The sequence below is a fragment of the Blastococcus saxobsidens genome (genome assembly GCF_002938435.1).
GTDB lineage: Bacteria > Actinomycetota > Actinomycetes > Mycobacteriales > Geodermatophilaceae > Blastococcus > Blastococcus saxobsidens.
Genome location: NZ_POQT01000002.1, coordinates 57,438 through 228,292 on the forward strand (window position 1 = coordinate 57,438; position 170,855 = coordinate 228,292).

Consider the following 170,855-nt stretch of genomic DNA (forward strand, 5'->3'; position numbering starts at 1 on the left):
CCGCCCAGTCAGTCCAAGGGGATCTGTCGCGGCGAGCCAGTACGAGTCACGCTGTAGATGAAGGGGCCAGGCTGGTCAGCCCAAGCCTGGATGCGACGCCAGTTGATCATCAACACTTCGAGCTGGTCCCACTTACCGATCGCATCCGCGCCGGCAAGGGCAACCATGCGCGCCCCGTTCTCTCGCACCGCGGCTACCTCGGCACGGCGACGCTGAATGGCCGAGTCGCGGGTAACAATCAACCAGCCCTGCTCAGCGACAATCGGGATCCAGTGAGGGTCCTTGGCGCCTGTGTAGCTGAGTACGCAGGGCGGGCGCAGACGCTTGTGGAGCTCGGCCCCGGGATCTCCTGGGTAGGTGATCTCGGGACGGAGCGCCGCCACGACCTTAGCCAAGCCGAGCACGTCCTCGTCGAAGTAGAACCGGACGTGCGCCGGGCGAGGCGGCACGGGTCAGGCCACTCGCTTAGCCCGGCTGGCTTGCTCGTATGACAGCGCCCACCACACATCGGCCTGACTGAGCCCGAAGTCCTCGGCGATCTCGTCGTCACTCTCGCCGGCCCGGTTGTGTTCCCAGATGACTTCAGTGCTGATGCCGCCAACGTTGGGGCGACCAAAGCGCACATCGGGATCGACGACTACGGGCGACTCCTCCCCCGCTATGCGCCAGCCCCCAGCGACGTCGTTGTCCCAGATGACACTGCGATAGAAGGCATCGGCCGCTGGTAGCAGCGCCAACTGGCCGCTTGCCTCACCGACCAGCCACCAGTCTCCAGCCAGGTCGGCCTGCTTCTGAGCCTCCATCACCAGCGCTCGACCGCTCGTCACGTAGGGCCGCTGATGAGCCAGCGGGTACGGCACGTCGAGTCGCTGGCGAAGCACCTCGACGAAGGTCCGCAGCTCTCGCATGGGCACGTTGGCATCACGGCGATAGGCCTTCAGTAGGCCGGCCTCGACGAACTCAGCCCAGGTGACATCAGCGTGACCGCCACGGGGCTCGGGCCGGATGATGGGCTGGTAGGTCTTGTTGCGACGCTCGCCGCCCTCGAGCCAGTAGTGAAGCGTCGACGGCGAAACCCGAAGCAGGCGCGCCGCCTCTGCCTCGGTGTACATCTCGCGGTCCAGGACTGTGGTGGTCATCGGCGCCAGTTTGGCAGCACGGTGAGACGAGATGCGAGACGTCTCCCCACCGACGCTTCGCGCCGCCGCTGGAGCCCTCAGCGGAGCCACCCTCAGCCAGGGAAGTCCGGCCCTTCGTTGCGGAGCTTCCTGGCTTGCAGCCAGCCGCTCCGTTTCCACCGGGGAAGCCACGCGCAATCACTGACCTGCGGATTCCGCCGGAGGACTCCAATTAGTCCGGGCATCACAACAACTAGACGCCTAGTTGTCTAGCCTCCCTGAGGTAACTAGGGAGGTCCTTCTATGCGCACTATCGGTATCGCTAATCACAAGGGAGGCGTTGGCAAAACAACGACGGCGGTCAATCTCGCTGCCGGCCTAGCCCGAGCAGGGTTCCGCACTCTGCTGGTCGACGTTGACGCCCAGGCACATGCCACTTTTTGGTTTGCTGAGGATCCAGCCGACATCGACTTCGACCTTCAGGACGTGATTTCTAACGGAGTCCCGATCGAGAAGGCCATTCTCAACACCCGTATTCAAGGGCTCGACCTGCTGCCAGCAACCCTTGCGCTAGCTCCCCTGGAGACCGAGTTGGTCTCGATGACGAGACGGGAGGACCGCATCGCCCGTGCACTCGCCGACGTCGAGACCTCGTACGACTTCGCCGTCCTTGACCTGCCCCCCAGCCTCTCTCTGGTCACCCTTGCCGCACTGGCGGCCGCCACGGACGTGATCGCTCCGGTCAGCGCCACCAAGCTGGCCGTAGGTGGCCTCGGCGCCTTCCTGAGCTGGACAGACGACTTCCGCGGTGAGGGGGTCATCACCGCTCCCCTGCTCGGCATCCTTGTGACGATGGTCGACTCCCGTACCCGGGTCAGCCGCGAGGTCCTCGACGCTCTCAGGGACAGTGACCTGCCGCTTTTCGAGGCCGCTATCCCCCGTCGAGTCGCCGCCGAGGACCAGGTGGGCGGCCGTCTCGTCGTTGGTGACGACGAGGCGAACCCCGACCTGGCGGCGGCCTACCAGGCCTTCGTCAATGAGGTGATCGCCCGCATGGGAGTCACTCGTGGGTAAGAACTTCACCGCAACCGACCTTCTTCGAACTGGCCGCCGACAGGAGCCGTCACAGCGGCCGGTCACTCAGCCATCTCACAACTCGACCACTAGACGCCTAGACGTGGAGACGTCTCAGCGCTCAGACGTTCAGTCGGGCCATCCTGCGCCTAAGCCACTAGACGCTCACTCAGCTCCCGACTCGACGCCTGAGCAACTAGACGCTCAGTCATACGAGCGGGCGACGGTCTTCTTCACACCCGACCAACGGCGGTGGCTCAAGCAAACGGCCAAGTCGTTGCCGGTCGATGGGCTCTCGGCGTCCGACATCGCCCGCCTGGCCGTCAACCGGCTCCGCCGAGAGGTAGAGAGCGGGGAGCTCATGCTGGTCGAGGCCTTAAGCGAGCAGGCCTACGAGGAAGCCGCCACGCACCCTGGCCGGCGCAACAGAGGTCTACCGCCTCGCCAGCAGCAGTGAGCGCCTAGGCAACTAGACGCTCAGTCAAGCGGAGTGGGCGGCTCGTCGCTGCGGCCAAGCGCCCACAGCAGGGTTGCCTCGACGCCGCCGGCGTAGGAGCCGTTGACCACCTTCGAGGGCGGTCGGCGCCGGTAGATGACGTCGTAGGCATTGGCCAGTTCGTCTTCGACGGCCTGAGAGCTCGGCGTGACGCCCGGCCGCTGGTCGATGGGGGAGGGAACCACCTCGCCGGCAACCCACTGCAACGTGGCCAAGATGCCCGAGAAGCGGGCCTTGGCATCTGCGCTGTAGAAGTCCTGGGACAGCTCGTCAGCGACGACCGCAGCGCAGTTCCTCAGTTCCTCATCCCCCCGGATCACCGCCACGGCGTCCCCTCCTTGATCGACCGGCGAGACGCTAGCCAACTAGGCGACTAAGCGTCTGAGCGCCTAAGGAGTGATGCCGCCGATGGACAAGCCGTTGGTTTGCTGCTGCTGGCGAACCTGCTGCTGATGCTGGCGCTCGGCAGCACGCTCCATAGCGACGCGTTCCCGGTCGCTGAGCTCTTCGGGAGCCTTGCGTGCTGTCCGGGCCTCATCGCCTTCGGGGTAGCGCCGAAGCAGCTCGGCTTCGGCCTCTCTCGCCGTCGTGCGGGTCTCCGCCATGCGCTCGAACCACTCGTCTCGAACGATCTGCTGCTCTTGGAGCTCCTCCTGGCGCCGCTGCAGCTGATCGGCTTCGTCGATCGCCGCCTGAAGGTGCCGGCGGGGCGCCCGTCCACGCAGCATGTCGAGCTGGCGAACGACTCGGCTGCGGGCCCTCTGGGCGTCTCTGGCGGCCTGGTCGAGCTTGTGACGCACGTACTGGGGCCCTTGCTCCACCTCGTCGTGCCAGGCCTTCACAGCACGACGCAGCAACTCGTCGGGCATCCGTGAGACGTCCCGCATGGGGTTCCGGTCGAGCCCGAGCGCCCGGTTCGCAAGGCGCCAGTCCACGTAGCGGTCGGGGCTCTTGAGGACACTCGGGCGTCGGCCGATCGGATCGGCGACGTTGGCCTTCTTGGACTCGGCGACGTACTGCTCTCGATACGCCTCGACGACGCCAGCTCGCCGCTCCCAGTCCTCAAGTTCGCTCGTCCCAGGGGCGGGAACCGGGCCGAGGTGCTGGACCGCCCAGGCTGGTTCGTCCTGGCCGACCCGGCGACCAAGCTCAGCAACCCGCTCGTCCATGGCCACGGCCAGACGCCGGGCGTAGGCGCCAAGGTCGTCGGAGACGAGGGAAGCGTCTGCGAGCGCCTCGGGTGCCGCGGTGCGCTCGAGGTAGCTCGCCGGCGGCAACCCGTCGGTCGCTCCGGGCAACCTCTTGGGCTCCCAGGCCATGTGCCTTTGCTCCGTGAGGCGCCAAGAGAGCAGAGCACCTAGCTCGGTGCCCGAGTCGACCTCGCGGCCCTCCAGCGTCGATTTAAGGGCGTCTACAGGGTCGATCCCACTCAGCTCGGTGTTCTTCACCGTCTGCCAGAACGCCGGCGCCGTCGGGTCCTCTTGGAGGCGAGCCAAACGCTCGGGTCCAAGGACGTCCGCGATCTGGCGGTAGCGCACCTGATCTCGCTGAGCCAACAGGCCATTGGCCTCAGCCCAAACGGGGCCGATCTTGGCGAGCGACTTCGCCGCCTCGGCCAGGTCCTGCTTCATGGTCAGTGCCGAGCGCTGGGCAGTGCTGCGCTCCATCACCTCACCGAGCAGGGCAAGAGCAGGGCTGCGCTCGACTTCGGGGCCGTGACGGTGATTGTCGAGCGTCTCGGCCGCTGTCGAGACGACGACCTGGTTCATGTGCTTGCCACGGGTGAGCCCGACATAGAGCGTCTCCGCCGTCATCGCCTCGCTGGCCAGCACATACGACGAGTCCACCGTGCGGCCCTGACTGCCGTGGGCGGTCACGGCATAGGCCAGCTCCAGATGTGCAGCGACGTACTCGGGCGGCAGTGTGAGACGGCGACCCTCGCCCTCTCGATGCACCCACAGCGTGCCGTCACTACGAACCTCATCGACGACCAGGCGGTCACGGTTGGCCAGGGGCCGGCCCCGCTGGTCCTTGATGCCATGGCTGTTCCGCCGGGCCTGAACGATGTCGCCGGCAGACGCAAGAGCGCCATTGCCCAACTCGACGGTGCGGGCGTGATCGACACGGCCAAGTTCGACGAGCTCGGCCCTCGCTCGCATGGCAAGCGATGCTGCTTCCTCGGCCGTGGCCGCCACCATGATCGACGTCTTGCCTTCGAGGGTGTCGATCAGCCAGGAGTCATAGACCCTGGTCATGGCCTCAGCAGGGCTCTCCGCTTCAACGACTCGACCGTGGCGGTCGTACAGCTCGAGCACAGAGGCATCGCCATCACGCAGTCGAAGCGAGGCCTCCCGCTCCCACTTGGCACTGAAGCGACGAACGTCGGTGAGATCGCTGATGGCGCCCTCTCGGCGCAGCTCAGCGTCACTGGCCAGGAACGCCAGCACCCCACCGGCCTCGACGGCGGCGATCTGGCGGTGGTCGCCGGTGAGGAGCACCTTTCCGCCCACGGCCTCGACCATCTTCGTGACCGCGGCGAGCTTGGCCGTATCGGCCATACCGGCCTCGTCGACGATGACGAGGGCCCCGGGCGCGAGTCTCATCTCGTTGTCACTGGGCCGCGCTCGCCCGGAGCTGAGGCGGCCGATACCGGCCAGCCAGGCGTCGATGTTCCATGAGGTCTGCACGCCTTCGGCTCGGAGCACCTTGGCCGCCGCCTCACTGAGTGCCAGGCCTATGACCGGAGCACCCTTGGCGGCCCGCTCCCACGCGCTCGCGATGTGGCCGACCGTGTAGGACTTGCCGGTTCCGGCTGGGCCGATGAGCACCTCAAGGCTTCGCCGAGACGAGAGCACGGCGCTGAAGGCCGCCGCCTGGTCCTCGTAGAGGCCGGCGTCGAGGGCAAGAGCGACGGCGGTGTCCCGCTCGATCCCCGGGGCAGCGAAGGCGCGGGCAAGCCCGCTCAGGTACTCCTCTCGTGCCAGCTGCTCGGCACCGACGTAGATGGCGTCACGGGGTGCGCTGTAGACCGAGCGCCCGTCCGGTGCCCGGAGCTCTGCTGGCACGCCGACGTCGATAACGCTCTGCGGCGTGATGCGCTCAATGCCCGAACGCACACAGGCGCTCTCGACGAGGCCTTCGAGCAGCGCCTGATAGCCACCGATCGTCATGCCTCGGGGAAGGTTGGCTGGCAGCGCTTGATCGATGGCGGCCGCCAAGTGGTGCTCGTTGAAGCTGGTCCGCTTCTGCGTCAGCGTCTCGATCGCCTCGGACACGACGGCGTCTTGGTCGATCGCGTCGCCGGCCAGAGCCTCCTCGGAGAAGCGGCGGGCATCCCGGGCAACCGCCTGGTGGACCTCGCTCAGCGATGCGCCCCGAGCCTTGAGCGAGGTCTGCTGCCACTGCGCCACCTGGTCCTCACGGACGAGGTGCTTGTCGGACTTGGGGCGGCGAGTCGAACGCTGGATGTACTTGTGCTGCGCGTCTCGATGGCGAGCAGTCGGAGCGAAGCCGTTGGTCTCTTCCCAGAGCCGCGCCCACTCGTCCAGGCGAGCTTCGATCGAAGCGCTGCGGGTTGAGAAGTCCTTGCACACTCCCTCTTCGACAGCGGCAATCCGGCGAGTTCCATCAGGGTTCTTCTCGTAGCGAAGACCCAGCTTGTCTCGTCCGACCAACTCTTGAGCACGACTGGCGACGGCAGCGAGGAACGGAACGGCGCCATAGAGCTGCTTGCCGTCGAGAGCGTGGTACTTGCCCGTTGCATCAAGGGCTCGGTTCAGCACAAGCACATGGGCGTGATCGTGCATCTCGCCATCTCGGTTGGTGTGGTGGCGATAGGCAGCCACGACCAATCCGTCAGCAGCCATGCGCTTGCCAGTCGACTCCCCGGCGACCTTCTTGCCATGCGCTCCAACACGGGTGTAGGCGAGCGTCTCGGCGACGTCGGCCATGGCCCGTGTGGCCGCTGTCAGTGCCTCCTCGTATGCCGCCGAGGCGAAGTCGTCGCCGGCGGCATCGGCGGCAGCATGGGCCACCGACCAGTCCTTGCCCGAGGTGTAGGTCATGTCGAGGTACTTGACGTTGCGCCGCGTCGAGCGGGTGGCCTCGACGGCGATCGACTTCAGTTCTTCGGGTGTGACGCCCGGCGCAGCGCTCGCCACGAGGTCGAGCGCACGGGCTCGGGTGAACTCAGCCAGGCGCGTGCCGTCCGTGTCCCGAAGGGCGTCCTTGGCGTCGGCGACGACGGCGGCCGGAACCGTGATGCCGTGACGCTGGGCGGCTCGCAGCACAAGATCGCCGCCGGCGGCGAAGTTGGACTGCGCCCGGCCGAGAGCCTCGCCGGTCGTCGGATGACTCAAGTTGGCGAAGACCCGGTTGGAGATGTCATCGGTGACTTCGCTACCGACAGTGAGCCCCAGAGCCTCCAAGCCGCGGCCGAGCAACACCCCCGGGGGCTCCCCCGAGGCGACCGCCTTGGAGTAGTAGCCGCGCTCGCGGGCGGCCTCCAAGGACTCCTTGACTTCGCGCTTGTAGTAGTCAGGGGTCGATCCGCTTGCGATCGAGACCTGCCCCATGGCCGGACGCTAGCGGCGGGGACGCCCTGCGCAAAACCCAGCCCACATTGGAATGCATGAGTCCCAGAGGGTCTTGGCGCTTCGCAGTTGCAGCCGCACGGGGCGCCACGAGTGCTCAGTCGTCACAGGGTCGCCGTCAGCGACCCACTACACAGAGTCACTTTCTGTAGTCCCGCTTGAGGAACCACAGAACCGTGGCTCACCGTCCGGGTGGAAGAACCCGGGATCTCGTAGCGCCGGCGATAACGGTTCGGTCTGGAGGCCCAGGCCCCGCCGCTCACCCACCGTGGCGAGGCTCAGATGACTTCAGCGTGCCTCGGACCTGCGCGGTTGTATCCGCGCCGGCCGTCCAACGCCGTGTCGTCACGAGCGCATCCGTAAGCCCCCCGTCTACGCACGGTAACTTTTCGTCCTCCTCGTGTCCTCCTCGTGCCTCACCTCCCGGGGTGAGGGCTGCTGTCGGACCACCCCCCGCCGTACCTAGCGTCCCGTCCCTCATCAGTTCGAGTGACACAGGCCCACCGGCTCACCGACGCCGGCGAGGCCAGGGACAACAGGGGGACTTCCGTGACGACGCTTCAGGTGGACCAGCTCAACGGCATCGACTGGCTCGACCAGCACCCGGACCCGTGGCTGGGGCTGCTTGACCGGTACCTGGCAGGGCCGTGGGCACAGAAGCGCCTCTGGCTCGGAGTGCGCCACGACGTCGCCGGCAACGTCGAGCCAGTCTTCAGCGAGCCCGAGCGCAACGTCCTGTGGCTCGGTGCTCCCAAGGTCAACAAGACCCATGGAGGCTTGGCTCCCCAGGCAATTGCCTGGAACGGCCCTGCCGTGATCATGAGCGTGAAGCCGGACCTCGCCTATGCAACAGCGCTGCATCGAGCGCGCTACGGCGGAACGATCTGGCACCTCGATCCCACTGGCGGAAAGTTGATCCCTGGAGCCGTTGAGGGACGCTGGTCGCCGATCGAGATGGCCGACAGTTGGGGTGGGGCTCAGCGTGTTGCCGCGGGCCTGGCCGGCGCTGGAACGCGTGACACCCAGTCAGGGAACAACGCGAAGTTCTGGGAAAGCCTGGCCGGGGCCTACATGGCCGTGCCGCTCCTTGCCGCAAAGCTTGCGGGCAAGGACATGCGCTTCGTCCTCAGCGTCATCAACGGCGTCGAATCGGCTATTGACGAGCTCGAGCAGATCCTTGGCGACACCGATACCGACGACGCTCGCGCCGCGCTTGAGAAGTGGACGTCGCTCTCGGCCATGACCGGAGCGATCAAGGACTCGATCGTGGTCACGTCGAGTCAGGCGCTGAACATCTACGACCGGGGCGAGACTCTCGAACGGTCGTTGGAGCCGAACATCGACCCTTACGACTTCGTGAGCGGCGGGCGCAACGAGGTGAACTTCTGCGCCACCGAACGAGACGGCGAAGTGGGCCTGGCCAACATGGGTGTCACCAGGCCGAGCGGCGTCCCCGTTACCGGCCAGTACCCGACGCTCTACATCACAGCCTCGACCGGCGACGCCGAGGACGCCCAGGCGATCATGCGAACGATCATTCGCCAGTTCTGGGACGCCTGTCGGCGCCTTCACGAGGAAGACGTCGAGGCCGGCGTTCGAGACCGCCGACCGCTGCTGTTGATCTGTGACGAACTGACGAACCTGGCGCCGGACCCGGCCTACCCCTCGATCGTCAGCCAGTGCGTGGACCAGGGCATGGTCATCGCTTCGGGCATCCAGGACCTTGGCCAAGTCGAGAGCCGCTTCGGCCGGGACGGCGAAACGTTCCTGACGCTCCACAACGAGGTGCTGATCTTCCCGGGGATCAAGAACGAGAAGACCCTCAGCACGATTTCGAACATCTTGGGCAAGCGGTGGGTGAAGTTCGAGACCCAGACTCAGTCAGGAGGCGCCGATCCCGCCAAGACCGGCTGGTCCATCTCGGAGTCGTGGCACGAGACGCCCCACGTCCCCATCGACCAGGTGCGCGACGGCCTGCCCTCGGCCCCAGGTGCGGTGCTCCGGCTGCCGCCGACGGGCTTCGAGTACATCTACCCCTCACCCGTTTACCGATCCAAGCCATGGCCCCGGATGGTCGTCACCACGCTCGAGTGGTTCCTGAGGCGCTCGGCACACGACACCGGGCCGGCGTTCCTCCTTCCCGTCCCCGAGCTGGATCGCAAGGACTCGGCGGGCAACTACCTCCTAGCGATCACCCAACGCGACGGCGACGAGCTCCTAGACCGCTACATCGCAGCGGCCAACGCCTTCACGAAGATCGCAGGCGCCGCCTACGACCAAGGCGAGTCACCCGAAGATCGCTGGTTCCCCGACGAGGAACAAGAGCCCGACGACCCGGACCAGGACGGCGGCGCCAGCGAGGGCCCAGCGGGCGACGGCGGGGCCAGCACCGACTCTCGTCCCGGCGACGACCCGATCGAGCCCGAGGAGCCCCAGCCGTGACCCGCTCCGAGGACTACGACGACTTCTACGCCCAGCCGCTCGGCCAACCGGCCCACAACAACCCTCACGGGCATGCCGAAACACGGCCCGGCTTCGCCTCGGGGGTCTCGGCTAGCGATCAGGTGCACCAACAGGGGCCGACGCTGGTGGAGCCGACGTACGGCTATGCCGGCCTGGTCAAGCTCGCCAATCCTCTACAACGCCTCGGGGTCTTCGTCATCGACTTCTTCGGTCGCATCGGGCTACCCGTGGCCGCGGTGTCCATCGTGGCGCCCCGATTCGTGCCGCTCACAGCCCTCGAGGTCTGGGCGGCGACGTTCGCCTTCGCTGCCCTCATGACGATCGCGATCAACTTCGAGGAGGACGGCGTGAGCATGGGTTGCTGGGCCATGGGTGTGCGCCCTGTGCACGCCGTCAACGCTCGAGGCCGGCACGGCGTGGCCGCTGTCCACTGGACCAGGCTCATCGGTCACGACGTCCTGGCTGTCCTCGACGCCTTGCTCTGGCCGGTCCTCCTCCTGCGAGTGCTCCTCACCAAGAGCCATCAGACGCTGGCTGACTCCTGGACCCACGTGGTCTTCGTTCCCTTTGACCGACGCACCGGCCCTGAGCTGCTGCCTAAGAAGGAGCAGACGTGGCGGCTCATGGCATAGGGCGCGAACGACCCACCGTCGATGACCATCCAGCCCGAGGGGAGCAAGGCATGACTGAGGCCAGCACCCCGCCGTCGGAAAGGGCTGGCCCCCACCAGCGTCGCCTCTCCCCGGTGCTCATGGACTGCAAGGCTGCTGGCGAGTACACGGGCTTTGGCGAGCGGTACATGCGTCGCCTGGTCTTCGAGAAGCGCATCGCCTACGTGAAGGTGGGGCACATGGTGCGCTTCGAGCGAGCCACACTCGACAAGTTCATCGAGGACCACCGGGTCGACCCGACGACCTAGCGCTGCACTGACAGAGGCTCACGGCTCTCCCGGCCGTGGGCCTCTGTCATGCGGGTGGCGAAACCGTGAGAAAAATGGGGGACGACGCCTTCTCAGCCATGACTAGCCGCCAACGACTTGCCGTTGGCCAGCATGTTCAGTGGGCCCCGTGGGAATCGAACCCACAACCCGCGGATTAAAAGTCCGCTGCTCTGCCAGTTGAGCTAGAGGCCCGGGACGTGGACGACCGGCCGGACGACGCGACGTCCGGGCCCACATGACCCGGGGGAAGGGTACTGCCGGGGCTCCGGCTCCACGGCCCGACGCGGCACCGCCGGCGTCAGAGCTCCCCCACGCCCCGGACGGCCAGGGAGACCGCCAGCGCGACCATGACGACGGCGATGGTCGCGTCGAGCACGCGCCAGGCCGCCGGACGGGCGAACACCGGCCGGAGCAGCCGGGCACCGAAACCCAGGCCGGTGAACCAGACGGCACTGCCGACGGCCGCGCCGGCGGCGAACTCCCACCGGTGCGCCCCGTAGGTGGAGGCCATCGAACCCAGCAGCACGACGGTGTCGAGGTACACGTGCGGGTTGAGCCAGGTCAGCGCCAGGCACGTGCCGACGGTCGCCGCCAGGCCGGCCCGCACCCCGCCGGCGTCCGGCAGGAGGGCCCCGGGGCGCATCGCCCTCCGCGCGGCGAAGACCCCGTAGGCGAGCAGGAACGCCGCCCCGGCGAAGCAGACGACCGGGATGAGCCAGGGCACCCGCGACAGCGCTGCACCGGCACCCAGCACCCCGGCGGCGATGAGCAGGATGTCGGAGAGCGCGCACACCGCCACCACCGCGGCCACGTGCTCGAGGCGGAGCCCCTGCCGCAGGACGAAGGCGTTCTGGGCGCCGATGGCGACGATCAGCCCCAGGCCCAGGGCCAGCCCCGAGGCGACGGCGACCAGCGCCGGAGTGGTGAGCACGGGTCCAGACGCTAGGAACCTCCGGATCCTCAGTCCAGCTCAACATTCTCATCGAGCGTTAGCGTTGCTTCATGGACCTCGACCTCGCCCAGCTGCGCGCGCTGGACGCCACCGTCCGCGGCGGCACCCTGGAGGCCGCCGCCCGCGCCCTGCGCGTCACGCCGTCGGCGATCAGCCAGCGGCTGCGGGCCCTGGAGGTCGCGACCGGCCGGATCCTGCTCGTCCGGTCCAAGCCGGTGCAGCTCACCGGCTCCGGCCAGGCGGTGCTGCGCCTGGCCCGGCAGGTCGACCTGCTCACCGCGGACGTCGCCCGCGAGCTCGGCGGGGATCCGGCCGGACCCGAGCACGTGCCCATCCTGCCGATCGCGGTGAACGCCGACTCCATGGCCACCTGGGTGCTGCCCGCCCTCGCGCCGCTGGCCGGCGAGGTCGGCTTCGACCTGCACCGGGAGGACCAGGAGCACACCAGCGCCCTGCTCCGCGCCGGCACGGTCATGGCCGCGGTCACCGCCGACGCCGATCCGGTCCCCGGCTGCACCTCCACCCCGCTGGGTGGCATGCGGTACCGGCCGATGGCCACCCCCGCCTTCGCGCGGCGGTGGTTCCCGGCCGGCCCGACACCCGAGGCGCTGGCCCACGCACCCGTCGTCGTCTTCGACCGCAAGGACGACCTGCAGCACCGCTGGCTGCAGGCGCACGCCGGCCGTGACGCCGCCCCGCCGGCGCACTTCGTCCCCGCCTCGGCGGACTTCGTCGCCGCCGTCACCCTCGGCCTGGGCTGGGGCATGGTGCCCGACCTCCAGGCGCGCGGGGACGCCGCGCACCTCGTCGTCCTCGATCCGGCGGCGTCGGTGGACGTCGTCCTGCACTGGCAGCAGTGGCGGCTCCGCTCGGCCACCCTCGACCGGGTGCGCGAGGCCGTGCTGGCCGGCGCCGGCCGCGAGCTGGACCCCGTCGCATGACGTGACCGTGCCCACACCGCCGCCCCCCGGAGCAGGCTTTCCGACCGGCGGTGCATCCTTGATCGGTCGCGCACGTGGGTACCGGTGACGTAGCTCATAGCCCGCAGGGCACATGCAGGGGCACCCGTGAGCCGACCATCGATGGAAGGCGCCGCAGCGCCCCGCCCAGCACCGCCAGAGAGGCAGACGTGACTTCCGAGCGCAGCGCAGTTCCGGACAGCGCGAACCCCGACGTCGTACTCGTCGGGGCCGGCATCATGAGCGCGACGCTCGCCCAGCTGCTGAAGGTCGTCGCCCCCAACTGGAGCATCGCCGTCTTCGAGTCCGGCAGCGCCGTCGCGGGCGAGAGCTCCGGCCCCTGGAACAACGCCGGCACCGGGCACGCCGCCCTCTGCGAGCTCAACTACACGCCTGCCGACGAGAACGGCCGTGTGGACCCGACCAAGGCCGTCACCATCAACGAGCAGTTCCAGGTCTCCCGCCAGTTCTGGTCGCACCTCGTGCGCAACGGGATGACCGGCTCCCCCAAGGACTTCATCTCCCCGGTCCCGCACCTGAGCTTCGTCACCGGCGAGAAGGGGCGCAGCTACATGTGCGCCCGGCACTCCGCGCTCGCCGCCCAGCCGCTGTTCGAGGGCCTCCAGTACACCGAGGACCACGCCACGATGGCCGAGTGGCTGCCGCTGATGATGGAGGGCCGCGACCCCGAGCAGATCGTCGCCGCCACCCGCTCGGACGCCGGCACCGACGTGAACTTCGGCGCGCTCACCCGCCTCATGCTCGACGACGTCGCCCCCAAGGGCGTCAACGTCTACCTCGACCAGCGCGTGCAGGAGCTGGAGAAGGAGTCCGACGGCCGGTGGAAGGTCACTGTCCGTGACACCGGCTCCGGTGAGGAGATCTCCGTCCGCGCACGGTTCGTCTTCGTCGGCGCCGGCGGTGGCGCCCTTCCGCTGCTGCAGAAGGCCGCGATCCCCGAGATCCGCGGGTTCGGCGGCTTCCCCGTCAGCGGCCTGTTCCTGCGCACCCGCTCACCGGAGCTGGTCAGCCGGCACCAGGCCAAGGTCTACGGCCAGGCGGCCGTCGGCGCCCCGCCGATGTCGGTGCCGCACCTGGACCTGCGCCTGATCGACGGCGAGTACTCGCTGCTCTTCGGCCCCTACGCGGGCTTCTCGCCCAAGTTCCTCAAGGCCGGGTCGATGTTCGACCTGCCCAAGAGCGTCAAGCCCAACAACCTGGGCTCGATGCTCGGGGTCGGCCGCACCGAGCTGGCGCTGACCAAGTACCTCATCGGCGAGCTCCTCCAGAGCCGCGGCGCCCGGCACAAGACCCTGACCGGCTTCGTGCCCACCGCCGAGCAGGACGACTGGGACATGGTCACCGCCGGTCAGCGCGTGCAGGTCATCAAGCAGGACCCGAAGACCGGCAAGGGCGTGCTGCAGTTCGGCACCGAGCTGATCGTCGGGAGCGACGGCAGCATCGCCGGCCTGCTGGGCGCCTCCCCCGGTGCCTCGACCGCCGTCGCCGCGATGCTCACCCTGCTGGAGCGCTGCTTCCCCGAGCGCGTCGATGCCTGGCGCCCGCTGCTGCAGGAGGCCATCCCCTCCTACGGCCGCTCGCTGGCCACCGACACCGCGCTGCTGGCCCAGGTACGGGCCGACACCATGCAGACCCTGGAGCTGAACGGCTGACGCGAGAGCGTTGCCTGCACCGCGCGGAGGGGCCGGTCCCGACCGGGACCGGCCCCTCCGCGCGTCACAGCACGTCGAGGACCAGCAGCAGCACCAGCGTGAGCAGCGCCGAGATCAGGAGCGAACCCAGGCAGCCGAGCCGGCTGCTGAAGAGGAAGAACATCACCCGGTCGTGCCCAGCGGCCCCTCGGGCGCACACACTGTGTGCCGGGCGTCACCCCTGCACCCGCCGGACCACCCGTTCAGGGGATCGCGGACGGCTGCGGCGGTTACGTACGGTCATCGTCGTTCCGGTCGGATGCTCCACCACGTCCTCCGTCCGCCGCATCGTCCGCCCCAGCGCCCCGGCGCCCCGGCGGGTACGACCCCGGCCCGGCTGACCCGTTCCCCCCGGGGCAGCCGGGCCGGCTTCTTGCCGGGGCGGACGTCACGCGCCGCCGCACACCCGTCGCACGAGGTCCCCCAGCGCCACGCGGAGGGCGTCGTCCACCGGCAGGTCGACGACGACGGGCGAGGCGTCGCCGATCGCGACCTCCAGCGGGAAGACGTAGGGCTGCTTGGTCTCCGTGAGCACGTGCGGCTCGCACGTCGCCGGCCGAAACGTGAGGGGCACGGCCGTGGCTCCGGCGTCCGCCTCGAGCCGTGCGGGCAGTTCCCCAGCCTCGACGTCGACCAGCACGCTCCGGCCGATGCGCCCGACCGTCAGCGGCTCGTCCCCGCCCGTGCGGCGCAGCGCGAGCCGCCCGGTGAGCTGCTCCTCACCCGCCTCCAGGACGGTCACCGCGAGTTCGGCCACCGCGGCAACCGCCTCGCCCGCGCACTCCTGGGCGTGCACCCGCGCGGGCACGTCGCCGGTCAACGGCACGGTCACCTCCTCGGCCGGGCCGTCCCCGCGGACGACGGCGAGCCGCGCGGCCGCCGGCTCCGGCGCGACCGCGCAGTCCGGCCGGCCGTACGGCGCCGGAAGATCGATCACCCGGCCGCGTACGAACTCCGCCGTCACCGGCGTGGGCGGCAGCGGGGCGAGGCCGGGCACCGCGAGCGCCACCGCCCGCACGCCGAACGGCTCGTTCCCGGTGGCGGTGATCCGCACCTGGAACCGGCCACCCACCGCCTCGTCGGTGCGCAGCAGCACCGCCTCGGCGGCGATCCCCGGCGCCGGCGGCAGGGACGGCGAGGAGGACGACGTCGAGAAGGACGACGGCGAGGACGCACGCTCCCCGTCCGGTGCGCCGGGCGACGTGGCGCAGGAACCCAGGGCGAACGGCAGCGCCACCAGCACCGCCGGCCGCCGCATGGCCCGGCAGCCTAGGACCGCCGGGCCCGCGGCGGCAGAGCCTCAGCGGTGCCGGCTGGGGACGCGCGCCATGACGTGGCCCGCCTCCATACGGACCTCGAGCTTCTCCTGGGGGTTGGCGGCCGGGCCGCGGCGGGGCTCGCCGTTGTCGAGGTCGAAGGCCGACCCGTGCCACGGGCAGACCAGGCACTCCGAGCCACGCACGGTCTCCACGGTGCCCTCGTCGAGCGGTCCCGACAGGTGCGAGCAGGCGGCCACGAAGACGTCGACCCGCCCGCTGCGACGGATGACGGCCAGCGGCACCGCCATGCTGCCGCCCTTGCCGGAGCGCATCGCCGGGCGCCCCTCCGGCAGGTCGTCGAGCGGCCCGAGGTCGAGCCAGTCGGTCGACAGGGCGCGCACGGCCGTCGCCGCGTGGGAGGCGCCGGAGGACTGGGCGTAGGACATGTGCCCGCCGATGGCCGCCGAGCTCCCGGCGAGGCCCAGACCGCCGTAGGACAGCAGCCGACCGAGGCCGCCGCGCCCCGCGCCGCGCGCGACCAGCGATCCCACGTACAGCCCGAGAGCGGCGGTGTTCAGCACCGCGTGCAGGGCGCCCAGGCGGCGGACACCGGTCCCCTGCTCCGACCAGTCGGCCGCGCCCGAGAGCGCGGCGGGCACGGCGGCGGCCACGCCGGCGCCGATCAGCACCGTGGCGGCCGGCCGCAGCCGCGGAACGGCGTCGAGGAGGCCGGCGGACACCCAGCTGCCCACCGGGACCTGCACGAGGACCGGGTGGAGGGGGTGCCCCAGCCAGGTGCCGTGCAGGACGTCCTTCACGGCGCTGGGCATGCCCTGCACGGCGCGCCGGGCCGGCTCCATGGCCTTGTCGACGGCCGACACGTCCGCGATGCGGTCCAGGAAACCCATGAGGCTCATGGCCGCCCCCTACCCCCGACCGCGCGGCTCGACTCACGACCGCGGCTGCGGACTCACAGGCAACGGTGAGCAAGGACACGGGTGGATCCCAGTGACGACCGGCATGTTCAGGCGTGACAGGGGTTATGCCGGAGAGGAGCCTTGACCCTGCTCACCCACGACGACCCGTCCGACTGCCGAAGGATCCCCGTGACCAGCCCGTCCCTGCTCCGCCGCGGCCACGCCGCCGACGCGTTCGGCGACCTGTCCCGGGCCACGGCGCGATGGGCGCAGGACACCGCCCCCCGGCTGACGACGCGACTGGGCCGGGACGACACCACGGCGCAGTTCCTGCGCTTCGTGCTCGTCGGCGCCGTGACCACGGCGGTCTACGCCCTCCTGTTCGTGACCCTGCGCGGCGGCGGCTACCTGCCCGCCCACCTGGTGGCGACGGGCGTCTCCACGGTGCTGGCCAACGAGCTGCACCGCCGGCGGACGTTCCGGGCCGAGGAGCGCGTGCACTGGTTGACCGCCCAGTGGGAGGCCGGCGGCGTCACCGTCCTCGGTCTGCTGGCGACGAGCACGGCACTGGGCCTGCTGGAGGCGCTGACCGAGACCGCGCACCTCGGCCTGCAGATCGCGACCGTCGCGGTCGTCACGGGGTTCATCGGGCTGATGCGTTTCCTCGCGCTGCGCTGGATCTTCCGTCCCGCCACCACCTCGGGCTGATCGCGCCGCGCTGAGGACCGGGCCGGTCAGCGATAGCCTTGCCCGGGTGACCGAGCCGAGCCCGCGCCGTTCCCCGTGGCCCGGCCACGCCCGCCGGGCCGGCCGGTGGGCCGCCCGCATCGGCCTCGCACTGGGCGGCGCCCTCGTCGCCGTACTGCTGTTCGCCCGCACGGACGCCGCGATCGGGCCGTTCGACGCGAGCCTGGCGTTCCGGCCGGCGGGCGGCGGCGCCCAGGTGTCCGTGCCGCCGCTGGGCGCCCTGGCGGTCGACGTGTACGACGGGCCGCTCCGCCTCGACGTCGCCCTCCAGCGGGTGGACCAGGACCGGGCCCAGGCCCTGGCCAGCGACCCGGTGAAGCTCGCCGGCGTCGTCGACCGGGTGACGGAGGACCTGCAGGGCGCGGTCGTCCGCCTCGTCTGGCTGACGGCCTTCTGGGCCCTCGCCGGAGGCGCGCTCACCTCCTGGGCGGTGCTCCACCGCCGCCGGGAGCCGCTGATCGCCCTCGGCCTCACCACGGCCGTGCTCGCCGGCACCGGGACGGTCGCGGCGGCCACCTGGCGCCCCGAGGCGCTCTCCCAGCCGACCTACACCGGCCTCCTGGTCAACGCCAACAGCCTGATCGGCAGCGCCGAGGACATCGTCGCCCGGTTCGACGCCTACCGGGCCTCCCTCGAGGACCTGGTGTCCAACGTCGGCACGCTCTACGCCACGCTCTCCGCCCTGCCGGCACCATCGGAGACCGACACGGTGGCACTGCTGCACGTGTCCGACATCCACCTCAACCCGGCCGGCTTCGACCTCATGGAGCAGGTGGCCGAGAAGTTCGCCGTCGACGGGGTCCTGGACACCGGCGACATCACCGACTGGGGGAGCGAGCCGGAGAACCGCCTGCTCCCGTCCGTGAGCGACCTCGAGGTGCCCTACGTCTTCATCCGGGGCAATCACGACTCCGCCGTCACCGCGGCCCTGCTGGCGGCGCAACCGAACGTCACCGTGCTGGACGACTCGGACGTCACCGTCGCCGGCATCCGGATCGTCGGGACCCCCGACCCCCGGTTCACCCCCGACAAGAGCACCGGCGACGACGACGCCGGCCCCGAGGTCCTGATCGAGTCCGGCGAGGAGCTGGCCGAGGTGGCGGCCGATCTGGACACCCCCGCGGCGGTGGCGCTGGTGCACGACCCCAAGCAGGCCCCGCCGTTGGACGGCATCGTCCCGCTCGTGCTGGCCGGGCACACCCACGACCGGGACGTGTCGGTCCTGGACGGGGGCACCCGCCTGATGGTGCAGGGGTCCACGGGGGGCGCCGGGTTGCGCGCCCTGCAGGGCGAGTACCCCGAGCCGCTGACCTGCACGGTGCTGTACCTGGACCCGGACACCGGGGCCCTGCGGGCCTACGACGAGATCACCCTCGGTGGTCTGGGCCAGACCGACGTCACGGTGCAGCGGACGCTGCTCCCCGTCGCCGCCGGTGGCGGCAGCGCGGAGGGGGAGGACACCACCGACGGCAGCGTCCCCCAGGACGGCGTCCCGCAGGAGGGCGTCGGGACGACGGGCCTCCCTTCGGCGCCTTCCTCCCCGCCCGGGTGAGCGCGCGGCCCTAGGCTGCGGGCATGTCGACGACCCGCGCCGCCCGCCTGGCCGGCGGCCTGCTCGCCGGCGGCCTCCTGCTGACCGGCTGCTCCTTCACCTCAGAGAACGTCTCCTGCTCGGGAGGGTCCTGCTCGGTGACCCTCACGGGCGACGGCGCCCAGGCGGAGATCCTGAACACCACGCTCACCTTCGGCGGGGTCCAGGACGGCAGGGCCACCCTCAGCGTGGGCGGTGCCAGCGTCTCCTGCGGCGAGGGCGAGAGCGTGTCCGCAGGCCCGCTGCAGCTGGCCTGCTCCGGCATCACGGAGGACTCGGTGGAGCTCACCGCCAGCGTGAACTGACCGCCAGCGTGAACCGGGCTCCGGCTCAGCCGGCGTGGGCGACCTCGACGACCAGGCGCGTGGGCCCCTCCAGCAGATATGCCCGGAACGGCCGCGCGGCCCGAGCTCCGATGAACGCCGACGTCACACCCTCGTACGTACCCGCGAACACGACCTCCGTGACGCTGCCGGTACCGGCAGCGGTCAGCGGGGCCTCGGCGGCATATTCCTCGACGCCGGTGTCATAGGGATATCCGGCGCCGGAGATGCGTACCTGCAGGATCACGTCGCCGGCCACCGGCACGGGGGCGCCGCTGCCATCCTGAGTCGCCTCCTCCACGTACCGGACGTCCCAACCCGGTGACCCGGCACCCCCGAGCTCGAACACCACCCGGTCGAACCCCGGCTGGGCCGCCAGGCGAACAGCACCGACGGTCAAGCGAGCGTCCTCCGACGGCTCGGCGGTGCCCGGCTCGGTGTCGCCGCGAAAGCTCGACACCGGAGCTTCGCTCTCCGCCTCGGTGGTGGGTGCGCTGGAGTTCGAGCTGCTGCTGGAGACCGCTCCACCCGTCGAGGCCGCCGTGTCGGAACGCCCCTCCCCGGCACAGCCGGTGAGCAGGGTCAGCGAGGCGAGCAGGGCCGGAAGGGCGAGCCGTCGAATGGAGGACACGGGGCCAGCCTCGCATCTGGAACCCCCCGGTAAGAGGAGGCGCGGGGGCATGTATTGTTCTCGCTGCCCCCGGCGAACGAGAGCCCTCATCGTCTAGCGGTCCAGGACGCCGCCCTTTCAAGGCGGTAGCACGGGTTCGAACCCCGTTGGGGGCACGATGCACCACAGCAAGGCCCTGTAGCGCAGTTGGTTAGCGCGCCGCCCTGTCACGGCGGAGGTCGCGGGTTCGAGTCCCGTCAGGGTCGCTCTCCGGTGGAGCCACCGGGAGGGGCAGGTAGCTCAGTTGGTACGAGCGCTCGCCTGAAAAGTGAGAGGTCGGCGGTTCGACCCCGCCCCTGCCCACCCTCTGCGAACGGGCTCGGCGCGACGCGCCGGGCCCGTCGTCGCATCTCAGGACCAGCTGCGGTCCGCCGCCACCTGCGCGTAGACCTCGGCGTGCACCTGCCGCACGGCGGCCCGCTGCTCGGCCCGCCAGGCCCGGTCGGCCGGACGAGGCATCGGGCGGGCCAGGGAGGCACCGATCGCCGCGGTGAGCGACACGGCGTCCAGCCCGTCGCGGTCGTCGTTGCCGTAGGTCACGACCTCCGACCACTGGTGGGCGAACCAGCCACAGCTCGGCGCCACCACCCGCGTGCCCACGTCCCGGCAGATCTCCAGGTCCCGCGAGTGCGTGCCGCACCGCTCGGGGAGGACGGCGACGTGCAGCTGCTGCAGCTGGGCGACCCAGTCCGCGGTACCGAAGCGGACCAGCTCGAGCCGGCCGCCGTCGGCCAGCTCGACGATCGCGGGGTCCAGGGCGGGCGCCTCCGCCTCCTCGACGAGCACGCGCAGCCGCCCGCCACCGGACACCGCACCGGAGAGCGCCGCCCGCACCAGCCCGACCGGGTCGGGCACCGCGGCGGACGCCTCTCCGACCCGCACACCCACCAGCCCGCGCTCGGCACCCAGCTCGGGGTCCGCCGCACAGATCGATGGGTGCGCGACCACGATGGCGGTCCGGCCGTACCGCTCGGCGATGTCGTCGGCCGCCCCCGGCGTCAGCGTCAGCACCACCTCGGCCGTGGCCAGCACGGCGGCCACGGCGCCGTCGCGCCCCCCGGCCGGCGCGCCCGCAGGATCCCGCAGCTGGTGCACCGTGACGACCAGCGGGACGCCGAGGCGCTGCAGCGCCTCCGCCCACGGCTCCATGGCCGCATCGTCCAGGTGGCCGTGACCGGCGTGCAGGTGCACCACGTCGAGGTCGCGGGTGTGCGCCGTCAGGTGGGCGATGTCGAGCCAGGGGCTGCCCTGGTCGTCGCCCCCGAGACGGGTCACGCCGTCCGGGAGGACCGCGTCGACGTAGGGATCACGGTGCGGGATGGTGACCACCCGGACGCCTGCGCCCAGGCCTTCGGGCAGCCCGGCGTCCGGGGGTTGTGCGGGGCTCACGCGGCGGTGCGTCTCCTCGTGCGGTCGAGCTTCGCGACAGCACGGTGTCGCTCGACGTCCTGGGACCCGGCTGGTGGTCGAACCGGTTCTGGGCTCGCTACCCCGCCGGATCGGCGCCCAACCCGTGAGCAACTCCATCGTGTGAGGCGGCGTGTCGCTCCGGTCACCGACCTCGGGCGCCGGACCGGCGGGCAGTGGCGTAGGACGGCTCCCGGAAACGGGCCAGCGGCCCGTCCGGCACCAGCCCGGGCGGCGCGTTGCGGACGGCGTCGAAGCGCATAGCGGTGTCCAGCCGGTCCTGCGCAGCGGTGCTGTACAGCCGGGCGAAGGGCCGCCACGCGCCCCTCCCGACGGCCGCGGCGAGGGTGAACGCCAGCACCCGGTCCGACGCCGCCCCGGCCACCGGCCCGGGGTCGGACGAGCCCCCCGACGTGGCGGGCAGCGCCGCGATCCGGATCGGACCGGCCGCCGACGAGTACGCCATGATCGAGCCGTAGGTCACCTCGGCGCCGATGCGCGGCAGCGGTACCAGCCGGCCCCAGGCACCGCGGCCCGTGCTCGAGAGCAAGAGGTCCACCGGCGCGTCGTCGCTGCCCAGGCGGATCGCGAGGCCGAGGACGTCGGGCAGCGGCGCGGGCAGCCCGGCTCCACGGGACAACCGCACCACGACCGGCTCGGTGCGCACCTCGTCCAGCCAGGGCACTCCGAGTCCCGGCGTCGCGCCGTGCCGCTCGAGCACCGCGTCGAAGACCGCCCCGCGCGGGTGCATGGGCCTGCCGCCGCGCCAGCGCGCCACGGCGCCCAGGGGCACGGCAACCGCCCTGCCGGCAAGCTCCGCCAGATCCGCCACGACGTCCTCCAGGTCTCGGACGGGCGGCGTACCCGGACCGACCGGACGGCTATGCACCGGCCTCGGTGGTGGGCAGCGTCACGCCTCCGGGCCATCTGGCGAGTCCTGCTGTTACCGGTGGGACGGAAGCCGATCCGGTGGGCGAACTGTGCGCATGTCGACCGGGATGTCGGTGAAGATCTGCCGGGTGACACGGACCAGTCCGCGCCCTACGTTGAGTGCATGCTCTCGACACTCCTGGTCATCGGCGGTGTGCTGGTCGGTCTGCTCGTGCTGCTGGCCGTGATCGTGAGCCTCAGTGCCCGGCCGGCCACGGCCACCCGCACGACCCCTGGCGGCACCCGCACGCCGGTCTGGGCCGCCGACGCCGGCCGCCCGCACCCCGACGCCTGGTCGGCACCCGTCGCCTCCACGACGAGCGAGATGCCCGCCGTCCGCTGATGTCCTGCGGCGGTCAGCCGCCGTCGGTCATCAGCTCGGCCCCCCGCTCCCCCACCAGAACCGCCGTCGCCGCCGGACCCCGGCTCGGGACCCGCGGCAGCACCGCCGTGTCGGCGACCCGCAGCCCGTCGACCCCCCGCACCCGCAGCTCCTGGTCGACCACCGCCCCGGGGTCGGACTCCGGCCCCATGCGCGCCGTCCCGGACAGGTGCACCGCCGTGGTCAGCCGCTCCCGGATCCAGCGGTCCAGCGCGGCGTCGTCGCGCGGCAGCTCCGCGGGCTCGCCGAACTCCCCCAGCGCCCGTGCCGCCAGCAGTTCCGCCGCCAGCCGGACCCCGGCACGCATGCGCGCGGCGTCGGCCGCCTCGGCGAGGTGCCGGTACTCCACCAGCGGTGAGCTGCCGGGCGCACCGTCGACCAGGGTGAGCCGGCTCGTGCCCTCGGTGCGCTGCAGTCCGACGCCCACCTCGACCGGCCGGCCGGGCGCCGGGCGGCCGGTCATGACCTGGGCGAAGGGCGCCAGCCAGGGCAGCACCTCCAGGTCCCCGGGGACGGTGGCGCCGTCGGACGTGGTGTGCAGGACGCCGTGCAACGGTGCCTCCCCCGGCCCGGCCGGAACGCCGTCGCGCGGGCTGAACGGCAGGTAGACCAGCGGGTGGTCGGTGCCGCCCTCGCCGACGCCCGGCGCGTCGACCAGCACCTCGATGCCGGCCGCCCGCAGCCGCTGCGCCGGACCGATGCCCGACAGCAGGAGCAGGTGCGGCGAACCCACCGCACCGGCGCAGAGCACCACCTCGGCGGCCCGGACGTCGCCGGCCGACGTCCGGACGCCGACCGCCCGTCCCCGCTCGAGGAGGACCTGCAGCACCTGGACGCCCCCGCGCACCGCCAGCCCCGGGTGCCCGCGGCGCGGGGCGAGGTAGGCGTCGGCGGCGCTGATCCGCACGCCGTCCAGGACGTTGCGCGGCACCGGCCCGTACCCCGGGAGGCCGCCGGCGTTCTTGTCCGGCTCCTCGGGCATCCCGAGCTCCGCGGCCGCGGCCGCGAACGCGTCGGCGAGCGGGGACCCGCCCGCCGGCCGGGCCACCGGTACCGGCCCGTCGGCGCCGTGCCCCGGCCGGTCCCCCACGTCGCGGTCGCTCTCCAGGCGGACCAGCGCGGGCAGCAGCCGGTCCCAGGCCCACAGGTGGTTGCCCGCGGCGGCCCAGCCGGCCGCGTCGTGCGGCGTCGGCCGGATGAAGTACCCGGCGTTGGTGGCGCTCGATCCACCGACGACCCGCCCGCGGGGCACCCGGAGGGTGCGCCCGTCCGGCAGCAGGCCGGGCAGGTCCCAGTTCGCGGGATGGCCGGGGACCGCCGCCCGCAGCGTCGTCGCGTCCCGCAGGTCCTCGGGGACGTCGGACGCCCGCGGGTGGTCGGCGCCGGCCTCGAGCAGCAGCACCCGCCGTCCGGCGTCGACCAGCCGGGCGGCCAGCGCGCAGCCCGCCGTCCCGGCCCCCACCACGACGACGTCCCAGCCGCCGTCCTCAGCCATCGGCGAGGCCGAGCGCCACAGGCAGGTCCAGGCGTCGGACCTTGCCGGTGGAGGTGCGCGGCAGCTCGGCCAGCGCGTGCAGCGCCTTGGGCCGCTTCGTCGGCGCCAGCCGCTCCCGCGTCCAGGTGGTCAGCTCCGCCGGATCGGCGTCGCCCACGTAGGCCGCCACCACGCGCTGCCCCCAGTCGGGGTCGGGGACGCCGAACACCGCGCTCTCCACGACCCCGGGGTGGGCGTCGAGGACGGCCTCCACCTCCGCCGGATAGACGTTGACCCCGCCGGAGATGACCAGGTCCTCCCGGCGACCGTCGAGCCACACGATGCCGTCGTCGTCGATCCGGCCGAGGTCGCCGACGGTCACCCGGTCGTCCCGCCAGGCCGCCGCCGTCTTCTCCGGAGCCCGCCAGTACTCGAACCGGGCCCAGCGGGGCACGGCGCACCACAGCTGGCCCCGCTCGTCGGTCTCCAGCCGCCGGCCCGGCCGGGCCCGGCCCACGCTGCCGGGGGAGGCCAGCCAGTCCTCCGGCGAGCAGACGGTGAACTGCGCCTCGGTGGAGCCGTAGAACTCCCAGACGCTGCCGTCGGGCAGCGCCTCGAGAACCGCCCGCTTGAGCGGCTCGGGGCAGGGTGCGCCGGCGTGCACCAGCCGGCGGAAGCAGGACCAGTCGACGCCCCCGTGCGCGAGCAGCCGCTGCAGGTGGGTGGGCACGCAGAAGGTGCTGGTCGGCCGGAGCGTGCTGATCGCCGACGCGGCCCGGTGGACGTCGAAGGCGCCCGGCAGCAGCACCTCTCCCCCGGCCAGCAGGGCGTGGACGGCGAAGCGCAGCGGCGCGCTGTGGTGCAGCGGCGAGAGCACCAGGTGCCGGTCACCCGGGCCGAAGCCCCACAGCTCGATCTCCTCGGCGGCCAGGGCACGGGCGTCGGCCGGCGCCAGCACGCCGGACCAGACGCCCTTGCGCCGCCCGGTGGTGCCCGACGTGTAGTGCATCGGCCGGGCCAGCGGCACGTCGGCGAGGTCGGCCTCCTCCTCGCCCAGCAGGCGAGCCGGGTCCGCGCCCACGTCCAGCCCCGGGTCGGCGTCCTCGGCCAGCGCGGCGCGCTCGTCGGCGGGCAGCGCCGGGTCCAGCACGACCGGCACGATGCCCGTGCGCAGGGCGCCGAGCACGACCGCCAGCAGCTCCGGTGACGCCGTCGCCGAGACCAGCAGCCGGTCACCGGAGCGCAGACCGGCGGCGGTGAGCGAGGCGGCCGCGCGCCGCTGGTCGCGCTCGCTCCCCGCGCTGGTGACCAGCGGGACGTCGCTCATGCCGTGCGCACCCTCTCCGCCGGGCCCAGCACGACGCGGCCCTCGACGGCGAGCTTGTCCAGCGTGGCGCGGGTGGACTGGGCCGCCGCCGGCCACACCTCGCGCGGCACCTGCGCATAGACGGTGGCGACGAGCTGGTCCACGGTGGCGGCGCCCGCCGCCAGGGCGTCCAGCAGCTGCTGCTCCCGCTGCGCCCGGTGGGCCAGGTAGAAGTCGAGCACCGCGCCGGGGTCCTCGGTCAGCTCGGGGCCGTGCCCGCAGTACAGCGCGCTGGGGCCCAGGTCGTGGACGCGGCGCAGCGACTCCAGGTAGGCCACGACGTCGCCCTCCGGGTGCGTGACCACCGACGTCCCCCGGCCCAGCACGTGGTCACCGACCAGCACGGCGCCGGACTCCAGCCGGAACGCGAGGTGGTCGGCCGTGTGCCCGGGGGTGGCGACGACGTCGATCGCCGTCCCGGCCAGGGACAGCCGCTCCCCCGGTTCCAGCACCCGCCCGCCGGGGCCGGCGACCGCGGGGCTGCCCGCGGCCACGGGCGCGCCGAAGCGCTGCCCCCAGGGCAGGGCCGCCTCCGCGTGGTCCCCGTGATGATGGGTGACGAGGACGGCGACGCAGCGGGCACCCCGCGCCCCGAGCGCGGCCTCCACGGCGGCGAGGTGCGCAGCGTCGTCCGGCCCGGGGTCGACGAGCACCGCCTGCCCGTTGCCCGGCGCACCGACGACGTAGGTGTTCGTGCCGTCGAGCGTCATCGGCGAGGGGTTGGGCGCCAGCACCCGGGTGACCAGGGGCTCGAGGTCGGCGGTGCGCGGCAGGGCACCCAGGGCGGGCAGGCCCCAGCCGGTGCGGGGATCGGGCAGCGCGGTCACGGCCCGCACGCTAGCGTCGCTGCCACCTCTCCGCGCCCCCGGTGGCTAGCCTGCCGGGCATGCGCCGTTCCCTCTCCGCATACCGCACCGGCCTGTCCGTGGCCGCAGCGCTCACCCTGCTGACCGCTTGCGGAGGCTCCGACGGGGGGAGCTCTGCGACCGGCACACCGACCACCGCGGCAGCGAGGTCGCAGTTCTGCACGCAGGCCGCCAGCATCCAGGAGCGGCTGGGGGCCACGGCCAACGGTGTGTCCGATCCGACGGAGCTCCCCCAGGTCCTGCGGCAGGCAGCCGACGAGATCCGGGCGATCGATGCGCCCGAGGAGATCGAGGCGGACTGGAACGCGCTGGCCGACGGGGCGCAGCGGTTCTCCGAGGCCATCGCCGGCATCGACTTCCAGGACCCGGACGCCCTGGCCACCCTGGAGCAGCAGCTCACCCCGGTGCAGCAGGGGCTGGCGACCGCCTCGACCAACGTCGAGGACTACCTGCGCGACGGCTGCGGCATCGACGTCCCGACCGGCACCGCCACGCCGGGCGGCTAGCGCGCGTCTGGAACGCCCCCCTGCAGGGGCCCGGCGCGAGCGTGCGAGCGCTGGGGGGCAGGGGGTCCTTCTTCAGCCGCCGCAGCCGCCGAGGTAGATCCCACGGGCGTTCAGCCACGGCACCGGGTCGACCTGCCCGCCGTACATGGCCCCGTTCGGGTGGACCTCGAAGTGCAGGTGGGGTCCGGTCGACTGGCCGCGGTTGCCGACCTGCGCGATCTGCTCCCCCGCCGCGACGCGCTCGCCCTCGCTGACGAAGTAGCGGTTGATGTGGCCGTACACGGTGACCGAGCCGTCGTCGCCCTCGACGTAGACGGCGAGGCCGAAGCCGGTGGCCGGACCGGCCCGGCGCACGACGCCGTCGGTGGCCGAGTAGATCGGCGTCCCGAGCGGGGCGGCGATGTCCACGCCGCCGTGCAGGGCGCCCCACCGCCAGCCGTAGCAGCTGGACACCCGGCCCGACGTCGGCTTCGCGTAGCCGGAGGCGGCCTGCCCACCGCCGCCGCTGCTGCCCTCGGACCCATCGCCGCCGCCGGAGTCGGCGCGCGCGGCTGCCGCCGCGGCCTCGGCCTCCCGGGCTGCGCGCTCGGCCGCTGCCCGCGCCGCGGCCTCCTCGGCCTCCTTCTGGGCCACCCACTGGTCGTGCGCGTTGCGTGCCCCCTGCAGCTCGAGCAGGTGGATCTCCGCGGCCTTCAGCTGCTCCTCGTACGCCGCCTTCTGGGCGTCGACCTCCGCGTAGGCGGCCTGCTGCGCCGCGAGCTGGGCGTCGGCCGCTGCCTTGGTCTCCTCCGCCGACGCCTCGGCGGCGGCCCGCTCGTCCCGGGCGGCGCGGGCCGTGGACTCGGCGTTCGCCTGCCGGATCTTGGCGACCTCCAGCGTGCCGAGCACGTCGAGCTCGTTCTGCGCGACGTAGTCCAGCATCGCGGCGCGCTGGATCAGCTCGGCCGGTCCCCGGGCGTCGAGCAGCGCCGCGGAGCTGGCCAGCGTGGAGCCCTGCATGTAGCTGTCACGGGAGAACAGCGCGATGCGCGCCTCGGCCCTGGCGACCTCGTCGGCCGCCGCCTGCAGATCCGCGGCGGCCTGCGCGGCCGCGGCCTGCGCCATCTCCAGCGCCTCCTTGGCCGCCTCGTAGGCGGTGCCGGCGGCCTCGGCCTGGACGCCGACCCGCTCCAGCTCGGCCTCGGCGCCGGCGAGCAGCCCGAGGAGCCGGCCCACCTCCGCGGCGGCGGCGTCCTTGCTGCCCTGGGCCGCACCCAGCTGGCTGTCGGTGGGGTTCGGCGGAGGTGGCGGCAGGGCTCCCGCCGGTGACGCGGTGCCCAGGAGGACGGCGCCGACCGCCACCCCGGCGAGGGTGGCGCGCAGGGCACGGGACGAGCGGCGCGTGACACGCCGGCGGATGCCGGCCCACGGGGTCAGCGGTCCGGTCGGACGGCGCTGGTGCATGACTCGCTCCCTGGGGAAGAGGGTGGGGCGTTGAGCCCAGCGAGAGTCGCACCGTCACCAGCTGTCACAAAGGCAACACGCGGAACACGTGCCGCGCCGCGATGAGAACGGTCAGTGGCTGTCTCGTGGCCGTCGGCTTGTCGACACGGGGCTCAGCCGCCCGGGCGCTCCAGCTCGTGCGCCAGCGCGTCGAGCTCCGCCCCACCGGCCATCAACCGGATCAGCTCGTCGCGACCGATGTCGGCCTTCGCGAACTCGCCGAGGCTGCGCCCCCGGTTGAGCACGAGGAAGCGGTCGCCCACCGGATGGGCGTGGTGCGGGTTGTGCGTGATCAGGACGACGCCGACGCCGCGGTCACGCGCCTGCGCCACGTAGCGCAGCACCACGCCCGCCTGCTTGACGCCCAGAGCGGAGGTGGGCTCGTCGAGGATCAGCACCCGGGCGCCGAAGTGGACGGCCCGCGCGATGGCCACCGACTGGCGCTCCCCGCCCGACAGCGTGCCGACGGGCTGGTCGGGGTCGCGGATGTCGATGCCCATCGCGGCCAGTTCCCGCCGGGTGACGTCCTTGGCCCGGCCCGCGTCGAACCGGCGGAACGGCCCCCAGCCCTTCGTCGGCTCCGCGCCCAGGAAGAAGTTCCGCCAGACCGCCATCAGCGGGATCATCGCCAGGTCCTGGAAGACCGTGGCGATGCCGGCGTCCAGCGCCTCGCGAGGGGAACCGAAGGTCACCGGCTCGCCGTCGAGCAGCAGCCGGCCGCGGTCGGGCCGGTGCACGCCGGAGAGCACTTTGATGAGCGTGGACTTGCCGGCGCCGTTGTCACCGAGCACGCACGTCACCTCGCCCGCGCGCACCGTGGTGCTGATGCCGTCCAGGGCGGTGACCGATCCGTAGTCCTTGCCGACGTCGCGCAGCTCGAGCAGCGGCGTGGTGGGCGGGCGCGTCATCGGCGGGCCGCCTCGGCGTAGCGGCGGACCAGCCGGTTGGTCAGCACGGCGAGCAGGAGCATCGCGCCGAGGAAGAAGTAGAACCAGTCCGCGTCCCACCGCAGGTACGGGATGCCGAGCTGCGTCATGCCGAAGATCAGTGCGCCCAGCGAGGCGCCGATGGCCGAGCCGAACCCGCCGGTGAGCAGGCACCCGCCGATCACCGCGGCGACGATGTAGATGAGCTCCTGGCCGATGCCGGTGTTGGCCTGCACCGAGGTGAGCCGCACGGCCAGCGTCGTGCCGACGAACCAGGCCGCGCCCGCCGTCGTCATGAACAGCGCGATGGTCGTGCGGCGGGCCGGCACGCCCACGTTCCGCGCGGCCACGTCGTCCCCGCCGGTGGCGAACACCCAGTTGCCGAACCGGGTGCGCAGCAGCACCCAGGTGGCCAGTGCGGTGAACAGCAACCACCAGAGGACGGCGACCCGGACCTCGGCACCCAGCACGCCCACACGGGAGGCGAACACCCACTCCGCGGCCGCGTAGCCGGGGACGTCGTCGATACCGCCGACGGTGACCGTGCCGGTGAACAACTTCGTCAGCCCCAGGTTCAGGCCCTGGAGCATCAGGAACGTGGCGAGCGTGATGATGAAGCTCGGCAGCCCGGTGCGGGTCACCAGCCAGCCGTTGACGAAACCGATCGCCAGCGCCAGCAGCAGCGCGACGCCGATGGCCACCCACAGGTTCTGCCGCAGCTGCGTGGCCACGACGCCCACGGTGAGCGCGGTCGTCCCGACGAGCACGCCGGCCGACAGGTCGAAGTGCCCGCCGATCATCAGCAGCGCGACCGCGACCGCCATGATCCCCAACGTCGACGCGGGGTCCAGCCAGTTGGCGATGCCACGCGGCGAGCGGAACGTCTCCGACTGCACCGCGAAGAACGCGAAGACCACCACGGCGCCGATCAGCGCGCCGAGCTCCGGCGTGACCAGCAGCCGGCGGAGCGGGCCGGGCGCCGTCAGCCGCTCGTCCGAGCGCCGGCCGGCCGGCGCGGTGGCCTCCCGGGTGCTCAGCGCGTACCGGCCGAGGCCAGGTCGGCGATCTCGTCGACGTTGTCGGCGTCGACGATGCCCGGGCCGGTGAGGACCGGCTGCCCACCACCGACGGTGTTCAGGTTCTGGGCGTAGAGCTTGAGCATCACGACCGGCAGGTAGCCCTGCTCGTACTGCTGCTGGTCGACGGCGAAGGCGATGTCGCCGGCCTGGATGCCGCTGATGACGTCCGCGTTGAGGTCGAACGTCGCCACCTGCGCGTCGGAGCCGGCGTCGGTGGCCGCCTCGACCGCCACCGCCGCCACGGCCGAGTTCAGGGTGAGAACGGCGTCGATCGCGGCGTCCCCCTGCAGCTGGGAGGCGATGGCCGACTGCGCGCCCGGCAGGTCGTTGACGTCCACCTGGAGCGGGGTCACCTCGGCGCCCAGGCCCTCGGAGGCGCCGGCGCACCGTTGCTCGAGGCCGATGTTGCCGGCCTCGTGCACGACGCAGAGGACATTGGTCGCGCCCGACTCCGCCAGCTGCTGCCCGGCGCCGCGGCCGGCGATCGCCTCGTCCTGCCCGACGTGGCCGATGGCGCCGAACTCCGCGGACCGCTCGCCACCGGAGTTGATGGTGATGACCGGGATGCCGGCCGCCACCGCGCCCTCGATCGACTCCTGCAGCGCGTCCGGGTTGGCCATCGAGACGACGATGCCGTCGGCTTGCGAGTTCACCGCCGCATCGATCAACTGCGCCTGGCGCTGGGGGTCCCCGTCGCTCTGGTAGTCGACGTCGATCCCGAGGTCCTCCCCCGCCTGCTCGGCGCCGTTCTGCACCACGTCCCAGAAGGCGTCGCCCGCCGAGCCGTGGGTGATGACCGAGAAACTCAGGTCGCCGCCGGCGGAGGTGCCGCCACCGCCGCTCCCGCCGTCGCCGCCGTCCGAGCCGCCACCGCCGTCGGTCGTGCACGCGGCGAGCAGGAGCGGTGCGGCCACGGCGAGTGCCAGCAGTCGCTTCGGTGCGGGCATGGGGGGTCCTCCTGTGCTCGCGGGCGCTCGCCCGCGCGATCGGTCTGCCCCAGGATCATGCCCCTCCCCCTGGTGCCCGGCCGTGAAGAGGGGCCCCACCGGCGCCGTCTCCTCCGTCCGGGCGACAGCCGGACGGCGTTCTAGGCTCCCTGTCGTGGACGTCCTGGGTTCCGGTCATGAGCAGGTCGTGTTCTGCAGCGACGCCGAGTCGGGGCTGAGGGCGATCATCGCGATCCACTCGACCGCCCTGGGCCCGGCGCTGGGCGGGACGCGCTTCTACCCCTACGCCAGCGAGGACGCCGCGGTCGCGGACGCGCTGCGGCTGTCGAAGGCGATGTCGTACAAGAACAGCCTCGCCGGGCTCGACCTGGGCGGCGGCAAGGCGGTGATCATCGGGGACCCGCGCACGGACAAGACCGAGGCGCTGCTGCGCGCCTACGGCCGGTTCGTGGAGTCGCTCGGCGGGCGCTACCTGACAGCCTGCGATGTCGGCACCTACAACGCCGACCTCGACGTGGTCGCCCGGGAGACCCGCTACGCCCACGGCCGCTCGGAGGCCTACGGCGGCTGCGGCGACTCCTCGGTGCTGACCGCCTACGGGGTCTTCCAGGGGATGCGCGCCGCGGCCCAGCACTGCTGGGGCTCCCCCTCGCTGGCCGGCCGCACCGTGGCCGTGGCCGGCGTCGGCAAGGTGGGCTCCTGGCTCGCCGGGCACCTGGTCGACGACGGCGCCGACGTCGTGGTCACCGACGTCGACCCGGCGGCCGTGGAGCGGCTGCAGGCCCGGTTCCCGCAGGTGCGCGCCGTCGAGGACACCGCGGCGCTGGTGCGCACGCCGCACGACGTCTACGCGCCGTGCGCGCTGGGCGGGGCGCTGGACGCCGACACCGTCGCGGCGCTCCCCGCACGGGTGGTCTGCGGCGGCGCCAACAACCAGCTGGCCACCGCCGAGATGGCCGGCCGCCTGGCCGAGCGCGGCATCCTCTACGCGCCCGACTTCCTGGTGAACGCCGGCGGCGTCATCCAGGTGGAGGACGAGCGGCACGGCTTCTCCTTCGCCCGCGCCCAGTCGAAGGCCTCGGGCATCTTCGACGTCGCGCTGCGGGTGTTCGAGCTCGCCGACGCCGAGGGCATCTCCCCCGCCGTGGCGGCCGATCGGCTGGCGGAGGAACGCATCCGGACGGTGGGCCGGCTGGCCACGATCCGGCTCCCGCGCTGAAAAAGGACCCCGTCCGCCCCACCCCTCGCACGCTCGGGGCGGTGCCCTGGACGGGGCCGCGGGGGAGGCCGTGTGCCCGCCGCGGATCGGTGTCGTAATGTTGTCCGAGACATAGTCACTCAGTCGGGGTCGCCACGCGGGCCGCATCAGCCGCTTGGCTGGTCCACCGCACTCCGTAACGAGGGGGTCGAGCCGATGGGGCGCGGCCGAGCGAAGGCCAAGCAGACACGCGTGGCCCGTGAGCTCAAGTACAGCTCACCGAACACCGACCTCACCGCGCTTCAGCGCGAGCTGGCCGGTTCGTCGTCGACCTACACCGCGCCTCCCGCGGCGGACGACGACGACGAGGACGAGGACGACACGTACGCCGATCGTTGGGCGGACGACGACTCCGACGACGACTGGGCGGCCAGCCGCTGACCGGCCGCTCCTCCGTCTGACCACCACGACACCGCGGCCCTCCGGGGCAGCGGTGTCGTGGTGCTGCCACCTGCGCGGCATCCCTCCGTCAGACCCGTCCGGAGGCTCACCCCGAGCCTGCGAGGGGTGAGGGGGACGGGGTCCTTCAGTCGCGGTAGGAGCCGGTGAGCTCGGCGGCCGGGGCGCCGGCGTCGGACCGCTCCTGCAGGCTGCCGGCGATCCACGCGGGCACCCCCCGCGCGGTCAGCAGCTGGACGGCCGCATCGGCGTGCTCGGGCGCGACCGCGGCGACCATGCCGACGCCGCAGTTGAAGGCGCGCTCGGATTCCGCGCGCGGCACCCCGTGCTCCTCCATGAGGCGCACGGCGGCCGGCAGCGCCCAGGTGCCACGGTCGAGTACGGCCTGCAGCCCGTCGGGCACCACGCGGGCGGTGTTGCCGGCCAGCCCGCCACCGGTGATGTGCGCGTAGGCGTGCACGCCCTCGACGCCCAGCTCCCCCACCAGCGCGAGGCAGTCCAGGGCGTAGATCCGGGTGGGCTCGAGCAGCTCGTCGCCCAGCGGGCGGTCCAGCCCGGCGGGGATGGCGGTGAGGTCCAGCCCTGCGGAGGAGACGACACGGCGGACCAGCGAGTAGCCGTTGGAGTGGAAGCCGGAGGAGGCCATCGCGATCACCGCGTCGCCGGCCCGCACCCGCTCCGGGCCCAGGACGGCGTCGGCCTCGACGACCCCGACCGCGGTGGCGGCGAGGTCGTACTCGTCGGCGTCCATGAGGTCGCCGTGCTCGGCGGTCTCACCACCCACCAGGGCTGCGCCGGCCTGGGTGCACCCGGCGGCGATCCCGGTGACGATGGCGGCGATCCGCTCCGGGACGACCTTCCCGCAGGCCACGTAGTCCTGGAGGAACAGCGGCTCGGCGCCGCAGGCGACCAGGTCGTCGACGACCATGGCCACCAGGTCGATGCCCACGGTGTCGTGGCGGTCCAGCTGCCGGGCGAGCGCGATCTTCGTGCCCACGCCGTCGGTGGAGGAGGCCAGCAGGGGCTTGCGGTACTTGGCCGCGTCCAGGGCGAACAGCCCGGCGAAGCCGCCCAGCCCACCGACGACCTCGCGGCGGTTGGTCTTCTCGACCGCCGCCCGCATGAGCGTCACGGCGCGCTCGCCGGCGTCGATGTCGACGCCGGATGCGGCGTAGGTCAGCTCCGGACGGTCGCTCACGGCCGCCTCAGCGCGTCCTCGGCGCCGCCGGGCACCGCCGCCGTCCCGGCCTGCTGGCCGGTCCACCCGGTGACCGCCCGCTGGCCGATGCCCTCGAGCACGTGCTTGCCCAGCACCTCGGGAGCGCCCAGGTCGATCGGGTACTCGCCGGTGAAGCAGGCGGTGCACAGCCGGTTGCGCGGCTGCTCGGTGGCCGCGATCAGCTCCTGCTCGGAGACGTAGCCCAGCGAGTCGGCGTTGATCGAGGCACGCACGCCGTCGATGTCCAGGCCGTTGGCGATCAGCTCCGCCCGGCTGGCGAAGTCGATGCCGTAGAAGCAGGGCCACTTCACCGGCGGGGAGGCGATCCGCACGTGCACCTCGACGGCGCCGGCCTCGCGCAGCATCCGGATGAGCGCCCGCTGGGTGTTGCCCCGCACGATCGAGTCGTCGACGACGACCAGCCGCTTGCCGCGGATGACGTCGCGCAGCGGGTTGAGCTTCAGCCGGATGCCGAGCTGCCGGATCGTCTGGCTGGGCTGGATGAACGTGCGGCCCACGTAGGAGTTCTTGACCAGGCCCAGGCCGTAGGGGATCCCGGACGCCTCGGCGAAACCGACCGCCGCCGGAGTCCCGGACTCGGGCACCGGGATGACCAGATCGGCCTCGGCCGGGTGCTCCTTGGCCAGCCTGCGGCCGATCTCCACGCGGGCGGCGTGCACGCCACGGCCGGAGATCGTCGTGTCGGGGCGGGCGAGGTACACGTACTCGAAGACGCAGCCCTTGGGCTCGGCCGGGGCGAAGTGCTGGCTGCGCAGCCCGTTCTCGTCGATGGCGATGAGCTCGCCGGGCTCGACCTCGCGGACGATCGAGGCACCGACGATGTCCAGCGCCGCCGTCTCGCTGGCCACCACCCAGCCGCGCTCCAGCCGGCCGAGCACCAGCGGGCGCACCCCCTGGGGGTCGCGGGCGGCGTAGAGCGTGTCCTCGTCCATGAAGGTGAGGCTGAAGGCGCCCCGCAGCTGCGGGAGCACCTCCATGGCGGCGGCCTCGACCGACAGATCCGGGCGGGCCGCGATCAGCGCGGTGATGAGGTCGGAATCGTTGGTGGCGAGGAACGCGCCGGCGACGCCGTCGTCGGCTGCCTTCACGGCCAGCTCGGCGGTGTTCACCAGGTTGCCGTTGTGGCAGAGCGCCAGGCCGGTGCCGGCCTCCGTCGTCCGGAACGTCGGCTGGGCGTTCTCCCAGGTGGAGGCGCCGGTCGTCGAGTACCGGGTGTGGCCGACCGCGAGGTGGCCGCGCAGGCTACCGAGGGTCGCCTCGTCGAAGACCTGGCTGACCAGCCCGAGGTCCTTGAAGACGACGACCGAGGCGCCGTCGGAGACGGCGATGCCGGCCGCCTCCTGCCCCCGGTGCTGCAGGGCGTACAGGCCGAAATAGGTCAACTTCGCGACCTCTTCGCCCGGCGCCCAGACGCCGAAGACGCCGCAGGCGTCCTGGGGCCCCGGGGACTGGGGATCGAGGTCGTGCGTCAGCCGTCCATCACCACGGGGCACGGGTCGAGCGTACCGGCGTCCGCCACGGCACCGTGCGGGAATCGGGTGGACCGCGTCACCCCCGGGCACATCGGGCCTGCTCGGGCAGGGGTCCGACGCCCGCAGACGGTCCGGCGGGAACCCCAGGAGCCCCGCGTGCGTCGGGGACCGCCTGTCGCCGTCCTCCGGAGGTCCGCCGTGCCCGCTCCGCTCGCCGCTCTCGCCCCGCTCCCGGACGTCCCCGATCAGGCCGAGCGGCTGATCGCCCTCGGGGTGCACGATCTCGCCGGCCTGCGCCCGGCCGAGGTGCGTGCCACCGCGGAAGCCCTCGAGCCCGGGGCGCTCCTGGTCGTCCATCCCCGGCTCGCTGCGCCGTCCGCGCTCGCGCCGCTGCTCGAGCTGAACGGCAGGCCCGGCTTCGTCGTCGCCGACATGACCGACGTCGATGCCTTCGGACCGGTGGAGCCGGTGGTCGTGCCCGACGGCCCGGTCTACGGCGTCACCGGCCTGGACCGCGGCGACGACATGCGGAACCGGAGCCCGGACGAGGCGCTGCCGGCGCTCCTCGCCGCGGGCCGGACGCCGCTGACCCTCGCCGAGGGGATCCACTGGCTGCTGCAGTGCCCCGGCGTGCTGACCCGCAACGCCTGCTTCATGACTCTCGGTTCGCGCCTGCCCAGGCCCGGCGGGCGCCTGGACTCCCGCACCCCGGCGCTCTGGATCAGCAACGGCACCGGCCGCGACGGGCGGGAGCGGCGCGGCGCGGCGCGCCCAAGGTGGGCTGGTGCTGGGCGGGGAACCGGCACAGCTGGCTCGGTTTCGCCTCGGCCGAGAGCCGCCGCGCGCTCGGCTGACGCAGGCATGGGAAGCGATACACCCGTTTCGGCCGTCAGAACAGGTGTATCGCTTCCCATGCCCGGGGCGTCAGCCGACGGTGCGCAGCTCCGCGGCGATCGTGGTGTCGTCGCCGTGCCCGGTCCGGACCACGGTGTCGCCGTGCAGGCTGAACAGCTGGGAGCGGATCGAGTTCAGGATCGTGGGGTGGTCGCTGAAGCTGCGGCCGGTCGCCCCCGGTCCCCCGCAGAACAGGGTGTCGCCGGTGAAGACGGTGTTCAGGTCGGCCGCGTGCAGGCACGTGCTGCCCGGCGAGTGGCCCGGGGTGTGCAGCGCGACGATCCGGGTGCCGGCGACGGTGAACCGGGTGCCGGGCTGCAGGTCGCGGTCGGGCTCGCTGGCGGCGTGCGTCATGTCCCAGAGCATCCGGTCGGCGCTGTGGAACCAGATGGGCGCGCCGGTGGCGTCCCGGAGCGCGGGCGCGGCGGTGATGTGGTCGTTGTGCCCGTGGGTGAGCACGATCGCGACCACCTTCCGGCCGCCGATCGCCTCGACGATGGGGGCGGCGTCGTGCGGTGCGTCGATCACCAGCACCTCGTCGTCGTCCCCGACGAGCCAGACGTTGTTCTCCACGTCGAAGTCCTGCCCGTCCAGGGAGAACACGCCGGGGATGACGACCTTGTCGATGCGGGCGGCCATCAGAACACCACCACGGAGCGCAGGACCTCGCCGGCGTGCATCTTGGAGAAGGCGGCCTCGACGTCGTCCAGGCCGATGGTCTCGCTGACGAAGGCGTCGAGGTCGAAGCGGCCCTGCAGGTAGAGGTCCACGAGCATCGGGAAGTCCCGGCTGGGCAGGCAGTCGCCGTACCAGGAGGACTTCACCGCCCCGCCGCGGCCGAAGATCTCGATCGCCGGCAGGGTGATCTCCATGCCCGGTGTCGGGACGCCGACCATCACCACCCGCCCGGCCAGGTCGCGGGCGTAGAAGGCCTGCTCGAACACCTTGGGGTGGCCGACGGCGTCGATCGCCACGTCGACCCCGAACCCGCCGGTGAGCGCCTTGATCGCCTCGACCGGGTCGGTGCCGGCGGAGTTGACCGTGTGCGTGGCACCGAACTTCTTGGCCCACTCCAGCTTGGTGTCGGAGATGTCGACGGCGATGATCGTGCTCGCCCCGGCCAGCTTCGCCCCGGCGATCGCGGCGTCCCCGACGCCGCCGCAGCCGAACACCGCCACGGTCTCCCCGCGCTGCACCGCCCCGGTGTTGATGGCCGCGCCCACCCCGGCCATCACACCGCAGCCCAGCAGCCCGGCCGAGGCCGGCGGGGCGGCCGGGTCGACCTTGGTGCACTGCCCGGAGTGGACCAGCGTCTTCTCCGCGAACGCGCCGATGCCCAGCGCCGGGGACAGCTCGGTGCCGTCGGCCAGCGTCATCTTCTGCGCGGCGTTGTGGGTGTTGAAGCAGTACTGCAGCTGCCCCTTGCGGCAGGCCCGACACTCCCCGCACACCGCGCGCCAGTTCAGCACCACGTAGTCACCGACGGCGACGTTGGTGACCCCCTCGCCGACCGCGGACACCACACCGGCCGCCTCGTGGCCGAGCAGGAACGGGAACTCGTCGTTGATCCCGCCCTCGCGGTAGTGCAGGTCGGTGTGGCAGACCCCACAGGCCTGCACGTCCACGACCGCCTCACCCGGACCCGGATCGGGCACCACGATCGTCTCCACGCTGACCGGCCGACCCTTGCCGCGGGCGACCACGCCACGCACCTCGTATGCCATGGTCCGAGCCTAAGGGGGTGTCCCTGCAGCGGCTCGGGCGCTACATTTGCGTCACGTCCTGTCACTCGCCGATCACCGTGCGAGTTTCGCGCGCGTGATAGCGCCGAAAAGACGTACTGTGCCACCCGATCGCGACCCACATCACAGGGCGCGTCCCGGTTGTGGCCGTCCGGCCGCCGGTTCCCGTCCCCGGAGGTTGTCCTCGTGGCAGTACCCAGCTTCCTGGCCCGCGAGCGCATCGTCGCTCGGCCAGGCTTCAACCGCTGGCTGATCCCGCCGGCGGCTCTCGCCGTGCATCTGAGCATCGGCCAGGCGTACGCGACCAGCGTCTACAAGGTGGCGCTCGTCGAGCACTTCGACGCCAGCCTCACCGCGATCGGCATCATCTTCTCGATCGCCATCGTCATGCTCGGCCTCTCGGCCGCCGTCTTCGGCACCTGGGTGGACCGCAACGGCCCCCGCGCCGCCATGTTCACCTCGGCCGTGTTCTGGGTGTCCGGCTTCCTCGTCGGATCCCTCGGCATCTACACCTCGCAGCTGTGGCTGCTCTACCTCGGCTACGGCGTCCTCGGCGGCATCGGCCTGGGGATCGGCTACATCTCCCCGGTCTCCACGCTGATCAAGTGGTTCCCCGACCGCCCGGGCCTGGCCACCGGCATGGCGATCATGGGATTCGGTGGCGGCGCGCTGATCGCCTCGCCGCTGTCCCGCCAGCTCATGAACTGGTACGACCCGGGCTACGACCCGGCCGTGGTCGGCACCGTGCCCAGCGGCAACGCCGTCGCGGGCCTGTTCCTGACCCTCGGCCTGCTCTACCTGGCCTTCATGATGTTCGGCGCCTTCATCATCCGGGTGCCGGCCGCCGACTGGCGCCCCGCCGGCTTCGACCCCTCGACGATCAAGGCCAAGTCCCTGGTCACCACGGAGAACGTGTCGGCCAACAACGCGATCAAGACCCCGCAGTTCTGGCTGCTGTGGACGGTCCTGTTCTGCAACGTGACCGCGGGCATCGGCATCCTCGAGCAGGCCGCGCCGATGATCCAGGACTTCTTCCGCAACGGGGAGACCTCCACGGTCCTCGCCGCCACGGCCGCCGGCTTCGTCGGACTGCTCTCGCTGTTCAACATGGCGGGCCGGTTCGTGTGGTCCTCCACCTCCGACTACATCGGTCGCAAGCCGATCTACATGGTCTACCTGGGCGTCGGCATCGTGCTGTACGTCGTCCTGGCGACCCTGGGCAGCACGGCGACCTGGATCTTCGTGCTCACCGCCGCGATCATCATCTCCTTCTACGGCGGTGGCTTCGCGACGGTTCCGGCCTACCTGCGCGACCTGTTCGGCACCTACCAGGTGGGCGCCATCCACGGCCGCCTGCTGACCGCCTGGGCGGCCGCCGGTGTCGTCGGGCCGCTGATCATCAACGGCGTCCTCGACTCGCGGGGCACCCCGGGTCAGCTCGTCGCCGGTGACTACCGGCCGGCGCTGTTCATCATGGTCGGCCTGCTGGCCGTCGGCTTCATCGCGAACCTGCTCATCAAGCCGGTGTCCGAGAAGTACTTCGAGCCGAAGGCCACCGACGCCCCCACCGCTGCCGCAGCCCCCGAACGGAGCACCGTCCGATGAGCACCCCCGCATCCACGAGCGCCAACCAGCAGCAGACCCACACCCCCGTGGGGCTGATCGCCTTCGCGTGGACCCTGGTCGGCGTCCCGCTGGCCTACGGGCTCTACAACACCGTGAAGGCGGCCAGCGCCCTCTTCGGCGGCTGATCCGCACCACGGCAGTCCACTGCGCCCCGTCCGCTCTCCAGCGGGCGGGGCGCAGTGCTATCTCAGGGGTCGCAGCGGCAGGACCGCCCCCAGGTCCGCACGGTTGCCGCTGGCGCTGACCCGACCCTCGGCGACGGCGTCACCCCAGGACAGCGCGCCGGTGACCAGCCGCAGCCAGGTGGCGGCGTCGGTCTCGACGACGTTGGGCGGTGTGCCCCGGGTGTGCCGCGGGCCCTCGATGCACTGGACGGCGACGTGCGGGGGCACCCGGACCTCCACCGAGCGCCCGGGCACCTGCTGGGCCAGCCAGCGCGCACTGGTCTTCACCGCCGCGCCGACCACCGCCCGCGGCGGCTGCTCCGCCTCCCCGGCCAGCCAGGCGCGCACCGGGTCAACCGCGGCCCGCAGGTCCTCGGCCGGGATCGGGGCCTGCCCTGCCACGGGTGACCGCCTCAGCTGGTCGGGACGGTGCCCGCCGGGACGGTGCCCACGGCGACCTCGGGCGACCCGAACAGCGCCGGCAGCGTGGCACTCCAGGCCGCGCGCAGCTCGGCGAGCGGGAGCTCGAGCAGGCCGTCGACCACGAGTGCCTCCCCGCCGGTCGCGCCGAGTTCCGTCACCGACACCCCGGCCCACTGGGCCGTCGTCTTCACGCCGCCCGGGTCCGACGTCGTGACGACGACGCGGGCGGTGGACTCGCTGAACAGCGCGGTGAAGGGGTCCTCGCCCAGCTGCAGCCGGGCACCGACGTCGTACCGCAGCGCGGACTCGGTCAGCGCCTGCGCCAGACCGCCGTCGGCGAGGTCGTGCGCCGAGCTGACCAGGCCCTGGCCGGCCAGCGCGGCCAGCAGGTCGCCCAGCGCCCGCTCGGCCCGCAGGTCGACCGCCGGTGGGCGGCCGCCGAGGTGCCCGTGCACGACCGACGCCCACGCCGAGCCGCCGAACTCGGCCTTCGTCCCACCGAGGAGCAGGACCGTCTCCCCCGCCGTCCGCCAGCCGGAGGGCACCCGCTTCCGGACGTCGTCGTGCACGCCCAGGACGCCGATGACCGGCGTCGGGTTGATGGCGACGTCACCGGTCTGGTTGTAGAGGCTCACGTTGCCGCCGGTGACCGGCAGCCCCAGCTCGCGGCAGCCGTCGGCCAGGCCGCGCACGGCCTCGGCGAACTGCCACATGACCTCGGGGTTCTCCGGGGAGCCGAAGTTCAGGCAGTTGGTCACGGCCAGCGGCCGGGCGCCGGAGACGGCGACGTTGCGGTAGGCCTCGGCCAGGTTGAGCTGGGCCCCGGCGTACGGGTCGAGGCGGGCGTAGCGACCGTTGCCGTCCAGCGACAGGGCGATGCCGCGGTTCGACTCCTCGTCGATGCGGATCACGCCCGCGTCGTCGGGCTGTGCCAGGACGGTGTTGCCGCGGACGTAGCGGTCGTACTGCTCGGTGACCCACGTCTTGTCCGCGCCGTCCGGGCTGCTGACGACGGCGAGCCAGTGCGCCTGCAGCTCCGGGCCGGTGGTGGGGCGCGGGAGGCGTCCGGCGTCGTCGGCCTGCAGGGCGTCGAGGTCGGCCGGGCGCTGCATGGGCCGCTCGTACACCGGGCCCTCGTGGGCGACGGTGCGCGGCGGGACGTCGACGATCCGCTCGCCGTGCCAGTCGACGGTGAGCCGGTCGCCGTCGGTGACCTCGCCGATCACGGTGGCCAGGACGTCCCACTTCCGGCAGACGGCGAGGAAGGCCTCGACCTTGCCCGGCTCGACGATCGCGCACATGCGCTCCTGCGACTCGCTCATCAGGATCTCGGCCGGGGTGAGCGTGGAGTCGCGCAGCGGGACGGCGTCCAGGTCGACGTGCATGCCGCCGGTGCCGGCGCCGGCCAGCTCGCTCGTGGCGCAGGAGAGCCCGGCACCGCCGAGGTCCTGGATCCCGGTGACGAGGTCCTGGGCGAAGATCTCCAGGCAGGCCTCGATGAGCAGCTTCTCGGTGAACGGGTCGCCCACCTGGACGCTGGGGCGCTTGGCCGGGCCCTCGGCGTCGAACGTCTCGCTGGCCAGCACGCTCACGCCGCCGATGCCGTCGCCGCCGGTGCGGGCGCCTAACAGGATGACCTTGTTGCCGGCCCCCTCGGCCTTGGCCAGGTGGACGTCCTCGTGCTTCATGACGCCGACGCACAGCGCGTTGACCAGCGGGTTGCCCGCGTAGCAGTCGTCGAAGACCAGCTCGCCGCCGATGTTGGGCAGGCCCAGGCAGTTGCCGTAGCCCCCGACGCCGGCCACCACGCCCGGCAGGACCCGCGCGGTGTCGGGGGCGTCGGCGCGGCCGAACCGCAGGGAGTCCATGACCGCGATCGGGCGGGCGCCCATGGTCAGGATGTCGCGCACGATGCCGCCGACCCCCGTGGCCGCACCCTGGTAGGGCTCCACGTAGCTCGGGTGGTTGTGGCTCTCGACCTTGAAGGTGACCGCGTAGCCGTCGCCGACGTCCACGACGCCGGCGTTCTCGCCGATGCCCACGAGCAGCGCGTCGCTGTGCGGGAGGTCGCCGAACCGGCGCAGGTGCACCTTCGAGCTCTTGTAGGAGCAGTGCTCGCTCCACATGACCGAGTACATCGCCAGCTCGGCGGTGGTGGGCCGGCGGCCGAGGATGTCCTTGATGCGGGCGTATTCGTCGGCCTTGAGGCCCAGCTCGGCGAAGGGCTGCTCGTCGTCGGGGGTGCTCGCCGCCAGCTCGACGGTGTCCAGTCGGGAGGCGAGACGCCCCGGACCCGTGTCGAGCTCGGAGAGGCCTGCGGTTGCTGACTCGCTCACGCGTTGACGACCGCCTTCAGGACGCTGGTGAAGAAGCCCAGGCCGTCGGTCGACGGCCCGGTGAGGTCCTCGATCGCGTGCTCCGGGTGCGGCATGAGGCCGACCACGCGCCCGTTCTCGCTGGTGACGCCGGCGATGTCGCGGGAGCTGCCGTTGGGGTTGCCGCCCGCGTAGCGGAACACCACCCGGCCCTCGCCCTCCAGGCGGTCCAGGTCGGCGTCGGAGCCCACGTAGCGGCCCTCGCCGTTCTTCACCGGGATGAGGATCCGCTGGCCCTCGTCGAAGTCACGGGTCCAGGTGGTGTCGGCGCGCTCGACGACGAGCATCTGGTCGCGGTTGCGGAAGTGCAGATGGCTGTTGCGGGTCAGCGCGCCGGGCAGCAGGCCCGCCTCGCAGAGCACCTGGAAGCCGTTGCAGATGCCCAGCACCGGCAGGCCCTGCTTCGCGGCGGCGACGACGTCCTGCATCAGCGGCGAGCGGGCGGCGATGGCGCCGGCGCGCAGGTAGTCGCCGTAGGAGAAGCCGCCGGGGAGGACGACGGCGTCGACGTCCTCCAAGTCGTGGTCGCCGTGCCACAGCACGACGGGCTCACCGCCGGCCAGGCGCACCGCGCGTGCGGCGTCGACGTCGTCCAGGGAGCCCGGGAAGGTGATGACACCGATGCGCACAGCGGTCTCTCTCAGTCGGTGGTGAGGTGCAGCTCGACGTCCTCGATGACCGGGTTCGCCAGCAGCGTCTGCGCGATCTGCTCGAGCTCCGCCCGGTCCGGCGTCCCGTCGACCTCGAGCACGAAGTGCTTGCCCTGGCGGACGCTCCGGATGGAGTCGTGGCCGAGCCGGCCGAGTGCGCCGAGCACCGCCTGCCCCTGGGGGTCGGAGATCTCCGGCTTCAGGACGACGTCGACGACCACTCGGGACACGCCGACGAGCGTACCGGGGCCGCCGCGACGCTTCCGGTGACCCTGCTCTCCCTTGGCTGCTCCTCCCGCCCGGCCTGCCGAGATCCCGCGATCTCGGCAGTTCACCGCCCTCGATGCGCCGAGATCACGGGATCTCGTCACAGGCGGAGGGCGCCGCGCACCTCGCCGACCATGGCTTCGGCCCGCCCCAGGGCGTCGGCGGACGTGTACCGGAGCACCGTCCAGCCGGACGCGACGACCGCGTTCTGCCTCCGCGCATCACGCACGAAGACATCCCGCTCCCGATGGATGTCGCCGTCGAACTCGACGATCACCCGGTGCGCGGGCCAGGCGAAGTCCGCGCGAGCGATGAACTCCCCCCGCGGGCCCCGGAGGACGAACTGCAACTCGGGCGCGGGCAGTCCGGCGTCGTGGAAGATCCACCGGACAACGGACTCCATGGGTGACTCGGCGCGCGGGTCGGCCAGCGGCAGCGCCGCCCTCGCCCGGGCGCAGCCGCGTCCGCTCGGGCGACGTCGGAGCTGCTCGGCAAGGTCGGCGACGGGCGTGAGCTTGCCCACGATCTGGTCCGTGACGGCGAGCAGCGCCGCCGGCTCGAGAACGGCGGCCAGGTCCCGCCACGTCCGTGCGGGACCGGTGACCGGATGCGCCCTGCGCTCCACGCACTCGTCCGGCGCCAGCTCGAGCCGGTGCACGCGTCGGTCCGACCGGCTTTCGGCCCGGCCGCCGTCGCCGGGGACGATCAGGTCGACGCGGCGGTCCGCCCGGTCCACTAACGGGATCTCGACGCCCCACAGCTCTGCGGCGGACCGGTGGCTGATCACGGCTCCGGCCGGCGCGGTCATCAGCACGGCGGCCGCCCGAGCCGCGACGTCGTCCGCCATCGACCGCGGCAGGTACGTGTCACGGGACAGACGAACGAGCCCCCCGCCGCGCAGCTGGCGGTCGTCCATGCCGGCGGCCCTGGCCCCCGCACGGGTGACGGGGCCGAGGAGGTGGACGGGAGGACGACGGCGTTGCGGCACCCGGGCAGCCTCACGCACGTCCAGGTCTCGCCGCTGGCACTATCCACAGCCCTGCCGAGATCCCGTGATCTCGGCAGGGCGAGCCCCCTGAAGCGCCGAGATCACGGGATCTCGGCAGGAAAGGGGTCAGGAGAAGGGGCGGCCGGTGAGCTTCTCGTAGGCCGTGACGTAGCGCTCGCGGGTAGCGGCCACGACGTCGTCCGGGAGCTCCGGCGGCTCCGATCCCCGGTCCCAGCCGGACGACGTGAGCCAGTCGCGCACGAACTGCTTGTCGTAGGAGGGCTGGACGGCACCCGGCGACCACGTCTCGGCCGGCCAGAAGCGCGAGGAGTCGGGGGTGAGCACCTCGTCGCCGAGCACCAAGCCATCGCCGGCCAGGCCGAACTCGAACTTGGTGTCGGCCAGCACGATCCCGGCGTCGCGGGCGATCTCCGCACCCCGCCGGTACAGCGCCAGGGTCAGCTCGCGCAGCTGGTCCGCCCGCTCCGCCCCGACCAGCGACACCACGCGCGGGAAGTCGATCGGCTCGTCGTGCTCGCCGATCTCCGCCTTGGTCGACGGCGTGAACACCGGCACGGGCAGCTGCGAGCCCTCGACCAGCCCCGCCGGCAGGACGACGTCACGGATGGAGCCGGTGCGCTCGTACTCCTTGGTGCCTCCGCCGGAGAGGTACCCGCGGGCCACGCACTCCACCGGCAGCATCTCCAGCCGCCGCACGAGCATCGCCCGGCCGGCGACCTGCGGCGGCACGTCCGCGGCGCCGACCAGGTGGTGGGTGGCCCCGAAGGACTCCAGCACCGGCGTCAGCTGCTCGAACCACCACACCGACAGCTGGGTGAGCACCCGCCCCTTGTCCGGGATCGGCGTGGGCAGCACCCAGTCGTAGGCCGAGATCCGGTCGGAGGCGACCAGCAGCAGCCGGTCGCCGCCGGCGTCGTAGATCTCCCGCACCTTGCCGCGGGCGACGAGCGGGAGGTCGATCACGACAGCGCGGCCAGCCGGTCGAAGAGCGGCCCGAGGTTGGCCACGTACTGCTCCGGGCGGCAGATCTCCTCCAGCCGGGCCTCGTCCAGCGTCACGCCGGACGACGTCGCCCGCGCGCGCAGCGTCTCCCGGAACGGCGTGCCGCTGTTCCACGTCTCCATCGCCGCCGTCTGCACCAGCGCGTAGGCGTCCTCGCGGGAGAGGCCGCCCTCGACCAGCTCCAGCAGCACCGAGGAGGTGTAGATCAGCCCGCCGGTGGACTCCAGGTTCGCCCGCATCCGGTCGGCGTCGACCACCAGGTTCTCCACCAGGCCCGCCGTCAGGTGCAGCAGGTAGTCGGTGGTGATCGCCGCGTCGGGCAGGAACACCCGCTCGGTGGAGGAGTGCGAGATGTCGCGCTCGTGCCAGAGCGGGATGCCCTCCATCACCGGCACGATCGCCGCTCGCACCACGCGCGCCAGCCCGGCGATGCGCTCGGAGCGGATCGGGTTCTTCTTGTGCGGCATCGCGCTCGAGCCCTTCTGGCCCGAACCGAACGCCTCCGACAGCTCCCGCACCTCGGTCCGCTGGCCGTGCCGGACCTCCAGCGCGATCGCCTCGCAGACCGTCGCGATGATCGCCAGCGCCGAGACCCACTCGCTGATGCCGTCGCGCAGCACCACCTGGGTGGAGGCGTCCGCGGGCCGCAGCCCCAGCGCCTCGGCCACCGTGGTCTCCACCGCCGGGTCGATCAGCGAGTAGGTGCCGACGGCGCCGGAGATGGCCACGACACCGACGGCCTCCCGTGCCGCCCGCAGCCGGTCGCGGGACCGGGCGGCGGCGAAGGCGAGGTCGGCGACCCGGTGACCCCAGACGACCGGCTCGGCGTGCACGCCGTGCGTCCGCCCCACCCTGATCGTCGAGCGGTGGGCCAGTCCGTGGTCGCGCAGCGCGGCCACCAGCCGGTCGGCCTTGGCCAGCAGCACGTCGGTCGCGTCGGTCAGCTGCACGGCCAGCGCGGTGTCCAGCAGGTCCGACGACGTCATCCCGTGGTGCACGTAGGCGGCGGCCGAGCGCGGCTCGGTGTTGTCGGCCCACGCGGTGAGGAAGGCGATGACGTCGTGCTGCGTCGTCTCCTCGATCTCCGCGACCCGCTCCGGGGTGGGCGGCGGCGCGTTGCGCACCGGCTCGACGACGTCGCCCGGGACCCGGCCCGCGGCCGCGTGCGACTCCAGGACCAGCGTCTCGACGCGGCACCACAGCTCGTACTTGTGCTGGTCGCTCCAGACCCGGCCCATCTCGGGGAGCGTGTAGCGCTCGATCATGCGGGTACCGCCTGCCACTGCTCAGCTCGTCGCGCCACGGGGACATCCTCCCGCAGGGCTAGCGTGATCACGAACCACCCCTACTTTCGCGGAGGTACGCGATGCGGCGCCGGGCCAGCGCCCTCCTCGGCCGTGCCCGCGAGCGGATCCGCACCGCCCGCGAGCACGACCCGCACGCGTGGCCGGAGCGGCACCACCCCCGGGCGCCCGACACAGGGCACGACGGGCCGGACGACGAGCCGGACGACGGGTTCCACGAGGACCCCGACGACGACGCGCGGCCGCCCCTCGGCAGCCCCGAGCCCGGCGCACCCGACCTCGACGGGGTGCTCGGCCCCGGCGGCGTGAGCGGACCGCCGGAGGGTGGCCGGCCCCAGCGCCGCCGCGAGCGGGAGCGCGCCCTGCCCGGCGGCCCGCGCACCCGCATCGAGGACGGCGTGCCCACGGCCCTGCGCACGGCCGCCGCGTGGTCCTGGCGGCTGCTGGTGGTGCTCGCCGGGCTCTACGTGCTGCTCGCCGGGATGGCCTCCGTCGCCGTCGTCGTCGTCCCGGTGATCGTGGCCCTGCTGCTGGCCGCGCTGCTGCAGCCCGGCGCCGCGGCCATGGTGCGCCAGGGCTGGCCCCGCTCCTTCTCCGCGCTGACGATGCTCGTCGTCGGCCTGGGCGTGGTCTCCGGGATCATCACGCTCGTCGTCCAGCAGGTCAGCACCGGCTTCGGCGACCTCGCCGCGCAGGTCAGCGAAGGCCTGGGGCAGGTGCAGAGCTTCGTCGTCCGCACCTTCCCGATCACCCGTGGCCAGCTCGACGACGCCGTCGCCCAGGCGCAGGAGACCCTGGTCGCCAACCAGGACACCATCGCCTCGGGCGCCATCACCACCGCGGCCACCGTCGGGGAGGTGTTCGCCGGGCTCGTCCTGGCGCTGTTCACGCTCTTCTTCTTCCTCAAGGACGGCCGCTCGATCTGGCTCTGGGTGGTGGGCCTGTTCCCCGCCGACTCCCGCGCCTACGTCGACGAGGCCGCGCGGCGGGCCTGGCGCACCCTGATCAGCTACGTGCGGGCCACCGTGGCCGTGGCGATGGTCGACGCCATCGGCATCGGCATCGGGCTGGCGGTCCTCGGGGTGCCGCTGGTCATCCCGCTGTCCGCGCTGGTCTTCCTGGGCGCCTTCATCCCGATCATCGGGTCTTTCCTCGCCGGCACGGTGGCCGTGCTGGTGGCGCTGGTCGCCGTCGGCCCGATCAAGGCGCTGATCGCGCTGGCGGTCGTCATCGCCGTCATGCAGCTGGAGGGGCACGTCCTGCAGCCGCTGCTGCTGGGCCGCGCCGTGCACGTGCACCCGCTGGCGGTGGTGCTGGCGATCGCGGCCGGCCTGCTGATCGGCGGGATCTTCGGCGCGTTGATCGCCGTCCCCACGGTCGCCTGCGTGAACGTCGCCGGCACCTACCTGAGCCGGCGGCACGAGGGGCCCCGCCCGCCCGAGCCCCGGCCCGAACGGGCCCCGCCGGTGGTCAGCGCCGGCTGACGTCGTCCGCGTTCAGCCCTCGACGGGCGCGATGCGGCCCTCGACGGCGGCCAGCGCGATGTCGGTGCGCCAGTGCGCGTCGGCCAGCCGCACCCCGGCGACCCGCTCGTAGGCGGCCTGGCGGGCGGCGGCGAGGTCCTCGCCCACCGCGGTCACCGCCAGCACCCGGCCGCCGGCCGAGACCACGGTCCCGTCGGCGGTGAGCGCGGTGCCGGCGTGCAGCACGCCGTCGCCGTCGGCCCCCGTGATCGGATCACCCGTCCGCGGCGCCGCCGGGTAGCCCGGCGCGGCCACCACGACGGTGACCGCGGCCCCGGTGCGCCAGCGCAGCGGCGGGTGGTCGGCGAGCGCGCCGGTGGCCGCGGCGTGCAGCAGCCCGCCCAGCGGCGTCTCCAGCAGGGGCAGCACCACCTGGGTCTCCGGGTCGCCGAAGCGCGCGTTGAACTCCACCACCCGCACCCCGCGCGAGGTCAGGGCCAGCCCCGCATAGAGCAGGCCGCTGAACGTCTCACCCCGGCGGGCCATCTCGTCGACGGTGGGCTGCAGGACCGTCGCCAGGACCTCCTCCACCAGGCCGGGGGGCGCCCAGGGCAGCGGCGCGTACGCGCCCATGCCGCCGGTGTTGGGGCCGGCGTCGCCGTCGTCGCGGCGCTTGTGGTCCTGGGCCGGCACCAGCGGCAGCACGGTGGTCCCGTCGGTGACGGCGAACAGCGACACCTCGGGCCCGTCCAGGTACTCCTCGACCAGCACCGACCCCCCGGCGTCCAGCACGGAGCGGCCGTGGGCGACGGCGGCCTCCCGGTCCCCGGTGACGACGACACCCTTGCCCGCGGCCAGGCCGTCGTCCTTGACGACGTACGGGGCGCCGCCGGTGGCCGCCGCGACCTCGTCGAGCGCGGTCTCCAGCTCCGCTGCGCCGCCGACGGCCCACGAGCGGGCGGTGGGGACGCCGGCCGCGGTCATGACGTGCTTGGCGAAGGACTTGCTGCCCTCGAGCTGGGCGGCCTGCGCGGACGGGCCGAAGCAGGCGATGCCCGCGTCGCGCACGGCGTCGGCCGCCCCGGCCACGAGGGGCACCTCCGGCCCGATGACGACGAGGTCGGCCCGCCAGTCCCGCGCCAGGCCGGCGACGGCGTCGGGATCGGAGAGGGTCGGCGCCGCACCACTCTCGGGCGGTGGGGCGATCACCTGCGTCCCCGCATTCCCGGGTGCGCACGCGAGGGCGCTCACCGCGGGGTCGGACTGCAGAGCCACGCACAGGGCGTGCTCCCGGGCACCGGAGCCGATCACCAGCACGCGCACGAGCGGCGACCCTACCGACCCCGGCCGGCGGAGGTCCGCGGGAACCGGGGAGGAGGTGCGTCCGGCTGCGAGACGGACGGGTTCCAGCGATGGTCACGACGGGCCCGAACCCCAGCAGTCCCAGACACATCAGGTGATTTGGACCACATTTGTCCTGAAGCGTCGCAGGTCAGGAAGACGGACTACTGATCGTGCGCAATCAGTTCCCTTCAGTTCGCCCCCGATTCATCCGATTCCTGTGTTGTGGACGCCATGCGCGCGACCGAGTCGCTGGCCACCAGGCCCGCGACACGCCTTCCCCGGCCCGTCGTCATCGGACACCGCGGAGCCCCGGCCTACCGGCCGGAGCACACCGCGGCGAGCTTCGAGCTGGCCATCGACCTCGGAGCCGAGCTGATCGAGCCCGACGTGGTGGTCAGCCGCGACGGCGTGCTCGTCGTCCGGCACGAGAACGAGCTCTCGCTGTCCACGGACGTGGCCGAGCACCCGGAGTTCGCCGACCGCCGCACCCGCAAGGAGGTGGACGGGCAGCTCTGCACGGGCTGGTTCACCGAGGACTTCACCTACGCCGAACTGCGCACCCTGCGCTCGGTCGAGCGGATGCCGGCGCTGCGCCCGACCAACACCGCCTACGACGGCCGGTTCGGCATCCTCACCCTCGCCGAGGTCGTCGAGCTGGCGCGCTGCCGCTCGACCGCCGACCGGCAGGTGCGCGTGCTCGCCGAGCTCAAGCACCCCGAGTGGTGGGACGCCCTGGGCATGCCGATGGCGGAGCTGGTCTCCGCCGAGCTGCGCCGGCTCGGCGCGGACCGCGCGGACGGCACGGTCGTCGTCCAGGCCTTCGACCCCGCCGTGCTGCGCGACCTGCGTGCCCGCCTGGGTGACGGCAGCCCGCAGATGGCCCAGCTCGTCGACGACACCCGCACCGGGGACGCGATGGTGACCCCGTCGGGCCTCCGCGAGATCTCCACCTACGCGCAGGCGATCGCGCCGAGCCGGGAGCGGGTGCTGGCCAGCGCCGCCTCCGCTCCGCGCACCAGGCACCTGGTCGCCCAGGCGCACGCCGCCCAGCTCGCCGTCTACTGCTGGACGCTGCGCGCCGAGAACGCCTACCTGCCGGAGCACCTGCGTCGCGGCGACTCGCCCAGCGACCTCGGCGACGCCGTCGGCGACGCGCTGCAGCTGCTCGCGCTCGGTGTCGACGGGCTGATCACCGACTCCCCCGACCACGCCGTCCGCGCGCGGACCGCGCTCACCGCCCAGCTGGTCTGAGTAGCGACGCTCAGCGCGGCCGGCGTCGAGCGCGGGGCGGGGAGCTGCCCGCGGGGGCATGGCCGCTGCGGACCGGGGACCGCTTCGGCCGCGGCGGGCGGCGGAGCTCCGTTCAGTCGATGACGTGATGGACGACGACATCCTCGTCGCGCCCGGGGCGCACGCCGGTCACGCTGACCACGGCTCCCGAGAGCTCTCCGGACGCCGCACGCAGGTATCCACCCACGGTGAGGTCGTCGACCTGGCCTGCTCCCGATCGACGGACGGACGATAGCTTCGGGTCTCGGCCGAACTCGAGCATTCCGGCTGGTCCGCCGAGCAGGGACTGCCCGTGGCGGAGGCCGGTCAGCGAGGAGCTCCGCCGACCCGGGGCGACGCACGAGCAGGGGCCGGTCATGCTCCAGTCGTCCGAGCTCGTCGTTCTGCGCCGATTCGCGGCTCGGCCAGCGTGAGCACGGACCGCAGGCGGACACCTGGTGGACGACTCCGCCGAGGGCGACCGCAGGGTGATCCCGGCCCCGCAGCGGAAGCCTTTCCCCTGCGCACAGGGGCCGGTCCGCTCGGCCGGCGATACCCCTGGACCGGTGTCGCCGCCGTGTCCAGCAAGCTCTCCGCGGCCACGGGGTCGCGAGAGCGACCCGCTCCACGCCGCACGGCGGACCGCGCACACCGGCGCCGACCTGCTCACCGACAGGCAACGCCAGCGCCTGACGGCGCTGTGCGCCGCCAGGAACCACCTGCGGGCACCGTCCTGGATCTGGACGACACGATGCGAGAGACCCACGGCTACGCCAAGCAGGGCGCCGGCTACGGCTACAACAAGGTCAAGGGCCTCAACGCGCTACTGGCCACGATCTCCATCCCGATCGCGGCGCCGGCAATCGGCGCCGCCAAGCTGCGCAAGGGCGCGGTCAAGTCCGCCCGCGGAGCGGGGAAGCTGCTGGGCGAGGCGCTGGGCACTGCCCGGGCCTGCGGCGCCGGCGGCCCCGATCGCAGCGGGCTGGTGCTGGTGCGCGCAGACTCGGCGTTCTACTGCCACGACGTCATCGCCGCCGCCAGCCGCGGTGGGGCCCGGTTCTGGATCACCGCCCGGATGGGCGCCGCGGTGCGCAAGGCGATCGCCGCCATCGATGAGTCGGCGCTCCGTGCGGCGGTTGCGGCTGCACCTGCCCCGCGACCGGCCGTGGGAACACGCCTGGACCCCGCTGTTCGGCGCCACGCTCGGCCCACCGGCAGCGGCCTGACCCGACCACCGCCCTACCGGGCCCGACCGGAGACCGACCGTGGAAGAGCCGGACAGAGCGGCGGCTGATCCACGCCCCGATCAGGCAATCAAGATCGAATCATGGACCGGCGGACGCGACCACCATCGATGGTGGATCGAGGCTGGAGCCGGTGGCTTCCGCCCCCGGCTGCACAGCAATTGCGAAGAGCCGTGACACCTCCGTCGTGGACGGGCCGAGGAAATGCTTGGAGAATGCACCCCGAATTGCTCGGGAGCCTGCTTTATTTGATTGATTGCTGCGGCGCCGGCGTCGTTTGCCGTATTCCTCGCGCTTCTGCGCCTCCCGACCGTGCGCCGTGCGCCGAGCGGCCGAAGCCCCGGTCGGGCACGGACGGTGCGACCGAGGCAATGATGTGGGCCCCCGGCGGACCACCCCTGTGACCCAGGCAATAAAATGGTCCCAGGACGTGCTGGTTCTCACAGGCCAGAGCGCAGATAATCCACAAAGAAGCGCCTATGCTAAGTGCCAGGACTTAACGAAAGCATCAAGCGAGGAGAATGAAAGTGACCAGCACCACCGGCATCCACGGGCAGACCACTATCGCTACCTGGCCTCAGACCCAGTGGCCTCGGATGCAGCGGGCGCTCGCCGGCCAGGTCGCCCTCGTCCGCAGCGCGATGGCCGCCGCCCACGCTTACGAGTACGCCCGGACCGACGCGGCACGGCGTCAGGTCATGGCCGACTTCATCGGGAGCGTTCGCTGAGCTGACGCGTCCCCAGCGATGGCGCTCGTCAGACATAGGCCGGCGGGTTCTCCAAGGTCGCCGGGTGGAACAACTCCTCCGGGGTGAGTGCCCGCGAGGCCACCCCCTGCTCCAGCGCATAACGCAAAAACGTCTGCAGCGTGTGGGCGTTGCTGTCGTCGAGGCCGTAGTGCCACGGGTCCGGGCCGAGCAGGGCGCGCTCCTCCTCCTGAAGCGCCCGGAGCCAGGCGAGGCTCACCGTCCGCGGGTCCTGCAACCGACGCATGGCCGTGGCCTTCGCCGCGTCGAAAGCGTCCATGAGGTTGCGCGGTAGCCATGGGTACCGCTCGGCCACGTCGGCACGGATGGCGACAACGTGCATGATGGGGAAGATTCCCGTACTGCGGTAGTAGTCCTGCTCGGCCTGGCGCGGATCCGGGAAGATCCGGCGGATCGTCGGTTCCCCCGCCAGCACGGGCCCGGGCAGTTCCGGATAGATCAGGCCCGCGACGTCCCCATTGACGCACCCGTTGACGACGTCCTCGCCGGGGGTCACCGTCTCGAGGCTCAGCCCGGGCGGCAGCTCCAGGGGCACGTCCTCGCCGTCCTGGGCGATCCACCGGACCGCGGTGAGGTCCATGCCGTGGTGTTCGGCGAGGATGCCGCGCAGCCAGACCCCGGCGGTCGTCTGCCAGCTGCGCACGCCGACGGTCCGACCGGCGAAGTCCGCGGCCTCGGTGACCCCTGCAGCCGCGGACACGAAGGCGTAGCCGTGCCGGAACCGGCGGTGCGGAAAGACCGGGATGGCGACGAGGTCGTCCTCTCCGCGGCTGCGCTTGGCGACGAAGGACCCCAGGGACATCTCGGCGATGTCGAACTCGTGGTGCTTGAGCATCCGCCAGTGGCGCTGCGGAGAGGGGTAGGTCATCGTCACGAGGTCGACGCCCTTCGGCGTGACGACACCGTCGACCAGTGGTCGAGTGATGTCGTAGTCACCGCAGGCCATCACGAGCCGTACTGTGCTCACTGGTGAACTTCCTCGGGAGTCGTCGCGGTGTCGTCGGTCGGTCCGGAAACCAGCCGCTCCAGGGCCTCGCGGACCTGCGGATAGGAACCGCAGCGGCAGAGATTGCCCGCGAGTTCGTCGACCAGGTGGTCGACGGACGCTTCGGGGTCGCGGTCGATGGCGGCCTGGGCGGCCAGTGCCATGCCCGGGATGCAGTACGAGCACTGGAACGCCCCGGCGTCGACGAAGGCCTGCTGCGCCGACGAGATGGCCGAGCAGCTCGTGGCCGCAAGACCTTGCGGGGTGGTCACCTGCCGCCCCTCGGCCATGACGGTCAGCAGCAGGCACGAACTCACCGCGTCCCCGTCGAGGAGCACCGTGCACGTGCCGCACACCCCGATGCCGCAGCAGTAGCGCACGCTCGTCGTTCCGCAGCGGTCGCGGAGCGTCTCCAGCAAGGTCTCGTCCGTGCGGACATCGAAGGCGCGGGTCCGGCCGTCCACCGCTACCTCGACGGGCCTCGACTCAGTTCTTTCGGTCATCGGCTTGCTTCTCCCGGAGGGCTCGGAGAACCTTCTCGGCCGTGACGGGCAGGTCCCGGATCCGTACGCCCACGGCGTCGTGCACGGCGTTGGCGACGGCGGGCGCCATGGGCGGCACCGTGCTCTCGCCGATCCCGTGCGGCTCGGCGTCCGGGTCGGCATCGCTGAGCACGGTGCTGCTCGTCAGGGGCACGTCGAGCAGCGAAGGAATCTGGTAGTCGGAGAGGTTCGGGTTGATCATCTGCCCGGCCTCGTAGAGGGTCTCCTCCATCACCGCCTGCCCGAGGCCGAACAGCATGCCGCCCTCGATCTGCTTGCGGGCTCGTTCGGCATCGATGAGGCGGCCGGCGTAGGTTGCGCCGTGCGCCCGCAGGACGTGCACCCGGCCGGTCTCGGTGTCGACCTCGACCTCCACACCGACCACTCCCTGGTGGAAGTGCACGCTCACGTTCCCCTGACTGGTCTCGGGGTCCAGCCGGCCGGCACCCGGCGGGGTCTCGTAGCGGCCGGTGCCGACGAGTTCCCCGGCACCCGAGCTGCGCACCACGTCGGCGTAGGTCATCCGCTGGGCAGGATCGCCAGGCGAGCTGACGCAGCCGTCGCGGTGCACGACCTGGTCAGGGGTGATGCCCCAAGGCTGAGCGACCTGCTGGGCGATGCAGGCGCGCAGGTCCGAGGCCGCACGTTCGACGGCGAGCCCCGTAGCGAAGGTGGTCCGGCTGGAGCTCGTCGTCTGGTCGAACGGTGTCCAGCCGGTGTCCGGCCAGGAGACCGACACGTCCTCTGCAGGCATGTCGAGACGGCGGGCCGCCATCTCGGCCAGGGAAGCCGCTGCTCCCTGGCCCATCTCCACCGCGCTCGTCCGCACTGCCACCTGCCCCTCGGCGTCGACCTGGACCTGTGCCTCCGAGCGGGTCGGCGTGCGCGTCGTCTTCAGGACGGCCGCGACGCCGCGTCCGCGCCGGCGGGTGCGGGTGCGGGTGGAGGAAGTGGGCGGCGCGTCGGCGGTCAGCGCGTCGTCGACGGCGGTGAGCAGGTCCACGTAGTGCATCTCGTGCATGACGTCGCCGGTGGCGAAGGCGTCGCCGTCGCGCAGGAGGTTGCGCCGACGCCACTCCACCGGATCCACGCCCAGCTCGGCGGCGATCTCGTCGGCGGCGCTCTCGTGGGCCCAGCAGACCTGCCCGGTCATCGCGCCCCGGAACGGCCCGGTGGGAACGGTGTTGGTGTAGCGGGCCACCGAGCGGGCCAGCACGTGCGGGATCCGGTACGGCCCGGGCGAGCGGATCATGCCGGTGCGGCTGGACCGTGGCGTCTGGAGCGCGTAGGCGCCGGAGTTCCAGACGATGTCTATGATCCGCGCCACCAGCAGGCCGTCCTCGTCGACACCCGTCGTCATGGTGACGGTCGCGGCGTGCTTGGACGCGCTCTGGAAGACTTCGTCGCGGCGCAGCTCCATGCGGACCGGCGCCCCGACAGCGCGGGAGGCCAGCGCGACCAGCCCCTCCAGCCGGAGGTCGATCTTGGAGCCGAAGGCCCCGCCGAGGCTGTCTCCGCGCACCCGCACCCGGTCGGGATCGAGCCGGAACATGGTGGCCAGTCGCTGTCGCACCACATAGGGGGACTGCGTGCCGGTCCACACCTCCAGCGAGCCGTCGGGCAGCCAGGCGCCGGTCGCGCTGTGCGGCTCCATCGGCACGTGGTTCTGGGCCGGGGACGTGTAGGTGGCCGTGTGCACGTGTGCGGCGGTTGCCATGGCCCGCTCGGCGTCGCCGTGCACCAGGGTCCACGTACCGCTGTCGTTGTTCGGCCACTCGTCGTGAAGTTGCGGCGCGTCCGGCGCACCGGCCAGCACCGGATCGACGACGTGGGGCAGCTCCTCGATGTCCACCCACACCTGGGCGGCCGCCGCCTCCGCGGTAGCGCGGGAATCGGCGATGACCAGGGCCACCGGCTCACCGACGTAGCGCACCTTCCCGATGGCCAGGACCGGCTGATCGGCACGGTTCTCCCCGTACCACGGTGAGATCCCGTCGTCCGCGGCGACGTGCGAACCGTCGATGACCGCCACGACTCCGGGCACGGCCAGGGCGTCGGCGGCGTCGATGGAGGTGATCCGACCGTGGGGGGCGACGCTGCGCACGGCGACGGCGTGCAGCGTGCCCTCGATCCGCCGGTCCACCGCGAAGGTGAACGTGCCGCGGACGCGGTCGACGGCATCGCCGACGGCGCGCCGCGACAGCGGCGCCGCGCCCGGGTTCAGTGCGGGACTCACGCTGCTCCCCCGTCCCCGGCAAGCTCCAGCAGGCTGCGACGCACCTGTACCCGGACCATCTCCCGTCGGTACCAGGCCGAGCCGCGGTGGTCGTCGATCGGGTCGACCAGCATCGCGTACTCCTCGGCGACCTCCTGGGCCACCTGCTCGTCGAGCGGCCGACCCAGCGCCGCCCGGGTGACCTCCGGCCAGCGCTGCGGGATCGCGGCGACGGCGCCGAGCACGACCTCCAGGGAGGCGAGCACGCCGTCCTGCAGACGTGCCGCGGTTGCCACTCCCACGCATGGGCGGTCCTCGGCCGACCGGCTGCAGAACTTGGTGTAGGACGCGTGGCTCCCCGGGCCGGCGGCCGGGACGTGCACCGCAGTGACCACCTCGCCGGTGCGCAGATCGGTGGTGAAGAAGTCGGTGAACATCTCCGCCGCCGGCACGATGCGCGCCGCCGTGCCGTCATCCACCTCGACGGTCGCGCCCAGGGATACCAGCACAGAGGGAGGGTCGGATGCGTAGTCGGACTCGGCCACGTTGCCGCCCGTCGTGGCCTGATTGCGGATCCGCGCGTTGCCGACCACGCCGGCGGCCGAGGCGAGACTGGGGGCGAGCTCCCGGACGTGTGCAGAACGGGCCACCGCCGACAGCAGTACGCCGCCGCCGATCCGCAGGCCCGTCTCGGTGCGGCGCACCTCCCGCCAGCCGGGTACATCGGTCACCCCGGTGAGGGAGATGAGATGCGTGGGGAAGATCAGCCGCTGCTGCAGCATCAGGACGACGGCGGTGCCGCCGCTGATGAACTTGGCGTCCTCGTGCTCGCGCGCCAGCGCGGCGGCTTCGCCGAGAGTCTCAGGTCGGAGGAACTTCACCGCGAAGTGCCCGCGTTCGCCGGCGGTGAGAGCCGGGACCGGCGGAAGCCACCCATGCCTGCCCTCCCGCACCGCGTGCCGTATACGTCCGTATGCATACTAGTGGCCATCCTTCCCCGGCACTAGCCCCCCGGCTCGCGTGGCGGTGCGGACTCCGGTCCGGTCTGCCGGAGCCGCGCGTGCACCGCCTCCGCCGAAAGGGGAAGCTGCTGGAGCCGCACGCCGCTGGCACGGGCGACGGCGTTGGCGATGGCCGGCGCGACTCCCAGGTTGCCGAACTCCCCCACCGCCTTGGCCCCGTACGGGCCGGTGCCCGATTCGCCTGCCACGGACACGATGCGCAGGGGAGGCACGTCGGGCGACGTGGGCAGCTTGTAGTCGCCGAGCGTGCCGCACATGATCTGGCCGCCCTCGACCGGCAGCTCCTCCATGAGCGCTCCGCCGAGCCCGTAGACGAAGCCGCCTTCCAGTTGACCCCGGTGTGCCAGGGGACTGATCACCGTTCCGGTGTCTGCGGCCAGGACCGCCTCGACGACGCGGATCTGGCCCGTTTCCTCGTCCACCTCGACCTCCACCGCGAGCGCCCCGTAGGCGCCGCAGTCCTCGTCCGCCGGTGCCACCACCTCCTGCGCCACCTCGACCGGGAACACCGCCCCAGGTTCCGCTATGAGCCGCGACAGCTCGGTCGCGGCGAGTCGCGTCGCCTCACCGAGGACCCGGGTCACCCGGCTGGCTCCGGCCCCGGAATCGAAAAGAGCCTCCGCGGTCGGTTGCTGGACGACCTCCACCTGCCGCTCCGGGATGCCCATCGTCGCGGCCGCGACCCGCGCGATCATCGTCACCGTGCCGCCGCCCTGGTCGGCCGCTCCCGTGATCACCTGGATGCGGTCCGGGCTCAGCGCCCGCATCACCACGCCGCCTCTCCCGGTGCCGCCCTTCCGGCGGTAGAGGGCGACCCCCACTCCGCGACCCGGCGAGCGGACACCGGACCAGTCGATCCCGTCAGCGGCCCGTAGGAGGACCTGGTCGATGACCGCTGCCGTCTCGCTGGGATCCTGCCCTTCCGTCTTCCCACCGGCCAGGTTCTTCCGCCGCAGCTCAACGGGGTCGATCCCCAGCTCGCTCGCGATCATGTCGACGTGGGATTCGCCCGCGAAGATGGCCTGCACGTCCCCCGGAGCACGCATGTGCCCGCCGGGCGCCGCGTTCGTGTAGACCGCGGTGAGCCGGTGGTGAGTGGCGGGGACGGAGTACGCGGACATGGTGTCCACGCCACCGTGGGGAACGAGATGCGCGTTCGCCTTCGCCGCCCCGTAGGCCCCACCGTCGAACAGCACCTCGGCCGAGTGCGCGACGAACGTGCCGTCCCGTGTGACCCCGGTGCGAAGGGTGAGCTCGGTGGCGTGCCGGGGGGCCGTGGAGCTCAGGTCCTCCAGGTAGGACATGATCGAACGCACCGGCCGCCCGGTCTCGCGCGCCAGGTAGAAGCAGACGTACTCGTCGAGCGAGAAGCCCTTCCCCCCGAAATCCCCGCCGATGAACTTGTTGTAGACGACGATCTTGTCCACCGGGTGACCTGTGGCGGCGGCCATCTGCTGCCGGAGGCCGAACGGGGCCTTGTTGGTCGAGATCACATGGCAGACGTCGTCGTCGAACCAGACGATCGCCGCGTGGGGTTCGATGTAGCCCTGATGCTGCCGAGGGGTCCGGAAGGTGTGCTCGAAGACGTGGTCCGCCCGGCCGAAGGCGGCTGCCAGCTCCTCGGCCCCGGCGCCGACAACCAGTTCGCCCTGGATGTTCGGATGGGCAGGAGCGTGACGGGCGCCCTGCACGAGCCGGTACGCCTCGGCTTCGGGATGGAGGACCGGCGCGTCGGGCGTCGTGGCCAGGCGCGGGTCGAGCAGCGTCGGCAACTCCTCGTACTCCACGTCGATGAGTCGCACCGCCTCCTCCGCTGCCTGGCGGGTGTCGGCGGCCACGGCGGCGACCCGCTGCCCCATGAACCGGACCCGGTCCGACGCGAGCACAGGCATGTCGCGGAGCTGACGTCCGTAGCGCACGTCCCCGATGTCCGCCGCCGTGAGCACCGCACGGACCCCCGGGACCTGCTCGGCTGCCGTCGTGTCGATCCGCACGATCCGGGCATGCGCGACGCCGCTCCCGAGACAGGCGGCATGGAGTTGCCCAGGGAGGGCGTGGTCGGCTGTGTACCGGGCGTGGCCGGTCACCTTCAGGGGCCCCTCGTGCCGGACTTCAGGGATCGCGAAGGGCAGGTTGGTGGTCACGTGGCGCTCTCCGAGACGAGTCGCTGGAGCAGTCTGCGCGTGCTGATGCGGGCCATCTCCCGCTTGTAGTCCCCCGACCCGCGTGCGTCGCTGACCGGGTCGAGAGCCTCGGGAACCAGGTCGGCGGCGGCGGCGAGACCGGCGACGTCCGTACCGCCGCCGACCAGAGCGGACTCGGCCTCGCGGCACCTCTGGGGTGTCGATCCTCCCCCTGCCACCGCGATGCGCGCCGTGTCGATGCACCCGTCGACGACCGTCAGTCCGGCCGCGACCGAGATCGTCGCGTAGTCGTCCTGGGTCCGAGGCAGGAACTTGAGATAGCCCGCGATCACCCCGAGCGACGCCGGGGGGAGGTGGACCGAGGTGAGGATCTCGTCCGGGTCGACGACCGTCTCGAAGAAGTCGACGAACAGTTCGGCGACAGGGACCTCCCGCGTCCGCGTGGGCCCGGTGAGCCGCGCGACGGCGTCGTACACCATCAGCATCGGCGGCAGGTCCTGGCTCGGGTCGGCGTGGACGAGAGTCCCGCCGACCGTGGCCTGGTTCCGGATCCGCACCGTCGCCACCTGGTGTGCCGCCTCGGCCAGTCCCGGGGCCAACCTGCGCACCGGCGGGATGGTCTCGACCTGCCGGAGCGTCGCCATGGCACCGAGCGTGATCCCGTCCCCGGAGTTCCCCTCGATGCCGCAGAGTTCCGGCACGCCGGCGAGCCCGACGACGTGCTGGGGCTCGGCCAGGCCGAGCCGTGCGAGCGTCATGAGCGACGTGCCACCCGCGAGGATCGCGCCGTCCTCGCCGAGATCGGCGATGAGCTGGGCAGCCTCTGCCACCGTCCCGGGCCTGTGGTACCGGAACGGGCGCATCAGTCGGACTCCCCCTGGCCGGCCTTGGCGGCCTGGAGGACGGCGGCGACGATGGAGTAGTAGCCGGTGCACCGGCAGAGGTTGCCCGTCATCCACTCCCGGACCTCCTCGGCTGCGGGGTCCGGGCATTCGCGGAGGAGGGCCGTCGCCGCGACCACCTGCCCCGGTGTGCAGATGCCGCACTGGAAGCCGCCGCACTCCATGAATGCGGTCTGGACCGGCGTCAGTGTGCCGTCCTCCGCCGCGAGCCCCTCCACCGTCGTGACCGCGCGTCCCTGGACCATTCCGACGGGCACGATGCAGGACGACATCAGTTTCCCGTCGACCAGCACGCTGCACGCGCCGCAGACGCCTACTCCGCAGCCCTCCTTGGCCCCGGTCAGTGCCAGATCCTCGCGCAGCACCTCCAGCAGCGAGCGCGAAGGGGCGGTGGTGACCTCCTGGGAGATCCCGTTGACGGAGAGGGTGATTCTTTCGCTGGTATCGGACAACTGGGTCTTCCTTCCTAGCGCCGGACGACGCGGCGAACGCTTCGTCAGGAGGCGTCCAGGATTGCTGGTTCATCGCTGCGGAGCAGCGCACAGCCCTGCTCGACATCGACGACGGTGGCGTACTTGAGGTGCATGTCGAACAGGCTCGCCTTGTGGGAGAGCGGACTGCGGTCGAACGTGGCGTCCTCGACCACGACGACGTCGAACCCGAGCGAGTAGGCGTCGACGACCGTGGCTCGGACGCACCCACTGGTTGTCTCGCCGCACACGACCAGCGCATCGACCCCTGCCCGGCGGAGCACCGTGTCGAGCGTCGTGCCGAAGAACGCGCTCGCACGGTCCTTCGCGATGACGACCTCTCCATCGACCGGGGTCAGCGGGTCGACGATGCGGTCGGCCCAGTCCGCCGGAAGGCCTTCGCTGCCGGCCGCGATGGAGGTGAGCGCCCGCAGCGTCGTCGTGGCGGCTGCTACGCCGGCGACCGTGTGGATGACGGGCACTCCTGCGGTCCGGGCGGTGCCCAGCAACGCGGTGAGCCCGGGCAGCGCGTCCCACGCCACGGAACCGCAGCTGGCGGGCGCCTCGGCGATCGCCTCGGCCAGCGGCGCCGGCCGCGTGCCGAACGCGCGGTTGTACAGGTCGATCATCACCAGGGCGCGCCTGCCCCGCACGGGACGGGGACCGGCATACCCGCGCGCGACCAGGCGCTCCTCGTCACCGAGCACGTCGTCCCAGCAATGCTCCGTACCGTTGGTCCTCACTACAGCGGGACGTCGAGCAGGACGACGAACAGTCCGTAGAGGAAGGCCCACGACCCCAGTGTCACCAGCACGCTGCGCAGCCAGCTCTCTCGAGCGAGCAGCCGGAGGAAGAACAGCAGGGCCACCGGGATCGCCACCACGAAGCCGACCAGCCAGGCCAGCGCGACGAAGCCCACGGCCCACAGCCCGAAGGCGGTCTGCCTCAGCAGGACCTGCCGGCCGGACATCTCTTGCTCCTCCTCCTGCTCGGCCGCCAGCTCGGCTGCCTGCGTCCGGGTACGGGCCTCCTCCAGCACCGATGTGTGGCCGGTCGTGGCGGCGGCCGGATCGACGGTCACCGGATCCGGGGAGGGCGCACTCACCGCCCGCTGGCGGCGTCCGCCGGTGACCGACACGAGCGTGGAGCGGATCCGCACTGCAGCCCCGGGCAGCGCATCGAGGAAGAGTTGCAGGGTCAGTGCCCCGACCACGGGGATGCCGATCAACAGCGGCATCGTCGCCGCCTCGTTCTCGATGTCGAACGCCTGGACGACGATCGCCGCGGAGAACACGAGCAGCAGGGCGTCGAAGATGATCCGGCCCGGCTGACGGGGCGCGCTGGCCAGCTCCTCGTCGTCCTCACCTTCCACCGAGGCGCGCTCCGCCGACCGTGCCCGCCGATATGCCTGCCAGGCGGCAAAGAGGAGGACGAGGGCGCAGACCGTGACCAGGACCGCCGAGATGGGTCGGGTCAGGAGCGGCATGGGCGAGCCGAAGGTGGCCACCATCTGGTAGTAGGACCGCTCGACCAGCTCGCCCAGGACCAGAGCGATGATGAGCGCCACGCGAGAGAAGCCGTACCGGCGCATGGCATAGCCGACGTAGCCGAACACCAGGGCCACGACGACGTCGAGGATCTCCAGCCCGATCGTGTAGGACCCGACCAATGCTGCTACCGCGATCAGCGGGGTGAACAGGCCGGGCCTCAGCGCCGTGAGCTTCGTCGCGTACCGCGCCACCGCATAGACCACGATGGGGGCGACGAACTTGGCCGCGACCATGCCGATGACGAGGGTGTACACGAGGTCGATGTGCTCGATCATGAGGGTCGGGCCGGCTGGGATGCCCTGCATGATCAGCGCCCCGAGCAGGATCGCCATCCCGACCGTTCCGGGGATGCCGAAGGCCACGGTCGGCAGGAGTGATCCGCCCTCCTTGGCATCGTTCGCCGATTCCGCGGCGATGACGCCTTCCACGGCGCCCTTGCCGAACCGTTCCGGCGTCCGTGAGGACTGCTTGGCGTGCGAATAGGCGAGGAAGCCGGAGACGGCACCGCCCACGCCGGGGATCACGCCGATGACCGTGCCGATGATCGACGCGCGGATCACGAGGAACCAGTGCCGGAAGGTGACTCGCACGCCCTCCCAGAAGGTCACCGGCTCGGACTTGTCCGCGAGCACCCGCGCGACGTGCGTGTCCGCCGCGCCCTGCTCGGCGATGCTCGTGCCCTTGCCGAAGAGCGCGAGCACCTCCGCACCGGCGAAGAGGCCGATGAGGACGGGGACGATGTTGACGCCGTCCCAGAGGTAGAACTGGTCGAAGGTGAAGCGCGGGCTGCCGGTGATCGGCTCCAGCCCGACGAATGCCAGCAGGAAGCCGACGGCTGCGGCCGCGAGCCCTTTGAAGGTGTTGCGGTCGGTGATCACGGCGATGACCGTCAGGCCGAGGATCGCCATCATCAGGAACTCGGGATAGGAGAAGGAGAGCACCAGGCTCTGCGCCGGCGGGATGAGCGCCAGCAGCACGGCAGTGCCGAACAACCCGCCGAGGACGGAAGCTGCGGTGGCGGCGCCGATGGCGGCGCCGGCCCGGCCCTGTTTGGCCATCGGATAGCCGTCGAACGTGGTGGCGGCGTTCTCGGGAGAGCCGGGGGTGTTCACGAGGATCGAGGTGAGCATTCCCCCGAAGCCGGCCGGGCTGTATGCGGCGATGAGGAACAGCACCGCGTCTTCGGGGTCCATGGTGAAGCTGATCGGGATGAGCAGCGCCAAGGCGACCGATCCGGCCATGCCGGGGAGGAAACCGATCAGCATGCCGAACAGCACGCCGGCCACGAGCAGCACCGGATTCGGCCATGCCATCAGGACCGACACCGCGCCCAGCAGTCCGTCGATCATCGGCGGGCCCCCACCCGGGAACGCGCTGGACCGAACTGCGGACGCTCAGAGGGAATGATCATCGCCTTCTCCATCGCATCAGGCACTCACCTGTCGGGGCCACCACGGTGGGGTCGGGGCCCGCACCGGTGGAGGTGCGGGCCCCGGTCGCTCAGCCTGCCGCTTCCTCGAGCACGTCCTCGTACTCGGCGAAGGTCTCCACCGTGTTCGACACGAACTCCGCGGCCTCTTCGCCGCTCGCCGGCACGACACGCAGGTCGGACTCCTCGGCCAACTGGAGGAACTCCTCGTTCTCCAGCGTGTTCATCAGCGCCTCCTCGAGAGGCTCGGCGATGCAGTCCGGAGTGCCCGGGGCGGTCACCAGGACGCGGTGCTGCTCCAGGACGTCGGCCAGCTCGGGGTGCCCCGTCTCGGCCGCCGTCTGGACGCCCTGCAGCTGTTCGTAGCCGACCAGCTCGGGCGTGATCTCCTCGGTGCCGAGGTAGAGGATCGGCTTCACCTCACCGGCCTCCATGAAGGGCAGGATGCTGCTGAGCGAGGCCACCGCGACGTCGGAGTCGCCGCGGCGGACCGCCAGGACGACATCCGAGGTGCCCTCGTGGAGGATGTACTCGGCCTCCACGCCGTACGCGTCGTAGGTGATGGTCTCGATCGGTGAGATGTCCTGACCCGCGTGCTTGACCGGACCGGCGGCGACGAGGTCCTCGATCGTCTCGATGTCGGAGTCCGCCGCGACCACGAACACCTGCGGGTCGGCGGTCGTCTGCCCGAGGTAGGCGAGGTTGGTCACGTCGAACCCCTCCTCCACGTTGCCGAGGATCTGGTTCACCGCGACATAGCCCGGTTCGGTGAACACCAAGGTGGTGCCGTCGGGCTCGGCCGAGTACACCGTGTTGATCGCGCGCATGCCACCACCGCCGGGCTGGTTCTCCACACGGACCGCAGCCTCGCCGCCCAGCTCCTCCTCGAGGAACGGGGCCAGCAACCGCGCCCACGCGTCGAACCCACCGCCGGCGGAGTAGGGGACCAGCAGCGTGACGTCCTCGCTGGGGTAGTTCTCGCACGCCGCCGGGTCACCCTCGGCCTGCGCGCCTCCTGCGCCGCTGTCGTCACCGCAGGCGGCGAGCGAGACCGGTAGCAGTGCCGCGGCCGCCAGAGCCGCCAGTCTGCCGGGACGGAGATGCCGTGCCTTCGTGCTGCTCATGTGCGCACTCCCGCTGTCGTTGAGCCGTTCACTGGACTCGCGTGCAGGTCGGCGTTCCGATGGTCAGCCGGTTCATGTTCACGTGTATCCACCTGCATACGCGCAAGAGTGAAGCGGAACACACCGCGGCGGTCAACCGCTGCATGCGTACCGAGACTGAACCGGGACATGGGGCGGGCCCGGCCGGGACAGGCGGCCGCGTTGCGCTGCTCGAGGAACATCGACCGGCCGCGGGCCGGCCCCTGGGAGGGCAACCGCCACGCATCCCCCCTCGTGCTCGTGCCGGCGAGTGCGGCTCGACTACGAGACCGCCTCCTCGAACAGCGCCTTGTACTCGGTGAAAACGTCGAAGGAGTCGGCGACCTGCTGCTGGATCTCATCGGCAGGTGCGTGGTCGATCACGAGGTCCGCCTCCCGGGCCTTCGCCTGGAATTCTGGATCGGCCAGCACGTCCTCGAAAGCATCGGCGAACGTCGTCTTGATGCATTCCGGGATGTTCGGAGGCGCGGACACTGCCCGGGCATATTGAAGAATCTTGTCCAGCTCCGGCTCCCCCTCGTCAGCAGCGTTCGGCACGCCCTCGAGGAATTCGCTGCCCGGCACGTCCGACGCCGGTTCCTCGCCGATGTAGAAGATCGGCTTCACCTGGCCTGCCTCGAGATATCCGAGGACACTGCTGAGCGAATTGGCGGCCAGGTCGGCGTCGCCCCGCCGCACGGCGAGGACGGAGTCGGACGTCCCCTCGTGGAGCACCGGTGTCGCCTCGACACCGAACTCTGCCAATGCGATGACCTCCGTCGTCTCGGCGCCCTCGACGGCGAAGTTCACCGGCGCCTCCGCCAGATCGTCGACGTTGCCGATGGCGGACTCCGCAGCCACGTAGAAGACGTGCGGGTCGGTCGTGAGCCGGCCGAGGAAGGTCATCTCCCTCATGTCGAAGCCCTCTTCCGTGCGCCCGATGATCTGGTTCAGGGCCATACTGCTGACGTCGCTGATGAGGATGGTGGTCCCGTCCGGTGGCCCGGAGTACACCTGGTTCACCCCTCGCATGGAGCCGCCACCCTCGATGTTCACGACCCGCACGGCAGCGTCTCCGGCGAGACGGTCCTCGAGATAGGGCGCCAGGAGCCGGGCCCAGGCGTCGAAGCCACCGCCCGCTCCGTACGGAACGACGAAGTCGATGTCCTCCGATGGGAAATCTGCGCATTCGTCCGCGGCTGCCGAGGTGTCCGACTCGCCTTGTCCACACGCGACCGTCAGCAGGAGGACGGATGCCAGAGCTGCGAGTCTGGTACCAGGCAAGACCACGGGAACCCCTCAGGTCATCGTATGCAGCCGTATGGCGACCGAGTGAAACGCATCTCACCTGGGACGTCAACGGCGATACGAAGACGCCGACTGCCGCACATGTGCGTCAGCCTCCGCAGCAATTCCAGCGACGAGAGACCGCGCCGGGATGCCGTCCGATCGACCCGCCGGTAGCTCCGGTGATCACACCAGGAGGGGTGCACGACCTGCTGCGGCGGCCACGTTCAGTCGATGAGGTCGTGGATGACGACGTTCTCGTCCCGGCCGGGACCGACGCCGATGACGCTGACCCGGGCCCCGGAGAGCTCCTCCAGCCGCCGCACGTAGGCCTGGGCGGTGGCCGGCAGCTCCTCGAAGCTCCGGCAGTGCCGGATGTCCTCGAACCAGCCCGGCATCTCCTCGAAGACCGGCTCGGCGTGGTGGAAGTCCGTCTGCGTCATGGGCATCTCGTCGTGCCGGACGCCGTCGATCTCGTAGGCCACGCAGATCGGCACGGTCTCCAGGCCGGAGAGCACGTCGAGCTTGGTGAGGAAGTAGTCGGTGATCCCGTTGACCCGGGTGGCGTAGCGGGCGACGACGGCGTCGAACCAGCCGCAGCGCCGGTCGCGGCCGGTGGTGACACCCACCTCGCCGCCGTGCTTGCGCAGGTACTCGCCCCACTGGTCGTGCAGCTCGGTCGGGAACGGACCGGAGCCCACGCGGGTCGTGTAGGCCTTGAGGATGCCGACGACCCGCTCGATCCGGGTCGGCCCGACGCCCGCCCCGACGGCGGCGCCACCGGCGGTCGGGTTGGACGAGGTCACGAACGGATACGTGCCGTGGTCGACGTCCAGCAGCGTGCCCTGCGAGCCCTCGAGGAGCACCCACTCGCCGGCGTCGAGCGCCTTGCCCAGGAGCAGCCGGGTGTCGACGATCCGGTGCTTGAGCTGCTCGGCGTACTGCGTGTACTCCTCGACGACCTCGTCGACGTCGATGGCCTTGCGGTTGTAGACCTTGACCAGGATCTGGTTCTTCTCCTGCAGCGTGCCCTCGAGCTTCTGCCGGAGGATCGAGAGGTCCAGCAGGTCCTGCACGCGGATGCCGACGCGGGCCACCTTGTCCCCGTAGGCGGGCCCGATGCCGCGGCCGGTGGTGCCGATCTTCCGCTTGCCCAGGAACCGCTCGGTGACCTTGTCCAGTGCCCGGTGGTGCGGCATGATCAAGTGCGCGTCGGAGGAGATGACCAGCCGCGAGGTGTCCACCCCCCGCTCCTCCAGCCCGGCGAGCTCCCGGATCAGCACCTCGGGGTCGATGACCACGCCGTTGCCGATGACCGGCGTGCAGCCGGGCGTCAGGATCCCCGACGGGATCAGGTGCAGCGCGTACTTCTCCCCGTCCGGGGTGATCACCGTGTGGCCGGCGTTGTTGCCACCCTGGTAACGGACGACGTAGGGAACGCGGCCGCCGAGGAGGTCGGTGGCCTTGCCCTTGCCTTCGTCGCCCCACTGGGCACCGATCAGGACGACAGCGGGCATCGGCTCCTGGTTCTCCTCGTTCGTCGGGTGCGCTTCCCGGCACCGGGTGGATGCCGGCCTACCGGCAGGCGGGCCAGGGGCGGCGGGGGCGGGACGGGTGAAAGGGTATCCGCATGTCGTCGGTCGAGTTGGACCTCCGCCGTCTCACCCCGGGGGAGGCCCCTCGCCCGGCCCAGCTGGAGCCGGTCGCCGCGGCGGACTCCGTGGTCGTCCGGGGCCCGGTCCCGGGGTTGGCCGCGGCGCTGGCCGCCCTGCTCAAGGCCGGGCGGACGGCGGAGGTGCCGGTGGCCTGGGAACCGGGCGCGGACAAGGCGTCCGCCGCCCTGGCACGCGATCTGGGCGTCGGCACGGGGCAGCCGCGGGAGTTGAGCCTCGTGCGGGACGACCACGGCGGCGTCCTGCTGCACCACGGCCGCATCGAGGCCGCCGGCGACGGCCGCCGCTCGCTGTCCCGGCGGATCGGGTTGCAGGCCTACCACGACGACATCCGCGTCGCCGACGGCGAGGTCACCCGCATCGACGTCCGCCCGGACTGGACCGCCGTGGACACCCTCGGTGTCACGGTCATGACCCTGCCGCTGCGGCCCACCCGGCACACCAGCGGGCGGGCGGTGCAGGTCGCCTCCGACCCGGCGCGGATCGTCCGCGACGGCGTCCCGTACCCGCGGCCGGTCAGCCGCTGGACCTGGTACGCCGACGACCGCGTGCGGTGGCGGCTGCAGCCCTGAGCGAGGCGATCCTGCGGCCGGCCAGGGACGTCGTGGACACTGAGGGGCATCCGCTCGCCGAGGAGGCCCCGCTGCCGACGTCCCGCCGCCCCACCGGGGCGCCCCGCCGGTGATGAGCGACCGCCTGCCCGCCTTCGGGACCGTCCGCGCAGCCGGGTCCTCCGACCGCCGCTTCCTGACGCGGGCGCTGGCCCGCCCGAGCCTTCCCGCCGCGGTCGGGCTCGTGGTGGTCGTCGCCTTCTTCAGCCTGCAGGCGCCCGCGCTGCGCACCGTCGGCGGACTGGCCACCGTGCTGGACGTCGCCGCGAGCCTGGGCATCGGCGCGGTCGCGGTGGCCCTGCTCCTCATCGCCGGGCAGTTCGACCTCTCGGTCGGCGTGATGGCCCTGGCCAGCTCGTTGCTCTCCGCGCTGCTCATCGGCCCGGGCGGCTGGCCGGTGTGGCCCGCGCTGACCGCGTCGTTGCTCGCGGCACTGCTGGTCGGCGTCGTCAACGGCGTCCTGGTGGTCAACACCGGCCTGCCGAGCTTCCTGGTCACCGTCGCGACGTTCCTGGTGCTGCAGGGCACTGCGCTCGCCGGCTTCGAGGCGTTCGCCGGCTCGACGCAGGTGCGGGGACTGGACTCCGCGCAGGGCTGGTCGTCGGCCGCCGCGGTGTTCGGCTCGTTCGCCGAGATCGGCGCGGGCCGCTTCCACGTCGCGCTGCTGTGGTGGCTGGGCGCCACCGCGCTGGCCACCTGGGCGCTGTGGCGCACCCGGTTCGGCAACGCCGTGTTCGCCGCCGGCGGGGCACGGCAGGCCGCCCGCGAGCTGGGGGTCCCGGTGCGCCGCACGACCGTGGCGCTGTTCTGCCTCACCGCCACGGCCGGCTGGCTCATCGGCACGCTCGGCCTGTTCCGGCTGGAGAGCGTCCAGCTCAGCAACGCAGGCCTGGGCACCGGCCTGGACTTCGTGATCGTCGCGGTCATCGGCGGCTGCCTGCTCACCGGGGGCTACGGCTCCGCCGTGGGCGCCGCCGTGGGCGCGCTGCTGTACGCCGTCGCGCGGCAGGGGATCACGCTGGCCGGGTGGGACCCCCGGTGGTTCCAGGTCTTCCTGGGTGCGGTGCTGCTGGTGGCCCTGCTGACCAACGGCGTCGTCCGCCGCCGGCTCAAGGCCAGGCCGCGGTCGTGAGCGGCGTGCCGGCCTCCGAGGACGCCACCCCGACGGCTGCGGCCCACCCGGTCCTGGAGCTGCGCGGGATCACGGTGCGCCACGGGAACGTGCCGGCGCTCAACCGGGTCAGCGCCGCCCTGCCGGGGGGCCGGATCACCTGCGTGCTGGGCGAGAACGGGTCGGGCAAGTCGACGCTGGTCTCGGTGCTCTCGGGCCTGCAGCGGTACGACGAGGGCGAGCTGCGGGTGGACGGCGTCCCGGTGCGGTTCCGGTCGGCCCGGCAGGCCCGCGACCTGGGCATCGCCACCGTCTGGCAGGACCTCGCCGTCGCGCCGCTGCTGTCGGTGTGGCGGAACTTCTTCCTCGGCGTGGAACCCACGCGCGGGGTGTGGCCGCTGCGCCGGCTCGACATCGCAGGGGCCCGGCAGACGACGGTGCGCGCCCTGGCGCGGGTCGGGATCTCCGGGCTGGACCCGGACCAGCCGGCCAGCTCCCTGCAGGCCGGTGAGCGGCAGAGCCTCGCCGTCGCCCGCGCGCTGCACTTCGGGGCCCGGGCGCTGGTCATCGACGAGCCGGTCACGCCGATGACGGTCGCCCGCCAGACGCTGTTCGGGCAGGCGGTGCTGGCCGCACGGGCACAGGGGCTGGCGGTCGTCGTCGTCACCAACAACCCGCGCTACGCCCACCTCATCGGCGACCGCTTCCTCCTCCTCGCACACGGCCAGGTGGCCGGCAGCCTGACCCGGGACGACGTCGACGCCGACGACCTCACCGCGCTCATGGCGGGCGGCGAGCAGCTGACCACGCTCACCGACGCACTCACCGAGCTCCACCCGGAGCTGGGGGACCGCTGAGCCCCGGGTGCCGCCGCAACGGGGACCCGGGGCGCGGTCAGGCGAAGACGCTCACCCCGCCCGGGCCGACGAGCAGCCCGACCACGATGAGCACGATCCCCCACAGCAGCTGGCCGCGGACGATCGCGACGATCCCTGCGATCACCAGGACCACGGCCAGGATCCACAACAAGGTCACCATGAGTACGTCCCCTTCAGCGGGGCGCCCGACCGGCGCCGTGCACGCTGTGTGATGACCGTCACGTCATGATCTCAAACCATGATCGCGCACGTCGGCGAAAGGGCTGGTGAGGCACGAACGGGCGGCCCGCCGGAGCGGACCGCCCGTTACCGATGGTGAACGTCAGGGAGCGAGCGTCGGGTCGCAGTCGCGCAGCAGCTGGATGCAGCGCTCGTGCTCGCCGGTCTCCCCGATGGCCTCGGCGGCCGCCGCGAGCACCGTGACGCAGCGGAGGAACCCGCGGTTGGGCTCGTGCGACCACGGCACCGGGCCGTAGCCCTTCCACCCGTTGCGGCGCAGCGCGTCCAGCCCGCGGTGGTACCCGGTGCGGGCGTAGGCGTAGGCCTGGATCGTGTCGCCGAGCGCGCGCTCGGTGCGGTGCAGCGCCTCCTCGGCGAGCCCCGCCCAGACCGCGCTCACCGTCGGGTGGTGCGCCGCGACCTCGGCCAGCGTGGCACCCTCGGCGAGCTCGGCGTCGGCCTCGGGGGTGGCCGGCAGGAGGGTGGGCGGCGGCTCGCCGAGGAGGTTGTGGTGGGAGTGCGACATGGTCAGCCGCCCGTCGACTGACCGGCCGACAGCAGGTCCTCGCACGCCTGGACGATGCGGGCGGCCATGCCCGTCTCGGCGGCCTTGAGGTAGCTGCGCGGGTCGTAGGTCTTCTTGTTGCCGACCTCGCCGTCGATCTTCAGCACGCCGTCGTAGTTGCTGAACATGTGGCCGGCGATGGGCCGGGTGAAGGCGTACTGGGTGTCGGTGTCGACGTTCATCTTCACCACGCCGTAGGACAGCGCCTCGCGGATCTCCTCGGGCGCCGAGCCGGAGCCCCCGTGGAAGACCAGGTTGAACGGCTTGGCCCCCTCGCCGAGACCGAACTCCTCGGCAACCAGCGCCTGACCGCGCTGCAGCACGTCGGGCCGGAGCTTGACGTTGCCGGGCTTGTAGACGCCGTGCACGTTGCCGAAGGTGGCGGCCAGCAGGTATACCCCGCGCTCGCCCAGACCCAGCTGCTGCGCGGTGCGCAGGAAGTCGCCGTCGGCGGTGTACAGCTTCTCGTTGATCTCGGCGACGACGCCGTCCTCCTCGCCGCCGACGATGCCTATCTCCAGCTCGAGGACGATCTTGGCCGCCGCCGACTTCTCCATCAGCTCCTCGGCGATGTCGAGGTTCTCGCCGAGCTCGATGGCCGAGCCGTCCCACATGTGCGACTGGAACAGCGGCTCCTGGCCGGCGTCGACGCGGTCCTTCGACAGCGCGATCAGCGGGCGGACGTACCCGTCCAGCTTGTCCTTGGGGCAGTGGTCGGTGTGCAGCGCGACGTTGACCGGGTACTTCTCGGCGACGACGTGCGCGAACTCGGCCAGCGCGACCGCGCCGGTGACCATGTCCTTGACCCGGGTGCCCGAGCCGAACTCCGCACCCCCGGTCGAGAACTGGATGATCCCGTCGCTGCCGGCGTCGGCGAAGCCGCGCAAGGCCGCGTTGATCGTCTCCGAGGAGGTGCAGTTGATCGCCGGGTAGGCGAAGCCGCCCTCCTTGGCCCGGCGGATCATGTCGGCGTAGACCTCAGGGGTCGCGATGGGCATGCGGGCACTCCTCGCATCGGTTGCGGCTGTACGGCGCTGTACGGCTGACGTCGGTGATCAGTATCCCGCCGGGCCGTGACGCCGCGACACCACCTGCCGCGGCGCACCCCGTCCGGGCGACAGCCGCCCCTCCCCCGGCTGCTCACTCGCGTCGTCCCCGACGCGCAGGCCGAGCGCGGTCACCAGCACCACCGCCTGCGCGAGGTCGATCCGGGCGCCGGAGAGCCGGGCCTCCCGGGGATCGAGCGCGGACAGGTCGCTGCCGCGCAGGTCCGCGCCGGTGAGGTCGGCCTCGTGGAGTTCCGCTCCGGAGAGGTCGACGTCGCGCAGGGCTGCCCCGGCGGCGTGCACCCTGGTGAGATCCGCCTCGCGCAGCCGCACGCCCGTGAAGGTCGCCCGGCGGAGATCGGCGCCGGGGAGGGTGGCGAACGACCAGTCCCCGCCGGTGACGGTCAGCTGGTCGAAGGAGCACCGGTCGAACACCGCGCCCACGAGCTTGCAGTCGGCGAGGGTGGCGGCGAAGAACGAGCAGCCGGTGAAGGTGCAGTTCACGAAAGCGGCGTCGGTGAATCCGGCGAGGTTGAACCGGCAGTCGTGGAACGTGCAGTCGGTGAAGACGACGCCGGCGCCGGTCGCCTCCGTGAGGTCGACGCCGCTGAGGGCCACGCCCGTGTGGTCCTGGCCGGAGAGGTCCGCGCCGTACCAGTCGGCGCCGCGGAGGTCGGTCGCGGTGGCCGGGAGCGCGCGCGGGGTCACGCGTCAGCCCTGCTCGATGCGGCTGACCACCCGCGCCGCCACCACCACCGGGTCGTAGGTCGGCGAGAACGGCGGCGCGTAGGAGAGGTCGGAGCCGGCGAGGTCCTCGGCGGTCATGCCCGCCCAGATGGCGGCGGCGAGCACGTCGATCCGCTTGCCCGACCCGGGGCCGCCGACGATCTGGGCGCCGAGCAGCCGCCCCGACCCGGCCTCGCTGAGGAGTTTGATCGCGACCTCCTCCGCGCCGGGGTAGTAGCCGGCTCTCGTCGTCGCCTCGATGGTGTCGGTGCAGTAGTCGAATCCCGCCTGCTCGGCCTCGGTGGTGCACAGCCCGGTACGGCCGATCTCCAGCTCCCCCACCTTGGTCAGCGCGGTCCCCAGCACCCCGGCGAAGCGCGCCGCCCGCCCGCCGACGACCGAGCCGGCCACCCGGCCCTGCTTGTTCGCATGGGTGCCCAGCGCGACGTGGGTGACCTCGCCGGTGACCCGGTGGAACGTCTGCGAGCAGTCGCCGGCGGCGTAGACCTCGGGGTGCGACCGGGTGCGCTGGGTGCGGTCGACGTCGATGGCCCCGGTGGTGCCGAGGCCGATGCCGGCCCGCTCGGCCAGCGCCACCTCCGGCCCCATGCCCAGCCCGAGGACGATCAGGTCGGCGTCGTAGCTGCCGGCATCGGTGCGCACCCCGCGCGCCCGGCCGGACTCGTCCACCAGGACCTCGCGGACCGCCTGGTCGGGGTGCATCTCCATGCCCATGGCGCCCATGCCGGCGCAGACCCGCGCGGCCATGTCCGCGTCGAGCAGCTGCATCGGCAGCGGGTCGGCGAGGACGACGGTGACCTCGAGCCCGCGCCGCTGCAGCGCCTCCGCCATCTCCAGCCCGATGTAGCCGCCACCGAGGACCAGGGCGCGGCGGGGGCCGGCGTCCAGGGCGGCCCGGATGGCGGCGCCGTCGTCGAGCCGGTGCACGCCGAACACCCCCGGGGCGTCCAGTCCCGGGATCGGCGGGCGGCTAGGACGGCCCCCGGTGGCCACGAGCAGGCGGTCGTAGCCGAGCCGCTCGCCGGTGTCCGTGACGACCTTCCCGGCGCCTGCGTCGATCTCGACCGCGCGGGTGCGGGTGTGCACGGTGATGTCCCGGGCGGCGAACTGCGCCGGCGTCCGGGCGATGAGCGCGTCCCGTTCCTCCACCTGCCCGCCGACCCAGTACGGGATGCCGCACGCCGAGTAGGAGACGACGTCACCCTGCTCCAGCACGACGATCTCCAGGTCGTCGGCCGCCCTGAGCCGCCGGGCCTGGGCGGCCGCGGACATCCCCGCGGCGTCCCCTCCGATGACGAGGAACCGTTCCCTGCTCATGGCGCCGGCGGCGCAGTCCGCGGTCCGGCGCGGAACACCGTGCCGGGGTTGAGCAGCCCGGCGGGGTCGAGCGCGGCCTTGATCGAGCGGTGCACGTCCAGTGCGACCGGCCCGATCTCCCGCTCCAGCCAGTCGACCTTGAGCACCCCCACGCCGTGCTCGCCGGTGGTCGTGCCGCCCGGGGCCAACCCCAGCTCCAGGATGTCGTCGAACGCGCCGAACGCGCGCGTGCGCTGGTCGTCGTCGGCCGGGTCGAACACGACCGTGGGGTGCATGTTGCCGTCGCCGGCGTGGCCGACGACGCCCACCACGAGCCCGCGGTCCTCCGCGATGCGGTCGCAGCCGTCGAGGAACTGCCCGATGCGCGAGCGCGGCACCGCGACGACGTCGTCGGTGCGGCGCGGGAACACCACGGCCGCGGGCGTGCCGGCCGGCGCGAGCATCGCCTGGTCGCGGTCGTAGGAGGCGGTGACGTCGACGTCGGTGAGGACGCCGTCGGCACCCACCGCGTCGGTCAGCTCGGCCACCCACGTCGCCGTCGTCGTGGTCACCGTCACACCGTACGGCCTCCCGGGCGGATGATCAGGTGACCTGGTCGTCCGCGGTCCTGGCTCACCACCGGTCCTGAGCCAGGACCCTCGATGACCAGGTCACCTGATCATCGAGCAGTTCACTCGAGGCCGAGGTCGGCGAGGGTGAAGGCGGCGCGGTACTCGAGGCCCGACTCCTCGACCGCCGCGCGGCCGCCGCGGTCGACGATCACCGCGACACCGATCACCTCGGCGCCGGCCTCCTGGAGGGCCTGCGCCGCGGTGAGCGGGCTGCCGCCGGTGGTGGAGACGTCCTCGACCACCAGGACGGCGCGGCCGTCGACGTCCGGGCCCTCGATCCGGCGCTGCAGGCCGTGGGCCTTGCCGGCCTTGCGCACCACGCAGGCGTCGAGGAACCCCTCGCCGGCGGCTGCCGCGTGCAGCATCGCGGCGGCCACCGGATCGGCCCCCAGGGTGAGGCCGCCGACGACGTCGTAGCGCAGATCGCCGGTCAGCTGGCGCATCACCCGGCCGACCAGCGGGGCGCCCTCGTGGTGCAGCGTCAGGCGGCGCATGTCGATGTACCAGTCCGCCTCGCGCCCCGAGGACAGCGTCACCTTCCCGTGCACCACGGCCAGGTCGAGGATCAGCTGGAGGAGCCGGTCGCGGTCGGGCAGGGCAGGCGAAGCCGTCATGGCCGGAACCCTAGACACGACCCTGGACACGCCGCAGGGCCCCCGCCGGACGGGTGTCCGACGGGGGCCCTGCGGCCGCCCCCTCCCGCGTGCAGGAGGGGCGGGGATCACATACCGGCAGGCTTGAGGACCTGGTCGATGATGTAGACGGTGGCGTTGGCGGTCTGGACGTTGCCGCAGATCACCGAGGCCTCCATGCCGACGACGGTGCCGTCCATGGCGATGGTGAACTCCTCACCGGAGCCCTCGATCGTCACCTCGTCGTTGTTCAGCGTGGTGTGCGTGCCGGCCAGCTCGTCGGGGGCCAGGCGACCCGGGATGACGTGGTGGGTCAGCACGGTGGTCAGCGCCGGGGTGTCGGCCAGCAGACCCTGCAGCGCGTCGGCCGGGACCGCCTCGAACGCCGGGTTGGCCGGGGCCAGAACGGTGATGTCCTCGGTGCTGTTGAGGGTGTCACCCAGGTCGGCGGCGGTCACGGCCTGCACCAGGGTGGACAGCAGCGGGTTGTTGCTGGCGGCGGTGGCGACCGGGTCGTCGGCCATGCCGTCGACGCTGCCTTCGCCCTCGGTGGGCACCTGAGAGCAGGCCGGGCCGAAGGGCCCGTCCGCCACCGGCGCCGCGGTGGACTCCTCGGCCGTGGAGCTGCTGCCGCTGCTCGGGCTCGAGGAGGCGGCGCTGTCGGACGGCTCGTCCGCACCACAGGCGCTGAGCGTGATGGCGAGGCTCGAGGCAGCGGTGATCAGCAGGCTGCGGCTCAGGGTGCGCTTCATGGGATGGTGCTCCTCTTCTAGGTCCGTGCGACGGCGGTGTCGCGTTCGGGGTGGCGCTCCGGCCGCGGGAGCGGCCGGTTGGTTCGTCGCCGGCGGTGGCCGGGACGGGTCTCGGGTGTCCGGCAGGCGGCCGGACGAGTGATCAGCGGCTGATCACCTGGATCGAGTGCCAGCCGCTGGCGCCGTCGGGCTTCGGTCTGGCCCGCTCCTCGGTCTGGGTCTCGCCGTCGGCGCTGGTGGCCCGGACGGTCACCTCGTGCCGGCCGGGAGCGAAGTCGTAGGGCAGCACCCACTGACGCCACAGGTCGGCGTCGACCTGGGGCGAGAGGTCGGCCTCGGTCCAGTCCTGGTCGTCGACCCGCACCTCGACGCGCGAGATGCCGCGGGTCTGCGCCCACGCGACGCCGGCGATGGGCCGCCGGCCGGCCGGGAAGGCCCGCAGCGGCGCAGGGGTGTCGATCCGGGAGAACACCTTGATCGGCGCCTGGGCGGCCCAGTCGCGCTCCACCCAATACGGGTCGAAGGCGGCGAACGTCGTCGCCTCGATGCGGGTGAGCCACTTGCAGGCCGAGACGTAGCCGTAGAGGCCGGGGATCAGCATGCGGACCGGGAAGCCGTGCTCGACCGGCAGCGGCTCCCCGTTCATCCCGAAGGCCAGCATCGCGTCGTCGACCTCGAGGGCGGAGCGCGTGGGGGCACCGATGGTCATGCCGTCGGAGGAGGTGCACACCAGCTGGTCGCTGCCGTCGCGGACACCGTTCTCGCGGAGGAAGGCGCCCAGGGGCACACCCAGCCAGCGCGCCGTGCCCGCGAGCCGGCCGCCGACCTCGTTGGAGACGCAGGTGAGCGTGACGTCGCGCTCGATCAGGTCGTCGCGGCCGAACAGGTCGTCGAGCGTGTAGGACCGGGGCGAGTCGAACATGCCGGTCAGCGTCAGCCGGTAGTCCGACGGGCTGATCTGGGGCACCGTGATCGCGGTGTCGACGCGGTAGAACTCGCGGTTGGGCGTGAACAGCGGGGTGAGCCCGTCCACGTCGGCTGCGAGGTCGGCACCGGCCGGCAGGGCCGGCGCCGGGGACGCCGGACGCGGCAGGACCAGGTCGCTGCGCTCACCGGCGACGTCGAAGCGCTGCTGCAGGAGGCGGCCTCCCCCACCGGCGACGGCGGCCACGCCGACGGCGACCCCGCTGCTGAGGAAGAAGCGCCGCCGGTCCATGCCGGCGCCCTTGCGGTCCCCGGCGCCGAGCGCGTCGCGCAGCCGGCCGGCGAGGCCGTCGCGGTCCACCGCGACGGGCGCGGCGTCCGCGTCGCGGGCTGTCGCAGGACCGCTGGTGGCCCCGGCGGGAGCTGGGAGCTGCAGCGGTGCGAGCAGCGCGAGCAGCGCGAACGCACCGGCGACGGCGCCGACGAGCGAGGGCAGGCCGTCCAGGACGCCACCGGCCGGGCGGGTGAGGGCGGCGACGACGCCGACCAGACCGAACAGCGCGATGCCGACGACGCCCAGCCGCCGGTTGCGCAGCCCGACCAGCCCGATGACGAGCGCGTACAGGGCGATGACGACCAGCGTGCCGAGGATCAGCACGATCTTGTCGTTCTCGCCGAAGGTGCGGATGGCGAAGCTCTTGACCGGTTCCGGGGTGAGGGTGATCGCGGCGTCGCCGACGGCCACGACCGGGGAGGATGCCGGTCCCACGAGCGCCGCGACCAGCTCGGCGATCCCGAGCGCGACCGCCGCGGCCAGCAGGCCCGCCAGCGCGGCGAGCAGCCGGCGGCCGCCGCGGCTCGCGGTGCTGCGCCCGTCCCCGGAGGGGGTCGGTCGCGCCTGCTCGGTCATGGTCACGACTGGCATTCGCGCCCTGGGCGGCATCCGGATTCACCCGGGCGCATTTTCTTCCACCGGGCTCCGCGGCCCGCCTGCCCGGCGGCGCCCCGGTCTGCCAGGCTGGGCGGGTGCCGGCCTCCTCCGCTCCCCGTCCCGTGGGCCCCGGGGCGCTGCCCCAGTCGCCCCCGTCGGTCCGGGTCGCCATCGCCCTGCTGTCGACGCTCGCCGTCCTGCTGCTGCTCTACGTGACGGTCACCTGGCTGGGGCGCGACGGGCTGATCGAGGCGCTCACCGACTCGGGGCTCACCCGGGACGAGGCCGAGCGATTCCTGGTCATCAACACCTCCGCCCCGCTGGTCATGGGCCTGCTCTTCGGGGTGTCGGCCTGGGGCGTGGCGAAGCGGCACTCGTGGGGGCGCTGGGTCGGGGTGGTCGCCGCCGTCGTCCTGGCCGGGCTGGTGAGCACCACGATGCTGACCGCCGGCGGGATCACCGTCGTGTCGTTGCTGCTGTTCGTGCTCGCCGTGGCGACGGCCGCCAGCCTGCTGTCCCGGACGACGCGGGAGTGGCTGGCGGCCGGCTGAGCCCGGACCTCAGCCCTGACCGGTGGCGTACTGCCACTTGCGGTAGCGGTACCAGTCGTTGGAGGGCTTGAGCGCCAGCAGCACGACCCCGGCCAGGGTAAGCAGCACCTGGAACCAGGTCAGTGCCGTCACGAACGGCAGCGGTCCGCTGGAGACGGCGTTGAGCGGCGCGCTGAGCAGCACCAGCCCGCCGAGCACCCAGAGCACGATCCGGGCCCAGTTCCGGCCGCGCCAGGCGAACCAGACGAACAACGCCTCGAGCAGCAGCATGAGCACGCCGAAGGCGATGCCGAACTGCAGGGTGAGCTCGGCGAACTGCTCCACCTCTGCCTGGGTGACGCCGATGCCGCCCTCGGTGGTGGCCTCGGCCAGCGTCCAGTCGAGCATCTCCTCCCAGTTGAGGAGCGTCACGACGGCGCCCACGGCACTGAGGACCAGCGAAGCCAGGAACGCGCCCACCCCGGCGCGGACGGTCACCGGGCGCTCCATCGGCTTCGGGGCCTCGGCTCCCCAGCCGGGCGCGCCCGAGGGCGCGCTGGGGAACGCGTAGGGGTTCTGGCCGTGGGGCTGCTGGCCGTAGGGGTTCTGGCCGTGGGGCTGCTGGCCGTAGGGGTTCTGCGCGGGCGGCTGCTGCCCGGGGGGCGCCCAGCCGTACGGCGGCTGCCCCGGCTGCTGGGGACCGGGCTGCTGCTGGCCGGGCTGCTGACCCTGCGGAGCCGGGGGCCAGGCCGGCGGCTGACCGCCCGGCTGCCCGCCGTGCGGCTGCCCCTGCTGCTGCCCGTGCTGGTCGTCCTGACCCGCCGTCATCCCGCCTCCGCTCATCGGTCCGTCGCCGCGATCATGGCGGACCGGACCGACGCGAGCGAGCAGGGCGCGCAACGCCACCTCATCGGGCGGCGCGCCCTGCCGGTCCGTCGCGCGCCGGCAGGGCGCGCCTCCGGCTCACGCCCGGGTGACGGTGAGGCCGTCGGCGTCCCCGCCCGGCCAGTCGACGAGCACCTCGTCGCCGTCGCGGATCTCGCCGGCCAGCAGCGCCCGGGCCAGCTGGTCGCCGATGGCCGACTGCACCAGCCGGCGCAGTGGCCGGGCGCCGTAAACGGGGTCGAACCCGTTGAGCGCCAGCCACTCGCGCGCGGCGTCGGTCACCGTCAGGGTGAGCCGCCGGGCCGCCAGGCGACGGGCGAGGACGCCGACCTGGATGTCCACGATCCCCGCCAGCTCGTCGGTGCCCAGCGCGCGGAACACCACGACGTCGTCCAGCCGGTTGAGGAACTCCGGCTTGAAGTGCGACCGCACGACCTCCAGGACGGCGTCCCGGCGCCGGTCCTCCGGCACCGACTGGTCGGCGATGATCTGCGAGCCCAGGTTCGACGTCAGGATCAGGATGGTGTTGCGGAAGTCCACCGTCCGGCCCTGCCCGTCGGTGAGCCGGCCGTCGTCGAGCACCTGCAGGAGCACGTCGAAGACGTCGGGGTGGGCCTTCTCCACCTCGTCGAGCAGGACGACGGTGTAGGGACGGCGGCGCACCGCCTCGGTGAGCTGACCGCCGGCCTCGTAGCCGACGTAGCCGGGCGGGGCGCCGACGAGCCGGGCCACCGAGTGCTTCTCGGAGTACTCGCTCATGTCGACGCGGACCATCGCCCGCTCGTCGTCGAACAGGAACTCCGCCAGCGCCTTGGCCAGCTCGGTCTTGCCGACGCCGGTCGGACCGAGGAAGAGGAAGGAGCCGGTGGGCCGGTCCGGGTCGGCCACGCCGGAGCGGGCACGGCGCACCGCGTCGGAGACGGTCCGGACGGCGTCGGGCTGACCGACGACCCGTCCGGCGAGACCGTCCTCCATGCGCAGCAGCTTCTGGGTCTCCCCCTCGAGCAGCCGGCCGGCCGGGATGCCGGTCCAGGCCTGCACGACCTCGGCGATGTCGTCCGGGCCGACCTCCTCCTTGAGCATCGACTCACCGGTCTGCACCGACTGCTCCGCCGAGGCCAGGGCCTTCTCCAGCTCGGGCAGCCGGCCGTAGCGGAGCTCCGCGGCCCGGGCGAGCTCGCCATCGCGCTCGGCCCGCTCGGCGTCCAGCCGGGCCCGTTCCAGCTCCTCCTTGATCTGCTGGATGCGGACGATCGCGCTCTTGTCCTGCTGCCAGCGCGCGGTGAGCTCGTCGAGCTGCTGGCGGCGGTCGGCCAGATCGGCCCGCAGCGCCGCCAGCCGCTCGACCGACGACGGGTCGTCCTCCTTGGACAGCGCCATCTCCTCGATCTCCAGCCGGCGCACGGCCCGCTCCACCTCGTCGACCTCGACCGGGCGGCTGTCGATCTCCATGCGCAGCCGGCTCGCCGCCTCGTCGACCAGGTCGATCGCCTTGTCCGGCAGGAAGCGGGACGTGACGTACCGGTCCGACAGCGTCGCAGCCGCCACGATCGCGGTGTCGGTGATCCGGACACCGTGGTGGACCTCGTAGCGCTCCTTGAGCCCGCGCAGGATGCCGATGGTGTCCTCCACCGAGGGCTCGCCGACCAGCACCTGCTGGAAACGCCGCTCCAGGGCCGGGTCCTTCTCGATGTGCTCGCGGTACTCGTCCAGCGTCGTGGCGCCGACCATGCGCAGCTCACCCCGCGCGAGCATCGGCTTGATCATGTTGCCGGCGTCCATGGCGGAGTCGCCGGTGGCACCGGCGCCGACGATCGTGTGCAGCTCGTCGATGAAGGTGATGACCTGGCCCTCGGCCTCGGTGATCTCCTGCAGCACCGCCTTGAGCCGCTCCTCGAACTCGCCGCGGTACTTGGCCCCGGCCACCATGGCGGACAGGTCGAGCGCCATCAGGCGCTTGCCCTTGAGGCTCTCCGGCACGTCGCCGGCGACGATCCGCTGGGCCAGGCCCTCGACGATCGCCGTCTTGCCGACGCCGGGCTCGCCGATCAGCACCGGGTTGTTCTTCGTCCGGCGGGACAGCACCTGCACGACGCGCCGGATCTCGGTGTCCCGGCCGATGACCGGGTCGATCCTCCCCTCGCGGGCACGCTCGGTGAGGTCGACGGCGTACTTCTCCAGCGCCTGGAAAGTGCTCTCCGGGTCCGCGGTGGTGACCTTGCGGTTGCCGCGGACGGTCCGGAAGGCCGCCACGAGGGCGTCGGAGGTGGCGCCGGAGCCGCTGAGCACCGCACCGGCCTCGCCCTCGGAGCCGGCCAGGCCGACGAGCAGGTGCTCGGTGGAGACGTACTCGTCCCCGAGTGCGCTCGCCTGCTCCCCCGCGGCGTTGATCACGCGGAGGAACTCGCGCGAGGGGGAGGGTGCCGACACGGTGGCACCGCTGACGCTGGGCATCCGGCGCAGGGCCGCGTCGGCCTTGCTGCGGACGTCGACCGGGTCGGCCCCGACCGCGGTCAGCAGCGGGCCGGCGATGCCGTCGGTCTGCTCCAGCAGGGCGACGAGCAGGTGCAGCGGCTCCAGTGCCGCCTGACCCCGGCCGACGGCGAGGCGCTGGGCGCCGGCGATGGCCTCCTGCGAACGGGTCGTGAGCTTGTTCTCCATGCTCGGACGCACGTCCTTTCGTCTGTTCCGGTGCGCCGTCCGGCCGTGGTCGGCGCGGTTCGGACGGTCCAACGACGGTCGGGTTGAGTCTGTTCCGCTCAACCCTGCCGGCCCCGCCCGGATCCGCCCAGGGGCGCACCACCCTGCCGCATCCGACCCCACCGGGCGAGAAAGAGGCCCACCTGTCCCGGCGTGGGGCGCAACTCCCCCTAGACTGCGGGTATGACCGCACTGCCGGCGCCGAGCGTGGCGCTCGACGACCAGCTGTGCTTCGCCCTGTACGCCGCCTCCCGCGCCGTGACGGCGCGATACCGGCCGATGCTCGACGCCATCGGGCTCACCTACCCGCAGTACCTGGTCATGCTGCTGCTCTGGGAGTCCGACAACCAGACCGTCGGGCAGCTCGGCAACCGGCTGGCGCTCGACAGCGGCACGCTGTCCCCGCTGCTCAAGCGGCTGACGGCGGCCGGCCTGGTCACGCGTCACCGGCGGGTCGAGGACGAGCGCTCGGTCTCCATCGCCCTCACCGACGCCGGCCGCGCGCTCCAGCGGAAGGCGATCGCCGTCAACGAAGAGATGATCGGCGCCATCGGCTTCGACGCCCGGGAGTTCGACGACCTCAAGAGCCGGCTGCGACTGCTCACCGAGCGCGTGAACGGCACCGCGCAGGCCTGATCGGCGACATCCGCCGATCCGGACGGTAGTGCGCAACCCTTCCGGGTAGGAGCTGCCCACAGGCCCCGCCCGAACAGGGGGGCGGGCCACGGTCCGGAAGAGGCAACATGCCCACTCGCAGCGCCCGCACGGCTTGGAACGGCACCCTCCAGGAGGGTTCCGGACAGGTCGAGCTCTCCAGCTCCAAGGTCGGCACCTACGAGGTGTCCTTCCCCAAGCGCGCCGCCGACGAGGCCGGGGGCACGACCAGCCCCGAGGAACTGATCGCGGCGGCCCACTCGGCCTGCTTCGCGATGGCGCTGTCCAGCGAGATCGGCAAGGCCGGCGGCACCCCGCAGACGCTGGAGGTCTCCGCCGACGTCACGCTCGGCCAGCAGGACGGGGCACCGACGATCACGGGGATCAAGCTGACCGTCCGCGGCGAGGTCGAGGGCCTGGACGCCGACGGCTTCCAGGAGGCGGCCCAGAAGGCGAAGACCGGCTGCCCGGTGAGCAAGGCGCTGACCGGTACCGAGATCACCCTGGACGCGTCGCTGGAACAGTGACACCCGGCCGGTGACACGACGGTGCGGCCCGTCCCCAGGCGGGGACGGGCCGCAACCGGTCCAGAGGTGCCGGATCAGCGGACGCCGCCCCGCCGCCCGCCCCATCACGTCGCCGTCCCGGACGTCGTCACCCACGGCTCCCGGCGCACGTGTGCGCGGTCACGCCTGCTCGGGAACCCCGGCCTCCTTGCCCTCGGTCTCCCTGCGCTCGGTCTCACGGGCCTCGCCGAGCCGGTTGAGCCGGTCCAGCAACCCGGCCAGCGTCGCGACGTCGTCCGTCGGCCAGCCGGAGAGGTCGGACTCCCACCGGGCCCGCCGGGCGTCCCGGATCCGGTTCAGCCGGGCCGCGCCCTCGTGCGACGGCGTCAGCACCTGCGCCCGGCCGTCCTCGGGATCGGCCGCGCGGTCGACCAGCCCGAGCTCCACGAGGCTGGAGACCTGCCTGCTGACCGTGCTCTTGTCCAGGCCGAGCCGGACCACCAGGTCGCTGGCCCGCAACGGACCGGCGTCCTGGAGGAGGGCCAGCAGCCCGTACGCCGCCCCGTCGAGGTCGGGGTGCAGCTCGCGCGCCAGCCGGGTGGAGATGGCGCGGGAGCGACGCAGGAGCAGGCCGATCTCCCGCTCCAGGGCGACGTATGCCTCGTGCGCGTCCATCGGGGGAGCATTCACCGCCCGGCGCCCGGACGCCAGACCACGAGCGCGGAGCTCGGCCGCCGCTGCGGCACCAGGTCGGCGCGGTACGTGGCCGACACCGCGGCCTCCGCGGCGATCCGGCGGCTCTCGGAGTGCTGCAGTTCCTCGAGCAGCTCGTGCACCCGCGCCTGGAGCGCCGCCACCTGCGACTCCAGCTCGATGATCCGCTTGATCCCGGCCAGGTTGACGCCGTCCTCCTGGGAGAGGCGCTGGACCTCCCGCAGCAGCGCGACGTCCCGCGGGCTGTACCGGCGGCCCCCGCCGGCCGTGCGGCCGGGGCTGACCAGCCCGAGCCGGTCGTACTGGCGCAGCGTCTGCGCGTGCATGCCGGCCAGCTCGGCCGCCACCGAGATCACGAACACCGGGGCGTCCTCGGCGACGGCGCGGCCCGCGTCGGCGGCGGGACCCCCGGGGAACGCGGTCATGCCTCACCCCCGGGGCGCACCGCCGCGGTGATCTGCGGACGCGGGTCCTCGTCCATCTCCTCGGCCAGCGTCTCGATGACCTTGCGCTGAGCCGGCGTCAGCCGCACCGGTACGGCGATCTCGACGGTGACGAGGAGGTCACCGGCGCGCCCCTTGCCGGGTACACCCCGCCCGCGCACCCGCAGGGTGCGGCCGCTGGCGGTCCCGGCCGGGACCTTGAGCGACACCGTCCCGTCGAGCGTCGGCACGGTGAGCGTGGTGCCCAGCGCAGCCTCGGCGAAGGTGATGGGCACCGTCAGCGTCAGGTCGTCGCCCTTGCGCCCGAGCAGCGGGTGTTCGGCGACGTGGACGACGACGAACAGGTCGCCCGCCGGCCCGCCGCGCCGTCCGGGAGCCCCCTTGCCGGACAGCCGGATCCGTTGCCCGTCCTTCACCCCGGCGGGGATGCGGACGGTGATCGTGCGGGTCTGGCTGGTGATGCCGCTGCCCGAGCACGTCGGGCACGGGTCGTCCACGACCTGACCGCTGCCGCGGCAGTTGCGGCACGGCTCGGAGAACGCGAACGCCCCCTGGCTGCGGCTGGTGACCCCGGCGCCGGAGCACACCGGGCAGGTGTGCGGGCTGGTGCCGGGCCTCGCACCGCTGCCCGAGCACGTCGGGCAGCTGCCCGGGCTCTGCATGCGCAGCGGCACGGTCACGCCGAGGACGGCCTCCTCGAAGGAGAGCGTCGCCTCGGTCTCGACGTCCTGACCGCGCGCCGGTCCGGACGCCGCCTGGCTGCGGGCCCGCGCACCGCCGGCCGCGCCACCGAACAGCCCGCCGAGGATGTCGCCGAGCCCCCCGGCGCCCGGACCGGCACCTCCCGCACGGGCTCCCCCGGCTCCGCCGAACAGGTCGCCGAAGTCGAAGGTCTGCCCGCCGCCGGGGAACCCTCCCCCGCCCGGGAACCCGGCGCGGGCTCCCGCGCCGCCGGCCCCGAACAACCGCCGCGCCTCGTCGTACTCACCGCGCCGCCTGGGATCGGAGAGCACGTCGTAGGCCTCGGAGACCTCCTTGAAGCGGGCTTCCGCCTCGGCGTTGTTCGGGTTCTTGTCCGGGTGCAGGTCCCGGGCGAGCTGCCGGTAGGCCTTCTTGATGGCGGCCGCGTCGGCGTCCTGAGGGACGCCGAGCGCGCCGTAGTAGTCCTTCTCGATGAAGTCACGGGTGCTCATCGACCCACCTCCAGTGTGGAACCGGAAGCCTCCGGCAGGTTCATCCGGCCCTCTCGCGCTCAGTCGGTGGCCGGGGCGCCGGCCTCGTCGCCGGTCGCCGGTGCGGCCGCGGGATCGACTGCCGGCGGAACCGGGTTCTCCGGCTCGGTCACCGCGACCATCGCCGTCCGAAGCACGCGGTCACCGCGGCGGAAACCCTGCCGCAGCACCGTCGTGGCGGTCGGCACCTGCACCTCGGCCGACGTGTCGTGCATGACGGCCTCGTGCAGCGCCGGGTCGAACTCGTCGCCGGCCTTGCCGAACGCCTCCACCCCGAGGCCGTCGAGCAGCCCGAGGATGCGGTCGGCGACGACCTTGAAGGCGCCGGTGAGGTCGCCGTGGTCCCGGGCCCGCTCCACGTCGTCGACGATCGGGAACAGCTGGGCGGCGAACCGCTCGGCCGCCTGGTCCACGACCAGCGACCGGTCGCGGTCGACCCGCCTCCGGTAGTTGGCGTACTCGGCCGTGACCCGCTGCAGGTCCTCGGTGCGCTCGGCCAGCTGCTGGGTCAGGTCGCCGCCGTCCCCGGCCGCGGCCTGCGGCTGCTCGGCGACCGGCGTCTCGTGCTCGCTCATGTGCTCCCCTGGGAGATCGGTACCGGGCCGGACGCCGGCCGGCTGCTCGCCGGCCGGCGTCCGTACTGCACCAGTGGTGGGGTCGATCCGCCGCTTGTCACGGATGACGACCCGCGGCTGCTCGTCCCCGGGACTCATCGGCGGTCGGTGTCCTCGTCGACGATCTCGGCGTCGACGACGTCGTCGTCACCGCTCGTCTGGGCACCCGGCGCACCGTCGCCGGCCTCGGCACCCGGAGCACTCCCGGCGGCCTCGGCCTGCTGGGCGTAGAGCGCCCCGCCGACCTCCTGGGACACACGGGCGACCTTCTCCTGCGCGGCCTTGATGGCGGCGATGTCGGAGCCGCCCAGGGCGCTGCGCAGCTCGGTCAGCGCCTCGCCGAGCTCGTCCTTCTTCTCGGCCGGGATCTTGTCGCCGTTCTCCGCCAGGAACTTCTCGGTCTGGTACTGCAGCGACTCGGCCAGGTTGCGGGTCTCGGCCTCGTCGCGGCGCTTCTTGTCCTCCTCGGCGTGCGACTCGGCGTCCTTCATCATCCGCTCGATGTCGTCCTTGGGGAGGGCCGAGCCGCCGGTGATGGTCATCGACTGCTCCTTGCCCGTGCCCAGGTCCTTGGCCGACACGTGCACGATGCCGTTGGCGTCGATGTCGAAGGCCACCTCGATCTGCGGGACGCCGCGGGGCGCCGGGGGCAGACCGGTCAGCTCGAACATGCCGAGCTTCTTGTTGTAGGCGGCCATCTCGCGCTCGCCCTGGAAGACCTGGATCTGCACGGACGGCTGGTTGTCGTCGGCCGTCGTGAAGATCTCCGAGCGCTTGGTCGGGATCGTGGTGTTGCGCTCGATGAGCTTGGTCATGATCCCGCCCTTGGTCTCGATGCCCAGGGACAGCGGGGTGACGTCGAGGAGCAGGACGTCCTTGACCTCGCCGCGGAGGACACCGGCCTGCAGCGCGGCACCGATGGCCACGACCTCGTCCGGGTTGACGCCCTTGTTGGGCTCCTTGCCGCCGGTCAGCTCGCGCACCAGGTCGGAGACGGCCGGCATGCGGGTGGAGCCACCGACGAGGACGACGTGGTCGATCTGGCCCACGGAGATGCCGGCGTCGCGGATGGCCTGGTTGAACGGCGCGCGGGCGCGGTCGAGCAGGTCCTGGGTCATCCGCTGGAACTCGGCGCGGGTGATCGTGACGTCGAGGTGCAGCGGGCCCTCGGCGCCGGCGGTGATGTAGGGCAGGTTGATGTTCGTCGACTGCGCGCCGGACAGCTCGATCTTGGCCTTCTCGGCGGCCTCGCGGAGGCGCTGCATGGCCAGCTTGTCCTTGGACAGGTCGATGCCGTTGGAGGCGTTGAAGGTCTTGACCAGGTGGTCCATGACCTTCTCGTCCCAGTCGTCACCGCCGAGGTGGTTGTCACCGGCGGTGGCCTTGACCTCGATGACGCCGTCGCCGATCTCGAGCAGGGACACGTCGAACGTGCCACCGCCGAGGTCGAAGACGAGGATCGTCTGCTCGGTCTCGCCCTTGTCCAGGCCGTAGGCCAGCGCGGCCGCGGTGGGCTCGTTGACGATGCGCAGGACGTTGAGGCCCGCGATCTCACCGGCCTCCTTGGTGGCCTGGCGCTGCGCGTCCTCGAAGTAGGCGGGGACGGTGATGACGGCGTCGGTCACCGGCTCGCCGAGGTAGGTCTCGGCGTCGCGCTTGAGCTTCTGCAGGATGCGCGCGGAGATCTCCTGCGCGGTGTACTGCTTGCCGTCGATCGCGTCGGTCTTCCAGTCGGTGCCCATGTGGCGCTTGACCGACCGGATGGTGCGGTCGACGTTGGTGACCGCCTGGTTCTTCGCCGACTGGCCGACGAGGACCTCGCCGTTCTTGGCGAACGCGACGACCGACGGGGTGGTGCGCGACCCCTCGGAGTTCGCGATGACCGTCGGCTCACCGCCCTCCAGGACGGTGACGACGGAGTTCGTGGTGCCGAGGTCGATACCGACCGCTCGAGCCATGGAGATGGCCTCTCTTCCGTGTGCCATGGTGGTTCTGGTCCGTGTGGGGAGCCGGTGTCCGCCCTTGCGCGGGGGCCACTCAACTTTCCTGCCCACCCTAACGGCAGGGGTGCGCGCCGTGTTCCGGGCCCCGGACATTTCCCCACGGTCCCCCGAGACGTCGTCCCCGAAGCCGCCCGATCGTCGCGAGAGCCACCGCACGGCGCGGCTCCGGCGACCGCCGGGCGGCTCCCGGACCCGCTCGGTCCACAGCCGCCCGGCGGGAGGCGGCCCGTCTCCCGGGAGCGCCCCAGAATGTCGCGGTACACCCTGTCCTACGCGCCGTTGCCGAGCGCCGGTACGGCGTCTTCACCGCGACCGAGGCCCTCGCGGCCGGCTACGGGCACCCGGAGATCCGCCACCTGTGCAATTCGGGCCGATGGGTGCGGCTGCGCCAGGGCGTCTACATCGCCGCGGAGGACCTCCACCGCGCGGACGCCGGTGGTCGCCGGCACGACGTGGACTGCCTGGCCGTCCTCCTGTTCCTCGGTCGGCCGAGGACGACGGTCAGCCACGGCTCGGCCGCACGACTGTGGGACCTGCCCATCCCATCCGGCCCGACCAGCCCGCACCGGTTGACCGATCCCGACCGCTGGCGGCGCGGCAAGGACTTCCTCATGTCCCGTGCCCCCCTGGCGGTCGGCGACGTCTGGAAGGCGGGCCCGGTTCGTGTCACCTCCGCAGTGCGCACCCTGGTCGACTGCGCCCGCGGGAGTGGCCGCTGGAGGACGCCGTCGTGGCGATGGACGCCGCCTTGCTGGCGGGGCGGCTGACGGCGGACGAGCTGACCGCCGCCGCGGCCGCGGTCCAGCGCTGGCCCGGGGCGCCGCGGGCCGTCCGCGCCGCCGGCCTCGCGGACGGTCGGGCGGAGTCCCCGCTCGAGACCCGGGGGCGTCTGCGCATGGTCGGGTCCGGGTTCGCGCCGACCGACCTGCAGGTGGAGATCCGGGCCGGCGGGCGGCTGGTCGCCGTCGTGGACGCCTGGTTCGACGACTCGGCCGTCGCGGTGGAGTTCGACGGGCGGGTGAAGTACAGCCAGCCGTGGCGGGACCGCACGCCCGAGCGGGTGCTCTGGGAGGAGAAGCGGCGCGAGGACGAACTGCGCTCCCTCGACATCCGTGTGGTCCGGGTCGCCGACGCGGACCTGGGGGCGCGCTGGCCGGCTCTCGAGCGCCGACTGGACGGCCTGCTGGCCACGCCCGGCCCGTCCCGGCCGCGGTTCACCGCGACGCGGCGAGCAGCCGGCGTCCAGCGCACGGGCTGACCGGAGCCATCGCATCGCCGCGAGAGCCGGCGCCGGCGCCGGCTTCGGCGACGACCGGGTGGCTCTCGTGCCGGATGTCGACGGCGGAAGGGCGACTCGGGTTACCCGGCAGTAGCACCAGGCCGGGGCAGCTATCGTGCGACGCAGTGCGGGCAGCGGTACGCGCCTGCGGGGAAGAGGGAGATCCATGACCGGCCCGCTGCAGATCGTCCTGGGGACGATCAGCGTCCTGTTCCTGATCGTGTCGTCCGTGATGGCCTATCGGGCCGTCCGGGCGATGGTGCGGATCATCCGCACCGGCCAGCCCGACGGCACCCGTTTCGGTCCGGTCAAGACGCGCCTGAAGACGCTCGCCATCGAGTCGCTCGGCCACACGCGGATGCTCAAGTGGTCCTCGATCGGCATCGCGCACTGGTTCGTCTTCGTCGGCTTCTACGGTCTGTTCCTGACGCTGGTCGAGGCCTTCGGCGAGGTGTGGGACCCCGCGTTCCACCTGCCGCTCATCGGCAACTGGGGCCTGTGGAACCTGTTCGCCGACATCATCGGCACCGGCACGATCCTCGGGATCCTCTACCTGATCTACCGGCGGCAGAAGGACCACCCGCGCCGCCAGGGCCGCAAGAGCCGCTTCGCCGGCACCAACGAGGGGCGCGGCTACTTCGTCGAGGCCATCGTGCTCACGGTCGGCATCGCGATCCTGCTGATCCGCGCCCTCAAGGTCTCCTCCGACCTGACCGACGCCCCCGCCTGGTCGCACCCGGTCTCCGGCGCGCTGGCCACGATCCTGCCGGACAGCCCCGACCTGCTGACGGTCGTCGCGTTCATCAAGATCGTGGTGAGCCTGACCTGGCTGGTCGTCATCAGCCGGATCCTGAACATGGGTGTCGCCTGGCACCGGTTCAGCGCCTTCTTCAACATCTACTTCAAGCGCAATGCCGACGGCGCCCCCTCGCTCGGCCCCCTGCTGCCCATGACCTCCGGGGGCAAGCCGATCGACTTCGAGGACCCGGGCGAGGACGACGTCTTCGGTCGCAGCAAGATCGAGGACTTCACCTGGAAGGGGATGCTGGACTTCACCACCTGCACCGAGTGCGGGCGGTGCCAGAGCCAGTGCCCGGCGTGGAACACGGGCAAGCCGCTCAGCCCGAAGATGGTGATCATGGATCTTCGCGATCACCTCTACGCGAAGGCCCCCTACCTGCTCGGCGAGAAGACCGCGAGCGAGACGGCGCCGGACTACGACGTCCTCAAGCCCAGCGACGAGCAGGTCTGGGCCAGCGGCTACGCCCGCATCGAGGGCACCAACGACGCCCAGGCCCATCGCCCGCTGGTCGGCACGCTGGAGGAGGGCGGGGTCATCGACCCCGACGTCCTGTGGAGCTGCACGAGCTGCGGCGCCTGCGTCGAGCAGTGCCCGGTCGACATCGAGCACGTCGACCACATCATGGACATGCGCCGCTACCAGGTCTTGATCGAGTCCAATTTCCCCTCCGAGGCCGGCGTGATGCTGCGCAACCTCGAGAACCGCGGCAACCCGTGGGGCATGGGCGGCAACGTCCGCGAGGACTGGATCAAGGAGCTCGACTTCGACGTCCGCATGGCCGACGGCCCGCTGCCGGCCGAGGTCGAGTACTTGTTCTGGGTCGGCTGCGCCGGTGCCATCGACGACCGCGCCAAGAAGGTGACCAAGGCCGTCGCCGAGCTGCTGCACACCGCGGGCGTCGAGTTCGCCGTCCTGGGCAACGGCGAGACCTGCTCGGGCGACCCGGCCCGCCGCATGGGCAACGAGTTCGTCTTCCAGCAGCTGGCCATGGAGAACGTCGAGACACTCAACGGCGTCTTCGAGGGCCGCGTCCCGGGCACCCGCAAGATCGTGGCCACCTGCCCGCACTGCTTCAACTCGCTCGGCAGGGAGTACCCGCAGGTCGGCGGAGAGTACGAGGTGGTGCACCACACCCAGCTGCTCGGCAAGCTGGTGGAGGAGGGCCGGCTGACCCCGGTCACGCCGGTCGACCGCAAGGTCACCTACCACGACCCGTGCTTCCTCGGCCGGCACAACAAGGTCTACACGCCCCCGCGGGAGATCCTCGACTCCGTCCAGGGTCTGTCCACGCAGGAGATGCACCGCTGCAAGGACCGCGGCTTCTGCTGCGGCGCCGGCGGTGCCCGCATGTGGATGGAGGAGAAGATCGGCAAGCGGATCAACATGGAGCGCACCGAAGAGGCGCTCGAGCTCGATCCCGACGTCATCTCCACCGCGTGCCCGTTCTGCATCACGATGCTCAGCGACGCGCTGACCAGCAAGAAGCAGAACGGCGAAGCCGCCGAGCACGTCGAGGTCCTCGACGTCAGCCAGATCCTGCTGCGCTCGATGCAGCCGGTGGCGGTCTCCGCCCAGGGCGCCGCCTCCGGTCCCGACGTCGGCACCTCCGCCGAGGCCGACCCGGCCGGTGAGGGGTCCGCGGCCACGGAGCACGGCCCGCAGGCCTGACCCACCCGCACCGCACCACGACGGCGCGCGTTCCCGCGAGGGGGCGCGCGCCGTCGTCCCGGGGGACGGCGGATCGTTGCGCAGGCAAACGACCCGGCCGGGGCGGCGCACCCGTGATGGAGGACGATCCTCCGGTGACCAGCACCGCCCCCTCGCGCCGGCGCGGCCTCGCGCTCATCGCGGTCGCGATCGTCCTGACGGCACTGAACCTGCGGACCGCGGTCACCAGCGTGGGCCCGGTCCTGGAGGAGATCGAGCGGGGCCTGGGCATCTCCAGCGGGCTGGCCGGCGTCATCACCACGATGCCGGTCCTGTGCTTCGCGCTCATCGGCTTCACGGGGCCTGCGCTGTCGGCCCGCTACCGCGACGCGCACGTGCTGGCCGGAGCACTGGTGGCGATGGGCGGCGGCCTCGCGCTGCGCAGCGCGGCCGGCGGCTTCCCGCTCTTCCTGACCGGCACCGCGCTGGCGATGGTCGGCGGCGCGCTGGGGAACGTGCTGCTGCCGGGCCTGGTGAAGCGCTACTTCCCCACGCGCACCGGCACACTCGTCGGCGCCTACAGCACCGCGATGGGGCTCGGCGCGACCCTCGCCGCCGTCGCCGCGCAGCCGGTCGCGGACGCCTCGGGGCCGGCCGGGTGGCGCTGGGCGCTCGTCGTCTGGGCCCTCCCCGCGCTCGTGGCCGCCGGCGTCTGGCTGGCCCTCCCCGCCTCCCCCGGCGTCTCGCGCGACAGCCACACCGCCGTCCGCATGGGGGCGCTCGTGCACAGCCCGACGGCGCTGGCGCTCACCGCCTTCTTCGGGGTCCAGGCGCTGCAGGCCTACGTCGTCATCGGCTGGTCGGCCCAGTACCTGCGCGACTCCGGCATGTCGGCCGCCACGGCGGGGCTCCTGCTCGGGCTCAACTCGCTGGTGGGGCTGCCGCTGAGCGCGGTCATCCCCTCCCTCACCGTGCGACCGCGGCTGCAGCGGCCGCTGCTGCTCGTCTTCGTCGCCTGCTACGTCGCCGGCTGGGTGGGCCTCTGGACCACGCCGACGACGGCGCCCTGGCTCTGGATGACCCTCATCGCCGTCGGCATGGGCTCCTTCTCGATGGTGCTGACGCTCATCGGCCTCCGGGCCCGGACCCCGGAGACGGTCGCCGCGCTGTCCACGGTCACCCAGGGGTGGGGTTACGTGGTCGCGGGGTCGGGCCCGCTCCTCGTCGGCGTGCTGCGCGGCGTGACCGGCAGCTACACCGGCATGTTCGTGATCGCCCTGGCCGGCGTCGCGGTGCTCGCCGTCGCCGGCTGGGTGTCCACCCGCCAGGTGTTCGTCGACGACGAGGTCGAGCGGTCGGTGCCGGGCTGGTCACGGGCCGGGCGATGCACCGACGTGCTGGAGACCGCGGGGGCCGAGCCCCCGGCCACCGCGTCCGTCACGGAGGCCGCTCCCGGCGGCCGGGCGGCCGGTCCGCGCGGCGGCTAGGGGCGCCGCGTCTCCGCGCGGGTGAAGTTGCGGAAGGACCGCGACGGCGTGGGACCGCGCTGGTCCTGGTAGCGGGACCCGTAGACCGCCGAGCCGTAGGGGTGCTCGGCCGCGCTGGTGAGCCGGAACATGCACAGCTGGCCGATCTTCATCCCCGGCCAGAGCGTGATCGGCAGGTTCGCCACGTTGGAGAGCTCCAGCGTGATGTGCCCGGAGAAGCCGGGGTCGACGAACCCGGCCGTCGAGTGGGTGAGCAGACCGAGCCGGCCGAGGGAGGACTTGCCCTCCAGTCGCGCCGCCAGGTCGTCGGGCAGGCTGATGACCTCGAGCGTGGAGCCCAGCACGAACTCGCCGGGGTGCAGCACGAAGGGCTCGTCACCCTCCGGCTCGACCAGCGTCGTCAGGTCGTCCTGCTGCTCGGCCGGGTCGATGTGGGTGTACCGCGAGTTGTTGAAGACGCGGAAGAACCGGTCCAGCCGGACGTCGATGCTCGAGGGCTGCACCAGGCCCTTGTCGTAGGGATCGATGCCGAGGCGACCCTCGGCGATCGCGGCCGTGATGTCGCGGTCGCTCAGCAGCATGGCGCGGAGTCTAGGGAACGGCTCTCCCCTCCCACCGGGTGAATCCCGGCTGCGGGCTCTCAACCTCCGGACGCCGCAGGCCGAAGCGAGCCTGAAGAGCGCCTGCCGGCATCCGGTCCGCCCGGACGTCGGCCCTCCCGGACCGACCGGGCTGGCCGCGCCGGAGGACTGGAGCGCATGACGAGCAAGAAGGTGCTGGGCGTCGTAATGACCTCGGCGGTCGTCGCCGGTTATGCCGGTGCCGCGGTCTGGTCGGCCTGGGCCACGCCGCCCGTCGAGGTCGCCACCGACTTCGGCGCGGGCGACGGGCTCTCCCGGTACGTGCTGACCGCCGACACCGCCTCCGGCGAGCTGCTCACCGCGCTCGAGGACGTCCCCGGCGTGGCCAGCGCACAGTGGGTGGACGGCGCCCGCGCCCTGGTGGCGACGGAGGGCGTGACCGAGGAGCGGCTGGCCGCCGTGCCGGGCGTCACCGGGGTCGAGCCGTCGACGTCCGCGCCGCTGCTCGGCACCGTCACCGACCCCCTCTTCCCCCAGTACGGCTGGAACCTGGAGAACACCGGGAGCAACGCCTACGGGCAGGCCGCCGTGGCCGACGCCGACATCGACGCCACCACCGGCTGGGACACCGGCACCGGCATCGGCCGCGTCGTCGCCGTCGTGGACTCCGGCTTCGACACCGACCACCCGGACCTGGCCGGCTCGCTGTGGACCAACCCCGACGAGGACTGCGGCTCGGTCGACACCGACGGCAACGGCCTGGCCGGCGACTGCCACGGCTGGAACTTCTACGCCGACAACGCCGACATCGACAACGGGAGCCTCGGCAGCCACGGCACCAGCGTCTCGGGCGTCGTCGGCGCCCGTGCGGGCAACGGGCAGGGCCTGGCCGGCGTCGCTCCCGGTGTGTCGATCATGCCGCTGGTCGCGGGCGGCGGCAGCACCGTCGACATCTACCTGTGCGCCCTGGCCATCCGGTACGCCGTCGACCACGGGGCCGACGTCATCAACGCCTCCTGGGGTGGCGCGTTCGGCGGTCCCGCCCTGGACGCGCTCCGCTCGGCCATCGCCTACGCCGACGCCCACGGCGTCCTGGTCGTCGCGGCCGCCGGCAACGACGGCGGCAACCGGGACACCAGCATCGTCTACCCGGCCAGCCTGACCGACCCGAACGTCGTGACCGTCGGCAGCTCGACCGCCGCCGACACCGTCGCCGGTCACTCCGGCTACGGCGCGGCATCGGTGGACCTCTTCGCCCCGGGCGTCCGCGTGGCTGCGCCGTGGAACGACGGTGGCATGCGGCTGGTCGACGGCACGTCGTTCGCCGCGCCGCACGTCGCGGCGGCGATCGCCCTGTACCGCGCCGTCCGGCCGACGGCGACGGCTGCCGAGCTCAAGGCCGCCCTGCTGGCCGACGTGGACCCCGCCCCCGCCTTCGACGGCAAGTCGGTCACCGGCGGCCGGCTCACGCTGAGCCGCCTGGCCGACGAGGGCCGCGACGCGGTGCAGTACGCCTTCACGTCGATGACCGCGCGCCCCGGCACGGTGAGCCCGGGCATCGGGATCAGCGCGCCGGCCAGCAGCGGGCAGTTCTCGGTCGACGTCGGCCTGGGCATGGAGTCCGGCGGCGAGATCTGGGCGCTGGCGGACGAGGCCGTGACCCTGGACGGCGTCACCGTGCCGACCGACGACGAGGGTGACGCCCGCTTCGAGCTCGGCTCCCTGAGCGACTTCCAGGGCATCGGCCTGGCCCCGTCCATGGACCTGGGCGACGGCCGGTACGTGCTCACCGTGCAGCTGTACCGCGACGGCCAGCCCATGGGCCGCATGCACGCGGCTCCGCTGCTGGTCACCTCGGCACCTCCGGCCACCACCAGCCCGTCGCCGGCCGCGCCCACGCCCGGCGCGCCCGGCGGCCCCACCCCGACCGCTCCCACGCCACGCCCCGGGACGAGCACGCCCACCGTCCCCGGTGGCACCACGCCCGACGGCACCGGCCCCGGGGGCAGCACGCCGGCCCCGACCAGCCCGGCACCGGGCGGGACGACGCCCGGCGGCGGGTCCGCGCCGAGCACCCCGGCGCCCACGACGCCGGGCACCCCGGGCACGCCGGCGCCCACCGGCCCGACGCCGAGCACGCCGGCGCCAGGCACCCCGACGCCGACCACCCCGGCGCCAGCCACTCCGGCACCGAGCACCCCGGCACCGAGCATCCCGGCACCGGGGACCCCGGCGCCCGACGGCTCCGCATCCGCGAGCCCGGCTCCGGGCACCGGCCCGGGCACGACCGATCCCGGCACGACCGCACCCGCCACCCCGCCGGCCAGCACCACCTACCCCGAGGTCGGGCCCTTCCGCATCACGTCGCTGAGCCCCAACCGGGTCGACACCGCCGGCGGGACGCTGGTGACCATCACCGGCCGCGCCCTCCCCTCCGTCCCGACCGTGCGCATCGGCGCCAGCGCCACGGCCACCGTGGTGCGCAGCACCGTGGACACGCTCGTCGTCCGGGTCCCGGCGCGCACGGCGGGCAGCTACGACGTCACCATCACGGCACGGGACGGCCGGGCCTCGGTGCTGAGCAACGCGCTCACGTACGCCGACGCCGTCGGCTCCGGCCCGGAGCCGACCACGCCCCCCGGCGGCTCCACCCCCGGTGGCAGCTCACCCGACGGGTCGCCCCCCGGTGGGACCTCCCCCGGTGGGACCTCTCCCGGGGGGAGCACGCCGCCGGCCGCCGCGCCCGTGGTGCGCACCGGGCCCGGTGGCGAGCGTCTGGTCCGGTCCGACCGGTTCTCCCGGCTCGGTTCCATCTGGTCCTTGAACTGCTCGGCCAGCTGCACCGGCGTCGCGATCTGACGCCGCACCGCGCGCCCGCCCGGCGCGTCCCCTGAACCACCGCGCCCCGTCCGGCTTCCCCGTACGGACGGGGCGCGGTGTCGTCCGTCCCGGGGGTTCCGGCACGGCACGGGACTGCCGATGTATCGGGCGCGACCTTTCACCCCAGGGTTACCTTCGTGCTCGACACCCGGCCGGCCCCGCCGGCGCCTCGCGGCACCCGCGCCGCCCCACGTCCGACCGGGCGGGAGCGGAGCTTCTCCGCCGACGAGCTCATCGTCTCCAAGACCGACGTCCGCGGGATCATCACGTACGCCAACGACGTCTTCCTGCGGGTCAGCGGCTACGACCTGGACGAGGTGCTCGGCCAGCCGCACAACATGATCCGCCACCCGGAGATGCCGCGGGCGGTGTTCAAGCTGCTCTGGGACACCCTGGGCGCCGGGCAGGAGCTCTTCGCCTACATCAACAACCTGGCCAGCGACGGCGGGCACTACTGGGTGCTGGCCCACGTGACACCGTCCCAGGGGCCGGACGGCCGGGTCGTCGGCTACCACTCCAACCGCCGCAAGCCGTCGGCCGCCGCCGTCCGGCGGGTCCAGCCGCTCTACACCCGGCTGCTCGCCGAGGAGCGCCGGCACCCCAGCGCCCGGGCCGCCGTCGAGGCGTCGTCCCGCCTGCTCGCCGACGTCCTGGCCGAGCAGCAGCAGGGCTACGACGAGTTCATCTGGTCGATCATCAACCGCGAGGAGAGCTGAGATGGGCAGGCGGTCCGTGCGCGGTGACGCCGGGCGGCACACCGACGCCGAGGAGCTGGCGGTCTACCGCGAGTTCGTCGGCCAGCTGACCTCGGCCTGCGACGCGGTCTCCCGGGGCGACCTCGAGGTGCGCAGCCGGCTGGCGCCGGCGGCCGAGGGCGTCCCCGAGCTCACCGCGCTGCACCACGCCCTCAACCGGGTCCTGGACGTCTCCGACGCATTCGTCCGCGAGTCCTCGGCCGCCCTGTCCTCGGCCGCCGTGGGCCGGTTCCACCGGAAGCTGCTCACCACGGAACTGCTCGGCGCCTTCCGGCGCAGCGCCGTCGACATCAACGGCGCCCGCCGGGCCATGCAGGAGACCGACGGGCGGGTGACCGAGGCCCAGACCAGCCGGCTGCGGCTGGCCGACGAGTTCGAGTCCGTCGTGCTCTCCATGTCCGAGCAGGTGGCGACGGCGGCCACCGAGCTCAGCGCGTCCGCTTCCGGTCTCACCGCCGCCGCGTCCGCCGCCAGCACCGAGGTGGGCACCGCGCGGGAGACGATCACCTCGCTCACCCGGTCCTCGACCGAGATCAAGGAGATCAAGGAGATCATCGCGCTGATCGACTCGGTCGCGGCCCAGACGCGGCTGCTGGCGCTCAACGCGACCATCGAGGCGGCGCGCGCCGGGAGGCGGGCAAGGGCTTCGCCGTCGTCGCCTCCGAGGTCAAGGACCTGGCCGACCAGACGGGCCGGGCGACCGAGCGGGTCACCGCCCAGGTGGAGCAGATCCGGCAGGCGTCGGAAGACGTCGCGGAGGTCATGAGCAGCGTCGGGGGCACGGTCGGCGAGATGAACGGGTTGGTCGACGGGATCGCCGCGGCCGTCGACGGCTCGGCCTCGCTCAACACCGGGTACGACGACGTCATGGGGCTGTCGCAGATGGCGGAGAAGCTGCGGTCGGAGGCCACCGGCTTCCTCGCCGAGATGCGCCGCTGAACAGGGGCGGCTGCCGCGGGGGCGGGACCACGAGGTAGTCTCGTCGCCGTTCGCGGGTGTAGTTCAATGGTAGAACATCAGCTTCCCAAGCTGACAGTGCGAGTTCGATTCTCGTCACCCGCTCCACGGAAAAGCGCAGGTCAAAGTGCCTGGTACCATCTGTCGGCGTGGCTGGAAAGTCGTCTGAACGACCCCCCTCGGCCCTCTATGACCCCCTGTTTTCCGCTCCGCAGGTCATGGATAGGTCACGCCAGGATTGGTACGGGCAGGTGAAGCCCTCTCCGCAGGCGCATGACGAGCGCGTGACCAAAATCGGTCACGCCGCCCCTGTCGGCAGATCTTGATGGGCGTCAACCTTCCTCGGCCGGTCGAGGCGATAGCGACGGAGCATGGCGACGGTCCAACGGCTGACCTCGATCGGCAGCTGCAGTGGCAGCGCGATGGAGAACCACGGCTCGCGCCCTCCGAGAGGTTGAGCGTTCGTGGCGGGCGGCAAGGTCTACGTCGTCGACAACGCCACTGACAAGGCTAATCTCGGTCCAGATGGGCAATCAGGCGTGAAGTAGCCCCGGCGGCGACGTCGAACCGTCCTACCGATCCGCCCAGGGGTGCGTCCATATGTCGGGGGCCACCAGCAGCCTTGACAGCTGTGACCAACCACGCCGACCGCTCGACAGGCCCGCGTCGTTTCACGTGCGCCTAATGATCGCGACACGCCGGGGCGCGACACGCCGAGCCGCGCCGGATATGAACTACACCGACGAGATTTTCTTCCGTCCACACGCTATTCGCGCTCGCCCACAGGTGGCATCCACACCGAAGTCCGCGCCACTCCACATGTCGACACGCCTCCATCCACGGACTTGTCCACAAGTTGTGCAGAGCGACGTGCACACCGGTGTTGGACGGCTGACACACATCGGTGCAGCGTCATCGGTGCAGGCGGAGGACCGGACCAGGCGCCAACCAACCCCGGTCCTCCGCAGCCCCGAGCCGCCAACGACGAGCACCACGGAGCCACGAGTCATGCTGCCAGCACCGCCATGCCCGGAAGACGCCAACCGCCCATCCCCTGTCCGACGGCGGGCAGCGTGATGTCCACCGAGCGGGAGATCCGTGTCGCCGCCCAGAATCAGGTCGCCGTTGCGTCGGTCTCCTATGCCTTGGACCCGAGCGAGCGAGAGCGCCTCGCCCTGCGCACCGTCCTCGCCTGCGCCCGTCTCCACGGCCTGACGGTCGCGGAGCTCCGCGACGCATCGGGTCTGGACGAGCCGTTCATCACCTGCTTGCTCGAGGCGGCGGGCGCTGCCTGACGAGCTGACGTGTGCGAGCCCCGATCAGTCGCTCGCCCGGGAGAGGGGTTCTCCTTGCTCCAGCCGTGTGAGCTGCGGTAGATGACCCAGAACTGACCCGGGATGCACGGCTGCGTGTGGCAACTGATGGAACCTCGTGTTCACCTCGGGCTTCATGGTCGAGCGTTGTTAGTCGACGACGACCGATACTGGGTGAGTTTCGGACTTTCTGCGGACTCTGCGGACTGTGTGCGGACTGAGACGGCGTGATGGGCTGGCTCACCGAGCCGCCTGAGGAGCCGGGCGACCGCTCCACAGCCCGGCCGAGGGTTCTGGCTGCAGCGGGGTCGCCGGATAGGGCGCTGCGCGTCCCTTCGGGATGGGCCTACGGCCCACCCTTCCCCCGGCCCGCCGCAGCCAGATCGAAGCCGGTTGTGGGAAGCGGTCAGGAGTGTGTGGATGTGCGGTTCAGTCACCAGAATCAAGCTGTCGACGGCGCTCGAATCTGAGGCCGATGCGACGGCCGAAGATGAGGCCACCGGTTGGTGTGCTTAGTCTGCCTGGTTCTGCGTTCTGATGCTGGGGAGACTGTCGATGCCGCGGCCGCGGAGCCGATAGCTGGCGCCCTTGAGGGTGAGCACGTCGGCGTGGTGGACGATGCGGTCGATCATGGCGGCGGCGACGACTTGGTCGCCGAACACGCCGGCCCAGCCGGAGAACGGCAGGTTGCTGGTCAGCACGAGCGAGGCGTGCTCGTAGCGGGATGAGACGAGTTGGAAGAACAGGTTCGCGGCGTCTTGTTCGAAGGGCAGGTATCCGACCTCGTCGACGATGATCAGCCCGTAGCGGCGCAGCTTGGTCAGCTCTTGCGCGAGCCGGCCGGCGCGGTGGGCGTCGGTCAGCCGGGTGACCCAGTCGGTCGCGGTGGCGAACAGAACGCGATGTCCGTGCCGTGCGGCGGTGACGCCGAGCGCGATCGCCAGGTGGGTCTTTCCGGTGCCCGGCGGACCCAGCAGCACGATGTTGCGGGCCTCGGTCAGAAACGCCCCGGAGGCCAGCGAGCCGACCTGGGTCCGGACGGCGGGCTGGGCATCCCAGTCGAAGTCCTCGAGGGTCTTGCGGGCCGGGAACCCGGCCGCGCGGATGCGCAGCTCCGCGCCGGAGGCGTTGCGCGCCGAGACCTCACGATCGAGCACGGCGGCGAGGTAGTCCTCGTGAGTCCACCCGGCATCACGCGCCTGCTCGGCAAGCCGCTGTGCGGTCTCGGTGATCCGCGGAGCCTTCAGCGCGGCCGCCAGGTAGTGGATCTGCTTGATCGACTCCGTCGTGGTCGTGGTGGCCATCACGCGACCTCGCCGTCGATCAGGCCGAACGCCCGGTCGTAGTCGGCCAGGTCCCGCATCAGTTCGTCGCCGGCAGCTTCGCGTGGCTGCCGTGCCTGATGGCGCAGGACGGCTGCGGTCTGGACGTGAGCCGGATCGGTGACAGTGGTCCCGCGGGCCCAGGCCCGGGCATGGTCGCCGACCATGCGGCCGTCGAGGCGGACCCGGACGCGGTCCAGGTCGGCGCTGACGTCGACCATCCTGCCGATCGCGATCGGGTCGACGGAGTAGTCACTGGCGGCCAGGCGGACGTAGTAGTCACGGCCGAGCCGCACCCGTTCCCGCCAGCCCAGCAGCAGCGGAACCGGTGGCAGCGGCAGCATCTTTGCGCGATCGGCCTCGATCAGGTCGACCGGGCGGGCCTTGATCGTGCGGACCGGCCGCTGGTTGGCTCGTTGCAGCCAGTCGCCGAACTGGGCGTTGAAGTCCGCCGGTGAGGCGAACGTGCGGCCGGGCATGAACGAGGTCTCGAAGAACCCGTTGCGCCGCTCGACCACGCCCTTCGATTCCGGGTCATTGGGCCGCAGCTGCACCAGCTTCACCGCCAGGGCCCCGACGAACGAGGCAACCCCGGCCGCGAGGCGACCGCCGCGACCGATGCCCGACTCGTTGTCCCAGATCAACCGGCGCGGCACCCGCCCCAACTCCTGGATCAGCTCCCAGGACCCGAGCAGCAGATCCTCCGTCCGCCGGGTCGGCAGCATCCGCCCGGTGATGAACCGCGAGTGCGCGGCCACCATCACCAGCACCGGCAGCAGCGCGGTCGAGCCGTTCTCCAACGGGATCCGCTTGGGCGGGAACCACAGGTCGCACTGCGCCGCGTCACCGGGCTCCCAGACCAGCCGGTCAGCGGGGTCAGGCCGGCGATAGTCAGGCCGCAGCAACCGGACGTTGTCCCGGAACCAGGTGATCGATCCGGTCCAGTCGACCCGCTCGGCGATCACCGTCGCCGGCATCTCCGGATGCTCGGACAAGATCGCCCGCACCCTCGCCTCGAACGGCGTGAAGGCCGTCCGCGCAGCCTTGCGCTCGTACTTGGGCGGCCGGTCCGACGCCAGAGCCCGGTCGACCGTCGCTCGCCCGATGCCCAACTGCCGCGCGACCTGCCGCCGCGGAACCCCGTCGGCGACAAGCCGCCGGATCAACGCCCAGTCCTCCACCGAGATCACCCATCCAATCTGTCTGGGTGGCCTCGTTTTCGACCGTCGCTATGGCCTCGTTTTCAAGCGTCGCCGACACAAGCGGTTCTTTGTGCTGCGAGCACCTACCCTGCGATTTGATCTTGAGGCGCTAACTGCGGCGGCCCGCGACGGCTGGTCGCGGGAGTATTGGGTGCTTAAAGAGTCCCTGTCGCCGGCCCGGCGGTAACGACGATCTCCGCCACCTGCTTCCGAGCGGAGGTTTCACGCCCGCCCGGAAGCCCCGGCTGATCCGCTGGTCGGAGGTCGCGTGGGATGCCAGGAGCGACCGCGACCACCCGGAGGCCGCGCTCCGGCCGCCGTCCAGGGTGGAAGTGCGGCGCCAACTCCAGCGAGACGCCTGGTCGGCGGCGGACCGCCTGCGGCGAACTCGGCTCGGTGCTGATCTGCTGAGGGCGCCGGCGGGCCGCACCCGCGTGGTCAAACCAGATCTTCGACGCCGTCGTGTGGTGGTGCATGCGGGGACCGGCGCGATGCCTGTGAAGACCCGGTGGGCGCCGCGACTCCACGGTGCTGGAGGACGCGGCACGTCGGATACGGCACGGTTCATGGCCTGCCGCACAATCGCGTCGCCTGCGGACGGCGTGCTGGCGCCACGTCACGACCAGCGCTCAATCCCGGGCTTGGGGCACGAAACAGTGACCACCTTAGTGCAGCGCCGCCCTCATGTCGGCGACCACGGCCCCTCGATTGAGAGTGGACGAAGTTTGACTGTTAGACAGGGTTGGCTGTATTCAGCTTCCACTGTACCGTCCTCGCCGTGATGCCGGCCCTGCACGCTGATGTCCTCGCCCGCTTCGGCCACGCCCTGTCGGACCCCACTCGGACGCGGTTGCTGCTGTCGCTCCGCGAGGGGCCGGGTTACCCGTCCGAGCTGGCGGAGATGCTGGGCGTGACTCGGCAGAACCTTTCCAACCATCTGACGTGCCTACGCGGCTGCGGTCTGGTCGTCGCGGTCCCGGAGGGCCGACGGGCCCGCTACGAGTTGTCCGATCCCCGTCTCGCGCACGCGCTGGGCGACCTGCTGGGCGTCGTACTGGCCGTCGATCCGGATGCCTGTCCGACCGCAGTGACGGAGGAGTGCTGCTGATGAGCGCCCAGTTCGTGCCATTGCAGTCGGCTACGGCGCGCCCGCGCCCATCGGCGGCCCGCCGCGCGCTCCTGGCCCGGCGCGTCCAGCTATTCGTGGCCGCGACGATCACGTACAACGTCATCGAAGCGGCTGTCGCGCTCACCGCCGGAGTCCGGGCGTCGTCCTCGGCGCTGATCGGGTTCGGTCTCGATTCGGTGATCGAGGTGTCCTCCGCGCTGGCGGTGGCCTGGCAGTTCGCCGGCCGCGATCCCGAGGCCCGGGAACGGGTAGCTCTGAAGGTCATCGCGGTGTCCTTCTTCGCTCTCGGCGCCTTCGTCACCGTCGACGCCGTGCGCTCGCTGGTCGGCACCCGCGAGGCGGAGCACTCGTCCGTCGGTCTGGTCCTGGCCGCGGCGAGTCTGGCGATCATGCCGGTGCTGTCCTACGCGCAGCGTCGTGCCGGCCGCGAACTCGGGTCCGCCTCCGCAGTGGCGGACTCGAAGCAGACGCTGCTGTGCACCTACCTCTCCGCAGTGCTGCTCGTGGGCCTGGCTCTGAACAGCCTCTTCGGGTGGGCCTGGGCCGACCCGATCGCAGCCATGGTCATCGCTGCCGTGGCGGTCAAAGAGGGTCGAGAGGCCTGGCGAGGCGACGCCTGCTGCTCCCCCGCCGCAATCCTCCCGCCCGGCCTCGCCGCTGGCGGCGGGGACGACTGCTGTTGCTCACCCGGACGCGACTGCTCCAGCCCTGGTAAGCCGGCGCACTGAGCACAGTCGCCCTCGCCCTCTACCTCCTGGGGCTCGTCATGACGGTCCGGGTGAAGGGAAAGGTACCGATGGCTCCGGCGCAGGGTACTGGCGCCGCGTCAGCGCGACGCCAGTGATTGCCGCGGTGTAGCGCTCGGCCGCCATGCGCGCCCCGGCCAGCCCTCGGGCGGCGGGACCGAGCTCCAGCGCGGCGAGTCCCCCGCTCAGGTGCACTGAGGTCCCAGCCCAGGAGAGATCGGGACCGAGCACGGGTAGTCCGTCGACCACCTCCACTGGCGCCTCAGCGGCCAGCCCGGCGGTGAGCGGCTCGGTACCTACGTCGTAGGCGTATCCGGTGCCGAGCCAGATGTGGTCGGCGGCGATCTCGCGGCCACCGTCGAGCTGGACGCAGCAAGGTGACGTCCCGGCGACCGTTCCTACGTGCACCCGGATCCGCGGATGGTCGACCAGTGCGTCCCGGACCGCAGCAGGTACGGTCCCCGGCCGAGCCCCACGCACCTCCTCCGCGCGGGCCGCCGGAGGAAGAGCGGCGAAGCGCGGCAGCTCTGCGCCCAGCCAGCCGGCGTCGACGTCCATCAGCCGGGCGCGGAGCGGGGCGCGGACGACGAGCAGCACCCGGGCGCCGCGCTCGGCGGCGCACAGGGCCAGCTGCGCGGCGGTGAGTCCTCCACCCAGCACGACGACGACCTGGCCGGCGCGGACGGCGGACAGGTCGACGTCCGCGCTGTGCACGGCGGCGGCCACCGGTGCGTGCCGGCGCGCGAACCCGCCGGCGAGCACGACCGAGCGGACGCGCAGGCGGTCGCCGGACAGCTCGACGTCCACACCACCGTCGGTACGCGGATGCAGCCCGGTCACGGCGTGCGGTATCCGGGCGGGCCCCAGCTCGTACCGGCCCACGAGGGAGCGGCAGAAGTCGGCGAACAGCGAGGCAGTCGGCGCACCCGCCGGCCCGCTGAACTCGGCTGTCCGACCGGCCGTCTCCGCCCAGTCCAGCAGGGCGTAGGGCTCGGGGTGCGGGTGGTGCACGCAGGCCGAGCGCAGGGCGAGCAGCTCGAGCGCCGCGGATCGTGCATCCCAGGCGGCTAGCCACGGCCGGGGATCGGCCACGGCCAGCCGGCCGGTCAAGGTGGGGTCGGCCGCCAGCAGGTAGCAAGCGGCGGTGAGCCCGTGCGGCCCGGCGCCGACGACGAGTACCTCCGGCGGGGTCACCGACGTATACCCGTTGTCGGCGGCGGCCGGGTCATGCGGCTACCGCCAGCACAGAGCCGTCCACCGTGCCCGTGAGGATCCGCGTGCCGTCCGGGTTCCAGGCCAGGGTGGTCGCGCGCGCACCGGCATCGATCCGCAGGCGGGGCCCGGCCTGGCGTCGGGCGGCGTTCGGGGACCACAGCGCCATGCCGCCGTCACGCCCGGCGGAGGCCAGCAGGTTCCCGGTCGGCTGCCAGGCCAGCGCGCTGACCTGGGCGTCGTGTCCGGCCAGCGTGCGGGGGCTGCGCCCCATGGGGCCCTTCCCCGAGAAGTCCCACAGGTGCACCTCGGTGGTGCCTCCGTTGGCCATCCAGCGGCTGGTCCGGTCGAAGGCCAGCGCGTCGACCTTCTCGGGATACCCGGTCATCTCGGCGTCCTCGCCGGACCAGAGGCGCCAGATGTGGACGCTGGCGTCCTGGTTGCCCGAGGCGACCCAGCGGCCGTCGGGGCTGACCCGGGCCAGCAGCAGGGAGCCGCGCCAGTCGAAGGTCCGCACGGGGTCGGGTGACGGCGAGGCGACAGAGAACCAGCGCAGGCCGCCGTAGGCCGCCGCACCCACCCGGCTGCCATCGCGGCTCCAGACCACGTCGGTGACCGTGCTCGGCTGGCCGTCCCAGCGGGCGAGGACCGCACCGGCCGGGTCGAGCAGCACCAGGCTGCGGCCGGTGGCCACCGCCAGGTGGCTGCCCGAGCGGGACCACGCCAGAGCGTGCACCCAGCCGCCGACCTCGACGTAGGCCGGTTGTGAGGAGTCGGTGCCGAGCAGTCCCACCCGCCCGTCGGCGCCACCGGTGGCGAGGACCGATCCGCCCGGCTGCCAGGCCAGGGCCAGCGCACCGCCGTCGTGCCGCGGGCCGGGGCCCAGTGCGACGCCGTCCCGGCCGTCGAGCAGCGTGACCCCACCGGCGAGGTCGGCGACCGCGATCCGGTCGTCGGCCGACCAGCGGGCGACCGCCACCGACTCGGGCACCGCCGTGCGCCAGGCGGTGGCTTCCTGCGTTGCGGCTGTCATGCCGCCGGCACCGGTGCGGCCAGGCAGCCGCGCAGGCCGGCCTCCAGGGCGGCGCGATCCAGATGGCGCCCGATGAACACCACGCGGTTGACGCGCTCCGCTTCGCCCCAGGGCTCGCCCTGGGTGCCGTCGAAGAGCATGTGCACGCCCTGGAAGACGTAGCGCTCGGGCATGCCGCGGACGGCGAGGATGCCCTTGCTGCGGAAGATGTCCACGCCCTTGGCCGAGAGCAGCTCGCCGAGCCACTCGTTGAGCCGCTCTATGTCCAGCTCCCCGGCGAACTCGATGCCCACGCTGGTGACTGTGAGGTCGTGCTGGTGCTCGGTGTCCTCCAGGAAGGCTGGATCCAGGTCGAGGGCACGGGAGAGGTCGAACCCGCCGACGTCGAGGACGGCGCCGAGGTCGACCTTCGCCTGGACGGTCTCGTGCACGTCGGCCAGCCGGTTGATCTCGCTGATCCGGCGGCGCACCTCGGCCAGCTGCTCGGTGTCGACGAGGTCGGTCTTGTTGAGCACGATGCGGTCAGCGAAGGCGATCTGCTCGAGCGCCTCGTTCTCCACGCCCTCGGACTTCTCCTCGTCCAGGTGCTGCAGCAGATGCGCGGCGTCGACGAGGGTGATGATGCCGTCCAGCCGCAACTGGCTGCCGATCTCGTCGTCCATGAAGAAGGTCTGCGCGACCGGTGCCGGGTCGGCCAGGCCGGTGGTCTCGATGAGGATGTGGTCGAACTTGTCCTTGCGTCGCATCAGGGTGCCGAGGATGCGGATGAGGTCGCCGCGAACGGTGCAGCAGATGCAGCCGTTGTTCATCTCGAACACCTCCTCCTCGGCGTCGATGACCAGCGCATCGTCGATGCCGATCTCGCCGAACTCGTTCTCGATGACGGCGATGCGCAGGCCGTGCTGCTCGGTGAGGATGCGGTTGAGCAGGGTGGTCTTGCCCGATCCGAGGAAGCCGGTCAGGACGGTGACGGGGACCTTTTCGGCAATGGAAGTGGTCACGGAGCGCTCCTCAGTGCCTCGACGGGCGTGGCGGTGGCGAAGGCGCTGCGGACGTCGGCCAGGGACACCTCGTCGGCCGGACGGTGGATCGTGCGATGCACCGGCGCACCGGGTGTCAACACAGCGAGCACCGTCTCGACCGGGGCGCAGCCGGCCTCCCGGCAGGTCAGCTGGGTGACGGTCACGGTGTCCTCCTCGCCGAGTCCGAGGCAGGTGCGCACCCATCGGCGAAGGCGGTCGACGAGGTCGGGGGGCAGGGGTTCGGGACGCTGCCCGATCAGGGGTCCGAGAGCCATGTCACCCACCATAATGGGAATCGTTCCCATAACGCACGGTGGGTGGACAGCCGCACGCCCGCGCAATGCTCACGGGGGGTCTGCGATGCATCCACGGTGCGGATGTCAGCGCCGGAGGCCAATGTGCGAGAATGATTCCCATGACCTTTCGCACCACACGCTGGACCACGCTCGCTGCCGGGTCCGCCACCACGTTGCTGATTGCCGGTTGCGGCGCTGGGAGCGCCGACGAGACCGACACCGCCGCTGAGGGCAATGGCTTGACCGTCCTCGCCGGCTTCTACCCGCTGGAGTGGGCCGCCAGCCGCGTGGGCGGTGACCTGGCCTCGGTCTCCTCGTTGACCCCGCCCGGCGCCGAGGCACACGATCTCGAACTGACCCCGCAAGACGTCGCGGCCGTGTCCGAGGCGGATCTGCTCGTCTACATCGAGGGCTTCCAACCGGCGATCGACCAGGCCGCGGAATCGGAGGCCGGCGACTCGGCCTGGGAGGCCGGCCAGGCTGCGAACCTGACGCTGACGGCCGAGGATGAGGGACATAGCGAGGAAGAGGAAGGACACTCCGACGACGAGGCCGACTCCGGGGAGGAAGCCCACGCCGACGAGGAGATTGTCGACCCGCACTTCTGGCTCGACCCCACGCGACTGGCCGACGTCGGCGATGCCCTGGCCGAGCGGATGGCCGAACTGGACCCGGACAACGCGGCCACCTTCGAGGAGAACGCGGCAGCCATGCGCGCCGACCTCGAGGAGCTCGACGGCGAGATGCAGGAGGCGCTGGCCGACTGCTCGGTGGACACCCTGGTTACCTCGCACGATGCCTTCGGGTACCTCGGCGACCGCTACGGGTTCGAGGTCGTCGGCATCAGCGGGCTGGAGCCGTCAGAGGAGCCCAGCCCCGCAGGTCTCGCCGAGATCGCCGAACTGGTCGGGGAGCGAGGCGTGACGACGGTCTACACCGAGACGCTCGTGGACCCGGCCGTGGCGGAGACGGTGGCCAGCGAGGCCGGGGTCGAGACCGCGGTGCTCGACCCGATCGAGGGAATCACGGACGAGTCAGCTGGTGACGACTACCTCCAGGTGATGCGCGCCAACCTCGAGACGCTGCAGCAGGGCCAGTCCTGCGCATGAGTCCAGGCGTTGCCCCGGAGCCGGATCGCCAGATGGCGATCCGGCTCCGGGGCGCGAGCATCGGCTACGGCGACGTGCCGATCTTGCGGGATGCCGATCTGACGGTGCAGCGCGGCGAGGCGGTCGCCGTGCTGGGCTCCAACGGATCAGGCAAGACGACCCTGGTCCGGGGTGTGCTGGGACTGGCGAGCGTGCTGAGCGGCGTCGTCGAGGTGCTCGGTCACCCGGTCGGACACCGCGGGGAGCGGGGGCGGGTCGGCTACGTGCCGCAACGGCACACCGTGAGCGGCGCGGTCCCGGCGACCGTGCGCGAGGTCGTCGGCGTGGGCCGACTCGCGCGGCTGGGACTGTTCGGCAGACCCCGGGCCGCCGACCGCGCCGCAGTGATTGACGCCGTGGCCGCCGTCGGCTTGACCGACCGGCTCAAGGATCCGGTGGCTGCCCTCTCCGGGGGCCAGCAGCGCAGGGTGCTGGTGGCACGGGCCCTGGCTGCCGAGCCCGATCTGCTGATCATGGACGAGCCCATGGCCGGCGTCGACACCGCGAGCCAGGAGACCCTCGCCCGCGTGCTCGCCGCCGTCTCCGCCGGAGGCACGACACTGGTTGTCGTGACCCACGAGATCGGCGCACTATCCGGCGTCCTAACACGGGCAGTCGTGGCAGACCACGGCAGCATCGCCTACGACGGCCCCCTCGCCGGAGCCCTGCCCTTCTCCACCGACGGCCACCACCACCGTGACGATCAGCCGATGCCCGGCGGACCCGGTCCCGGACTCGACCAGGTCCACCTGGCCCGCTCGCCCCATCGCGCGGCGGGAGGTCGCTGACGTGGAGATCCTGGACTACGGCTTCATGCAGCGGGCGCTGCTCGCCTCCCTGATGGTCGGCCTGGTCGCCCCGGCGGTGGGGATCTTCCTGGTGCAGCGACGGCTGTCCCTCTTGGGTGACGGCCTGGGCCACGTGGCGCTAACCGGTGTGGCGGTCGGTGTCCTGACCTCGACCGCGCCGGTCGGCACGGCGCTCATCGCGGCCGTACTCGGTGCAGTGCTGATCGAGCTGGTCCGGGCGCGCGGCCGGACCAGCGGGGACGTCGCTCTTGCCGTCCTCTTCTACGGGGGCATCGCGGGCGGCGTCGTCCTGCTCAGCCTCGCACCGCGCGGGCAGGCGACCAACCTCGACGCCTACCTGTTCGGCGCCATCACGACCACGAGCACGGACGACGTCGCAACCTTCGCCGTGATCACGGCGATCGTCGTGACGGTCGTCTGGCTGCTCGGTCAGCGGCTCTACGCGGTCAGCGACGATGAGGAGTACGCGCGCGCGGTGGGCCTGCCCGTGCTCGCTCTCAACACGGTGCTCGCTGCGCTCGTCGCGGCCACCGTGGTGCTGTCCATGCGCGTGGTCGGCCTGCTGCTCATCAGCGCGCTCATGATCGTCCCGAGCGCGATCGCGCAGCTGCTGGCGCGGAGCTTCCGCCAGGCGCTCGTGCTGGCCTGCGGTCTCGGCCTGGTGGTGAGCGTCTCGGGCACGGCGGTGTCCTACTACACCAGCACCCCGTCAGGGGGCACCATCGTGCTGCTGGCCATCGCACTGTTCCTGCTGGTGACGGCAGCGGTGACCCTGCGGGACGTGACGGGTCACCGCCGGCATCGCCGGCGGGCCGTCATCCATGCCGCCCACCCGCACGACCACGGAGACGACTGCGGCCATCCGGCCGTCCTCCACGGCGACCACGTCGACTACGACCACGACGGCCACCTGCACGCGCCACACCCCACCGACGCGGGCGTGCACTATGACGAGCACGGCCGGCACGACATCACGGAGTCCCCGGCAGGAAGGAGCGGCACATGACGCAGACCCGGCCGGAGAACCCGCCCCGTCGGATCACCCGGCAGCGGAGCGCTCTGGAGGCACTGCTGGCCGAACTCGAAGACTTCCGCAGCGCCCAGGACCTGCACGCACTGCTGCGCGACCGAGGAGACGGCGTGGGGCTGGCGACGGTGTACCGCACCCTGCAGGCCCTCGTCGAGGAGGGGCAGGTCGACGTGCTCCGCGGCGACGACGGGGAGGCCTCCTACCGGAGCTGCTCCCCCGTGCACCACCATCACCTGGTGTGCCGGTCCTGCCGCCGCACGGTCGAGGTGGCCGATCCACCGCTGGAGCGCTGGGCCCAGCGCATCGCGGCCGAACACGGCTTCGCCGACGTCCATCACCAGCTCGAGGTGTACGGCACCTGCGGCGCCTGCGCGCCGTAGCGTCCCTCACGCTCCGCGGCGCGCGACCCTCGGTGGCCGGCCCAGGCCGGCGACCGCCTCCACGAGCGCCACAGGCAGGCCGACGTCCGGCTCGGCGGCCGGTTCCGGGCCTCCGGATCTGATCCAGTCGGCCAGCGCGTCGGCGCGGCCCTCCTCGTGCACGCCGGTGAGCCAGACGGTCAGGCCCGCCTGTCCGGTGGCGCCGTCCCGGTGGGCCACCCCGGCAACGGCTGCCAGGGCGCAGCTGCCGAGGCAGTCAGCGGTGACGAGGACGGCTCCTCGGGTGCTGCCGACGGCGCGTTGCAATTCCGCGACCCGGCCCTGCGTCCCGGCCAGGGCACGCAACGCCGAGCAACGCCGACCGAGGCAGACCATGACGAGCGGCCCGCCCGGATCGGCCCCGCCGGCCCTCGCACCTTCTTCTGCGCCCTTGCGGCCGCGGCGAGGATTCATCGGAGCATGCCCCGCTCGGCCGCCTTCTTCAGCCGCAGCGGGACGAGCACCGGCTTCCCGTCGATGATGACGCGGGTCAGCGGCACCGGCTTCGCCTTCCACTGCGCCCGGCGCGACCGGGTGTTGGCGCGGGAGGTCTTCCGCTTGGGGACGGCCATGGGTCAGCCCTTCCTCGGTCGCGGGGTCCGGGTGCCGTACCGCTGGTTGAACCGCTCGACCCGGCCGGCCGTGTCGAGGACCCGCTGGTTGCCGGTCCAGAACGGGTGCGAGGCGGCGGAGATGTCGACCACGACCAGCGGCAGCATCTCGCCGTCGAGCTCGATGGTCTGGTTCGTGACGACGGTGGAGCGGGTGCGGTACAGGGCGCCGCTGGCCGCGTCGCGGAAGACGACGGTGCGGTACTCGGGGTGGATGCCTTTGCGCATCAGCTGCGGTCCTCTCGAATGGTGGCGTGCGTGCTGTCCTCGTCGGCCGGGGAGCCCGCCTCGCACGGCTCCTCGTGCCAGGAGCCGAAGGGGTCGGGCAGCTCGGCCCAGGCGCTGGGTCCGAGGGCGTACTCCTCGTCGGTGAGCAACGCTGCGTCGAGCGCCGCAATGACCGCGCCGGGGGGCTGCCGGTGGACCAGGACGACGATCTCGACGTCCCGGTCGCCGTGCTCGGCGTCCCACCGGAGCGACGCGGCGACCTGCCGCTCGGGGTCCACGTCCGCCCAGCGCTGCGGATCGTCGCCGAAAGTGGCCAACCACGGGCCGGCATCGCCGAGGCGCAACCCGCCACCGGCCGATTCCAGCCAGAGGGCGGAGTCGTGCCGGCTGGCGAGCCAGAACCGCCCCCGGCTGCACACGACGCCCTCGAGCAGGACGTCGAGGGCGTCGTGCAGCCGCTCCGGGTGGAACGGCCGACGCGCACCGAAGCGGACCAGGCAGACCCCCGCGTCCTGACCCAGGGGCGGGGCACCGCGCAGCAGCGGCTCGTGGGCGGTGAAGCACCGGCTCCAGCCCGGCGCGGAACCGAGTCCCGCCAGCACCTCGGCCGGGCGCCAGGTGCCGAGGTCGGCACGCACGGCGTCGGGCACGAGGCGGTCCAGGACGGCGTCGAGACGAGCGGCCGACCACGCGTCGTCGGGGCGCCCGACGAGGAGCACGACGTCGGCCATCGCAACCTGACCGATGGCGACCTGGGCCAGGGTGCGTTCGTCGTCGGCGGTCGCCGCGAGCCTCCGGTCGGCCAGGACCGCGGCCCCGGTGGCGTCGTCCAGCCAGGCACGCGCGTCGACGGTCGCGATCACCGCCTCGACCTCGACGGAGGCGCCGACCGGCTCCTCCTGACCCGAGGCGCGCGCCCGCGGGGTGTCGTCGAGGAGGAGGTTGTCGATGGCCCAGCACAGGTGCTCGGGCTCCAGGGTCGGATCCAGCTGGAGCACGATCCGCGGGACGTCGTCGCGCTCGGCCAGGTCGGTCAGGAGCGGTAGCAGGTCGAGGCGCAGGGTGCAGCTGAGGCAGCCGTGCGCCAGCTCGACGGCGGCGCGTTCGGTCCGGACGCCGTCGTCGCCATGGAAGCGAACGGTTCGGACCGCGACGCCCTGGCTGAGCTCGCTGACGTCGTGATGCACCAGCACCGCACCGGGGAAGTCGCCGAGGACCGCGGTGGCGGCCCGCGCCACTGCCGCGCGGTCGACTCCGGCCACGAGGACGAGCGGTGTGCGGGGGAAGGAGTCGGTCATGACTGCCACCGTAACTCATAGTGGGAACCGTTCCCATGTAAGGTCGTCGGCGATACGACCCCGAGGAGGCAGACAGCGATGGCGACCTACTGCGAGGTCACCGGCCGCAGGTGGCCGGGCTTCGGCAAGGCGGTGAGCCATTCCCATCGGCGCACCAACCGGCGCTTCGATCCGAACCTGCAGCGCAAGAGGTACTTCCTGCCCGGGGAGAACCGCTGGATCCGGCTCACGGTCTCGGCCAAGGGCATCAAGACCATCGACGCCCGGGGCATCGAGGCCGTCGTCGCCCGGCTGCGCGCCACGGATCCCGACGTCCGTCGGCGGCTCAGCCCGGGAAGGAAGAACTGATGGCCCGCGGTACCGACATCCGGCCCATCGTGCGACTGAAGTCCACGGCCGGGACCGGCTACACCTACGTCACCCGCAAGAACCGGCGCAACGACCCCGACAGGCTCGTGCTGAAGAAGTACGACCCGGTGATCCGCCGACACGTCGAGTTCCGGGAGGAGCGCTGAAATGGCCAAGACCTCGAAGATCGTCCGTGACCAGCAGCGCCGCGAGGTGGTCGCGCGCTATGCCGACCGCCGTGCACAGCTGAAAGAGGCCGTGCGCACCGCGGCTACTCCGGAGGAGAGAACCGCGGCGCAGGCCGCGCTGCAGAGGCTGCCGCGCGACGCCAGCCCGACCCGGCTGCGCAACCGCGACGTTGCCGACGGCCGCCCGCGCGGCCACTTGCGGAAGCTCGGCCTCTCCCGCGTGCGATTCCGGCAGATGGCGCACAACGGCGAGCTGCCCGGCATCCGGAAGTCCAGCTGGTGAGCGCTCCCCGTCCGCCTCGCCCGCGGCGGAAACGCCGGCTGGACGGGCCGTTCAGCTACCACGACCTGGCGACGCTGCGGAGCTTCGTCTCCGACCGCGGCAAGATCCGGTCGCGTCGGGTCACCGGCCTCGACCCGAAACAGCACCGCCAGGTGGCGCGGGCCATCAAGAACGCCCGCGAGATGGCGCTGCTCCCCTACCCCACCGCGGGCCGCTGACGGCGCGGGACGATGCCGCGACCGCGCTGATGCCCCGGCTCCCGATCGGGGCCTGGGGCATCAGCGCCCTTCCTCGTGACTCAGCGCTCCGTGCGGACCAGACTGGCGATCACGCCCAGCAGGATCAGCCCGAGCGCGGGTGCGGCGACCACCCACGGAGCCCGTTCCAGGTACACAGCCGTGTCGGCGAGCGTGCGACCCCACTCCGGCGACTCGGGTCCGGCACCGATACCGAGGAAGCTCAGCCCGGCCAGCGCCAGCGCGACCGCGGGGAGGCGGGTCAGCGCGTGCCGGAGCACCGGCGGGCCGACCACCGGCAGCAGGTGCGCGCGCACCAGGTACCAGCGCCCGGCACCGGAGGTCTGTGCCGCGGCGTAGAAGCCGGAGGCGCGGGCCTCGGCGGCCAGGGACCGGGCATGCACCGCCAGCGGGATCCAGGCGACCAGGCAGACCGCCACGAGGGCGCTCCCCAGTCCCGGTCCGGCCACCGCCGCCACCACGATTCCCACGACCACGGCAGGCAGCGCGTTGAGGACGTCCGCCAGACCGGCTCGCGCACTGTGGGCGCGCAATCCCACCAGCAATCCGACCGCCAGCACCACGGCGCTCACCGCCAGGGCCGGTCCCACCGACAGCAGCGCGCCGTGCCCGAAGCGGGCGAGCACGTCGCGCCCCAGCGGATCGGCGCCCAGCGGATGGGCCCAGGAGGGCGGGGCCAGCCGCTTTCCTGGATCCTGCGCCGTCGGGTCGCGCAGCAGGCCGGCCAGGATGACGGCTCCCAGCACGGCGGCCACCCCCGCGGCCCAGCGGCCCGCCTGGGGCGCGGGCGGGGACGCCTCCGGTGTCAGGCCGGCGCCGGCCAGGGCGGGACCGACCAGCAGGCGGTGCAGTCCGATGCCGCCGCCGCCGATCAGCAGGCCGAGCCCCACCAGGAGCGCCACGGCCGCCTGTACGACCGGGACGTCCTGCGCCAGCGCCGCCTTCAGCGAGATGCCGCCGAGCCCGGGGATGTCGAAGACCGCCTCGATGACGACCGCCGCGCCCAGGTTGCCGACGAGCAACAGCAGGAGCAGCGGCACCATGGCGGTCACCGCACGCCGCCCGACCTCGGCCATGACCACGCCTCGGCGCACCCCCGCCGCTCGCCAGGTGCGTACCCAGGCCTCGGCAGCGGTCGATTGCACCGCATCGCCCAGCACCCGGCCGAGCAGCCCGGCCGCCGGCAGTGCGAGGGCCAGCACCGGCAGCACCAGGTGCTCCGGACCAGCGAAGCCCGAGGTGGGCGCCAGCCGCAGGCCGATCGCGATGACCACGACGAGCAGCACGGCGAGCACGAACTCCGGCAGCGCGGCGAGGGCACCGGCTGCGACGCTGGCCAACCGACCACCATCAGTACGGCCGTCGGCCGCCCGCCGGAGCGCGGGCACGGCCAGCAGCACCGCCATGACGAGCGCGGCCAGAGCCGCCGTGCCCGCGAGTGTCAGCGAGATGCCGAAGGCGGGCAGCAGGGTCTCGGCCACGGGCCGGCCGCTGACCCAGGAGCGCCCCAGGTCGCCCCGGGCCAGCCCGCCGACCCACTGCAGCGTTCCGGTCACCGGGTCGGCGGGCAGGTCCAGCTGCGCACGGATCGCCGCCAGGGTGGCGGGGTCGGGGTTGCGATCGGTCTCCCGGGCGCGCAGCACCGAGAGGGCTATGTCCCGCCCGGACAGCCACGGCAGCGCCCCGACCAGCAGGGCCGTTCCGGTCACCGCTGCCACACCGGTCAGCAGCCCGCGCACCCCGGGCAGGCGCCCGATCCGCCGAGGTCGGCGCCGCGAGCGGCGCGGGCCGGGCTCGACGGGCACGGCCGAAGCGTGCCCGTCGAGCTCGGTACCCAGCAGAGCCGGTGAGCTCCACGCCCTCATGGCGAGCGGTGCACCGCCGACCGCGCGACCACGCGACCCGAACGGGCGCTCACCGCTGCACCGCGGTCTCGATCGTGACCAGCTGCCGTTCGAACGGGTCGCTGCCCAGACCGCTCACGCCGGGGAGCACGCCGATCCGGCTGCGCTCGTGCAGCAGCGGAACGAACGCGCCGGTGCCCAGCACCTGGGCCTCGATCTCGACGGCGGCGACGCGCCGCTCCACGGGGTCGACGAGCTGGGCGGCCGCCGCGACGGCCGCGTCGATCGCCGGGTCGCAGAGCCGGGCCAGGTTGTAGCTTCCCTCGCAGGTGAGGTCGGACTCGAAGTACCCGACCGGGTCACCGGTGTCGCCCAGGTAGAGCCGGCTGGCCAGCACCGCGTCGAAGGCGCCGGCCAGCAGGTCCGGCTCCAGGGTGGCGTACTCCTGGACGACGAGCTCCACGGTGAACCCGGCCGAGCGCAGCTGGTCCACGACCACCGCCGCCGCCTCCGGCAGCTCGGGCCGGTCGTTCCAGGTGGCCAGCCGGATGGTCGCGCCGGCCGGGTCGCCAACGGGGGCCCGCGTCACCTCGGGCCGCTCGTCGCCACCGAGCACCCCCTCGGACAGGAAGCCCTCGGCGAGGTCGACCTGCCCCTCGTAGATCTGCTCGACGACCGGACGCGGGTCCACGGCCTCGATGGCGGCAGACCGGAGCGCGGCGTCGACGAACGGACCCTCGGCGGTGTTGAGGAACAAGCCGGTCAGCCGCGGCAGCGGCACCGAGATCACCTGGTCCTCATCGAGCGCGGAGAGCTGGGCGATCGGGATGTTCTGCGCGACGTCGACCTCCTCGGCCCGCAGTGCGTTGGTCCGGGTCTCGGCGTCGGAGACGAAGCGGACGTCGACGCCGGACAGGGCCGGCTTCCCGGCCCAGTGCTCGGCGAACGCGTCGAGCGTGGCGCCGGACTCGCCGTTGACCTCGGTGATCTCGAACGGCCCTGTGCCGGTGCCGACGGGGTCGGGAGCGGCCGGGTCCGCGTAGGCCGCCGGGGAGAGGATGACGAGCGCGGACGAGCCCAGCCGCTGCACCAGGAGCGGATCGGGCTCGGCGGCCTGCAGCTCCACGGTGTCCTCGTCGACAGCGCGCGCGGTCAGCCCGATGCCGCTGACCGACCGGGGCGCGGGGTCGATGTCGGCCGCGGCGGTGAGCGCGCCGGCCACGGCCTCGGCGTCCATCGGGCTGCCGTCGTGGAAGGTGACGCCCTCGCGCAGCTCGAGGGCGACGGTGCGGTCGTCGGTGAACTCCCACGACTCGGCCAGGTTCGGCTGCGCCGCCCCCGACTCGTCGAAGACCACCAGGGTCTCGGCGACCCCCATCCGGCTGATCAGCACGCTGTCGTCGGAGAACGGGGAGAGCGCTGCGACGGGCGGGAAGGCCAGGGCCAACCGCAGCCGGTCGCCGTCGGCCGCACCTGTGGGTCCGCCGGAGGAGCCTCCGGAGAAGCAGCCGGTCAGCAGGACCGTGGCGGAGGCCAACCCGAGGGCAGCGGTGCTGCGGCGGGTGGGGAGCGGGGACATCGGAAGTACCTCGTTTCCATTCGAACCGGCCCGCGGACAGCGGGCCGGAGGTCATCGGTCGGGCGACGTGCCGTCGACGTCGGCGGTCACGGCCGCCGGCACCGGGTCGGCCGGCCGAGTGGGGGCGGACCCGTCGGCGCGGGGCAGCCGCCGGGTGAGCAGCCACAGCGCCCCGGCTGACAGCGCGGGGAGCGCACCGAGTGCGAGCCATGGCACGGCCGCTCCCGGCGACGGAACGTAGGCGGCGTCGAGCAGCGCCCCGGCCGCGGTGCTGCCGACCAGCACGGCCAGTCCTCCGACTGAGGCGAGGACGCCGAAGTGCGCGCCGAGCCGCCGTTCGCCGGCCAACCGGGGCACCAGGTCCTGCGCTACCGGAACGGCAAGCATCTGCCCGGTGTAGAGCAGCACGACCATGCCGACCGCCGGGGCCAGCGCCCACGGCCCCGGCAGCGGCGGCAGGGGCGCGACGGCGGCGACCAGCAGGAAGGCGGCAGACATGAGGGCGAAGCCGGCCGGCAGTGCGCGGCGGGGGCCGGCTCGCCGGGCGAGGGCGGTGACCGGCAGCTGACAGACCAGCACCAGGACGGCGGCGAGCACGAACAGCCACCCCAGCGCGCCCTGACCGCCGGTGGCACGGGTCAGCTCGACCGGTAGTGCCAGGTAGAGCTGGTTGTAGCTGACCAGGTAGGTGCAGTAGCAGGCGGCGAAGGCCAGGAAGACCCGATTGCGCAGTACCTGGCGCCAGCCGGCCAGCACCGACTCCTCCCCGCTGCCCTCGGTGCGCAACCCCGACGGTAGCCAGCGCAGGTGGGCCAGCAGAACGGCGAGGAAGACCGCCGCCCCGATGGCGCACGTGACGGCGAACGGAGCGGGAAGCAGCAGCGCGCCTAGGGCCGGGCCGGCAAGGGCACCAATCATGCTCGCCACCGCGTCGAGGCCGAAGACCTCGACCCGTGAGGCGATGCCGTCCCGCTCCAGGCCCCGGCCGACGTCGGCGATCGCCGACTCGACCGCCGGAGAGAACAGCGCGGCCGCGAAGCCGGTCATGACGGCGCCCGCGAGGACCCCGGCCACCGACGTGGCCAGGCCGAGGACCAGGAAGCCCGCGATCCGGATGACGCAGCCGAGCACGATCATCGGCTTGATGCCGAAGCGGTCCGCCAGCCCGCCGCCGAGGACGAACAGTCCCTGCTGGCTGAACGTCCGGGCGCCGAGGACGAGCCCCACCAGGGCCCCGGTGAAGGCGAGGTCCTCCGTCAGCCGCACCACGAGGAACGGCACGACGAGGTAGAACCCGAGGTGGAAGGCCAGCTGCGAGAGCAGCAGCAGCCGCGGGACCACGGGCAGCCGCAGGAACAGAGCCAGGGGCGGCCACCGCCGGAGGAGTGCGCTCACGGCAGCGCCAGCCGAGGCACGGCGCCGACCAGCGTGGCGGCGGCCGGGCTCGCCGGTGCAGTGAGCACCTGCTCGACGCTGCCCTGCTCGACGCAGGCGCCACCGGCGAGTACCAGAACTCGCTGGCACAGGTGCGCGACGACGCCCAGGTCGTGGGTGACGAACACCATCGCCAGGCCCTCGTCGGCCGACAGCCGCTGCAGCAGCCGCAGCACCTGCAGCCGAACGACGACGTCCAGGGCACTGACCGGCTCGTCGGCGATGACCACCTCGGGACGCGCGGCGAGGGCGCGGGCGATCGCGATCCGCTGCCGCTGTCCGCCGGAGAACTGGTGCGGGAGGCGGTCGGCCGCGTCGGGCTCGAGTCCGACGGCGACCAGCAGGTGCGCCACCCGTTCGGCGTGGTTTTCGGTGATCCCCAGACAGCGCAGCGGCTCTGCGACAGCGCGCCCCACGCGCATGCGCGGGTTGAGGGATCGAGACGGGTCCTGCGGGATCATCTGCACGCGTCGGCGGAACCAGTGCAGGCTTTGGGCCGGCCCGGGCGTCACCGTGCGCCCCCGGTAGCTGACCCGGCCGCCGTCGGCGCGCTCGAGCCCGAGCAGCAGCCGGGTGAGCGTCGTCTTGCCGGAGCCAGACTCCCCGACCACGCCCAGGCACTCCCCCGCCGCCAGCGTGAGGTCGACGCCCGTGAGGGCCGGGGGGCGGTGACGTCCGTACGAACGGCTGAGGCCGTGCGCGGCCAGGAGCGTCGTCTCTCCGGACGGATCGGGGCTCACGCGGCCACCAGCGAGGTCGCCCGGGCCGCCTCCACCAGGGCCCGCACGTAGGGCTCGGCCGCGGCGGTGAACACCTCGGCCGGCCGGCCGTCGGCCAGCAGCCGCCCGGCGCGCAGCACCAGGACGCGATCGCAGATCTGGGTCGCGACCGCCAGGTCGTGGGTGACCAGCAGCAGCGCGGTCCGGCGCTCGACGGTCGACCGGCTCAGGACATCGAGGACACCGGCCTGCACGGTGACGTCGAGGGCGGACGTCGGCTCGTCGGCAACCAGCAATCGCGGTCCGGCGCCCAGGGCCATCGCAATCGCCACCCGCTGCCGCTGACCGCCGGACAGCCGTGCGGGGTGACGGCGGGCGAGCTCCGCCGGATCGGGTAGGCGCACCTCCGCGAGCAGTTCGAGCGCACGGGCGCGGGCCGCCCGGCGGGAGAGTCCCTGGGCGCGGAGCGGCTCAGCGACCTGGCGGCCGACGCGGGACAGCGGGCTCAGTGAGGTGCCCGGGTCCTGCGCCACCAGAGCCATGCCCCGGCCGCGCAGCCGGTGCAGCCGGGACTCCGGGGTTCCCACCACCTCCGTCCCGTCGAACACGGCGCTGCCGGTGACCTGCACACCGCTGGGGGCCAGGCCCAGCAGCGCCGAGACGGTCAGCGTCTTGCCGGAGCCGGACTCACCGACGACCGCCACCCGCTCGCCGGGGCAAAGGCCGAAGGAGATCCCCTGCACGAGCGGACGCCCCGAGGCCGACACGGAGAGATCTCGGACCTCCAGCAGTCGATGGCCAATCGGGGCAGCCAGGGGGTCGAGAAGCACATCCTCACTCTAGTCGGAATGATTCTCGTTCTCCTCGGCGGGGCGGCCGGGCGCCCGCCACGCCGACTCGCGCAGCAGGCGCAGGCCGTTGAGGGCGACGAGGATCGTCGATCCCTCGTGTCCGGCCACACCCAGCGGCAGGGGCAGCGTGCCGACCAGGCCCCAGAGGACCAGTACGCCGATCAGCGTTCCGGCGATCGCGAGGTTCTGCACCACCACCCGACGTGCGCGGCGGGACAGCGCGACGACCGCCGGCACGGCGGACAGGTCGTCGCGGACGACGATCACGTCGGCACTGTCGAGGGCCAGGTCCGACCCGATGCCGCCCATCGCCACCCCGACGTCGGCGCCGGCGAGGGCGGGGGCGTCGTTCACGCCGTCACCGACCAGCAGCACTCGGTGGCCGTCGGCCTGCAGCCGACGGACCGCGTCGACCTTGTCCTGGGGCAGCAGGCCGGCGCGGACCTTCCGCACGCCCACCTGCTCGGCCAGCGCCCACGCTGCCTGGCGGTTGTCACCGGTCAGCAGTACCGGCTCGCCCGGCAGAAGCCGACGCAGGGCATCGACGGCGTCGCGGGCCTCCGGCCGGACCCGGTCGGCCAGACCCAGCACTCCGGCGGGTTCGCCGGCGACGGTCACCACCACCGCTGTCCGACCCTGCGCACGCACCGCATCGACCAGGGCGTCGGACTCGGCGCCGCCTGTCGGCGCGCCCACGCGGACCGCCCGCCCGCCGACCGTGGCGACGACGCCGGAGCCGATCTCGGCCCGGAACGCTGTCGCCGTCGACAGTGACAGGCCCCGCTCACCGGCCGCGCGGACGATCGCCCGGCCGATCGGGTGCTCGCTGGCCGCCTCGGCGGACGCGGCCAGCCGCAGCACCTCCTCGACTGACGTGCCGCCGAGGGATCGCACCTCGACCACCGCAGGGTCGCCGTCGGTCAAGGTGCCGGTCTTGTCGAAGGCGGCGAGGTCGGCGCTGCCCAGCTGTTCCATGGCCACTGCTGAGCGGACCAGCACACCGTGCCGGCCGGCGTTGGCGATCGCCGACAGCAGCGGCGGCATGGTGGCGAGGACGATGGCGCACGGAGAGGCGACGATCATGAAGGTCATCGCCCGCAGCAGCGCGTCGTCGACCGCGGACCCGAACAGCAGTGGCACGGTGAAGACGAGGAGCGTGGCGACGACCACGCCCACGGAGTACCGCTGCTCGACGCGCTCGATGAAGAGCTGGGTCTTGGCCTTGGTCGCGCTCGCCTCCTCCACCAGGACACCGATGCGGGCGACCACCGACTCCCTCGGATCGCGCCCGACGCGCACCACCAGCACGCCGGTGCCGTTGGCCGTACTGGCGAAGACCTCGTCCCCATGCCTCTTGTCCACCGGCAGCGGCTCGCCGGTGATCGAGGCCTGGTCGACGTCGGAGGCCCCGTCCACCACGACGCCGTCGGCCGGAAGCCGCTCCCCTGGGCGGACGATCACCAGATCACCCACCGAGAGACCGGTCACCGGCACCAGGCGCTCGTCGCCGGCCGGTCCCACCAGCGTCGCCTGCTCGGGCGCGAGCCGGCTCAGGACGCGGACTGCGTCGGCCGTGCGCCGGGTCGCGAACGCCTCGAGGGCACCGGAGCTGGCGAAGATGACGATCAGCAGTGCGCCGTCGAAGATCTGGCCGATCGCTGCTGCACCGATGGCGGCCACCACCATCAGCAGGTCGACGTCGAGGGTCCTCTCCCGCAGCGCCTGCAGGCCGGCCAGCGCCGGTCCCCATCCGCCGGCGGCGTAGCAGGCCAGGTACAGCGCCCAGTACAGCGGCGCCGGCGCCCCGACGAGGTGCGCGAGGCCGCCCGCGGCGAACAGCGCCGACGCCAGCGCCGCCCAGCGCACCTCCGGCAGCGACCCCGCCGCCGCCAGCGCTGCCCAGCGCCGTTCCGTGCGCCCGGACCACCGCGGCTGCACGATCCCTGGCCGCCCCGGCCCGGTCTCCTGCCGTGACAACGGGGAGGGTGGGGAGACGAGGTGAACGGGCGGGACGGGAGCGGACCGTGATGAAGACACGGCGAGGACCATACCTGCGCAGATGCGCAGATGTTCAGTTGACGTCAGCCGGTACGATTCGGCCGTGGTGCACCGCGGAATCGAGCACTTCGACATGCCGGAACCGGCCGCCGTCCGGCGGGCTGCCGAGGCGCTGCGCATGCTCGGCGACCCCACCCGCGTGAACATCCTCTGGGCCCTGATGCAGGGCGAGACGTCGGTCGCCTGCCTGGCCGAGCTCGCCGGCACCTCCGCCACGGCGGTCAGTCAGCACCTGTCCAAGCTGCGGCTCGCCGGCCTAGTCACCAACCGCCGCGAGGGCGCCTTCGTGATCTACGCCCTCGCCGACGAGCACGTGCGGACCCTGCTCCGCCAGGCCCTGACGCACGCGGACTGCCCGGGCGGGCACCGGACCCCCGCCGCCGCGGAAGCGGCGCCCGCCACCGGCTGACCGCGCACTGGACTAATAATTTTCGTTCGACCGTAACTTTCGAGAACGGTTCTCGTTCTCTCGGTTGATGCCGCCTTCCCGCGTCATCGACATCGGCCCGGACCGTTGAGCCCGGGCCACGACCGAGAGGAATGCCATGAAGCACACCCTTGCCCGCACCGCTGTGCTCGTCGCGAGCGCCGCCACCGCGCTGACCGTCTCCGCCGGCACCGCTGCGGCCTCCGCCTGCGAAGACCAGGTCGCCGAGACGCTGCACACGTTGCACGAGACCACCGGCGACCCGGCTGGTGTGCTGCACGAGGTCGAGGAGACCTACTGCTCGGTCGGCTGACGAGACGGGACCGAGGGCCACCGGAGGGGTCGCCCTCGGTCTTGTCCCCAGTGATCATCGCCCGCACCGCAGCAGAGGAGCTCCGTGAGCATGTCCGCCGTCCGTTCCGCCGCCTTGCTCGGCATCGTGGCGCTGTTGTCGGCGGCGACCGTGACGCTCGCCGGTCCCCTCGGCGCCGCGCCCGGCTGCGCCCAGGTGATCCAGGGGACGGCGGGCACATGGACCGTCCGGTCGGCGCCGGCCTTCCCCGCCGGTGACCCGGTGTTGGTCGGGCACGCTGTCGACTCCCGCCAGCCGCTGCGGCAGTACGCGACCAACGGCGTCTCGGTCCTGGCCACCGACGACGGCTGCGCCTGGGCGGAGACGTTCCGCCTGCCCGAGGCCCCGTCCCCCGAGCTGCCGGCCTCATCGGTGACCGACCGCATCCTCGAGGTCGTGGTGCACCCGCGGGCACAGGGCCGCATCTGGCTCGTCGTCGCCGTCGGCCAGACCGTCGCCGAGCGGCTCCGGTTCAACCGGATCGGCCCCAGCTTCCCGCTGAGCCCGGCGGCCGACGAGAACCGGGACGGCACCCAGACGCTAGTGCTCTCCAGCACCGACGCCGGAGCCTCCTGGACGGCGATGAGCGGTCCGCCGCTGCCCGGGGCGCCCGGTCGGCTGGCTCCCGCGCCTACCTCCCCGGGGGTGCTCTACCTGCCCACGTTCTCCGGGCTGTGGGGCAGCTTCGACGGCGGCCGCACCTGGACACCTCGCCCGCCGGCGGCGACCGCACCCGGGCAGGGGCAGCGGCCGTTGGACGCCGTCACCGCGCCGACCACCAACCGGGTGACCGTGGACCCGACGGCGGCGTCCACCCTCTACGGGCACAACAACACCAGTGTCCGCACCTCCGACGACGGCGGGGTGACCTGGTCGGCCTATCCGACACCGCCCGGCGGGTTCACCAGCGGGCCGTTCGTCGACCGCGGCCTCTCGGCCGAGCGCCGCATGGTGTTCGCGCGGCACCCGGACTCCACCTCACCCATCGAGTCGCTCTGGTTCTTCCGGTCGGCCACCGGCGCCTTCGAGGCCGTCCCGGTGGAGCCCGACACCATCGCCGGCGTGCCGTGGCGGGCCGTCTGGCACCCGGCCCGCGACGAGCTGGTCATGGCCACCTGGGACCGCAACTCCGCCGCGGGCTTCCCGGAGGTGTCGCTCTACCGGCTGGACTCCCGCGGCACGGTGGAGGAGATCAACGAGCTCGATCTGCCCCCGGTGTGGGGCCTCGACGTCGATGACTACGGCACCTACCACCTGCACACCAGCAGCGAGATCGTCTCCCTTCAGACATCCGCGGTGGCGGGTGCGGCCGGGCTGGACCAGGGCCAGCCGCAGATCGAGATGGACCCGTTCTCCTACCAGCCACCGCCCCCGCCCCTTCCGGCCACGCTCTCCGGTCCGGCGGCCGTCGAGCTGGACCCCGGAGAGACCACCACGCTGACCTGGACCCTCGACCTGCCCCGGCGACCCACGCCGCTGGACACCTACTTCCTCATCGACACCTCCAACAGCTTCGAGCCCGACATCCAGGCGCTGGCCGACGGCATGGCCGACGTCGTGCGCAGCCTGACCGACGCCGGCATCGACGCCCACGTCGGCATCGGCGAGCTGGGCACCCGCGAGGCCCGCCGCTACACCCGGTTCGCCGACATCGCCCCGCCCGGCACCGAGCTGCAACGCGGCTTCGAACGGCTGCGCACCGGCGGCGGCTACGAGTCCCACCTCATCGCGCTGCACCAGACCGCCACCGGCTCGGGCGTCGAGGGCACCAGCGGCCCCGCCGTGGCTCCGGGCCAGGACCCCACCTGGCGCACCGATTCGCTGCGCACCCTCGTCGTCATCACCGATGTCCAGTACATCGACGAGGACGACCCCGAGGCACCGTCCCGCCGGGAGGTCTACGACGCCCTTGCCGCCCGCGACGTCCGGGCCATCGGGCTCGAGGTCGTCCGGGAGGGCGGCGACGACGGCGTGCCCGGCAGCTACGCGGCGGTCGAGGCCGCCGACGCCGCCTCGACGACCGCACCTACCCCGGCACGCGCCGATCTGGAGGAGCTCGCCGGGGCCACCGGTTCCTTCGCCCCGCCCGGCGGCGTCGACTGCCGGAACAACGGGACCACCGAGATCGGCGCCGGCGACCCCATGGTCTGCACCACCACAGCAGTGCAGGCCGCCCGCATCTCCACCCTCGCCGACGTCCTCACCCGCGTCCTGCTCGCCCAGGTCGACGAGCGACCGGTCGCCCTCAGCGCCCGAGGCGACGTCACGGTCACGCCGGTCTCCCCCGACGGGTGGCGGCACCAGTCCGTGGACGTGAAACGGAACCAGACCCTCACGTTCACTGCCGAGGTCAGCTGCGACGACAGCCAAGCCGGACGGGCACTCCCCCTCGGGGTCGACGCCCTCGTCGGGGAGGAGGGGATCGCCTCGGCCACCACGCAGGTCCAGTGCGGCCCGGCGGTGCCCGCATCCGCTGTCGCCGCCGGCGGCGAACCCGCGGCGGCCGAACCGGCACCCGCTCCGGTCGCCGCCGACCCCGCCACCGCCCCGCCTCCCACGGGCCCCCAGGCTGCCCTCGCCCCACCGGTCGTCCCGCCCGTCGTCCCGGTTCCGGTCGGCGGAACCGCGACAGCACCCGGATCCGCGCCAGGGACGGCGCCCGGCAACGCTCCCGGGACGGCCCCGGGGACTACCCCCGGCACTGCGGGGGCACCGGCGGCCGGTGCCGCCACCGCGCTGTCCCCGGGGGGCGCCGCGCAAGCGGCCCCGGCCGGGGCCGTCGCGGGACAGCACCAGGAGGACAGCCCCGCCCTCGCGCACGCGTCCCTGCAGATGACCGGCCGGCACCGCGAACCGGCCACGACGCCGCCCTGGACGCTGCTCGCCGCCGGGGTGCTGAGCGCTGCCGCCGCGGGCCGGCTCCGGGCCCTGCGCACACGACCCATCCCCCGCACGGCGAGGAGCCGGAACAGATGACCGACACCCTGACCCAGACCGCCCCGGACACGGACGGCCGGGCGGCGGCACACCGATCCGGACGGCGTGCCGCCCGCGGCGGACGTCGGACAGCACGGCAGTCCCCGGCCCGCCCCCGCGCGAGCCTGCCGCGTCCCTCACCCCGCGGCTGGCTGGTGGCGGCCGTGGCGCTCCTGTTGCTGGCCTTCGCGGGAGCTCTCGCCCATCTGAGCGCCGACACCCCCGGCCGGGAGGTGACGCTGGACGGGCTCGCTGAACTCACCGCCGACGACGACGTCGCCCGCGCGACGTTCCTCGACGAGGACGCCCGCATCGTCGGGACGACGTCCGGCGGCGAGCGCTTCTGGGTGGCCTACCCCGCCAGCGACTCGGCCACCTCGATGCTGCTGCAGGAGCTGACCGGGTCGGGCGCCGAGGTGTCCGTCGACGGGCAGTCGAGCAAGGCCGTGGTCCGCATCGTCGCCACCGGGTTGCTGCCACTGATGATCCTGGCGGCGCTCTTCGGGCTGTTCTTCGTCGGCGGCCGGGACGGCGCCTCTGACATCCGCGGCTTCGGCACGATGGGCCGGCGCGGCGGCGGGCGGGCGACACCTCCCCAGGTGACCTTCGCCGACGTCGCCGGTGCCGACGAGGCGGTGACCGAGCTGCGCGAAGTCGTGGAGTACCTCAACCACCCGGAGCGCTACGCCGCACTCGGCGCCAGCCCGCCCAAGGGTGTACTGCTGTTCGGCCCGCCGGGCACCGGGAAGACGCTGATTGCCCGCGCGACGGCGGGCGAGGCGGGGGTGCCCTTCTTCTCGGTCGCCGGGGCCGAGTTCGTGGAATCGCTGGTCGGGGTGGGGGCCGCTCGCATCCGCGACCTGTTCGCCACGGTGCGGGCCGTGGCACCGGCCATCGTGTTCATCGACGAACTCGACGCCGCGGGGCGGCGACGCGGTGGGGCGGAGACCGGCGGTTCGGAGGAGCGGGAGCAGACGCTCAACCAGCTGCTGGTGGAGCTGGACGGCTTCGCCGCCTCGTCGGGCATCGTGGTCATGGGGGCCACCAACCGGCCCGACATCCTCGACCCCGCCCTGCTGCGGCCGGGCCGGTTCGACCGACACGTGACCGTGGACCACCCCGACCGGGCCAGCCGGGAGAAGATCCTCCAGGTGCACAGCCGGGGCAAGCCCCTGGGCCCCGACGTCGACCTGCCGACCCTCGCCCGCCGCACGCCCGGCTTCACCGGCGCCGACCTGGCCAACGTGGTCAACGAGGCGGCACTGCTGACCATCCGCGCGGGCCGGACGCTGATCGGCATGCCGGAGCTGGTAGAGGCCATCGAGCGGGTGCTCGGCGGCCCGCAGCGGCGAGGCCGCATCCTCGGCGAGGAGGTGCGCCGCCGGATAGCCGTGCACGAGGCCGGGCACGCCGTCGTGGCCACCGCGATGGGCGAGGAGGTGCACCGGGTGTCGGTGGTCGCCCGCGGCAGCGGGCTGGGCGCCGTTAGCCTCACCGGCGGTGACGAGGCCGTGCTGCTGACCGCGCCGGAGATCGCCGACCGCCTCACCGTGGCCATGTCGGGCCGTGCCGCCGAGGAGCTGGTCCTCGGCTCGGCTTCGACCGGCAGCGAGGGCGACCTCGAGCGGGCCACTGGCGTGGCCCGCGACATGGTGACCCGCTACGGCATGAGCCCCACCGTCGGGCGGGTGCGGCTCACCGGCACCGCCGCCGACGTATTCCTCGGCGGCGGTGCCGCCACCACGGAGATGTCCGAGGCGCTGCGCCGGCGGGTCGAGGAAGAGACCGCCCGGCTGGTCGACCTCGGGTTCGAACGGGCCGGCGACGTGCTGGCCACCCACCGCGCCGCGGTCGACGCACTGGTCGGGGCGCTGCTGGCCGACGAGTCCCTGGAGGGGCCCGCCCTGGAGCGTCATCTGCACGCGGTCGCGACTCCGCGCTGACGGCGACCGGTCGCGCTCAGGGCAGCAGCCCCACCCGGGAGTGGACGACGGGCCGGGGCCTGTCGGCGCGCCGCGCCGCTGCCCGGCAGCCGGCGGAAGCCAGGACGCGTCGCGCGGCGCGCCGAACGCCGGGCCCTGCGGCGGACACCGTGAAGACGGCGACGGCCAGTAGCACGATCGTGCCGCCCGCCGGCACGCCGAGGTAGTAGGCCGCGGTGGTCCCGGCGCTCGCGACGACAGCGCCGATGCCGACGGCTACGAGCAGCGTGCCGCGGAAACTCCGGGCCAACAGCATCGCGGCGGCTGCCGGGAGCACCATCAGCGCGCCGATCAGGAGCAGGCCCACGATGCGCATGGACGCCACCACGGTGGCCGCCGTGGTGGCGGCCAGCAGCATGTTCAGCACGGTGACTGGTAGACCGGCGGCGCAGGCGCACTCCTCGTCGATGGAGACCGCGAAGAGCGCACGACACAGCCCGACCGTGAATGCGAGGACGACGGCTGCCGTTCCGGCGAGGACGACGAGATCGGATCGGGTGGTCGTGATGATCGCGCCGAAGAGGTAGGCGTCCAGATTTGCCGGCCTGCCGGGCGGCATCGCCGAGATCAGCACCACGCCTCCGGCAATGCCGCCGGCGAAGAGTATGGCCATGAGGACGTCGACCTCATTGCGACGCAGCCCGCGGAGAGCCTCCACCGCGATGGCCCCCACCACGGCGGTGGCCATCGCGGTACCCAGTGGCGCCCAGCCGGTCACGAGACCGAGGGCAACGCCGAACAGCGCGACGTGGCCGACTCCGTCGCCGATGATCGACAGGCGGCGCTGCACCAGGTGCACGCCGACCGTCGGGGCCGTGGCGCCAACCAGCAGCGCCGCGATAAGGGCTGACTGCATGAACCCATGACTCAGCACGTCAACACGCCGGGTCGCCGTCTACGCCAGGGTGCCCGCCCGGCTTATCGAGAGTCATTCTCGATAAGCTAGCAGGAACGCCACCCCGACTGCCGACGCGGACTCTCCACCTCGCCGGCAGGGGCCGAGGGGCAGGCCAAGAACCGTTCTCATTACCATCGGGCCATGAGCCACGCGAGATGCGAACGGCACCGCCCCGCGAAGGTCGGCGGCGCTGGCCTCGTGTCCCGCGAGCCACGGCCATGACGTCCTCCGCGCTGGCGGCCTCGGTCTCGGAGATCGACGGGGCCGACGAGGAGTGGTCCTGGCAGGCGGCGCGGCCGGTGGAGGACGACGAGTGGACGGTGTGTGCCACGGTCGGGCGGGCCTTCGTCGCGGACTGGGAGCGGATGGCCGCCGGCTACCAGCGGGCTGAGCACGGACGCAGCGATGCCATGGCGTCAGCCGCGTTCGTCCTGGACTGGTACGGCTCACTGCCCGGGATCGTGGGCGGACGACTGTTCACCAGGGCACGAAGGGTGCCCCGGTTGGGGCCGGAGGCGCTGGCGTTCCGCCGTCATCCTGCCGAGGGCCGGCCCGACGGCGTCGCGCTGCTCGACGAGCGTTTCTGGTGTCTCCCCGACGATCCCGCCGCGACCGACGGCGCGGCGACGGTGGTGGACGACGAGCAGGCGCTGGCCCGGGTGCTGCGGGCGGAGGTCCGCGCGCACGCCGACTGGTTCCTCTCCTGCTACCGGCCCGGCGTCAAGCTGGCCCGGCGGAACCTGCTCGGCGCCTTCTTCGACGGTCTCGACGTCGGCGTGTGGAGCGGCGGTGAGCGGGGGCCGGCGGGCCGGGCCGCCGTCCTGACCGACGCCGCCCTCGTGCTGCCCGGCGGGACGCCAGAGTTCCCCTCCCGCTCCACGCTCTACGTTCTCACCGACAGCTGCGGCCGCACGCACCTGACCCGCTGCCGCATCTCCTGCTGCCACGACTACCGCCTCGATGACGCCGAGCAGGGCTGCTTCACCTGCCCGCGCACCGCGCCGCTCGCGCGGCCGCACCGCGCGGCCACGTGGGAGGAGGCCGAGTGACCCCGACTGCGAGATGCGAGGGTCCGGCGAGCTGGCCGGCGGATGCCGCAGCCGCCGAGTCCTGGGCCGCCCGCTGGGACGCGATCATGAAGTGCTACCAGCCGGCCCGGGAGCCCATGCTCGCCACGACCCTCGATGCCCTGGAGCACCTCGGGCTGACCGGCTCCGTGCTGGACCTCGGCTGCGGCGTCGGCAGCATCGCGGACCGCGTTCTCGACCGCTGGCCCCAGGCGCGCGTCACCGCCCTGGACTGGGACCCGGTGATGCTCGCCATCTGCCGCGCCCGGCTGGGTGATCGGGTGGCGGTCGTGGAGGCCGACCTCGCCGCACCCGGCTGGAGCGCCGCCGTGCCGGGGCCGGTCGACGCGGTGATCACCTGCGCCGTCCTGCACATGCTCGACGCCGACCGGCATGCGGAGCTGCTCGGCGACGTGGCCGGCCTGCTGCGGCCCGGCGGGGTGCACGTCGACGTCGACGAGATGCCACTGCTCCCCAGCAGCCCGCGACTTGCTGCGACCGGCTCCGAACTAAGCGCCGCGGGGGTGCGGGCCCGGTTCGCCGAGGGCCGGGAGGACGTGCCCGACTGGTACTCCGCAGTGACCGCCGATCCCGCGACCGCGCCGCTCCTGGACCTGCGGGCCCGACGCTTCGACGGGCGGCAGGACGGTCGGTCCGCGGGGGCCGGCGAGCGCATCGTCGCCCTGCGCGCGGCCGGGTTCTTCGAGGCGGGGGTGCTGGCCCGCGCCCTCGATCAGGCGGTGGTGGTCGCGCTCCGCTGTCCAGGACGGCAAGTCGGGACAACGCGAAGCCAGGTGGTCCGTCATGTCCGTGCGGAGATCCCCGCCGGCGTGGCACGCGCACGATGAACGGGCTCACCCCGGACGCCGGCCGATGCCGACGAGCGTGGTGGCGTCGACCGGCGGCCCACCGACGAGCTGGTCGAGGTAGTCGCGGCGGATCCGGGGCACGGCGTCATCAGCGAATCCGGTGAGCATGCCGCGGAAACCAGAACCAAGGACGAGCAACCACAGCGCTTCCTCGGTGGGCGGCACGGTGGAGGGCAGGGTTCGTACGTCGACGTCGACCAGTCCGCGATCGGCCAGCCACTTCCCGAAGGCGGTGGGCTCCCCCAGCTCCTGCAGGCGGCTCGGCGGCGGCCCGCTCGGGCCGGGCTCGCCGCGCTCGCGGGCCACCGCCCGGCTCAACGCCATGCCGGGGGCCACCATCGCCCCAGCGCGCCAGAAGGTGATCGCCACCGTGCCGCCGGGGTGGGCCCGGCGCACCAGGTGCTCGGTTCCAGCGTCCATGTCGGGGAAGGAGAAGGCGCCGAGCACGCATATGACGGCGTCATACCCCTCACCCGGCCAGGTGGCGGCGTCGGCGGCATGGCCGGTCAGTTGAGGCAGGCCGTCGGCGCGGCGGCGGGTGAGTTCCACCATCGCCGGGGACAGGTCCACGGCGTCGACCGCGCCGGAGCGCCCCACGGCGCGGGCCGCCGGCACCGCAGACGCCCCGTCCCCGCAGCAGCCGTCGAGCACCCGCTCTCCGGGCCGCGGGCCGAGCGCGGCGACCGCGGCCCGGCCGATCGGGTCCCACAGCAGGGGACTCAGCCCGGAGAAGTCGATCGCGGCCTGGTCGAACGCCCCGGCCCAGCGCGCCGGCGAGTCGGGCTCGGGCGCGCTCGACGGGGTCACGACCGGGTGCCGTCCGGTTCAATTCCGGGGTCATCACGCGGGACGCCGCGGTAGCGCACCAGCCGCGATGAGTTGACCGCCACCGCCACCGAGGAGGCGTTGTGCAGGACGGCGGCGAGCACCGGGGACAGCGCGCCCCCGGCACCAGCCAGCAGCCCGGCGCCGTTGACGGCGATCGACATGCCGTAGTTCTGCCGGACGACGTCGAGCGTGCGACTCCCGAGCTGCCGCAGGTCGAGCAGGTGCCGCAGGTCGTCGCCGACCAGAGCGACGTCGGCGGTCTCGACAGCCACGTCGGTTCCCGAGACACCCATGGCGATCCCGATGTCCGCGGCCGCCAGGGCGGGTGCGTCGTTGGTGCCGTCGCCCACCATGGCCACCGTGTAGCCCTCGGCCCGGAGTGCGGCGATCACGTCCTGCTTGTGCTCGGGCAGGGTCTCGGCCCGCCACTCGTCGATATCCAGCACCTTGGCGACCGCCGCCGCCGCGGTGGCGTGATCGCCGGTCAGCATGACCACCCGTCGGACGCCGTCGGCACGCAGCGCGTCGATCACGGCACGTGCCTCGGGTCTCACCTCGTCGCGCAGGCTGACCAGGCCGATCAGTTCGCCGTCGACCGCCAGCAGCAACGGCGTCTCGGTCGCCTCGCGCAGGCGACGCAACCAGCCGAGGGCCTCGTCAGCGACCGCCACTCCCTCCCTGGCCATGAGCGCCTCGCTGCCCAGCAGGAGCACGCGGCCGTCGGCCTGGGTGCGCATGCCCAGTCCGAGCAACACCTCGCACTTTTCGTGCGGCGGGATGTGGACGTGCCGCTCCTCGGTCGAGCGGATCACCGCCTGTCCCAGCGGGTGCCGGGAGTGCACCTCGGAGCTGGCCGCGTAACCGAGCACCTGCTCGGGCGTCCACCCGTCGGAGAACGAGACGATGTTCGTGACCACGTGCGTACCGACCGTCAGGGTGCCGGTCTTGTCGAAGACGACGGCGTCCACCCGCCCGGCCGCTTCGAGGTGCGCACCGCCCTTGATGAGCACTCCCCGGGAGGCGCCGTTGCCGATGGCGGCACTCACCGCGGTGGGCGTGGAGAGTCCCACTGCGCACGGGCAGGCGATCAGCAGCATCGTCATCGCCCGCCGAACGTCGCCGGTGACCAACCAGGTCAGCGCGGCCAGGGTGAAGGAGGCAGGCACGAACCGCCGGGAGAAGTTCTCCCCCACCGTTTGGATCGGCGCCTGGTCGTCCTGGGCCCGCTCGACCCGGGCGATGATCCGCCCGATCGCGGTGTTCTCGCCGATGGCCGCCGCGCGCACGACCATGCGGCCCCGGAGGTTGACCGACCCGGCGTGCACACGGTCACCCGGGCCCACCGTCACCGGCAGGGACTCCCCGGTGAGCGCGGCCTGGTCGACGACGCCGGTCCCCTCGATCACCTCGCCGTCCACCGGCACGGTGACCTGGTCGTGCAGCACCACCAGGTCGCCCACGCCGAGCCGGGCGATGTCGACCTGCACCTCGGTGCCGTCGGGCAGCTGCACCCAGACGGTCGTCTCGGTGCCGGCCAGCAGCGCGGAGATCGCCCGCCGGGTGCGCCGCAGGGTGAGCGTCTGCAGCCACTCGCCGATGTTTAGCAACCACAGCACGGTCAGCGCGACCACGTTCTCCCGCAGGAGCAGGCTGGCCACCGTGGCTGCGGTGACGAGTGCGTCGGTGCCGGCGGTGCGCCGGCCGGCCAGCGTGCCCAGCGCGCCCTTCACGAAGGGGAAGCCGGTGAAGACGGTCACCCCCGACACCACCAGGCGGCTGCGCGGCGACAGTGTCGCCGGGCGGCCGAGCCCGTAGCGCCGCAGGCCGAGCAGCACCAGGGCGGCACCTCCGACGGCGATGCGCAGAAGCTCGCGGTTGGCGACGTCGGCCGAGCGGGGCGCGCGGGTCACCGGCGCGTCAGCCGGCGCGTGGGCGACCTCCGCGACGACGTGCAGCAGCTCCGCCCGGTCGGCCTCGTCATCTACCCAGACGACGACAGAACCAGTGATGGGGAAGGCCTGCACGGCGATCACCCCGGGGACGGCGTCGAGCCGGTCCTCCACCAGCACCGCCCGGGCCGGGGAGCCGGCGAGCCAGGGCGCGGCCAGCCGCAGGCGTCCGCCCGCGTCGGCGACGACCGACGGCTGCATCAGTGCGGGTGGTCGTGGCCGCCGGCGCCCCGACTCGCGGGAGGCGGGGCCTGCTCCCCCAGATCGGCGTAGGCCGCCGCGCGGACGTCGCCGGCCGCGAGCCGGGCGCGCTCGATGACCGCCTCGGCCCGCCGGGAGCCCACGATCCCCCACCGCGTCACCCGGACGGCGACCTTCCGGGGCAGGCTGCCCGGCTCGCGCCCCTCAGCGAGGCGGACGACGAGGACGCCGGCAACCCCCGTGGCGACGGTCCCCGCCGCCTTGCGCAGCATTCGGGCGGCGGCCGGCCGCCGCTCCTTCTCGCCGTGCTCCGACATGTCGGACTCCTCCACTGAGATTCGACTGACTGCCACTACGCTACTGGGAACCATCCTCACCTTTCGACCGGCCACTGCGCGACCTCCAGACGTCCACAGCCGTGGACATTCGCTGCGTACCGCCGGTGCTGTGAGAGCCTGGCCGCGCTCCAGAGGAGCAGCCGACATCACCGGGAGACCACGTGCACTCTGCGCCGGAGCCGGTGCTGCGCGACGACGTCGACGCGACCGCTGGTATCGACCTGCCAGACCGGCGGATCACGTCCGGGGACCTCCTGTTCGTCCTCATCCTGATCCCGATCGGGCTCTACTTCCTGCGTCCCGACTGGTTCCAGGGTGCGGCGCTACAGGCGTGGTCGACTGTGTTCGTGGCGGTGTGCCTGCAGGCCCTGCCGTTCCTGGTGATCGGGGTGCTGCTGTCGGCGGCGATCACGGCCTTCGTGCCGGCGTCGTTCTTCGAACGCGCCCTCCCGGCCCGTCCTGGTCTGGCGGTGCCCGTGGCCGGTGCCGCCGGCGCGGTCCTGCCCGGGTGCGAGTGCGCCTCGGTGCCCGTCGCGGGCAGCCTGATTCGAAGAGGTGTGGCTCCCGCCGCCGCACTGGCCTTTCTGCTCAGCGCGCCGGCGATCAACCCCATCGTGGTGGTCGCCACGGTGGTCGCGTTCCCGGACGAGCCGATGATGGCCGTCGGTCGGTTCATCGCATCGCTGCTCGTGGCCCTCGTCATGGGTTGGCTCTGGGCTGCCTTCGGTCAACCGTCGTGGCTTCGCCTTCCCCAGCGGGTGGCGGGCTCTTCCGGCGCCGGCCGCGGCACGATCTTCGTGACGACGGCACAGCACGATTTCGCGCATGCCGGCGGATTCCTCGTCGTCGGAGGATTGACCGCGGCCACCCTCAACGTCGTCGTGCCACGCGCCTGGCTGGACACCGTTGCCGAGTCAGCCGTCCTCTCCGTCCTGGTGATGGCCCTGCTCGCGGTCATCCTGGCCATCTGCTCGGAAGCGGACGCGTTCGTGGCGGCCAGTCTTACGTCGTTCAGCCTGACCTCGCGGCTGGTCTTTCTGGTCGTCGGACCGGTCGTCGACGTCAAGCTGATCGCCCTGCAGTCGGGCACCTTCGGGCCCCGTTTCGCGGTGCGGTTCGCCCCGGCAACCCTGGTCGTCGCCGTCTGCTGCGCTCTGGCCGTCGGCTGGGTGCTGCTGTGAGGGGCACGTCATGGAGCGCCTGACCCAGAACCTGCTGCTGGTGCTGCTGGGCGGCATCACCCTCCGAGTGGCGCTCACCGACGCGCACCTGGCCTACGTCCAGGCCGGTTTCCGTCCGTTCCTGATCTTCGCCGGTGCGGTTCTGCTCGTCCTGGGATCGATCGGCACTGTTCGCGACTGGCCGCTCCGGCAGTCCGACCACGAGGCCGAGCCCGACGACCCTGCTCCGGGCGCGAGCGGACACGTCGATCACGGCCACGGTCCGCCCCGGATCGGCCTGTTCCTCGTTCTTCCTGTCGCCGTCCTGCTGCTCATCGCGCCTCCCGCGCTGGGCGCCTACACCGCCGACCGGCAGGCACAGGCCATCGCGATTCCCGAGTCGCTGCAGAACTCCGCACTGCGGCTCGGGCCGGACGACGACGGTGCCGACTACCGATCGATGCCCCTGCTCGAGTACGCGATGTACGCCTTGGCCGACGACACCTTCACGCTGGAGGACCGGTCCGTGCGCCTGCAGGGCTTCGTCCTCCCCCGTCCGGACGGCGGCTGGTCGGTCGCCCGCATCCGGATCAGCTGCTGCGCAGCGGACGCCGTACCCGTCACCGTCGTCGTCGACGGCGACCGCGGACCGCTCCAAGCCGACCAGTGGGTGGAGATCATCGGCACATGGGCTCCCCCGGTCGCCCATCCGGACGGCGACTATCCCGAGCCGGTGATTGTTCCCCGTTCCGTCACGCCGATCCCGCCGCCGGCCAGCCCCTACGAGGGCTGAACGCGGACCGGGGCGCGATGTTCAGCTGATTCTTGGGAACCCTCGTACCAACATCGCCGGTCGAGTGGGCCGCCATCAGCTGACGGGAGCCGTCCATTTGCTTCGCAGCGCCAGATGTGACCTACAACGGCGGGGCCGGGGGCAGGGCACGCGGATGACCGAGAAGCGGCGAGACCACTTCCGCTGGGGTCCACTCCGCTCGCCTGTTGCAAAACCAGCCCGTGACCGGATTTGGGCAGCACACCCCCGGGAACACGACGAGAGGTGGCAGCCGGTCCCGACGAGGCGGAGACGAGCGACACGGCCAGACGCTTCGGGCCCGCCGACGAGGTCAGAAAGTGCACCGCGAGGAATCGATGCTGGAAGCTCGGGTAGCGCGAAGTCGAGCTCGCATTGGGCGGACTACTGAGTCTGCGCCCGCTCAGGGCCGCGCACCGTGAAGGCCGTCTCCTCTCCGGTGGACTGGCCCGCGCCCGCACCGGCCAGATGAGCCAGGCACTGCGTCAGCCCCGTGACGAGCTCGACAACCTCGGCCGGCGCCAACTGCACGGATCCGACGCACAAGTCGTCCTTCCAGACGCTGAGGGTCAACAGACTCTCGTCAGCATGGGCGGACGCTCGGACCGCTCGGCCTTCACCCCGAAGATCGGCGGCCCAACGCCCGTACACCGGGAGCGGGACAACGTTCATCGGGCGATGATGACACCGGCACCCCGCCGTCGATGACGCGCCGCTTGCGCCGGCTTGAGAGCCGGTCAAGGTTTCCTTGGCACATGTTGCCGCGCCAGACGCGAACAACGTGCTAAGGCTTGGAGCGGTGTACTCCATCGCGCTAGCTTCTTCGCCTATCGCCACGGCGAGTCACCTCAGCAGCCCTGCGTCACTCGGTCCGTTCCGGCTGCGACCGTCAGGAAGTCGGCGTCCCGACCGGCTTCGCGGCAGCGGGCGATGGCAGGTCGGCCGCCTTCGTCAGCCGCCGGACCTCAGCGATGTCCAGCTCCAGTAGCGCGGCCGCCCTCTCGGCCGGCACGTCCTCGGCGAGCAACGTGCGCAGCGTCTCGCCGAGCGCCGCCGTTGCCACCGCCAAGGTCTGCTCGGCCTCACTTCGCGCCTCCAGGGCCACCAGTGCCTCGGCCGTCGCCTGCTCGACCCGACGGTCGTGTTCATCGCGGGCGGCGTCCAGCGCCCGTCGTCGCTCCCGCGCCTTCGTCAGCGCCGCCGCCTGCCGACTCACTGTTCTGGCCACCGCTTCCTCCGCTCGCTCAGCTGACCGACCGCCGGATCGTCACACGGCCTCATGACACGGCTCTCGACCCGAGCGTCACCCCCGGGCAGCCCGGCATCGCAGCAGGCGTCACCCCACCCCTCTGACCTGACACACCTCCTGCATGCCGGCTGCAACTACCGCTATTGCCAAAGCCGTTCAGTGACACGACCGAGACTCGTCAAATAGCCAACGATAATCGACTTAATGCCCGTCAAAGGTCGAGTCTCTACTAAAGGACGTGAGGCCTCACGCCAAACGGCACGAATGCTACCTTTGGAGGTAGTTCGGACCCCGCCTCGCGGGGCCCATTGGCGTTTCTAGGGGTGACGTGTTGGCCATTGTTGGATGGGGTTGAAAATGCACGGGGGAATGAAGGTGTACGTCGGCGACCCGGCCGCCGCCCGCGCCTATGTGGAGGCCGACCGCGGTCGGGCCGATGACTACTACCTGGCCGAGGGCTCCGGGTTCGCCCGCCGCTTCACCGCCACCGACGGCCGCGTGGCCGAGCGGGCCCCGCTGACCGGCGACGGCTACGAGACCTGGGTCGCCGGCCACGACCCGGCGACCGGGGAACCACGCGGGCAACTGCGCACCGACGATCACGCCGTGCGGTTCGTCGAGGTGGTGGTCAACGGCCCGAAGACCTGGTCGCTGGCCGCCGCGTTGCATCCGGACATCGCCGCCGCGTATGAGGCGGCGCAGGACCGGGCGACCGGGCAGATCATCGGCTGGCTCTCGCAGCACGCCACCACCAGGGTCGGCCCGCGCGGCGGGCAGGTGCAGGTGCCGCTGGAGGTGCTGGAGGCGGCCACCGTGCGGCACTACACCTCCCGCGCCGGCGACCCGCACTGGCATCTGCACCTGCAGATCCTGTCCCGCGTGTTCGCCGCCGGCAAATGGCGAGGCCTGCACACCGTCGGGGTCCGCGACTCGCTCGCGGCGATCAACGGCATCGGGCACGCGGCGATGGCGTGTGACCCGGAATTGAACGCCGCGTTCGCCGCGCACGGCTACACGAAGGACGCTACCGGAGAAATACAGGAGCTCGCCGACTATGCCGGCCCATTCAGCGCGCGAAACGCGCAGATCGCCCGGAACGTGGACCGCTACGAACGGGAATGGGCGGCCGCGCACCCCGGTGAACGGCCCGGCCCGGCGCTGCGGCGGGCGTGGGACGCCCGCGCCTGGGCCGACGGCCGCCCGGACAAGGTCACCCCACAGCCCGGGGCGAACTTGGAGGAGCGGTGGCGGGGGCAGCTGTCGGGGCTCGGCTACCGCGACCCGGCCGGTCCCGTTGACCTGACCCCCACCCCGGTCGGCGCCCTCGACCGCGGGGCGCTGGTGCAGCGCGCGCTGGTCCGGCTCGCGGCGGGCCGGTCGGCGTGGAATGCCGCCGACGTCCGGGGCGAGGTCGAGCGGCTGGTCGCCGCCGCGGGCGTCGTGGCCGGGGCGGCGGTGCGCATCGAGCTGGCCGAGGACGTCACCGCCCGCGCGATGGACCGCTGCCTGCCGCTGCTGGATCGCGACGGCGTACCGGAGCACATCCGGGCCTGGACGTCGCAGCGGGTGCTGGAGGTCGAGGCCGGCCTGGCCGCCCGGCTCGCCGCCCGCGCCACGACCGGCGGATCGGACCTCGACCTGGCACCCCCGGTCGACCTGCCGGTGGGCGGCGCGAGGCTGGATGCCGGCCAGTCGGCGGCGGTCGCCGCGCTGGCCGGCGACCGGCCGCTGGTCGTGGTGGAGGGTGCGGCCGGCGCCGGCAAGACCACCACCCTGGCCGCCACCCGGACCCTGCTCGAAGACCGGGGCCGCCGGCTGGTGGTCGTGACGCCGACGCTGAAGGCCGCCAAGGCCGCCGCCGCGGAGGTGGGCGCGGCGGCGGCCGGGTCGGCGGCGTGGCTGGCCCACCAGCACGGCTGGCGCTGGAACGACGACGGCGCCTGGACCCGGCTCGCCCCCGGGCAGACCGACCGGGCCACAGGCCGGATCTACACCGGCCCGACGGAGGGGGCGCGACTACGGCCGGGGGATCTGCTGGTCGTCGACGAGGCCGGCATGCTCGACCAGGACACCGCCCGCGCCCTGCTCACCGTCGCCGACGAATGCCGAGTGCGGCTGGCGCTGCTCGGCGACCGGCACCAGCTGGCCGCGGTCGGCCGCGGCGGCGTCCTCGACCTCGCCGCCGACGCAGTCGACCCGGCGGCGCACCTGACCCTGGACGGGGTGCACCGCTTCACCCGCAGCTACGCCACCGGCGCGACGGTGCCCGACACCGAGTACGCGGACCTGACCCTGGCGATGCGGACCGGCGCCGACCCTGCCGTGGTCTTCGACGCGCTGCTGGCGCGCGGGCAGATCCGGCTGCACCCCGACGCGACCACGCTGCAGGAAGCGATCGCAGCGGCCGCCGCCGAGCACCACCGCCGCGGCGAACACCTGGCGGTGGTGGTGGACACCCGCGAGCAGGCCGCCGACCTCAACGCCGCCATCCGGGAACGACTGGTCGACGACCGTCGCGTCGACGACCGAACGGTGGTCGTCACCGGCGCCGGGCAGCGGATCGGTGCCGGGGACCGGATCGCCACCCGCCGCAACGACCGCGACCTGGGCGTGGCCAACCGCGACACCTGGACCGTCACCGCCGTCGGTCGCGACGGCGGGCTGCTCGTCACCCCCGCTGTCACCCCCGCGGGACCTGCCACCGGTGACGTTCCCGACGCTGTCACCCCCGACCTACGAGATTCGCGGGTGCTGCCCGCCGCCTACGTCACCGCGCACGTCGAGCTCGCCTACGCCACCACCGTCCACGGGGTACAGGGCGAGACCGTCACCGCCGCGCACGTGGTGGTCGGCGAGCACACCGGCGCGGCGTCGGCCTACGTCGGCATGACCCGCGGCCGGGAAGCCAACACCGCCCACCTCGTCGCCGCCGACGCCGACGAGGCGCGGGAGCGATGGCTGACCGTGTTCGCCCGCGACCGGGCCGACCTGGGCCCCGCCCATGCCGCCCAGCTCGCCGCCGCCGAGGCCGCCCGCTACGCCCCATCCCGCCCGCTGGAGGCGGTGCTGGCCGAGCTGCGCGCGGCGTGGACCACAGAACAGCGCTGCCTCAACCGACTCGCCTACTGGGAGCCGGAGCGCAACACGCTGCGCCAGGTCATCGCGCTCGAAGCGCCGCACGCCGGCGAACTCACCAACCTCGAGGCCGTCCTTGAGCAGACGGCGATCACCGCCGAACAGGCCGAGAAGCAGGCCGTAGCCAGCGGCGCGGCCGTCGCCGCCCACGCCGACCGGGTCCGCGACGCCCTCCTCGCGCGCTGGGACGGCGAACGCCCCGCCACACGCGCGGCGGCAAGGACCGTGCTCGACGGCCCAGGCTGGCTCGGACTCCGGCGAGGCGGGGTGGCCCGCGCCGGCGAGCAGCTCACCGACTGGGCCGACCGCTGGCGGCCACACGTGCCCTCCCTGCCCACCGACCTGACCGACCTCGCACAGGTGGCCGGCTGGTTCGACGACCGCCCCGCCCTGTGGAGAGCGCTCGACGCCTCCGCCCACCGGGCCGCCGCACAGGCTCGCCCCGAACAGCCCGCCCTGCGCGCGGCCACCGAGGCCGCCAGGAACGCGCACGACCAGGCCCGGCACGCCCTGGCCGAGGCCAGCCGGCAGCGCGAGGAACGGCTCGACCCGTTCGGGCCCGCCGCCTGGACCCCCGACCCGGCCGGCCGGCTCACCGACCTCCAGCGCGACATCGCCACCACCCGCCAGGAGCTCACCCACGCCCGGACGCGCATCGCGACCCTCACCGCCGAACCGGCCCTCCTACGCGAGCCGCCCGACCGGCTCGATCGCGAACGCGAGGCCTGGCACAGACGGCGCTCGGCGGGCCCCGAGCAGCGCGGATCGGCGCGGCTGCGGCCGACCACCTCCGTCCCCGGCATCCCCCGACCCGAGGAGGAGCGCCTCGGCCCGCCCCTTCCCCGGCGGAACACCGCCCCAGGCATCGGCCGATGAGTGGGCGGCCTCCGCCGACGCCCGCCGCGGGCTCGGCAGGAGAGGTACAGGAGGAGAACTGGAGCCGTCGGAAGAAGCTCGTTGTGAGCTGTCACCAAACGGCTCGAAATGGCGCCTTCTACAGGCATCAAGCCCACACCAGCCGATCGGATCCGGAGTCCGCCGCCATGCCCGACCGCCCCGCCGGCCATGAGCCCGAATTGCTCACCATCGTCGACGCCGCCGAGCTCCTCCGCGCCCCCGTCGCTACCCTGCGCTACTGGCGCCACCTCGGCACCGGCCCCCGCAGCTTCCGCCTCGGCCGCCGCGTCCTCTACCGCGCCGACGACCTCCGCAACTGGGTCGACGCCCAGCACGGCCAGGTCGCCAACGACCCGGGGAGCCTGCGGTGAACCTGCGCCACCACCGGCGCACTCACCGGGACGCAGGAGGCGCTGTTCGCCGGGGCGAATGCACCCCCCTGCAATCCGCGGGGCCCGGCTGGAGAACCTCGGAAGGTCACCGGACCACCCCCTCAACAGGCGACCACTGACCGTGCCCCGGACGACTCACGGAGGAGCAATGCCACAGGCACCCGCCCGCGCGCACGTGGCCCTCGGCGACTCCGGTCAGCTGCTCACCATCGATCAGGCCGCCGAGTACCTGGGCACCGGGCGACGCTTCGTCCGCCGCCTCATCAGCGAACGGCGGATCCCCTACGTAAAGCTCGGCAAGCACGTGCGCATCGAGCGCTCGGCTCTGGATGGCTTCATCAACGACGGGCGCGTGCCACGGCAATAGGAAGGCTGGTCGCTGTGCGACCCCGCGCTGTCCACAGGCAACATTGGCAGCCTTCCCAGGTCATGCCATGGTGATCAGATGCCAAAGAGAGCCGCATTCGGGACCGTCGACCGTCTGCCCAGCGGCCGGTACCGAGCCCGCTACGTCGGCCCGGATGGACGCCGCCGGTCGAAAGTCTTCGGGACAGCGAAGGCTGACGCCTGGGCATGGCTAGCAACGGCACAGACTGACCTCGTCCGGAAGGCCTGGCGGGCTCCCGAAGCCGGCCAGCGCACCGTCGGTGCCTTCGCGGCGGACTACATGTCCCGCAACGACCTACGGGAGAGCACCAAAAGCCTTTATACCGGCCTGTGGCGGCTCCACCTGGCGCCCCAATGGGAGGACGTGCCGGTCAGCGACGTCACCCCCGCCAAGGTCCGCACCTGGCACACCGGGGCGGCAAAGCGCACCGGCCCGACGGCGCTGGCCCAGGCCTATCGACTCCTCCGCAGCATCCTGGGCGTCGCCGTGGCCGACGAGGTCATTGCGGCCAACCCGTGCCGGCTCCGTGGCGCCAGCACGCCGAGGGCCTCTCGACCCTCTCGAGCGCTGACCGTGGCTGAGGCGCAAGCCTTGGCCGACCACTTCGGCCGAGACCGGCGCACGGAGCGCTATCGGGCGCTGGTGCTTGTACTTGCCTTCGGTGGGCTCCGATTCGGCGAGGCCACCGCCCTCCGCAGGTCAGACGTCGTCAACGGCGGCAAGCTGCACGTGCATCGCTCGGTTCGCTACGTGGGTGGACGCTGGCTGGTCGGTGCCCCGAAGACCGAGGCCGGGCGCCGCACGGTGTCCCTGCCGGCCAGCGTGGCCAGTGCCCTCGCGACCCATCTGGAGCGCTTCGTGTCCGACTCCCCGGATGCACTGGTCTTCGGCACCGGCGCGGGAACCTTCTTGCACTCGGCCAACTTCGGCCAGACCTTCCGCCGAGCCGTCGAGGCGGTCGGCCTGCCACCGGTCCGACCGCACGAGCTACGGCACACCGGAGCCACCCTGGCCGCGGCGACCGGCGCCACGACCAAGGAGCTCATGCGGCGTCTGGGGCACTCCTCCTCGGCCGCAGCGTTGATGTACCAGCACGCGGCCGATGAACGCGACAGCGAGATCGCCCGGGCACTCGACGCGATGATCGGTGCCGCTTCGGTGGTCCCCTCGTCCGAGTGAGCGCGACGCACCGCCGCAGCGGCAGGGATGACGTCGACAACATCCTGAGTTAGAGTCGATGCAACACGGCCAGCCCCTCTGATCCCTCGTGATCACGGGCTGGTTTTCTTTTGCTCGGGACGCCAGGAGAGGACGTTCTTGCCCGCGCCGTACACCAAGCCCCACCTGGACCTACCGGCCCAGGTGAGGCTGCTGGTCTCGCGCGGACTCCTCATTCCCGACCCACAGCACGCGGAACGCGTCCTGCAAGCCGTCGGCTACTACCGGCTCAGCGGTTACTGGTATCCCTACCGCCAGCGCAGTCCGACCGGCGTCGGACGAGCCGACCAATTCGTTTCGGGCACCAGCCTCGACCAGATCATCGGCCTGTACGACTTCGACCGGCGCCTGAAGCTGCACCTGCTCGATGCCTTGGAGCGCATCGAGATCGCGGCCCGCGTACAGGTCGGCCACGTCCTCGGCCGTCGCGGCGCCTACGCCCACCTGGATCCGGTGAACCTGGACGCTCGCTTCGACCAACTGCTCGCCTTGGGGAAGTCCAGCCGTTACCAGGAGTGGCTCCGCCGCATGCATGACGCGCAACAGCGCTCCCGTGAAGACTTCGTCGAGCACTTCCGCTCCAAGTACGACGGCCGGCTGCCGGCCTGGGTGGTGACCGAGATCCTGGACTTCGGCGGAGTCTCCACGCTTTACAGCGGCCTTAAGAGCCGCGACCGCGATGAGATCGCCGCCGACTTCGGCGCGCTCGACGGAAGGGGGCGAGGTAATGGCGCAGTCCTTACCAACTGGCTGCGAGTGATCAACTACCTGCGCAACACTTGCGCCCACCACTCGCGGCTGTGGAACCGGAACATGGACGTCCAGCTCGCCACGTCTCACCTGCGCTCGATCGGCCCCCTGGCGCACCTGCGCACCGGGCCGACGGCTCAGGTCTCCCGGGCCTTCGGTCCCCTGTGTCTCATGCTCTTCCTGCTCGCGGAGGTCGTTGACGACGACGCGTGGGAGCGGTGGCGCGACGATCTCGTGGCCCTGCTGACGACAGCTCTGCCGCCCACCGGACGGACCCTGGCCGAGATGGGCTTCCCCCACGGGTGGCGGACCTCGTCCCTGTGGCACTGATCGCGGCCGTCGACCTCCCGCGCCCGACCGACGCCCGAGGTGGCGACCAGAGCCGGTAGGTCACATGGAGGTCATGGAACACGGCCTAGGCGGTCGAACAAGCCGCTGAACAGCACTGTGGCACGCAAAGGGATCAGCTTCCCAAGCTGACAGTGCGAGTTCGATTCTCGTCACCCGCTCCACCGGCCGCCGCGCACCGGCGCCACGCGAGGCCCGACGCGATCAGCGGGGGCTGACCACCGTTCCGCCGTCGTCGTGGATCGTGCCGACGCGCCCGAGGATCTCGTCCAGCGCCTCGGCGGGCATGGGCCGGGCGAAGTGGTACCCCTGCGCGATGTCGCAGCCCAGCGCCCGCAGGGCGGCCACGTGCTCCGGCTCCTCGACGCCCTCGGCGACGACGGTGAGCCCCAGGTTGTACCCGAGGTCGACGGCGGTGCGCACCAGGACCGCGTCCTGGGCACTCGTGGTCATGCCCATGACGAACGAGCGGTCGATCTTGAGCTCGTCCACCGGCAGCCGGCGCAGGTGCGCCATGGAGCTGTAGCCGGTGCCGAAGTCGTCGATCGACAACCGCAGCCCCAGGTCGTGCAGGCGCTGGAGCACGTCGGTGCAGCGCGTGGCGTCGGCCATCACCGCGCTCTCGGTGACCTCCATGCGGAGCAGGTGCGCGGGGACCTCGTGCCGGGCCAGCAGACGCCGGACCATGTCGGGCAGCCCGGCGTCGAGCAGGCAGCGGGTGGACAGGTTGACCGCGACCGGCATGGGATGCCCGGCGTCGAGCCACCGCCGCGCCTGGGTCATCGCCAGGTCCAGCACCCGCTCGGTCAGCCGCAGGATGATGCCGGTGCCCTCGGCGACCGGGACGAACTCGGCCGGCGGGACGAGGCCGCGGGTGGGGTGCTGCCAGCGGAGCAGCGCCTCGACACCCTCGATCCGCTCGCCGTCCAGGGTGAACTTGGGCTGGTAGTGGAGGAACAGCTCGTCGTCCTCGAGCGCCCGGCGCAGGTCGCCGAGCACGGTGAGCCGGGACGGCGCCGCCACGTGGTCCTCCGGCGCGAACACGACCGCGCCGGCCTTGCGCTCCTTGGCCACGTACATGGCGATGTCGGCCGACCGCAGCAGCGCGTCGCTGTCGGTGCCGTGCCACGGGGAGACGGCGATGCCCACGCTCACCTCGACGTCCAGGGTGACGCCGTCGACGTCGAACGAGCGGTGCAGCGCCTCGCGCAGCCGCTCGGCGACCGCCTCGGCCTCGCCGACGCCGTCGACCGCGGGCAGCAGGACGGCGAACTCGTCGCCACCGAGCCGCGCGACCGTGTCGCCGTCCCGCAGGACCGCGGACAGCCGCGGGGCGACCTGGCGCAGCACCGCGTCACCGTAGGAGTGGCCCAGGCTGTCGTTGATCTCCTTGAAGCGGTCGAGGTCGACCAGCAGCACGGCGACCTCGGCGGAGGACCGGGCCGCGGCGGCGAGGGCCTGGTCGAGCCGGTCGCGGAGCAGGGTGCGGTTGGGCAGCCCGGTCAGCACGTCGTGCGTGGCCGTGTGCCGGTCCCGCTCGGCCGACGTGCGCAGCTCCTCGGTCTGCTGGTGCAGGCGGCGGGAGGCGCGGGCGACGACGCGGTAGAGCACGGCCTGGAAGATCGCCAGGCTGGCAGCCAGCACCAGGACCAGCCGGCCGAGGTCCTCCCGCACCGCCGCATCGACCGGCGCGTAGGGCAGGTAGAGCTCCATCACGCCGTCGGGCCGGTCGGAGCCTGCGTACTGGACCGGCACGTAGACCTCGAGCAGCCGCGAGACGCCGTCGTCGGCGTCGTCGCGCGAGGAGCCGGCGAACCCGGAGACCACCTCACCGGCGAGGGCCTGCTCGAGCTCCTCGGAGCTCGACTGCTCGCCGATGAGCTCCGGGTCGTCGGCGTAGACGATCGTGCCCTCGCGGTCGAAGATCTTGAGCGCGACCGGGTCCAGGTCGTCCAGCTGACGGCCACCCGCCTGGAGCTTGTCCTCCGCGCTGCGGATCGCCTGGGTCACGCGCGCCAGCCGGTCGGGGTCGAACCCCTCGGCGATGTCGTCGGCGTCCAGCTGCGGCTGCAGCCCCAGCCGGACGGTCACGATGGCCGTCCACTCGGCCTGCTCCAGGGCATTCGCGGAGATGGCCTCGGCCCGCGACCAGCCCAGCACGACGCCCAGCCCGAGGGTGAGCACCAGGCTGAGCACCGCGAAGCGCGCCAGCAGGCTGACACGTCGCAGGCGACCGAGGAGGGTCATGTCGCATCCATCGGGCCGGCGGTTGCTGATCTTGAGCCCCACGTCCGGACCCCCTCCATCGGGGGGTGTCCGCCCGCCGCCGCCGGCGCTGTCACGGGCCTTTCGTCCCTGGGCCACGACGGCCGCGCGCAGCACCATGGGCACATCGCCTCCCGCACCTGCACAGACGCCCCGACGGTCGGGCCGTGACCCCGCCCGACCCGGGCTCCCCGGCGAGCGACGACGCCGCGTCCCTGACGGCGGCGGTCCTGGCGGCGGTGTCCGGCAGCAAGCTGGAGGCGACCCTGCGCGCCATCGTCGAAGCGGCGGTGGCGCAGGTCGGTGCCGGCTACGGGGCCCTCGGCGTGCTCACCCCGGACGGTCGCGGGCTGGACCGGTTCGTCACGGTCGGCATGGACGCCGCGGACCACGAGCGGATCGGCCGCCCTCCGGCCGGGGCCGGTCTGCTGGGGGTCCTCGTCGAGCAGCCGGAACCGCTGCGCCTGGACGATCTGCGGGACCACCCCGCATCGGTGGGCGTCCCGCCCGGGCATCCGCCGATGCGGTCGTTCCTGGGCGTCCCGGTCCGGCTGCGCGACTCGGTGTTCGGCAACCTCTACCTCACCGAGAAGCGGACCGGGGGGCCGTTCAGCGCCGGCGACCTCGAGGCCGCGCGGGCGCTGGCCGCCGTCGCGGGGCTGGCCATCGAGAACGCCCGGCTCCTGGAGCACGCGGAGCAGCAGCGGGCCTGGTCGCAGGCGGGCACCGACATCGCGACCGCACTGCTGTCGGGAACCCCGGCCGACGAGGTGCTGCGCGGCGCCGCAGCACGGGTGGCGAAGCTCTCCGGTGCCGACGCCGTCGGCGTGCTCTCACCCGTGCCGGGCGACGAGGGAGCGCTGGCGATCACGGCGGCCGTCGGACCGTTGGCCGCCGACTGGGAGGGCGTCCACGTGCCACTGGGCGACACCCGGCTGGGCCGTGCCCACCGCTCCGGCGTCCCGACGCTGCTGCAGGACGCCGCCACTCCGGCCGCTGGGACCGACCACTCGGACGTGGTCGGCGAGCTGGTCGTGCCGTACGGCCCGGCGCTCTACGTGCCGCTCGGCAGCCCGTCGCGGCGCAGCACGCTCGTCGCCCTGCGCGTGCACGGCCGCCCGGCGTTCCACGACGACGTCCTCGAGCTGGCGGCGGCGTTCGCCACCCACGCGACCGTCGCGATGGAGCTGGTGCGCAGCCAGGAGCGGGAGCGCCGGCTGCAGGTGCACGCCGATCGGGATCGCATCGCCCGCGACCTGCACGACCACGTGGTGCAGCGGATCTTCGCCACCGCCCTGGCGCTGGACCGCATCGGCCGCTCGCTGGAGGAGACCTCCCCGTCCGAGGCGGCCCGCATCGCCGAACGGGTGGACGAGCTGGACGGGACCATCGCCCGCATCCGGGCGTCGATCTTCGAGCTGCACCTGGCCGATGACGCCTCCCCCGCCGCCGTCCGCCGCCGGCTCGCCGAGGTGGTGCGGTCGGTGACGGAGGGGCACGGGCTGCGGGTGGCCCTGAGGGTGCACAGCGAGGTGGAGGAGCTGCCCGCGGACCTGGTGGCCGACGTGGTGGCCGTGGTCCGGGAACTCGTCACGAACGTCGTGCGGCACGCCGGAGGAACGCGGATGACGGCCACGGTCACCACGGACGGCGAGGTGAAGGTCGTCGTCACCGACGACGGCCGGGGCATGCCGTCCGTCGCCGCCCGCAGCGGCCTGGCGAACCTGGCCGACCGTGCGGAGCGGCGCGGCGGTCGCCTGACGGTGCAGGCGGCCGCCTCCGGGACGGAGATCGACTGGTCGGTGCCGCACCCGACCTGAGCGCCCCTCAGCGTCCGGGCTGCCGCGTCTCGCGCAGCTCGGTGGCCAGGATGGCCGCCTGGGTGCGCCGCTCCAGCCCCAGCTTGGCCAGCAGGTGGCTGGTGTAGTTCTTCACCGTCTTCTCCGCCAGACCCATCCGCTCCCCGATCTGGCGGTTGGTGAGCCCCTCGCCGATCAGCCGCAGGACGATCCGCTCCTGGTCGGTGAGGACGGCCAGCCGGTCGGCACCCCGGGACGCGGTCCGGCGCGCCTCACCCCCGGGGCCTCCGCCGTCCACGGTGCCGCCACCGGCCACGGTGCGCACGGCCGTCACCAGGGCAGGCCCGCGCACCTGCTTGAGCAGGAAACCGGCGGCACCGGCCCGCAGAGCCGCGTCCCGGGCCTCCTGGTCGCCATAGCTGGTCAGCACCAGGCAGGGCAGTCCCGGGACCCGGGCCCGAAGCTCCCGGCAGAGGGCGTCACCGGTGCCGTCGGGCAGCCGCATGTCCACGACGACGACGTCGGGCCGGACGGCCGGCACCCGCGCCAGGGCGTCGGCGACCGTCCCCGCCTCCCCCACGACGGCGATGCCGGGATCGTCCTCGAGGACGTCGGCCACCCCGCGGCGGACCACCTCGTGGTCGTCGACCAGGAACACCCGCACCTGCGGAACCGGGGTGCCCATGGGCCACCTCCTGACGCTGCGTGACGCTCGTCACTCAGCGTAGGGCCTGTGGCGGCCGGCCGACAGTCAGACCGGGAGCAGCAGTGCGGCGTACAGCGTCAGACCCGGCCCGAACGCCATGGCCACGATCGGGCCGTCGACGTCGGCGAGCTCCTGCAACACGAGCAGCACGGTGGCCGAGGAGCAGTTGCCGTGCTCGGCCAGCACCCGTCGGGAGGCGGCGACCTGCTCCTCGCGCAGGCCGAGCTCGTCCCGCACGACGTCGATGATCCGGGGGCCGCCGGGGTGCACGGCCCAGCCGGCGACGTCCTCGCTGCGCAGGCCGGCTGCGGAGAGCAGCTCGTCGACGACGTCGCCGACGTGCCGGGAGAGCACGTCGGGCACCTTCGGCGAGAGCCCCATGCGGAAGCCCAGGTCGGTGACGTCCCAGGTCATGTGGTCGGCGGTCGAGGCGTCGGTGCGCGCGACGATGCCCGCCAGCCGGTGCCCGCGACCGGCCCCGGGCTCGACGACGACGGCGGCCGCGGCGTCGGAGAACAGCGCGTGCGCCACCACCTGCTCGAGGTCCCGCTGCGCCGGCTGCACGTGCAGGCTGGTCAGTTCGCAGCAGAGCAGCACCGCCGGGCGGGACCGTGCGGTGACGAAGTCGCCCACCGCGGCCAGCCCGGGGATGGCGGCGTAGCAGCCCATGTGCCCGACCAGCAGCCGTTGCAGCCCGGCGGGCATGCCGAGATCGCTGGCCAGCCGGATGTCGAGGCCGGGGGTCGCGTACCCGGTGCAGGTCGCGACGGCGAAGAGCCCGACGTCCCCCGGCGCGAGACCGGCGGCGTCCAGCGCGCCGGCCACCGCCTGCTTGCCCAGCGGCAGCGCCTCCTGGATGAAGCGGGCCATGCGGGCCCCCGTGCCCCAGCCGCTGAGGTCCTCGTCGATCGGGTTGGCGACCGCGTGCCGGCGGCGCACACCGGCACCCATGAAGATCCGCTCGGCGGCGCGCACACCCTCGTAGTGCCGGGCGAAGAACCCGTCCCAGGCGGCCTCCTGGTCCAGTGCGGCGGGCAGCGCGGACCCTGCGCCGGTGACGACGGCGGCGGTCACCTGCGCCGCTCCGCGGACGGCCTGCTCGGGATCATGCTCTCGAAGGTACGTCCGGCGGGACGTCGTTGCTCACTCACCTTTTCCGCCCGTACCCGGCGAAGACGACCGCGGTGGAGCGGACCGGCTTCATGGCCACGTCCCGGCGCCTGCCCAGCGCCCAGGCCACCGCCTGCCGCATCGAGGGCCGCAGGCCCACCAGCCGCAGATCCAGGCCCAGCCGCTCCGCGGCGGCCAGCAACCGCTCCCGGTCGACGAACAGCGCTGGGTCGTGGATCCCCGGGGGCGGTCCGCCCGGCAGCCGCTCGGCCACCGTGACCATGAGGAAGCGGCCGATCCGGGTGGCGGCGAGCGCGTCGACCACCACCGTCCCGCCCGGCCGCAGCAGCCGGGCGCACTCGGCGAGCACGCCGACATCGTCCTCCACGTGCTCCAGGATCTCGCCGGCGACCACCACGTCGGCGCAGCCGTCGGCCAGCGGGACGGCCAGGACCGATCCGCGGACCGGCAGCACGCCGTGCCCGCGGGCCACGCGCAGGCCCTCCACGCCCAGGTCGACGCCGACGTGCCGGTAGCCGAGCCGGGCGACGTGCGGCGCCATGAGGCCACCACCGCAGGCGAGGTCGACCAGCAGGGCCCCGGCGCCGGCCGCGGGCGGGATGTGCTCGGCGCGGGAGGCGGCCAGCCAGTGCAGCGCCGCGAATCCCCCGGAGGCCTCCCACCACTGGTCGGCCAGCTGGTCGTACTGGGCAGGGTCGTTGCGCGGCAGGGCCGTCGCTCGCACGGGCTACCCCGACTTCCGCGGATCGTGGCCCCAGTTCATCAGGGAGTACCGCCACTTCGAGGTCTCGACGTCCTCCTGCTTCGGCTCCTGCGCGAGGTGCCGCTGCACGTAGCCGTGCACCTTGCGCATGTGCGCCAGGTCGTCGTCGGTCAGGTCGTCCTTCCTCGTGCGCAGCAGCTCGACGATCCGCCGTCCCGAGGCGTGCCCGGTGGACTCCCCGTCGCCGTCCTTCTGCCCGACGGACTTCGACTCGTCGGTGTCCAGCCACTTCTCCAGCTCACCGGCGGTCATGTTGACCGCCTCGCCGAACTCGCGCCGGATCGTTCCTGGGTCCTCGCCCGCCATGGGTCCTCCGCTCGCCTCGTCGTCCCCTCCTACCGCGCCACCGACCGGCGGAAACCGGCGGTCTGGTACTGCTGGTGGCCCGCCAGCCCCCGGAGGTCCGCGTGTCCGTCACCGTCGTCGGCAGTCTCAACGAGGACGTGCTCGTGGCCGTCGACCGGCTGCCCGGGCGCGGGGAGACCGTCGTGGCCCGGTCCTCCTCGCTCGCGCCGGGTGGCAAGGGTGCCAACCAGGCGGCCGCCGCCGGCCTGCTGGGTCCGGGCGTGCACATGGTCGGGCGCGTGGGCGAGGACCCGGCCGGTGACCGGCAGCTGGCCGCCCTCGCCGGCTCGCGGGTGAACGTCCGCCGCGTGCTGCGCACCGCGGGGACGCCGACGGGCAGCGCCACGATCCCGGTGGAGGAGGGCAGCGGCGAGAACCTGATCGTCGTCGTCCCCGGGGCGAACGCCGCGCTGACGGCCCAGGACGTCGACGTCCCGTCGGTGCGGGACGCGCGCGTGGTGCTGCTGCAGCTGGAGGTCCCGATGGCGGCGGTCACCGCGGCGGCGCGGACCGCCCGTGGCACCGTCGTCCTCACCCCCGCTCCCCCGCAGCCGCTGCCGACGGAGCTGCTGGCGCGCGTGGACGTGCTGGTGCCCAACGAGCACGAGCTGGTGCACCTGGCCGGCGCCGCTCCCGCGGACCGCTCGCCGGAGGAACTGGCGGCCCTCGCCCGGTCGGTGAGCAACGGCGACGTCGTGGTGACCCTGGGGGCGCGGGGCGCGCTGGTGGTCCCGGGCAACGGCGGGCCGGTGCTGCTCCAGGCGCCGCCGCCGGTTCCCGTCGTCGACACGACCGGCGCGGGCGACTGCTTCTCCGGCGCGCTGGGCCAGGCCCTCGCCCGCGGGACGGACCTGCCCGAGGCGGTGCGGCACGCGGTGGCCGCCGCCGCGCTGTCCACCACCGGCCCGGGGGCACGCGGCGCGCTCCCCGACGAGGAGGCCGTCGAGCTGCTGCTCCCCCGCGTCCCTCCGGCGACACCGGTGGACCGACCCGCGGTTCGGCCACCGGAGGACCGGGCACAGGCCTCCCGAGACGAAGCACGAGGAGGAGCCGACATGACCGAGTCCCACCGCACGCCCCACAGCGCCGAGCGCGCCGAAGGGGACCCGGCCGGCGAGGAGGCCGGGGGCAGCGGCCGCACCCCCCACCCGGAGGAGCCCGCCGAGGGCGCCCGGGACACCGCCGACGGCGACGCGGACACGCCGGACGTCTGACCGTCCCCCGGCCGGGGGGTGCCCGCGGTGCGGCGGTTTCGGCCGGTCACCCGCCGGGCACCCTGCGGCACATGGAGAAGAACGCCGACCAGCACCGCACGACCCAGGGGTCCTCCGGTACGTCCACCGACGAGCCCCGCGTCGAGGCCGCCGCGCGCGCCGTCGCCCAGATGCTCGCCAACCCCCGCCGCACCCGCCGGAACTGACGAAGGACCCGCTGCTCCCCACCACTCGCGAGGTCGCGGCGGGCCCCGGCAGCGGGCCGTTCCAGCACGTCATGGTCATGACGGTGGGTGACCACATCGGCACCACCGATCCCCGGAGTCCCGAACAGCTCGGGCGCCTCTCGTCACCCAGAGCAACCAGCCCGGCGTGCCGCGAACTGCTCCGTCACGGGGCTGGTGCATCCTCGCTGACGTGACCGCCGCTCTCGATCTCGTTCCCGCCGACGACAGCTCGGCACCGGTCCGCCGCAGCCGCGCAGAGCGTCAGGCGATCGTGCTCGACACCGCGGAGCGGCTGTTCTCCGGGCGCAGCTCGCGCAGCGTCGGCATGGACGAGCTCGTCCGCGAGACCGGCCTCGGCAAGATGACGGTCTACCGGCTCTTCAAGAGCAAGGACGACCTCGTCGGCGCCTACCTGAGCCGCAAGGCCTCGACGGTCCTGGCCTTCATCGACGCCGAGCTCGAGCGCCTCGAGGGCGACCCGCGCGCCGCGCTGCTGTCGGTCGTGGACGCCGTCGAGCGGGACGTCACCCGCACCGGGTTCCGCGGCTGCCCCTTCACCAACGTGAGCAGCGAGTACGACGACCCGCAGCACCCGGCGCGCAGCGCCGCCGCCGACTACAAGTTCGAGCTGCACACCCGCCTCGAGCGCCTGGCCGACGAGATCGTCCCGGGCAACGGGGAGGACCTCGCCGCGCAGATCCACCTGATCATCGACGGCATGTACCTCTCCGGCGGGCTCCTCGGCCCCGACGGGCCGGCCGCCCACGGCCGCCAGCTGGCCGAGAAGCTCGTCGACGCCGCCGTCGCCCGCGGCTGACCTGCGGGCCGCCCGCCCGCGCCGCAGGATGGGCGGGTGACCAGCGACCGGACCCGGCCCGATCTCGACGACACGACGGTCGAGGCACTGGGCAAGCTCTCCGAGGCCCTCGAGACCGTCGACCAGGCCCGGGGCTTCCTGTACGCCTTCCACCAGCTCACCGGCAAGGCCGACCGCCTGCTGCAGGAGTCGGTGGAGCTGTTCGAGCAGGCCGGCGCCGGTGTGCTCGCCGCCGACCTGGACCGTGACCTGGTCGGGCGCAACGTCATCGCCGACCGCTGGACCTTCCAGATCGTCGAGGACTTCGACGAGAACTACTGGAGCAGCTTCCGCGCCTACGACGCCCGGGCCCGCGACGAGCTGGCCGGCGGTGACCGGCACGTCTACGAGGCCCGCATGAAGCAGCGCGAGCGCACGGCGGGCCACCCCAACCACGAGGCCGGCCCGGCGCTCGCCGACTGAGTCCGGCACGGCGCGTCCCGCCCCGCGCGGCCGGACGCGTGTCCACGACGCGCCCGCCAGGGACCGGCTGCGGAGCACCAGGGGCCCGACGGCCGCGGCACACCCCTGCTTCCCTGCACGAGGGCACGGGGCCACGGGGTGACTTCTCGCCACCCCCGCTGAGCAGGCCTTCCGCTGCGCGGCGGCGGTTTCCCCGACCCTCCCGCCGGGCAGACCTTCCGGGTGACCATGCCCGACGAGAACGACACAGGCTCCGACCGAGACGCCGCACCGCTGGGCGCGGAGGTCGCACCGCCCGGTGACGAGGAGTCGCAGGGCGGCACCCCCGGCGCCGCCAGCGGGGTCGCCGGCCCCAGCTACCCGCCCGCCGAGACCGAGCCGGACGCCCGATGAGCGCCCCCGACCAGCGCCCGGGCGGCTCGCCGTCCGACCCGCTGAGCGTGGGCCTCGGCGGCCACCGGAGCGACAGCCCGGCGTCCGGCGGTCCGGCGTCGACCGGCCCGGATCCGGCGGGTCCGACGGGTCCGGCCCAGCCCGATCCGGCCACGAGCAAGCCGCCGCAGCAGGCCCCGCCCCGGGAGCGCCACACCGGCCGGGCCATCGGGCGCACCCTGGCGCTGGCGCTGCTGATCTTCGTCACGGTGCTGCTGGTGCTGTTCGTGGTCTTCAACGGACAGACGGTGCAGATCAGCCTGGTCTTCACCGACGTGGACGCACCGCTGGTGCTCGCCCTGCTCATCGCCGCCGTGCTGGGTGGCCTGCTGGTGTGGCTGGCCGGTCTGGTCCGGCGCGCCCGTCGCCGCAACCGCTGACCCGTCCGGGTCAGACGCCCCCGTGCGGGCGTGTCGCAGACCCCACCGCTTGCCGTTGCTACCCGCGAGTAATAGCGTTTGTTACTCGCGAGTAGCAGTACGCCGCACACCGGCACGGAGCACGGGAGCCTGAGCGCAATGACGCACTACACCGCCAACCTCCGGGACCTGGAGTTCAACCTCTTCGAGTTCCTGGACACCAAGGACAAGTTCGGCACGGGTCCCTTCGAGCAGATGGACGCCGACACCGCGCGCGGGATCCTGGCCGAGATCCGCAAGCTGGCGGAAGGCCCCGTCGCGGCGTCCTTCGTCGACGCCGACCGCAACCCGCCGGTCTTCGACCCGGCGACGAACTCGGTGAAGCTCCCCGAGTCGTTCAAGAAGTCGTACAAGGCCGTCGAGGACGGCGAGTGGGCCCGCCTCGACCTGCCCGAGCACCTCGGGGGCTTCGGTGCGCCGCACGTCCTGACCTGGGGCGCCTTCGAGATGATCCTCGGCGCCAACCCGGCGGTGTTCATGTACGGCTCGGGTGCGGCCTTCGCGGCCATCCTCGACGAGCTGGGCACCCCGGACCAGAAGCGCCTCGCCGGGCTGATGCTCGAGCACAACTGGGGCGCCACGATGGTCCTCACCGAGCCCGACGCCGGCTCCGACGTCGGCGCCGGCACCACCAAGGCGGTGGAGCAGCCCGACGGCTCCTGGCACATCCACGGCGTGAAGCGGTTCATCACCTCCGCCGAGCACGACCTGAGCGACAACATCATCCACCTGGTCCTGGCCCGCCCCGAGGGCGCGAAGGCCGGCACCAAGGGGCTGTCGCTGTTCGTCGTGCCGAAGTTCCACGTGGACCTGGCGACCGGCGAGCTGGGCGAGCGCAACGGCGCCTACGTCACCAACGTCGAGAAGAAGATGGGCCTCAAGGTCTCCACCACGTGCGAGGTCACCTTCGGCGACGGCCCGGTGCCGGCCCAGGGCTGGCTCGTCGGCGAGGTGCACGACGGCATCGCGCAGATGTTCAAGGTCATCGAGCACGCCCGCATGTTCGTCGGAGCCAAGGCCATCGCCACCCTGTCGGCCGGCTACCAGGTCGCGCTCGACTACGCCAAGACCCGCGTGCAGGGTGCCGACCTCACCGCCACCAGCAAGGACGCCCCGCGGGTGACCATCACCCACCACCCGGACGTCCGGCGTTCCCTCATGCTGCAGAAGTCCTACGCCGAGGGGATGCGCGCCCTGTACCTGTACGCGGCCAGCTTCCGCGACCAGGTCACCGAGGCCGAGGCCGAGGGCGACGCCGAGAAGGCGAAGCTCGCCGAGCGGCTCAACGACCTGCTGCTGCCCATCGTCAAGGGCTTCGGCTCGGAGCGGGCCACCCAGCTGCTCACCGCCGAGTCGCTGCAGACGCTGGGCGGCTCCGGCTACCTGCAGGACTACCCGATCGAGCAGTACATCCGCGACTCCAAGATCGACACCCTCTACGAGGGCACGACGGCGATCCAGGGCCAGGACTTCTTCTTCCGGAAGATCGTCAAGGACGGCGGCGTCGCCCTGACCTGGCTGGCCGAGCAGATCCAGGCCACGGTCGACGGCGAGGCCGGCAACGGCCGCCTCAAGGAGGAGCGCGCGCTGCTCGGCGCCGCCCTGCAGGACGTCCAGGGCATGCTCACCGCGATGTTCAACCACCTGACCGGCGCGCAGGAGGACATGACCGCGCTGTACAAGGTCGCGCAGAACACCAGCCGACTGCTGCTGGCCACCGGCGACCTGATCACCGCGTGGCTGCTCATCCGCCAGTCCGAGGTGGCCCTGGCCGCCCTGGCCGGCGACGTCAGCGAGAACGACAAGCACTTCTACGAAGGCAAGCTCGCGGCCACCCGGTTCTTCGCCACCCAGGTGCTGCCCCGGCTGACCTCGGAGCGGGCGATCGTCGACAACACCGACAACGCGCTCATGGAGGTCGACGAGGCCGCGTTCTGAGCCCGGCACCAGCGTCCTGACGGCCGCCTCCCCCAGGGAGGCGGCCGTCGGCCGTTTCCGGGACCGGTCACCGGGCATGGCGGGAGGACGCCGACCTTCCAGGAGGAGACCGTGAGCGACCCGCAGGGCAGCGACCGCATCGAGCAGGACATCCCGACCGCGTCGGGCACCGGCGACAACAGCGACTCCGCGTCGTCCTTCGACGACGTGCCCCTCACCGCCGACGAGGCGATCGAGCGGGACGCGGCCCAGGGCGACGACCTCCCGGCCGGCGCCGACGGTGACATCGCCCGCACCAGGCGTGCCGGCGCGTCCGGCGAGGTATGAGCCAGAACGCACGCCCGACCGCGACCTCCCGAGGAGAACGATGAGCGACCCCACCGGCTACGGCGAGTCCCCCGACACCGAGGACGGCCCGGTCGCCGAGGACCAGAACTCCGAGGGACCTGAGGGCAGCGCGACCCTGACCACCGACGAGGACGCCCAGGCCGACGACGGCGTCGTCCGCCCCGGTAACGCAGCGGGCTGACAAGTCCCCCGCCCTCGCACGCTCGGAACCTGGCCCTGCAGGGGCCCAATATCCTGAGCAGGTGCGCCCCGCTCCCGCTCTGACGTCGGTCCTGCCGCCGGTGGAGTGGCAGGACCGGTCCACCCGCCACGAGATGCGGGTGGACCAATGGGTCACCCCGCACCTGGAGCGCCGTCGCCGGGGGGAACCGCACCCGGTGCTGGACTTCCTGTTCACGTACTACCGCGAGTCCCCCGGTCGGTTGCGACGCTGGCACCCAGGAGCCGGCACGGCACTGGCCCCGCGCGAGGGCGGGCCGGCGCCGCACGGTGGATGGCGGTGGTACCGCACCGACGTCAGGGGCGTCGCCGGGCTGGATCACGCGGCATTCCTGGCCGATCGCGCCGGAACCGTGCGTTTCATCCGTGAGCTGCTGTCCGCGACCTCGTCCCGGCCGGCGTTCACCGGCTGCTTCGGGCTCCACGAGTGGGCGATGGTCTACCGGGCCGACGAGCGCCGCCACCCGCTCCCCCTGCGGCTGGGCCGGACGGGCACCGACGCCGTCGTCGAGGGCGCGCAGATCCGGTGCAGCCACTACGACGCCTTCCGCTTCTTCACCCCGGAAGCGCTCGGACGCAACCGCCTGCAGCCCAGCCGCGAGACACAGGTCGCGCTCGAGCAGCCCGGCTGCCTGCACGCGACGATGGACCTCTACAAATGGGCCTACAAGCTCGGACCCGCCGTGCCCGGCGAGCTGCTGGCCGATTGCCTGGCACTGGCCGCCGACGTCCGCGAGCTGGACATGCGGGCCTCGCCGTACGACCTGCGCGCCCACGGATACCGACCCGTCGCCATCGAGACGGCCGAGGGCAAGGCCGAGTACGTCGCCGCCCAGCGGGCCTTCGCCGACCGGGGCGTGGCGCTGCGGCGCCGATTGCTGGAGGCGTGCGAGGCCGTGCTAGGCCCAGGGCCGGCCCCGACTCCGCGACAGTGACCAGGGGGTGGGGCGCCCCACCCCCTGGTGATCACAGCCCTGCCGCGACCTCGACCGGCTCGGCGCCGCGAGCCGGCAGCTCCAGAGCGCGTGCAGGCGCCGGGAGGCCGAGGTAGAAGCCCTGCCCCAGCTGCACTCCCGCCTCCCGGAGGGCGTCCCGCTCGGCAGCGGTCTCCACGCCCGAGGCCACGACGCGGCACCCCCGTTCCTCGGCGAAAGGCACCAGCGCCCCGAGCAGGGCGCGGCGCGCGGCGTCCTGCTCGATTCCGGCCGTGGTCTCCCGTCCGAGCTTGAGGAACGCCGGCCGGTGCTCCTCCACCCACCGGAAGCTGTCGTACCCGACGAGCGGGTTCTCCAGCGCGACCTGCACACCGATCGGCAGCTCGTGCGACGACGGGTTCCTGTCCCCGGCCAGCGGGCCGGACTCCAGGACCACCGGGCAGGCCGAACGGCTGACGATGGAGGCGAGCTCTCGCGGCGAGCTCCACAGCGCCGGGGAGACGTTCACCGACACCCATGCGCCCTCGGGGAGCGAGGCGGCGGCAGCCAGCGAGGCCCGCAGGAGCGCGCCGTCGAGGTCCACGCCGAGGCCGCGGTCGGTCGCCGCGTCCAGCCGCTCCTGGGGCGCGCGTCCGTCGGCGAACCGGCACAGCGCCTCGTAGCCCACCGGTTCGCCGGTCGCCAGGTCGACGATCGGCTGGAAGACGGTGAAGAAGATGAAGTCGCGGAACGCCGCCACCACGGCGCTGTCGTCCGGCTCGGCCGGCGGGGCCGACCGCGGTGCCGGCACGCGAACGACGTCCCGCCCGCTGCCACCGGCCGTGGGCACGGCGACGCCGCCCGGGATGCCGTAGTGCAGGACGGAGGCCCAGTCGGGAACCGACGGGACGGCGACGGACCGGGGCTGCGCGGCGCCAGGCGACCGGGACGGCCGGACCACCTGGACCGCCGCCTGCCGGCGAGGCTCGACCGGGCGGTAGAGCCAGTCCCGCAGGTGCACCCACAGGTCCACCGCGGTGTTGCCGAGGCCGACGAACGCGACCATGGCGTATGTGGCCAGCGCGGTGTTGAGCCCGGCGAAGACGAGATGGCCCCAGTGCTGCGACTGGATGTCCACGACGACGGTGTAGGCGGAGAACGCGATCAGCGCCAGCGGTGCGAGCAGGAACACCGCTCCCGCCGTCGTGCGGTCACGGACCTTCGGGGTCCGCTTGAAGGCGCTCTTCTCCCCGGTGATCAACTGCAGGATCGAGGCGAAGGAGCCCGACAGGTTGACCGGCAACAGGATCAGGTTGAACCCGTAGATCCGCAGGACGTCGGTCCGCCGGTACCCGGTGGCGCGCAGGTCCCCGGCCATCGTGAGGAAGTACGGCACCGACACCAGCAGCAGCAGCGGGTTGAGCAGCTCGGCGTTGAACGGGTAGAAGAGCATGACGACCAGGCACACGGAGCTCCAGAAGATGGAGGCCATGTAGTTCACCCGCAGGAAGAGCTCACCGAAGCGGTTGCGCTCCCCGCGCGCCCGGCGGGCCCGCACCTGCTCGCGCAGTTTCGAGAGGATCAGCAGCCCGCCGTTGGCCCACCGCTGGCGCTGGATGCACAGCGAGCCGAAGTCCGGCGGGGTCGCCGAGTAGGCCAGCCGCTCCGGGTAGTTCAGCAGCGCCCAGCCGTGCACCCCGAGGTCGATGGTCGACTCGGTGTCCTCGATGACCGTGCGGTCCTGGATGTAGCGCCGGATTTCGAAGTCGCCGTCGTAGTCGACCTCGACGATGTCGTCGAGCGCGCGCTTGCGCAGCACCGCGTTCGCCCCGACCCAGAAGGTCGCGTCGTACTGCGTCATGCCCTGGTGGACGATGTGCTGCAGATCCGTCGACGCACCGGAGATCCGCTCCAGCCGGGTCGCCGAGCCCGGGAACGAGCTGTACGGCGTCTGCGCGACGGCCACCCGGCTGTGCGCGCTCTGGCTGAGCAGGTGCACCATCCGTGCGGCGTACTCCGGGAGCAGCATGCTGTCGGCGTCCAGGGTGAGCACGTACTCCGGCTCCTCCACCGCCAGGTCGGCGGCGCGCGCGGTGGACCTGACCAGCGCCAGCCCCACCGGCGTCTGGACCTCCCGGTAGCTACCGCCCATGAGGCCGATGTAGCTGTTGAGGTTCATGGCCTTGTTCGGCTCGTGCGAGAGGGACCGGTAGCGCTTGCGCTCGAAGCTGCTGACGCGTGCGCCGAAGGTCGCGGTGAGCCGGCGGTAGAGCTGCAGCAGCCGGTCCCCGGCGAGGACCGCTCCCTCGTCGGCCGCGCTGGCGAGGGCCTCGCCCACCGTGCCGAGGTCGGCGGCCAGCGCACCGACCACGTGGTCGACGAAGAAGACGTCGGTGTGGTCGATGGTCTCGTGCCGGGCGCCCAGCTCGTGCAGCCACTCGACGGCGAACCGGTAGTGCCCGGCCAGCTCGCGGACGTCGTCTGCGGTCGCGGCCCGCCCGGTGCCGCCCGCCACCGCCCGCTCGAAGGCGTCGCGGGCGGCCCGGAAGCGGCCGGCCGGCACCTCCAGCTGAGCCATGATGCTGCCGGGGAGCGCCCGCGCGTCCTCCAGCAGCGCCCGGGCCCGGTTCGTCGTCGGGTTCTGCGGGTCGTCGACGAGCAGGACCACGTGCAGCGCCGGGTACTCCTGCAGCGCTGCCGACAGCAGCGTCGTCCGGATGACCCGCTCGTCCTCCTGGTAGGACGGGACGAGGACCGTCACCGGGGCCGCGGGCTGGTCGAAGAAGGCGTCGAGGACGGCGCGCGACGCCCGGGTGTGCGCCCGGCTGCGGTAGAAGAACCCGATCCGGGTGATCAGATACGCCATGGCCGAGGTCGCCAGCCCGGTGATCAGCAGCAGATAGACGATCGCCTCGATGACCAGCCGCGCACTGTCGGCCTTGCCCTCGATGAACTGCTGCTCGATGGTGAAGGCCACGTACACCGCCCACGCCGAGACGGTCAGGACGATGGCCAGCCGGCCGATCGCCATGCGCCGTTCGGACACCTTCGCGGGCACCAGCGGAAGTGGCTCGCGCCGCCGGTCGCTCCCCCACTGCCGCCGGACGTCCGGCCGGTGCGGATCGGGAAGGGTGCGTCGCATCTGTTCCGCCTTCGTGCTCGTCAGGTCGACGGGTGCCAGGCGTCCGACCGGCGTCCCCCACGTCGGATGGCATCCTGCGCGCGTGGCGGCTCCGGCCGCTGCCCCCGCTCACCCCTCGTGGTGAGCTCCGAGCCCGGTCCCGTCGTCCGAGCGCGCTTCCGGGGCAGGCTGTTGCCCAGGTCGAGCCACCCACCCGCAGTCCGGCCGGAACTGCGTCGACGAGAGCGAGGGCTTCCATGGGCGCATCGAGCGCCGTATCCCCCGGCGAGGACCAGCCGGTTGCGCGCCGGCTGTCCTGGCCCCGCCTGGGCCTGGTGCTGCTGGTCGTCGCGGCGGTCGCCGGTGGGGGATTCGTCTCGGTGACCGAGGCCGCGGACCGGACTGGGGCGACGAACCAGTCCTGGAGCGTCCCTTACGTCGACGTGACCCTGACCCCGACCTTCCAGTTCCAGGACCCGTCGGCGAACCCGGCGCGGACCGTCGCCCTGGCCTTCGTCGTAGCCGACCCCGAGAACGGCTGCGCACCGAGCTGGGGCGGCTACTACTCCCTCGAGCAGGCCGGCACCGACCTCGAGCTCGACCGCCGGATCGACCAGCTGCGGTCCGCCGGTGGCGACGTCATGGTGAGCTTCGGTGGGCTGGTCAACGACGAGCTCGCCGTCACGTGCACGGACACCGGCGACCTCACCGACGCCTACCGCGAGGTCGTGGAGCGTTACGACCTGTCCGCCGTCGACCTCGACGTGGAGGGCACCGCCGTCGCCGACCTCGCCGCCGCCGACCGGCGGGCCGCGGCCCTGGCCGACCTGCAGCGCGAGCGAGCGGCCGACGGCTCTCCCCTCGCCGTGTGGCTCACCGTGCCGGTGGCCCCGACCGGGATGACCGCCGAAGGCGTGGACCTCGTGCGGGCCACGCTGGCCGGTGGGGTGGAGCTGGCAGGCGTCAACGTGATGACCATGGACTACGGAGGGGCCAAGCCCGCGGAGCAGTCCATGATCGCGGCGACCGAGCAGGCGCTGCGGGCCACCGCCGGGCAGGTCCGCGCCCTCTACGAGGAGATCGGCACCACCCTGAGCGACCGGCAGGTCTGGAGCCGGATCGGCGCGACCCCGATGATCGGCCAGAACGACGTCGAGGGCGAGGTGTTCACCCTCGACGACGCCTCGACCCTGGCCTCCTTCGCGCGGGACACCGGTCTGGGGCGGATCTCGCTGTGGTCGCTGAACCGGGACACCGGCTGCGGCGCGAGCTTCGCCGACGTCGCCGTCCACTCGAACACGTGCAGCGGTGTCGCCCAGGAGCCCCTGGCCTTCGTGGACGCGTTCGCCGGCCTCGGCGGCGACGGCCCCACCGTGCAGATCAGCGACACCGTGGCGGACACGGGTCGGCAGCCGGTCGTCGACGACCCGAGCACCAGCCCCTACCCGATCTGGCGGGCCGAGGCCCAGTACCCGGCCGGCTACAAGGTCGTATGGCACGGCAACGTGTACCAGGCCCGCTGGTACGCCGTGGGGGTGGATCCGTCCTTGCCGGCCACGGCCGCCGTCCCGTCGCCCTGGGCGCTGCTCGGCCTGGTGCAGAAGTCGGAGTCCGCCCCGGAGCCGGTGCCGACCGTCACCGACGTGACGGAGGGGTGGAACCCCGAGACGCTCTACCAGCGGGGTGCCCGCGTACTCCTCGACGGGCTGCCCTACGAAGCCCGCTGGGCCAACCGGGCTACGGCCCCCGGCACCCTGTTCCCGATCGGGCCGGACGAGGCCTGGGCGCCGCTGTTCGCCATCCCCGGGGAGCCCGCCGGCAGCTGAGCCGGCGTCCGCCCCAGCGGGCCCTGGACGTACCGTCGCACGAGTGACCTCCCCGCACACCGGCCGCTGGATCCGGCTCGACGGCACGACGAACATGCGCGACCTCGGTGGGCTGCCCACGACCGACGGCGGGCGCACGGCCCCCGGCCGGATCCTGCGCAGCGACAACCTGCAGACCCTCAGCGTCGCCGACGTCCGCCGGCTGGTCGGCGACCTCGGGCTGCGCGAGGTGATCGACCTGCGGACCACGGCGGAGATCCTGCTCGAGGGCCGGGGCCCGCTGCGCGACGTCGCCGAGGTGACGCACCGGCACTTCAGCCTGCTCCCCGAGCGCGGGCACCACACCGACGTGTTCGCCGTCGAGGAGCCACCGGAGGACCTCGCCGAGGGCTGGCTGGAGTCGCTCCTCCCCCGCCGGGTCGCCGAGCACGACGAGGGCGAGCCGCCCGCGGTCCGCTCCTACCTCGGGTACCTCGGGCAGCGGTCCGACGCCGTCGTGGACGCGTTGCGCGCCTTGGCGGCACCGGTGCCGGGCGCGGCCGTCGTGCACTGCGCGGCGGGCAAGGACCGCACCGGTGTCGTCGTCGCGCTGGCCCTGGCCGTGGCCGGGGTGCCGCACGAGGAGATCGTCGCCGACTACGCGCTCACCGCGGAGATCATCGACGCGCTGGTGGCCAAGCTGGCCGCCTCCCCGACCTACGCCGAGGACATGGTCAGCCGGGACGTCGCCAGCCACACGCCGCGCGCGGAGACGATGGAGCGCGTGCTCGCGATCCTCGACGAGCGCTACGGCGGACCGCTGGGCTGGCTCGAGGCGCACGGCTTCGGCGCCGACGAGCAGGCGGCGCTGCGCGCCAGGCTGCGCTAGCGCCGACCGTCCCCGGGGGCTCTGCCGCCCCTCGGAGGCAGGATCGGTCGGCCCCGCGGCAACCTCGAGCGGGGCCTCCCCTGACCGGTGGACCCCGGCGCCCCGCTCAGCGGGGTGCCGAGCTCCGCCGGTCGTGCTTGTCCCGGTACATCGCCGCGTCGGCCGCGCGCAGCAGCTCCTCGGGGCCGGTGCCGTCGGTGCCGTGCACGGCGATGCCCACGCTGGTGCCCACGACGACCTCCCTGCCCTCGAGCCGGAACGGGTCGGTGAAGCAGGCGACGACCCGTGCCGCGAGGCCGGCCGCGTCGGCGGGCTGCTCCAGCCCCGGCAGCAGGACGGCGAACTCGTCCCCGCTGAGCCGTCCCACCGTGTCACCGGGACGGACGGCGGCGCGCAGCCGGGCCGAGACCTGACGGAGCAGCTCGTCGCCGGCGGCGTGCCCGAGGCCGTCGTTGACCTGCTTGAACCGGTCCAGGTCGCAGAACAGGACGCCGAGATGGGCACGGGGGTGGGCGTCGGCGATCGCCCCGGTGAGCCGGTCGAGGAAGAGCACCCGGTTGGGGAGCCCGGTCAGGGCGTCGTGCGTGGCCTGGTGGCGCACCGTCTGCAACAGCCGCGCCTTCTGCAGGGCGGTCGTGGCCTGGTCGCCGACCCCGCGCAGCCGGGTGAGGACCTCGCCGTCGAGCTGGGCAGGGGCCTCACCGCGACGCCAGCCGGCGGTCGCCGCTCCGAGGAAGACGCCGTCGGCCAGGAGGGGGACGGCGACGAGGTCCGACGTTCCGAGCCGCTCGAGGAGGCGGCGCATGACGGGGCTGCTGGTCTCGCTCCGGATGACCTGCGGTTCGCGGCCGGTCAGCATGCCGACCAGCTCGGGGACGTCCTCGGCGCGCAGGGCGGTGGAGTGCAGGAGCTCCCGGCCCACGGGGCCCATGCCCACCGAGGCCTGCGCGCGCAGGGATCCGCTGGCGGCGTCCCAGAGCAGGATGCTCGCCGTCCGGCACCCGACGATGCCCGGTAGGGCCTCGGCGACCACCTCGGCGACTTCGGCGGCCTCCGTGGTCGCGGCCAGCTCGTGGGCGAGGCTGAGCAGCGATCCGGCGCGGACGGCCTCGGTGCGGGCCTCCTCGAGCGCGATGATCAGGTCCAGCGCGGCTGCGGCGTGGCCGGCGTAGGCCGCCAGCATCGCGGACTCGTCCCCCATCGCCCCGTCCCCGGGCCGGTAGAGGGCGGCCAGTCGGCCGTGCGTGCGGCGCGCCGACACGACGTCGACCACCACGGCACCGGGACCGAGATCACCGCCGTCCAGCAGCGTCGCGGCCAACTGGGGCAGCTGCTGCGGCGCCACCCCCGCCCCGTGCACCAGGGGCGGGCCCCCGGCCGGGGCGTGGACGGCGAGCAGGTAGGCCGGCGCCAGCACGGCCTCGGCGGCGCGCGACACGATGCGCTCCAGCACGGTGTCCACGTCGTCGCTGGCGACGAGGTCGGTGGCGGCCGACTGCAGGATCTGCAGCTGACCGCGGAGGGCGTGCAGTTCCGGGTCGAGCGGCAGCGCGTCGTCCGTCCGACGCCACGGCAGCCGGGACCGGCGCTGCCAGGTCAGGTGGTAGACGCAAGCGGGGTGCCCGTCGGACTGGCACTCCTCGTGCACGATCTCGGCCGCGGGCAACGAGAAGATCTGCGGGACGCAGCTGAGCAGCCCCTGGGTGTAGTCGCAGTCCAGCCGCGAGTGCGGGTAGCCGTCGTGCAGCCGGTAGCGGATGGCCGCCCACGTGGGGCCGGCCTCGAGGATCTCCATCGTCGAGGTGGTGCTGAACTTCTGCACCGCCCGGGGGAGCTGGCGGAAGACCTGGCGGGGCGTGCCCATGGAGCGCAGCAGCAGGACCAGCCCGTGCGCCAGGCCGGAGCGCAGCGCGGAGGCGCCGACCTCGTACATCGTGCGCGCGTCGCCCAGCACGTCGGTGGCGGCGGCGAACAGCGCGATGCGGGTGTCGTAGCTCCACCAGCGGGACTGGTCGTCCAGCTCGGCCGGGGTCGCGTCGACCCCGGCACGCCGCAGGACCTCGGTCACGGCCTCGTCGCCGCCCTGGCCGCGCACGTAGCGGAGGAGACCGCCGGTGGTCGCCCCGGACGTCTCGCGCCCCTGGGTCTCCTGGCTCATCGTGTCCTCTCGACGTCGGCGACGTCCGCAGCGGGGCGGGCCGACGTCGGTGACGTCTCGGCTCCCGCCCGCTCCTCCTGCACAACAGGTGATCGGCACGTCGTCGTCATTGCCTGAGCCCACTGCCTCGCAGGGGGGAGCCTGCGGAGCGGGCGGCGGGGGTGACCCGGCGTACCTGCACGGCTACACCTTGCCAGCATCCGCCGGATCGGTCACGAGATGTCCCCTGAACGCATGCGACCCCGGTCTCCAGGAGACCGGGGTCGGGATGTCGCGGGCCGCGCGCGCGGCCGGTGGCTCAGCGGCCGAGGAACTGGCCGCTGTTCGCCATCGTCAGCAGCTCGTCCCGCATGGCCGGGCTGCTCGTGCGGGAGAGCGCCCTGTCGAGCGCCCGCCGGGTACGCGCCACCTGCCGACGCTGGCGCCAGCTGATCGTCACGCTGCTCATCTCGATGTCCTCTTTCGTCGTCGTAGGGGCCTACGGCCGTAGTAACGCAGGCGCACTCAACTCTAATCCGACGAAACGTCGGCAATCCTGATGCTTCGCCGAAGGTTCCTCACTCGTCGGGGTGAGTCTGGTCACGCCGCCGCCCCCGCACCCGGGTGGTCGCACGCCGGGACGACGACGGCGCCCATCCCCGGGTCGGGGGTGGGCGCCGTCGTCGGGCTGCGGAGATCAGCTGGGACGCGGGACGTCCCCGCGCCAGGCACCGGTCTCGGTACCGCGGCTCTCGATGAACTCCTTGAACTTCTTGGCGTCCGCCTTCACCTGGCGGTCGTCGAAGCCGAGGGCCGCACCGGCCTTCTCGACCAGCCCCTCGGGCTCCCAGTCGATCTGGATCATCACGCGGGTCTTGTCGTCGGCGAGCCGGTGGAACGTCACGACCCCGGCGTGCTTGGCCTCACCGCTGGTGCTGGTCCAGGCCACGCGCTCCTCGGGGTGCTGCTCGGTGATCTCCGCGTCGAACTCGCGCTTGACGCCGTCGATGTTGGTGACCCAGTGGGTGTGGGTGGCGTCGATCTGCGTGATGCTCTCGACGCCGCCCATGAACTGCGGGAAGGACTCGAACTGGGTCCACTGGTCGTAGACGGTCCGGATCGGGACGTCGACGTCGACGGACTCCTGCACGCTGGCCACTGTCTGCTCCTCTTCCTCGCGAACTCGGTCGTGCCCCGCGTACCCGGACGGACTCGCGATGACACGTCGAACCAGCAGCTCAGGGACCCGGGCGCAGGCGGGCCGCGACGCTCCCGCGCACCGGGCGGCCGTGGAGGAGGAGCATCTGCGCCAGGTGGTAGCCGTCGGGCCGGCCGGACCAGGTACCGGACCCACCTCGCCGGTGGGCGTCAGCTCGTGCTGCCGGTGGACGGGTCGTGGCGGCCGCCGCCCCGAAGAGGGCGACGGCGTCACCAGCTCGCGCTAGGGCGCGGTCCGACGGTCCGCCGCGAGAGCGATGGCCAGCCGCGCCGTGACCACCCCGATGACGCCCAGGCAGACCACCCGCACGAGGCCCGCGCCGATGTCCGCGCCGTCCTGGGCCATCGTCAGCACGTCGACCAGCGCCATCACGACGGTCGCCCCCAGGACGACGGCACCCAGCGGGCGAGGTGCGGCGCCGCCGCGGCCCAGCAGCAGCGCGGCCGACAGCAGGGCGGACGCGTAGCCGGCGAACTGCACCGCGTTCGGGGCGATGCCCTGCCCCGTCCCCGCACGGGCGCCGCCCAGCACGATGGCGACGCCCGTCAGCAGGACGAACAGGAACAGCGCCGCCAGCGCGGGCACACGTCGGTCCATGGGCGCCGATCCTGCCGAGCTGCGGATCAGAAGGTCAACGCGTTCCCCGGATCGTGCAGCAGGGCGCCGACGTCGGCCAGGAACCGCGAGCCGAGCTCGCCGTCGACGATGCGGTGGTCGAAGGAGAGCGCCAGCTGGGTGACCTGCCGGACCCTGATCCGCCCCTTGTGCACCCACGGCATCTCCCGGACGGCGCCGAACGCGAGGATCGCCGCCTCCCCGGGGTTCAGGATCGGGGTGCCGGTGTCGACGCCGAAGACGCCCACGTTGGTGATCGTGAACGTGCCGCCGGTCATGTCGCCCGGCGCGGTCCGACCGTCCCGGGCGGTCGCCGTCAGGTCGCCCAGCGCGGCGGCGAGCTCGGCCAGCGACAGCCGGCCGGCGTCCTTGATGTTCGGGACGACGAGCCCGCGGGGCGTGGCGGCGGCGATGCCGAGGTTGACGTAGTCCTTGACCACGATCTCCTGGGCAGCCTCGTCCCAGCTGCTGTTGATCATCGGGTGCCGCCGAACGGCCAGCAGCACCGCCTTGGCGACGAACAGCAACGGGCTGACCTTGACGTCGGCCAGCTCGGGCCGGGCGGCGAGGCGGGCCCGCAGCTTCATCATCCGCGTGACGTCGACGGTCAGGAACTCCGTGACGTGCGGGGCGGTGAAGGCGCTGGCCACCATCGCGGCCGCGGTGTGCTTGCGCACCCCCTTGATCGGGATCCGCTGCTCGCGTGCGCCGTCCGCGACCGGCGCGGCGGCGGTGGCCTGCGGGGACGGCGTCGCCGAGCGGGCGGCGAGCGCGGCGTCGACGTCGGCGCGGGTGATGCACCCGCCGGCGCCGGAGCCGGCCAGCGTGGTCAGGTCGACGCCGAGGTCCTTGGCGTACTTGCGCACCGGCGGTTTGGCCAGCGGGCGCGGGCCGCGGCGGCCCGGTGCGGCCTCCCGCGTGGGCGCGGCGGCCTCGCTCAGCGCCGCCGCCTCGGCCTGGCGCCCGACCTCCAGACCACCGTGCCGGACCGG

The 170,855-nt window shown here is 72.7% G+C and carries 160 protein-coding genes, 5 tRNA genes and 6 pseudogenes; 79 read left to right on the forward strand and 92 right to left on the reverse strand.

Annotated features, from left to right (window positions below):
- Positions 1 to 8: 8 nt before the first annotated feature.
- Together C5507_RS01570 and C5507_RS01575 are read right to left on the reverse strand one after the other, a co-directional pair.
- Complete coding sequence (locus C5507_RS01570; protein ID WP_104526791.1) at positions 9 to 449, reverse strand: PIN-like domain-containing protein; 441 nt, start codon at positions 447 to 449, stop codon at positions 9 to 11.
- 3 nt (positions 450 to 452) lie between these two features.
- Positions 453 to 1,139: a DUF433 domain-containing protein gene (locus tag C5507_RS01575; protein ID WP_104526792.1), complete on the reverse strand. Its 687-nt coding sequence runs from the start codon at positions 1,137 to 1,139 to the stop codon at positions 453 to 455.
- Between the two features lie 282 nt (positions 1,140 to 1,421).
- On the opposite strand from C5507_RS01575, the gene C5507_RS01580 reads away from it, so the two are divergent.
- Positions 1,422 to 2,192, forward strand: coding sequence for a ParA family protein (locus C5507_RS01580; RefSeq protein ID WP_104526793.1), 771 nt, complete (start codon positions 1,422 to 1,424; stop codon positions 2,190 to 2,192).
- 477 nt (positions 2,193 to 2,669) lie between these two features.
- On the opposite strand, the gene C5507_RS01590 is transcribed toward C5507_RS01580, so the two are convergent.
- Both C5507_RS01590 and mobF (C5507_RS01595) read right to left on the reverse strand, forming a co-directional pair.
- Positions 2,670 to 3,014, reverse strand: a complete 345-nt coding sequence (locus tag C5507_RS01590; RefSeq protein WP_104526795.1) for a hypothetical protein — start codon at positions 3,012 to 3,014, stop codon at positions 2,670 to 2,672.
- Between the two features lie 63 nt (positions 3,015 to 3,077).
- Positions 3,078 to 7,262 carry a MobF family relaxase gene (mobF, locus tag C5507_RS01595; protein ID WP_104526796.1) on the reverse strand — a complete coding sequence of 1,395 codons (4,185 nt, stop codon included), beginning with the start codon at positions 7,260 to 7,262 and terminating at the stop codon, positions 3,078 to 3,080.
- A 567-nt stretch (positions 7,263 to 7,829) separates the two neighbouring features.
- On the opposite strand from mobF (C5507_RS01595), the gene C5507_RS01600 reads away from it, so the two are divergent.
- The 3 genes from C5507_RS01600 to C5507_RS01610 are packed head-to-tail and all read left to right on the forward strand — an operon-like array spanning position 7,830 to position 10,662.
- Entirely contained in the window at positions 7,830 to 9,722 is a 1,893-nt protein-coding gene (locus C5507_RS01600; RefSeq protein WP_130504270.1) for a type IV secretory system conjugative DNA transfer family protein, read from the forward strand.
- A complete protein-coding gene (locus C5507_RS01605; RefSeq protein ID WP_104526798.1) occupies positions 9,719 to 10,375 on the forward strand; it encodes an RDD family protein in 657 nt (218 codons plus the stop codon). Before C5507_RS01600 ends, C5507_RS01605 begins: the two co-directional genes overlap by 4 nt.
- A 50-nt stretch (positions 10,376 to 10,425) precedes the next feature.
- On the forward strand, positions 10,426 to 10,662 hold the full coding sequence (locus C5507_RS01610; RefSeq protein ID WP_242611197.1) for a helix-turn-helix domain-containing protein: 237 nt from the start codon (positions 10,426 to 10,428) through the stop codon (positions 10,660 to 10,662).
- A gap of 140 nt (positions 10,663 to 10,802) precedes the next feature.
- Here C5507_RS01610 and C5507_RS01615 read toward each other — a convergent pair.
- Positions 10,803 to 10,875 (reverse strand) — tRNA-Lys (locus C5507_RS01615).
- 106 nt (positions 10,876 to 10,981) lie between these two features.
- Complete coding sequence (locus C5507_RS01620; RefSeq protein WP_104526799.1) at positions 10,982 to 11,614, reverse strand: LysE/ArgO family amino acid transporter; 633 nt, start codon at positions 11,612 to 11,614, stop codon at positions 10,982 to 10,984.
- Between the two features lie 71 nt (positions 11,615 to 11,685).
- Here C5507_RS01620 and C5507_RS01625 point away from each other — a divergent pair, with 71 nt between their 5' ends.
- Both C5507_RS01625 and mqo read left to right on the forward strand, forming a co-directional pair.
- Positions 11,686 to 12,576, forward strand: coding sequence for a LysR family transcriptional regulator ArgP (locus C5507_RS01625; RefSeq protein WP_104526800.1), 891 nt, complete (start codon positions 11,686 to 11,688; stop codon positions 12,574 to 12,576).
- Between the two features lie 188 nt (positions 12,577 to 12,764).
- Entirely contained in the window at positions 12,765 to 14,267 is a 1,503-nt protein-coding gene (gene mqo, locus C5507_RS01630; RefSeq protein WP_104526801.1) for a malate dehydrogenase (quinone), read from the forward strand.
- 427 nt (positions 14,268 to 14,694) lie between these two features.
- Here mqo and C5507_RS01635 read toward each other — a convergent pair whose 3' ends face one another.
- Together C5507_RS01635 and C5507_RS01640 are read right to left on the reverse strand one after the other, a co-directional pair.
- Positions 14,695 to 15,564 (reverse strand): hypothetical protein, encoded by an 870-nt coding sequence (locus C5507_RS01635; RefSeq protein WP_104526802.1) that lies wholly within the window; start codon positions 15,562 to 15,564, stop codon positions 14,695 to 14,697.
- A gap of 42 nt (positions 15,565 to 15,606) precedes the next feature.
- Positions 15,607 to 16,482, reverse strand: coding sequence for a Rieske (2Fe-2S) protein (locus tag C5507_RS01640; protein WP_104526803.1), 876 nt, complete (start codon positions 16,480 to 16,482; stop codon positions 15,607 to 15,609).
- A gap of 189 nt (positions 16,483 to 16,671) precedes the next feature.
- Between C5507_RS01640 and C5507_RS01645 the strand changes: the two genes are divergently transcribed.
- The 3 genes from C5507_RS01645 to C5507_RS01655 are packed head-to-tail and all read left to right on the forward strand — an operon-like array spanning position 16,672 to position 19,125.
- Positions 16,672 to 17,190, forward strand: coding sequence for a GtrA family protein (locus C5507_RS01645; RefSeq protein WP_158657456.1), 519 nt, complete (start codon positions 16,672 to 16,674; stop codon positions 17,188 to 17,190).
- Between the two features lie 46 nt (positions 17,191 to 17,236).
- Complete coding sequence (locus tag C5507_RS01650) at positions 17,237 to 18,781, forward strand: metallophosphoesterase family protein (protein WP_104526805.1); 1,545 nt, start codon at positions 17,237 to 17,239, stop codon at positions 18,779 to 18,781.
- A 23-nt stretch (positions 18,782 to 18,804) separates the two neighbouring features.
- The gene (locus C5507_RS01655; protein ID WP_104526806.1) at positions 18,805 to 19,125 is read left to right on the forward strand and encodes a hypothetical protein; all 321 of its coding nucleotides are present in this window, start codon (positions 18,805 to 18,807) and stop codon (positions 19,123 to 19,125) included.
- 25 nt (positions 19,126 to 19,150) lie between these two features.
- Here the strand turns inward: C5507_RS01655 and C5507_RS01660 are convergent, their stop codons facing one another.
- Positions 19,151 to 19,774: an AMIN-like domain-containing (lipo)protein gene (locus tag C5507_RS01660; protein WP_104526807.1), complete on the reverse strand. Its 624-nt coding sequence runs from the start codon at positions 19,772 to 19,774 to the stop codon at positions 19,151 to 19,153.
- Between the two features lie 82 nt (positions 19,775 to 19,856).
- Between C5507_RS01660 and C5507_RS01665 the strand changes: the two genes are divergently transcribed.
- The 3 genes from C5507_RS01665 (at position 19,857) to C5507_RS01675 (ending at position 20,116) form a co-directional block, all read left to right on the forward strand.
- Positions 19,857 to 19,929, forward strand: a tRNA-Glu gene (locus C5507_RS01665).
- 16 nt (positions 19,930 to 19,945) lie between these two features.
- Positions 19,946 to 20,019, forward strand: a tRNA-Asp gene (locus tag C5507_RS01670).
- Positions 20,020 to 20,042: 23 nt separating this feature from the next.
- Positions 20,043 to 20,116 (forward strand) — tRNA-Phe (locus C5507_RS01675).
- Between the two features lie 48 nt (positions 20,117 to 20,164).
- On the opposite strand, the gene C5507_RS01680 is transcribed toward C5507_RS01675, so the two are convergent.
- Complete coding sequence (locus tag C5507_RS01680) at positions 20,165 to 21,202, reverse strand: glycosyltransferase (RefSeq protein ID WP_104526808.1); 1,038 nt, start codon at positions 21,200 to 21,202, stop codon at positions 20,165 to 20,167.
- 163 nt (positions 21,203 to 21,365) lie between these two features.
- Positions 21,366 to 22,052 carry a phosphodiesterase gene (locus C5507_RS01685; protein ID WP_104526809.1) on the reverse strand — a complete coding sequence of 229 codons (687 nt, stop codon included), beginning with the start codon at positions 22,050 to 22,052 and terminating at the stop codon, positions 21,366 to 21,368.
- 222 nt (positions 22,053 to 22,274) lie between these two features.
- Here C5507_RS01685 and C5507_RS01690 point away from each other — a divergent pair, with 222 nt between their 5' ends.
- Positions 22,275 to 22,493 carry a hypothetical protein gene (locus C5507_RS01690; protein ID WP_104526810.1) on the forward strand — a complete coding sequence of 73 codons (219 nt, stop codon included), beginning with the start codon at positions 22,275 to 22,277 and terminating at the stop codon, positions 22,491 to 22,493.
- Positions 22,494 to 22,506: 13 nt separating this feature from the next.
- Here the strand turns inward: C5507_RS01690 and mftG are convergent, their stop codons facing one another.
- Genes mftG through C5507_RS01705 form a run of 3 tightly spaced genes read right to left on the reverse strand, consistent with a single transcriptional unit; the run spans position 22,507 to position 26,199 of the window.
- A complete protein-coding gene (gene mftG, locus C5507_RS01695; RefSeq protein WP_104526811.1) occupies positions 22,507 to 24,027 on the reverse strand; it encodes a mycofactocin dehydrogenase MftG in 1,521 nt (506 codons plus the stop codon).
- Positions 24,020 to 25,333: a class I adenylate-forming enzyme family protein gene (locus C5507_RS01700; RefSeq protein WP_104526812.1), complete on the reverse strand. Its 1,314-nt coding sequence runs from the start codon at positions 25,331 to 25,333 to the stop codon at positions 24,020 to 24,022. The genes mftG and C5507_RS01700 overlap by 8 nt, the downstream gene beginning before the upstream one ends.
- Positions 25,330 to 26,199, reverse strand: coding sequence for an MBL fold metallo-hydrolase (locus C5507_RS01705; protein ID WP_104526929.1), 870 nt, complete (start codon positions 26,197 to 26,199; stop codon positions 25,330 to 25,332). Before C5507_RS01705 ends, C5507_RS01700 begins: the two co-directional genes overlap by 4 nt.
- Positions 26,200 to 26,258: 59 nt before the next feature.
- On the opposite strand from C5507_RS01705, the gene C5507_RS22050 reads away from it, so the two are divergent.
- Positions 26,259 to 26,744 carry a hypothetical protein gene (locus C5507_RS22050; RefSeq protein ID WP_130504271.1) on the forward strand — a complete coding sequence of 162 codons (486 nt, stop codon included), beginning with the start codon at positions 26,259 to 26,261 and terminating at the stop codon, positions 26,742 to 26,744.
- Positions 26,745 to 26,816: 72 nt separating this feature from the next.
- On the opposite strand, the gene C5507_RS01720 is transcribed toward C5507_RS22050, so the two are convergent.
- From C5507_RS01720 to C5507_RS01735, 4 genes are all read right to left on the reverse strand, one after another.
- Entirely contained in the window at positions 26,817 to 28,187 is a 1,371-nt protein-coding gene (locus C5507_RS01720) for a peptidoglycan DD-metalloendopeptidase family protein (RefSeq protein ID WP_104526815.1), read from the reverse strand.
- 152 nt (positions 28,188 to 28,339) lie between these two features.
- A complete protein-coding gene (locus C5507_RS01725; protein ID WP_104526816.1) occupies positions 28,340 to 29,134 on the reverse strand; it encodes an ATP-binding cassette domain-containing protein in 795 nt (264 codons plus the stop codon).
- The gene (locus tag C5507_RS01730; protein ID WP_242611198.1) at positions 29,131 to 30,072 is read right to left on the reverse strand and encodes an ABC transporter permease; all 942 of its coding nucleotides are present in this window, start codon (positions 30,070 to 30,072) and stop codon (positions 29,131 to 29,133) included. The genes C5507_RS01725 and C5507_RS01730 overlap by 4 nt, the downstream gene beginning before the upstream one ends.
- A gap of 113 nt (positions 30,073 to 30,185) precedes the next feature.
- On the reverse strand, positions 30,186 to 31,178 hold the full coding sequence (locus C5507_RS01735) for a sugar ABC transporter substrate-binding protein (RefSeq protein WP_104526817.1): 993 nt from the start codon (positions 31,176 to 31,178) through the stop codon (positions 30,186 to 30,188).
- A 154-nt stretch (positions 31,179 to 31,332) separates the two neighbouring features.
- On the opposite strand from C5507_RS01735, the gene C5507_RS01740 reads away from it, so the two are divergent.
- Positions 31,333 to 32,397: a Glu/Leu/Phe/Val family dehydrogenase gene (locus C5507_RS01740; protein WP_242611388.1), complete on the forward strand. Its 1,065-nt coding sequence runs from the start codon at positions 31,333 to 31,335 to the stop codon at positions 32,395 to 32,397.
- Between the two features lie 231 nt (positions 32,398 to 32,628).
- Entirely contained in the window at positions 32,629 to 32,817 is a 189-nt protein-coding gene (locus C5507_RS01745) for a DUF3073 family protein (protein WP_423191795.1), read from the forward strand.
- Positions 32,818 to 32,962: 145 nt separating this feature from the next.
- On the opposite strand, the gene purM is transcribed toward C5507_RS01745, so the two are convergent.
- Both purM and purF read right to left on the reverse strand, forming a co-directional pair.
- The gene (purM, locus tag C5507_RS01750) at positions 32,963 to 34,033 is read right to left on the reverse strand and encodes a phosphoribosylformylglycinamidine cyclo-ligase (RefSeq protein WP_104526931.1); all 1,071 of its coding nucleotides are present in this window, start codon (positions 34,031 to 34,033) and stop codon (positions 32,963 to 32,965) included.
- Positions 34,030 to 35,568, reverse strand: a complete 1,539-nt coding sequence (gene purF / locus C5507_RS01755) for an amidophosphoribosyltransferase (RefSeq protein WP_104526820.1) — start codon at positions 35,566 to 35,568, stop codon at positions 34,030 to 34,032. Before purF ends, purM begins: the two co-directional genes overlap by 4 nt.
- 285 nt (positions 35,569 to 35,853) lie before the next feature.
- Between purF and C5507_RS22980 the strand changes: the two are divergent.
- Both C5507_RS22980 and C5507_RS23275 read left to right on the forward strand, forming a co-directional pair.
- Positions 35,854 to 36,225: pseudogene (locus C5507_RS22980) on the forward strand (DUF5701 family protein); the annotation flags it as partial.
- A gap of 98 nt (positions 36,226 to 36,323) precedes the next feature.
- Positions 36,324 to 36,401: a DUF5701 family protein gene (locus C5507_RS23275; protein WP_278044348.1), complete on the forward strand. Its 78-nt coding sequence runs from the start codon at positions 36,324 to 36,326 to the stop codon at positions 36,399 to 36,401.
- 70 nt (positions 36,402 to 36,471) lie between these two features.
- Here C5507_RS23275 and C5507_RS01765 read toward each other — a convergent pair whose 3' ends face one another.
- On the reverse strand, positions 36,472 to 37,080 hold the full coding sequence (locus C5507_RS01765) for an MBL fold metallo-hydrolase (protein ID WP_104526821.1): 609 nt from the start codon (positions 37,078 to 37,080) through the stop codon (positions 36,472 to 36,474).
- Positions 37,080 to 38,165 carry an S-(hydroxymethyl)mycothiol dehydrogenase gene (locus C5507_RS01770; protein ID WP_104526822.1) on the reverse strand — a complete coding sequence of 362 codons (1,086 nt, stop codon included), beginning with the start codon at positions 38,163 to 38,165 and terminating at the stop codon, positions 37,080 to 37,082. Before C5507_RS01770 ends, C5507_RS01765 begins: the two co-directional genes overlap by 1 nt.
- A 204-nt stretch (positions 38,166 to 38,369) precedes the next feature.
- Between C5507_RS01770 and C5507_RS01775 the strand changes: the two genes are divergently transcribed.
- Both C5507_RS01775 and C5507_RS22590 read left to right on the forward strand, forming a co-directional pair.
- Complete coding sequence (locus C5507_RS01775) at positions 38,370 to 39,788, forward strand: OFA family MFS transporter (RefSeq protein ID WP_104526823.1); 1,419 nt, start codon at positions 38,370 to 38,372, stop codon at positions 39,786 to 39,788.
- Positions 39,785 to 39,934 carry an MFS transporter small subunit gene (locus C5507_RS22590; protein ID WP_165400467.1) on the forward strand — a complete coding sequence of 50 codons (150 nt, stop codon included), beginning with the start codon at positions 39,785 to 39,787 and terminating at the stop codon, positions 39,932 to 39,934. The genes C5507_RS01775 and C5507_RS22590 overlap by 4 nt, the downstream gene beginning before the upstream one ends.
- Before the next feature lie 57 nt (positions 39,935 to 39,991).
- Here C5507_RS22590 and C5507_RS01780 read toward each other — a convergent pair whose 3' ends face one another.
- The 7 genes from C5507_RS01780 to purB form a co-directional block, all read right to left on the reverse strand.
- On the reverse strand, positions 39,992 to 40,375 hold the full coding sequence (locus tag C5507_RS01780; RefSeq protein ID WP_104526824.1) for a sterol carrier family protein: 384 nt from the start codon (positions 40,373 to 40,375) through the stop codon (positions 39,992 to 39,994).
- Positions 40,376 to 40,386: 11 nt separating this feature from the next.
- Entirely contained in the window at positions 40,387 to 42,732 is a 2,346-nt protein-coding gene (gene purL, locus C5507_RS01785) for a phosphoribosylformylglycinamidine synthase subunit PurL (RefSeq protein WP_242611200.1), read from the reverse strand.
- On the reverse strand, positions 42,729 to 43,400 hold the full coding sequence (purQ, locus tag C5507_RS01790; protein WP_104526825.1) for a phosphoribosylformylglycinamidine synthase subunit PurQ: 672 nt from the start codon (positions 43,398 to 43,400) through the stop codon (positions 42,729 to 42,731). The genes purL and purQ overlap by 4 nt, the downstream gene beginning before the upstream one ends.
- Before the next feature lie 11 nt (positions 43,401 to 43,411).
- The gene (gene purS / locus C5507_RS01795) at positions 43,412 to 43,651 is read right to left on the reverse strand and encodes a phosphoribosylformylglycinamidine synthase subunit PurS (protein ID WP_104526826.1); all 240 of its coding nucleotides are present in this window, start codon (positions 43,649 to 43,651) and stop codon (positions 43,412 to 43,414) included.
- Between the two features lie 137 nt (positions 43,652 to 43,788).
- Positions 43,789 to 44,604 (reverse strand): endonuclease domain-containing protein, encoded by an 816-nt coding sequence (locus C5507_RS01800; RefSeq protein ID WP_104526827.1) that lies wholly within the window; start codon positions 44,602 to 44,604, stop codon positions 43,789 to 43,791.
- A gap of 198 nt (positions 44,605 to 44,802) precedes the next feature.
- Positions 44,803 to 45,660: a phosphoribosylaminoimidazolesuccinocarboxamide synthase gene (locus C5507_RS01805; protein WP_207225855.1), complete on the reverse strand. Its 858-nt coding sequence runs from the start codon at positions 45,658 to 45,660 to the stop codon at positions 44,803 to 44,805.
- Entirely contained in the window at positions 45,657 to 46,964 is a 1,308-nt protein-coding gene (purB, locus tag C5507_RS01810; RefSeq protein ID WP_104526828.1) for an adenylosuccinate lyase, read from the reverse strand. The genes C5507_RS01805 and purB overlap by 4 nt, the downstream gene beginning before the upstream one ends.
- Before the next feature lie 101 nt (positions 46,965 to 47,065).
- Here purB and C5507_RS01815 point away from each other — a divergent pair, with 101 nt between their 5' ends.
- The gene (locus C5507_RS01815; RefSeq protein ID WP_104526829.1) at positions 47,066 to 48,487 is read left to right on the forward strand and encodes an AI-2E family transporter; all 1,422 of its coding nucleotides are present in this window, start codon (positions 47,066 to 47,068) and stop codon (positions 48,485 to 48,487) included.
- Positions 48,488 to 48,499: 12 nt separating this feature from the next.
- Here C5507_RS01815 and purD read toward each other — a convergent pair whose 3' ends face one another.
- Positions 48,500 to 49,789, reverse strand: coding sequence for a phosphoribosylamine--glycine ligase (gene purD / locus C5507_RS01820; protein WP_104526830.1), 1,290 nt, complete (start codon positions 49,787 to 49,789; stop codon positions 48,500 to 48,502).
- A gap of 252 nt (positions 49,790 to 50,041) precedes the next feature.
- Between purD and C5507_RS01825 the strand changes: the two genes are divergently transcribed.
- The 4 genes and pseudogenes from C5507_RS01825 (at position 50,042) to C5507_RS01845 (ending at position 53,051) form a co-directional block, all read left to right on the forward strand.
- Positions 50,042 to 51,061, forward strand: coding sequence for a glycerophosphodiester phosphodiesterase family protein (locus tag C5507_RS01825; RefSeq protein ID WP_104526831.1), 1,020 nt, complete (start codon positions 50,042 to 50,044; stop codon positions 51,059 to 51,061).
- 531 nt (positions 51,062 to 51,592) lie between these two features.
- Positions 51,593 to 51,798 (forward strand): annotated as a pseudogene (locus C5507_RS01835) (ISL3 family transposase); the annotation flags it as partial.
- 14 nt (positions 51,799 to 51,812) lie between these two features.
- A pseudogene (locus C5507_RS01840) lies at positions 51,813 to 52,199 on the forward strand (IS1380 family transposase); the annotation flags it as partial.
- A 651-nt stretch (positions 52,200 to 52,850) separates the two neighbouring features.
- On the forward strand, positions 52,851 to 53,051 hold the full coding sequence (locus tag C5507_RS01845; RefSeq protein WP_104526833.1) for a hypothetical protein: 201 nt from the start codon (positions 52,851 to 52,853) through the stop codon (positions 53,049 to 53,051).
- Between the two features lie 28 nt (positions 53,052 to 53,079).
- Here the strand turns inward: C5507_RS01845 and C5507_RS01850 are convergent, their stop codons facing one another.
- The 12 genes from C5507_RS01850 to C5507_RS01905 all read right to left on the reverse strand — a co-directional run bounded on the left by C5507_RS01850 (position 53,080) and on the right by C5507_RS01905 (position 68,295).
- On the reverse strand, positions 53,080 to 54,057 hold the full coding sequence (locus C5507_RS01850) for a substrate-binding domain-containing protein (protein ID WP_104526834.1): 978 nt from the start codon (positions 54,055 to 54,057) through the stop codon (positions 53,080 to 53,082).
- Entirely contained in the window at positions 54,054 to 54,539 is a 486-nt protein-coding gene (locus tag C5507_RS01855) for a (2Fe-2S)-binding protein (RefSeq protein WP_207225856.1), read from the reverse strand. Before C5507_RS01855 ends, C5507_RS01850 begins: the two co-directional genes overlap by 4 nt.
- 22 nt (positions 54,540 to 54,561) lie before the next feature.
- The gene (locus C5507_RS01860; RefSeq protein WP_158657457.1) at positions 54,562 to 56,853 is read right to left on the reverse strand and encodes a xanthine dehydrogenase family protein molybdopterin-binding subunit; all 2,292 of its coding nucleotides are present in this window, start codon (positions 56,851 to 56,853) and stop codon (positions 54,562 to 54,564) included.
- A complete protein-coding gene (locus C5507_RS01865) occupies positions 56,850 to 57,713 on the reverse strand; it encodes an FAD binding domain-containing protein (protein ID WP_130504272.1) in 864 nt (287 codons plus the stop codon). The genes C5507_RS01860 and C5507_RS01865 overlap by 4 nt, the downstream gene beginning before the upstream one ends.
- Positions 57,714 to 57,835: 122 nt before the next feature.
- Positions 57,836 to 59,998: a xanthine dehydrogenase family protein molybdopterin-binding subunit gene (locus tag C5507_RS01870; protein WP_104526838.1), complete on the reverse strand. Its 2,163-nt coding sequence runs from the start codon at positions 59,996 to 59,998 to the stop codon at positions 57,836 to 57,838.
- Positions 59,995 to 60,861, reverse strand: coding sequence for an FAD binding domain-containing protein (locus C5507_RS01875; protein ID WP_104526839.1), 867 nt, complete (start codon positions 60,859 to 60,861; stop codon positions 59,995 to 59,997). Before C5507_RS01875 ends, C5507_RS01870 begins: the two co-directional genes overlap by 4 nt.
- A complete protein-coding gene (locus C5507_RS01880) occupies positions 60,861 to 61,352 on the reverse strand; it encodes a (2Fe-2S)-binding protein (protein ID WP_104526840.1) in 492 nt (163 codons plus the stop codon). The genes C5507_RS01875 and C5507_RS01880 overlap by 1 nt, the downstream gene beginning before the upstream one ends.
- A 44-nt stretch (positions 61,353 to 61,396) precedes the next feature.
- The gene (locus tag C5507_RS01885; RefSeq protein ID WP_130504274.1) at positions 61,397 to 62,113 is read right to left on the reverse strand and encodes a cysteine hydrolase family protein; all 717 of its coding nucleotides are present in this window, start codon (positions 62,111 to 62,113) and stop codon (positions 61,397 to 61,399) included.
- A complete protein-coding gene (locus C5507_RS01890; protein WP_104526842.1) occupies positions 62,113 to 64,269 on the reverse strand; it encodes a tripartite tricarboxylate transporter permease in 2,157 nt (718 codons plus the stop codon). Before C5507_RS01890 ends, C5507_RS01885 begins: the two co-directional genes overlap by 1 nt.
- Before the next feature lie 151 nt (positions 64,270 to 64,420).
- Entirely contained in the window at positions 64,421 to 65,473 is a 1,053-nt protein-coding gene (locus C5507_RS01895; protein ID WP_104526843.1) for a Bug family tripartite tricarboxylate transporter substrate binding protein, read from the reverse strand.
- Positions 65,474 to 65,773: 300 nt separating this feature from the next.
- Positions 65,774 to 66,781 carry a Bug family tripartite tricarboxylate transporter substrate binding protein gene (locus C5507_RS01900; protein ID WP_104526844.1) on the reverse strand — a complete coding sequence of 336 codons (1,008 nt, stop codon included), beginning with the start codon at positions 66,779 to 66,781 and terminating at the stop codon, positions 65,774 to 65,776.
- 224 nt (positions 66,782 to 67,005) lie between these two features.
- The gene (locus C5507_RS01905; RefSeq protein ID WP_104526845.1) at positions 67,006 to 68,295 is read right to left on the reverse strand and encodes an adenylosuccinate synthase; all 1,290 of its coding nucleotides are present in this window, start codon (positions 68,293 to 68,295) and stop codon (positions 67,006 to 67,008) included.
- Between the two features lie 113 nt (positions 68,296 to 68,408).
- On the opposite strand from C5507_RS01905, the gene C5507_RS01910 reads away from it, so the two are divergent.
- The 3 genes from C5507_RS01910 (at position 68,409) to C5507_RS01920 (ending at position 71,030) form a co-directional block, all read left to right on the forward strand.
- Positions 68,409 to 69,023, forward strand: coding sequence for a hypothetical protein (locus C5507_RS01910; protein WP_104526846.1), 615 nt, complete (start codon positions 68,409 to 68,411; stop codon positions 69,021 to 69,023).
- A gap of 112 nt (positions 69,024 to 69,135) precedes the next feature.
- Positions 69,136 to 70,194 carry an ABC transporter permease gene (locus C5507_RS01915; RefSeq protein ID WP_104526847.1) on the forward strand — a complete coding sequence of 353 codons (1,059 nt, stop codon included), beginning with the start codon at positions 69,136 to 69,138 and terminating at the stop codon, positions 70,192 to 70,194.
- On the forward strand, positions 70,191 to 71,030 hold the full coding sequence (locus tag C5507_RS01920) for an ATP-binding cassette domain-containing protein (protein ID WP_242611202.1): 840 nt from the start codon (positions 70,191 to 70,193) through the stop codon (positions 71,028 to 71,030). The genes C5507_RS01915 and C5507_RS01920 overlap by 4 nt, the downstream gene beginning before the upstream one ends.
- 37 nt (positions 71,031 to 71,067) lie before the next feature.
- On the opposite strand, the gene C5507_RS22595 is transcribed toward C5507_RS01920, so the two are convergent.
- The 9 genes from C5507_RS22595 to C5507_RS01960 all read right to left on the reverse strand — a co-directional run bounded on the left by C5507_RS22595 (position 71,068) and on the right by C5507_RS01960 (position 78,774).
- Positions 71,068 to 71,211, reverse strand: coding sequence for a GPGG-motif small membrane protein (locus tag C5507_RS22595; protein ID WP_165400468.1), 144 nt, complete (start codon positions 71,209 to 71,211; stop codon positions 71,068 to 71,070).
- A gap of 162 nt (positions 71,212 to 71,373) precedes the next feature.
- Positions 71,374 to 71,841, reverse strand: coding sequence for a DUF3151 domain-containing protein (locus C5507_RS01925; RefSeq protein WP_242611203.1), 468 nt, complete (start codon positions 71,839 to 71,841; stop codon positions 71,374 to 71,376).
- On the reverse strand, positions 71,799 to 72,833 hold the full coding sequence (fbaA, locus tag C5507_RS01930) for a class II fructose-bisphosphate aldolase (RefSeq protein ID WP_104526849.1): 1,035 nt from the start codon (positions 72,831 to 72,833) through the stop codon (positions 71,799 to 71,801). The genes C5507_RS01925 and fbaA overlap by 43 nt, the downstream gene beginning before the upstream one ends.
- Before the next feature lie 57 nt (positions 72,834 to 72,890).
- Complete coding sequence (locus tag C5507_RS01935) at positions 72,891 to 73,589, reverse strand: pentapeptide repeat-containing protein (RefSeq protein WP_104526850.1); 699 nt, start codon at positions 73,587 to 73,589, stop codon at positions 72,891 to 72,893.
- A gap of 3 nt (positions 73,590 to 73,592) precedes the next feature.
- Positions 73,593 to 74,945: an FAD-dependent oxidoreductase gene (locus tag C5507_RS01940; RefSeq protein WP_104526851.1), complete on the reverse strand. Its 1,353-nt coding sequence runs from the start codon at positions 74,943 to 74,945 to the stop codon at positions 73,593 to 73,595.
- Positions 74,942 to 75,496: an FAD-linked oxidase C-terminal domain-containing protein gene (locus C5507_RS01945; RefSeq protein ID WP_242611204.1), complete on the reverse strand. Its 555-nt coding sequence runs from the start codon at positions 75,494 to 75,496 to the stop codon at positions 74,942 to 74,944. The genes C5507_RS01940 and C5507_RS01945 overlap by 4 nt, the downstream gene beginning before the upstream one ends.
- A 119-nt stretch (positions 75,497 to 75,615) precedes the next feature.
- Positions 75,616 to 76,170: an orotate phosphoribosyltransferase gene (gene pyrE, locus C5507_RS01950; RefSeq protein ID WP_207225857.1), complete on the reverse strand. Its 555-nt coding sequence runs from the start codon at positions 76,168 to 76,170 to the stop codon at positions 75,616 to 75,618.
- Between the two features lie 107 nt (positions 76,171 to 76,277).
- Positions 76,278 to 76,940, reverse strand: a complete 663-nt coding sequence (locus C5507_RS01955) for a fasciclin domain-containing protein (protein WP_104526852.1) — start codon at positions 76,938 to 76,940, stop codon at positions 76,278 to 76,280.
- Positions 76,941 to 77,082: 142 nt separating this feature from the next.
- Entirely contained in the window at positions 77,083 to 78,774 is a 1,692-nt protein-coding gene (locus C5507_RS01960) for a molybdopterin-dependent oxidoreductase (protein ID WP_104526936.1), read from the reverse strand.
- A 116-nt stretch (positions 78,775 to 78,890) separates the two neighbouring features.
- Between C5507_RS01960 and C5507_RS01965 the strand changes: the two genes are divergently transcribed.
- Positions 78,891 to 79,346, forward strand: a complete 456-nt coding sequence (locus tag C5507_RS01965; RefSeq protein ID WP_130504275.1) for a hypothetical protein — start codon at positions 78,891 to 78,893, stop codon at positions 79,344 to 79,346.
- 9 nt (positions 79,347 to 79,355) lie between these two features.
- Here C5507_RS01965 and C5507_RS01970 read toward each other — a convergent pair whose 3' ends face one another.
- A complete protein-coding gene (locus C5507_RS01970) occupies positions 79,356 to 80,153 on the reverse strand; it encodes a hypothetical protein (protein ID WP_104526854.1) in 798 nt (265 codons plus the stop codon).
- 135 nt (positions 80,154 to 80,288) lie between these two features.
- Positions 80,289 to 82,871 (reverse strand): ATP-dependent chaperone ClpB, encoded by a 2,583-nt coding sequence (gene clpB / locus C5507_RS01975; protein WP_104526855.1) that lies wholly within the window; start codon positions 82,869 to 82,871, stop codon positions 80,289 to 80,291.
- A gap of 222 nt (positions 82,872 to 83,093) precedes the next feature.
- Between clpB and C5507_RS01980 the strand changes: the two genes are divergently transcribed.
- Both C5507_RS01980 and C5507_RS01985 read left to right on the forward strand, forming a co-directional pair.
- Complete coding sequence (locus C5507_RS01980) at positions 83,094 to 83,546, forward strand: MarR family winged helix-turn-helix transcriptional regulator (protein ID WP_104526856.1); 453 nt, start codon at positions 83,094 to 83,096, stop codon at positions 83,544 to 83,546.
- 107 nt (positions 83,547 to 83,653) lie between these two features.
- A complete protein-coding gene (locus tag C5507_RS01985; protein WP_104526857.1) occupies positions 83,654 to 84,091 on the forward strand; it encodes an OsmC family protein in 438 nt (145 codons plus the stop codon).
- A 159-nt stretch (positions 84,092 to 84,250) separates the two neighbouring features.
- Here C5507_RS01985 and C5507_RS01990 read toward each other — a convergent pair whose 3' ends face one another.
- The 5 genes from C5507_RS01990 to dnaK are packed head-to-tail and all read right to left on the reverse strand — an operon-like array spanning position 84,251 to position 89,031.
- On the reverse strand, positions 84,251 to 84,745 hold the full coding sequence (locus C5507_RS01990; RefSeq protein WP_104526858.1) for a MarR family winged helix-turn-helix transcriptional regulator: 495 nt from the start codon (positions 84,743 to 84,745) through the stop codon (positions 84,251 to 84,253).
- Positions 84,746 to 84,756: 11 nt separating this feature from the next.
- Positions 84,757 to 85,209: a heat shock protein transcriptional repressor HspR gene (locus tag C5507_RS01995; protein ID WP_104526859.1), complete on the reverse strand. Its 453-nt coding sequence runs from the start codon at positions 85,207 to 85,209 to the stop codon at positions 84,757 to 84,759.
- A complete protein-coding gene (dnaJ, locus tag C5507_RS02000; RefSeq protein ID WP_104526860.1) occupies positions 85,206 to 86,420 on the reverse strand; it encodes a molecular chaperone DnaJ in 1,215 nt (404 codons plus the stop codon). Before dnaJ ends, C5507_RS01995 begins: the two co-directional genes overlap by 4 nt.
- 59 nt (positions 86,421 to 86,479) lie before the next feature.
- The gene (gene grpE, locus C5507_RS02005; protein WP_104526861.1) at positions 86,480 to 87,172 is read right to left on the reverse strand and encodes a nucleotide exchange factor GrpE; all 693 of its coding nucleotides are present in this window, start codon (positions 87,170 to 87,172) and stop codon (positions 86,480 to 86,482) included.
- Positions 87,169 to 89,031 carry a molecular chaperone DnaK gene (gene dnaK / locus C5507_RS02010; RefSeq protein WP_104526862.1) on the reverse strand — a complete coding sequence of 621 codons (1,863 nt, stop codon included), beginning with the start codon at positions 89,029 to 89,031 and terminating at the stop codon, positions 87,169 to 87,171. The genes grpE and dnaK overlap by 4 nt, the downstream gene beginning before the upstream one ends.
- Before the next feature lie 179 nt (positions 89,032 to 89,210).
- Between dnaK and C5507_RS22985 the strand changes: the two are divergent.
- The 5 genes and pseudogenes from C5507_RS22985 to C5507_RS02025 form a co-directional block, all read left to right on the forward strand.
- Positions 89,211 to 89,420 (forward strand): annotated as a pseudogene (locus C5507_RS22985) (hypothetical protein); the annotation flags it as partial.
- Positions 89,421 to 89,453: 33 nt separating this feature from the next.
- On the forward strand, positions 89,454 to 89,843 hold the full coding sequence (locus tag C5507_RS22990) for a hypothetical protein (protein WP_242611205.1): 390 nt from the start codon (positions 89,454 to 89,456) through the stop codon (positions 89,841 to 89,843).
- The gene (locus C5507_RS22995) at positions 89,807 to 90,334 is read left to right on the forward strand and encodes a hypothetical protein (protein ID WP_242611206.1); all 528 of its coding nucleotides are present in this window, start codon (positions 89,807 to 89,809) and stop codon (positions 90,332 to 90,334) included. The genes C5507_RS22990 and C5507_RS22995 overlap by 37 nt, the downstream gene beginning before the upstream one ends.
- A gap of 187 nt (positions 90,335 to 90,521) precedes the next feature.
- Positions 90,522 to 92,825, forward strand: coding sequence for a heterodisulfide reductase-related iron-sulfur binding cluster (locus C5507_RS02020; protein ID WP_104526863.1), 2,304 nt, complete (start codon positions 90,522 to 90,524; stop codon positions 92,823 to 92,825).
- Positions 92,826 to 92,959: 134 nt separating this feature from the next.
- Positions 92,960 to 94,291, forward strand: coding sequence for a CynX/NimT family MFS transporter (locus C5507_RS02025; protein WP_242611207.1), 1,332 nt, complete (start codon positions 92,960 to 92,962; stop codon positions 94,289 to 94,291).
- Here C5507_RS02025 and dcd read toward each other — a convergent pair.
- Complete coding sequence (gene dcd / locus C5507_RS02030; protein ID WP_104526864.1) at positions 94,288 to 94,872, reverse strand: dCTP deaminase; 585 nt, start codon at positions 94,870 to 94,872, stop codon at positions 94,288 to 94,290. The genes C5507_RS02025 and dcd overlap by 4 nt on opposite strands.
- Before the next feature lie 177 nt (positions 94,873 to 95,049).
- On the opposite strand from dcd, the gene C5507_RS02035 reads away from it, so the two are divergent.
- The 6 genes and pseudogenes from C5507_RS02035 (at position 95,050) to C5507_RS02055 (ending at position 100,759) form a co-directional block, all read left to right on the forward strand.
- On the forward strand, positions 95,050 to 97,731 hold the full coding sequence (locus tag C5507_RS02035) for a S8 family serine peptidase (protein ID WP_104526865.1): 2,682 nt from the start codon (positions 95,050 to 95,052) through the stop codon (positions 97,729 to 97,731).
- Positions 97,732 to 97,889: 158 nt separating this feature from the next.
- Complete coding sequence (locus C5507_RS02040; RefSeq protein WP_104526866.1) at positions 97,890 to 98,468, forward strand: PAS domain-containing protein; 579 nt, start codon at positions 97,890 to 97,892, stop codon at positions 98,466 to 98,468.
- A gap of 433 nt (positions 98,469 to 98,901) precedes the next feature.
- A pseudogene (locus tag C5507_RS23000) lies at positions 98,902 to 99,257 on the forward strand (methyl-accepting chemotaxis protein); the annotation flags it as partial.
- Between the two features lie 12 nt (positions 99,258 to 99,269).
- Positions 99,270 to 99,446, forward strand: a complete 177-nt coding sequence (locus C5507_RS23005; RefSeq protein ID WP_242611407.1) for a hypothetical protein — start codon at positions 99,270 to 99,272, stop codon at positions 99,444 to 99,446.
- 52 nt (positions 99,447 to 99,498) lie between these two features.
- Positions 99,499 to 99,572, forward strand: a tRNA-Gly gene (locus C5507_RS02050).
- 965 nt (positions 99,573 to 100,537) lie between these two features.
- Positions 100,538 to 100,759, forward strand: a complete 222-nt coding sequence (locus tag C5507_RS02055) for a hypothetical protein (RefSeq protein ID WP_130504276.1) — start codon at positions 100,538 to 100,540, stop codon at positions 100,757 to 100,759.
- Positions 100,760 to 101,289: 530 nt separating this feature from the next.
- Here C5507_RS02055 and istB read toward each other — a convergent pair.
- The gene (gene istB, locus C5507_RS02060; protein WP_104526869.1) at positions 101,290 to 102,081 is read right to left on the reverse strand and encodes an IS21-like element helper ATPase IstB; all 792 of its coding nucleotides are present in this window, start codon (positions 102,079 to 102,081) and stop codon (positions 101,290 to 101,292) included.
- Positions 102,081 to 103,289 (reverse strand): IS21 family transposase, encoded by a 1,209-nt coding sequence (istA, locus tag C5507_RS02065; protein WP_104526870.1) that lies wholly within the window; start codon positions 103,287 to 103,289, stop codon positions 102,081 to 102,083. Before istA ends, istB begins: the two co-directional genes overlap by 1 nt.
- A 793-nt stretch (positions 103,290 to 104,082) precedes the next feature.
- On the opposite strand from istA, the gene C5507_RS02070 reads away from it, so the two are divergent.
- Positions 104,083 to 104,409, forward strand: coding sequence for an ArsR/SmtB family transcription factor (locus C5507_RS02070; protein ID WP_104526938.1), 327 nt, complete (start codon positions 104,083 to 104,085; stop codon positions 104,407 to 104,409).
- Entirely contained in the window at positions 104,409 to 105,158 is a 750-nt protein-coding gene (locus C5507_RS02075) for a cation efflux transmembrane domain-containing protein (RefSeq protein ID WP_104526871.1), read from the forward strand. Before C5507_RS02070 ends, C5507_RS02075 begins: the two co-directional genes overlap by 1 nt.
- Before the next feature lie 36 nt (positions 105,159 to 105,194).
- Here the strand turns inward: C5507_RS02075 and C5507_RS02080 are convergent, their stop codons facing one another.
- Genes C5507_RS02080 through C5507_RS23010 form a run of 4 tightly spaced genes read right to left on the reverse strand, consistent with a single transcriptional unit; the run spans position 105,195 to position 108,718 of the window.
- A complete protein-coding gene (locus C5507_RS02080) occupies positions 105,195 to 106,370 on the reverse strand; it encodes an FAD-dependent oxidoreductase (protein ID WP_104526872.1) in 1,176 nt (391 codons plus the stop codon).
- A gap of 31 nt (positions 106,371 to 106,401) precedes the next feature.
- The gene (locus C5507_RS02085; RefSeq protein WP_104526873.1) at positions 106,402 to 107,421 is read right to left on the reverse strand and encodes a WD40 repeat domain-containing protein; all 1,020 of its coding nucleotides are present in this window, start codon (positions 107,419 to 107,421) and stop codon (positions 106,402 to 106,404) included.
- Positions 107,418 to 108,422 (reverse strand): CobW family GTP-binding protein, encoded by a 1,005-nt coding sequence (locus C5507_RS02090; protein ID WP_242611208.1) that lies wholly within the window; start codon positions 108,420 to 108,422, stop codon positions 107,418 to 107,420. Before C5507_RS02090 ends, C5507_RS02085 begins: the two co-directional genes overlap by 4 nt.
- Positions 108,419 to 108,718, reverse strand: coding sequence for a hypothetical protein (locus C5507_RS23010; RefSeq protein WP_242611209.1), 300 nt, complete (start codon positions 108,716 to 108,718; stop codon positions 108,419 to 108,421). Before C5507_RS23010 ends, C5507_RS02090 begins: the two co-directional genes overlap by 4 nt.
- 38 nt (positions 108,719 to 108,756) lie before the next feature.
- Here C5507_RS23010 and C5507_RS02095 point away from each other — a divergent pair, with 38 nt between their 5' ends.
- The 4 genes from C5507_RS02095 to C5507_RS02110 are packed head-to-tail and all read left to right on the forward strand — an operon-like array spanning position 108,757 to position 112,106.
- Positions 108,757 to 109,848, forward strand: a complete 1,092-nt coding sequence (locus C5507_RS02095) for a metal ABC transporter substrate-binding protein (RefSeq protein WP_242611210.1) — start codon at positions 108,757 to 108,759, stop codon at positions 109,846 to 109,848.
- A 32-nt stretch (positions 109,849 to 109,880) separates the two neighbouring features.
- Entirely contained in the window at positions 109,881 to 110,675 is a 795-nt protein-coding gene (locus C5507_RS02100; protein WP_104526875.1) for a metal ABC transporter ATP-binding protein, read from the forward strand.
- A gap of 1 nt (position 110,676) precedes the next feature.
- The gene (locus tag C5507_RS02105; RefSeq protein WP_104526876.1) at positions 110,677 to 111,702 is read left to right on the forward strand and encodes a metal ABC transporter permease; all 1,026 of its coding nucleotides are present in this window, start codon (positions 110,677 to 110,679) and stop codon (positions 111,700 to 111,702) included.
- Entirely contained in the window at positions 111,699 to 112,106 is a 408-nt protein-coding gene (locus C5507_RS02110; protein ID WP_104526877.1) for a Fur family transcriptional regulator, read from the forward strand. Before C5507_RS02105 ends, C5507_RS02110 begins: the two co-directional genes overlap by 4 nt.
- 6 nt (positions 112,107 to 112,112) lie before the next feature.
- Here the strand turns inward: C5507_RS02110 and C5507_RS22060 are convergent, their stop codons facing one another.
- Genes C5507_RS22060 through mrf form a run of 4 tightly spaced genes read right to left on the reverse strand, consistent with a single transcriptional unit; the run spans position 112,113 to position 114,282 of the window.
- On the reverse strand, positions 112,113 to 112,559 hold the full coding sequence (locus tag C5507_RS22060; RefSeq protein ID WP_130504277.1) for a hypothetical protein: 447 nt from the start codon (positions 112,557 to 112,559) through the stop codon (positions 112,113 to 112,115).
- Positions 112,556 to 112,717 carry a 50S ribosomal protein L32 gene (gene rpmF / locus C5507_RS02120; RefSeq protein WP_104526879.1) on the reverse strand — a complete coding sequence of 54 codons (162 nt, stop codon included), beginning with the start codon at positions 112,715 to 112,717 and terminating at the stop codon, positions 112,556 to 112,558. The genes C5507_RS22060 and rpmF overlap by 4 nt, the downstream gene beginning before the upstream one ends.
- A 3-nt stretch (positions 112,718 to 112,720) precedes the next feature.
- Positions 112,721 to 112,984 carry a type B 50S ribosomal protein L31 gene (locus tag C5507_RS02125; protein ID WP_104526880.1) on the reverse strand — a complete coding sequence of 88 codons (264 nt, stop codon included), beginning with the start codon at positions 112,982 to 112,984 and terminating at the stop codon, positions 112,721 to 112,723.
- Positions 112,984 to 114,282 (reverse strand): ribosome hibernation factor-recruiting GTPase MRF, encoded by a 1,299-nt coding sequence (mrf, locus tag C5507_RS02130; protein ID WP_104526881.1) that lies wholly within the window; start codon positions 114,280 to 114,282, stop codon positions 112,984 to 112,986. Before mrf ends, C5507_RS02125 begins: the two co-directional genes overlap by 1 nt.
- A 78-nt stretch (positions 114,283 to 114,360) precedes the next feature.
- Here mrf and rpmB point away from each other — a divergent pair, with 78 nt between their 5' ends.
- The 4 genes from rpmB to rpsR are packed head-to-tail and all read left to right on the forward strand — an operon-like array spanning position 114,361 to position 115,319.
- A complete protein-coding gene (gene rpmB, locus C5507_RS02135) occupies positions 114,361 to 114,630 on the forward strand; it encodes a 50S ribosomal protein L28 (protein ID WP_104526882.1) in 270 nt (89 codons plus the stop codon).
- Entirely contained in the window at positions 114,630 to 114,797 is a 168-nt protein-coding gene (gene rpmG, locus C5507_RS02140) for a 50S ribosomal protein L33 (protein WP_104526883.1), read from the forward strand. The genes rpmB and rpmG overlap by 1 nt, the downstream gene beginning before the upstream one ends.
- Position 114,798: 1 nt before the next feature.
- Complete coding sequence (gene rpsN, locus C5507_RS02145; protein WP_104526884.1) at positions 114,799 to 115,101, forward strand: 30S ribosomal protein S14; 303 nt, start codon at positions 114,799 to 114,801, stop codon at positions 115,099 to 115,101.
- A complete protein-coding gene (gene rpsR / locus C5507_RS02150) occupies positions 115,098 to 115,319 on the forward strand; it encodes a 30S ribosomal protein S18 (protein ID WP_423191796.1) in 222 nt (73 codons plus the stop codon). The genes rpsN and rpsR overlap by 4 nt, the downstream gene beginning before the upstream one ends.
- 80 nt (positions 115,320 to 115,399) lie before the next feature.
- On the opposite strand, the gene C5507_RS02155 is transcribed toward rpsR, so the two are convergent.
- The 6 genes from C5507_RS02155 to C5507_RS02180 form a co-directional block, all read right to left on the reverse strand.
- Positions 115,400 to 117,163 carry an ABC transporter permease subunit gene (locus C5507_RS02155; protein ID WP_207225859.1) on the reverse strand — a complete coding sequence of 588 codons (1,764 nt, stop codon included), beginning with the start codon at positions 117,161 to 117,163 and terminating at the stop codon, positions 115,400 to 115,402.
- A gap of 109 nt (positions 117,164 to 117,272) precedes the next feature.
- Positions 117,273 to 118,781 carry an ABC transporter substrate-binding protein gene (locus C5507_RS02160; protein ID WP_104526887.1) on the reverse strand — a complete coding sequence of 503 codons (1,509 nt, stop codon included), beginning with the start codon at positions 118,779 to 118,781 and terminating at the stop codon, positions 117,273 to 117,275.
- Positions 118,782 to 118,832: 51 nt separating this feature from the next.
- The gene (locus C5507_RS02165) at positions 118,833 to 120,176 is read right to left on the reverse strand and encodes an MFS transporter (RefSeq protein ID WP_104526888.1); all 1,344 of its coding nucleotides are present in this window, start codon (positions 120,174 to 120,176) and stop codon (positions 118,833 to 118,835) included.
- Positions 120,173 to 120,955, reverse strand: coding sequence for an ATP-binding cassette domain-containing protein (locus C5507_RS02170; RefSeq protein WP_207225860.1), 783 nt, complete (start codon positions 120,953 to 120,955; stop codon positions 120,173 to 120,175). The genes C5507_RS02165 and C5507_RS02170 overlap by 4 nt, the downstream gene beginning before the upstream one ends.
- Positions 120,952 to 121,677 (reverse strand): ATP-binding cassette domain-containing protein, encoded by a 726-nt coding sequence (locus C5507_RS02175; RefSeq protein ID WP_211295499.1) that lies wholly within the window; start codon positions 121,675 to 121,677, stop codon positions 120,952 to 120,954. The genes C5507_RS02170 and C5507_RS02175 overlap by 4 nt, the downstream gene beginning before the upstream one ends.
- A gap of 96 nt (positions 121,678 to 121,773) precedes the next feature.
- The gene (locus C5507_RS02180; RefSeq protein ID WP_278044326.1) at positions 121,774 to 123,723 is read right to left on the reverse strand and encodes a heavy metal translocating P-type ATPase; all 1,950 of its coding nucleotides are present in this window, start codon (positions 123,721 to 123,723) and stop codon (positions 121,774 to 121,776) included.
- A gap of 163 nt (positions 123,724 to 123,886) precedes the next feature.
- Between C5507_RS02180 and C5507_RS02185 the strand changes: the two genes are divergently transcribed.
- From C5507_RS02185 to ftsH, 4 genes are all read left to right on the forward strand, one after another.
- Complete coding sequence (locus C5507_RS02185; protein ID WP_242611211.1) at positions 123,887 to 124,252, forward strand: ArsR/SmtB family transcription factor; 366 nt, start codon at positions 123,887 to 123,889, stop codon at positions 124,250 to 124,252.
- Between the two features lie 136 nt (positions 124,253 to 124,388).
- The gene (locus C5507_RS02190) at positions 124,389 to 124,583 is read left to right on the forward strand and encodes a hypothetical protein (RefSeq protein ID WP_104526890.1); all 195 of its coding nucleotides are present in this window, start codon (positions 124,389 to 124,391) and stop codon (positions 124,581 to 124,583) included.
- A gap of 84 nt (positions 124,584 to 124,667) precedes the next feature.
- Positions 124,668 to 127,598, forward strand: coding sequence for a sialidase family protein (locus C5507_RS02195; RefSeq protein ID WP_130504278.1), 2,931 nt, complete (start codon positions 124,668 to 124,670; stop codon positions 127,596 to 127,598).
- Positions 127,599 to 127,762: 164 nt separating this feature from the next.
- Positions 127,763 to 129,541 (forward strand): ATP-dependent zinc metalloprotease FtsH, encoded by a 1,779-nt coding sequence (gene ftsH / locus C5507_RS02200; RefSeq protein ID WP_158657459.1) that lies wholly within the window; start codon positions 127,763 to 127,765, stop codon positions 129,539 to 129,541.
- Positions 129,542 to 129,557: 16 nt separating this feature from the next.
- Here ftsH and C5507_RS02205 read toward each other — a convergent pair whose 3' ends face one another.
- Entirely contained in the window at positions 129,558 to 130,436 is an 879-nt protein-coding gene (locus C5507_RS02205; protein ID WP_104526893.1) for a metal ABC transporter permease, read from the reverse strand.
- A 260-nt stretch (positions 130,437 to 130,696) separates the two neighbouring features.
- Here C5507_RS02205 and C5507_RS02215 point away from each other — a divergent pair, with 260 nt between their 5' ends.
- Complete coding sequence (locus C5507_RS02215; RefSeq protein WP_158657460.1) at positions 130,697 to 131,527, forward strand: iron-sulfur protein; 831 nt, start codon at positions 130,697 to 130,699, stop codon at positions 131,525 to 131,527.
- Positions 131,524 to 132,393 (forward strand): class I SAM-dependent methyltransferase, encoded by an 870-nt coding sequence (locus C5507_RS02220; protein WP_104526896.1) that lies wholly within the window; start codon positions 131,524 to 131,526, stop codon positions 132,391 to 132,393. The genes C5507_RS02215 and C5507_RS02220 overlap by 4 nt, the downstream gene beginning before the upstream one ends.
- A 6-nt stretch (positions 132,394 to 132,399) precedes the next feature.
- Here C5507_RS02220 and C5507_RS02225 read toward each other — a convergent pair whose 3' ends face one another.
- Genes C5507_RS02225 through C5507_RS02235 form a run of 3 tightly spaced genes read right to left on the reverse strand, consistent with a single transcriptional unit; the run spans position 132,400 to position 135,709 of the window.
- A complete protein-coding gene (locus C5507_RS02225) occupies positions 132,400 to 133,221 on the reverse strand; it encodes a class I SAM-dependent methyltransferase (RefSeq protein ID WP_104526897.1) in 822 nt (273 codons plus the stop codon).
- The gene (locus tag C5507_RS02230; protein ID WP_104526898.1) at positions 133,218 to 135,392 is read right to left on the reverse strand and encodes a heavy metal translocating P-type ATPase; all 2,175 of its coding nucleotides are present in this window, start codon (positions 135,390 to 135,392) and stop codon (positions 133,218 to 133,220) included. The genes C5507_RS02225 and C5507_RS02230 overlap by 4 nt, the downstream gene beginning before the upstream one ends.
- A complete protein-coding gene (locus C5507_RS02235; RefSeq protein ID WP_207225862.1) occupies positions 135,392 to 135,709 on the reverse strand; it encodes a DUF1490 family protein in 318 nt (105 codons plus the stop codon). Before C5507_RS02235 ends, C5507_RS02230 begins: the two co-directional genes overlap by 1 nt.
- A 182-nt stretch (positions 135,710 to 135,891) precedes the next feature.
- Here C5507_RS02235 and C5507_RS02240 point away from each other — a divergent pair, with 182 nt between their 5' ends.
- Together C5507_RS02240 and C5507_RS02245 are read left to right on the forward strand one after the other, a co-directional pair.
- Complete coding sequence (locus tag C5507_RS02240) at positions 135,892 to 136,911, forward strand: permease (RefSeq protein WP_207225863.1); 1,020 nt, start codon at positions 135,892 to 135,894, stop codon at positions 136,909 to 136,911.
- A gap of 10 nt (positions 136,912 to 136,921) precedes the next feature.
- Positions 136,922 to 137,683 (forward strand): TIGR03943 family putative permease subunit, encoded by a 762-nt coding sequence (locus C5507_RS02245; protein WP_104526899.1) that lies wholly within the window; start codon positions 136,922 to 136,924, stop codon positions 137,681 to 137,683.
- A 402-nt stretch (positions 137,684 to 138,085) separates the two neighbouring features.
- On the opposite strand, the gene C5507_RS02250 is transcribed toward C5507_RS02245, so the two are convergent.
- Positions 138,086 to 138,274, reverse strand: coding sequence for a hypothetical protein (locus C5507_RS02250; RefSeq protein ID WP_104526900.1), 189 nt, complete (start codon positions 138,272 to 138,274; stop codon positions 138,086 to 138,088).
- Positions 138,275 to 138,590: 316 nt separating this feature from the next.
- A complete protein-coding gene (locus C5507_RS02255) occupies positions 138,591 to 138,929 on the reverse strand; it encodes a hypothetical protein (protein ID WP_130504281.1) in 339 nt (112 codons plus the stop codon).
- Between the two features lie 390 nt (positions 138,930 to 139,319).
- Between C5507_RS02255 and mobF (C5507_RS02260) the strand changes: the two genes are divergently transcribed.
- The 6 genes and pseudogenes from mobF (C5507_RS02260) to C5507_RS02280 all read left to right on the forward strand — a co-directional run bounded on the left by mobF (C5507_RS02260) (position 139,320) and on the right by C5507_RS02280 (position 146,060).
- Positions 139,320 to 142,961 (forward strand): MobF family relaxase, encoded by a 3,642-nt coding sequence (mobF, locus tag C5507_RS02260; RefSeq protein ID WP_104526902.1) that lies wholly within the window; start codon positions 139,320 to 139,322, stop codon positions 142,959 to 142,961.
- Positions 142,962 to 143,128: 167 nt separating this feature from the next.
- On the forward strand, positions 143,129 to 143,353 hold the full coding sequence (locus C5507_RS02265) for a helix-turn-helix transcriptional regulator (RefSeq protein WP_104526903.1): 225 nt from the start codon (positions 143,129 to 143,131) through the stop codon (positions 143,351 to 143,353).
- Positions 143,354 to 143,522: 169 nt separating this feature from the next.
- Positions 143,523 to 143,741 carry a helix-turn-helix domain-containing protein gene (locus C5507_RS02270; protein ID WP_104526904.1) on the forward strand — a complete coding sequence of 73 codons (219 nt, stop codon included), beginning with the start codon at positions 143,523 to 143,525 and terminating at the stop codon, positions 143,739 to 143,741.
- Positions 143,742 to 143,819: 78 nt separating this feature from the next.
- A pseudogene (locus C5507_RS23600) lies at positions 143,820 to 143,966 on the forward strand (site-specific integrase); the annotation flags it as partial.
- 75 nt (positions 143,967 to 144,041) lie between these two features.
- Entirely contained in the window at positions 144,042 to 144,941 is a 900-nt protein-coding gene (locus C5507_RS02275) for a site-specific integrase (RefSeq protein WP_158657461.1), read from the forward strand.
- 138 nt (positions 144,942 to 145,079) lie between these two features.
- Positions 145,080 to 146,060, forward strand: a complete 981-nt coding sequence (locus tag C5507_RS02280) for an Abi family protein (protein WP_158657462.1) — start codon at positions 145,080 to 145,082, stop codon at positions 146,058 to 146,060.
- A 222-nt stretch (positions 146,061 to 146,282) separates the two neighbouring features.
- Here C5507_RS02280 and C5507_RS02285 read toward each other — a convergent pair whose 3' ends face one another.
- The gene (locus tag C5507_RS02285; RefSeq protein ID WP_130504282.1) at positions 146,283 to 148,325 is read right to left on the reverse strand and encodes a putative bifunctional diguanylate cyclase/phosphodiesterase; all 2,043 of its coding nucleotides are present in this window, start codon (positions 148,323 to 148,325) and stop codon (positions 146,283 to 146,285) included.
- 185 nt (positions 148,326 to 148,510) lie between these two features.
- Between C5507_RS02285 and C5507_RS02290 the strand changes: the two genes are divergently transcribed.
- Complete coding sequence (locus tag C5507_RS02290; RefSeq protein ID WP_242611212.1) at positions 148,511 to 150,163, forward strand: sensor histidine kinase; 1,653 nt, start codon at positions 148,511 to 148,513, stop codon at positions 150,161 to 150,163.
- A 7-nt stretch (positions 150,164 to 150,170) separates the two neighbouring features.
- Here C5507_RS02290 and C5507_RS02295 read toward each other — a convergent pair whose 3' ends face one another.
- From C5507_RS02295 to C5507_RS02310, 4 genes are all read right to left on the reverse strand, one after another.
- The gene (locus C5507_RS02295) at positions 150,171 to 150,827 is read right to left on the reverse strand and encodes a response regulator transcription factor (RefSeq protein ID WP_104526908.1); all 657 of its coding nucleotides are present in this window, start codon (positions 150,825 to 150,827) and stop codon (positions 150,171 to 150,173) included.
- 66 nt (positions 150,828 to 150,893) lie between these two features.
- Positions 150,894 to 151,922, reverse strand: a complete 1,029-nt coding sequence (locus C5507_RS02300) for a type III polyketide synthase (RefSeq protein ID WP_104526909.1) — start codon at positions 151,920 to 151,922, stop codon at positions 150,894 to 150,896.
- 73 nt (positions 151,923 to 151,995) lie between these two features.
- Entirely contained in the window at positions 151,996 to 152,703 is a 708-nt protein-coding gene (locus C5507_RS02305; protein ID WP_242611213.1) for a methyltransferase domain-containing protein, read from the reverse strand.
- Between the two features lie 3 nt (positions 152,704 to 152,706).
- On the reverse strand, positions 152,707 to 153,048 hold the full coding sequence (locus C5507_RS02310) for a DUF3140 domain-containing protein (protein WP_104526910.1): 342 nt from the start codon (positions 153,046 to 153,048) through the stop codon (positions 152,707 to 152,709).
- 101 nt (positions 153,049 to 153,149) lie between these two features.
- On the opposite strand from C5507_RS02310, the gene C5507_RS02315 reads away from it, so the two are divergent.
- From C5507_RS02315 to C5507_RS02345, 10 genes are all read left to right on the forward strand, one after another.
- On the forward strand, positions 153,150 to 154,301 hold the full coding sequence (locus tag C5507_RS02315) for a ribokinase (RefSeq protein ID WP_242611214.1): 1,152 nt from the start codon (positions 153,150 to 153,152) through the stop codon (positions 154,299 to 154,301).
- Between the two features lie 71 nt (positions 154,302 to 154,372).
- Positions 154,373 to 154,507 (forward strand): hypothetical protein, encoded by a 135-nt coding sequence (locus tag C5507_RS23280; RefSeq protein ID WP_278044327.1) that lies wholly within the window; start codon positions 154,373 to 154,375, stop codon positions 154,505 to 154,507.
- Positions 154,508 to 154,718: 211 nt separating this feature from the next.
- Entirely contained in the window at positions 154,719 to 155,345 is a 627-nt protein-coding gene (locus C5507_RS02320) for a TetR/AcrR family transcriptional regulator (protein ID WP_242611215.1), read from the forward strand.
- A 36-nt stretch (positions 155,346 to 155,381) separates the two neighbouring features.
- Positions 155,382 to 155,807 (forward strand): hypothetical protein, encoded by a 426-nt coding sequence (locus tag C5507_RS02325; RefSeq protein ID WP_104526912.1) that lies wholly within the window; start codon positions 155,382 to 155,384, stop codon positions 155,805 to 155,807.
- Positions 155,808 to 156,029: 222 nt separating this feature from the next.
- Positions 156,030 to 156,200 (forward strand): hypothetical protein, encoded by a 171-nt coding sequence (locus tag C5507_RS22600; protein ID WP_165400469.1) that lies wholly within the window; start codon positions 156,030 to 156,032, stop codon positions 156,198 to 156,200.
- Positions 156,197 to 156,619: a lipopolysaccharide assembly protein LapA domain-containing protein gene (locus C5507_RS02330; RefSeq protein WP_104526913.1), complete on the forward strand. Its 423-nt coding sequence runs from the start codon at positions 156,197 to 156,199 to the stop codon at positions 156,617 to 156,619. The genes C5507_RS22600 and C5507_RS02330 overlap by 4 nt, the downstream gene beginning before the upstream one ends.
- A 138-nt stretch (positions 156,620 to 156,757) precedes the next feature.
- The gene (locus tag C5507_RS02335; protein WP_104526914.1) at positions 156,758 to 158,596 is read left to right on the forward strand and encodes an acyl-CoA dehydrogenase; all 1,839 of its coding nucleotides are present in this window, start codon (positions 156,758 to 156,760) and stop codon (positions 158,594 to 158,596) included.
- A gap of 111 nt (positions 158,597 to 158,707) precedes the next feature.
- Complete coding sequence (locus tag C5507_RS02340) at positions 158,708 to 158,923, forward strand: hypothetical protein (protein ID WP_104526915.1); 216 nt, start codon at positions 158,708 to 158,710, stop codon at positions 158,921 to 158,923.
- Positions 158,924 to 158,963: 40 nt separating this feature from the next.
- The gene (locus C5507_RS22605) at positions 158,964 to 159,125 is read left to right on the forward strand and encodes a hypothetical protein (protein ID WP_165400470.1); all 162 of its coding nucleotides are present in this window, start codon (positions 158,964 to 158,966) and stop codon (positions 159,123 to 159,125) included.
- A gap of 61 nt (positions 159,126 to 159,186) precedes the next feature.
- Complete coding sequence (locus C5507_RS02345; protein ID WP_242611216.1) at positions 159,187 to 160,098, forward strand: 3-methyladenine DNA glycosylase; 912 nt, start codon at positions 159,187 to 159,189, stop codon at positions 160,096 to 160,098.
- Positions 160,099 to 160,129: 31 nt separating this feature from the next.
- Here C5507_RS02345 and C5507_RS02350 read toward each other — a convergent pair whose 3' ends face one another.
- Entirely contained in the window at positions 160,130 to 163,108 is a 2,979-nt protein-coding gene (locus C5507_RS02350) for a glycosyltransferase family 2 protein (RefSeq protein ID WP_207225864.1), read from the reverse strand.
- Positions 163,109 to 163,455: 347 nt separating this feature from the next.
- Between C5507_RS02350 and C5507_RS02355 the strand changes: the two genes are divergently transcribed.
- Entirely contained in the window at positions 163,456 to 165,024 is a 1,569-nt protein-coding gene (locus C5507_RS02355) for a hypothetical protein (RefSeq protein WP_207225865.1), read from the forward strand.
- Between the two features lie 43 nt (positions 165,025 to 165,067).
- Positions 165,068 to 165,892: a tyrosine-protein phosphatase gene (locus tag C5507_RS02360; protein WP_104526917.1), complete on the forward strand. Its 825-nt coding sequence runs from the start codon at positions 165,068 to 165,070 to the stop codon at positions 165,890 to 165,892.
- A 106-nt stretch (positions 165,893 to 165,998) separates the two neighbouring features.
- Here the strand turns inward: C5507_RS02360 and C5507_RS02365 are convergent, their stop codons facing one another.
- The 5 genes from C5507_RS02365 to C5507_RS02385 form a co-directional block, all read right to left on the reverse strand.
- On the reverse strand, positions 165,999 to 168,050 hold the full coding sequence (locus C5507_RS02365) for a GGDEF domain-containing protein (RefSeq protein ID WP_104526918.1): 2,052 nt from the start codon (positions 168,048 to 168,050) through the stop codon (positions 165,999 to 166,001).
- 298 nt (positions 168,051 to 168,348) lie between these two features.
- Positions 168,349 to 168,498 (reverse strand): hypothetical protein, encoded by a 150-nt coding sequence (locus tag C5507_RS22610; RefSeq protein ID WP_165400471.1) that lies wholly within the window; start codon positions 168,496 to 168,498, stop codon positions 168,349 to 168,351.
- A gap of 228 nt (positions 168,499 to 168,726) precedes the next feature.
- Complete coding sequence (locus tag C5507_RS02370) at positions 168,727 to 169,188, reverse strand: SRPBCC family protein (RefSeq protein ID WP_104526919.1); 462 nt, start codon at positions 169,186 to 169,188, stop codon at positions 168,727 to 168,729.
- Positions 169,189 to 169,470: 282 nt separating this feature from the next.
- Positions 169,471 to 169,845, reverse strand: a complete 375-nt coding sequence (locus C5507_RS02380; RefSeq protein WP_130504283.1) for a hypothetical protein — start codon at positions 169,843 to 169,845, stop codon at positions 169,471 to 169,473.
- A gap of 26 nt (positions 169,846 to 169,871) precedes the next feature.
- On the reverse strand, positions 169,872 to 170,855 hold a 984-nt coding region (locus C5507_RS02385; protein ID WP_170107053.1), incomplete at its 5' end, for a dihydrolipoamide acetyltransferase family protein.

What these genes read in the sequence shown, in the direction of transcription:
- C5507_RS01575 (WP_104526792.1), bottom strand. Translation starts at nt 1,139, where the DNA reads ATGACCACCACAGTCCTGGACCGCGAGATGTACACCGAGGCAGAGGCG.
- C5507_RS01580 (WP_104526793.1), top strand. Translation starts at nt 1,422, where the DNA reads ATGCGCACTATCGGTATCGCTAATCACAAGGGAGGCGTTGGCAAAACA.
- mobF (WP_104526796.1), bottom strand. Translation starts at nt 7,262, where the DNA reads ATGGGGCAGGTCTCGATCGCAAGCGGATCGACCCCTGACTACTACAAG.
- C5507_RS01610 (WP_242611197.1), top strand. Translation starts at nt 10,426, where the DNA reads ATGACTGAGGCCAGCACCCCGCCGTCGGAAAGGGCTGGCCCCCACCAG.
- C5507_RS01625 (WP_104526800.1), top strand. Translation starts at nt 11,686, where the DNA reads ATGGACCTCGACCTCGCCCAGCTGCGCGCGCTGGACGCCACCGTCCGC.
- C5507_RS01635 (WP_104526802.1), bottom strand. Translation starts at nt 15,564, where the DNA reads ATGCGGCGGCCGGCGGTGCTGGTGGCGCTGCCGTTCGCCCTGGGTTCC.
- C5507_RS01640 (WP_104526803.1), bottom strand. Translation starts at nt 16,482, where the DNA reads ATGAGCCTCATGGGTTTCCTGGACCGCATCGCGGACGTGTCGGCCGTC.
- C5507_RS01655 (WP_104526806.1), top strand. Translation starts at nt 18,805, where the DNA reads ATGTCGACGACCCGCGCCGCCCGCCTGGCCGGCGGCCTGCTCGCCGGC.
- C5507_RS01690 (WP_104526810.1), top strand. Translation starts at nt 22,275, where the DNA reads ATGCTCTCGACACTCCTGGTCATCGGCGGTGTGCTGGTCGGTCTGCTC.
- mftG (WP_104526811.1), bottom strand. Translation starts at nt 24,027, where the DNA reads ATGGCTGAGGACGGCGGCTGGGACGTCGTCGTGGTGGGGGCCGGGACG.
- C5507_RS01700 (WP_104526812.1), bottom strand. Translation starts at nt 25,333, where the DNA reads ATGAGCGACGTCCCGCTGGTCACCAGCGCGGGGAGCGAGCGCGACCAG.
- C5507_RS22050 (WP_130504271.1), top strand. Translation starts at nt 26,259, where the DNA reads ATGCGCCGTTCCCTCTCCGCATACCGCACCGGCCTGTCCGTGGCCGCA.
- C5507_RS01720 (WP_104526815.1), bottom strand. Translation starts at nt 28,187, where the DNA reads ATGCACCAGCGCCGTCCGACCGGACCGCTGACCCCGTGGGCCGGCATC.
- C5507_RS01725 (WP_104526816.1), bottom strand. Translation starts at nt 29,134, where the DNA reads ATGACGCGCCCGCCCACCACGCCGCTGCTCGAGCTGCGCGACGTCGGC.
- C5507_RS01735 (WP_104526817.1), bottom strand. Translation starts at nt 31,178, where the DNA reads ATGCCCGCACCGAAGCGACTGCTGGCACTCGCCGTGGCCGCACCGCTC.
- C5507_RS01765 (WP_104526821.1), bottom strand. Translation starts at nt 37,080, where the DNA reads ATGGCCGCCCGCATCGACAAGGTCGTCATCCCCGGCGTGTTCTCCCTG.
- C5507_RS01770 (WP_104526822.1), bottom strand. Translation starts at nt 38,165, where the DNA reads ATGGCATACGAGGTGCGTGGCGTGGTCGCCCGCGGCAAGGGTCGGCCG.
- C5507_RS22590 (WP_165400467.1), top strand. Translation starts at nt 39,785, where the DNA reads ATGAGCACCCCCGCATCCACGAGCGCCAACCAGCAGCAGACCCACACC.
- C5507_RS01800 (WP_104526827.1), bottom strand. Translation starts at nt 44,604, where the DNA reads ATGGACGACCGCCAGCTGCGCGGCGGGGGGCTCGTTCGTCTGTCCCGT.
- purB (WP_104526828.1), bottom strand. Translation starts at nt 46,964, where the DNA reads ATGATCGAGCGCTACACGCTCCCCGAGATGGGCCGGGTCTGGAGCGAC.
- C5507_RS01815 (WP_104526829.1), top strand. Translation starts at nt 47,066, where the DNA reads ATGCGGCGCCGGGCCAGCGCCCTCCTCGGCCGTGCCCGCGAGCGGATC.
- C5507_RS01825 (WP_104526831.1), top strand. Translation starts at nt 50,042, where the DNA reads ATGCGCGCGACCGAGTCGCTGGCCACCAGGCCCGCGACACGCCTTCCC.
- C5507_RS01875 (WP_104526839.1), bottom strand. Translation starts at nt 60,861, where the DNA reads ATGCGCCCGTTCCGGTACCACAGGCCCGGGACGGTGGCAGAGGCTGCC.
- C5507_RS01890 (WP_104526842.1), bottom strand. Translation starts at nt 64,269, where the DNA reads ATGATCGACGGACTGCTGGGCGCGGTGTCGGTCCTGATGGCATGGCCG.
- C5507_RS01895 (WP_104526843.1), bottom strand. Translation starts at nt 65,473, where the DNA reads ATGAGCAGCACGAAGGCACGGCATCTCCGTCCCGGCAGACTGGCGGCT.
- C5507_RS01905 (WP_104526845.1), bottom strand. Translation starts at nt 68,295, where the DNA reads ATGCCCGCTGTCGTCCTGATCGGTGCCCAGTGGGGCGACGAAGGCAAG.
- C5507_RS01910 (WP_104526846.1), top strand. Translation starts at nt 68,409, where the DNA reads ATGTCGTCGGTCGAGTTGGACCTCCGCCGTCTCACCCCGGGGGAGGCC.
- C5507_RS01915 (WP_104526847.1), top strand. Translation starts at nt 69,136, where the DNA reads ATGAGCGACCGCCTGCCCGCCTTCGGGACCGTCCGCGCAGCCGGGTCC.
- C5507_RS22595 (WP_165400468.1), bottom strand. Translation starts at nt 71,211, where the DNA reads ATGGTGACCTTGTTGTGGATCCTGGCCGTGGTCCTGGTGATCGCAGGG.
- fbaA (WP_104526849.1), bottom strand. Translation starts at nt 72,833, where the DNA reads ATGCCCATCGCGACCCCTGAGGTCTACGCCGACATGATCCGCCGGGCC.
- C5507_RS01940 (WP_104526851.1), bottom strand. Translation starts at nt 74,945, where the DNA reads ATGAGCAGGGAACGGTTCCTCGTCATCGGAGGGGACGCCGCGGGGATG.
- pyrE (WP_207225857.1), bottom strand. Translation starts at nt 76,170, where the DNA reads ATGACGGCTTCGCCTGCCCTGCCCGACCGCGACCGGCTCCTCCAGCTG.
- C5507_RS01955 (WP_104526852.1), bottom strand. Translation starts at nt 76,940, where the DNA reads ATGAAGCGCACCCTGAGCCGCAGCCTGCTGATCACCGCTGCCTCGAGC.
- C5507_RS01960 (WP_104526936.1), bottom strand. Translation starts at nt 78,774, where the DNA reads ATGACCGAGCAGGCGCGACCGACCCCCTCCGGGGACGGGCGCAGCACC.
- C5507_RS01970 (WP_104526854.1), bottom strand. Translation starts at nt 80,153, where the DNA reads ATGACGGCGGGTCAGGACGACCAGCACGGGCAGCAGCAGGGGCAGCCG.
- clpB (WP_104526855.1), bottom strand. Translation starts at nt 82,871, where the DNA reads ATGGAGAACAAGCTCACGACCCGTTCGCAGGAGGCCATCGCCGGCGCC.
- C5507_RS01980 (WP_104526856.1), top strand. Translation starts at nt 83,094, where the DNA reads ATGACCGCACTGCCGGCGCCGAGCGTGGCGCTCGACGACCAGCTGTGC.
- C5507_RS01985 (WP_104526857.1), top strand. Translation starts at nt 83,654, where the DNA reads ATGCCCACTCGCAGCGCCCGCACGGCTTGGAACGGCACCCTCCAGGAG.
- C5507_RS01990 (WP_104526858.1), bottom strand. Translation starts at nt 84,745, where the DNA reads ATGGACGCGCACGAGGCATACGTCGCCCTGGAGCGGGAGATCGGCCTG.
- C5507_RS01995 (WP_104526859.1), bottom strand. Translation starts at nt 85,209, where the DNA reads ATGACCGCGTTCCCCGGGGGTCCCGCCGCCGACGCGGGCCGCGCCGTC.
- dnaJ (WP_104526860.1), bottom strand. Translation starts at nt 86,420, where the DNA reads ATGAGCACCCGTGACTTCATCGAGAAGGACTACTACGGCGCGCTCGGC.
- grpE (WP_104526861.1), bottom strand. Translation starts at nt 87,172, where the DNA reads ATGAGTCCCGGGGACGAGCAGCCGCGGGTCGTCATCCGTGACAAGCGG.
- dnaK (WP_104526862.1), bottom strand. Translation starts at nt 89,031, where the DNA reads ATGGCTCGAGCGGTCGGTATCGACCTCGGCACCACGAACTCCGTCGTC.
- C5507_RS02020 (WP_104526863.1), top strand. Translation starts at nt 90,522, where the DNA reads ATGACCGGCCCGCTGCAGATCGTCCTGGGGACGATCAGCGTCCTGTTC.
- dcd (WP_104526864.1), bottom strand. Translation starts at nt 94,872, where the DNA reads ATGCTGCTGAGCGACCGCGACATCACGGCCGCGATCGCCGAGGGTCGC.
- C5507_RS02035 (WP_104526865.1), top strand. Translation starts at nt 95,050, where the DNA reads ATGACGAGCAAGAAGGTGCTGGGCGTCGTAATGACCTCGGCGGTCGTC.
- C5507_RS23005 (WP_242611407.1), top strand. Translation starts at nt 99,270, where the DNA reads ATGAGCAGCGTCGGGGGCACGGTCGGCGAGATGAACGGGTTGGTCGAC.
- istB (WP_104526869.1), bottom strand. Translation starts at nt 102,081, where the DNA reads ATGGCCACCACGACCACGACGGAGTCGATCAAGCAGATCCACTACCTG.
- C5507_RS02070 (WP_104526938.1), top strand. Translation starts at nt 104,083, where the DNA reads ATGCCGGCCCTGCACGCTGATGTCCTCGCCCGCTTCGGCCACGCCCTG.
- C5507_RS02075 (WP_104526871.1), top strand. Translation starts at nt 104,409, where the DNA reads ATGAGCGCCCAGTTCGTGCCATTGCAGTCGGCTACGGCGCGCCCGCGC.
- C5507_RS02085 (WP_104526873.1), bottom strand. Translation starts at nt 107,421, where the DNA reads ATGACAGCCGCAACGCAGGAAGCCACCGCCTGGCGCACGGCGGTGCCC.
- C5507_RS23010 (WP_242611209.1), bottom strand. Translation starts at nt 108,718, where the DNA reads ATGGCTCTCGGACCCCTGATCGGGCAGCGTCCCGAACCCCTGCCCCCC.
- C5507_RS02100 (WP_104526875.1), top strand. Translation starts at nt 109,881, where the DNA reads ATGGCGATCCGGCTCCGGGGCGCGAGCATCGGCTACGGCGACGTGCCG.
- C5507_RS02110 (WP_104526877.1), top strand. Translation starts at nt 111,699, where the DNA reads ATGACGCAGACCCGGCCGGAGAACCCGCCCCGTCGGATCACCCGGCAG.
- C5507_RS22060 (WP_130504277.1), bottom strand. Translation starts at nt 112,559, where the DNA reads ATGAATCCTCGCCGCGGCCGCAAGGGCGCAGAAGAAGGTGCGAGGGCC.
- rpmF (WP_104526879.1), bottom strand. Translation starts at nt 112,717, where the DNA reads ATGGCCGTCCCCAAGCGGAAGACCTCCCGCGCCAACACCCGGTCGCGC.
- C5507_RS02125 (WP_104526880.1), bottom strand. Translation starts at nt 112,984, where the DNA reads ATGCGCAAAGGCATCCACCCCGAGTACCGCACCGTCGTCTTCCGCGAC.
- mrf (WP_104526881.1), bottom strand. Translation starts at nt 114,282, where the DNA reads ATGACCGACTCCTTCCCCCGCACACCGCTCGTCCTCGTGGCCGGAGTC.
- rpmB (WP_104526882.1), top strand. Translation starts at nt 114,361, where the DNA reads ATGGCGACCTACTGCGAGGTCACCGGCCGCAGGTGGCCGGGCTTCGGC.
- rpmG (WP_104526883.1), top strand. Translation starts at nt 114,630, where the DNA reads ATGGCCCGCGGTACCGACATCCGGCCCATCGTGCGACTGAAGTCCACG.
- rpsN (WP_104526884.1), top strand. Translation starts at nt 114,799, where the DNA reads ATGGCCAAGACCTCGAAGATCGTCCGTGACCAGCAGCGCCGCGAGGTG.
- C5507_RS02160 (WP_104526887.1), bottom strand. Translation starts at nt 118,781, where the DNA reads ATGTCCCCGCTCCCCACCCGCCGCAGCACCGCTGCCCTCGGGTTGGCC.
- C5507_RS02190 (WP_104526890.1), top strand. Translation starts at nt 124,389, where the DNA reads ATGAAGCACACCCTTGCCCGCACCGCTGTGCTCGTCGCGAGCGCCGCC.
- C5507_RS02205 (WP_104526893.1), bottom strand. Translation starts at nt 130,436, where the DNA reads ATGCAGTCAGCCCTTATCGCGGCGCTGCTGGTTGGCGCCACGGCCCCG.
- C5507_RS02215 (WP_158657460.1), top strand. Translation starts at nt 130,697, where the DNA reads ATGACGTCCTCCGCGCTGGCGGCCTCGGTCTCGGAGATCGACGGGGCC.
- C5507_RS02230 (WP_104526898.1), bottom strand. Translation starts at nt 135,392, where the DNA reads ATGCAGCCGTCGGTCGTCGCCGACGCGGGCGGACGCCTGCGGCTGGCC.
- C5507_RS02235 (WP_207225862.1), bottom strand. Translation starts at nt 135,709, where the DNA reads ATGTCGGAGCACGGCGAGAAGGAGCGGCGGCCGGCCGCCGCCCGAATG.
- C5507_RS02245 (WP_104526899.1), top strand. Translation starts at nt 136,922, where the DNA reads ATGGAGCGCCTGACCCAGAACCTGCTGCTGGTGCTGCTGGGCGGCATC.
- mobF (WP_104526902.1), top strand. Translation starts at nt 139,320, where the DNA reads ATGAAGGTGTACGTCGGCGACCCGGCCGCCGCCCGCGCCTATGTGGAG.
- C5507_RS02265 (WP_104526903.1), top strand. Translation starts at nt 143,129, where the DNA reads ATGCCCGACCGCCCCGCCGGCCATGAGCCCGAATTGCTCACCATCGTC.
- C5507_RS02270 (WP_104526904.1), top strand. Translation starts at nt 143,523, where the DNA reads ATGCCACAGGCACCCGCCCGCGCGCACGTGGCCCTCGGCGACTCCGGT.
- C5507_RS02275 (WP_158657461.1), top strand. Translation starts at nt 144,042, where the DNA reads ATGTCCCGCAACGACCTACGGGAGAGCACCAAAAGCCTTTATACCGGC.
- C5507_RS02285 (WP_130504282.1), bottom strand. Translation starts at nt 148,325, where the DNA reads ATGACCCTCCTCGGTCGCCTGCGACGTGTCAGCCTGCTGGCGCGCTTC.
- C5507_RS02295 (WP_104526908.1), bottom strand. Translation starts at nt 150,827, where the DNA reads ATGGGCACCCCGGTTCCGCAGGTGCGGGTGTTCCTGGTCGACGACCAC.
- C5507_RS02310 (WP_104526910.1), bottom strand. Translation starts at nt 153,048, where the DNA reads ATGGCGGGCGAGGACCCAGGAACGATCCGGCGCGAGTTCGGCGAGGCG.
- C5507_RS23280 (WP_278044327.1), top strand. Translation starts at nt 154,373, where the DNA reads ATGGAGAAGAACGCCGACCAGCACCGCACGACCCAGGGGTCCTCCGGT.
- C5507_RS02330 (WP_104526913.1), top strand. Translation starts at nt 156,197, where the DNA reads ATGAGCGCCCCCGACCAGCGCCCGGGCGGCTCGCCGTCCGACCCGCTG.
- C5507_RS02335 (WP_104526914.1), top strand. Translation starts at nt 156,758, where the DNA reads ATGACGCACTACACCGCCAACCTCCGGGACCTGGAGTTCAACCTCTTC.
- C5507_RS22605 (WP_165400470.1), top strand. Translation starts at nt 158,964, where the DNA reads ATGAGCGACCCCACCGGCTACGGCGAGTCCCCCGACACCGAGGACGGC.
- C5507_RS02350 (WP_207225864.1), bottom strand. Translation starts at nt 163,108, where the DNA reads ATGGCGATCGGCCGGCTGGCCATCGTCCTGACCGTCTCGGCGTGGGCG.
- C5507_RS02355 (WP_207225865.1), top strand. Translation starts at nt 163,456, where the DNA reads ATGGGCGCATCGAGCGCCGTATCCCCCGGCGAGGACCAGCCGGTTGCG.
- C5507_RS02365 (WP_104526918.1), bottom strand. Translation starts at nt 168,050, where the DNA reads ATGAGCCAGGAGACCCAGGGGCGCGAGACGTCCGGGGCGACCACCGGC.
- C5507_RS22610 (WP_165400471.1), bottom strand. Translation starts at nt 168,498, where the DNA reads ATGAGCAGCGTGACGATCAGCTGGCGCCAGCGTCGGCAGGTGGCGCGT.
- C5507_RS02380 (WP_130504283.1), bottom strand. Translation starts at nt 169,845, where the DNA reads ATGGACCGACGTGTGCCCGCGCTGGCGGCGCTGTTCCTGTTCGTCCTG.